Source organism: Sphingomonas rubra, assembly GCF_900115745.1.
GTDB classification, from domain to species: domain Bacteria; phylum Pseudomonadota; class Alphaproteobacteria; order Sphingomonadales; family Sphingomonadaceae; genus Sphingomonas; species Sphingomonas rubra.
Window position 1 is genome coordinate 1 of record NZ_FOXP01000007.1, and the last position, 221,907, is coordinate 221,907.

The 221,907-nt window shown below is 68.3% G+C and carries 221 protein-coding genes, 3 tRNA genes, 3 pseudogenes and 1 other annotated feature (1 of these 228 only partly in view); of the genes and pseudogenes, 118 read left to right on the forward strand and 109 right to left on the reverse strand.

Annotation, left to right across the window (positions count from 1 at the left end):
• The 3 genes and pseudogenes from BM145_RS09560 to BM145_RS15695 form a co-directional block, all read right to left on the reverse strand.
• Window positions 1-219, reverse strand: a pseudogene (locus tag BM145_RS09560) (IS21 family transposase); the annotation flags it as partial.
• Between the two features lie 145 nt (window positions 220-364).
• Complete coding sequence (locus BM145_RS09565) at window positions 365-610, reverse strand: hypothetical protein (protein WP_093333434.1); 246 nt, start codon at window positions 608-610, stop codon at window positions 365-367.
• Complete coding sequence (locus tag BM145_RS15695) at window positions 607-846, reverse strand: hypothetical protein (RefSeq protein WP_143090151.1); 240 nt, start codon at window positions 844-846, stop codon at window positions 607-609. Before BM145_RS15695 ends, BM145_RS09565 begins: the two co-directional genes overlap by 4 nt.
• Before the next feature lie 307 nt (window positions 847-1,153).
• Between BM145_RS15695 and BM145_RS09570 the strand changes: the two genes are divergently transcribed.
• On the forward strand, window positions 1,154-1,363 hold the full coding sequence (locus tag BM145_RS09570; RefSeq protein WP_093333435.1) for a hypothetical protein: 210 nt from the start codon (window positions 1,154-1,156) through the stop codon (window positions 1,361-1,363).
• A 142-nt stretch (window positions 1,364-1,505) separates the two neighbouring features.
• Here the strand turns inward: BM145_RS09570 and BM145_RS09575 are convergent, their stop codons facing one another.
• Window positions 1,506-1,760, reverse strand: a complete 255-nt coding sequence (locus BM145_RS09575; protein WP_093333436.1) for a hypothetical protein — start codon at window positions 1,758-1,760, stop codon at window positions 1,506-1,508.
• Between the two features lie 100 nt (window positions 1,761-1,860).
• Here BM145_RS09575 and BM145_RS09580 point away from each other — a divergent pair, with 100 nt between their 5' ends.
• From BM145_RS09580 to BM145_RS09600, 5 genes and pseudogenes are all read left to right on the forward strand, one after another.
• The gene (locus tag BM145_RS09580) at window positions 1,861-2,166 is read left to right on the forward strand and encodes a putative quinol monooxygenase (protein WP_093333437.1); all 306 of its coding nucleotides are present in this window, start codon (window positions 1,861-1,863) and stop codon (window positions 2,164-2,166) included.
• Window positions 2,167-2,495: 329 nt separating this feature from the next.
• Window positions 2,496-2,606, forward strand: a pseudogene (locus tag BM145_RS16620) (DUF6538 domain-containing protein); the annotation flags it as partial.
• A 210-nt stretch (window positions 2,607-2,816) separates the two neighbouring features.
• On the forward strand, window positions 2,817-3,251 hold the full coding sequence (locus BM145_RS09590; protein WP_093333438.1) for a RidA family protein: 435 nt from the start codon (window positions 2,817-2,819) through the stop codon (window positions 3,249-3,251).
• 167 nt (window positions 3,252-3,418) lie between these two features.
• Complete coding sequence (locus tag BM145_RS09595; RefSeq protein ID WP_093333439.1) at window positions 3,419-3,991, forward strand: NADPH-dependent FMN reductase; 573 nt, start codon at window positions 3,419-3,421, stop codon at window positions 3,989-3,991.
• Window positions 3,992-4,061: 70 nt separating this feature from the next.
• Window positions 4,062-4,448, forward strand: a complete 387-nt coding sequence (locus BM145_RS09600; protein ID WP_342741807.1) for a VOC family protein — start codon at window positions 4,062-4,064, stop codon at window positions 4,446-4,448.
• Between the two features lie 201 nt (window positions 4,449-4,649).
• Here the strand turns inward: BM145_RS09600 and BM145_RS09605 are convergent, their stop codons facing one another.
• Genes BM145_RS09605 through BM145_RS09620 form a run of 4 tightly spaced genes read right to left on the reverse strand, consistent with a single transcriptional unit; the run spans window position 4,650 to window position 9,749 of the window.
• Window positions 4,650-5,948 (reverse strand): MFS transporter, encoded by a 1,299-nt coding sequence (locus BM145_RS09605; protein ID WP_093333441.1) that lies wholly within the window; start codon window positions 5,946-5,948, stop codon window positions 4,650-4,652.
• 48 nt (window positions 5,949-5,996) lie between these two features.
• A complete protein-coding gene (locus BM145_RS09610; RefSeq protein WP_093333442.1) occupies window positions 5,997-6,779 on the reverse strand; it encodes a 2-keto-4-pentenoate hydratase in 783 nt (260 codons plus the stop codon).
• Window positions 6,780-6,825: 46 nt separating this feature from the next.
• The gene (locus tag BM145_RS09615; protein ID WP_425441091.1) at window positions 6,826-8,274 is read right to left on the reverse strand and encodes a mannitol dehydrogenase family protein; all 1,449 of its coding nucleotides are present in this window, start codon (window positions 8,272-8,274) and stop codon (window positions 6,826-6,828) included.
• Between the two features lie 8 nt (window positions 8,275-8,282).
• A complete protein-coding gene (locus BM145_RS09620; protein ID WP_093333443.1) occupies window positions 8,283-9,749 on the reverse strand; it encodes a UxaA family hydrolase in 1,467 nt (488 codons plus the stop codon).
• 116 nt (window positions 9,750-9,865) lie between these two features.
• Here BM145_RS09620 and BM145_RS09625 point away from each other — a divergent pair, with 116 nt between their 5' ends.
• From BM145_RS09625 to BM145_RS09635, 3 genes are all read left to right on the forward strand, one after another.
• A complete protein-coding gene (locus tag BM145_RS09625) occupies window positions 9,866-10,888 on the forward strand; it encodes a LacI family DNA-binding transcriptional regulator (protein ID WP_093333444.1) in 1,023 nt (340 codons plus the stop codon).
• Window positions 10,889-11,106: 218 nt separating this feature from the next.
• On the forward strand, window positions 11,107-12,519 hold the full coding sequence (gene uxaC / locus BM145_RS09630) for a glucuronate isomerase (protein ID WP_245739238.1): 1,413 nt from the start codon (window positions 11,107-11,109) through the stop codon (window positions 12,517-12,519).
• An 84-nt stretch (window positions 12,520-12,603) separates the two neighbouring features.
• Window positions 12,604-13,626 (forward strand): sugar kinase, encoded by a 1,023-nt coding sequence (locus tag BM145_RS09635; RefSeq protein WP_093333446.1) that lies wholly within the window; start codon window positions 12,604-12,606, stop codon window positions 13,624-13,626.
• A gap of 213 nt (window positions 13,627-13,839) precedes the next feature.
• Here the strand turns inward: BM145_RS09635 and BM145_RS09640 are convergent, their stop codons facing one another.
• Entirely contained in the window at window positions 13,840-14,295 is a 456-nt protein-coding gene (locus tag BM145_RS09640; RefSeq protein ID WP_093333447.1) for a DUF3833 family protein, read from the reverse strand.
• 152 nt (window positions 14,296-14,447) lie between these two features.
• Window positions 14,448-14,503, forward strand: a sequence feature (sul1 is cis-regulatory element that is thought to sense ions involved in sulfur or methionine metabolism; They are found in Alphaproteobacteria).
• 72 nt (window positions 14,504-14,575) lie between these two features.
• Between BM145_RS09640 and BM145_RS09645 the strand changes: the two genes are divergently transcribed.
• On the forward strand, window positions 14,576-16,048 hold the full coding sequence (locus BM145_RS09645; RefSeq protein ID WP_093333448.1) for a SulP family inorganic anion transporter: 1,473 nt from the start codon (window positions 14,576-14,578) through the stop codon (window positions 16,046-16,048).
• Window positions 16,049-16,064: 16 nt separating this feature from the next.
• Here the strand turns inward: BM145_RS09645 and BM145_RS09650 are convergent.
• Both BM145_RS09650 and folK read right to left on the reverse strand, forming a co-directional pair.
• A tRNA-Lys gene (locus BM145_RS09650) sits at window positions 16,065-16,140 on the reverse strand.
• A gap of 19 nt (window positions 16,141-16,159) precedes the next feature.
• The gene (gene folK / locus BM145_RS09655) at window positions 16,160-16,636 is read right to left on the reverse strand and encodes a 2-amino-4-hydroxy-6-hydroxymethyldihydropteridine diphosphokinase (RefSeq protein WP_093333449.1); all 477 of its coding nucleotides are present in this window, start codon (window positions 16,634-16,636) and stop codon (window positions 16,160-16,162) included.
• A 22-nt stretch (window positions 16,637-16,658) separates the two neighbouring features.
• Between folK and BM145_RS09660 the strand changes: the two genes are divergently transcribed.
• Window positions 16,659-17,315: a uracil-DNA glycosylase gene (locus tag BM145_RS09660; RefSeq protein ID WP_093333450.1), complete on the forward strand. Its 657-nt coding sequence runs from the start codon at window positions 16,659-16,661 to the stop codon at window positions 17,313-17,315.
• Between the two features lie 14 nt (window positions 17,316-17,329).
• Here BM145_RS09660 and BM145_RS09665 read toward each other — a convergent pair whose 3' ends face one another.
• The 11 genes from BM145_RS09665 to coxB form a co-directional block, all read right to left on the reverse strand.
• A complete protein-coding gene (locus BM145_RS09665) occupies window positions 17,330-18,202 on the reverse strand; it encodes an RsmD family RNA methyltransferase (protein WP_093333451.1) in 873 nt (290 codons plus the stop codon).
• 10 nt (window positions 18,203-18,212) lie between these two features.
• A complete protein-coding gene (thrC, locus tag BM145_RS09670) occupies window positions 18,213-19,607 on the reverse strand; it encodes a threonine synthase (protein WP_093333452.1) in 1,395 nt (464 codons plus the stop codon).
• Between the two features lie 10 nt (window positions 19,608-19,617).
• Complete coding sequence (locus BM145_RS09675) at window positions 19,618-20,217, reverse strand: SURF1 family cytochrome oxidase biogenesis protein (protein ID WP_093333453.1); 600 nt, start codon at window positions 20,215-20,217, stop codon at window positions 19,618-19,620.
• Window positions 20,214-20,627 carry a DUF983 domain-containing protein gene (locus tag BM145_RS09680; RefSeq protein WP_093333454.1) on the reverse strand — a complete coding sequence of 138 codons (414 nt, stop codon included), beginning with the start codon at window positions 20,625-20,627 and terminating at the stop codon, window positions 20,214-20,216. The genes BM145_RS09675 and BM145_RS09680 overlap by 4 nt, the downstream gene beginning before the upstream one ends.
• Window positions 20,628-20,648: 21 nt before the next feature.
• Window positions 20,649-21,560, reverse strand: a complete 912-nt coding sequence (locus BM145_RS09685; RefSeq protein ID WP_093333455.1) for a cytochrome c oxidase subunit 3 — start codon at window positions 21,558-21,560, stop codon at window positions 20,649-20,651.
• A 202-nt stretch (window positions 21,561-21,762) separates the two neighbouring features.
• Complete coding sequence (locus BM145_RS09690) at window positions 21,763-22,308, reverse strand: cytochrome c oxidase assembly protein (protein ID WP_093333456.1); 546 nt, start codon at window positions 22,306-22,308, stop codon at window positions 21,763-21,765.
• Window positions 22,308-22,445, reverse strand: coding sequence for a hypothetical protein (locus BM145_RS16060; RefSeq protein ID WP_177200155.1), 138 nt, complete (start codon window positions 22,443-22,445; stop codon window positions 22,308-22,310). The genes BM145_RS09690 and BM145_RS16060 overlap by 1 nt, the downstream gene beginning before the upstream one ends.
• A complete protein-coding gene (locus tag BM145_RS09695; protein WP_093333457.1) occupies window positions 22,442-23,356 on the reverse strand; it encodes a heme o synthase in 915 nt (304 codons plus the stop codon). The genes BM145_RS16060 and BM145_RS09695 overlap by 4 nt, the downstream gene beginning before the upstream one ends.
• 67 nt (window positions 23,357-23,423) lie before the next feature.
• Window positions 23,424-24,878: a hypothetical protein gene (locus tag BM145_RS09700; RefSeq protein ID WP_093333458.1), complete on the reverse strand. Its 1,455-nt coding sequence runs from the start codon at window positions 24,876-24,878 to the stop codon at window positions 23,424-23,426.
• Window positions 24,879-24,993: 115 nt separating this feature from the next.
• Entirely contained in the window at window positions 24,994-26,676 is a 1,683-nt protein-coding gene (ctaD, locus tag BM145_RS09705) for a cytochrome c oxidase subunit I (RefSeq protein ID WP_093333459.1), read from the reverse strand.
• 1 nt (window position 26,677) lies between these two features.
• Entirely contained in the window at window positions 26,678-27,856 is a 1,179-nt protein-coding gene (gene coxB, locus BM145_RS09710; RefSeq protein WP_093333626.1) for a cytochrome c oxidase subunit II, read from the reverse strand.
• Between the two features lie 197 nt (window positions 27,857-28,053).
• Between coxB and pyrE the strand changes: the two genes are divergently transcribed.
• The 5 genes from pyrE to BM145_RS09735 all read left to right on the forward strand — a co-directional run bounded on the left by pyrE (window position 28,054) and on the right by BM145_RS09735 (window position 31,944).
• Window positions 28,054-28,635 carry an orotate phosphoribosyltransferase gene (gene pyrE, locus BM145_RS09715; protein WP_093333627.1) on the forward strand — a complete coding sequence of 194 codons (582 nt, stop codon included), beginning with the start codon at window positions 28,054-28,056 and terminating at the stop codon, window positions 28,633-28,635.
• Window positions 28,632-29,393 (forward strand): pyridoxine 5'-phosphate synthase, encoded by a 762-nt coding sequence (locus BM145_RS09720; protein ID WP_093333460.1) that lies wholly within the window; start codon window positions 28,632-28,634, stop codon window positions 29,391-29,393. Before pyrE ends, BM145_RS09720 begins: the two co-directional genes overlap by 4 nt.
• 144 nt (window positions 29,394-29,537) lie before the next feature.
• A complete protein-coding gene (gene acpS / locus BM145_RS09725; protein WP_093333461.1) occupies window positions 29,538-29,948 on the forward strand; it encodes a holo-ACP synthase in 411 nt (136 codons plus the stop codon).
• Between the two features lie 5 nt (window positions 29,949-29,953).
• A complete protein-coding gene (gene lepB / locus BM145_RS09730; RefSeq protein ID WP_093333462.1) occupies window positions 29,954-30,889 on the forward strand; it encodes a signal peptidase I in 936 nt (311 codons plus the stop codon).
• A complete protein-coding gene (locus BM145_RS09735; RefSeq protein WP_093333628.1) occupies window positions 30,889-31,944 on the forward strand; it encodes an AI-2E family transporter in 1,056 nt (351 codons plus the stop codon). The genes lepB and BM145_RS09735 overlap by 1 nt, the downstream gene beginning before the upstream one ends.
• A 202-nt stretch (window positions 31,945-32,146) precedes the next feature.
• Here the strand turns inward: BM145_RS09735 and ubiG are convergent, their stop codons facing one another.
• Entirely contained in the window at window positions 32,147-32,890 is a 744-nt protein-coding gene (ubiG, locus tag BM145_RS09740) for a bifunctional 2-polyprenyl-6-hydroxyphenol methylase/3-demethylubiquinol 3-O-methyltransferase UbiG (protein ID WP_093333463.1), read from the reverse strand.
• A gap of 53 nt (window positions 32,891-32,943) precedes the next feature.
• Here ubiG and BM145_RS09745 point away from each other — a divergent pair, with 53 nt between their 5' ends.
• From BM145_RS09745 to pal, 10 genes are all read left to right on the forward strand, one after another.
• Complete coding sequence (locus BM145_RS09745; RefSeq protein ID WP_093333464.1) at window positions 32,944-34,197, forward strand: aspartate kinase; 1,254 nt, start codon at window positions 32,944-32,946, stop codon at window positions 34,195-34,197.
• Between the two features lie 119 nt (window positions 34,198-34,316).
• Window positions 34,317-36,839 (forward strand): PhoX family protein, encoded by a 2,523-nt coding sequence (locus BM145_RS09750; RefSeq protein WP_093333465.1) that lies wholly within the window; start codon window positions 34,317-34,319, stop codon window positions 36,837-36,839.
• A 139-nt stretch (window positions 36,840-36,978) separates the two neighbouring features.
• Window positions 36,979-37,965 (forward strand): NAD(P)H-dependent flavin oxidoreductase, encoded by a 987-nt coding sequence (locus BM145_RS09755; RefSeq protein ID WP_093333629.1) that lies wholly within the window; start codon window positions 36,979-36,981, stop codon window positions 37,963-37,965.
• A gap of 68 nt (window positions 37,966-38,033) precedes the next feature.
• Window positions 38,034-38,759 carry a hypothetical protein gene (locus BM145_RS09760; protein WP_143090152.1) on the forward strand — a complete coding sequence of 242 codons (726 nt, stop codon included), beginning with the start codon at window positions 38,034-38,036 and terminating at the stop codon, window positions 38,757-38,759.
• A gap of 48 nt (window positions 38,760-38,807) precedes the next feature.
• On the forward strand, window positions 38,808-39,266 hold the full coding sequence (locus BM145_RS09765; RefSeq protein WP_093333466.1) for a YbgC/FadM family acyl-CoA thioesterase: 459 nt from the start codon (window positions 38,808-38,810) through the stop codon (window positions 39,264-39,266).
• On the forward strand, window positions 39,263-39,955 hold the full coding sequence (tolQ, locus tag BM145_RS09770; RefSeq protein ID WP_093333467.1) for a protein TolQ: 693 nt from the start codon (window positions 39,263-39,265) through the stop codon (window positions 39,953-39,955). The genes BM145_RS09765 and tolQ overlap by 4 nt, the downstream gene beginning before the upstream one ends.
• Before the next feature lie 45 nt (window positions 39,956-40,000).
• Entirely contained in the window at window positions 40,001-40,426 is a 426-nt protein-coding gene (locus tag BM145_RS09775; RefSeq protein ID WP_093333468.1) for an ExbD/TolR family protein, read from the forward strand.
• A gap of 1 nt (window position 40,427) precedes the next feature.
• On the forward strand, window positions 40,428-41,423 hold the full coding sequence (locus BM145_RS09780) for a cell envelope biogenesis protein TolA (RefSeq protein ID WP_093333469.1): 996 nt from the start codon (window positions 40,428-40,430) through the stop codon (window positions 41,421-41,423).
• 8 nt (window positions 41,424-41,431) lie between these two features.
• Window positions 41,432-42,823: a Tol-Pal system beta propeller repeat protein TolB gene (tolB, locus tag BM145_RS09785; protein ID WP_093333470.1), complete on the forward strand. Its 1,392-nt coding sequence runs from the start codon at window positions 41,432-41,434 to the stop codon at window positions 42,821-42,823.
• Window positions 42,824-42,866: 43 nt separating this feature from the next.
• Window positions 42,867-43,391, forward strand: coding sequence for a peptidoglycan-associated lipoprotein Pal (gene pal, locus BM145_RS09790; RefSeq protein WP_093333471.1), 525 nt, complete (start codon window positions 42,867-42,869; stop codon window positions 43,389-43,391).
• A 295-nt stretch (window positions 43,392-43,686) separates the two neighbouring features.
• Here pal and BM145_RS09795 read toward each other — a convergent pair whose 3' ends face one another.
• Entirely contained in the window at window positions 43,687-44,184 is a 498-nt protein-coding gene (locus tag BM145_RS09795) for a group I truncated hemoglobin (RefSeq protein ID WP_093333472.1), read from the reverse strand.
• 22 nt (window positions 44,185-44,206) lie between these two features.
• On the reverse strand, window positions 44,207-45,082 hold the full coding sequence (locus BM145_RS09800; RefSeq protein ID WP_093333473.1) for a DUF3034 family protein: 876 nt from the start codon (window positions 45,080-45,082) through the stop codon (window positions 44,207-44,209).
• A gap of 98 nt (window positions 45,083-45,180) precedes the next feature.
• On the opposite strand from BM145_RS09800, the gene BM145_RS09805 reads away from it, so the two are divergent.
• The gene (locus BM145_RS09805; RefSeq protein ID WP_093333474.1) at window positions 45,181-45,786 is read left to right on the forward strand and encodes a cupredoxin domain-containing protein; all 606 of its coding nucleotides are present in this window, start codon (window positions 45,181-45,183) and stop codon (window positions 45,784-45,786) included.
• Window position 45,787: 1 nt separating this feature from the next.
• Window positions 45,788-48,097, forward strand: a complete 2,310-nt coding sequence (locus BM145_RS09810; protein WP_093333475.1) for a putative bifunctional diguanylate cyclase/phosphodiesterase — start codon at window positions 45,788-45,790, stop codon at window positions 48,095-48,097.
• A 44-nt stretch (window positions 48,098-48,141) separates the two neighbouring features.
• On the opposite strand, the gene gyrB is transcribed toward BM145_RS09810, so the two are convergent.
• Window positions 48,142-50,631: a DNA topoisomerase (ATP-hydrolyzing) subunit B gene (gyrB, locus tag BM145_RS09815; RefSeq protein WP_093333631.1), complete on the reverse strand. Its 2,490-nt coding sequence runs from the start codon at window positions 50,629-50,631 to the stop codon at window positions 48,142-48,144.
• A 151-nt stretch (window positions 50,632-50,782) separates the two neighbouring features.
• Here gyrB and BM145_RS09820 point away from each other — a divergent pair, with 151 nt between their 5' ends.
• Window positions 50,783-51,391: a carbonic anhydrase gene (locus BM145_RS09820; RefSeq protein WP_093333476.1), complete on the forward strand. Its 609-nt coding sequence runs from the start codon at window positions 50,783-50,785 to the stop codon at window positions 51,389-51,391.
• 11 nt (window positions 51,392-51,402) lie between these two features.
• Here BM145_RS09820 and recF read toward each other — a convergent pair whose 3' ends face one another.
• The 4 genes from recF to dnaN are packed head-to-tail and all read right to left on the reverse strand — an operon-like array spanning window position 51,403 to window position 54,218.
• A complete protein-coding gene (gene recF, locus BM145_RS09825) occupies window positions 51,403-52,461 on the reverse strand; it encodes a DNA replication/repair protein RecF (RefSeq protein WP_093333477.1) in 1,059 nt (352 codons plus the stop codon).
• A 46-nt stretch (window positions 52,462-52,507) separates the two neighbouring features.
• Entirely contained in the window at window positions 52,508-52,855 is a 348-nt protein-coding gene (locus tag BM145_RS09830; RefSeq protein ID WP_143090153.1) for a type II toxin-antitoxin system PemK/MazF family toxin, read from the reverse strand.
• Window positions 52,842-53,054, reverse strand: coding sequence for an AbrB/MazE/SpoVT family DNA-binding domain-containing protein (locus BM145_RS09835; protein ID WP_093333479.1), 213 nt, complete (start codon window positions 53,052-53,054; stop codon window positions 52,842-52,844). The genes BM145_RS09830 and BM145_RS09835 overlap by 14 nt, the downstream gene beginning before the upstream one ends.
• A gap of 45 nt (window positions 53,055-53,099) precedes the next feature.
• Entirely contained in the window at window positions 53,100-54,218 is a 1,119-nt protein-coding gene (gene dnaN, locus BM145_RS09840) for a DNA polymerase III subunit beta (protein WP_093333480.1), read from the reverse strand.
• Between the two features lie 206 nt (window positions 54,219-54,424).
• Here dnaN and BM145_RS09845 point away from each other — a divergent pair, with 206 nt between their 5' ends.
• From BM145_RS09845 to rlmN, 4 genes are read left to right on the forward strand one after another with little or no spacing between them, the layout of a single operon-like run.
• The gene (locus BM145_RS09845; RefSeq protein ID WP_245739242.1) at window positions 54,425-55,042 is read left to right on the forward strand and encodes a histidine phosphatase family protein; all 618 of its coding nucleotides are present in this window, start codon (window positions 54,425-54,427) and stop codon (window positions 55,040-55,042) included.
• On the forward strand, window positions 55,039-55,512 hold the full coding sequence (locus BM145_RS09850) for a hypothetical protein (RefSeq protein ID WP_093333481.1): 474 nt from the start codon (window positions 55,039-55,041) through the stop codon (window positions 55,510-55,512). Before BM145_RS09845 ends, BM145_RS09850 begins: the two co-directional genes overlap by 4 nt.
• Window positions 55,497-56,189 (forward strand): HPP family protein, encoded by a 693-nt coding sequence (locus BM145_RS09855; protein ID WP_342741808.1) that lies wholly within the window; start codon window positions 55,497-55,499, stop codon window positions 56,187-56,189. The genes BM145_RS09850 and BM145_RS09855 overlap by 16 nt, the downstream gene beginning before the upstream one ends.
• A gap of 32 nt (window positions 56,190-56,221) precedes the next feature.
• Window positions 56,222-57,427 carry a dual-specificity RNA methyltransferase RlmN gene (rlmN, locus tag BM145_RS09860; protein ID WP_093333483.1) on the forward strand — a complete coding sequence of 402 codons (1,206 nt, stop codon included), beginning with the start codon at window positions 56,222-56,224 and terminating at the stop codon, window positions 57,425-57,427.
• 1 nt (window position 57,428) lies between these two features.
• Here the strand turns inward: rlmN and BM145_RS09865 are convergent, their stop codons facing one another.
• The gene (locus BM145_RS09865) at window positions 57,429-57,695 is read right to left on the reverse strand and encodes a hypothetical protein (RefSeq protein WP_093333484.1); all 267 of its coding nucleotides are present in this window, start codon (window positions 57,693-57,695) and stop codon (window positions 57,429-57,431) included.
• A gap of 202 nt (window positions 57,696-57,897) precedes the next feature.
• Here BM145_RS09865 and BM145_RS09870 point away from each other — a divergent pair, with 202 nt between their 5' ends.
• A complete protein-coding gene (locus BM145_RS09870; protein ID WP_093333633.1) occupies window positions 57,898-58,707 on the forward strand; it encodes a sulfite exporter TauE/SafE family protein in 810 nt (269 codons plus the stop codon).
• A 405-nt stretch (window positions 58,708-59,112) separates the two neighbouring features.
• On the opposite strand, the gene BM145_RS09875 is transcribed toward BM145_RS09870, so the two are convergent.
• The gene (locus tag BM145_RS09875) at window positions 59,113-59,724 is read right to left on the reverse strand and encodes a flavin reductase family protein (protein ID WP_093333485.1); all 612 of its coding nucleotides are present in this window, start codon (window positions 59,722-59,724) and stop codon (window positions 59,113-59,115) included.
• Window positions 59,725-59,750: 26 nt separating this feature from the next.
• Between BM145_RS09875 and BM145_RS09880 the strand changes: the two genes are divergently transcribed.
• The 3 genes from BM145_RS09880 (at window position 59,751) to BM145_RS09890 (ending at window position 62,731) form a co-directional block, all read left to right on the forward strand.
• The gene (locus tag BM145_RS09880; RefSeq protein ID WP_093333486.1) at window positions 59,751-60,536 is read left to right on the forward strand and encodes a cytochrome b/b6 domain-containing protein; all 786 of its coding nucleotides are present in this window, start codon (window positions 59,751-59,753) and stop codon (window positions 60,534-60,536) included.
• Window positions 60,533-61,300: a molybdopterin-dependent oxidoreductase gene (locus tag BM145_RS09885; protein WP_093333487.1), complete on the forward strand. Its 768-nt coding sequence runs from the start codon at window positions 60,533-60,535 to the stop codon at window positions 61,298-61,300. The genes BM145_RS09880 and BM145_RS09885 overlap by 4 nt, the downstream gene beginning before the upstream one ends.
• A gap of 204 nt (window positions 61,301-61,504) precedes the next feature.
• Entirely contained in the window at window positions 61,505-62,731 is a 1,227-nt protein-coding gene (locus BM145_RS09890; protein WP_093333488.1) for an SAM-dependent methyltransferase, read from the forward strand.
• A 109-nt stretch (window positions 62,732-62,840) separates the two neighbouring features.
• Here the strand turns inward: BM145_RS09890 and BM145_RS09895 are convergent, their stop codons facing one another.
• On the reverse strand, window positions 62,841-63,284 hold the full coding sequence (locus tag BM145_RS09895; RefSeq protein WP_093333489.1) for an EF-hand domain-containing protein: 444 nt from the start codon (window positions 63,282-63,284) through the stop codon (window positions 62,841-62,843).
• Window positions 63,285-63,388: 104 nt separating this feature from the next.
• Here BM145_RS09895 and BM145_RS09900 point away from each other — a divergent pair, with 104 nt between their 5' ends.
• Together BM145_RS09900 and BM145_RS09905 are read left to right on the forward strand one after the other, a co-directional pair.
• Window positions 63,389-64,606 (forward strand): argininosuccinate synthase, encoded by a 1,218-nt coding sequence (locus tag BM145_RS09900; RefSeq protein ID WP_093333490.1) that lies wholly within the window; start codon window positions 63,389-63,391, stop codon window positions 64,604-64,606.
• A gap of 180 nt (window positions 64,607-64,786) precedes the next feature.
• On the forward strand, window positions 64,787-66,388 hold the full coding sequence (locus BM145_RS09905) for a hypothetical protein (protein ID WP_245739243.1): 1,602 nt from the start codon (window positions 64,787-64,789) through the stop codon (window positions 66,386-66,388).
• Here the strand turns inward: BM145_RS09905 and BM145_RS09910 are convergent.
• The 4 genes from BM145_RS09910 to BM145_RS09925 all read right to left on the reverse strand — a co-directional run bounded on the left by BM145_RS09910 (window position 66,352) and on the right by BM145_RS09925 (window position 69,022).
• A complete protein-coding gene (locus BM145_RS09910) occupies window positions 66,352-67,482 on the reverse strand; it encodes a GNAT family N-acetyltransferase (protein ID WP_093333491.1) in 1,131 nt (376 codons plus the stop codon). The two genes, BM145_RS09905 and BM145_RS09910, sit on opposite strands and share 37 nt — an antisense overlap.
• Window positions 67,483-67,623: 141 nt before the next feature.
• On the reverse strand, window positions 67,624-68,100 hold the full coding sequence (locus BM145_RS09915; RefSeq protein WP_093333635.1) for a RidA family protein: 477 nt from the start codon (window positions 68,098-68,100) through the stop codon (window positions 67,624-67,626).
• 32 nt (window positions 68,101-68,132) lie between these two features.
• Entirely contained in the window at window positions 68,133-68,756 is a 624-nt protein-coding gene (locus tag BM145_RS09920; protein ID WP_177200167.1) for an HAD family hydrolase, read from the reverse strand.
• The gene (locus BM145_RS09925; protein WP_093333493.1) at window positions 68,753-69,022 is read right to left on the reverse strand and encodes a DUF3572 family protein; all 270 of its coding nucleotides are present in this window, start codon (window positions 69,020-69,022) and stop codon (window positions 68,753-68,755) included. The genes BM145_RS09920 and BM145_RS09925 overlap by 4 nt, the downstream gene beginning before the upstream one ends.
• Window positions 69,023-69,064: 42 nt before the next feature.
• Between BM145_RS09925 and BM145_RS09930 the strand changes: the two genes are divergently transcribed.
• A complete protein-coding gene (locus tag BM145_RS09930; RefSeq protein ID WP_093333494.1) occupies window positions 69,065-69,427 on the forward strand; it encodes a response regulator in 363 nt (120 codons plus the stop codon).
• Window positions 69,428-69,680: 253 nt separating this feature from the next.
• Here the strand turns inward: BM145_RS09930 and rpmG are convergent, their stop codons facing one another.
• Window positions 69,681-69,848, reverse strand: coding sequence for a 50S ribosomal protein L33 (gene rpmG, locus BM145_RS09935; protein WP_093333495.1), 168 nt, complete (start codon window positions 69,846-69,848; stop codon window positions 69,681-69,683).
• Between the two features lie 17 nt (window positions 69,849-69,865).
• Here rpmG and BM145_RS09940 point away from each other — a divergent pair, with 17 nt between their 5' ends.
• The 4 genes from BM145_RS09940 (at window position 69,866) to BM145_RS09955 (ending at window position 72,798) form a co-directional block, all read left to right on the forward strand.
• Window positions 69,866-70,333, forward strand: coding sequence for a hypothetical protein (locus BM145_RS09940; RefSeq protein WP_245739244.1), 468 nt, complete (start codon window positions 69,866-69,868; stop codon window positions 70,331-70,333).
• 81 nt (window positions 70,334-70,414) lie between these two features.
• The gene (locus tag BM145_RS09945; protein WP_093333497.1) at window positions 70,415-70,912 is read left to right on the forward strand and encodes a Dps family protein; all 498 of its coding nucleotides are present in this window, start codon (window positions 70,415-70,417) and stop codon (window positions 70,910-70,912) included.
• Window positions 70,913-70,937: 25 nt separating this feature from the next.
• Entirely contained in the window at window positions 70,938-71,120 is a 183-nt protein-coding gene (locus BM145_RS09950; RefSeq protein WP_093333498.1) for a DUF1328 family protein, read from the forward strand.
• 85 nt (window positions 71,121-71,205) lie between these two features.
• A complete protein-coding gene (locus BM145_RS09955; RefSeq protein ID WP_093333499.1) occupies window positions 71,206-72,798 on the forward strand; it encodes a cisplatin damage response ATP-dependent DNA ligase in 1,593 nt (530 codons plus the stop codon).
• 104 nt (window positions 72,799-72,902) lie between these two features.
• Here the strand turns inward: BM145_RS09955 and BM145_RS09960 are convergent, their stop codons facing one another.
• From BM145_RS09960 to BM145_RS16525, 3 genes are all read right to left on the reverse strand, one after another.
• The gene (locus tag BM145_RS09960; protein WP_093333500.1) at window positions 72,903-73,874 is read right to left on the reverse strand and encodes a glutathione S-transferase family protein; all 972 of its coding nucleotides are present in this window, start codon (window positions 73,872-73,874) and stop codon (window positions 72,903-72,905) included.
• 25 nt (window positions 73,875-73,899) lie between these two features.
• Window positions 73,900-74,712, reverse strand: coding sequence for a glutaminyl-peptide cyclotransferase (locus BM145_RS09965; protein WP_093333501.1), 813 nt, complete (start codon window positions 74,710-74,712; stop codon window positions 73,900-73,902).
• A gap of 95 nt (window positions 74,713-74,807) precedes the next feature.
• Window positions 74,808-75,674 carry a cold-shock protein gene (locus BM145_RS16525; protein WP_093333502.1) on the reverse strand — a complete coding sequence of 289 codons (867 nt, stop codon included), beginning with the start codon at window positions 75,672-75,674 and terminating at the stop codon, window positions 74,808-74,810.
• Window positions 75,675-75,945: 271 nt separating this feature from the next.
• Here BM145_RS16525 and BM145_RS09975 point away from each other — a divergent pair, with 271 nt between their 5' ends.
• The 6 genes from BM145_RS09975 to BM145_RS10000 all read left to right on the forward strand — a co-directional run bounded on the left by BM145_RS09975 (window position 75,946) and on the right by BM145_RS10000 (window position 80,601).
• Complete coding sequence (locus BM145_RS09975; protein ID WP_093333636.1) at window positions 75,946-76,566, forward strand: ribonuclease D; 621 nt, start codon at window positions 75,946-75,948, stop codon at window positions 76,564-76,566.
• Complete coding sequence (locus BM145_RS09980) at window positions 76,559-77,197, forward strand: LPS export ABC transporter periplasmic protein LptC (protein WP_093333503.1); 639 nt, start codon at window positions 76,559-76,561, stop codon at window positions 77,195-77,197. The genes BM145_RS09975 and BM145_RS09980 overlap by 8 nt, the downstream gene beginning before the upstream one ends.
• Before the next feature lie 5 nt (window positions 77,198-77,202).
• Window positions 77,203-77,733, forward strand: coding sequence for an LptA/OstA family protein (locus tag BM145_RS09985; protein ID WP_093333504.1), 531 nt, complete (start codon window positions 77,203-77,205; stop codon window positions 77,731-77,733).
• Between the two features lie 82 nt (window positions 77,734-77,815).
• Entirely contained in the window at window positions 77,816-78,592 is a 777-nt protein-coding gene (lptB, locus tag BM145_RS09990; protein ID WP_093333505.1) for an LPS export ABC transporter ATP-binding protein, read from the forward strand.
• A gap of 117 nt (window positions 78,593-78,709) precedes the next feature.
• Entirely contained in the window at window positions 78,710-80,170 is a 1,461-nt protein-coding gene (gene rpoN / locus BM145_RS09995; protein WP_093333506.1) for an RNA polymerase factor sigma-54, read from the forward strand.
• Window positions 80,171-80,238: 68 nt separating this feature from the next.
• Window positions 80,239-80,601, forward strand: coding sequence for an STAS/SEC14 domain-containing protein (locus BM145_RS10000; protein ID WP_093333507.1), 363 nt, complete (start codon window positions 80,239-80,241; stop codon window positions 80,599-80,601).
• A 92-nt stretch (window positions 80,602-80,693) separates the two neighbouring features.
• Here BM145_RS10000 and BM145_RS10005 read toward each other — a convergent pair whose 3' ends face one another.
• The 3 genes from BM145_RS10005 to purD form a co-directional block, all read right to left on the reverse strand.
• Window positions 80,694-82,334, reverse strand: a complete 1,641-nt coding sequence (locus BM145_RS10005; protein ID WP_093333637.1) for a S10 family peptidase — start codon at window positions 82,332-82,334, stop codon at window positions 80,694-80,696.
• Between the two features lie 14 nt (window positions 82,335-82,348).
• Entirely contained in the window at window positions 82,349-83,005 is a 657-nt protein-coding gene (locus BM145_RS10010; protein WP_093333508.1) for an NADH-quinone oxidoreductase subunit E, read from the reverse strand.
• 86 nt (window positions 83,006-83,091) lie between these two features.
• A complete protein-coding gene (gene purD, locus BM145_RS10015; protein WP_093333509.1) occupies window positions 83,092-84,363 on the reverse strand; it encodes a phosphoribosylamine--glycine ligase in 1,272 nt (423 codons plus the stop codon).
• On the opposite strand from purD, the gene xseA reads away from it, so the two are divergent.
• Genes xseA through BM145_RS10030 form a run of 3 tightly spaced genes read left to right on the forward strand, consistent with a single transcriptional unit; the run spans window position 84,362 to window position 86,909 of the window.
• Window positions 84,362-85,771: an exodeoxyribonuclease VII large subunit gene (xseA, locus tag BM145_RS10020; protein WP_093333510.1), complete on the forward strand. Its 1,410-nt coding sequence runs from the start codon at window positions 84,362-84,364 to the stop codon at window positions 85,769-85,771. The two genes, purD and xseA, sit on opposite strands and share 2 nt — an antisense overlap.
• A 24-nt stretch (window positions 85,772-85,795) precedes the next feature.
• Complete coding sequence (locus BM145_RS10025; protein WP_093333511.1) at window positions 85,796-85,996, forward strand: DUF2093 domain-containing protein; 201 nt, start codon at window positions 85,796-85,798, stop codon at window positions 85,994-85,996.
• Between the two features lie 10 nt (window positions 85,997-86,006).
• Window positions 86,007-86,909 carry a M23 family metallopeptidase gene (locus tag BM145_RS10030; RefSeq protein WP_093333512.1) on the forward strand — a complete coding sequence of 301 codons (903 nt, stop codon included), beginning with the start codon at window positions 86,007-86,009 and terminating at the stop codon, window positions 86,907-86,909.
• On the opposite strand, the gene BM145_RS10035 is transcribed toward BM145_RS10030, so the two are convergent.
• Window positions 86,906-87,490 carry a hypothetical protein gene (locus BM145_RS10035; RefSeq protein WP_177200156.1) on the reverse strand — a complete coding sequence of 195 codons (585 nt, stop codon included), beginning with the start codon at window positions 87,488-87,490 and terminating at the stop codon, window positions 86,906-86,908. The genes BM145_RS10030 and BM145_RS10035 overlap by 4 nt on opposite strands.
• Window positions 87,491-87,678: 188 nt before the next feature.
• Between BM145_RS10035 and BM145_RS10040 the strand changes: the two genes are divergently transcribed.
• Complete coding sequence (locus BM145_RS10040) at window positions 87,679-90,705, forward strand: TonB-dependent receptor domain-containing protein (RefSeq protein WP_093333514.1); 3,027 nt, start codon at window positions 87,679-87,681, stop codon at window positions 90,703-90,705.
• 393 nt (window positions 90,706-91,098) lie between these two features.
• Here the strand turns inward: BM145_RS10040 and clpB are convergent, their stop codons facing one another.
• Window positions 91,099-93,678 (reverse strand): ATP-dependent chaperone ClpB, encoded by a 2,580-nt coding sequence (gene clpB, locus BM145_RS10045; RefSeq protein ID WP_093333515.1) that lies wholly within the window; start codon window positions 93,676-93,678, stop codon window positions 91,099-91,101.
• Window positions 93,679-93,910: 232 nt separating this feature from the next.
• On the opposite strand from clpB, the gene BM145_RS10050 reads away from it, so the two are divergent.
• From BM145_RS10050 to BM145_RS10060, 3 genes are all read left to right on the forward strand, one after another.
• Entirely contained in the window at window positions 93,911-95,458 is a 1,548-nt protein-coding gene (locus tag BM145_RS10050) for an aminoacyl--tRNA ligase-related protein (protein WP_093333638.1), read from the forward strand.
• A 193-nt stretch (window positions 95,459-95,651) separates the two neighbouring features.
• The gene (locus tag BM145_RS10055) at window positions 95,652-96,731 is read left to right on the forward strand and encodes a potassium channel family protein (protein ID WP_245739245.1); all 1,080 of its coding nucleotides are present in this window, start codon (window positions 95,652-95,654) and stop codon (window positions 96,729-96,731) included.
• Between the two features lie 31 nt (window positions 96,732-96,762).
• Window positions 96,763-98,973 carry a ribonuclease R family protein gene (locus BM145_RS10060; RefSeq protein WP_177200157.1) on the forward strand — a complete coding sequence of 737 codons (2,211 nt, stop codon included), beginning with the start codon at window positions 96,763-96,765 and terminating at the stop codon, window positions 98,971-98,973.
• 4 nt (window positions 98,974-98,977) lie between these two features.
• On the opposite strand, the gene BM145_RS10065 is transcribed toward BM145_RS10060, so the two are convergent.
• Entirely contained in the window at window positions 98,978-100,138 is a 1,161-nt protein-coding gene (locus tag BM145_RS10065) for a saccharopine dehydrogenase family protein (RefSeq protein WP_093333517.1), read from the reverse strand.
• Window positions 100,139-100,498: 360 nt separating this feature from the next.
• Window positions 100,499-102,310 (reverse strand): ABC transporter transmembrane domain-containing protein, encoded by a 1,812-nt coding sequence (locus BM145_RS10070; protein WP_093333518.1) that lies wholly within the window; start codon window positions 102,308-102,310, stop codon window positions 100,499-100,501.
• Between the two features lie 173 nt (window positions 102,311-102,483).
• Here BM145_RS10070 and BM145_RS10075 point away from each other — a divergent pair, with 173 nt between their 5' ends.
• Window positions 102,484-103,701, forward strand: coding sequence for a polyhydroxyalkanoate depolymerase (locus tag BM145_RS10075; RefSeq protein ID WP_093333519.1), 1,218 nt, complete (start codon window positions 102,484-102,486; stop codon window positions 103,699-103,701).
• Window positions 103,702-103,760: 59 nt separating this feature from the next.
• Here the strand turns inward: BM145_RS10075 and BM145_RS10080 are convergent, their stop codons facing one another.
• The 3 genes from BM145_RS10080 to BM145_RS10090 form a co-directional block, all read right to left on the reverse strand.
• Window positions 103,761-104,237 (reverse strand): pyridoxamine 5'-phosphate oxidase family protein, encoded by a 477-nt coding sequence (locus tag BM145_RS10080; RefSeq protein WP_093333520.1) that lies wholly within the window; start codon window positions 104,235-104,237, stop codon window positions 103,761-103,763.
• 404 nt (window positions 104,238-104,641) lie between these two features.
• Window positions 104,642-105,817, reverse strand: coding sequence for an acetyl-CoA C-acyltransferase (locus tag BM145_RS10085; protein ID WP_093333521.1), 1,176 nt, complete (start codon window positions 105,815-105,817; stop codon window positions 104,642-104,644).
• A 56-nt stretch (window positions 105,818-105,873) separates the two neighbouring features.
• Complete coding sequence (locus tag BM145_RS10090; protein ID WP_093333522.1) at window positions 105,874-106,329, reverse strand: MaoC family dehydratase; 456 nt, start codon at window positions 106,327-106,329, stop codon at window positions 105,874-105,876.
• Window positions 106,330-106,421: 92 nt separating this feature from the next.
• Here BM145_RS10090 and putA point away from each other — a divergent pair, with 92 nt between their 5' ends.
• The 3 genes from putA to BM145_RS10105 all read left to right on the forward strand — a co-directional run bounded on the left by putA (window position 106,422) and on the right by BM145_RS10105 (window position 110,697).
• Window positions 106,422-109,463 (forward strand): bifunctional proline dehydrogenase/L-glutamate gamma-semialdehyde dehydrogenase PutA, encoded by a 3,042-nt coding sequence (putA, locus tag BM145_RS10095; RefSeq protein WP_093333523.1) that lies wholly within the window; start codon window positions 106,422-106,424, stop codon window positions 109,461-109,463.
• Window positions 109,464-110,108: 645 nt separating this feature from the next.
• Window positions 110,109-110,426, forward strand: coding sequence for a DMT family transporter (locus BM145_RS10100; protein ID WP_093333524.1), 318 nt, complete (start codon window positions 110,109-110,111; stop codon window positions 110,424-110,426).
• 19 nt (window positions 110,427-110,445) lie between these two features.
• A complete protein-coding gene (locus tag BM145_RS10105; protein ID WP_093333525.1) occupies window positions 110,446-110,697 on the forward strand; it encodes a CBU_0592 family membrane protein in 252 nt (83 codons plus the stop codon).
• 18 nt (window positions 110,698-110,715) lie between these two features.
• On the opposite strand, the gene BM145_RS10110 is transcribed toward BM145_RS10105, so the two are convergent.
• The 3 genes from BM145_RS10110 to BM145_RS10120 are packed head-to-tail and all read right to left on the reverse strand — an operon-like array spanning window position 110,716 to window position 113,694.
• The gene (locus BM145_RS10110) at window positions 110,716-111,453 is read right to left on the reverse strand and encodes a hypothetical protein (protein ID WP_093333526.1); all 738 of its coding nucleotides are present in this window, start codon (window positions 111,451-111,453) and stop codon (window positions 110,716-110,718) included.
• A gap of 36 nt (window positions 111,454-111,489) precedes the next feature.
• Window positions 111,490-112,674, reverse strand: a complete 1,185-nt coding sequence (locus BM145_RS10115) for a mechanosensitive ion channel family protein (protein WP_093333527.1) — start codon at window positions 112,672-112,674, stop codon at window positions 111,490-111,492.
• A gap of 6 nt (window positions 112,675-112,680) precedes the next feature.
• Window positions 112,681-113,694, reverse strand: a complete 1,014-nt coding sequence (locus tag BM145_RS10120) for a DNA topoisomerase IB (RefSeq protein ID WP_093333528.1) — start codon at window positions 113,692-113,694, stop codon at window positions 112,681-112,683.
• A 165-nt stretch (window positions 113,695-113,859) separates the two neighbouring features.
• Between BM145_RS10120 and BM145_RS10125 the strand changes: the two genes are divergently transcribed.
• Window positions 113,860-114,471 (forward strand): hypothetical protein, encoded by a 612-nt coding sequence (locus BM145_RS10125; RefSeq protein WP_143090155.1) that lies wholly within the window; start codon window positions 113,860-113,862, stop codon window positions 114,469-114,471.
• A 65-nt stretch (window positions 114,472-114,536) separates the two neighbouring features.
• A complete protein-coding gene (locus BM145_RS10130) occupies window positions 114,537-116,093 on the forward strand; it encodes a spinster family MFS transporter (protein WP_093333530.1) in 1,557 nt (518 codons plus the stop codon).
• Window positions 116,094-116,507: 414 nt separating this feature from the next.
• Here BM145_RS10130 and BM145_RS10135 read toward each other — a convergent pair whose 3' ends face one another.
• Genes BM145_RS10135 through BM145_RS10145 form a run of 3 tightly spaced genes read right to left on the reverse strand, consistent with a single transcriptional unit; the run spans window position 116,508 to window position 120,033 of the window.
• On the reverse strand, window positions 116,508-117,776 hold the full coding sequence (locus tag BM145_RS10135) for a cell wall hydrolase (RefSeq protein WP_093333531.1): 1,269 nt from the start codon (window positions 117,774-117,776) through the stop codon (window positions 116,508-116,510).
• Window positions 117,773-118,693: a cysteine synthase A gene (gene cysK, locus BM145_RS10140; protein WP_093333532.1), complete on the reverse strand. Its 921-nt coding sequence runs from the start codon at window positions 118,691-118,693 to the stop codon at window positions 117,773-117,775. The genes BM145_RS10135 and cysK overlap by 4 nt, the downstream gene beginning before the upstream one ends.
• Window positions 118,690-120,033, reverse strand: coding sequence for an MFS transporter (locus BM145_RS10145; RefSeq protein WP_093333533.1), 1,344 nt, complete (start codon window positions 120,031-120,033; stop codon window positions 118,690-118,692). The genes cysK and BM145_RS10145 overlap by 4 nt, the downstream gene beginning before the upstream one ends.
• A 243-nt stretch (window positions 120,034-120,276) precedes the next feature.
• Between BM145_RS10145 and pdhA the strand changes: the two genes are divergently transcribed.
• A complete protein-coding gene (gene pdhA, locus BM145_RS10150; RefSeq protein WP_093333534.1) occupies window positions 120,277-121,317 on the forward strand; it encodes a pyruvate dehydrogenase (acetyl-transferring) E1 component subunit alpha in 1,041 nt (346 codons plus the stop codon).
• A complete protein-coding gene (locus BM145_RS10155) occupies window positions 121,317-122,765 on the forward strand; it encodes a pyruvate dehydrogenase complex E1 component subunit beta (protein WP_093333535.1) in 1,449 nt (482 codons plus the stop codon). Before pdhA ends, BM145_RS10155 begins: the two co-directional genes overlap by 1 nt.
• A gap of 36 nt (window positions 122,766-122,801) precedes the next feature.
• Here the strand turns inward: BM145_RS10155 and BM145_RS10160 are convergent, their stop codons facing one another.
• From BM145_RS10160 to BM145_RS10170, 3 genes are read right to left on the reverse strand one after another with little or no spacing between them, the layout of a single operon-like run.
• Window positions 122,802-123,485 (reverse strand): TadE/TadG family type IV pilus assembly protein, encoded by a 684-nt coding sequence (locus BM145_RS10160; protein WP_245739246.1) that lies wholly within the window; start codon window positions 123,483-123,485, stop codon window positions 122,802-122,804.
• The gene (locus BM145_RS10165; protein WP_177200158.1) at window positions 123,482-124,090 is read right to left on the reverse strand and encodes a TadE/TadG family type IV pilus assembly protein; all 609 of its coding nucleotides are present in this window, start codon (window positions 124,088-124,090) and stop codon (window positions 123,482-123,484) included. The genes BM145_RS10160 and BM145_RS10165 overlap by 4 nt, the downstream gene beginning before the upstream one ends.
• The gene (locus BM145_RS10170) at window positions 124,087-126,090 is read right to left on the reverse strand and encodes a TadE/TadG family type IV pilus assembly protein (RefSeq protein WP_093333641.1); all 2,004 of its coding nucleotides are present in this window, start codon (window positions 126,088-126,090) and stop codon (window positions 124,087-124,089) included. The genes BM145_RS10165 and BM145_RS10170 overlap by 4 nt, the downstream gene beginning before the upstream one ends.
• A 66-nt stretch (window positions 126,091-126,156) precedes the next feature.
• Here BM145_RS10170 and BM145_RS10175 point away from each other — a divergent pair, with 66 nt between their 5' ends.
• Together BM145_RS10175 and BM145_RS10180 are read left to right on the forward strand one after the other, a co-directional pair.
• Window positions 126,157-126,837, forward strand: coding sequence for a squalene/phytoene synthase family protein (locus tag BM145_RS10175; protein ID WP_093333537.1), 681 nt, complete (start codon window positions 126,157-126,159; stop codon window positions 126,835-126,837).
• Window positions 126,838-126,893: 56 nt separating this feature from the next.
• Complete coding sequence (locus BM145_RS10180; protein WP_093333538.1) at window positions 126,894-127,355, forward strand: EF-hand domain-containing protein; 462 nt, start codon at window positions 126,894-126,896, stop codon at window positions 127,353-127,355.
• Here BM145_RS10180 and trmFO read toward each other — a convergent pair.
• Window positions 127,294-128,649, reverse strand: coding sequence for a methylenetetrahydrofolate--tRNA-(uracil(54)-C(5))-methyltransferase (FADH(2)-oxidizing) TrmFO (trmFO, locus tag BM145_RS10185; RefSeq protein WP_093333539.1), 1,356 nt, complete (start codon window positions 128,647-128,649; stop codon window positions 127,294-127,296). The two genes, BM145_RS10180 and trmFO, sit on opposite strands and share 62 nt — an antisense overlap.
• A gap of 58 nt (window positions 128,650-128,707) precedes the next feature.
• On the opposite strand from trmFO, the gene BM145_RS10190 reads away from it, so the two are divergent.
• Window positions 128,708-129,145, forward strand: coding sequence for a DUF488 domain-containing protein (locus BM145_RS10190; protein ID WP_093333540.1), 438 nt, complete (start codon window positions 128,708-128,710; stop codon window positions 129,143-129,145).
• An 81-nt stretch (window positions 129,146-129,226) separates the two neighbouring features.
• Here BM145_RS10190 and BM145_RS10195 read toward each other — a convergent pair whose 3' ends face one another.
• Together BM145_RS10195 and thpR are read right to left on the reverse strand one after the other, a co-directional pair.
• Window positions 129,227-129,763, reverse strand: a complete 537-nt coding sequence (locus BM145_RS10195; protein ID WP_093333541.1) for a superoxide dismutase family protein — start codon at window positions 129,761-129,763, stop codon at window positions 129,227-129,229.
• Window positions 129,760-130,356, reverse strand: a complete 597-nt coding sequence (thpR, locus tag BM145_RS10200; protein ID WP_093333642.1) for an RNA 2',3'-cyclic phosphodiesterase — start codon at window positions 130,354-130,356, stop codon at window positions 129,760-129,762. Before thpR ends, BM145_RS10195 begins: the two co-directional genes overlap by 4 nt.
• 128 nt (window positions 130,357-130,484) lie before the next feature.
• Between thpR and BM145_RS10205 the strand changes: the two genes are divergently transcribed.
• The 4 genes and pseudogenes from BM145_RS10205 to BM145_RS10220 all read left to right on the forward strand — a co-directional run bounded on the left by BM145_RS10205 (window position 130,485) and on the right by BM145_RS10220 (window position 133,158).
• Window positions 130,485-131,234 carry a Bax inhibitor-1/YccA family protein gene (locus tag BM145_RS10205; RefSeq protein ID WP_093333542.1) on the forward strand — a complete coding sequence of 250 codons (750 nt, stop codon included), beginning with the start codon at window positions 130,485-130,487 and terminating at the stop codon, window positions 131,232-131,234.
• Between the two features lie 82 nt (window positions 131,235-131,316).
• On the forward strand, window positions 131,317-132,093 hold the full coding sequence (locus BM145_RS10210) for a transglutaminase-like domain-containing protein (RefSeq protein ID WP_093333543.1): 777 nt from the start codon (window positions 131,317-131,319) through the stop codon (window positions 132,091-132,093).
• 60 nt (window positions 132,094-132,153) lie between these two features.
• Window positions 132,154-132,420, forward strand: a complete 267-nt coding sequence (locus tag BM145_RS10215) for a hypothetical protein (protein WP_093333544.1) — start codon at window positions 132,154-132,156, stop codon at window positions 132,418-132,420.
• Window positions 132,421-132,603: 183 nt separating this feature from the next.
• Window positions 132,604-133,158 (forward strand): annotated as a pseudogene (locus tag BM145_RS10220) (hypothetical protein).
• A gap of 19 nt (window positions 133,159-133,177) precedes the next feature.
• Here BM145_RS10220 and BM145_RS10225 read toward each other — a convergent pair.
• Together BM145_RS10225 and BM145_RS10230 are read right to left on the reverse strand one after the other, a co-directional pair.
• Window positions 133,178-133,909 carry an extensin-like domain-containing protein gene (locus tag BM145_RS10225; RefSeq protein WP_093333545.1) on the reverse strand — a complete coding sequence of 244 codons (732 nt, stop codon included), beginning with the start codon at window positions 133,907-133,909 and terminating at the stop codon, window positions 133,178-133,180.
• Entirely contained in the window at window positions 133,909-134,640 is a 732-nt protein-coding gene (locus BM145_RS10230) for an NUDIX domain-containing protein (RefSeq protein ID WP_093333546.1), read from the reverse strand. The genes BM145_RS10225 and BM145_RS10230 overlap by 1 nt, the downstream gene beginning before the upstream one ends.
• A 291-nt stretch (window positions 134,641-134,931) precedes the next feature.
• Here BM145_RS10230 and BM145_RS16530 point away from each other — a divergent pair, with 291 nt between their 5' ends.
• Together BM145_RS16530 and BM145_RS10235 are read left to right on the forward strand one after the other, a co-directional pair.
• Complete coding sequence (locus BM145_RS16530; protein ID WP_281244359.1) at window positions 134,932-135,054, forward strand: hypothetical protein; 123 nt, start codon at window positions 134,932-134,934, stop codon at window positions 135,052-135,054.
• Complete coding sequence (locus BM145_RS10235) at window positions 135,051-135,692, forward strand: 2-dehydro-3-deoxy-6-phosphogalactonate aldolase (RefSeq protein WP_093333547.1); 642 nt, start codon at window positions 135,051-135,053, stop codon at window positions 135,690-135,692. Before BM145_RS16530 ends, BM145_RS10235 begins: the two co-directional genes overlap by 4 nt.
• A 229-nt stretch (window positions 135,693-135,921) precedes the next feature.
• On the opposite strand, the gene BM145_RS10240 is transcribed toward BM145_RS10235, so the two are convergent.
• A tRNA-Ala gene (locus BM145_RS10240) sits at window positions 135,922-135,997 on the reverse strand.
• A gap of 236 nt (window positions 135,998-136,233) precedes the next feature.
• On the opposite strand from BM145_RS10240, the gene BM145_RS10245 reads away from it, so the two are divergent.
• Both BM145_RS10245 and BM145_RS10250 read left to right on the forward strand, forming a co-directional pair.
• Complete coding sequence (locus BM145_RS10245) at window positions 136,234-137,301, forward strand: DUF2171 domain-containing protein (protein WP_093333548.1); 1,068 nt, start codon at window positions 136,234-136,236, stop codon at window positions 137,299-137,301.
• Between the two features lie 115 nt (window positions 137,302-137,416).
• The gene (locus BM145_RS10250) at window positions 137,417-138,403 is read left to right on the forward strand and encodes an NADP-dependent oxidoreductase (RefSeq protein ID WP_093333549.1); all 987 of its coding nucleotides are present in this window, start codon (window positions 137,417-137,419) and stop codon (window positions 138,401-138,403) included.
• A 27-nt stretch (window positions 138,404-138,430) separates the two neighbouring features.
• Here the strand turns inward: BM145_RS10250 and ypfJ are convergent, their stop codons facing one another.
• A complete protein-coding gene (gene ypfJ, locus BM145_RS10255) occupies window positions 138,431-139,318 on the reverse strand; it encodes a KPN_02809 family neutral zinc metallopeptidase (RefSeq protein WP_093333550.1) in 888 nt (295 codons plus the stop codon).
• A 102-nt stretch (window positions 139,319-139,420) separates the two neighbouring features.
• Between ypfJ and BM145_RS10260 the strand changes: the two genes are divergently transcribed.
• Together BM145_RS10260 and BM145_RS10265 are read left to right on the forward strand one after the other, a co-directional pair.
• Window positions 139,421-140,206, forward strand: coding sequence for a 3-hydroxybutyrate dehydrogenase (locus tag BM145_RS10260; RefSeq protein ID WP_093333551.1), 786 nt, complete (start codon window positions 139,421-139,423; stop codon window positions 140,204-140,206).
• Complete coding sequence (locus tag BM145_RS10265) at window positions 140,203-140,811, forward strand: DUF4893 domain-containing protein (protein ID WP_245739247.1); 609 nt, start codon at window positions 140,203-140,205, stop codon at window positions 140,809-140,811. Before BM145_RS10260 ends, BM145_RS10265 begins: the two co-directional genes overlap by 4 nt.
• 127 nt (window positions 140,812-140,938) lie before the next feature.
• On the opposite strand, the gene BM145_RS10270 is transcribed toward BM145_RS10265, so the two are convergent.
• A complete protein-coding gene (locus BM145_RS10270) occupies window positions 140,939-141,994 on the reverse strand; it encodes a 5-(carboxyamino)imidazole ribonucleotide synthase (protein WP_093333644.1) in 1,056 nt (351 codons plus the stop codon).
• Window positions 141,994-142,470: a 5-(carboxyamino)imidazole ribonucleotide mutase gene (purE, locus tag BM145_RS10275; protein ID WP_093333552.1), complete on the reverse strand. Its 477-nt coding sequence runs from the start codon at window positions 142,468-142,470 to the stop codon at window positions 141,994-141,996. Before purE ends, BM145_RS10270 begins: the two co-directional genes overlap by 1 nt.
• Window positions 142,471-142,634: 164 nt before the next feature.
• On the opposite strand from purE, the gene BM145_RS10280 reads away from it, so the two are divergent.
• On the forward strand, window positions 142,635-143,330 hold the full coding sequence (locus BM145_RS10280) for an NnrU family protein (protein ID WP_093333553.1): 696 nt from the start codon (window positions 142,635-142,637) through the stop codon (window positions 143,328-143,330).
• Between the two features lie 4 nt (window positions 143,331-143,334).
• Here the strand turns inward: BM145_RS10280 and gpmA are convergent, their stop codons facing one another.
• Genes gpmA through BM145_RS10300 form a run of 4 tightly spaced genes read right to left on the reverse strand, consistent with a single transcriptional unit; the run spans window position 143,335 to window position 146,235 of the window.
• Window positions 143,335-144,021, reverse strand: coding sequence for a 2,3-diphosphoglycerate-dependent phosphoglycerate mutase (gene gpmA / locus BM145_RS10285; protein WP_093333554.1), 687 nt, complete (start codon window positions 144,019-144,021; stop codon window positions 143,335-143,337).
• Between the two features lie 11 nt (window positions 144,022-144,032).
• Window positions 144,033-144,485 carry a GNAT family N-acetyltransferase gene (locus tag BM145_RS10290; RefSeq protein ID WP_093333555.1) on the reverse strand — a complete coding sequence of 151 codons (453 nt, stop codon included), beginning with the start codon at window positions 144,483-144,485 and terminating at the stop codon, window positions 144,033-144,035.
• Between the two features lie 8 nt (window positions 144,486-144,493).
• A complete protein-coding gene (locus BM145_RS10295) occupies window positions 144,494-145,615 on the reverse strand; it encodes a M14 family metallopeptidase (RefSeq protein WP_093333556.1) in 1,122 nt (373 codons plus the stop codon).
• The gene (locus tag BM145_RS10300; RefSeq protein ID WP_093333557.1) at window positions 145,612-146,235 is read right to left on the reverse strand and encodes a DUF4136 domain-containing protein; all 624 of its coding nucleotides are present in this window, start codon (window positions 146,233-146,235) and stop codon (window positions 145,612-145,614) included. The genes BM145_RS10295 and BM145_RS10300 overlap by 4 nt, the downstream gene beginning before the upstream one ends.
• A 130-nt stretch (window positions 146,236-146,365) precedes the next feature.
• Between BM145_RS10300 and ykgO the strand changes: the two genes are divergently transcribed.
• Window positions 146,366-146,491, forward strand: a complete 126-nt coding sequence (ykgO, locus tag BM145_RS10305; protein ID WP_003046794.1) for a type B 50S ribosomal protein L36 — start codon at window positions 146,366-146,368, stop codon at window positions 146,489-146,491.
• 14 nt (window positions 146,492-146,505) lie between these two features.
• Complete coding sequence (locus tag BM145_RS10310; protein ID WP_093333558.1) at window positions 146,506-147,126, forward strand: HAD family hydrolase; 621 nt, start codon at window positions 146,506-146,508, stop codon at window positions 147,124-147,126.
• On the opposite strand, the gene BM145_RS10315 is transcribed toward BM145_RS10310, so the two are convergent.
• Window positions 147,123-147,707 (reverse strand): L,D-transpeptidase family protein, encoded by a 585-nt coding sequence (locus BM145_RS10315; protein WP_093333559.1) that lies wholly within the window; start codon window positions 147,705-147,707, stop codon window positions 147,123-147,125. The genes BM145_RS10310 and BM145_RS10315 overlap by 4 nt on opposite strands.
• Window positions 147,708-147,914: 207 nt before the next feature.
• On the opposite strand from BM145_RS10315, the gene BM145_RS10320 reads away from it, so the two are divergent.
• Genes BM145_RS10320 through BM145_RS10330 form a run of 3 tightly spaced genes read left to right on the forward strand, consistent with a single transcriptional unit; the run spans window position 147,915 to window position 151,089 of the window.
• Window positions 147,915-148,607, forward strand: a complete 693-nt coding sequence (locus tag BM145_RS10320) for a murein L,D-transpeptidase catalytic domain family protein (RefSeq protein ID WP_093333560.1) — start codon at window positions 147,915-147,917, stop codon at window positions 148,605-148,607.
• 57 nt (window positions 148,608-148,664) lie between these two features.
• A complete protein-coding gene (locus BM145_RS10325; protein WP_093333561.1) occupies window positions 148,665-149,762 on the forward strand; it encodes an ATP phosphoribosyltransferase regulatory subunit in 1,098 nt (365 codons plus the stop codon).
• A 37-nt stretch (window positions 149,763-149,799) separates the two neighbouring features.
• Window positions 149,800-151,089: an adenylosuccinate synthase gene (locus BM145_RS10330; RefSeq protein WP_093333562.1), complete on the forward strand. Its 1,290-nt coding sequence runs from the start codon at window positions 149,800-149,802 to the stop codon at window positions 151,087-151,089.
• Window positions 151,090-151,384: 295 nt separating this feature from the next.
• On the opposite strand, the gene BM145_RS10335 is transcribed toward BM145_RS10330, so the two are convergent.
• From BM145_RS10335 to BM145_RS10365, 7 genes are all read right to left on the reverse strand, one after another.
• Window positions 151,385-151,675: a hypothetical protein gene (locus tag BM145_RS10335; protein ID WP_093333563.1), complete on the reverse strand. Its 291-nt coding sequence runs from the start codon at window positions 151,673-151,675 to the stop codon at window positions 151,385-151,387.
• Window positions 151,676-151,730: 55 nt separating this feature from the next.
• Window positions 151,731-152,255, reverse strand: a complete 525-nt coding sequence (locus tag BM145_RS10340) for a hypothetical protein (RefSeq protein WP_093333564.1) — start codon at window positions 152,253-152,255, stop codon at window positions 151,731-151,733.
• Between the two features lie 78 nt (window positions 152,256-152,333).
• A complete protein-coding gene (gene aroC / locus BM145_RS10345) occupies window positions 152,334-153,407 on the reverse strand; it encodes a chorismate synthase (RefSeq protein ID WP_093333645.1) in 1,074 nt (357 codons plus the stop codon).
• Window positions 153,404-153,643, reverse strand: coding sequence for a hypothetical protein (locus BM145_RS10350; RefSeq protein ID WP_093333565.1), 240 nt, complete (start codon window positions 153,641-153,643; stop codon window positions 153,404-153,406). The genes aroC and BM145_RS10350 overlap by 4 nt, the downstream gene beginning before the upstream one ends.
• A 7-nt stretch (window positions 153,644-153,650) precedes the next feature.
• Window positions 153,651-154,454: an enoyl-ACP reductase FabI gene (gene fabI / locus BM145_RS10355; protein WP_093333646.1), complete on the reverse strand. Its 804-nt coding sequence runs from the start codon at window positions 154,452-154,454 to the stop codon at window positions 153,651-153,653.
• Window positions 154,455-154,464: 10 nt separating this feature from the next.
• Window positions 154,465-155,433: a YihY/virulence factor BrkB family protein gene (locus BM145_RS10360; protein WP_245739249.1), complete on the reverse strand. Its 969-nt coding sequence runs from the start codon at window positions 155,431-155,433 to the stop codon at window positions 154,465-154,467.
• A gap of 5 nt (window positions 155,434-155,438) precedes the next feature.
• A complete protein-coding gene (locus BM145_RS10365) occupies window positions 155,439-156,392 on the reverse strand; it encodes a DnaJ C-terminal domain-containing protein (RefSeq protein WP_093333567.1) in 954 nt (317 codons plus the stop codon).
• Window positions 156,393-156,491: 99 nt separating this feature from the next.
• On the opposite strand from BM145_RS10365, the gene BM145_RS10370 reads away from it, so the two are divergent.
• Together BM145_RS10370 and BM145_RS10375 are read left to right on the forward strand one after the other, a co-directional pair.
• Window positions 156,492-156,758, forward strand: a complete 267-nt coding sequence (locus BM145_RS10370; protein ID WP_093333568.1) for a hypothetical protein — start codon at window positions 156,492-156,494, stop codon at window positions 156,756-156,758.
• 66 nt (window positions 156,759-156,824) lie between these two features.
• Window positions 156,825-156,901: transfer RNA gene (locus BM145_RS10375), tRNA-Arg, on the forward strand.
• Between the two features lie 270 nt (window positions 156,902-157,171).
• Here the strand turns inward: BM145_RS10375 and BM145_RS10380 are convergent.
• Window positions 157,172-157,408, reverse strand: coding sequence for a ribbon-helix-helix domain-containing protein (locus tag BM145_RS10380; protein ID WP_143090156.1), 237 nt, complete (start codon window positions 157,406-157,408; stop codon window positions 157,172-157,174).
• Between the two features lie 176 nt (window positions 157,409-157,584).
• On the opposite strand from BM145_RS10380, the gene BM145_RS10385 reads away from it, so the two are divergent.
• The 3 genes from BM145_RS10385 to BM145_RS10395 are packed head-to-tail and all read left to right on the forward strand — an operon-like array spanning window position 157,585 to window position 159,757.
• On the forward strand, window positions 157,585-158,001 hold the full coding sequence (locus BM145_RS10385; RefSeq protein WP_093333570.1) for a GIY-YIG nuclease family protein: 417 nt from the start codon (window positions 157,585-157,587) through the stop codon (window positions 157,999-158,001).
• 14 nt (window positions 158,002-158,015) lie between these two features.
• A complete protein-coding gene (locus BM145_RS10390; protein ID WP_093333571.1) occupies window positions 158,016-159,314 on the forward strand; it encodes a DNA sulfur modification protein DndB in 1,299 nt (432 codons plus the stop codon).
• Between the two features lie 44 nt (window positions 159,315-159,358).
• Window positions 159,359-159,757 carry a hypothetical protein gene (locus BM145_RS10395; protein WP_093333572.1) on the forward strand — a complete coding sequence of 133 codons (399 nt, stop codon included), beginning with the start codon at window positions 159,359-159,361 and terminating at the stop codon, window positions 159,755-159,757.
• On the opposite strand, the gene BM145_RS10400 is transcribed toward BM145_RS10395, so the two are convergent.
• Window positions 159,707-160,855, reverse strand: a complete 1,149-nt coding sequence (locus tag BM145_RS10400) for a cysteine desulfurase family protein (protein ID WP_218149644.1) — start codon at window positions 160,853-160,855, stop codon at window positions 159,707-159,709. The genes BM145_RS10395 and BM145_RS10400 overlap by 51 nt on opposite strands.
• A 119-nt stretch (window positions 160,856-160,974) precedes the next feature.
• Between BM145_RS10400 and BM145_RS10405 the strand changes: the two genes are divergently transcribed.
• The 6 genes from BM145_RS10405 to BM145_RS10430 are packed head-to-tail and all read left to right on the forward strand — an operon-like array spanning window position 160,975 to window position 168,257.
• Window positions 160,975-161,976, forward strand: coding sequence for a DUF4007 family protein (locus BM145_RS10405; protein WP_177200159.1), 1,002 nt, complete (start codon window positions 160,975-160,977; stop codon window positions 161,974-161,976).
• Window positions 161,973-165,401 carry a hypothetical protein gene (locus BM145_RS10410; RefSeq protein ID WP_093333575.1) on the forward strand — a complete coding sequence of 1,143 codons (3,429 nt, stop codon included), beginning with the start codon at window positions 161,973-161,975 and terminating at the stop codon, window positions 165,399-165,401. Before BM145_RS10405 ends, BM145_RS10410 begins: the two co-directional genes overlap by 4 nt.
• The gene (locus BM145_RS10415; protein WP_218149645.1) at window positions 165,398-166,237 is read left to right on the forward strand and encodes a phosphoadenosine phosphosulfate reductase family protein; all 840 of its coding nucleotides are present in this window, start codon (window positions 165,398-165,400) and stop codon (window positions 166,235-166,237) included. Before BM145_RS10410 ends, BM145_RS10415 begins: the two co-directional genes overlap by 4 nt.
• Window positions 166,238-166,249: 12 nt before the next feature.
• Complete coding sequence (locus tag BM145_RS10420; protein WP_143090157.1) at window positions 166,250-167,176, forward strand: protein NO VEIN domain-containing protein; 927 nt, start codon at window positions 166,250-166,252, stop codon at window positions 167,174-167,176.
• Complete coding sequence (locus BM145_RS10425; protein ID WP_093333577.1) at window positions 167,173-167,616, forward strand: hypothetical protein; 444 nt, start codon at window positions 167,173-167,175, stop codon at window positions 167,614-167,616. Before BM145_RS10420 ends, BM145_RS10425 begins: the two co-directional genes overlap by 4 nt.
• A 2-nt stretch (window positions 167,617-167,618) precedes the next feature.
• Entirely contained in the window at window positions 167,619-168,257 is a 639-nt protein-coding gene (locus BM145_RS10430; RefSeq protein WP_093333578.1) for a class I SAM-dependent methyltransferase, read from the forward strand.
• Window positions 168,258-168,267: 10 nt separating this feature from the next.
• Here the strand turns inward: BM145_RS10430 and BM145_RS10435 are convergent, their stop codons facing one another.
• From BM145_RS10435 to BM145_RS10450, 4 genes are all read right to left on the reverse strand, one after another.
• Window positions 168,268-170,562, reverse strand: coding sequence for a ParB N-terminal domain-containing protein (locus BM145_RS10435; RefSeq protein WP_093333579.1), 2,295 nt, complete (start codon window positions 170,560-170,562; stop codon window positions 168,268-168,270).
• A gap of 3 nt (window positions 170,563-170,565) precedes the next feature.
• Window positions 170,566-171,207 (reverse strand): hypothetical protein, encoded by a 642-nt coding sequence (locus BM145_RS10440; RefSeq protein ID WP_093333580.1) that lies wholly within the window; start codon window positions 171,205-171,207, stop codon window positions 170,566-170,568.
• 407 nt (window positions 171,208-171,614) lie between these two features.
• On the reverse strand, window positions 171,615-173,186 hold the full coding sequence (locus tag BM145_RS10445) for a hypothetical protein (RefSeq protein WP_093333581.1): 1,572 nt from the start codon (window positions 173,184-173,186) through the stop codon (window positions 171,615-171,617).
• Window positions 173,183-176,149, reverse strand: coding sequence for an AAA family ATPase (locus tag BM145_RS10450; protein WP_093333582.1), 2,967 nt, complete (start codon window positions 176,147-176,149; stop codon window positions 173,183-173,185). The genes BM145_RS10445 and BM145_RS10450 overlap by 4 nt, the downstream gene beginning before the upstream one ends.
• A 227-nt stretch (window positions 176,150-176,376) precedes the next feature.
• Between BM145_RS10450 and BM145_RS16065 the strand changes: the two genes are divergently transcribed.
• Window positions 176,377-176,529 carry a hypothetical protein gene (locus BM145_RS16065; protein ID WP_177200160.1) on the forward strand — a complete coding sequence of 51 codons (153 nt, stop codon included), beginning with the start codon at window positions 176,377-176,379 and terminating at the stop codon, window positions 176,527-176,529.
• A gap of 65 nt (window positions 176,530-176,594) precedes the next feature.
• Here BM145_RS16065 and BM145_RS10455 read toward each other — a convergent pair whose 3' ends face one another.
• Window positions 176,595-177,515, reverse strand: a complete 921-nt coding sequence (locus BM145_RS10455) for an EthD domain-containing protein (RefSeq protein ID WP_093333583.1) — start codon at window positions 177,513-177,515, stop codon at window positions 176,595-176,597.
• A gap of 22 nt (window positions 177,516-177,537) precedes the next feature.
• On the reverse strand, window positions 177,538-178,599 hold the full coding sequence (locus BM145_RS10460) for an SDR family oxidoreductase (RefSeq protein WP_093333648.1): 1,062 nt from the start codon (window positions 178,597-178,599) through the stop codon (window positions 177,538-177,540).
• Between the two features lie 102 nt (window positions 178,600-178,701).
• Between BM145_RS10460 and BM145_RS10465 the strand changes: the two genes are divergently transcribed.
• The 10 genes from BM145_RS10465 (at window position 178,702) to BM145_RS10510 (ending at window position 187,892) form a co-directional block, all read left to right on the forward strand.
• Complete coding sequence (locus BM145_RS10465; RefSeq protein ID WP_093333584.1) at window positions 178,702-179,082, forward strand: winged helix-turn-helix transcriptional regulator; 381 nt, start codon at window positions 178,702-178,704, stop codon at window positions 179,080-179,082.
• A 307-nt stretch (window positions 179,083-179,389) separates the two neighbouring features.
• The gene (locus BM145_RS10470) at window positions 179,390-180,379 is read left to right on the forward strand and encodes an aldo/keto reductase (protein WP_093333585.1); all 990 of its coding nucleotides are present in this window, start codon (window positions 179,390-179,392) and stop codon (window positions 180,377-180,379) included.
• A gap of 9 nt (window positions 180,380-180,388) precedes the next feature.
• Window positions 180,389-181,261: an FAD:protein FMN transferase gene (locus BM145_RS10475; RefSeq protein ID WP_093333586.1), complete on the forward strand. Its 873-nt coding sequence runs from the start codon at window positions 180,389-180,391 to the stop codon at window positions 181,259-181,261.
• A gap of 11 nt (window positions 181,262-181,272) precedes the next feature.
• A complete protein-coding gene (locus BM145_RS10480; RefSeq protein ID WP_093333587.1) occupies window positions 181,273-181,686 on the forward strand; it encodes a hypothetical protein in 414 nt (137 codons plus the stop codon).
• Between the two features lie 91 nt (window positions 181,687-181,777).
• Window positions 181,778-183,313 carry a cation:proton antiporter gene (locus BM145_RS10485; protein WP_093333588.1) on the forward strand — a complete coding sequence of 512 codons (1,536 nt, stop codon included), beginning with the start codon at window positions 181,778-181,780 and terminating at the stop codon, window positions 183,311-183,313.
• Window positions 183,314-183,406: 93 nt separating this feature from the next.
• Window positions 183,407-184,738 (forward strand): multidrug effflux MFS transporter, encoded by a 1,332-nt coding sequence (locus tag BM145_RS10490; protein ID WP_245739251.1) that lies wholly within the window; start codon window positions 183,407-183,409, stop codon window positions 184,736-184,738.
• A gap of 46 nt (window positions 184,739-184,784) precedes the next feature.
• The gene (locus tag BM145_RS10495) at window positions 184,785-185,582 is read left to right on the forward strand and encodes an SDR family oxidoreductase (protein ID WP_093333589.1); all 798 of its coding nucleotides are present in this window, start codon (window positions 184,785-184,787) and stop codon (window positions 185,580-185,582) included.
• A gap of 46 nt (window positions 185,583-185,628) precedes the next feature.
• Window positions 185,629-186,444 (forward strand): SDR family oxidoreductase, encoded by an 816-nt coding sequence (locus BM145_RS10500; RefSeq protein ID WP_281244360.1) that lies wholly within the window; start codon window positions 185,629-185,631, stop codon window positions 186,442-186,444.
• Between the two features lie 103 nt (window positions 186,445-186,547).
• On the forward strand, window positions 186,548-187,372 hold the full coding sequence (locus BM145_RS10505; protein WP_093333650.1) for an SDR family oxidoreductase: 825 nt from the start codon (window positions 186,548-186,550) through the stop codon (window positions 187,370-187,372).
• 40 nt (window positions 187,373-187,412) lie between these two features.
• The gene (locus BM145_RS10510) at window positions 187,413-187,892 is read left to right on the forward strand and encodes a GNAT family N-acetyltransferase (RefSeq protein ID WP_218149646.1); all 480 of its coding nucleotides are present in this window, start codon (window positions 187,413-187,415) and stop codon (window positions 187,890-187,892) included.
• A 213-nt stretch (window positions 187,893-188,105) separates the two neighbouring features.
• On the opposite strand, the gene paoC (BM145_RS10515) is transcribed toward BM145_RS10510, so the two are convergent.
• From paoC (BM145_RS10515) to BM145_RS10560, 10 genes are all read right to left on the reverse strand, one after another.
• On the reverse strand, window positions 188,106-190,304 hold the full coding sequence (gene paoC, locus BM145_RS10515; protein ID WP_093333592.1) for an aldehyde oxidoreductase molybdenum-binding subunit PaoC: 2,199 nt from the start codon (window positions 190,302-190,304) through the stop codon (window positions 188,106-188,108).
• Window positions 190,305-190,343: 39 nt separating this feature from the next.
• Window positions 190,344-191,339 carry an aldo/keto reductase gene (locus BM145_RS10520; RefSeq protein ID WP_093333593.1) on the reverse strand — a complete coding sequence of 332 codons (996 nt, stop codon included), beginning with the start codon at window positions 191,337-191,339 and terminating at the stop codon, window positions 190,344-190,346.
• On the reverse strand, window positions 191,339-193,555 hold the full coding sequence (paoC, locus tag BM145_RS10525; RefSeq protein WP_093333594.1) for an aldehyde oxidoreductase molybdenum-binding subunit PaoC: 2,217 nt from the start codon (window positions 193,553-193,555) through the stop codon (window positions 191,339-191,341). Before paoC (BM145_RS10525) ends, BM145_RS10520 begins: the two co-directional genes overlap by 1 nt.
• Window positions 193,552-194,517 (reverse strand): FAD binding domain-containing protein, encoded by a 966-nt coding sequence (locus BM145_RS10530; RefSeq protein ID WP_093333595.1) that lies wholly within the window; start codon window positions 194,515-194,517, stop codon window positions 193,552-193,554. The genes paoC (BM145_RS10525) and BM145_RS10530 overlap by 4 nt, the downstream gene beginning before the upstream one ends.
• Complete coding sequence (gene paoA, locus BM145_RS10535; RefSeq protein WP_093333596.1) at window positions 194,514-195,149, reverse strand: aldehyde dehydrogenase iron-sulfur subunit PaoA; 636 nt, start codon at window positions 195,147-195,149, stop codon at window positions 194,514-194,516. Before paoA ends, BM145_RS10530 begins: the two co-directional genes overlap by 4 nt.
• A 189-nt stretch (window positions 195,150-195,338) precedes the next feature.
• Entirely contained in the window at window positions 195,339-196,508 is a 1,170-nt protein-coding gene (locus BM145_RS16380; protein ID WP_093333597.1) for a (R)-mandelonitrile lyase, read from the reverse strand.
• The gene (locus BM145_RS10545; protein ID WP_093333598.1) at window positions 196,505-197,212 is read right to left on the reverse strand and encodes a RibD family protein; all 708 of its coding nucleotides are present in this window, start codon (window positions 197,210-197,212) and stop codon (window positions 196,505-196,507) included. The genes BM145_RS16380 and BM145_RS10545 overlap by 4 nt, the downstream gene beginning before the upstream one ends.
• A 17-nt stretch (window positions 197,213-197,229) precedes the next feature.
• Window positions 197,230-198,288, reverse strand: a complete 1,059-nt coding sequence (locus tag BM145_RS10550) for an NAD(P)-dependent alcohol dehydrogenase (protein WP_093333599.1) — start codon at window positions 198,286-198,288, stop codon at window positions 197,230-197,232.
• Between the two features lie 28 nt (window positions 198,289-198,316).
• A complete protein-coding gene (locus BM145_RS10555; RefSeq protein WP_093333600.1) occupies window positions 198,317-198,643 on the reverse strand; it encodes a carboxymuconolactone decarboxylase family protein in 327 nt (108 codons plus the stop codon).
• Complete coding sequence (locus BM145_RS10560; protein ID WP_093333601.1) at window positions 198,643-199,041, reverse strand: (R)-mandelonitrile lyase; 399 nt, start codon at window positions 199,039-199,041, stop codon at window positions 198,643-198,645. The genes BM145_RS10555 and BM145_RS10560 overlap by 1 nt, the downstream gene beginning before the upstream one ends.
• 93 nt (window positions 199,042-199,134) lie before the next feature.
• On the opposite strand from BM145_RS10560, the gene BM145_RS10565 reads away from it, so the two are divergent.
• Entirely contained in the window at window positions 199,135-200,028 is an 894-nt protein-coding gene (locus BM145_RS10565) for a LysR family transcriptional regulator (protein ID WP_093333602.1), read from the forward strand.
• 422 nt (window positions 200,029-200,450) lie between these two features.
• On the opposite strand, the gene BM145_RS10570 is transcribed toward BM145_RS10565, so the two are convergent.
• Genes BM145_RS10570 through BM145_RS10585 form a run of 4 tightly spaced genes read right to left on the reverse strand, consistent with a single transcriptional unit; the run spans window position 200,451 to window position 203,804 of the window.
• Window positions 200,451-201,056: a response regulator transcription factor gene (locus BM145_RS10570; protein ID WP_093333603.1), complete on the reverse strand. Its 606-nt coding sequence runs from the start codon at window positions 201,054-201,056 to the stop codon at window positions 200,451-200,453.
• On the reverse strand, window positions 201,053-202,144 hold the full coding sequence (locus tag BM145_RS10575) for a sensor histidine kinase (protein ID WP_093333651.1): 1,092 nt from the start codon (window positions 202,142-202,144) through the stop codon (window positions 201,053-201,055). Before BM145_RS10575 ends, BM145_RS10570 begins: the two co-directional genes overlap by 4 nt.
• A 2-nt stretch (window positions 202,145-202,146) precedes the next feature.
• Complete coding sequence (locus BM145_RS10580) at window positions 202,147-202,899, reverse strand: ABC transporter permease (protein ID WP_093333604.1); 753 nt, start codon at window positions 202,897-202,899, stop codon at window positions 202,147-202,149.
• Window positions 202,896-203,804 (reverse strand): ABC transporter ATP-binding protein, encoded by a 909-nt coding sequence (locus tag BM145_RS10585; protein ID WP_093333652.1) that lies wholly within the window; start codon window positions 203,802-203,804, stop codon window positions 202,896-202,898. Before BM145_RS10585 ends, BM145_RS10580 begins: the two co-directional genes overlap by 4 nt.
• 248 nt (window positions 203,805-204,052) lie before the next feature.
• On the opposite strand from BM145_RS10585, the gene BM145_RS10590 reads away from it, so the two are divergent.
• Together BM145_RS10590 and BM145_RS10595 are read left to right on the forward strand one after the other, a co-directional pair.
• Window positions 204,053-204,967 (forward strand): alpha/beta fold hydrolase, encoded by a 915-nt coding sequence (locus BM145_RS10590; protein ID WP_093333605.1) that lies wholly within the window; start codon window positions 204,053-204,055, stop codon window positions 204,965-204,967.
• A 62-nt stretch (window positions 204,968-205,029) separates the two neighbouring features.
• Window positions 205,030-205,458, forward strand: coding sequence for a VOC family protein (locus BM145_RS10595; protein WP_245739252.1), 429 nt, complete (start codon window positions 205,030-205,032; stop codon window positions 205,456-205,458).
• A gap of 70 nt (window positions 205,459-205,528) precedes the next feature.
• Here the strand turns inward: BM145_RS10595 and BM145_RS10600 are convergent, their stop codons facing one another.
• Window positions 205,529-206,545, reverse strand: a complete 1,017-nt coding sequence (locus tag BM145_RS10600; protein WP_093333606.1) for a hypothetical protein — start codon at window positions 206,543-206,545, stop codon at window positions 205,529-205,531.
• A gap of 216 nt (window positions 206,546-206,761) precedes the next feature.
• Between BM145_RS10600 and BM145_RS10605 the strand changes: the two genes are divergently transcribed.
• The gene (locus BM145_RS10605) at window positions 206,762-207,088 is read left to right on the forward strand and encodes a hypothetical protein (RefSeq protein ID WP_093333607.1); all 327 of its coding nucleotides are present in this window, start codon (window positions 206,762-206,764) and stop codon (window positions 207,086-207,088) included.
• 229 nt (window positions 207,089-207,317) lie between these two features.
• Here the strand turns inward: BM145_RS10605 and BM145_RS15705 are convergent, their stop codons facing one another.
• From BM145_RS15705 to BM145_RS10615, 3 genes are all read right to left on the reverse strand, one after another.
• The gene (locus tag BM145_RS15705; RefSeq protein ID WP_143090158.1) at window positions 207,318-207,821 is read right to left on the reverse strand and encodes a hypothetical protein; all 504 of its coding nucleotides are present in this window, start codon (window positions 207,819-207,821) and stop codon (window positions 207,318-207,320) included.
• Window positions 207,822-208,015: 194 nt separating this feature from the next.
• Window positions 208,016-209,014 (reverse strand): TraB/GumN family protein, encoded by a 999-nt coding sequence (locus BM145_RS10610; RefSeq protein WP_177200161.1) that lies wholly within the window; start codon window positions 209,012-209,014, stop codon window positions 208,016-208,018.
• A gap of 333 nt (window positions 209,015-209,347) precedes the next feature.
• Window positions 209,348-210,412, reverse strand: coding sequence for an NAD(P)-dependent alcohol dehydrogenase (locus tag BM145_RS10615; RefSeq protein WP_093333609.1), 1,065 nt, complete (start codon window positions 210,410-210,412; stop codon window positions 209,348-209,350).
• 658 nt (window positions 210,413-211,070) lie between these two features.
• Between BM145_RS10615 and BM145_RS15710 the strand changes: the two genes are divergently transcribed.
• The 8 genes from BM145_RS15710 (at window position 211,071) to BM145_RS10645 (ending at window position 219,091) form a co-directional block, all read left to right on the forward strand.
• Window positions 211,071-211,463 (forward strand): hypothetical protein, encoded by a 393-nt coding sequence (locus BM145_RS15710; protein ID WP_143090159.1) that lies wholly within the window; start codon window positions 211,071-211,073, stop codon window positions 211,461-211,463.
• 2 nt (window positions 211,464-211,465) lie between these two features.
• Entirely contained in the window at window positions 211,466-212,326 is an 861-nt protein-coding gene (locus BM145_RS10620; protein ID WP_218149647.1) for an STAS domain-containing protein, read from the forward strand.
• 5 nt (window positions 212,327-212,331) lie between these two features.
• Window positions 212,332-212,742, forward strand: a complete 411-nt coding sequence (locus BM145_RS10625) for an STAS domain-containing protein (protein ID WP_093333611.1) — start codon at window positions 212,332-212,334, stop codon at window positions 212,740-212,742.
• Entirely contained in the window at window positions 212,723-213,127 is a 405-nt protein-coding gene (locus tag BM145_RS10630; RefSeq protein WP_093333612.1) for an ATP-binding protein, read from the forward strand. The genes BM145_RS10625 and BM145_RS10630 overlap by 20 nt, the downstream gene beginning before the upstream one ends.
• A 2-nt stretch (window positions 213,128-213,129) precedes the next feature.
• Window positions 213,130-214,134, forward strand: a complete 1,005-nt coding sequence (locus BM145_RS10635) for an ATP-binding SpoIIE family protein phosphatase (protein WP_093333613.1) — start codon at window positions 213,130-213,132, stop codon at window positions 214,132-214,134.
• Window positions 214,131-215,987, forward strand: a complete 1,857-nt coding sequence (locus tag BM145_RS10640) for an ATP-binding protein (protein ID WP_093333614.1) — start codon at window positions 214,131-214,133, stop codon at window positions 215,985-215,987. Before BM145_RS10635 ends, BM145_RS10640 begins: the two co-directional genes overlap by 4 nt.
• A 329-nt stretch (window positions 215,988-216,316) precedes the next feature.
• The gene (locus tag BM145_RS16070) at window positions 216,317-216,490 is read left to right on the forward strand and encodes a hypothetical protein (RefSeq protein ID WP_177200162.1); all 174 of its coding nucleotides are present in this window, start codon (window positions 216,317-216,319) and stop codon (window positions 216,488-216,490) included.
• 24 nt (window positions 216,491-216,514) lie between these two features.
• Window positions 216,515-219,091 (forward strand): sensor domain-containing phosphodiesterase, encoded by a 2,577-nt coding sequence (locus BM145_RS10645; RefSeq protein WP_177200163.1) that lies wholly within the window; start codon window positions 216,515-216,517, stop codon window positions 219,089-219,091.
• Window positions 219,092-219,287: 196 nt separating this feature from the next.
• Here BM145_RS10645 and BM145_RS10650 read toward each other — a convergent pair whose 3' ends face one another.
• Window positions 219,288-221,852: a PAS domain S-box protein gene (locus BM145_RS10650; RefSeq protein ID WP_093333616.1), complete on the reverse strand. Its 2,565-nt coding sequence runs from the start codon at window positions 221,850-221,852 to the stop codon at window positions 219,288-219,290.
• Window positions 221,849-221,907, reverse strand: the 3' portion of a protein-coding gene (locus tag BM145_RS10655; protein WP_245739253.1) for an ATP-binding protein. Its footprint extends 1,612 nt past the window's final position; 59 of the gene's 1,671 nt are visible here — the last part of the coding sequence; the start codon falls outside the window, past its right edge; it ends in the stop codon at window positions 221,849-221,851. Before BM145_RS10655 ends, BM145_RS10650 begins: the two co-directional genes overlap by 4 nt.

Sequence of the window (221,907 nt, forward strand, 5' to 3'; positions counted from 1 at the left end):
TACCTCGTCTTCCTCCAGCAACGCGTCCAGTTGCGCCTGAAACGGCCCCAGCTTCGGCAGCGGCTGCACCTCCCGCCGGTAACCCATGTCCGCCTCCGGCGCCCGGATCGCCTTGCGCACCACCTTGCGCGATAGGTGCAGGTCCCGCGCTATCGCCTTGATGGCCTTCCCCGACGCGTGCTCGCGCCGGATCCTCAATACCGTCTCCAATACCAGCATCCCGATCTCGCCGCCTGACACACCGCCAAGCGAGCAGCCTAGACCACCGGGATGAGGGGTCCTTTTTCGACGCCGATCACCCCGCTATCGGGGTCCCTTTTCCACGCCGATCCACAGCGATGGACAAACCAAGCAGCGGCGACAGTCATCGTGCCTCAATCCCGCGCCGCTGTATTTCAGCCGCGATAGCGTCCCGTTCGACCGCTGCGTCCTGATCATCCGATTGGCGGTGAGCATCTCTCAATCGGGTGTCCGGCCAATCCGCCTCGATGCGCCCGATCTCCAACCGGGCCGCCTCGATGCTTGCCTCGTCACCTTCTCCGAAACCGGGACGCAACATCTCATCGAGCGTTGCTCGCAGACTCCGCAGGCGTGCAATGTCGCTGGTCATGTTGCTCTTGAGCCTAGCGTGACGCGCAAACCTCTAGGGGTCACGAACGGAGCGTTGAGGGTAAGAAGGCTGGCCTTCGCGAGTTCGGCATGGTGCTCAGCGGCACGGATGTGGATCGCAGCCAATTCCTCCATCGGCGACGCCACCGCCAGCGCCACGTGATGTGCCAGCAGGTCGCGTGGGTCGTCCAGAAAAGGTGAACTGCGCATCGTCGTCTCTCCGATATACAGCTTCAACCCTCGGCGGAGGCAATTCGGCTCCGCGCCAATCCGTCGCACATTGCCCCATGTTGCGTCGTAACTCCTTTGCGGTGATCGGCGCCAACCTACCTGCTGTGATGACGCTACGGGCGCGGGTTGGTCGGCACAAAATTCGACGAAGCCCCTGACGACGGTCAAGCACGGGTAGCGGGCCGCCCGCTGCGGCAGGACCTTATGCGAGCTATTTGCCGGTAAGGAATTGGAAAACCACTTTTGCGATGAACCGGGTGATTAAGTTGCAATCGGCCGTAGAGCCTTGCGTTCCGTAACGTCATAGCACGCCATGACGTTCAAGGCGCACTCACTGCAAGCGGTCGTGGCATCGCACGGCTACATTATCGTTGAGGCGGACGCACTGTCGCTGACGCTTACACCTATCGACGCGCTTCGGCTGTCCGATTTGTTGCTGCAAGTCGCCGTGGAGGAGATCGCGCGAGATACAGCTGTGCGGCTCGATGGTGATCAGAGGAGTGGACCACACGAACGTAGTTGACCCGAGATCGTCGCAGGACAGAAAGTCCGCCGATCCTCCAAGCAGAAGCAGAGCTATGAGCCATGGTCGACGAGCATGGTGGCGGCGCTGCCAGCAATCGCAGAACGCAGCACGGCATCGCTGTCCCTGCTGCGTAGTCTATCTACGTTGACGGGAGAGGATCCGACCGCAGTACGTCATCGAGGCGACCGGCGAGTTCCATAGCGACAAGCTGCGTTCGGTAGAACTGTTCCAACTCGTGATGAACGAGGCGCACCTCGTCGGTTTCAGCCAACGCGGCGAGCAGCACCTGGCGAAGGCAGTCCTCCTCCAAAGTGCGGGCATCAAGCTTGTACGTCACGCGGTGCGTCTGGCTCGGGAAGGTTGACGATTCGTCAATCGAGCGTCTCAGCGCCATAACGAAGGGCGCTCCGGCGGATCGAGGAATACCGACTATCGAGCTTGCCAGCGCGGCCGATGCCTCGCACGTATGGGCCAGATTGAAGGAGCACCGCCGCATGCCCGTCAAAGTCATAGCCTTCGTGTCCGTGAACCCCGGTAAGGAGGAGGCGTTCGTGACCGCTGCCGGGCCCTGCATCACCGCATCCCGATCTGAACCGGGCGTCTTGCACTACGAGCTCTGGCGAGAGGCGGAGGGTGAGCGGCGCTTCGTGTTCAACGAACTGTACGTCGACAACGCAGCCGTCCAGGCCCACATGGCGTCCGACCACTTCAAGGCGTTTGGGGCGGCGAGCCGCGACATCGTTGCAGCGCGACCGACCATCATTGTGACGCGCCCGGTCGACGTCGCCTCGCAGGTATAGCGCAGGTTCATTTCCTAGCATTTCCCACGCTAAAGCGCTCTAGCTAGGAAGTGGCTGATGCACGAAGAAAGGCGAGTCTGGGACCTACGTGGGTCGGCGAATAGAAGTTGGGCAGGGCTCCGCTTAAGCTGTTGTAAACAAACAGTTTTGACGGTTGCCTGAGCAGCCTTCGTAATGCGGGGGTCACAGGTTCGAGTCCTGTAAGCGGCACCACCTATCCCAAGTTACTCATCTGCTTGGGGCTTTCGACAAATCGATGCTTGCGACGGGTGTCTGCTACAAACATAGCGGGGACGTATGAGCGCGTATTTATCGGGCGCGACGGCGGTATGTACCATTTCCGAGTGGCGATCCCTCACAAGGTGCGCCCGGCCTTTGGTGGTAGAAGCGGATGCATAAGGTCGCTTGGAACGAAAAATAGACGAGAAGCCAAGCGCCGCTTGCCTTTTCTCGACGTTATCCATGAGAAAATGACCAAGCTGTTCGTCGATCGGTGTCCGACCTGCACGTTGGTGCCGGTGTCGGCTTCGGCGCAGCCGGGCATGATGGTGCAAATTGCACCTCTGGCCGTCGTTCCGAGTCGCTAAGTCAGATACAGCGCGCAACGGAACGATGGATCGATCGACATGACGAGAACGGGAGTATTGGCGATGGCGGCAGGAGCGGCCCTTTGCGCGTCTTCGCAGGCGCAGGCGCAGACCTATCTGAAAGACGACGCCGCACAGTCGCGCGGCTACTCCTCGGGCGTCGTAACCGAAGGGGGACGGACGGTCTGGATCTCCGGCCAGACCGGGCTGGTCGACGAACAGGGACGATCCATGGCGGGGAACGCCGAGGGTCAGGCGCGCGTGGCTTTCCGCGCGATCGACAACGTCGTGAAACGGGCCGGCGGCAGCATGAAGGATGTCGTCTCGGTCACCATCTATCTGACCGATCCGCGCCTGCTCGAACCGCTGCTGCCGGTCCGTCGCGAGTTCTTCCCGGACGGCAATTTCCCGGCGAGCACGACCGTGACCGTCCACAGCCTGGCGCAGGTCGGGATGATGGTGGAGATTTCCGCAATCGCGGTCGTTCGCGACAAATAACCCTGCGGCCGCCGCTACGCCTCTAGGACGGTACGCGGTGGAGAGGACGGGCGGCTGAACGTTGTCATTCTTGCCGACGTTGAGTTGCGGATTGCCCGCTTGGCAAACCGGCCTTTCACCGCGTTCACGCCGACCATCCCAAGCACCGTTCCCAAGAAGGAAGTTCCATGTCCTGTCCATCGCTTCTCGCCATTTCCGGCAGCCTGCGCGCGGAATCGTATAGCACGGCGCTTCTCCGCAGCCTGGCCGACGCCGCTGCCGGCAAGGCGGCGATCACGGTGCTGACACTCGGCGACGTGCCGATGTACAACCAGGATCACGATACGGATACGCCGCCGGAGGGCGTCGCCAAGCTACGTGCCGCGATCGCCGCGGCCGATGGCCTGATCGTCGCATCACCGGAGTATAATCACGGCATTCCCGGCGTGTTGAAGAATGCGCTCGATTGGGCCTCGCGGCCGGTTGGGGCATCCACGCTGACGGGCAAGACGGCCCTGACGATGACCTCGTCCCCCGGCGCGCTCGGCGGCGTTCGTGCCCATGCGCCGCTCAACGAGAGCCTCTCCTCGATCGGCGTACGTGTCGTGCTCCGGCCTCAGGCGGTCGTTGGTTCGGTTCACCAGAAGATGACGGACGGCCGTCTCACGCATCCCGACACGCTCGCTTTCCTGCTCGCCGGCCTCGACGAACTGCTCCTGGATATCGCGCGGCCGGGTGCCGCTGACCGGGAGGCGGACTGAACGGATGGAGCCGCATTGCCCGGGTAAGTCGACCAAGCCCGGGCGTAGTGGCACGAACAACCGTTACCGCTTGCACCTGACCGCCCTTCTCGTCGACGAGTACGACACCGCGCTGTCGTTCTTCGTAGGGAAGCTCGGCTTCGAGTTGCAGGAGGACACGACGCTGGGCGACGGCAAGCGTTGGGTCGTGATCGCACCGCACGGCGCGCCAAGCGGCCTGTTGCTGGCGCGCGCTGTCGGCGACAGACAGCGAAAGGCGATCGGCGATCAGAGCGGCGACCGCGTCTTCCTCTTCCTCGAGACGGACGACTTCGCCCGCGACCATCTTGCTTACACGGAGCGGGGCATCCGCTTTGTCGAGGCGCCCCGCCACGAACCCTACGGCATCGTGGCTGTCTTCGAAGACATCTATGGCAACCGCTGGGACCTTATCGAGCCATGCGCCGCCAAAGGATGACTCCCGATCGCGCCTTCGTCGTGGAAGTCTCTCGACACACCGACGCGCGTATCACGAGCCGACGGGCAGTCGTCCTCGCGCGGTTTTGTTGCGCTGGTCCTGATCCGACCCCGACGTTCACGATCAGCCCGTTTGGCCGCGCCCCGACGGAACTGAGGTGAGGGCGGGGCTGCGGACGTCCTGTCCGGATCAAGGACGAGACTAGCGCGCATCGACGCGCGCCAGCCGGGGCGAGAGGAGGTGCACCGCGAGCAGCGCGACGAAGTAGGCGCTGCCGGCGATCGCGAACAGGACGGAGTAGTTGTTGCCGGTCGCATCCAGGACATAGCCGGTGAACAGCGCCATCCCCATGCCGCCGATCGCCCCCACCGTGCCGCCGATCCCCACCACCGAGCCGACGGCGGTGCGGGGGAATGTGTCGGAGGGGATGGCGTATAGTGTGGCGGAAAAGGCCTGGTGCGCCGCCGTCGCCAGGCCGATCACCGCCACCGCGCCCCACACGCTGGCGATCCCTTGCGCGAAGAAGATCGGCAGCACGCAGAAGGCGCAGATCAGCATGGTGAGCTTGCGCGCGACATTGGGCGTCCGCCCGCGCGCGATGAGCTTGGACGACAGCCAGCCGCCGGCGATGCTGCCGAAATCCGAGATCAGGTAGATCGCCGCCAGCGGCAGGCCGAAGGTCTTCAGGTCCAGGTCGTAGCGGTCGAACAGGTAGCCCGGCAGCCAGAACAGGAAGAACCACCAGATCGGGTCGATGCAGAACCTGGCCAGCGCATAGGCCCAGGTCTCGCGATGCGTGGCGACACGGCCCCAGGACAGCGGCTCGACCGGATCGGCGGGGTCCTGGCGGATATAGGCGAGCTCGGCCGCCGACACGCGCGGGTGCCGCTCGGGGTCGCGGTAGATGGCGAGCCAGGCGACCAGCCACAGCATTCCGAACACGCCCGTCGCGTAGAAGGCGACGCGCCAGTCGAAGGCGAGGACCAGCGCCGGTACCAGCAGCGGCGTGACGATCGCACCGATATTGGCGCCCGCGTTGAACAGCCCGATCGCGTAGGCCCGCTCGCGCTGCGGGAACCACTCTGTCACCGCCTTGATGCCGGAGGGGAAATTGCCCGCCTCGCCCACGCCCAGGCCGAACCGGGCCATCGCGAAGGTGGTGATGCTGGTGGCGAGTCCGTGCGCCATGTGGCTGACCGTCCACACCAGGATCGCGATCGTGTAGCCGGCGCGCGCGCCGACCACGTCGACGATCCGCCCGAACCCGACATAGCCGATCGCGTAGGCGAGCTGGAACCAGAAGATGATGGTGGCGAAGTCGCTTTCCGACCAGCCGAACTCGTCCTTCAGCGTCGGCTTGAGCACGCCGATCATCTGCCGGTCGATATAGTTGATCGCCGTCGCCGCGAACAGCAGCGCGCAGATCACCCAGCGATAACGGCCGACGCGTGCCGACGCGTCGGCGACCGCGGGATCGGCGCCGGGGGCGGTTGGTTCCATGACACTCTCTCCTGTGCGGCCTCTTGGCGGGCCATTATGGTGGGCCTTCTAGGAGGCCCCGATGCTGCACTCGACCGTCCAGCGGCCGTCGAAATCGGCGGCCACGCGGTCGCCCGGCCCGACCGGGTGGACGCCGGTCACCGCCCCGGTCGACACCCACGTCCCCGCGTCCAGGGCGATGCCGCGGCGGGCCATGTGCTCGAGCAGGAAGCGGACCGCGCCGAACGGGCCGTCGAGCATCGTCGCGGTGGTGGCGCGGCCGACCTCCGCGCCGTTGATCGTCAGCGTCACCGGCCAGGCATCCAGGTCGGCCTCTTGCCATCCGTCGGCGAGGGGGCCGACGACCAGGCCGTTGTTGTTGCCGAAATCGGCGATGGTGACCGCAGGGCCGTGGCGGTTGATGCCGGGAAAGGGCGAGCCCGCCACCTCGATACCGACGTGCACCGCGTCGACCAGCGCGCGCGCCTCCTCGATCGTGTAGCGGGTCTTGGCGGGATCGGGTGCGGCGGCGAGGCGGAGCAGGAACTCGGCCTCCGCGGCGGCGAAGCCGCCGGCGATGACGGGCATGGCGGGCACCCCTTCGCCGTCCGCCACCTGGTCGGCGAAGATCGGGCCAGCGAGGCGGTTCTGCCCGTCGACCGGCGGGGCGATCCTGCCCACCTTCCACCCGGCGACGCGGCGGCGGGCGAGTGCCAGCGCCTTGTCCTGCACCGCATAGGCTTGGTCCAGTGTCGCAGGGATCACGCCCGGAAAGTGCGGCAGCGCCGTGCCGGTGCGACGTGCCTCCACGAAGGCACGCGCGGGGGTCGCCTGTTCAACGATCTGCGTCACGCATCCTCCCCCTTCTCCGTCGCGCCGATGCTATGGGGAACCGGTGTCATGAGCAATCGCTCGCCAACAGGGCGTTCCATTGGCCGGCGGCGGCCCGCGCCGCGGCGGTGCCGATCGCCTCGACCGCCGCCGGGTCGGCCGCGAGGCCGGGCAGGAAGCCGATCGCCTCGTCCGCCAGCGTCCGCACCACCGCCGCCGGATCGGCGCCGCGCGCCACCTCGGCCAGGCGCGAGGCCGCCGGGTCGACGATCGCCGTCCCCGCCGCCGCGCGCGTCATCAGGAAGGCGACCCAGCAGCCGAGCGCGGCGACGACGTGGCCGGGCATCCGTCCCGCCGCCCGGTTCGCCGCGAGCGTGTCGCCGAGGCGATAAGGCAGCTTCTGCGACCCGTCCTGCGCGATCTGCTCCAGCCGGTGGACGATGCCGGGATTGCAGAACCGGTCGAGCACCGCGGCGCGGTACGCGTCGAGATCGAGGCCCGGCACCGGCGGCAGCGCGGGCACGATGTCGCGCCGGATCATCGCGTCGACGAAGCCGGCCAGCGCCTCGTCGCGCATCGCCTCGGCGACGCCGGCGTGGCCGCGCAGCAGCCCGGCGTAGGCGAGGGTCGAGTGGGCGCCGTTGAGGATGCGCAGCTTGGCGCGTTCGTAGCCGGCGACGTCGGGCGTCAGCGTCGCGCCGACGCTCGCCAGGTCGGGGCCGAGCGGGCGGCCGTTGTCCTCGATCACCCATTGGGTGAACGCCTCGCGCTGCACCGCCGCGTCGTCGGCGAGGCCGCCGAGCGCCGCGGCCACGTCGTGCGCCAGCGCCTCGTCGCCCGCCGGGGTGATCGAATCGACCATGGTCGAGCGGACGTCGACTTGCCGCTCGATCCAGTCGGCGAGGCCCCTGTCGGTCGCGCGCGCGAAGGCGATCAGCGCGGCGCGGATCTTGGCGCCGTTGCTCGCCAGATTGTCGCACGGCAGTATGACGAAGGGCGCGGTCCCCGCCGCGCGCCGCGCCGCCAGCCCCGCGACGATCCAGCCGACCACGCTGGCGGGCACCGCCGGCCCGGCCAGGTCGTGAACGATGTCGGGATGCGCCAGGTCGAGCGTGCCGTCGGCCGCGAGGCAATAGCCCTTCTCGGTCACCGTGGTCGTCACCAGCCCGACCGCCGGATCGGCGAGCAGCGCCCGCGTCTCGGCCGCGTCGCTCGGCCCCAGGAAGCGGCGATGCGCGCCGATCACCCGGAAGGACGGCGCCGCGTCGCGGATCGCCAGCGTGTAGAGCCCGTCCTGCTGGGCGAGCGCGTCGACCGTGCCGCGGCTGCGCATCGACACTGCGGCGATCCCCCAGCGCGGATCGCGGTCGAGCAGCGCGTCGACATAGGCCGCCTGGTGCGCGCGGTGGAACGCGCCCGGGCCGAAATGGACGATGCCGACGCCCACCCCGCCCCGGTCGCGCGGGGCGGGGATCGCGGCGGGCAGCCGCGCCAGCGTGTCGTTCGACAGGACCACGGCCCGATTCACAAGGTAACCCCGCGCTTCCAGATCGCGATCTCGCGTTCCTCGTTGCGCTCCGCCGCCGTCTCCTCGCCCGAGGCGATCGCGACCACGCGGTCGATCAGCGCCGCCTCCGCCGCGTCGAACCCGTCGTCGAGCACGGTGCCGGCATCGAAGTCGATCCACTGGGGCTTGCGCTGCGCCAGCGCGTGGTTGGTGGCGATCTTGACCGTCGGCACTGGGAAGCCGAGCGGCGTGCCGCGGCCGGTGGTGAACAGGATCGCGGTGGCGCCCGCGGCGACCAGCGCGGTGCACGACACCGCGTCGTTGCCGGGGGCTTCGAGCAGCGTCAGCCCGTCGCGCCGGACCCGATCGCCATAGCCGATCACGTCCGACAGCGGCGCGCGCCCCGCCTTCTGGACGGCGCCCAGCGATTTCTCCTCCAGCGTGGTGATGCCGCCCGCGACGTTGCCGGGGGAAGGATTCTCCGACACCGGCTCGCCATGGTCGAGGAAGTAGCGTTTGAAGCCGTTGACCATGTCGACGACCGCGCCGAACACCGTGTCGTCGACCGCGCGATCCATCAGCATCTGCTCGGCCCCGAACACTTCCGGGATCTCGGTCAGCAGCACGCGCCCGCCCGCCTCGACCACCCGGTCGCTCATCCGGCCGACCAGCGGATTGGCGGTGAGGCCCGACAGCCCGTCCGACCCGCCGCATTTCACGCCCAGCACCAGCCGGTCGAGCGGCACCGACGTCCGCTTCACGTCGGCGAGGGCGGCGAGCGCGATCACCTTCTCCACGCCCTCCGCCACCTCGTCGTCGCTCGCCTGCGCGGCGAGGACGCGGATCGCCGGACGGCGCCATTCGGGGATCTCGCCGACCAGCGCCGCGACCTGATTCTCCTCGCAGCCGAGCCCGACGATCAGCACGCCCGCCGCGTTGGGATGGCAGGCGAGGCTCGCCAGGATCGCGCGCGTGCCGGCCAGGTCGTGGCCGAGCTGCGAACAGCCATGGGGATGCGAGAAGGCGTGGACCCCGTCGACCCGGTCGCCGAGCATGGCCGCCGCGCGCGCCGCGATCCGCTCCGCCGTGCGCGCCACGCAGCCGACCGTGGGCAGCACCCAGATCTCGTTGCGCGTGCCCACGCGCCCGTCGCCGCGGACATAGCCTTCGAAGGTCGCGGGCAGAGCGGGGCGGGCGGGGGCGGGGGCGGCCGGCCGGTAGCGATACTCGCCCGCGCCGCCCAGCGCGGTGGCGACGTTGTGCTGGTGGACGTGCTCGCCCGCCGCGATCGCGCGCGTCGCGCGGCCGATCGGGTAGCCGTATTTGCGCACCGCCTGCCCGGCCGCGATCGAGCGGAGCGCCAGCTTGTGGCCGCGGCCGACCGGATCGATCAGGGTCACGCCCGCCGCCTGCTCGCCCGCGGCGGCGTCCTCCAGCAGCGTCGCGACATCGTCGTTCGCGTCGATCAGCAGCGCCTCGGCCATTCCACCCTCTCGTGCGTTCCGGTTTCGGTAACCGGTGTCATATGCCGTAGCGCCGGGGCGGGCGCAAGCGGCGGCGGGTTGGACAGGCGCGGGCGCCCACGGCTATGCCGTGCCCGATGCAGCGCACCGGCCAGCCCACGATCAACGACGTCGCGCGCGTCGCCGGCGTGTCGAAGAAGACGGTCAGCCGCGTCATCAACCGCTCGCCGCTGCTGGGCGGCGAGACGCGGGCGCGGGTGGAGGCGGTGATCGCCGAACTCGGCTACGTCCCCAATCCGCAGGCGCGCGCGCTGGCGCTGCGCCGCAACTTCCTGATCGGGCTGGTCCACGACAATCCCAACGCGCAGACGGTGATGAACGTGCAGCAGGGGATGCTGGAGGCGCTGCACGGCACCGAGTTCGAGATGGTGGTGCGCCCGATCGATCGGGGGTCGGCGACGATGCTGGAGGATCTGAAGCATTTTCTGGAGCGGCAGCGCCCCTACGGCGTGCTGCTGATGCCGCCGGTGAGCGAGAACGACCTGGTCGCGCGCGCCTGTGCGGAGATCGGCTGCCGCTACGTCCGGATGGGATCGGCGATGCTCGACGCGCCCGAGCGGATGGTCGCGTCCAACGATCGCGACGCGGTGCGCGCCGCCACCGCCTATCTGATCGACCAGGGGCATCGCCGCATCGGCCTGATCGGCGGGCCGCACGGCTTCCGCTCGGCGCGGGAGCGGCGCGGCGGGTTCGAGGAGGCGCTGGCCCAGGGCGGCATTTCGCTGCCCCGCAGCTTGATCGCCGACGGCAACTACACGTTCGAGAGCGGGCTGGTCGCCGCCGAGCGGCTGCTGGACGCGGTGCCGCGCCCCACCGCGATCTTCTCGTGCAACGACGAGATGGCGGCCGGCGTGATCCACGCGGCGCGGCAGCGCGGACTGGACGTGCCGGGCGACCTGTCGGTGGTGGGGTTCGACGACACGCCGATCGCCGCGCATGTCTGGCCGCCGCTCACCACCGTGCGCTGGCCGATCGCCTCCATGGCGCGCTCGGCGACGCTGAAGCTGATCGCCGACCCGGAGGCGGACGGCGTGGAGGAGCCGTCGCTGTTCCTTTCCACGCTGATCCGCCGCGCCTCGGTCGCGGCGCCGAGCGACTGAAGTCCTCCCCTGCAAGGGGAGGGGGACCATGCGAAGCATGGTGGAGGGGTGTCCCCGCTGGCGAAGAAGCGGATTCGAGCAGCCGGTGACACCCCTCCGTCATGCCTTCGGCATGCCACCTCCCCTTCCAGGGAAGGATCAAGGCACCTGATTGACTTGGACCTCTGACACCGGTTACCAAACCCGCGCAGCCGATGGCGCGACAGGAGAGAATATCCGTGACGAGGCCGCTGGCGCTCCATCCCGACCGATTGTTCCCGGCCGATCCCGCCACCCGCGGCATCGCGCGCGCGCTCTACGCCGAGATCGCCGACCTGCCGATCGTCTCCCCGCACGGCCATGTCGACCCGAACTGGTTCGCGACGGACGAGCGCTGGACGGATGCCACGACGCTGCTGCTCGCGCCCGACCATTATCTCTACCGGATGCTCTACTCGCAGGGGATCGACCTCGACGCGCTGGCGATCCCGTCCAGGGCGGGGACGCCCGCGACCGACCCGCGCGCGGCGTGGCGGCTGTTCGCGGAGCATTACCACCTGTTCCGCGGCACGCCGTCGCGCCTGTGGCTCGACCACGTCTTCGCCGAGGTGTTCGGGCTGGACGTGGCGCTGGAGGGGGCGACCGCCGATCATTATTACGACGCGATCGGCGCCGCGCTGGCCACCGACGCCTTTAGCCCGCGGGCGCTGTTCGACCGGTTCCGCATCGACTTCCTCGCCACCACGGAGGGCGCGCACGACGACCTCGCCGCGCACGCCGCGATCCGCGCGTCGGGGTGGCAGGGCCGCGTCGTCACCACCTACCGCCCCGACGGTGTCGTCGACGTCGAGCACGAGCAGTTCGCGGGGGCGATGCGGCGCTTCGCCGAGCTGACCGGCGAGGACGTGTATGGCTGGCACGGCTATCTCGCCGCGCACCGCAAGCGCCGCGCCGCGTTCCGCGCGGCCGGTGCCACCGCGACCGACCACGGCCACCCCACGGCGCAGACCGCCAATCTTTCCACGGCCGAGTGCGAGGCGTTGTTCGCGCGCATCACGGGCGGGAGCTGGACGGCGGCGGACGCCGAGCTGTTCCGCGCGCAGATGCTGACCGAGATGGCGAAACTGTCGGTCGAGGACGGCATGGTGATGCAGATCCATCCCGGATCGTTCCGCAACCACAATGCCGGCCTGTTCGCCAGCCACGGCCGCGACAAGGGCGCCGACATCCCGACGCGCACCGATTACGTCCACGCGCTCAAGCCCATGCTCGACGTGGTCGGCACCAGCCGCGACCTGTCGGTGATCCTCTTCACCCTGGACGAGACGAGCTACGCGCGCGAACTGGCGCCGCTCGCCGGCCATTATCCGTGCCTGAAGCTCGGCCCCGCCTGGTGGTTCCATGATTCGCCGGAGGGGATGCGCCGTTTCCGCGAGGCGACGACGGAGACGGCGGGTTTCGCCAACACCGTCGGCTTCAACGACGACACCCGCGCCTTTCTGTCGATCCCCGCGCGCCACGACGTCGCGCGCCGCGTCGACTGCGGCTTCCTCGCCCGCCTCGTCGCCGAGCACCGGATCGAGGATTGGGAGGCGGCCGAGCTCGCGCGCGAGCTGACCGATGGCCTCGTCCGCCGCGCCTATCGCCTCTGACCGCACCGCGTCGGGCGGCGGCCGATCGGCGCGGTGATGCGCCACATCCTCCCCGTCGAGGACGAGGCATGAAGGAGAAGGTGAATGCCCCAGTTCCTGGCGTTCGGTGAGATCATGCTCCGCCTGTCGCCCCCCGGGCGCGAGCTGCTGCTCCAGACGCCGCGGCTCGACGTGTGGGTCGCGGGCGCCGAGGCGAACGTCGCGACGCAGCTTGCCCGCCTCGGCCACGACGTCGGCTTCGCCAGCCGCGTTCCCGCCAACGATCTCGGCCACGCGGCCGTCGCCACCTTGCGCGGCCACGGCGTCGACGTGCGACACATCCAGTCGGGTGGCGAGCGGATGGGGCTCTACTTCGTCACCAGCGGCGCGGGGATGCGCGCGACCGAGGTTGTCTACGACCGCGCCTGGTCCTCCTTCGCCGAGGCGCCCGCCCAGGCATGGGACTGGGACGCGATCCTCACCGGCGTCGACCGCCTCCATCTGTCGGGCATCACCCCCGCGCTCGGCCCCGTTCCCGCCGAGAGCGCGGTGGCCGCGGCCGAGGCGGCGGCGGCGCGCGGCATCGCGGTGTCGTTCGACGGCAATTGGCGCGGCAAGCTGTGGGCGCGGTGGGATGCCGACCCCCGCGCGATCCTGACGCGCATCGTCGCGCACGCGGACCTGATGTTCGGCAACCACCGGGACGTGGCGCTGCTTCTCGGCCGCGACGACTTCGCCGGCGCCGAAGGTCTTCGGGGCGAGGATCGCCGCCGCGCCGCCGCCGAGGCCGCCTTCGACGCTTTTCCCAACCTCCGCACCATCGCCTCCACCGCGCGGGTCGTCGAGCACGTCGACCTCAACCGCCTGTCCGCACGGATCGACACGCGCGAGGGCGTCGCGCAGACCGACGAGGTGGTGCTCGCCGGCATCGTCGACCGGATCGGAGGCGGCGACGCCTTCGCCGCGGGCGTCCTCCACGGCCTGCGCACCGGCCAGGACAGCACCGGCGCCGCGCGCACCGGCCTCGCGCTCGCCGCGCTCAAACACTCGCTGCCGGGCGACGCCGCCTTGTTCCGTCAGGCCGACATCGACGTCTTTCTGGAGGGCGGACTCGACGTCCGGCGATGACGACGCGTCCCCACCTTCGGACCGCAGGACCGGCGTTCTAGGCCGGATTGACATTCACGTTCTTGCCACCCCGGCGAAGGCCGGGGGCCAGATGGAGAACGTGCATGCGAGGCGTCCCACCCCTCCTACAGCCCTCTCCCAACTGGGCCCCGGCCTTCGCCGGGGTGAGAAAGGCTTGGAACCGCGTCCTCTTTGCTGAATGTCGATCCGTCCTTAGTCGATCCTGGTGATGCGCTCCTCCAGCGTCGCGACGGTGACGCCGAAGCGCTTGGCTTGCAGGTGGTTCGCCGCCGAGCGCCCGTCGGCGGCCAGCGTCAGCCATTGCTGGACGCGAAAGCCGTCCGTGCTGGTGAAGCGCAGGTGGAGGCGCGGCCCCTCGACATCGCCGATCACGGGGCCGCGGGCGTCGGTGAGCGTTCCCTGATACCGGGTCGGCGACAGCCGGCGCAGGCGCCACTGGCGGGTGCGCGGCGGTTTGCTTCCCTCGCGCACCGTCTGGTCGAGCACCAGCGTGCCGTCCGCCTCGACCCGCCCGACGCCGCGGACGGCGATGGGCGTGCGGGCGCGGAACACGACCTTCAGCTGCCCTTCGCCCCGCGTCTGGCCAGCGAAGAAGCGGAACGGATCGAAGTCGGGTGCGGTGGCGGCGAGCAGCAGGGCGGTCAGCATGCGGCCACAACGCGCGTCGCGGCGGATCGGTCAAGCGGGGGCCTGCAAGGCGAGTCCTCCGTCGGCATGACGGAAGCGGCGGGGGCGGGCAGGCTCCCGCCGCTCGGAAAAGTTGTGCCGGCGGCCGTTCGGCGGTAGCAGGCGCGCATTCGTCAGGACCCGGTGCGAACCCGGGTGGCTATTCCGGCCGCCGATCCGCCGGACAACGCGACAGGCATCCCATCCCTTCCGCCGCGCCACCCGCGGCCGCCGCGCGATGCCTCGTGAACACGAGTGTCCCATGAACGCCTCCTCTTTCTCCCGTTACCGTGCCGAGTGGTTCACCGGCGCGGCCGGTGCCCGGCGCGAGGTGCTGGCCGGCATGGTCGGCACCTTCGCGCTGATCCCGGAAGTGATCGCCTTCTCCTTCGTCGCCGGCATCGATCCGGAGGTCGGACTGTTCGCGTCGTTCGTGATCGGCATCGTCATCGCGGTCGCGGGCGGGCGCCCGGCGATGATCTCGGGCGCGGCGGGATCGGTCGCGCTGGTCGCGGCGGCCCTGGTCCACGCGCACGGGCTGCCCTATCTGCTCGCCGCGACGATCCTGGCCGGGCTGTTCCAGATCGCGTTCGGGCTGGCGCGGCTGGACGTGCTGATGCGCTTCGTGTCGCGATCGGTGCGGACCGGCTTCGTCAACGCGCTCGCCATCCTGATCTTCTCCGCGCAGGTGCCGCAGATGATCGGCGTGACGTGGCACAGCTACGCGATGATCGCGCTGGGGCTTGCCATCATCTACCTGCTGCCGCGGATCACGACCGCCATCCCGTCGCCGCTGATCTGCATCCTGGTGCTGACCGCGATCAGCGTCGCGGTGCCGATGCCGCTGCCGGTCGTCGCCGATCTCGGCCGGCTGCCCGATGCGTTGCCGACGGCGGCGTGGCCGGGCGTGCCGCTGGCGTGGAGCACGCTGGCGATCGTCGCGCCCTATGCCCTGGCGATGGCGGCGGTGGGGCTGCTCGAATCGATGATGACGGCGCGCGTCGTCGACGACCTGACCGAGACGACCAGTTCCAAGGCGCGCGAATGTACCGGCCTGGGCCTCGCCAACGCGGCGGCCGGGCTGTTCGGCGGCATCGCCGGCTGCGGCATGATCGGGCAGACGGTGGGCAACGTGCGCTATGGCGGGCGCGGACGGCTGTCGACGCTGGTGGCGGGCGTGTTCCTGCTGATCGTCATGGTGCCGCTGCGCCCCTGGATCGCGCAGGTGCCGGTGGCGGCGCTGGTCGCGGTGATGGTGATGGTGTCGATCAGCACCTTTTCCTGGGGATCGCTGCGCGACCTGGGCCGCCATCCCAAGGTGTCGGGCGTGGTGATGCTGGCGACGGTGGCGGTCACCGTCGCCACCCGCGACCTGTCCGCCGGCGTCGCGGTGGGCGTGCTGCTGAGCGGCGTGTTCTTCGCCTTCAAGGTCACGCGGCTGATGGACGTGCGCGTCGACTATGACGCGGCGACGGACACGCGGCTCTACACCGTGTCCGGGCAGATCTTCTTCGCCAGCGCGGAGATCTTCGCCGACCGGTTCGACCGGCGCGACACCGCCGCGGCGGCCCGGATCGACCTCACCGAGGCGCATCTGTGGGATATCACCGCGGTCGGCGCGCTGGAGGAGGTCGTCTCCACCCTGCGCCGCCACGGCATCGCGGTGGAGGTCGTCGGGCTGAACCGGGCGAGCGCGGTGCTGGTCGACCGGCACGCGCCGCTGCTGCGGGACTGATCGGGGGCGGGGGCGATGGTGGGTCCGCCGGGGCTCGAACCCGGGACCTCTCGATTAAAAGTCGCTTGCTCTACCGACTGAGCTACGGACCCACGTGTCGCTGGCGGGGGACTAGGTGCGGGGGCGGCGGCGGTCAACCTCGGTGAGCAGTTGGCGCACGGTACGGCCGCTATCAGGATCGCGCCAGCCGGGCGCGATCTCGGCGAGCGGGGCGAGCACGAAACGGCGCCGATGCCACTCGCGATGCGGGATCGTCAGCGCCCGCGTGGCGTGGCGACCGCCCGACCACAGCACGATGTCGAGATCGATCGGGCGCGCGCCCCAGCGGCGGCCGGGGCGGCGGCCGAGCGCGCGCTCGATCCGCTTCAGCCGCGCGAGCAGCACCGGCGGCGGCTCGTCGCTCTCGATCAGCGCGGCGGCGTTGGCGAAGCGGCGGATCGAGGGGCCGAGCGGCGGCGTCTCGATCGTCGACGAGGCGGCGACCACCCCGCCGATCCGGTCGAGCGCCAGTGCGATCGCGGCGGCCGGGCGGCCGTGGCGGGTCGGGCGGTTGGCGCCGAGCGCGATCGCGTAGGTTGTGGTCCCCATCGCGCCCCCTTACGCGGGCACGATGGCCTTTCCACCCTGCGTGCTGCCCCGGACCGAGCCGCCGCGCGATTGCCCGCTATGTCCCCGCCTGGTCGCGTTCCGCGAGCAACTGCGCGCCGAGCATCCCGACTGGTGGAACGCGCCGGTGCCCGCCTGGGGCGATCCCGCGGCGTGGCTGGCGGTGGTGGGGCTCGCGCCCGGCAAGCACGGGGCGAACCGCACGGGGCGGCCCTTCACCGGCGATTTCGCGGGCGAGCTGCTCTACGCGACGCTGCTGAAGTTCGGGCTGGCGACCGGCACGTTCCGGGCGACCCCCGACGACGACCTGCAATTGCACGGCGCGGCGATCGTCAACGGCGTGCGCTGCCTGCCGCCCGCCAACAAGCCGACGCCCGAGGAGATCAGGACGTGCCGCCCGTTCCTGGCGGCGCCGCTCGCAGGGCTGGGGCAGGTGCGCGTGCTGATCGCGCTGGGGCAGATCGCGCACGACACCGCGCTGCGCACGCTGGGCGTCGCGCCGAGCCGCGCCAAGTTCGGGCATCTGGCCGAGCATGTGCTGCCCGACGGACGGGTGCTGATCGATAGCTATCACTGCTCGCGCTACAACCAGAACACCGGCCGGCTGACCGCGCCGATGTTCGAGGCGGTGTTCGCGCGGGCGGTGGCGTTGCGAGGGTAGAGGCCGGCGGCCGATCAGTTCCGCGACCAGCGCGCCCAGATGGCGGTGGGCAATGTCAGCCCGCGGGCTTCCTCGCGGACGCCGAGTTCGCCCGCCTCGACCCGGCCGGGCAGGTCGGCGAACGCCTGGGCCAGCATCTCGCCGATCGCCAGCGCCGACATGCGGACGGCGTAGACGGTGAGGAACAGGAAGCGCGATCGATCGTCCAGGAGGCGGCGGCAGTCGCCGATCAGCATGGGCAACTGTTCCTCCAGCCGCCACACCTCGCCCTCCGGACCCCGGCCGTATTTGGGCGGATCGAGCAGGATGCCGTCGTAGCGGCGACCCCGGCGCACCTCGCGCGCGACGAACTTGGCGGCGTCCTCGACGATCCAGCGTACCGGCTTGTCCGCCATGTTCGACAGCACGGCGTTGGCGCGCGCCGCCTCGACCGATTTCTTGGACGCGTCGACATGGACCATGCGCGCGCCCTTCGCCGCCAGCGCGAGCGTGCCGACGCCGGTATAGCCGAACAGGTTGAGGCATTCGGGTGCGTCGAGGCCGGCGATCCGCCCGCGCATCCAGCCCCATACCGGTGCCATGTCGGGGAAGAAGCCGAGGTGGCGGAAAGGGGTGGTCTGCGCCTGGAAGGCGACATCGTCCCAGCGCAGGCGCCAGCCCTCACGCGGGACGGGATCGGCGAAATGCCACTGGCCGCCGCCGTCCTCGTCGCGGCCGGGGACGAATTCGCCCGCGGCGCGCCAGTCATCGGTGGCGGGCGCCCACAGCGCCTGCGGCTCGGGCCGGACGAAGCGGTAGCGGCCGTAGCGTTCGAGCTTGCGGCCGTTGCCCGAATCGACGAGGCCGTAATCGGCCCAGGGCTCGCCGATCAGCGTGTCGAGCTTCATGCGGTCACCCTTACGCGGACGGGGTGGCGTGCTCGGCGACGTAGCCGCCGATCGCCTCCAGCGTCGCGGGCAGGGTGACGAAACGCTCCTCGCGCTCGAACAGGTCGCCGACGCGCGCGGGCAGGGCGGGGCGGACGCCGGTGGCGCGCTCCACCGCGTCGACGAACTTGGCGGGGTGCGCCGTCGCGAGCGTCACCACCGGGGCGTCGCCGCCCAGCCGGCGCGCGGCGGCGAGGGCGATGGCGGTGTGCGGGTCGATGACCTGCCCCGCTTCCTCGCACGCGCGGCGCATGGCGACGGCCATGTCGTCGGGCTCGACGCGCATGCTGGTCAGCAGACCGGCGGCGCCCTGCGACTGTGCGTTGGTGAGCCGCATCGCGCCCGATGCCTCGAACCTGGCCATCTGCGCCGCCAGCGCCGCGCCGTCGCGCCCGCCGAGATCGAACAACAGCCGCTCGAAATTGGAGGAGACCTGGATGTCCATCGACGGCGTCGCCGTCTGCTGCACGGTCCCGCGTGAATAATCGCCCGTCGACAGCGCGCGGTGGAGGATGTCGTTGACGTTGGTCGCGACGACGAGCTTCGCCACCGGCAGGCCCATCCGCGCGGCGACGTAGCCGGCGAACACGTCGCCGAAATTGCCCGTCGGCACCGAGAAAGCGATGCTGCGGCCGGGCGCGCCGAGGCGGACGGCGGCGTAGAAATAGTAAACGACCTGCGCGAGCAGGCGCGCCCAGTTGATCGAGTTGACCGCCGACAGGGCGTAGCGATCGGCGAGCGTCCGGTCGGCGAACATCGCCTTCACCAGCGCCTGCGCCTGATCGAAATCGCCCCCAATCGCGATGTTGTGGACGTTGGGGGCGAGCACCGTCGTCATCTGGCGGCGCTGCACCTCCGACACGCGACCCGCGGGGTGGAGCATGAAGATGTCGACCCCCGCGCGCCACGCGACCGCGTCGATCGCCGCCGATCCGGTGTCGCCGCTGGTCGCGCCGACGATCGTCAGGTGCTTGTCCGTGCCGCCCAGGAACCGCTCGAACAACAGGCCGAGCAGTTGCAGCGCCACGTCCTTGAAGGCGAGGGTGGGGCCGTGGAACAGCTCCAACAGCCACTGGTCGTGATCGAGCTGGACGAGCGGGGTGACGGCGGCGTGGTGGAAGCGGCCGTAGGCGGCCTCGCACAGGGCGAGCAGTTCGCCATGGTCGAGCGCGTCGCCGACGAAGGGCAGCATGACGCGGGCGGCGGTTTCCGGATAGGACAGGCCGGCGAGGGCGGCGATCTCGTCATGCGAGAAGCGCGGCCATTCCTCGGGCAGGTAGAGTCCGCCGTCGGCGGCGAGGCCGGTCAGCGTCGCGGCACGGAAATCGAGAACGGGCGCCTGCCCACGGGTGCTGACGTAGCGCATGGAGGCCGCGTTAGCGGCGGCGGCGCGCGACCGCCAGCACGTAGATGATGGCGGCGACCGCGGCGAAGAAGAACCACTGCCCCGCATAGGCAAGGTGGTTGTTGGGCACCGCGTCGACATCGGGCGCGGGATTGGGCTGAAGCCCGGCGGCGGGGGGGCTCGCCACCAGCATCAGCCGTGGCGGCGCGGGATCGAGCGCGGCGCCGATCAGCGACTGGCCGGTCGGTGCATGGGCGAGATGCCCGACGACCGGCCCGCCGGCCCAGCGCGGATGCGCGTTGGGATCGCGGGTGGTGCCGAGTTGTACCGCCAGCGCAGGCTGGTCGCCGGCCGGGGGGCACTCGGCGATGGCGCGATATCCCGATGCCCCGGCCCCGGCCAAGCGGATCGACGTCGGCGCGGGGCAGACGGCCGAGGCGCGCCGGAACAGCAGCGCCTCGTCGGCGTCGCGCGGAAAGGCGATGACGGGCTTGGCCGGGTTGGTCGCCAGCTGGACGAGGAACGCTTCCTTGCGGGGCAGCCGGTCGAGCAGCTGCCACAGGCCGAGCGCGATCATCGTCGCGACCGCCAGCGTCACCACGATCGTGGAGATGATGGGGATGCGCCTCATGCGGACAGGTCGCCGGTGGGGCGGATGCGACCCTCGCGCGCGGCGTTGCGGACCTCGGCGGCCATCAGCGCGGCCTTGGCGAAGCGGAGCGACCCGACGACGCCGGCGGCGGTGACCGGTATCCAGATCGCCATGTGCACCCACAAGGGCGGGCCGACCGCGAGTTCGAGCCAGATGGCGAGGGCGACGACGATCGTGCCGATGACGAGGGTGAGGAACGCCGCGGGACCGTCGCCGACATTGTAGCGGTCGAAGTCCAGCCCGCAGGCGGAGCAGCGCGGGGCGAAGCGGATCGCTCCCGCGAACAGCGAGGGGCAGCCGCAGCGTGGGCAGAGACCCTTCAGCGCGGCCTGCAAAAGAGAAGGCGCGACGAAGGGGGTGCCCTCCGCCGCGCCGTTCGGGTTGGTCATGCCGGTGCGATCAGCCCGCGATCAACCACCGTGAACCGGCGCGCCCCAGCCGCCCCAGACGTAGACGGTGACGAACAGGAACAACCACACCACGTCGACGAAGTGCCAGTACCAGGCGGCCGCCTCGAAGCCGAAATGCTGCCTGGGGGTGAAGTCGCCCTTGTAGGCGCGGATCAGGCAGACGATCAGGAAGATCGTGCCGACCAGTACGTGGAAGCCGTGAAAGCCCGTCGCCATGAAGAAGGCGGCGCCGTAGTTCAGCCCCTTGAAGGGGAAGGGGGCGTGCGCGTACTCGTACGCCTGGATGGCGCTGAACAGCACGCCCAGGATCACCGTCAGCCACAGACCCTTCAACACACCGTCGCGGTTGCCGACGCCGATCAGGCCCCACAGGCCGGTCTTCTCGCCGCCGCGCTGGTCGTGGATCAGCGCGTGGTGCGCCCAGGTGACGGTGGTGCCGGATGTAAGCAGGATCAGCGTGTTGAGGAGCGGCAGCTCGAACGCGTTGATGACCGTCAGCCCCTTGGGCGGCCATGTCGCGGTGCCCGCGGCGGCGGCGTCGACCGCGCGCTCGACGATGCCGTCGACCACGCTCATCGCGGTGGGGAACAGCGAGAAGTCGAAAAAGGCCCAAAACCAGCCGACGAAGAACATGACTTCCGAGGCGATGAACAGGATCATGCCGTAGCGGAAATGGAGCTGGACGACGGGGGTGTGATCGCCGTTGTACGCCTCGCGGATCACCTTGGCCCACCAGCTGTACATGCCGAACAGCACCGCCACGGTGCCGGCGATCAGCACCCAGCCGCCGCCCGGCGCCTCCTTCATGTACATCAGCCCGCCGATCGCCATCAGCAGCGCCGCCATGGACGTGTAGAACGGCATGATGTCGGGTGGCAGGATGTGATAGTCGTGGTTCTTGGCGCCGGCCATCGTCGCTTCCCTGTTTGCTCTTGGGCGCCTGCTCTAGGACGGATGCGCGGGAGCGGCAATAAGGCGTGTGCCTTCAAACCTCCGCCACGCCGGGCCCTTCGGCGAAGCTCAGGAGAGCCTTGTCCCGGGGGCCAGGGTCAAGCAGCGCTGGTTCTGGTGGCTCTGGATGCCAGGACGAGCCCGGCATGACGGGGGAACGCGATCAGGCGCCCCGGTCCGCCTTGCCCTCGGCATCGCTGGGATAGAAGGTGTAGGACAGGGTGATCGTCTGGATGTCGGCGGCGTCGCTGTCGGCCAGCATCTTGGGGTCGACGTAGAATATCACCGGCATCCGCACCGTCTCGCCCGGCTGCAGCGTCTGCTGGGTGAAGCAGAAGCACTGGATCTTGGTGAAATACTTGCCCGCCTGCGCCGGCGTGACGTTGAAGGTGGCGGTGCCGGTGAGGGGCTTGTTCGACGTGTTGGTGGCGGTGAAGAACGCCATGTCGCGCGCGCCGACCGCGACCGTGTCCGACGGATGTTCGGGCGCGAACTTCCAGGCCAGTTTCGGACTGACGTTGGCGTCGAAATCGACCCGGACCTGTCGATCCGTCGCTCCGGGGGCGGCGAGACCGCGCTGGGTGGTGCCGTTGAGGCCGGTGACCTGGCAGAACATGCGGTAGAGCGGCACGCTGGCCCAGGCGAGCCCGGTCATGAAGCAGATGCCGACGACCGCCAGGATCGCCGTCCGGCGCGCGCCGCCGGCCATCAGTGCTGCATCCCGAGCTGGATCTTGGCGATCGAGATGCCGAAGATCAGCAGCACGAGCGCGCCAAGCAGCAGCGCCACGACCAGCGCGCGGGAGCGCTGGCGCCGACGGATCAGGTCCTGTTCCTCCGGCGTCATGCGAGCACCCAGCGATCGGCGACCAGCGCGCCGAAGATCACGAACAGGTAGAGGATCGAGTAGCTGAACAAGCGCTTCTCCGGAGTCATGCGATCGTCGGCGCCCGTGGTGCGGGTCGCCACCCGCACCGCCAGCGCGCCGAACACCGCGGTGGTGACGATCGCCGTCCAGCCATAGATGGGGCCGGTGAGGCCGAGGGGCCAGGGCAGCACCGCGGCGAGCGCCATGGGAATGGTGTAGAGGCCGATCTGCGTCCGCGTCACCCGCTCGCCTGCCACCACGGGCAGCATCGGTACGCCGGCATTGGCGTAATCGGTCTTCACGAACAGCGCGAGCGCCCAGAAATGCGGCGGCGTCCACAGGAAGACGAGCATGAACATCAGGAACGGCAGCAACGCGACGTCTCCGGTCGCCGCCGCCCAGCCGATCAGCGGCGGAAAGGCGCCGGCCGCACCGCCGATCACGATGTTCTGCGGCGTGCGGCGCTTCAGCCAGACGGTGTAGACGAGGACGTAGAACAGGATCGACACCGTCAGGATCGCGGCGGCGGCGACGTTCACCGCCAGTCCCATCAGGATCACCGAGAAGGCGGATAGGCCGATGCCGAAATGGAGCGCCGCCTGGCGGTCCATCCGTCCGGCGGGAAGCGGGCGCTTCTGCGTGCGGCGCATCACCGCGTCGATATCCGCCTCGTACCACTGGTTGAGCGCGCCCGCGGCACCGGCGCCGAGCGCGATACACAGGATGGCGGTGAAGCCGAGCACCGGGTGGATCGTGTGGCCGTTGACGGGGGGCGCGGCGAGCATCCCGCACAGGCCGGTGAAGACGACCAGCGTCATCACCCGCGGCTTGGTCAGCGCCAGGAAATCGCGCCAGTCGGCGGGGGGCAGGAGCGGGGTGGCAGCGGTCATGATGGCGAGCGGTGCTATACGCGTTCGCGGCGGTCAGCGGAAGCGCCCGCGGAAAAACGACCGCCGATCAGGGGGATCGGCGGCGTACGTGAACGACCGCCGTGGCATCCGCGTACGCGCGTCGCCAGCGCGGATCGGCGTCGAGCATCGTGACGATCCGGTTGCCGGGCGGCAGGATCGTCCAGCCGAACCGCCAGCGCCGCTCCGCTGCTCGCCATCGACGGCGGTCACCGGCAGCGATGCGGAAGTAATCGATGCTGAAATCGTCGCCGTACATGTCCGATCGGCCGTCGATGTACGGGCGGATGCCGGCCAGAATCAGCGCGCCGCCGAAGCTGTACTCGTTGAACACGGCTCGAGTACGCAGGGCGGGCGGCAGCGCGGCGATGGCGCTGGTCGGCACGCCCTCGCTGTCGGTGCGCTCGACCGGCACGGCGAGGCGCGCCGCCGCGAGGCCGAGGGCGATGACGATCGCGACTCCGATCGCCGCTCGGTCGCCGCGCCCGACCGGTCGGGATCGCGCGGCCGTCGCGCCGGTCCACGCGCGGCCGATCGGCTCGGCCAGGATCAGCGTCGCCAGGATCGCGAACACCGTGACCTGCCGCATGTGCTGGAGCGCGAGGTGCAGCACGCCGAGCAGCAGCAGCAGGCGGATCGGCGGAACCCGCGTCGGCCTGACCAGCAGAACGAACAGGCCGGTGAGGAGGAGCAGCTCGAACGGGCCCGGCTGCGCGAAGTCGACGGGGCGCCATTCCTGGATATAGGGCAGCAGCGCCAATCGGCTGACGTAGAGCGGGTAGAACAGGCCGTGGATGCCGCTCGGCGTGAGCAGCGCCGCGCCCGTGCTCGTGAGGCCGAAGCCGGCCCATCGCCGTACCACCAGCCATCGACGCCGGGTCGGAGCGTCGATCAGCGCCTCGAGCGCGAAGGCGCCCGCCAGCACCAGGCCGAGCAGGAAGCTGCCATGCGCGTTGGCCCAGACGAGCATCAGCGCCGCCCAGCCAGGCGACGGCGCGCGATCCTGCGCGCGGGCACGGAGCAGCAGCACGACCCAGCCGGCGAGCAGCGGCAGGGCCAGCACGTGCGGGCGGGCGATCAGCGTGTTGCCCAGCGCCATTCCGAGCAGCGCGAGCGCGGCAAGGATCGCGGGGCCGCCGAGCCAGCGTCGCAGATGAAGGCCGGTGATGACGAGCAGCGCGGCGAAAGCGGCGGCGGTCAGCGCGATCAGCCCGCTCCACCCGCCGGCGCGCCACGCGACGAACATCGCCACGTCGGAGAGCCACTCGTGCGCGACCCAGAAGCGCCCGCGCGCGGTGAAGGAGAACGGGTCGGTGGTCGGCACCTGGCCGTGCGCGACGATCCAGCGGCCCGTCGCCAGGTGCCAGCCGGTGTCGCCGTCCATCAGCATGAGCGGCGCGTTCAGCGCGTAGCCGAGGCCGAGCAGCGCGACGATCAGCACCACGATCAGCGCGTCGTCGAGCCCTGTGGGCGTTTGCCGCGTCGTCCTGTGCACGCCGTCCATCCCGTCCGGATAGCGGCGACGTGGTTAACGGAGCGTCAGCGGCGGGTTCCCCAACGAGAAACGCCCCGGTGGTGAGCCGGGGCGTTTCGGGTAGGTCGAACCGGAACGTTCGCGATCAGTGGTCGCGACCGCCGTCGATGACGGGCAGCGTCTCGAACTGGTGGAACGGCGGCGGCGAGGACAGGGTCCACTCCAGCGTGGTGGCGCCTTCGCCCCAGGGATTGTCGCCGGCCTTCTTGCCCGCGATCAGCGACCAGACCAGGTTGACGAAGAAGATCGCCATGCCCGCGGCCATGATCATGTAGCCGACGCTCGCCACCGTGTTCCAATGCTCATAGGCATCGGGATAGTCCGGGTAGCGACGCGGCATGCCCTGCAGGCCCAGGAAGTGCATCGGGAAGAACATCACGTTCACGCCGACGAAGAACACCCAGAAGTGCAGCTGGCCGAGGAACTCCGAGTACATCTTCCCCGACATCTTCGGGAACCAGTAGTAGAAGCCCGCGAACAGCGAGAACACCGCGCCGAGCGACAGCACGTAGTGGAAGTGCGCGACGACGTAGTAGGTGTCCTGCATGTAATCGTCGATGCCGCCATTGGCGAGCACCACGCCGGTGACGCCGCCGACGGTGAACATGAAGATGAAACCGATCGCCCAGACCATCGGCGTGGGGAAGCGCATGGAGCCGCCCCACATGGTCGCGATCCACGAGAAGATCTTGATGCCGGTGGGCACCGCGATGACCATGGTGGCGGCGGTGAAGTACATCTTGGTGTTCACCGACAGGCCGGTGGTGAACATGTGGTGCGCCCACACGACGAAGCCGACCACGCCGATCGCGACCATGGCGTAGGCCATGCCGAGATAGCCGAAGACGGGCTTGCGGCTGAACGTCGCGATGATCTGGCTGACGATGCCGAAGCCCGGCAGGATCATGATGTACACTTCGGGGTGGCCGAAGAACCAGAACAGATGCTGATACAGGATCGGATCGCCGCCGCCGGCCGGATCGAAGAAGGTGGTGCCGAAGTTGCGATCCGTCAGCAGCATGGTGATCGCTGCGGCGAGCACCGGCAGCGCGAGCAGCAGCAGGAAGGCGGTGACCAGCACCGACCACACGAACAGCGGCATCTTGTGCAGCGTCATGCCCGGCGCGCGCATGTTGAAGATGGTGGTGATGAAGTTGATCGCGCCCAGGATCGACGAGGCACCCGCGAGGTGGAGCGACAGGATCGCCATGTCCGTCGACGGCCCCGGCTCGCCATAGGTCGACAGCGGCGCGTAGAGCGTCCAGCCATTGCCCGCGCCGCCGAAGAAGGGCGAGGCGAGGAGCAGCGTGAAGGCGGGGATTAGCAGCCAGAAGCTGATGTTGTTCATCCGCGGGAAGGCCATGTCCGGCGCGCCGATCATGATCGGCACGAACCAGTTGCCGAAGCCGCCGATCATCGCCGGCATCACCATGAAGAACACCATGATGAGGCCGTGCGCGGTGATGAGCACGTTCCACAGGTGGAGCGACTCGTCGAACGACGCCTCGCCCCCGTGGAGCATCGACGCCCAGCCTTGCAGATACTGGATGCCGGGATGCGCCAGTTCGGCGCGCATCAGGCCCGACACGGCGCCGCCGATGATCCCCGCGCAGATGGCGAAGATCAGGTAAAGGGTGCCGATGTCCTTGTGGTTGGTGGACATGAACCAGCGCGCGAAGAACGCCGGCTTGTGGTCTGCGTCGTGGTGATGGGCATGGTCGTGCCCGTGCGCCTGGAACGCGGAGGGGTGGAGGGCGGTGTCTGTCATCTTACTGTCCAGCGTTGCCGGCACCGGCCGGGTTCTGCGTCGCACCCTGGGGCGTGGCGGGGGTGGTGGCGGTGGCCGGGTTCGGGCCGGCGGGCGGCGCCTTGTAGTCGGTGGCGGGCTCGGTCGGGTTGCTGTCGGCACCCGGCTGCGGGATCACCTTGTTCGACGCCTGGCCGGCGGCGGGCATGGTGCCGCCCTTGGCCGCGACCCAGGCGGCGAACTGGGGCGCCGGGACGGCTTGGACGGCGATGGGCATGTAGGCGTGGCGTGCGCCGCAAAGTTCGGAGCACTGGCCGAAATAGAGGCCGGGCTTCTCAATCGTGAAGCTGGTCTCGTTCAGGCGGCCGGGCACCGCGTCCAGCTTGATCCAGAAGGCGGGCACGGCCCAGCTGTGGATCACGTCGTTGGAGGTGGTGATGAGCCGGATCGGCACGCCCACCGGCAGCACGATGCGGTTGTCGGTGGCGAGCAGGCGCGGGCCGTCCGCGTCGGTGCGGGCACGCTCGCCGGCGGCGACCTCGTTGCGCTCCTTCAGCATGTTGGCGGTGATCTCGAACCCGCCATGATCGGGATATTGGTAGGTCCAATACCACTGGTTGCCGATCGCCTTCAGCGTGACGGCGCCGACGGGCGCGGGCTTGAACTGCGCCTGGAGCAGGCCGATCGAGGGCACCGCGATCAGCACCAGGATGACCACCGGCAGCAGCGTCCACAGCACCTCGATCAGCGTGTTGTGGCTGGTCTTGGAGGGGATCGCGTTGGCGCTGGCGCGGTAGCGCATCACCACCCAGACGAGCAGGGCGAGCACGAACAGCGAGATGATGGTGATGACCGGGAACAGCACGACGTTGTGCATCCAGTGCGCGAACTCGCCGTTCTTGGTCACCTGGGTCTGCAGGCCGAACACGCCGTCCTGCGGGTGGCCGACCAGCGGATCGATCCGGACCGCGGGGGCGCCGTCCTGCGCCAGCAGCGGGCTGGCCGGGGCGGCGGCGGGCGTCGCGCCGGCGGTGGTCGGCGCGATGTTGGAGACGCCGCCGGGCTCGGCCGCGGCCTGCGGCGCGGGAGAGGCCACGGCGCCGACGGGGGCGGGCGCCGCCGCGTGCCCCGCGACCGAACTGAGGCCGGCGAGCGCAAGCCCCGCTGCCATCGCGATCGATTTGAACCCGTGTCTCCGCATTCCCGTCGTCACCCCGTTATTGTCGGCGAGGACCACGCCTCCCGCCTGTTTGGGCATGGCCTATACGCGGCAGGGTGCCCGGCCTCAAGCGCCGGGTCGTGCGATTCTTGGGGACGGGTTGCCTTGCATTGCCGCGGGCGGCGACGGCGCCTATCAGGCCGCCGTTCCGCCGTGGAAGAGCAAGCATGACCGAGCAGATGAGCGAGGCGGACGTCCTCGCCGAATTCCGTGCCGCCGACGCTCTGCTGGAGGGGCATTTCGTGCTCTCCTCGGGCCTGCACAGCCCCCGCTACCTCCAGTGCGCGCGGGTGCTGATGGACCCCAGGCGCGGCGCGCGGCTGGCCGAAGCGCTGGCCGCGCGGCTGCCCGCCGCGGTGCGCGGGCAGGTGACGGCGGTGGTCTCGCCGGCGATGGGCGGTGTGATCGCCGGGCAGGAGATGGCGCGCGCACTGGGCGTGGAGGCGATGTTCCTGGAACGGCCGACCGGCGTGTTCGAGTTGCGCCGCGGTTTCCGCCTGGTCGCCGGCCAGCGCGTGCTGATGATGGAGGACGTGGTGACCACCGGGCTCAGTTCCCGCGAGGCGATCGCCGCGATCGCGGCGGCGGGCGGCGAGACGGTGGCGGCGGCGGCGCTGGTCGACCGGTCGAACGGCGCCGCCGATCTGGGCGTACCGTTCTTTCCGCTGATCCGCCTGGACGTGCCGAGCTATCCCGCCGACGCGCTGCCGGCGGAGTTGGCGGCGATCCCCGCGACCAAGCCGGGGAGCCGCGCGGCGTGACCGGCCCACAAGCGCGGGGCGATCGGCTGCGGCTGGGCGTCAACATCGATCACGTCGCCACCGTCCGCAACGCGCGCGGCGCCGGCTATCCCGACCCGGTGCGCGCGGCCAGGCTGGCGGCGGAGGCGGGGGCGGACGGCATCACCGCGCACCTGCGCGAGGATCGCCGCCACATCACCGACGACGACATCGCGCGGCTGTCCGCGGAACTGACGGTGCCGCTCAACCTGGAGATGGCGGCGACCGACGAGATGCTGGCGATCGCGCTGCGCCACCGGCCGCACGCGGCGTGCATCGTGCCCGAGAAGCGCGAGGAACGCACCACCGAGGGCGGGCTCGACGCCGCCGGGCAGCACAACGTGCTCGCGCCCATGGTCGCCGAGCTGGGCGCGGCGCGGGTGCGCGTGTCGCTGTTCATCGAACCCGATCCGGCGCAGATCGAGGCGGCGATCCGCCTCGGCGCGCCGGTAGTGGAGCTGCACACCGGCCGCTACGCCGAGCTGGGCGGCACGCAGGACGCCGAGTTGCGCGCCGAGGAGTTGCGCCGCCTGGCCGACGCCGCCGCGCTCGCCGCCAAGAACGGGATCGAGGTGCATGCGGGGCACGGGCTGACCTACGACAATGTCGGACCGGTGGCGGCGATCCCGCAACTGCGCGAGCTCAACATCGGGCATTTCCTGGTCGGCGAGGCGCTGTTCGTCGGGCTGCCGGAGGCGGTGCGACGGATGCGCGAGGCGATGGACGCGGCGCGTGGGTAACGTCCTTCATACCTCCCTGGCACGGGGAGGGGGCCCGCGCCCGCAGGGCGTGGTGGAGGGGCAACCCGGAGCGACGGCGCTGCTTGGCTGCCCCTCCACCAGCCTGCGGCTGGTCCTCCTCCCCGTGCCGGGGAGGTATGGCGCATGATCCTCGGCCTCGGCTCCGACCTGTGCAATATCGAGCGCATCCGCGCCTCGCTCGACCGGTTCGGCGAGCGGTTCGAGACCCGCGTGTTCACCGACGCGGAGCGCGCGCGGGCGGCCAGACGGCCGTTCACCAAGGCGGGCACGCTGGCCAAGCGGTTCGCCGCCAAGGAGGCGTTCTCCAAGGCGGTGGGCACCGGCTTCAACCAGGGCGTGTTCATGCGCGACATCGGCGTGGTCAACGCCCCTTCCGGCGCGCCGACGCTGGCGCTGACCGGCGGCGCCGCGGCGCGGCTTGACGCGCTGGTGCCGGCGGGCCACGTCGCCCGTATCCACCTGACCTTGACCGACGATCATCCCTGGGCACAGGCCTTGGTGGTGATCGAGGCGATCCCGGACCCGAGCAGTTGAAGGACATGGGCTTGAGCGCAACACCCGACGACCACGCGGTCGTCACCGCCGATCGCAAGGCGCCGCCCGCGAAGAAGACCACCGACTGGTGGGGCGAGATCAAGGGCGTGTTCTGGCTGGTCCTGATCGTGCTCGGCTTCCACAGCTTCATCGCCAAGCCGTTCTACATCCCGTCGGAATCGATGCTGCCGGGCCTGCGCGTCGGCGACCGGCTGGTGGTGTCCAAATTCGCCTATGGCTGGTCCTACGTCTCGCCGACGATCCCCGATCCGGTCGCGATTTTCCGCTCGCTGGTGCTGCGCGAGCCCGGCATCGACAGCTGGAGCGTGCAGCTGCCCTTCATCCACGGGCGGCTGCTCGGCTCGCTGCCGACGCGCGGCGACGTGGTGATCGTCACCTCGCCGGGCACGCATACCGACTATATCAAGCGCGTCATCGGCCTGCCCGGCGACCGGTTGCAGGTGAGGGGCGGCGTCGTGTTCCTCAACGGCCGCGCGCTGCCGCGCGGGCCGGTGCACGACACGCTGATCCCGGTCGACGCGAACAGCCCCTGCTCGCCGGTCGACTATCCGGGGGCGCGGCAGATGGTGAACGGGCAGCAGGTCTGCCGCCTGCCGACGGTCACCGAGACGATGCCCAACGGTCGCCGCTACGAGACGATCGAGCTCGGCTGGAGCCCCGGCGACGATTACGGGCCGGTGACCATCCCCGCGGACCACGTGTTCCTGATGGGCGACAATCGCGACCGTTCCGCCGACAGCCGCTACTCGCTGGGCGAGATGGGGCTGGGCGGCCCGGTGCCGTACGAGAATCTGGGCGGGCGTGCCGAGTTCGTGACGTTCAGCGTCGACGGCGAGGCGACGTGGAACCCGCTGACCTGGTGGGGATCGCTGCGCGGCGGCCGCGCGGGCACCTCGCTCCACCCGGCGACGACGGACTGATGGCGGACGCGGCGTCGCCGGTGGTCGAGGCGGCGCCGGCCGAGGTGCGCGATCCCGCCATCCGCGCCGAGGTCCGGCGCGCGGCCATCTGGATCGGCATGGCGGTGGCGGTGGCGCTGGTGGTGCTGCTCGTCAGGCCGCTCCTCATCATCTTCTTCGCGATCGTCATCGCCGCGATGCTCGACGGCGGCGTCCGGCTGCTCGGCCGGGTGCTGCCGATCGCGCGCGGCTGGCGGCTGCTGATCGTCGTGGTCGGCGTGGTCGCCTTCCTGCTCGGCACCTTCTACCTGACGGGCGTGCAGGTCGCCGCGCAGGTGACGCAGCTGCGATCGACGCTGGAGGCGCAGGCGGCGGCGGTCAGCGGCTGGCTGACCGATCAGGGGCTGATGCCGGGCACGTCCGACCTGAAGGGGCTGGCGCAGCAGGCGCTGGGCTCGCTCGGCCGGCTGTCCGGCTGGGTCGGGACGGCGGCGGGCGCGATCACCAACATGTTCATGATCCTGGTGCTCGGCCTGTTCCTGGCGATGGACCCGCAGGTGTACGAGCGCGGGCTGCAATGGCTGGTGCCCCGCCGCGCGCGGCCCGAGTTCGCGGAAACGCTGAACCGGATGGGGGCGACGCTGCGCCGCCTGCTGGCCGGGCGGCTGCTCGGCATGGCGGTGGAGGGCGTGTTCACCGCGGCCGCCCTGTGGGTAGGCGGCGTGCCGATGGCGCTGCTGCTCGGCATCCTGTCCGGCATCCTCGCCTTCATCCCTAATATCGGCGCGTTCGTGACCGGCGTGCTGATGGTCGCGGTGGGGTTCAGCGCGGGGAGCGACACGGGCTGGTGGGCGGTCGCCACCTACGTGATCGTGCAGGGGATCGACGGGTACGTGATCGCGCCGATCGTCGCCAAGCGCACCGTCGACATGCCGCCGGCGCTGACGCTGGGAATGCAGATCCTGGCGGGCACGCTGTTCGGCATCCTGGGCCTGGCGCTCGCCGATCCGTTCACCGCCATGACCAAGACGGCATTGCAGCGCGCGTCGGAGCGCAACGAGGCAGAGGATGGTTAGCCTAGCGCATGACGACTTTACATAGAACCGTTCGTGCTGATGAGGCTCTTCGACTGCCTGCAAGGCAGGCGCTCAGGAGAGTCATTGAGCTTGTCGAAATGCCGTCTCGAAGCACATGTCCTTCGAGACGAGGCTTCGACTTTGCTCAGCCTCTCCTCAGGACGAACGGCAATGGGACGACCAGGGGTGATCGAGTTCGAACCTAGGCCGGCACGGCGGTGAGGATGTAGTCGAGCGCCAGCGACGGCCCCAGCGTGAAGCCGGTCGCGGGCGAGAAGGCGATGCCCGTCACGTCGCGCACGCCCAGTCCCTCGCTGGCCAGCAGCACCGTCAGCTCCTCGGGCGTCAGGAAGCGCTCCCAATCGTGGGTGCCGCGCGGGATCAGGCCGGTCGCCTCCGCCGCGCCGACCAGCGCGAGGCGGGACAGCGCGGTGCGGTTGGGTGTCGAGAGGATCAGCATGCCGCCGGGCGCCACCGCCTCGGCCAGGCCGCGGACGAAGGCGCCGCGGTCGCCGACATGCTCGATCACCTCCAGGCAGGTGACGAGGTCGAAGCGCTCGCCGTCCAGATCCTCGACCGAGCCGGCGCGATAGTCGATGGAAAGGCCGCCCGCCTGCGCATGGGCGGCGGCGGCGGCGGCGTTCTCCGGCGCGGCGTCGAGGCCGGTGACGGCAGCGCCCAGCCGGGCGAGCGGCTCGGCGAGCAGGCCGGCGCCGCAGCCGACGTCGAGCGCGCGCCGCCCCGCGAGCGGCGCGAAGCCGGCCGCGTCCGCGCCCCAGTGCGCGTCCACCGCCGCGCGGATGTAGCGCAGCCGCACCGGGTTGAGCCGGTGGAGCATCGCCGACGATCCCTTCGGATCCCACCAGTCGGCCGCCATCTTGCCGAAATGCGCCGCCTCCGCCGCGACGATGGTGGTGGGCCGGTCCGGTGTGCTTGTCAGGGTCATGCGCGCTTCCTATCAGGGCCGCCGGTTGCCCCCAAGGAGATAAAAGCTCGACCATGGCGCGGATCGTGATGAAGTTCGGCGGCACGTCGATGGCCGGGATCGAGCGCATCCGCAGCGTCGCCGCGCGGGTCAAGCGCGAGGTGGCGGCGGGCAACCAGGTGGCGGTGGTCGTCTCGGCGATGGCGGGCGAGACCGACCGGCTGGTCGGCTTCTGTCGCGAGGCGTCGCCGCTCTACGACCCGCGCGAGTACGACGTGGTGGTGTCGGCGGGCGAGCAGGTGACCAGCGGGCTGCTCGCGATCGCGTTGCAGGCGGTCGGCGTGCCGGCGCGGTCGTGGCTCGGCTGGCAGCTGCCGATCCACACCTCCGACGTCTTCTCGCGCGCGCGGATCGGCGAGATCGACACCGCCGCGCTCGACGCGAGCCTCGCGAAGGGCGAGGTGGCGGTGATCCCCGGCTTTCAGGGGGTGGCCGAGGGCGGTCGCATCACCACGCTCGGCCGCGGCGGATCGGACACGTCGGCGGTGGCGGTGGCGGCGGCGATGAAGGCGGAGCGCTGCGACATCTACACCGATGTCGACGGCGTCTACACCACCGATCCCCGCATCGTGCCGCGCGCGCGCAAGCTGGCGCGGGTGACGTACGAGGAGATGCTGGAGCTCGCCTCGGTCGGGGCCAAGGTGCTCCAGACCCGCTCGGTCGGCCTGGCGATGAAGGAGGGGGTGCGCGTGCAGGTGCTGTCCTCCTTCACCGGAGAAGACGCGCCGATGGCCGACACGTTGCCCGGCACCATGATCGTCGGCGAAGAGGAGATCACGATGGAACGGCAGCTGATTACCGGCATTGCCCATGACAAGAACGAGGCCAAGATCACGCTGACCAACGTGCCGGACAAGCCGGGCGCGGTGGCGGCGATCTTCGCGCCGCTCGCCGAGGCCGGGATCAACGTGGACATGATCGTCCAGAACGTCGCCCACTCGACCGGGTCGACCGACGTGACGTTCACGGTGCCGGGCGCCGACCTGCCGCGCAGCCTGGACGTGCTGGGCCAGGCGCGCGAGGCGATCGGGTTCGAGAAGCTGGTCCACGACACGCGCGTCGCCAAGATCTCGGTGGTGGGTGTCGGCATGCGCAGCCACGCGGGTGTCGCCTCGACGATGTTCACCACGCTGGGCGAGCGGGGGATCAACATCCTCGCCATCACCACCAGCGAGATCAAGGTGAGCGTGCTGATCGAGGAGGATTATACCGAGCTGGCGGTGCGGGTGCTGCACACCGCCTACGGCCTGGATGCCGAGGCGGCGTGAGGGCCGTCATCGCCCCGTCATTCCAGTGACATGACGGCGTCGCGTATCTGAAATCGCGGCGCCGCATTTCGCGGCCACACGGCTCCCCGACACGAACGGCCTTTCCGGGGGGAGCCAGCATGACCATCGACACCAGTTACGACGACGGCGACATCGATACCAACCGCTCGGGCGGCGCGCACCTGAACGACCTGGTCGCCGAGCGCTACTCGCGGCGGCAGACGCTGATGGGTGGCATCTCAGCGATGGCGACGGCTGTGTTCGGCGGCGCGCTGCTCACCGCCTGCGGCAACGACGAGGACGAGGGGGCGGGCGGCCCCCTGACCGTCACCGCCACCGCCTCGGGCGCGACCAGCGCGGGGCGGGTGGTGACGCTGACCGGGACGGTATCCGGCGCCACGCCCGACAGCATCGCCTGGACGCAGGACAGCGGCCCGGCGGTGGTGCTGAACAACGCGCAGAGCAGCGTCGCGACCTTCGTCGCGCCCGCGGTGGCGGCGGCGACCGTGCTGACCTTCCGCTTCGCCGCGCGCGCCGGCGACCTGTCCGCCGCGTCGGCCAACGTGTCGGTGACGATCGGTGCGCCGATGCTGGGCTTCACCGCGGTCGCCAAGAGCCTGGCGGACACGGTGGCGGTGCCCGCGGGCTACTCGGTAGCGGTGCTCTACCGGCTGGGCGACCCGATCGCGGCCGGCGTCGGCGCCTATGCCAACAACGGCACGGACGGCAATTTCGCGCAGCGCGCGGGCGATCACCACGACGGCATGACCTATTTCGGCCTCGCCGCGGCCGGCAACGCGCCCGACCCGACCAACAGCAGTCGCGGCCTGCTCGCGCTCAACCACGAGAACATCACCGAGGTCTATCTCCACCCGAACGGCCCGTCCAATTTCACGGCCGCCGGTCCCCGGCCGGAGGCGGAGGCGTTGAAGGAGATCGAGGCGCACGGCGTGTCGGTGATCGAGGTCAATCGCGCGGGCACCAGCGGTGCGTGGAGCTACGCCCCCACCGCCGCGCTCAACCGCCGCGTCACACCCAACACGCCGATGAGCTTCAGCGGGCCGGTGCGCGGCGATCCGTCCTTGCGCACCGCCTATTCGCCCGACGGCACGACCGGCCGCGGCACGATCAACAACTGCGCCAACGGTACGATGCCGTGGCACACCTACCTGACCAACGAGGAGAACTGGGCCGGCTATTTCCGTCGCGACGCCGGCGACCTCGCCGTGCGCGCCGCGACGGGGCAGGCGCGTCAGAATGAGTCGCTGCGCCGCTACGGCATCGGCGAAGGACGAGCGGGCAATTATTTCTGGAGCACGGTGCGGCCCTCCAATCCGGCCGACACGCGGTTCCGCCGCTGGAACGCGACCGCGACGACGGGGGTCGCCGCCGACGCCGATTTCCGCAACGAGCCGTTCCAGTTCGGCTGGGTGGTGGAGATCGATCCGTTCGACCCCGCCTCCGTGCCCCGCAAGCGCACCGCGCTTGGCCGGATGAACCACGAGGGCTGCGAGATCGGCCGCACCGTGCCGGGCGTGCGCCCCGCCTTCTACATGGGCGACGACGCGCAGAACGAGTATATCTACAAGTTCGTGTCGGACGCGGTGTGGTCGGCGGCCGACGCGACGCGCACCGACCGGCTGGCGGTGGGGGACAAGTATCTCGACCGCGGCACGCTCTACGTCGCGCGCTTCGACGCGACCGGGCGCGGCCAGTGGCTGCCGCTGGTGTTCGGGCAGGGGCCGCTGACCGCCGCCAACGGTTTCACCAGCCAAGCCGACGTACTCATCAACGCGCGCCTCGCCGGCGACGCGCTGGGTGCGACGCGGATGGATCGCCCGGAATGGACCGCCGTTAACCCGGCGACCGGCGAGATGTACTGCACGCTGACCAACAACACGTCGCGCACCCCCGCCACCGCCGATGCGGCCAATCCGCGCGCCTATGTCGATCCCAAGCTGCCGCAGGGCGACGTCGTTAACGCTGATCCGCCGACCAGCGCCCAGGCGACGCGCGGCAACGCCAATGGCCATGTCATCCGCATCCGCGAGGCAGGCGACACGTCGGAAGCGATCAGCTTCGCCTGGGACATCTACGCCTTCGGCGCGGGGGCGGACCTCAACGCGCAGAACATCAATCTGTCGGGGCTCGACGCGAGCAACGACTTCTCGTCGCCGGACGGGCTGTGGTTCGGCCTGCCGTCCAACGCGTCGGGCCAGGTCACGCCGGTGATGTGGATCCAGACGGACGACGGCGCCTATACCGACGTCACCAACTGCATGATGCTGGCCGCGATCCCCGGCATGACGGGGGACGGTGGCGCCCGCACCGTCAACAACACGCTGACCACCGCGGCCAACGCCACCACCACCAGCCAGGTGAACACGCTGGTGGGCAAGGCGCCGGGCGCGACGCTGCGCCGGTTCCTGGTCGGGCCGAAACAGTGCGAGATCACCGGCATCCACTCGACGCCCGATGGCCGGTCGCTGTTCGTCAACATCCAGCATCCCGGCGAGAGCGGTTCGATCGCCAACCTGACCAGCAACTGGCCCGCCAACCAGGGCGGCGCGGCGGCGGGGCAGCGGCCAAGGTCGGCGACCATCGTCATCACCCGCGACGACGGCGGCGTGGTCGGCCTCTGAGGGCACGCTTGCCGCGGGCGGCGGAGGGAGGCATGGGCAGGCGATGACCGATACGCTCGCCGCCTCCTCGCCCGCCCACGACACCGGCGCCCACGACAGCGGCGCCCACGACAGCGGCGCCGCGCGCCTCCAGCGGCGCATGGCGCGCGGCGCCGCGTTCCTCGGCAGCGAGGTGGCGGTGATGGCGGGCGCCATGTCCTGGGTGTCGGAGCGCAACCTGGTCGCGGCGATGTCCAACGCGGGCGGTTTCGGCGTGATCGCCTGCGGGGCGATGACGGTGGAGCTGCTCGACCGCGAGATCGAGGCGACCAAGGCGCTGACCAGCAGGCCGTTCGGCGTCAACCTCATCACCATGCACCCCGACCTGATGGCGCTGATCGAGGTGTGCGGCCGCCACGGCGTCGGCCACGTCGTGCTGGCGGGCGGGCTGCCGCCGAAGGGATCGCTGGAGGCGATCAAGGCGACGGGCGCCAAGGTGATCTGCTTCGCCCCCGCGCTCAGCCTGGCGAAGAAGCTGATCCGATCGGGCGTCGACGCGCTGGTGATCGAGGGGATGGAGGCGGGCGGGCATATCGGCCCGGTTTCCACATCCGTGCTGGCGCAGGAGATGCTGCCGACGATCGCCGAACAGGTGCCGGTGTTCGTCGCCGGCGGCATCGGCCGGGGCGAGGCGATCGCCGGTTACCTGGACATGGGTGCCGCCGGCGTGCAGCTCGGCACCCGCTTCGTCTGCGCGACCGAATCGATCGCGCATCCCAACTTCAAGCGCGCCTTTATCCGCGCGTCCGCGCGCGACGCGGTCGCCTCCGTGCAGATCGACCCGCGGCTGCCGGTGATCCCGGTACGCGCGCTGAAGAACGCGGGCGGCGAGCTGTTCACCGCCAAGCAGCGCGAGGTCGCCGGGCGGCTGGACGAGGCGGCGGTGGCGATGGCGGAGGCGCAGCTGGAGATCGAGCATTACTGGGCCGGGGCGCTGCGCCGCGCGGTGATCGACGGCGACGTCGAGCATGGCAGCGTGATGGCGGGCCAGTCGGTCGGCATGGTGACCAGGGAGGAGCCGCTGGCCGACATCCTGGCCGAACTGATGGCGGAGGCCGCCGGCGCGCTGGAGAAGCGCGGCGCCTGACGCGCGTGGTTACCCGGCGTTAACGTTCGCCGTGCGATGGCCCGATCACCGGGGGTGAAAGGGTTCCAATGCGTCGCGTATCCGCGTTCCTGCTACCGGCCGTCCTCGCCGTCGGCTGCACTCCCAAGCCCGTCGCGGTCGCCGTGGAGGCGCCGCCGCCCCCGGTCGCGCCGCCCGCGCCGGCGATGCCCGCGGGCGGCGTGCCGGGCATGGTCATCCCCGCCCGCACGCTGGACGGCGGCTGGCCGACGCCGGGGCGCGCGCTCTCCGCGGACGGCACGGTGTGGCACCTGCGCGCCGCGCTCAACGTCGCGGCGCTGGTCTGCCGCGAAGGCGGGCAGGGCGAGGCGGTGGTCGGCGCCTACAATGCGATGCTGACGGGTCGTAAGGCGGCGCTGGGCGCGGCCGAGCAGCGGTACGCGGCCGAGTGGCGCGCGCTCGACCCGGCGGAGTGGCAGGATCGGTACGACGACGCGATGACGCGCGCGTACAATTTCTACGGGCAGTCCTTCGCGCGGCCGGGCTTCTGCGCGGCGGCGGCGCAGACGCTGACCGACATGGCGGTGCTGCCCGACGAGCAATTGTCCGCCTTCGCCGCCGAGCGGCTGCCGACGCTCGACCGGCCGTTCGCCGACTTCTTCACCGCCTATGCCGCGTGGCGCGACGGGGCGACGGCGCAGCCGGCGACCGCGGTGGCGCGCGTCGTGCCGGCCGGGCCGGTGCAGGTGAGCGTCGCCGTGCCGGCCGCCAAGCCGTGGCTGGGCATCGATCCGGCGGTGTACCGGATGCCCTGATATCCTTGGGCTTTCGCGGCCGCGACGGTTCGGTTAACGGCTGCGGGCATGACCGGCATCGACCAGCCGACGGAGGGACGTTTCGAAGGGGCGGAGCACCGTTTCCCCCTGCGCGTCTATTTCGAGGACACCGACCTGTCGGGCGTCGCCTATCACGCCAATTACCTGCGCTGGATGGAGCGGGCGCGGTCGGACATGCTGCGCGTCGCCGGCATTGACCAGCGTGGCGTGTGGGAGGCGGGCGAGGGCGCCTACGCGATCGCTGACCTGCGCATCCGCTATCGCGCGCCCGCGCGGCTGGACGACGCGCTGCTGATCGTCAGCCGGGTAGCGGCGGCGGGGCCGGCGCGCACCGTCATTCATCAAACAGTCAGGTGCGGCGCGCGAACGCTGGCCGACGCCGAGGTGGTGGCGGCGCTCGTCGCGCCGGACGGCCGACCGCGGCGGCAGCCCGCCGCCTGGCTCGACATCTATCGTCGGCTGGTGGCCGAGGGGAGCCTTGCATGAATCCCGTGTTCAACATGGACGCCGCGACGATGTCGCCCGTCGCGCTGTTCCTCCAGGCCGACTGGGTGGTGAAGGTCGTGATGGGCGGGCTGCTGCTCGCGAGCATCTGGACCTGGGCGATCATCATCGCCTTCTCCGTGCGGCTGCGGCGCACCCGGCGCGAGATGGCGCGCTTCGAGCGCGATTTCTGGAAGGCGGAGGATATCGACGCGTTCCACAAGGCGGAGTCCGACCGCGACCTGCCCTCCGCCCGCGTGTTCGCGGCGGGCGTGCAGGAATGGCGCCGCTCCACCGCGGGCGGCAACATCGACAAGCTGGGCACGCGCGAGCGGCTGGCGACGGCGATGGGCGCGGCGGCGGCGGTGGAGATCGACCGGCTGTCCGACCGGCTCAACGTGCTGGCGACGGTCGGCTCGGTGGCGCCGTTCGTGGGGCTGTTCGGGACGGTGTGGGGGATCATGCGATCGTTCACGGGCATCGCCCAGGCGCAGAACTCGTCGCTGGCGGTGGTCGCGCCGGGGATCGCGGAGGCGCTGTTCGCCACGGCGATCGGCCTGTTCGCGGCGATCCCGGCGGTGATCGCGTACAACCGCTTCAGCCACGGGGTGAACAAGGTGGAGGCGGGGTTGAACCGCTTCGCCGACGGTTTCCACACGACGCTGAGCCGCCAGCTGGACGGTGCCCGGTGAGGGGGGCTCTCTCATACCTCTCCGTTTCCGGGGAGGTATAAAGCCGTGGCGATGAACCTGCCGTCCGGCCGCAAGGGCCGCCGCGCGCCGATGGCGGAGATCAACGTCACCCCGCTGGTCGACGTGATGCTGGTGCTGCTCATCATCTTCATGGTGACGGCGCCGCTGCTGACCGCGGGCGTGCCGGTGAACCTGCCCGACGCGCGCGCCAAGGCGCTCGACCAGGACCAGCAGCCGGTGCAGCTGTCGATCGATCGCGCGGGCACGCTGTTCCTGGGCGACGAGGAAGTGGCCGAGGCCGCGCTGGCCGGGCGGCTGGAGGGCATCGCCGCGGGTGCCGGAGGCGGCGAGCCGCCGCAGGTGTACCTGCGCGCCGACCGCGGACTCGATTACGGGCGGGTGATGCGGGTGATGGGCGAGCTGAACCGCGCCGGGCTCAACCGCGTGTCGCTGGTGACGGTCGAGGGCTGAGGTGGAGCGGGGCGAGAGACTGGCGCTGGCGGCGGCGGTCGCGGGGCACGCGGTGCTCTTCGGCCTGTTGTCGGTCGGCTTCCTGGCGACGCCCAACCCGCTGAAGCTGGAGCCGCAGCCGATCGACATCAGCCTCGTCCCCGAGGTGGCGATCGAGCAGACCTCGCCCGCGCCCAGCGCCGAGCCTGCCCCCTCCGTCGCGCCGGAGGAAGGCGCGCCGGAGGACGCCGCGCCGCCGGAGCCCGCCGAGGCGGCGCCCGCGCCGGAACCCGCACCCGCCCCGAAGCCGGCTCCGCCGCAACCCGCGCCGAAGCCCGTGGTCCGGCCCGCGCCGAAGCCTGCGCCAGCGCCCAAGCCGGTGCCGCAGCCCAAGCCCGCGCCGAAACGGCCGACGCCCGCGGCCGAGAAGGCGGCCCCCGCCAGGCCGACGCCGCCCCGGCGGCAGGCGGCCGCCACCCCCGCCAAGCCCACGCCGGCGCGACGCCCGACGCAGGCGGCCGCTAAGGCGGCGCCCGCCAAGCCGGCGACGACGGCGCGCGGGCAGGGCGGATCGCCGACCGCGACCGCGGCGCGCGCGCGCGGATCGCGGCTGGGTGACGATTTCCTCAAAGGCCTGTCCGATCGTCCCTCGCCGAGCCGCGCGGAGGCGGCGCCGGCGGCCAAGATGGGCGCGCAGGCGGCGGCCAATATCGGCTCGGCGATCCTGCGTCAGGTGCAGCCCTGCGCCAACCGGCAGGTGACGCCGGGGCCGGGGGCGGAGCGCATCCGCGTGACGATCAACCTGCGCCTCAACCGCGACGGCAGCCTCGCCGCGCGGCCACGGGTGACGGGGCACAGCGGTGTCGACGACGGCAACCAGCGCTATGTCGACCGGGTCGACGATCTCGCCATCGCCACCTTCGTCGGTTGCTCGCCTTTGCGCGGACTGCCCGAAGAGTTGTATGACGTTCAGAACGGGTGGAGCAATTTCTCGCTCCGCTACAAGTTGCCTGGTTGAGGACCATCATGATTCGCTCGCTCACCCTCGCCCTGCTGCTCGCCGCCTCCGCCCCCGTCTTGGCCGGGGCGCAGGAGCCCGCGCCCGCGCCGCAGGAGGCGCCCGCGCCCGCCGCCGCGCCTGCGCAGGGCGACCAGGGGGGGCTGGTCGTCGACGTGGAGGGCGGCATCTCCGCGCCGATGCCGATCGCGGTGCCGACCATGCCGACGCAGGCGGTGGTGCAGACGCCCGCCGGCTCCACCGACGCGCTGGGCCGGCAATTGTCGGAGATCATCGCCAACGACCTGCGCAATTCCGGCCTGTTCACGCCGCTGCCCGCCGCGCAGCTGCGCAGCCCCACGGTGCCGGAGGTGACGGCGCCCACCTATGATTACTGGAGCACCACCGGCGCGCAGAGCCTGGTGCAGGGCTTCATCCGCGCGAACGGCGACGGCAACCTGACGGTCGGCTGTTATCTCTACGACGTCGCCGCGCGGACCGAGTTGACGCGGCAGGGCTTCGTCGTGCCGCCTGCCGACTGGCGCCGCGCCGCGCATAAATGCGCCGACACGATCTACGCGCGGCTGACCGGCGAGGGACCGTATTTCGACAGCCGCGTCGTCTACGTCTCGGAAACGGGACCCAAGGCGAAGCGCATCAAGCGGCTGGCGATCATGGACCAGGACGGCGCCAACCACCGTTTCCTGACCAACGGCCAGTCGATCGTGCTGACGCCGCGGTTCGCGCCGAACCAGCAGTCGATCGTGTACATGAGCTATGTCGGCAAGATCCCGTCGATCTACGTGTACGACATCGGATCGGGGCGGCAGCGGCTGGTGGTGCAGAACGTCGCCACCACCTTCGCGCCGCGCTTCTCGCCCGACGGCCGATACATCCTGTTCTCGATGGCGCAGGGCGGCAATACCGACATCTACCGCGTGTCGGCGCAAGGGGGCAGCCCGCAGCGGCTGACCAACTCGCCCGGCATCGACACCGGCGGCAGCTACTCGCCCGACGGCAGCCGCATCGTTTTCGAGAGCGACCGGTCGGGCGGGCAGCAATTGTACGTGATGAACGCCGACGGATCGAACCAGCAGCGGATCAGCTTCGGCGGCGGTCGCTACGCCACGCCGGTGTGGAGCCCGCGCGGCGACCTGATCGCCTTTACCAAGCTGGCCGGCAATTTCCGCGTCGGCATCATGTCGCCCTCCGGTGGGGGCGAGAAACTGTTGACCGACAGCTGGTCGGACGAAGGGCCGAGCTGGTCGCCCAACGGCCGCGTCGTCACCTTCATGCGGTCCGGCCGGGGAGCGGGCGGGGCGGCGCAGCTCTGGTCGGTCGACCTGACCGGCGTCAACGAGCGTCGCATTCCAACGCCGCTCGGCGGGTCGGACCCGGCCTGGGGACCGCTCAGGCCGTAATGTATTTCGCGGGGGCGAAACGGGAAGCCAAGGGAGAAACAGCATGTTCAAGCTCAACACCGGCCTGATCCTCGCCACCGCGGCGCTCGCCGTCGCCGGCTGCGCCAAGAAGCGGCCGGAGGTGTTGCCGCCCGCGCCCACCGCCGGGCCGCTGCAGGAGGTCGCGCCGACCGGTCCGTCCGGTCCCGTCGGCGGCGAGGTGGTGCCGGGATCGAACGCCGATTTCCAGCGCTCGGTCACCTCCAACACGGTGCTGTTCGGGCTCGACCAGTACGACATCGATCCCGCCGCGCGCGCGATCCTCGACACGCAGGCGGCCTGGCTGCAACGCTACCCTGATCGCCGCATCACCATCGAGGGGCATTGCGACGAGCGCGGCACGCGCGAGTATAACCTGGCGCTCGGCGATCGCCGCGCCAATGCCGCCAAGAACTACCTCGCCGCGCGCGGCGTCAACGCGTCGCGGATGAGCGTCATCAGCTACGGCAGCGAGCGGCCGGCGGCGACCGGCTCGGACGAGGAGGCCTATGCCCAGAACCGCCGCGCGGTGACGATCGTGCTGGGGTGACGATCCACGATCTCGGCGGCCTTTTCTGCCGGACCTGATCGGCGGTGCTGTTGATCGAACCCAGACTATGACGACGCTGGTTTGATTCAGCACCGTTCGCCCTGAGCGACGTCGAAGGGCAGGACCCAAGCGAAACGTTCGCGGCCTGTGCTTCGACTTCGCTCAGCACGAACGGGTCGGGTTGATGTCATCCCGACGGAGGCCGGGGCCCAGCTGGGACAGCCGTCGTGATCTGCGGCGATCGTCCGCAACTGGGCCCCGGCCTTCGCCGGGGTAGGAGATGGACGGTCGCCGCTCAGCGTTCGACGATGTGCCCGCGCATCGGTGCCAGCTTGGCGAGGAAGCGGTTTTGGGCGGCGAAGGGCACCTTCTCGGCCGTCATCGCGCGCTGGAGGTTCTCGACCAGCCGGTTCATGTCGCCCTGCTGAACGCCCATGTTCTTGTGCGCGCTTCGCATGTCGCGGCCGGTATAGGTGCAGCCGGCAGCCAGGATGTAGCAGAACTGCTCAAACAGCGTGCGCTTCAGCCGGACCTGGTCCTGGTTGGCGAAGATCTCGCCGATGCGCGGATCGGCGAAGTTGGACCGAACGAAGCGGTCGACGATGCGGCGGATGCCATGCTGCCCGCCGAATGCGCGCGCCATGCCGTCGCCGGTGAACGGCGCGGCCCCCACGTTGGCGGGGTCGACCCGGTACGGATCGACCGCTTCCTCCCCCGGCATCGCGTGGGGGGCGGGGGGCGTCGCGGCCTGGAGTGCCGGGCCCATCAGCAGCGCGGCGAGGGAGAGTAGCATCGATGGAGTCTCCGGGCGGACGTCAGAAGCTGCCTTGCAGCTGGACCACCAGCCCACGCTGCTTGTTGAAGGTCGCGATCGAGCCGAGGTCGGTATAGGCGATCGTCGCGGTCAGGCGGCGGTCGATGGCGTAGGCGACGAAGGCATCCCACCAATCGTCCTCGCGCGCGATGGCGAGGTTGCTGGGTTTGGAGCGGTATTCGGCACCGATGACCAGGCGACGCGACAGCTGGTATGCCGCCGAAGCCTCGACCTGTACGCCGTGATCGTCGCGCAGGGCCCCGCCATGGCCGAGCAGGCCGAGCTGGTTCGCCTTGGTCGCGCGTACCGTCACGTTGGCGAGCAGCGACCAATCGAGGAATAGCTTGGTCGCCGAGGCGTAGAAGTCGGTGCCGGACCGCTGCGCCGCGCCGATCGCCCTGACGACCGTGGCGTCCAGGCTCTTCTTGTGCTGCACGCCGACCGCGATCGCGGGCATCCAGCGCGATCCGTAGACCATGTCGCCCGCCAGCCTGACCTTGGCCCCCCACACGTCCTGATCGAACGCGAAGTCGTTGCCGAGGCCCAGTGCCCCGCCGACCTTGTTGGTGTCGAACACCTGGCGCGCGTAGCTGAGCTCGACCCGGTCGAACAGGCCCGCGGCGACGGCGTAGCTGCGGAAATCATAGTCGGGCAGTTCGGCGACGGTCACGCTCGCCTGCCCGCCGATGCCGTCGCGGGTGGCGTTGCCGGCGATCGTCGCCCAAGGGGTGAGCCCACCGCCCGCGGCCCCCTCCACGGTCGAGATGCCGTTGGTCAGCAGCAGCTTGCCCGGTGCGCCGATCTGCTGGGCCGCCACCGGTGTCGCGGCCAGCGTCGCGGCGCCGATGATGGTCGGGAAGGAAAGTCGGGCGGTCATGGCCGTGCCTTCTCACCCGCCGCTTAACGCCGGGTTATCGATGCCCACGCCAGCCATCATTTACCTCCAGTTCACCTATTCCCTTGAAAAGACGGGAAATGAAGTACCTGCACCTGCTCGCGCTGGCCGGCATCTCTCTCGGCACTCCGGCGGCGGCGGGAACGGTCGCGGTCCACGTGGTGGACGCGCAGGGACGCGCCGTGCCCGACGCGGTCGTCACCATCCTGCCCGCCGCGGGCTTGCCGACAGGCCCCATCCGCTTCCCGTGGGGCGTGAAGATGCTGCAGAAGGACATCGCCTTCAACCCGCACGTCCTGATCGTGCCGGTGGGCGCCACCGTCGCCTTTCCCAACGCGGACAAGGTGCGCCACCACGTCTACAGCTTCTCCAAGCCTGCCAAGTTCGAGCTGAAGCTGTTCGGCCGGGACGAGACGCGCAGCTACACCTTCCGCACCGCGGGCGCGGTGGCGCTGGGCTGCAACATCCACGACGCGATGAGCGGCTTCATCAAGGTGGTGGACACGCCCTTCGCCAACAAGACGGGGGCGAGCGGCGACGCGCGCATCGCCGGGGTCACCGCCGGCCGTGCGACGCTGACCGTCTGGCACCCGCGGATGCGCGCCAAGGACAATGAAGCGCAGTTCGCGCTGAACGTGCCCTCCGCCGGGGAGACAGCGCAGCAGATCCGCCTGGCACTGCGCTGACGTGACCGCACTCGCCACCCTGCCGCACTCCCTGATCGCCCGCGTCGCACGGTCGCTGTCGGCCAAGCTCACTCTGTTCTACGCGGTGCTGATCGCGGGCGTGGTGCTGCTGGTGCTGGTCGGCGCCAAGACGGGCATCAGCGGCTACACCGAGCGCATGATCCGCGGCGAGATGGCCAGCGGCGCGGTGGTGTTCGACCGGGTGACGACGATGCGCTACGCCCAGCTCGGCGACGCCAGCCAGGTGCTCGCGGCCGATTTCGGGTTTCGCAGCGCCGCCGCCACCGGGGACGCGCCGACCGTCGCCTCCGCGCTCGACTCGCTGCGCGGGCGCCTGCACCTGGACCAGGCCTTCTACGTTTCCACCGACGGGGCAGTGGTGGGATTCCGCGGAACGTTGCGCGCCGGCGAGGCGGAAGCGTTGCGCCGTGTGCTCGACGAGGGCAGCACGCGCGGCATCCTGCAACTGGGCGAGCAACGCTTCAACGCCGCCGCCGCGCCGATCAACGCGCCGGTGACGATCGGCTGGGTCGTGTTCGCCAACGCACTCGACGCGGGCGAACTCGCGCGGCTGGCCCGCATGTCGGCGATCGACCTGTCGCCGCAGATCGTCGCGGCGGCCGGCCTGACTGCCGACGAACGGTCGGGCAGGATCGTCGAGCGGTTCGTGGACGGGCAGCACCTGCTGATCCAGGCGTCGCCGATCGACTCGTTCCGGCGGGACCAGCCGCAGATGCTGCTGCTGCGCTACAGCGTCACGCGCGCGATGGGGCATTACGCGCCGCTCCTGTGGCTGCTGCTCGCCTGCGGGCTGCTCGGCATCGCGGTGGCGGTGGCGGGCAGCTGGATACTCGCGCGCCGCATCGTCCGCCCGATCGCAGCGCTGGACGCCGCCGCGCGGCGCGTCGCGCAGGGGGAGTATGCGCAGGTGCGCGTCGACACCCGCGATGAACTCGGCACGCTGGCGGAGAGCTTCAACCGCATGGTCAACGATGTCGGCGAGCGCGAGCGCCAGATCACCCATATGGCGCTGCACGACGGTCTGACCGGCCTGGCCAACCGCACGCTGCTGCGCGAATATCTGTCGCAGACGGCGGCGCGCTCCGCGGCGGGGCGGCAGCGGGCACTGTTCTGCCTGGATCTCGACAATTTCAAGGTTGTCAACGACACGCTGGGCCATCCGGTCGGCGATGCGCTGCTCTGCCGCGTCGCCGCCCGCCTGCTCGCGTTCGCGGGCGAGGGGTTCGTCGCGCGCCTGGGCGGGGACGAGTTCGCGCTCGTCATCGACGATGCCGGGCGCTCGCTCGACCGCGCCGCGACCGAGCTGCTGCGGATCATCGGCGAGCCCTGCGTGATCGACGGCCACCGCATCGTGCCGGGCACCAGCATCGGCATCGCGATCATCGACGGGCCGGACTGCGATCCCGTTACGCTGACCAAGAACGCCGACCTGGCGCTGTACCGCGCCAAGCATGACGGGCGAGGCGGTTATCGCTTCTTCGAGCCGGCGATGGATGCCGAGGCGCGCAAGCGCCGCCAGATGGAGCTCGACCTGCACGACGCGATCGCGGGCGGGCAATTGTCGCTGATGTTCCAGCCGCTGTTCAACCTGTCCGAAGCGCGCGTGTCGGCGTTCGAGGCGCTGCTGCGCTGGAACCACCCGACGCGTGGGCTCGTCTCCCCCGCCGACTTCATCCCGCTGGCGGAGGATACCGGGCTGATCCTGCCGATCGGCGAGTGGGTGATCCGCGAGGCGTGCCGCGCCGCGCGCCACTGGCCGGACCATGTCCGCATCGCCGTCAACGTGTCGCCGGTCCAGTTCCGCAGCCCCGGGCTGAGCGCGGTGATCCTTCAGGCGCTGGCGGAGAGCGGCCTGGCGCCGCACCGCCTAGAACTGGAGATCACCGAGAGCCTGTTCATCGACAATCCCGCCGCCACGCTATCCTCGCTCCACGGCCTGCGCGACCTGGGCGTGCGGGTGGCGCTGGACGATTTCGGCACGGGCTACTCGTCGCTCAGCTACCTGCGCGCCTTCCCGTTCGACAAGATCAAGATCGACCGCAGCTTCATCATGGACCTGCTGAGCAGCGACGGCGCCACCGCGATCATCCGCTCGATCACTACCCTGGCCGAGGCGCTGGGCATGGAGACGACGGCGGAGGGGGTCGAGAATGCCGGCCAGCTCGACATCCTGCGCGAGCAGGGATGCAGCCACATCCAGGGCTTCTACTTCAGCAAACCGATCAGCGAGGCGCATGTCGCCGCCATGCTGCACGACGATGCCCCGCCCGCCATGCGCCTGGCGAGTTGAGGGCGCGCGGAGAACCGGATCACCGGCTCTCCGCGCCCGCCCGATCAGACGTCGAGATTGGCGACGTTCAGCGCGTTGTCTTGGATGAATTCGCGGCGCGGCTCCACCACTTCGCCCATCAGCTGGGTGAAGATCATGTCCGCTGCCGACACGTCGTCACTGGTGACGCGCAGCATCGAGCGGACGGCGGGGTCCAGCGTGGTTTCCCACAGCTGCTCGGCGTTCATCTCGCCCAGGCCCTTGTAGCGCTGGATGGCGAGACCCTTGCGTCCCGCCAACAGGATCGCGTCGAGCAGTTGCGAGGGGCGCGCGACCAGCGTCTCGCCCTTGGCCAGCACCGCCTGCTCGCCGTCGTCGCCGTCCGGCTCGGGTGCGGGTTCCTCGGCGGCGGCCTGGCCGCTCGCGCGGACCAGCTTGCCGGCGTGAGCGAAGCTCGCCGCCTGCTCGGCCGCCAGCGTGTGGAGCTTGCGCGCCTCGGCGGAGGAGATGAAGCTCGCCTCGACGATGTGGTGGTCGGTAACACCGCGCCACAGCCGCTCGAAGTGGATGCCGCCGTCCTCGGTCAGCCGCGCCGACCAGCGTGCCTCCTGGTCGCCCGATTCGAGCCGCCGCGTCACCTCCGCGACAGTCGCCGCGCGCTCGTCGCGCGACAGCGCGGGGTCGAGCGCGCCGGCGAGTGCCAGCACCTCGATGATGCCCGCATCGTAGCGGCGCGGCACGTAGCGCATCAGCGTGCGCATCCGGCGTGCATGGTCAACCAGATCCTTGAGGTCACGGCCGGTGCGCGGGCCGCCGCTCGTCTCGAACACCATCGTGCCGACACCGCCTTCGACGAGATAGTCGTCCATCGCGGCATCGTCCTTCAGATATACCTCGGACCGGCCCTTGGTCGCTTTGTAGAGCGGCGGCTGGGCGATGAAGAGGTGGCCGCGCTCGATCAGCTCGGGCATCTGCCGGTAGAAGAAGGTCAGTAGCAGCGTGCGGATGTGCGCGCCGTCGACGTCGGCGTCGGTCATGATGACGATCTTGTGGTACCGCAGCTTGTCGGCGTTGAACTCGTCGCGGCCGATGCCGGTGCCCATCGCCTGGATCAGCGTGCCGATCTCCTTGGACGAGATCATCCGGTCGAAGCGCGCGCGCTCGGTGTTCAGGATCTTGCCGCGCAAGGGGAGGATCGCCTGGAAATGGCGGTCGCGGCCCTGCTTGGCGGAGCCGCCGGCGGAGTCGCCCTCGACCAGGAACAGCTCCGACTTGGACGGATCGCGCTCTTGGCAGTCGGCAAGCTTGCCGGGCAGCGAGGCGATGTCCATCGCGCCCTTGCGCCGGGTCAGTTCGCGCGCGCGCTTGGCCGCTTCGCGCGCGGCGGCGGCGTCGATGATCTTGCCGACGATCGCGCGGCCGTGCTGTGGGTTCTCCTCCAGCCACTCGGCCAGCTTGTCGGCCATCAGGGCCTCCAGCGGCTGGCGGACCTCCGAGGAGACGAGCTTGTCCTTGGTCTGCGAACTGAACTTGGGATCGGGCAGCTTGACCGACACGATCGCGGTCAGCCCCTCGCGCATGTCGTCGCCGGTCAGCGACACCTTCTCCTTCTTCAGCAGCCCCGACTTCTCCGCGTAATTGTTGAGCGTGCGGGTCAGCGCGGCGCGGAAGGCGGCGAGGTGCGTGCCGCCGTCGCGCTGGGGGATGTTGTTGGTGAAGGCGAGGACGTTCTCGTAGTAGCTGTCGTTCCACTCCAGCGCGACGTCGATGCCGACCTCGTCGCGCTGGCCGTGGATGGCGATCGGCTCGGGAAACAGCGGCGACTTGGCGCGGTCGAGCCACTTCACAAAGGCGGCGATGCCGCCCTCGTAATAGAGTTCCACCGTCTTCGGCTCGTCGTGCCGCGCGTCGGTGAGGAACAGGCGGACGCCCGAGTTGAGAAAGGCGAGCTCGCGGTAGCGGTGTTCCAGCTTCTCGAAGTCGAACTCGGTGATCTTGAAGGTGGCGGGCGAGGGCAGGAAGGTGACGCGCGTCCCCTTGCGCCCGTCCGCCGTGCCGACGACCTTGAGCGGCGCGACCGCGTCGCCGAAGGCGAAGCGCATGTAATGTTCTTCGCCGTCGCGCCAGATCGTCAGGTCGAGCCACTCGCTGAGCGCGTTGACCACCGACACGCCGACGCCGTGCAAGCCGCCCGACACCTTGTAGGCGTTGTCGTCCGACGTGTTCTCGAACTTACCGCCGGCGTGGAGCTGGGTCATGATGACTTCGGCCGCCGACACGCCCTCCTCGGCATGGATGCCGGTGGGGATGCCACGGCCGTTGTCGGTCACCGATACCGAGCCGTCGGCGTTCAGTTGGATGTCGATCCGGTCGCAATGCCCCGCCAGCGCCTCATCGATCGCGTTGTCCGACACCTCGAACACCATGTGGTGGAGGCCGGAGCCGTCGTCGGTGTCGCCGATATACATGCCGGGACGCTTGCGCACCGCGTCCAAGCCCTTCAGCACCTTGATCGAGGAAGCGCCGTACTCGTTCGCATTCTGGGGTTCTGCCATGACCAGCATATAGGGTTCGCACGGGTCGAACGGAAGCAAAATGGGGGTGCCGGAGGAACCTTTCGGCCGGTTCGGAACGTTTTGGGCGCGAACAAGATGACAAACCTGTCATGTTTTCATAGAAACGGAAAAACCAAGGAGTACCACCTCGATGCCGAGCACCACGCAGCCTACCCCCGACGAAGCACTGCAGCGACTGAAGAACGGCAATGCCCGTTTCACCGCCGACGAGGCGTATGACGCGGATCTGTCGCGCGATCGCCGGATGGCGCTGGCGAAGGGGCAGCAGCCGTTCGCGACGCTGGTCGGCTGCTCGGACTCGCGGGTCGGGCCGGAGCAGCTGTTCGGCGTCGGTCTGGGCGACCTGTTCATCGTCCGCACCGCCGGCAACAACATCGGCACGGCGGGCACCGGGTCGGTCGAATATTCGGTGATCGCGCTGGGCGTGCCGCTGATCGTGGTGCTGGGCCATGAGGCGTGCGGTGCGGTGGTCGCCGCCACCGAGGTCGTCACACAGGACAAGCGCTTCCCCGGCTCGATCGGCCCGATGATCGCGCCGATCCTGCCGGCGGTGATCGCGGCGCAGCGCACCAATCCCGACAATCTGGTCGAGGCATCGGTCGAGGAGAACGTCCGCCGCGTCGTTGAGCGGCTGCGGTCCGGCGAAGCGGTGCTCGAGGATGCGCTGGAGGCGGGCAAGCTCAAGGTCGTGGGTGCGGTGTACAGCCTGTCGACCGGCGAGGTGCGCTGGCTCGACTGAGCGCCCGCGGGTCAGCCGAGCGCCGCGTGCGTCGCGTCCGGGCCGAGCGCGGAGAACAATCCGCGCTCCGTCCCGGTCATCCACACCTGGCCACGTCCGGCGAGGCGCGCGAACAACCCCTCGCGACGTAGCGGGTCGAGATGCGCGGCGACTTCGTCCAGCAGCAGCACGGGCGCGCGGCCGGTTCGTTCGGCGACGAGTTCGGCATGGGCGAGGACGATGCCGATGAGCAGCGCCTTCTGCTCGCCGGTGGAGGCGAGGGCGGCCGCCTGATCCTTCTCCAGATGGGTCACGGCGAGGTCGGCGCGGTGCGGCCCGACCAGCGCGCGGCCCGCCGCGGCATCGCGCCGCCGCCCGAGGCACAGGGCGTGCGCGAACGCGTCCGCCTCGATCGCGTCGCCCTCCAGGCGGAGCCCGGCGCGCGCGAACGGCCCCGGCGGGGCGTCGGCGAGACGGGCGGCGAGCAAGTCCACCGTCTCTGCGCGCGCGGCGTCCAGCGCGGCACCATGTTCCGCCATGCGCGCCTCCAGCGAGGACAGCCAGGCCGGGTCGGCAGGGCGCCCTCCACCATGGGCGTCGGCGAGCAGCCGGTTGCGCTCGCGCATCGCCGCCTCGTAGCGGGTGGCGTGCACCGCGTGACCGGGAGCGAGCGCCAGGACGAGGCGGTCGAGGAAGCGCCGCCGCTCCCCCGCCGGCTCGACGAACAATCGATCGGTCGCGGGTGTCAGCCACAGCACCGTCAGCCACTCGGCCAGCGCCGTCGCCGCCGTCGCGGCACCCTGGACGCGGACCATCCGCCGCTCGGGTGCCGACGCCAGTGCCCCGGTCGCGATCTCCACCTCGTCGGGGAGGGTCGCAGCGACGCCGAACCCGCCGGCGCCCTCCTGGCGCGCCATCGCCGACAGGGCCGCGCGCCGCAGTCCGCGGCCGGGGGCGAGCAGCGACACCGCCTCCAGCACGTTGGTCTTGCCCGCGCCGTTCTCGCCGGTGAGCACGACGAAGCCGGCGCCGGGCGACAGCGTCAGCGCGGCGTGGTTGCGGAAATCGGTGAGCGTCAGGCGGTGGAGCAAGGGATTGACCGCAGAAGCGCTAGATCGGTCTTCCGCCAACGGCGCATCAGGATACGCCCAGTGCTTCAAGCACGATCGACTTGGCCTGTGCCGCCACGGCCTTATCCATCCGGCCTATCCTGACGAGGTCGATTGCCGCAACCGTCGCTACCTTGGCGGTGCGTACGCGGGAGGGAATGATGAGCCCGAGTCGTTCGGCGTCGGGGATGTCGAGGTCGCCGCGCCAGCGAGGGCGCCTGGCACTCGTAATCATCAGCACCCAGGCCAGTAGCCCGATCGCAGCCTCATCCGTGTCGAAGGAGCAGAGAAGAAGGGCTGGGCGCCGTACAACGACGGCGCGCTCGACATGGGGAAAGGGAGCTTGAACGATATCGCCCGGCTCAAAGTGCATCATACGCCGCGTCGAGTTCGTCGGCCCATTCGGTAAAACTGCCCAGATCGGCGACGAAAGGTACCGCGACCATCTTCGTGAGGACGGCGCGTCCGTCCTCGATTTCCCACGCGACATCATCGCCGGGCTCGATACCGAGAGCCCGACGCACGGCGATGGGAACCGTCGTTTGCGCCTTCGCCGTGATCCTGCCGACGATCATAGTGCGAAGGTAAGAACTATCCTTACCGGCGTCAACGACGCGGCGTCACACCCGCATCGGCATCAGCACGTAGAGCGCGGGCGCCTTGTCGTTCTCGCGGATCAGCGTTGGCGCGGCGGCGTCGGCGAGGTGGACCTCGACCACGTCGCCGTCGATCTGGCCCAGGATGTCCATCAGGTAACGGCTGTTGAAGCCGATCTCGAACGAGGTGGCGGTATAGTCGCCGGGCACCTCTTCGGCGGCGGTGCCGTTCTCCGGGCTGGTCACCGAGAGGGTGATCTTGTCGCGGTCGAGCGCCATCTTGACCGCGCGGGTCTTCTCGGTGGCAATGGTGGAGACGCGGTCGACGCCCTGCATGAAGCTGGTGGGGTCGAGCTTCAGGATCTTGTCGTTGCCGGTCGGAATGACGCGGCTGTAGTCGGGGAAGGTGCCGTCGATCAGCTTGGAGGTCAGCAGCGCGCGGCCGAGATCGAAGCGGATCTTGGTGCCCGACAGCGACACGCCGACCGAGCCGTCGACCTCGTCGAGGAGTTTGCGCAGCTCGCCCACGCATTTGCGGGGGACGATGACATCCGGCATGTTCTCTGCGCCCTCGGGCCGGGGCAGGGTGACACGCGCGAGGCGGTGGCCGTCGGTGGCGGCGGCCTTCAACACCGGTTCCGAGCCCTCACCGTTCGCGACGTGGAGGAAGATGCCGTTGAGATAGTAGCGCGTCTCCTCGGTGGAGATGGCGAAGCGGGTCTTGTCGATGATCTGCTTCAGCGTCTCGGCCGGCAGTTCGAACTGGGTGGGCAGCTCGCCCTCGGCGATCACGGGGAAATCATCGCGCGGCAGCGTGCCGAGCGAGAAGCGGGCGCGGCCGGCGACGATCGTCATCCGCCCCTCGGCCGCGGACAGCGACACCTGCGCCCCCTCCGGCAGCTTTCGCGCGATGTCGAACAGCGTGTGGGCGGACACGGTGGTGGCGCCCGGCTGGTCGACCGCGGCGGGCACTGATTCGTTGATCTGGAGATCGAGGTCGGTCGCCATCATCTTCAGCGTGCCATCCGCCGTCGCCTCCAGCAGGACGTTGGACAGGATGGGGATGGTGTTGCGGCGCTCCACCACCGACTGGACGTGGCTCAGCCCCTTGAGGAGCGTCGCGCGTTCGATCGTCGCCTTCATGTATCGAGAATCCCCGTTGCCGAATCTGGTCAATCGCCGAGTCCGGCCGTTTGCGGTCTAGTCCTACCCGATTGGTCGTCGCGGGCAAGGTTGTCTCGTCGCAGCCGAGTGGTAACCGCAGCGTTAACGCGGCGGCGGTAACGGGTCTGGGGATTGCATCCGGTCCGGCGGGGCGACAAGCGGGACGGGTGAGACGGGGACGGGACTTGATCGCGCGGCACGGCGAAACCGTGTTCAACGCCGCCGCGCGCTTTCAGGGGACGATCGCGCACACGCCGTTGACGCGCGCAGGGATCGCGCAGGCCGACGCGATCGGCCAGGCGCTGCGCCGCGCGCTGGGGCCGACGCCGAGACTGACCTTGTGGGCGTCGCCGACCGGCCGCGCGTTGCAGACGCTGGCGATCGTGGTCGAGCATCTGGCGCTCGACTGGCACGCGGTACGCACCGACGAGCGGCTGGCGGAGCTCGATTTCGGCGGATGGGGCGGGCGGACCTACGCCGAGATCGTCGCGGAGGCGGGGCCGATCGTGCGGGCGGACGGGCTGGTCCGGCCGGCACCGGACGGCGAGCGCTACGCGAGCATGGCGGCGCGGCTCGCCGGATGGATCGCCGACAGCGACGCGGAGGGCGACCGGCTGATCGTCATGCACGGACTGTCGAGCCGCGTGCTGCGCGGGCTGCTGACCGGCCGCGCCGCCGATGGCGAGCTGGGCGCGCCGATCGGCGACAGCCTGCCGCAGGGGTCGGCGGTGATGGTGGAGCGCGGCGTGGAGCAGGTGATCCACCGCGGGACGGGCGCGCACGGCGGCAAGGCACCGGCGTGAAGGGGCTGGCGATCCTGCTGCTCGCCGCGGTGACCCCTCCGGCCGCGCGCGAGACGGTGGGCGTGTACCGCGGCTGGGCGGCATTCCGCGATCCCGACCGCTGCTACGCCATCGCGGCGCCGGTGAAGGCGGGCCGGGCGCGCCGCCGGCAACCGTTCGCCAGCGTCGGCACCTGGCCGGGGCGGGGGCTGCGGTCGTCGCTGCACGTGCGGCTGAGCCGCGCGCACGACCGGTCGGCGGCGGTGACGCTGTCAGTGGGCGAGCGGCGCTTCACCCTGGTCGCGGGCCGGGTCGACGCCTGGGCGAGGGACGCGGCGAGCGACCGCGCGATCGTCGCCGCGATGCGCGCGGCCCGCAGCATGAGCGTCGAGACGGTGGCGGTGGGCGGACGATCCTTCGCCGACACCTACGCGCTGGCCGGCGCCGCCACCGCGATCGACGCGGCGCTGCTGGCGTGCGTCGGACGATGATGCACCTGTTCCGCCCTTTCCGCCCGCTGCTGCCCGGTACGACGCCCGGCGACCGGCTGATCGCCTGCGCGGCGGCGGCGATGGGCATCGCGGGCATGGCGATCGTGTGCGCGATGCTGCCGCCGGGCACGGGGCCGCTGATCGTGGCGCCGATGGGGGCATCGGCGGTGCTGCTGTTCGCGGTGCCGGCGAGCCCGCTCGCGCAGCCATGGCCGGTGGTGGGTGGCAACGTGCTGTCGGCGCTGGTCGGCGTCGCCGTGGCGAAGCTGCTGGGTACGGGGGCGATCGCGGCGGGGGTGGCGGTGGGCGTCGCGATCCTGGCGATGTCGCTCACCCGCTGCCTGCACCCGCCGGGCGGCGCGGCGGCGCTGAGCGCGGTGATCGGCGGCCCGGCGGTGATCGAGGCGGGATGGCGGTTCCCGCTGGTCCCCGTCGGCGTCAACGCGCTGGCGCTGCTCGCGCTGGGGCTGGCGTTCCACCGGCTCTACGGCCGCCGCTACCCGCATCGCGCGGCGCCGGCGCCCGGCCCGCGCCGGTTCGAGGCGGAGGATCTGGACGTCGCGCTGGCCGAGTCGGGCGAGGCGTTCGACATCGCGCGCGACGACCTGGAACAGCTGCTGGCGGCGGCGGAGGCGGCGGCCGATCGGCGGCGGGCGGGAGCGGGAAGGGCGCAGTAGAAAAAACGCCCGACATCGCCTATGTCGCCGCGATGCAGACCGCCGCCAACCTGATGCCCATTCCGGGGCACGTCGACCCCGTGCCCGTGCCGCGCGCCCCCTCGCTGCGGCCGGACGGGCGCGTCGACCTGATCGGCCTGTCGCGCGAGGGCGTGCGCGAGGCGCTGCTCGCCGCCGGCATGGAGCTGAAACAGGCGAAGCTGCGCGCCAAGCAGATCTTCCACTGGCTGTACAATCGCGGCGCGACCGAGTTCGCGCAGATGACCGACATCGCCAAGGCGCAGCATCCGTGGCTGGCCGAGCGGTTCGTGATCGGCCGACCGGAGGTGGTCGAGGCGCAGGTATCGACCGACGGCACGCGCAAATGGCTGCTGCGGAGCCCGGACGCGCAGGATTACGAGATGGTGTTCATTCCCGACGCCGATCGCGGGACGCTGTGCGTGTCGAGCCAGGTCGGCTGCACGCTCAACTGCACCTTCTGCCATACCGGCACGATGCGGCTGGTGCGCAACCTGACCGCGGGCGAGATCGTCGGCCAGGTGATGCTGGCGCGCGACGCGCTGGGCGAGTGGCCGTCGCAGCCCGAGGGACGGATGCTGACCAACATCGTGATGATGGGGATGGGCGAGCCCTTATACAATTTCGAGGGCGTGCGCGACGCGCTGAAGCTGGTGATGGACGGCGATGGGCTGGCCCTGTCGAAGCGGCGGATCACGCTGTCGACCAGCGGCGTGGTGCCGATGATGGCGCGGGCTGGCGAGGAGATCGGCGTCAACCTGGCGGTGTCGCTCCACGCGGTGACCAAGGAAGTGCGCGACGAGATCGTGCCGCTCAACCGCAAATACGGGATCGAGGAACTGTTGCAGGCCTGTGCCGACTATCCCGGCGCCAACAACGCGCGGCGGATCACGTTCGAATATGTGATGCTGAAGGACAAGAACGATTCGGACGCCGATGCGCGCGAACTCGTCCGGCTGCTGCGCCACTACGACCTGCCGGCCAAGGTCAATCTGATCCCGTTCAACCCGTGGGCGGGATCGCCCTACGAATGCTCGACGCCCGAGCGGATTCGCGCGTTCAGCGACATCGTGTTCGAGGGCGGCATCTCCGCCCCCGTCCGCCGACCGCGTGGGCGCGACATCGATGCGGCGTGCGGGCAGCTGAAGACCGCCGCCGAGAAGAAGTCGCGCGCGCAGCTCGATCGCGAGGCGGCGGCGGCGCTGGCCGAGGTCGGCTGAACTACGCCGCCTTGGCGAGTTCGAACCGTGCTTCGTCGTTCGCGGTCTCGACGACCGGAACGGCGGCGGGGCGCGGATCGGGGACGAGCAGGCGAAGCGCGAGGATGGCGACGCCGGCGGCGAGATAGCCGGCGATCGCCCACAGGGGCTGCCACAGCACCACCACGCCGAGCCCCGCGCGCAGCCAGTTGGAATGGATGCCGAGATCCTGCCCGATCGCCTCGCAGACGCCGAAGAAGGTGTCGGGGCGGTTGAAGGTGTTGGCCATGATGCGAAACTCCTGAAGCGATGCTCAGAGCGTCGCAGGAGCCGTGCCAATTGACCGAATCGTTGCCGATCAATGGCTTGGTGCATTGCACGCCGACGGGTTGGCGGAAACGTCGCCGGATGTTGGCGGATTGCGCCAGCCGGAACGTGACGACGTCACCTTAACCCGCTCGGGGCGAACGATGGTGTATCGACGCCTCATCATGCCCCGGAGAGCGTCGACTTTCGCGCGCGAAAGCGCCAAGCGCTGCTGCGTGCTCGACCTTTCTACCCTCGCGCTGTCCGCCGCTGCCGGCATCGTCGGCGGCGCCATGAACGCGCTCGCGGGCGGCGGCACCTTCGCGACGATGCCCGCGCTGCTCGCGATGGGCACGCCCGCCAACGTCGCCAACGCGACCTCCAACCTGGCGCTGATGCCGGGCGCGGGGATGAGCGCCTGGACCTTTCGCGACGAGTTGAGACCCGTCGGCGGCGTGCCGGTGCGCCTGCTGGCCGGGATCACCTTCGTCGCGGGACTGGTCGGCAGTGCGCTGCTGGTGGTGACGCCGGCGGCGGCGTTCGACGTGATCGTGCCGTGGCTGCTGCTGATCGCCTTCATCGCCATCGTCTTCGGCAAGCGCGCGGCCGACTGGCTCGCGGCACGCGTGACGATCGGGCGCGGCACGCTGATGGCGGTGCAGGCGCTGCTCGGCACCTATGGCGGCTATTTCGGCGGCGGCGTCGGCATCATGACGACGGCGACCTACGGCCTGCTCGCCGGGGAAAGCCCCCGGGGGATGTTCGCGCCCCGCACGCTGATGCTGGCGGTGGCCAATTTCGCGGCGGCGATCGTGTTCGCGTCGACCGGGCTGGTCCGCTGGGACGCGTGCCTGCCGATGCTGGCGGGCGGCGTGCTCGGCGGCTGGCTGGGCGCGCACGCGGGCAAGCGACTACCGGCGGGGGCGGTCAGGTGGTGGACGATCCTGGTGACGGCGGCGACGACGGCGGTGTTCTTCTGGCGGGCTTACGGGTGAGGCCGACGCCTGGGCCGAGCGTCACACTTGCTTGACTCGATTGACCCCTGGAACGAAACGCTCGGGCGCGATCGTTTCCGATTGTGCGACGATGAGAAAGAGCGATGGTTGGCTGGTAGGTGGGTTATAGCCGAGTAGGGACTTGTAGGACAGCGATCACCTTTGCGCCGCCATAGACTGGTCGCGCTCTCATCTCGTCGCCCCGGCCTTGAGCCGGGGGCCCGCTTCTTCATCGCCGCCAGAGAGGCCGTTACCCCGACGTACATCGCGCCGCGGTAGCGATCCGCCATGATATAGACCGAGCCGCCGCGCCTGTCGTTCATCAGGCGAGGACAAAAGAAGCGGGGCCCCGGGTCAAGCCCGGGGCGACGGCGAGGGGCGGGCAGGCGCCACCGCTCTCCTCTCTCACCCCGGTCGGCGCATCCGGAACAAGGCGTCCTCGGTGATCTCGAAATAATCGGCGGGGCCGCCGCCGCGGGTGATGGGGCGGGCGCGGGCGGTCTGGTAGATGCCGTCGTCGAGCAGGCCCTGGTCGATGTGGATGCCGACGGCCTCGCCGATGACGAGCCATTGGTCGAGGGCGCGGCCTTCCTTGGTTTCCAGGCGGATCAGCTGGGTGAGGCGGCACTCGAAGGAGACCGGGCTGGCGGCGACGCGCGGCGGTGCGACGAGGCGGGAGGGGGCGGCGTCCAGGCCGGAAAGGGTAAATTCATCGTCGTCGGTGCCGGCCGAGGTGGCGTTCATCGCCTCGGCCAGCGGACGGGTGGCGAGGTTCCAGACGAACTCGCCCGTCTCCTTCGCGTTGGCGACCGAGTCCTTCCAGCCCATCGACGAGAAGGCGATCAGCGGCGGCGCGTAGTTGAGGACGTTGAAGAAGCTGTAGGGGGCGAGGTTGCGCTTGCCCGCCGCCGACATGGTGGAGATCCAGCCGATCGGGCGCGGCGCGACGATGGCGTTGAGCGGATCGTGGGGGAGGCGGTGGCCTGCCGCGGGTTCGTAGAAATGCCATTCGGTCATCGCCGCACAACTGCTAAGGCGCGGGGATGGACGCAAGCTCCCCCGACATTCCGCCGCCCGGCGCGCTGATCCGCCGCCACGGGCTCGCGACGCGCGTGTGGCACTGGGTGAACGCGGTGGCGATCTTCGTGCTGATCGGATCGGGGCTGGGCATCTCCAACGCGCATCCGCGGCTCTACTGGGGCGTGTACGGGGCGAACTTCGACCAAGCATGGTGGCAGCTGCCGCGCTTTCCGGCGTGGATCACGATCCCGGCGAGCTACAATCTCGCCATCTCGCGGCGGTGGCACCTGTTCTTCGCGCTGGTGCTGGGGTTCGGGCTGCTCGCCTACATGATCTGGAGCCTGGTCGACCGGCATTTCCAACGTGACCTGACGCTCCGGCGGCGCGAGCTGACGGCGCGGCACCTGTGGGCGGATTTCCGCGCACATCTCGACTTCCGGTTCCACGATCCGGAGGCTCCGCGCGCCTATAACGTGTTCCAGAAGCTGAGTTACGTCGGCGTGCTGTTCGTGGCGTTGCCGCTGGTCATCCTGACGGGCATCGCGCTGTCGCCGGGGATGAATGCGGCCTGGCCCTGGGTGCTCGACCTGTTCGGCGGGCGCCAGTCGGCGCGGTCGGTGCATTTCCTGTGCATGGTGGCGATCGCCGCGTTCACGGTGGTGCACCTGGCGCTGGTGATCCTGGCGGGGGCGGGCAACGAGCTGCGGTCGATGGTGACCGGGCGCTGGCGGGTGCCGCCGGACGGGCAGGTCGACGCGGTCGGCGATCCGGTGGTTAGGGGGCCGGTGGTGACAGGAGAGCCGCGATGAGCGGGGGCGTGATCGGCCGGCGCGGGTTGATCGGCGGCGGGGTCGTGGGCGCGACGGGGCTGCTGCTCGGCGGGTGCGACCGGGTGGTGCAGGCGCCGGCGACGCGGCGCATCCTGTTCATGGGCGAGGAGATGCAGATGGGCCTGCAGCGCGCGCTGATGGACCGCGACGCGCTGGCGCCCGAGTACCGGCCGGAGCAGCGCTCGCCGATCTTTCGCGCCAACGGCACGCGCGATCCGGCGACGCCGCTGTACGAGGCGCTGCGGGCCGGAAACTTCGCCGACTGGCGGTTGATCGTGGGCGGGCTGGTGGCGCGCCCGCTGGCGCTGTCGCTCGCCGATCTGGGGGCGATGCCGCAGCGGGCGCAGATCACGCGCCACGATTGCGTCGAGGGATGGAGCGCGGTCGGCAAGTGGCAGGGCCCGAGGCTGGGCGACGTGCTGCGCGCGGGCGGCTTGCGCGATGCGGCGCGCTTCATCGTCTTCACCTGCGCCGACCTGTACGGGGGCAAGCCCTATTACGAATCGATCGACCTGGTGGACGCATTCCACCCGCAGACGATCCTGGCCTGGGCGCTGAACGACCGGTTCCTGCCGGTGCAGAACGGCGCGCCGTGCCGGCTGCGGGTCGAGCGGCAACTGGGCTACAAGCACGCCAAATACCTGATGCGGATCGACGCGGTCGCGAGCCTGGACGGGATCGGCAAGGGGAAGGGCGGATATTGGGAGGATAACGTCGATTACGACTGGTACGCGGGGATTTGAGGGATCGGGCGACCACCTGCCTCTTCCGTCACCCCGGACTTGATCCGGGGTCCATCGCGCTGCGAGAGCCGCCGCCGATACTCTCGCGGAACCATGGACCCCGGATCAAGTCCGGGGTGACGAGGGTAGGACATTTCGGCTGAAACGCCGGGGTGCTCCGTGCAGGGGTGGCGTGGATGGCCACCGCCCGTTAGCAACCGTGCCATGGCGTTGATCGATCGTTTCCTCGCCGCGCAGGTGAAGCGCGGACAGCTCTCCGTCACCCACGCGAACGGCCGCACGGTGCAGATGGGGAGCCCCGATCCCGATCTGCCGTCTGTCGCGATCCGCTTCACCGACGCCGCGACGCCGGGGCGGATCGTCCGCCACCCGGCGCTGGGCGCGGCGGAGGCGTTCATGGACGGGCGGCTGGTGATCGACCGGGGCGACATCCGTGATCTCGTGAACCTGCTGAAGGGCAACACGCCGTGGGAACGGGGTGGCGGGCTGAAGCCGTCGCTGCCGATCACGCTGCTGGACGGCGTGGTCCACCGGCTCGACCGGATCAACATGGCGCGCCGGTCGAAGAAGAACGTCGCGCACCATTACGACCTGTCGGACCGGCTGTACGACCTCTTCCTCGACGCCGACCGGCAGTACAGTTGCGCCTATTTCACCGATCCGGCGAACACGCTGGAACGGGCGCAGGAGGACAAGAAGGCGCATATCGCCGCCAAGCTGCTGTTGCGGCCGGGGATGCGCGTGCTCGACATCGGCTGCGGCTGGGGCGGGATGGCGCTGTACCTGCACGCCAAGACCGGTGCGGAGGTACTGGGCGTGACGCTGTCGGAGGAGCAGCTGAAGGTCGCGCGCGCGCGGGCGGCGGCGGCGGGAGTGGCCGACAAGGTGCGGTTCGAGCTGATCGACTATCGCGCGGTGACGGGCAGTTTCGACCGCATCGTGTCGGTGGGCATGTTCGAGCATGTCGGGCCGGCGCATTACCAGGCGTTTTTCCGGCAATGCCACCGGCTGCTGTCGGATGATGGCGTCATGCTGCTCCACACGATCGGGCGGATGGGCAAGCCGGGGACGACCGACACGTTCACGACGAAGTACATTTTCCCCGGCGGCTACAACCCGGCGCTGTCGGAGATCGTGCGGGGGTATGAGGGGACGAAGTTCTTCCCCACCGACATCGAGGTGCTGCGGCTGCACTACGCGCTGACCATCGATCACTGGTACGACCGGACGGTGGCGGCGAGGGAGCGGATCGTCGCGCTGTACGACGAGCGGTTCTACCAGATGTGGACCTTCTACCTGGCGGGCGCGGCGGCGGCGTTCCGGACGGGGGGCATGTGCAATTACCAGGTGCAGCTGTCGAAACAGCGGCTGACGGTGCCGCTGACGCGCGATTACATCGGCGAGGCGGAGCGGCGGCTCCGGAGGGGGTAATCCTGCGTACCCGTACCCCGGCGGAGGCCGGGGCCCAGGTGGGAAGGTCGCCGTGATTGCTCGAAACGTCACCCAACTGGGCCCCGGCCTTCGCCGGGGTGCAGGTAGCTTACCGCCCCGGCGTGGCCTTGCCCTTTGCTTCCGCCGCGATGGCGGCCCGCGCGGCGGCGCGCTCGGCGAGGCTGACGGTGCCGTCGCCGTTGGTGTCGTAGCGGCTGGCGACGGCGCGCAGCAGCGCCTGCATCTCGACGGGCGTGATCTTGCCGTTCCTGTTCGCGTCGGCGAGCGTGAAATAGCGGTCGGTGAGCTTGTCCGCCTGCGCGGGCGTCAGCCGCTTCGAACCGGCGGCCATGCGCTTGACGCGCGCGTCTACCTCCTGCCGGTCGAGCACGCCGTCCTTGTTGGTGTCGGACGCCTTGAACTCGGCCATCAGTCGCGGGTCGACCGCGGCGGCCTTCGCCTTGGTCGCGGGGCCGGGCGGTTGGGCGAACACTTCCGCGCCGATGCAGGCGAGCAGGATGGCGGGGCCGAGGATGTAGGTCACGAAACGCATGGTGCCTGTCCGTATCACGCGGGGATTGCCGAATGCTGAACGGTTGCGCGCGGCGCGTGCCGGACGGTTGCGCGTCCCGCGCGGGGCGCATAGGGGCGCGGACCATGAGCGATCCCATCAAGAAAGTCGTGCTCGCCTATTCGGGCGGCCTGGACACCAGCGTCATCCTGAAGTGGCTGCAGACCGAATATGGCTGCGAGGTGGTGACCTTCACCGCCGACCTGGGCCAGGGCGAGGAGCTGGAGCCGGCGCGTGAGAAGGCGCTGCTGCTCGGCATCAAGCCGGAGAACATCTTCATCGACGACCTGCGCGAGGAGTTCGTGCGGGACTACGTGTTCCCGATGATGCGCGCGAACGCGCTGTACGAGGGGCTGTACCTGCTCGGCACGTCGATCGCGCGGCCGCTGATCGCCAAGCGGCAGATCGAGATCGCGGCCCTCGTGGGTGCGGATGCGGTCAGCCACGGCGCGACCGGCAAGGGCAACGACCAGGTGCGGTTCGAGCTGGGCTATTACGCGCTCAACCCCGACATCCGCGTGATCGCGCCGTGGCGCGAATGGGACCTGACCAGCCGCACCAAGCTGATCGAGTTCGCCGAGGCGCACCAGATCCCGATCAGCAAGGACAAGCGCGGCGAGGCGCCGTTCTCGACCGACGCGAATCTGCTCCACACCTCGTCCGAGGGGCAGGTGCTGGAGGACCCGTGGGAGGAGGTGCCCGATTACGTCTACTCGCGCACCGTCAATCCGGAGGACGCGCCCGACCAGCCGGAGACGATCACGATCGATTTCGAGCGCGGCGACGGCGTCGCGGTGAACGGCGAGGCGCTGTCGCCGGCGGCGTTGCTGGCGAAGCTCAACGATCTCGGGCGCGCGCACGGGATCGGCCGGCTCGACCTGGTCGAGAACCGCTTCGTCGGCATGAAGAGCCGCGGCATGTACGAAACGCCGGGCGGCACCATCTACGCGGTCGCGCACCGGGCGATCGAGCAGCTGACGCTCGATCGCGGCGCGGCGCATCTGAAGGACGAGCTGGCGGTGCGCTATGCCGAGCTGGTCTATAACGGCTTCTGGTTCTCGCCGGAGCGGGAGATGCTGCAGGCGGCGGTCGACCATAGCCAGGCAAAGGTCGGCGGCACCGTGCGGCTGAAGCTCTACAAGGGGCAGGCGATCGTCACGGGCAGGAAGTCGCCGCATTCGCTGTATTCAGAGAAGGTGGTCACCTTCGAGGACGACCAGGGTGCCTATGACCAGCGCGACGCGGCGGGGTTCATCAAGCTCAACGCGCTGCGCCTGCGGCTGCTCGGCCGGCGGGATCGGTAAGCCCAGAATCCTCCCCTGGAAGGGGAGGTGGCAGCCGAAGGCTGACGGAGGGGTGTCGCCGCGGGTGATGAAGCGTGACGTTGCGAGCGGCGATACCCCTCCGGCGCTGCGCGCCACCTCCCCTTGCAGGGGAGGATTGTAACCTTGTCGCCCCTCTTTCCCCCGCCTAAGACCCTGTCCATGGGGGAAAAGCTGCACTGGTGGCAGACGCGGATGTTCGTGGCGGCGATGGCGTTCGCCGCGGCGGTGCCGCTGCTGTGGCCGGACATCCCGCCGCTGGTCGACCTGCCCGGCCATATGGGCCGGTACCGCGTCCAGCTTGCGATCGGCGACAATCCCTGGCTGAATCAATGGTATGACTTCCGCTGGTCGCTGATCGGCAATCTCGGCATCGATCTGCTCATCATCCCGCTGGCGCCGCTCGTCGGGCTGGAATGGGCGGTCAAGCTGATCGTCATCGCCATCCCCGTGCTGACCGTCACCGGGCTGTTGTGGATCGCGCGCGAGGTGCACGGGCGCATTCCGGCGACGGCGCTGTTCGCGCTGCCGCTCGCCTATAGCTACCCGTTCCAGTTCGGCTTCGTGAACTTCGCCCTGTCGCTGGCGCTGGCGCTCAACCTGTTCGCCTGGTGGCTGCGACTGGCGCGGCAGGGACGGCTGCGGTTCCGGGCGATCGTGTTCGTGCCGCTGTCCTGCGCGCTGTGGGTGTGCCACACCTTCGGCTGGGGCGTGCTGGGCGTGCTCGCCTTCTCCGCGGAGATGATCCGGCAGCACGACCGGCGGAAAGGCGAGCGCGCCGACGGCGGCGGGCGCCACTGGCTGGCGGCGTGGGTGCGCGCCGGGCTCGGCTGCCTGCCGCTGGCGCTGCCGATGATCCTGATGGTGGCGTGGCGATCGGGCGATCACGTGACGGGGCAGACCGCCGACTGGTTCAACTGGCGCGCCAAGATCAACTGGGTGCTGATGGTGCTGCGCGACCGGTGGATGGCGTGGGACATCGCCGGCGTGACGCTGCTGTTCGTGATCCTGCTGAAGGGCGTGCGCGACGACCGGATCGAATATTCGCGCAACCTGGGCCTGTCGGCGCTGTTCCTGGCGGCGGTGTACCTGGTGCTGCCGCGGATCGTGTTCGGCTCGGCCTACGCGGACATGCGGCTGGCGCCCTACGTGCTCGCCATCGCGCTGATCGCGCTACGCCCGCGGCGCGGGCTGTCGCTGCGCGGCAGCGCGACGATGGCGGCGCTGGGGCTGGCGTTCTTCGGCGCGCGGCTGGCGGGGACGACCGCGAGCTACTGGCTGTACGACCGCAGCTACGACGAGGCGCTGACCGCGCTGTCGGTGATCCCGGAGCGCGCGCGCGTGGTGTCGTTCGTCGGGCGGCGCTGCCGCGACGACTGGGCCTATTCCCGGCTGGAGCACGTGCCGGCGCTGCTGCTGGAGCGGCGGCTGGCCTATACCAACGACCAATGGTCGATGCCGGGCGCGCAGCAGCTGACCGCGCGCTACCGGGCGGCGCGCGGCTTCGCCCACGATCCGTCGCAGGTGGTGACCGACCGGCGCTGTCGCGGCGAGTGGTGGCGGCCGGTGAACATGGCACTGGCGCAGTTCCCGCGCACCGCCTTCGATTACGTGTGGCTGATCCGCCCCCCCGCCTACGACCCCGCGCTGACCCGCGGACTGACGCCGATCTGGCGCCGGGGGACCAGCGTGCTGTTCCGCGTCGACGACACGCCCGCGGGGCGGACTCAGCCCCTCCTGAACGGCGTCAGCTCGCCCAGATAGGCGGCGTCGGCGGCGATGCCCTCGCGCTCCGCGGCCAGGAAATCGGCGGCCGCGTGGCGGAAACCGGGATCGGGGATGTAGTGCGCCGACCAGGTGGGCACGGGCACGTAGCCGCGCGCCAGCTTGTGCTCGCCCTGTGCGCCCGCCTCGACGCGGGGCAGGCCCCGCGCGATCGCCGCGTCGATCGCCTGGTAGTAGCAGAGCTCGAAATGGAGGAACGGCACCTCCTCCGTACAGCCCCAGTAGCGGCCGTAGAGCGCGTCGTCGCCGATCAGGTTGAGCGCCCCCGCCACGGCCACGCCGTCGCGTTCCGCCAGGATCAGGAGCACGCGATCGCCGAGCGCCTGGCCGAGCAGCGGGAAGAAGCCGCGGGTGAGATAAGGGCGGCCCCATTTGCGGCTGCCGGTGTCCTGGTAGAAGGTCCAGAACGCGTCCCAGTGCCGCGGCTCGATCTCGCCGCCCGACAGGTGACGGATCGTCAGCCCCTCCACCGCGGCGGCGCGCTCCTTGCGGATGTTCTTGCGCTTGCGGCTCGACAGCTGGCCAAGAAAATCGTCGAAGGTGGCGTAGCCCTGGTTGAGCCAGTGGAACTGCGTACCCTGCCGGATCAGCCAGCCGGCCGCCTCGAACAGCGGCAGCTGATCGTCGCGCACGAAGGTGGCGTGGCCGGAGGACAGGCCGTTGCCGTCGACCACCGCCTCCAGCGCGCCGATCAGCGCGGGCGCCAGCGCCGCGTCGCGGAGCAGCAGGCGCGGGCCGGGCACGGGGGAGAAGGGCGCCGCGACCTGGAGCTTGGGATAATAGGCGCCGCCCGCCCGCTGCCACGCGTCGGCCCAGCCGTGATCGAACACGTACTCGCCCTGGCTGTGCGCCTTGGCATAGGCGGGGGCGACGGCGGCGGGGCGGCCGTCGGCATCGTCGATCACGATCGGCAGCGGCTGCCAGCCGGAATGACCGCCGACGCTGCCCGATTCCTCCAGCGCGGCGAGGAAGGCGTGGCCGACGAAGGGATTGGCCGAGCCGGCGCACGCGTCCCAGTCGGCAGCGGCGATCTGGCGGACGCCGTCGACTAGGCGGGCGGTGATGCTGGTCATGTCGGGCCGATGTAGGGCGTGGGACGCCTCATCCAAGCCACTCCGTCACGCCGGGCTCGTCCCGGCGTCCAGGGCCAAGCAGCGCTGCCGCTCGTAACCCTGGATGCCGGGACGAGCCCGGCATGACGGCATGGGGCGGCCTCAGCCCGGCAACGGCTCGCCGAGTTCCACCACCGCGTCGACCTCGACCGCGGCGCCGAGCGGCAGGACGGGGACGCCCACGGCGGAGCGGGCGTGGCGACCGGCATCGCCGAACAGCGCCACCATCAGTTCCGACGCGCCGTTGGCGACCTTGGGCTGGTCGGTGAAGTCGGCTGCCGAGTTGACGAACACGCCGAGCTTCACGATCCGGCGCACGCGGGCGAGATCGCCGAGATGCTTCTTCAACTGCGCGACGATCATCAGGCCGCACAGCCGCGCCGCCTCCTGGCCGTCCTCCAGCGACACGCCGTCGCCCAGGCGGCCGGTGACGAGCTGGCCGTCCTTGAACGGCAGCTGGCCCGACAGGTGGACGAGGCCGTTCGCCTCGACCAGGGGCACGTAGGCGGCGACGGGGGCGGCGGCCTCCGGCAGGGTGAGGCCGAGCTCTTCGAGCTTGCGATCGATATGCGTGGTCATGGCGGCGGGGTTGCCCGCGCGGGCGGCGAGGGTCAAGCCTCGGCGGCTGTACCCGCGGCGAAGCGGGCTGCGATCCAGCCTTCCGCCTCGCGCCAGTCGTCGATCCGCGCGTGGGCGGCGGGGGCGGCCGGCATGGCGGCGGCGAGCGTCTCGTCCGACACCATGTGGAGGCGGTGGACGCCCGGTGCGTGGCGCGCCACCGAGTCGTGGTGGACGGCGAGGTCGTCGACGAACACCGTCACCGGATCGCCGTGCTCCGCCACCAAGGCGGCGACCGGGCCGCCCTTGCCGCCCTGGTTGGTGACCACGCGGTGATGGATGCCGAACGCCGCGAGCTGATCGACCCGCGCCTGGTTGCAGCCATCGGTCAGGTTGGTGAGGACGACGATGTCGGCTTGGCCGGCAAGGGAGGCGAGCGCCTCCGCGGCGTGGGGAACCAGCGTCTGCCGCGCCATCTCGGCCGGAAAGAAGCCGCCGAGCAGCTCCCACATCCGCTCGCGCTCCAGCGCCACGCCGTCACGGCGGCGGATGCTGGTGGCGAAGTCGCCCGCGCCGATCTCGAAATCGATCTGGTGCGCCTCGTCCAGCCAGGTGCGGAAATGACGCACCATGTGGAGCAGCACCTCGTCGCAGTCGGTGATGAGGAGCGGCCTCACCATGGCTCGCCCCCATCCAGCGCGCGGCGCGCGGCGACCAGCGCCTCCGGCGGAACGCCCAGATCGGCGGCGCAGGCGACGAGGTCGGGCTCGTGATTTTCCAGAAAGCCGAGCGCGGCGCCCAGCACGGCGGGCTCGTCCAGCCGGGCGCGAAGATCGTCGGGGAACAGGCCGGTAGTGTCGATCAGCCGCTGCGCGCGGTCCTCGTCGGCGAGTGTCCAGGCGAGCGCCTGGAGGGCCAGGGCGTCGGCATTTGTATCGGGCAAGCGCTTGGCCTAATCGTTGGGCAAGGAAGGATACCCCCGGGCGTGGCGAAAAAGGTGCTCGTTGTCGAGGACAACGAACTCAATCTGAAGCTCTTCTGCGACCTGCTGCGCGCGCACGGCTGGATGGCGGAGCCGGTCCGCGACGGGCGCGAAGCGGTGGCGCGCGCCGCCGACGTGCTGCCCGACCTGATTGTAATGGACATCCAGATGCCGCACGTGACCGGGTACGAGCTGATCCTGGCGCTGAAGGCGGACGAGGCGTTGCGCCACATCCCGGTGATGGCGGTGACCGCCTATGCCGGGCGCGAGGACGAGGAACGCATCCGCGCGGCGGGGGCGGACGCCTATGTGTCGAAGCCGATCAGCCTGGCGCGGTTCATGGGAGCGGTGAACGATCTGGCGTGAGGGCGTGAGCGCAGGCGGCTTGGCGTAGCAAGCACGCCGGTGCGCGGGCAAAACCGCGCAGCGCCACGCCCGGACGGCGGACGGGCCGCAGGCCCGATCCGGTCGACGGCGGCGGCTTTGCCGTCGCGGGCTCGTTGTGGAGCTAGAGAAGAAGGGGCGCCGCGGCGAAGCCGCGTCGTCGGACGGGGCGGTGCCCCGCCGGCCGAGCTCGCGTCGAGACGCGGATCAGCCTCGCTGATCCGCTACGCGAGCCTTACTTGATCTTCGCTTCCTTGAACTCGACGTGCTTGCGCGCGACGGGATCGTACTTCTTGAAGCTCAGCTTCTCCGTCTTGGTACGCGGGTTCTTTTTGGTGACGTAGAAGAAGCCGGTGTCCGCGGAGCTGACGAGCTTGATCTTGACGGTGGTCGGCTTGGCCATGAGCCCTGTTCCTGCAAATGAAAGAGAGCGGCACGCCTCGCAGCGACCGCTCGATCAGCCGCGGCGCATGGCGGAAGGCGGCGGCCAAGTCAACCGCTTCGGCCGTTTCACCGGGCGTTAACCATGTCGGGCGCAACCTGCACCCGGCAGGGGAGGACGGCATGGCGGAGGCGGGGATGGACATCGCGGCGATCAAGGCGGACCTGGCGGCGCGGATCGCCGCGCTGGACGTGCGGGCACCCTATGCGCGGGCATGCGAACTCGCGCCGGACATCGACGCGATCCGCGTCATCGCGCATCGCAGCGGCCTCAACCCGGCGGTGACGGTGGCGCATTTCCTCGACTCGGCGCTGTCGCGCGGCGAGCACGGCATGCTGATCCACGGCTGGCTGTCGCTGCTCGGCGATGCGGTCGCGTGCGAGCGGCAGGACGTGGCGGCCTGCGACACCTTCGCCGCCGCCTGCTCGGTCCGCCTCGCCGGTTGAGACCGTGGTTTGCGGCGAGGGTGGGAGCGAATTACCCGCCGGTCCGTTACGCAGGCGATCCACCCGCAACCGGAGCCGCTCGTGACCGATACGCCCGCCCCGCTCGAGACGCCGAGCGACCTCAACCACAACGACACCCGGACGGTCGCCGACGCGCTGAACGTCGCGCTGGCCGATTGCTACGCCATCTATCTCAAGACCAAGAACTTCCACTGGCACGTGTCGGGGCCGCATTTCCGCGACTATCACCTGCTGCTCGACGACCAGGCGACGCAGATCCTGGGCGTGACCGACGCGATCGCGGAGCGCGTGCGCAAGACGGGCAACACCACGCTGCGCTCGATCGGCGACGTGGCGCGTCGCCAGCAGGTCGTCGACAACGACCGCGACTTCGTGCCGCCGCACGAGATGCTGGCCGAGTTGCGCGAGGACAATCTGAAGCTAGTCGAGACGCTGCGCCACGCGCGCGAGCGTGCCGAGGCGGTGAAGGATACCGCGACCTCGTCGATCGCCGACGACTGGATCGACCAGGCCGAGGAACGCGCCTGGTTCCTGTTCGAGGCCAGCCGCAAGGTCTGATCTGCCCATTCAAGGAGAAACCGTGATGCTGAAACTCGCCGTCATCTTTCTTATCGTCGGCCTGGTGCTCGGCGGTCTCGGCTTCGGTGGGATCGGCGGCGCGTTCGTCGGCATCGCCAAGATCCTGTTCTTCATCGCGCTGGCGCTGTTCGTGATCTTCCTGGTGCTGGGCCTGGTCGCCGGCAAGAAGGTCAAGGATACGCTCTGACGCGTGAACCAGCGGTCACCGCTCGGGCCCGGCACTTGCTCCCGCCTGATGGGAGCGAGTGGCGGGTGCCGAGCGTTGCCCCACCATGCACGCCTTTGCCGCGCTTCTCGACTCACTGATCTACACGCGCGGCCGCAACGCCAAGTTGAAGCTGGTCGCCGATTATCTGCGTGTCACGCCCGATCCCGACCGCGGCTGGGCGATGGCCGCGCTGACCGAGGACCTCGACCTGCCGGGGGTCAAGCCGGCGCTGATCCGCGCGCTGATCGAGGAGCGGGTCGACCCGGTGCTGTTCCGCATGAGCCGCGATTACGTCGGCGATACGGCGGAGACGGTGGCGCTGCTCTGGCCCGCGCCGACTGTGCCTGTCGACCCGGCGCCGCTCAGCGTCGCCGACGCGGTCGACCGGCTGCGGCACCTCTCGCGCGCGGACGCGCCGGCGGAGCTGGCGCGGCTGCTCGACCGGCTCGACGCGGAGGAGCGGTTCGCGCTGCTCAAGATGGCGACGGGAAGCTTGCGGATCGGCGTGTCCGCGCGGCTCGCCAAACAGGCGCTGGCCGACGCCTTCGGGCTGGATGTCGAGCGGGTGGAGGAGCTGTGGCACGGGCTGTCGCCGCCCTATGCCGCGCTGTTCGAGTGGATCGAGGGCAGGGCGCCCGAGCCGACGGTGGACGACGTGCCGGTGTTCCGCCCCTTCATGCTGGCGCACGGGCTGGAGGACGCGCGCGTCGACCTGGGCGAGTATGCGGCGGAGTGGAAATGGGACGGCATCCGCGTCCAGATCGTCCACGTGGCCGGGCAGACCCGCCTCTACAGCCGCACCGGCGACGACGTGACCGGCAGCTTCCCCGACGTCGCCGCCGCCTTCTCGACGCCGGGCGTGGTCGACGGCGAGCTGATGGTGAAGGGCGAGTTCCAGGGCGGCGCCTTGGATGAAGGAGGGGGCGCGGCGAGCTTCAACGCGCTGCAGCAGCGGCTCGGCCGCAAGGTCGTCTCGGCCAAGATGCTGGCCGACTATCCCGCCTTTGTGCGGCTCTACGACATTCTGGTCGATGGCACCGAGGACGTGCGCGCGCTGCCCTGGACCGAGCGGCGGGTGCGGCTGGAGGCGTTCGTGCCGCGGCTCGATCCCGACCGGTTCGACCTGTCGCGGGTGATCGAGGCGGAGGATTTCACCGCGCTGGAGGCGATCCGCGCCGGCGCGCGCGACGCGGCGATCGAAGGGGTGATGCTCAAGCGCCGCGACTCGCCCTATGTCGGCGGACGCAAGGCGGGGTTGTGGTACAAGTGGAAGCGTGAGCCGCTGACCGCCGACTGCGTGATGATGTACGCGCAGCGCGGCAACGGGCGGCGATCGAGCTATTACAGCGATTATACCTTCGGCTGCTGGACCGAGGAGGGCGAGCTCACCCCCGTCGGCAAGGCGTATCAGGGGATCACCGACGAGGAACTGCGCCAGCTCGACCGATACGTGCGCGGGCACACGCTGGCGCGGTTCGGGCCGGTGCGCGAGGTGGAGAAGACGCTGGTGCTGGAGATCGCGTTCGATTCGATCCACCTGTCCGGACGGCACAAATCGGGGGTGGCGATGCGGTTTCCCCGTATCCTGCGGATCAGGACCGACAAGCCGGCGGAAGAGGCGGACCGGCTGGAGACGTTGAAGCGGCTGGTGACGTAGGGCTTGTCCGTCATGCCGGGCTGGTCCCGGCATCCAGAGCCGCGGGCGATGGCACTGCTTGGCCCTGGACCCCGGCACAGGGCCGGGGTGACGGCGTGGAGCGGCTACCCGCCCCTTACCTTGTGCGCCCAAGGCAGCGCCGGCCCGACGGGCACGATGCCCGAGGGGTTCAGGTCGCGGTGGCTGGCGTAGTAATGCGTCTTGATGTGGTCGAGATGGACCGTGTCGGCGATCGCGGGATCAGCGAGGAAGCGTTCCAGATAGGCCTCCAGCGCGGGATAATCGGCGATGCGGCGGACGTTGCATTTGAAATGGCCGACATAGACCGGGTCGAAGCGGACCAGCGTGGTGAACAGGCGGATGTCCGCCTCCGTCATCGCGTCGCCGACCAGCCAGTCGCGGGTGGACAGGCGTTCTTCCAGCTCGTCGAGTGTTTCGAACAGCGGGCCGACCGCGGCCTCGTACGCGGCCTGCGTGGTCGCGAAGCCGGCCTTGTAGACGCCGTTGTTGACGGTGTCGTAGATGCGCGCGTTGACCGCGTCGATCTCGTCGCGATGCACCGCGGGATAGAGATCGAGCGGGCGGGCGCCGAGCGCGTCCCAGGCGGTGCCGAGCATGCGGATGATCTCGGCCGATTCGTTGCTGACGATATCGTCCCGCTCGCGGTCCCATAGCACGGGAACGGTGACCTTGCCGGTATAGCCCTGCCGCGCCCGCGCGTAGAGTTGCCACAGATAATCGCTGCCGTGGAGCGGATCGCCGGTGCCGCCGCGCGCCGTGTCGAAGGTCCAGCCATGGTCGAGCATGACGGGATCGACGACCGACACGCCGATCGCCTCCTCCAGCCCTTTCAACGCGCGGCCGATCAGCGTGCGGTGCGCCCACGGGCAGGCATAGCTGACGTACAGATGGTAGCGGCCGTTCGCGGCGGGGCGGCCGGGCTGGCCGTTGGGTCCGGCATCGCCGTCCGCCGTGATCCACTCGCGAAAGCCCGCATCCTGCCGCTTGAACGCGCCACCGGCGGCGTCCTCCGTCACCTTGCCCGCGTGCCAGACGCCGTCGATCATCTTGCCCATGGCGGGCAGTACGCGCGGGACCGGGTCAGCGATCCAGCTTGATCTCGAACATCGTCGGCCACAGCTTGCCGGTGACGAACAGGCGCCGCGTCGCGGGATCGAAGGCGATGCCGTTGGCGACCGCTTCTGGATCGGTGGCGGCGACCTCGGCGACGAGCGGGCGCAGGTCGATCAGCTGCGTCACCCGGCCGGTGGCGGTGTCGATGCGAACCAGGAACGGCTGGTGCCAGACATTGGCGAGGAGCGAATCGCCGACCCATTCCAGCTCGTTGATCTGGTCGAGCGGCTTGCCGGCAAAGGTGACGGTGACGCGCCCCTGTTCGCGCAAGGATTTGGGATCGAGGAAGCGCAGCGTCGCGCTGCCGTCCGAGTGGATCAACCGCTTGCCGTCGCTCGCCAGGCCCCAGCCTTCGCCGGCGAAGCGCGACATGCCCGTGGCTCTCAGCGTGCGCGCGTCCCAGCGATGGGCGATCCCGTCATGCCAGGTCAGGCTGATGAGCTCGCGGCCCCAGGCGGCCAGCCCCTCGCCGAATTGCGTCGGCGGGATCGTCGCGCGCCGCTCGACCTTGCCGTCGGCGAGTCGGACGCGGCGGACGTCGGACTGTCCCTCGCGGCCGACGCTCTCGTACAGCGCGCCGTCATGCCAGATCAGCCCCTCGGTGAAGGCAGTCGGATCGTGCGGGGTGCGCGCGACCACGGTGACGCCGACCATCGGCGGGCGCGGCGCGGGGGCGGCCTGCACGGGTGAAGACGGGGCAGGGCGGGGCGCAGTCTGCGCGGGCAGGGCGGAGGCGGTGACGATCAGCGGCAGCAGCAGCGGGGGAAACAAGCGGGTCATCGGGCATACTCGCGAATGCAAACGGCCCGCCCGGCGAGGAGCCGGACGGGCCGCGTGACAGGTCGTCGCATCGGCCGGGGCCGACGCGCGGGCGACTACTCGCCCTGCGAGAGGTTGACCGCGGCGTACTTGCCGCGACGATCGACCTCGATCTCGAACTTCAGGCGGTCGCCCTCGTTGAGGTTCGACATGCCCGCGCGCTCGACCGCCGAGATGTGGACGAACGCGTCCGGCTGGCCGTCGTCGCGCTGGATGAAGCCGAAGCCCTTCATGGCGTTGAAGAACTTGACCGTGCCCGACGCCTGCTCGCCGGTCAGCTGACGCTGCGGCGCACCGCCGCGGTCGCCGCCGAAGCCGCCCTGGCGCGGGCCGCGATCGCCGCCGCCGAAACCGCCCTCGCGCGGCTCACGCGGGGGAGCGCGGTCGGTGACGGGCATCGGCTCGCCCTCGATCTTCAGCTCGGTGGCCGAGATGCGGCCGCCGCGGTCGACCAGGGTGAAGCCGAGCGGCTGACCCTCGGCCAGACCGGTCAGGCCGGCCTGCTCGACCGCGGAGATGTGCACGAACACGTCCTCGCCGCCGTCATCGCGGACCACGAAGCCGAAGCCCTTCTGCGCGTTGAAGAACTTGACCACGCCGGTGCCCTCGCCGACGACCTGGGGGGGCATGCCGCGGCCACCGCCGCCACCGCCGCCGAACCCACCGCCGCCGCCACCGAAGCCGCCGCCACCACCGCCGCGGTAACCACCGCCGCCGCCGCTACCGCCGCCGAAGCCGCCGCCACCACCGCCGAAGCGATCGCCGCCGCCGAAGCCGCCACCGCCGCCACCGAATCGGTCACCGCCGCCGAAGCCGCCGCCGCCGAAGCTGCTGCCGCCCCCGAAATCGTCGCCGCCGAACCCGTCGCGCTTGTCGCGACCACGTCCGCCGCGGTTGCCGCGGCCGCCTTTATCGAAACTCATAAGCCCTGTTCGTCTTCCCGGTCGCCCGTCAGATCCATTTCCAAACCCGAGCGCCCGGACGAGCAACGCGAGGTGTGTTCGGCGCGAAACCTTTTGCGCCTTGTCACGTCGCATAGCCGATCTCGTCAAGCGTCGCGAACGAATTCGTCGTCGATGCGGCAGTGTCGCGCAAGTTTTCGCGAGTCCTGTGAACCCGGGAACACGGAACGCCCGCGAAAAGAGGGTGCGCGCGCCCATTGAGCGCCCGCCAAGCAGCCGCTAGGGCATGACGATGACCGTCCACCTCCACCAGGAAGACATTCCCGCCGGCCTGTTCGCCGAGGGGGCCAGCATCGCCGTCGATACGGAGACGATGGGGCTCATCACCCCGCGCGACCGGCTGTGCGTGGTGCAGCTGTCCGACGGCGGACCCGACGAGCATCTGGTCCGATTCGACGCGGGCAGCGATTATGCCGCGCCCAACCTGAAGGCGCTGCTCGCCGATCCGGACCGCGAGAAGCTGTACCATTTCGGCCGATTCGATATCGCCGCGCTGCAATTCTATCTCGGCATCGTCGCGGCGCCCGCCTGGGACACCAAGATCGCGTCGCGACTGGTGCGCACCTACACCGATCGCCACGGGCTGAAGGAGCTGGTGCGCGAGCTGCTCGGCCAGGAACTGTCCAAGGCGCAGCAATCGTCCGACTGGGGCGCGGCGGAGCTGACCGACGCGCAGAAGGAATATGCCGCCTCCGACGTGCGCTACCTGCACCGGCTGCGCGCGGTGCTGGAGCCCAAGCTGGCGCGTGAGGGGCGGGCGGAGCTGGCGCGGGCCTGTTTCGACTTCCTGCCGCATCGCGCCGCGCTCGACCTGGCCGGCTGGCCGGAGATCGACGTGTTCGCCCATGCCTGACGCCGTCACCCGCACGCGGACGCCGCGCGAGCGCTGGGCCGCGCCCGGCAGCTCGCACGACCGGGTGGTCGCGGTGGCGCGCGTCGGCCTGCCGGTGGCGATCGGCGTGCTGGCCGCGTTCCTGGTGATGGCCCCGCTGACCGCCGGCGGCGACGTGTCGTTCGTGCTCGACAAGAACAAGGTCGAGGTCGCCCGGGAGCGGATGCGCATCCAGGCGGCTCAGTATCGCGGCCAGGATACCAAGGGACAGCCCTTCGTGCTCAACGCCGGATCGGCGGTGCAGCGCAGCTCGGCCGAGCCGATCGTCCAGCTCCGTCAGCTGTCGGCCGGCATCCGCCTGTCCGACGGCCCGGCCGAGCTGACCGCGCCGAGTGGCCGGTACGACATGGATACCGAGCAGGTCCGCGTCGATGGGCCGATCGCCTTCGAGGCGGCGGGCGGGTATCGACTCGACACCACCGATGCCGTGGTCGACCTACGCCGACGGAAGCTGGAGGGAACCGGTGCCGCCACCGGCACGGTGCCGCAGGGGACGTTCCGCGGCGACCGGCTGCGCGCCGACCTGGAAAGTCGCACGGTGACGCTGGACGGCAACGCCCGCTTGCGGATCGTGCCGCGAGGGGCGAGATAGCGTCGATGCGCGCCTCCCTGATCCCCCTGCTGATCGCCGTTGCCATTCCCGCCGGCGCGCAACAGCGGCACAACTCCAACGCGCCGATCGATTTCGGCGCGGACCATATCGAATTGCAGGATCGGGCGAACCGCGCCGTGCTGTCGGGCAGCGTGTCGGTCAAGCAGGCCGAGATGACGCTGAACGCCGCGCGGATGACGGTCGCCTATACGGGCCAGGTCGTCGGCGGCAATCCGCAGGTCTCGCGCCTCGACGCCAGCGGCGGCGTCACCGTGCGCCGGCCGGACCAGACGGCGCGGGGACAGTATGCGATCTACGACCTCAACCGCCGCGTCATCACCATGCTGGGCGCAGTGACGCTGACGCAAGGTAGCAACACGGTGAACGGCGGCCGGCTGACCATCAACCTGGACACGGGACGCGCGGTGATCGACGGATCGTCGGTGGCGGGCAGTTCGGGCGCGGCGGGCGGCGGTACGACGCAGAGCCGCGGCGGCCGCGTGACCGGCACCTTCTCGGTCCCGAACCGCAACTGACCCGCGGCCCGCCGCATCGGGGCTTGCCCCGGCGCGCGGGACATGCATGAACTCTGCCAACGCTTGAGGCACCGAACCGCCGATGGACGCGATCATTTCCCTCGACCAGCCGCGCCCGACCGCGGAGCCGCCGATGTCCGACGGCCTGCAGGTCGTGTCGATCGCCAAGTCGTACGACAAGCGCGTGGTGCTGACCGACGTGTCGGTCTCGGTCGGACGCGGCGAGGTGGTGGGGCTGCTCGGCCCCAACGGCGCGGGCAAGACGACCTGTTTCTACTCGGTTATGGGATTGGTGAAGCCCGATTCGGGCCGCATCATGCTCGACGGCGACGACATCACCGGGCTGCCGATGTACCGGCGCGCGATCCTGGGCCTGGGCTACCTGCCGCAGGAGACGTCGATCTTCCGCGGCCTGTCGATCGAGAAGAACATCCTGACCGTGCTGGAACTGTCGGAGCCGGACAAGGCCGAGCGGACGCGCAAGCTCGACCGGCTGCTCGACGAGTTCGGCCTGACGCGGCTGCGCGCCGCGCCCGCCATGGCCCTGTCGGGCGGCGAGCGGCGCCGGGCCGAGATCGCGCGCGCGCTGGCGGCGGAACCGTCGATCATGCTGCTCGACGAGCCGTTCGCGGGCATCGACCCGATCTCGATCGCCGACATTCGCGACTTGGTGAAGGACCTCAAGCGCCGCGACATCGGCGTGCTCATTACCGACCACAACGTCCGCGAGACGCTCGACATCGTCGACCGCGCCTACATCATCTACGACGGCCGCGTGCTCTTCTCGGGCAGCCCGGAGGAACTGGTCGCCGACGCCAACGTCCGCCGCCTGTACCTGGGCGAGACGTTCTCGCTGTAGAGCGATGGCGGTGCCTTTCTCCTCCGTCATGCCGGGCTGGTCCCGGCATCCAGAGCCAAGCAGCGCCGCCGCCCCTGATTCTGGATGCCGGGACGAGCCCGGCATGACGACTGCCCAATGAGCCTCGCCCCGCGTCTCGACCTGCGGCAGTCGCAGTCGCTGGTGATGACGCCGCAGTTGCAGCAGGCGATCAAGCTGCTGGCGCTGTCGAACCTGGAGGTCGAGGGCTTCATCGCCGAGGAGATCGAGCGCAATCCGCTGCTCGAGGCACCGCGCACCGCGGAGGTCGCGACGCCCGAGCGACCCGAGGCGGTGGAGCCCGCCGGTGCCGACGCGCTGGTGACGGGAGCCGCCAAGGCCGACCCGATCGACGTCGACTACGCCACCGAGAGCCACCAGCAGGACTCGGTCGCCGATGGCGGCGGCGGCTTCGACGGCGCGCTGATCCGCGGTACGGGGCCGGAGGACGGCACCGATTTCGACGCCTTCGCCAATCCCGACCTCAGCCTCGCCGACCATCTGATGGCGCAGGCGGGCATGGCGGTGGCGGGGGCGGACCTGTTCGTCGCGCAGCACCTGATCGACCAGATCGACGAGGCGGGGTACCTGACCGCCTCGCTGCGGGACGTCGCCGATCGCCTGGGGGTGCCGCTCGCGCGGGTCGAGGCGGTGCTCGCCACGATCCAGACGTTCGACCCGACCGGCGTCGGCGCGCGCGACCTGGCCGAGTGCCTGGCGCTCCAGGCCAAGGAGGCAGACCGCCACGATCCGTGCATGGAGCGGCTGCTCGCGAACCTCGACCTGCTCGCGCGGGGCGAGCGGACGCGGCTCAAGCGGATCTGCGGGGTCGACGACGAGGATCTGGCCGACATGATCCGCGAGCTGCGCGGCTACGATCCCAAGCCCGGCTGCCGCTACGGCGGCGAGCCGACGCTGGCGGTGGTGCCCGACCTGTTCGTGCGCGAGGGGCGGGAGGGCTGGGTGATCGAGCTCAACACGGCGACGCTGCCGCGCGTGCTGGTCAACCGCCGCTACCACGCGCAGCTGGCGCACGGTGCCACCGACAAGGCGGGCAAGGCGTGGCTGGCCGACAATCTCGCCAGCGCCAACTGGCTGGTCAAGGCGCTCGACCAGCGCCAGCGGACGATCGTCAAGGTCGCGACCGAGCTGGTCAAGCAGCAGGAGGCGTTCTTCGGCCACGGCGTGTCGCACCTGAAACCGCTGACGCTCGCGCGCGTCGCCGAGGCGATCGAGATGCACGAATCGACCGTCAGCCGGGTGACGAGCAACAAATACCTGTCCTGCGCGCGCGGGCTGTTCGAGCTGAAATACTTCTTCACCTCGGCGATCCAGGCGGCCGACGGCGGCGATGCGGCGTCGTCGGAGGCGGTGAAGAGCGCCCTGAAGGCGCTGATCGCGGGCGAGGGCGCCAAGATCCTGTCGGACGACACGCTGGTCGAGCTGCTCCAGGCCAAGGGCTTCGACATCGCCCGCCGCACCGTCGCCAAGTACCGCGAGGCGATGGGCATCGGCAGCTCGGTGCAGCGCCGCCGGGCGCGGGCGCTGGAGGGCGCCTGACCGGCCACGCGCCTTCACCCGATCTGAACCATTGCGGGTCATTCCCGCGGGCAGGGGAGGGTGTCGCGATGTACAGTGTGAAGGTCGATCTGGCACGGGGCATGTTCGAGACCAGCATCTCGGGCTTCTGGACGCTGGCGGACGTCGAGGCGTTCGGGCGCGAGGCGAACGCCGCCGCGGCGCGGATCGCCGCCACCGGACGCGCACCCGTCTCCTTATGCGATTACACCAACGCCGCGATCCAGAGCCAGGAGGTGATCGCCGCGTTCCAGCGCATGATGGAGAATCCGACCACCCGTTCGCACCGCATCGCCATGTACACCAGCGGGGTCATGGCGCGGATGCAGGCGACGCGCGCGACCGCGAGTCGTGAGGAGGTGCGCTTCTTCACCGATCGCGTCGAGGCGGAACGCTGGTTGTTCGCGTCCTGACCGTGCCCCGGCGAAGGCGGGGATCTCTTGCCGCTCCTCGCCGCGGGGAATTTCAGCCTTCGCCGGAGTGACGTAGCGCCTCGCCCCTCCCGTCAGTTCGGCGTGTCCCCTGCCGGGATCGCCGCGCTGGACGAAGGCGGCACCGGCGGCGTGGCGGAGCGCGCGTCGCTCACCGCCTCGTCGTACCAGGCCGCCAAGTCGGTCTTCATCTGGCGCAGCGCGTCCGGGTTCAGGTACGTCATGTGTCCCGCCGGATAGTAGGTGAAGCGCAGGTTGGCCTGTTGCGCGCGCGGCAGCATCATGTGTCCCAGATCGTTCTCCGTGCCGAAGAACGGCGTCGCCATGTCGTAATAGCCGTTCATCGACAGCACCTTGAGGTACGGGTTCGCGCGCATCGCGGCGGCGAGGTCGATGGCGGTGTTGGGATTGTTCTGGCCCTGGCCGGAGCCCGGCGCATCGTGCTTCCAGTTCCACGTCCAGCCTGCCGCATCGCGCGCCGACAGCCGGTACGGCAGTTCGGTGCGATAGCCGAGCGTGGTCGTCAGATAGTCGTGGAACGAGGCGATGTACGCGCCCGAGATCGCGTCGGACGAGGCGTCGGTCTCCGGTCGCTCGCCCGCCGCATCGGCGTCGGTGCCGGTGTAGCGCGAATCGAAGCGGCCCACCGTCTGCGCGGTGCCGCGCAGCAGCTCCTTCTGGAAGCGCGGCAGGTCGACGCGCAGGTTGGCGCGCTTGATGAAGTCGGGCGACAGGCCGGTCAGCCGGCTCATCTGCGCCGCCACCTGGTCGCGCTCGGCGTCCGGGATGTTCTGCCCCTTGGCGAGCGCCGACATGTACGGGCCGACCGCGAAGGCGCGCGCCTGCGCCACCACGGTGGCCACGTCGGCGGGACGGTCGGCCAGCCGATTGTGGTACCAGGCGGTCGCCGCGTAGCTCGGCAGGTAGTTGAGGTAGACCTGGTCGAGCCCGGGCTGGCGATAGCCGTAGTTCATGATGCTCGACAGCAGCACCACGCCGTTCAGCGCCATGCCGCGCTCCTGCAACTGATAGGCGAGCGCGCCGGAGCGGAGCGTGCCGTAGCTCTCGCCGAGCAGGAATTTGGGGCTCATCCAGCGGCCGAACTTGGTGACGTAGCGGATGATGCCCTTGGCAAAAGCGTCCGCGTCCTCGTCCGTGCCGTAGAAGGCGGCGGGCCGCATGTCGCCGAGCGGCCGGGAATAGCCGGTGCCGATCGCGTCCAGGAAGACCAGGTCGGTCTTGTCGAGCAGCGAATAGGGATTGGGCGCGACGTCGTACGGTGCGGGGCGGATGAATTCCGGACTGGTCGTCTGGATGCGGACCGGCGCGAAGCTGCCCATGCGCAGCCAGAAGGACGGCGATCCGGGCCCGCCATTGTAGAGAAAGGTCACCGGACGCTTGGTGCCCGGCCTGACGCCGTCGAGCGTGTAGGCGGTGTAGAACATCGACGCGGTCGGCTTGCCCTCGATGTCGCGCAGCGTGAGCGTGCCGGCCGAGGCGGTGTAGCCGTAGCGGCGGCCGGCGATCGTCACCGCATCGCGATGCTTCGTCTCCGCTTCCGCCACCGGCGCGTTGGCGTAGGCGGCCTCGGCCTCGTCCTTCAGCTTGTCGGCGTTGGACTGGACGACCGACTTGTCGCCTTTGCCTTGCGCCAGGAGGGGGGCGGGCGAGAGGCCGGTCGCGACGAGCGCGAGGGCGATGATCCTGCTGGTCATGATGGTGTCCACGGTCAGAGTTTGCCGAACGCCGCCTCGAACCCGGCGCGGTCGCCCGCGGCGAGGAAGCGTGCCTGCTCGATCCAGCGATCGCGCGCCATGCGGCCGCGGAACGCGCCCAGCTCGGCGTCGAGCGCCGCCGCCTCCGCCTCGGTCAGCGCAGCGATCTGGCCGACGCGGGTGATGCCGTGCGCCGCCAGCGCCGCCGACACCTTGGGGCCGAGGCCCTTGAGCAGCGTCACCGGTTGGTCGCCCGGCGCGTCGCCGGCGGCCGGGGTGGGAGAAGGAGACGGCTCGGGCGGCGACGCCTCGCTCGCGGGGCTCGCGTCCAGCGGCGCCGCGGCGGCGATCGGCTCGTCGGCGAGCGGCATCGGCGCGGCGGGCGGTACGATGGCCTCCTCGCGCGGCGGCGGGGGCGGCGGCGAAGCGGCCGGCTCGGGCACCCGCCGCGGCTCGGCAGAGGGTACGGGCACGCCCGCCTGCTCGGCGTTGCGCGTCATCTCGTGCTCCGCCCGCCCGCGCGCCCGCTTGCGGCGGATGCCGACCAGGATGATTGCGATCGCGGCGATCGCCACCAGCGCGACGATGACGAGATGGACGGCGGTGAGCGTGCCGATGCCGTCGGGAAGCAGGCTGGCGCCGGACTGCGAAACTGCGCTGGTGTCGTTCATGCCGTCAGCCTAGCGCCGGCGGGGAAGCGGGGCGAGCCCTGATCGCGCGCTTTCGTCATGCCGGGACAAGCCCGGGTTGCCGGCGTCTACTTCGCAGCCTCCCGCGCGACCTCGCGCCAGCCGATGTCGCGGCGGTGGAACCCGTCGGCGTAATCGAGCGCGTCGACCCCGGCATAGGCCGCCGCCTGCGCTGCGGCGACGCTGGCCCCCCGCGCCGTCACCGCCAGCACGCGGCCGCCCGCCGCGACCAGCGCGTCACCGTCGCGCCGGGTTCCCGCCTGGAAGACCACGGCGCCGGTCGCCTCCGCCGCGTCGATCCCGCGAACCGCGCCGCCGGGCACCGGCGTGCCGGGATAGCCGCGTGCCGCCACCACCACGGTCAGCGCAGGATCATCGGAGAAGGCGGGCGCGGGCAAATCGCCGAGCCGCCCGGTCGCCGTAGCCAGCATCGTCGCCGCCAGGTCGCCCTCGAACCGCAGCATCAACACCTGCGTCTCCGGGTCGCCGAACCGGGCATTGTACTCGATCAGCTTGGGGCCGGTCGCCGTCAGCATCAGCCCCGCGTAGAGCACGCCGACGAAAGGCGTGCCCTCGGCGCGCATCGCGTCGATCGTCGGCCGCACGATCTCCTCCACCGCGCGGCGCTCCAGCTCGGGGGTGAGGACGCGGGCGGGGCTGTACGCGCCCATGCCGCCGGTGTTGGCGCCCGTGTCCGCCTCGCCCACCCGCTTGTGGTCCTGCGCCGATCCGAACACGGCCAGGTCGGTGCCGTCGGTCAGCACGAACAGGCTGGCCTCCTCGCCGTCGAGGAATTCCTCGATCACCGCCTCTCCGCCCGGTTCCGCGAACAGCGCGTCGAGCGCCGCGACCGCCTCGTCGCGCGTGAACGCCACCGTCACGCCCTTGCCCGCGGCCAGGCCGTCCGCCTTGATGACTACCGGCAGGCCGAAGGTGCCGGCGAGCGCCGCGTCCGCCTCCTCGCGCGACGAGACGCGGACGTAGCCCGCGGTCGGGATGCCCGCGCGCCGGCACAGGTCCTTGGTGAAGCCCTTCGATCCTTCCAGCCGCGCCGCCGCCGCCGAGGGGCCGAACACTGGCACGCCCGCGGCGCGCAGGGCATCGGCGAGGCCGTCGACCAGCGGCGCCTCCGGCCCGATCACGACCAGGCCGATGTCGTGGGCGCGCGCGAAGCCGACCACGCGAGCGTGATCCGCCGCGTCCACGCCTGCGATCGTCGCGTGGGCGGCGATGCCGGGGTTGCCCGGCGCGGCGTAGAGCGTATCGAGGGTCGGCGACTGCGCCAGCTTCCACGCCAGCGCGTGCTCGCGCCCGCCTGCGCCGATCAACAGGACGTTCATGCCCGATTCCTTCCTAGACGAGCCCCGGCTGGTAGCCGAGCCGATCCCCGGCGACAACGCGCCGGCGCTGTCGGTGGGTGAGCTGTCGCAGGCGCTGAAGCGGATGGTGGAAGGCGAGTTCGGCCATGTCCGCCTGCGCGGCGAGATCTCCGGGTTCAAGCGCGTCGCCTCCGGCCATTCCTATCTGTGCCTGAAGGACGACAAGGCGGTCATCGACGGCGTGATGTGGAAGGGCTCGGCATCGGGCCTCGCCTTCCAGCCGCAGGACGGCGTCGAGGTGATCGCCACCGGTCGGCTCACCACTTTCCCCGGCCGTTCCAAATATCAGATCGTCATCGACCGGATGGAGCTGGCGGGCGCGGGCGCGCTGATGGCGCTCCTCGACAAGCTCCGCCAGAAGCTCGCCGCCGAGGGGCTGTTCGACCGCGAGAAGAAGAAGCCGCTGCCGTTCATGCCGCGCGTGATCGGTGTCGTCACCTCGGGCACCGGCGCGGTCATCCGCGACATCCTCCACCGACTGGAGGACCGCTGCCCGACCCACGTCGTCGTGTGGCCGGTGAAAGTGCAGGGGGAGGGGGCCGCCGCCGAGGTCGCGGCCGCGGTGCGCGGCTTCGACGCGCTGGCGCCGGCCGGGTCGGATGGGGCCGGGCCGGTGCCGCGCCCGGACCTCGTCATCGTCGCGCGCGGTGGCGGCTCGGTGGAGGATTTGTGGGCGTTCAACGAGGAGGTGGTGGTTCGCGCCGTCGCCGGCTGCTCGATCCCGATCATCTCCGCCGTGGGCCACGAGACCGACACGACGTTGTGCGACCACGCCGCCGACCTGCGCGCGCCCACCCCGACCGCCGCGGCCGAGATCGCGGTGCCGGTGCTCGCCGACCTGCGGCTGACGATCGACGGTTACCGCGCGCGGACCGAGCGCTGCGCGCGCCGCTACGTCGAGCGCGGACGCGAGCGGACGGCGGCGCTCGCCCGCGTCATGCCGCGGCTCGATCAGCTGCTCGCCCCCCAGCGCCAGCGCGCCGACGAGGCGGGGGCGCGGCTCGGCCGCGGGCTGGAGCGGCGCGTGACGACCGCGCGCGGGCAGCTCGACCGAGCGGCGGGTGCGCTCCGCCCGGCGGTGCTGCTCGCCCGCGTAGAGGCGGCGCGCTCGCGCCTCGACGGCACGTGGCGCCTCGTCCAGTCGCTCAATCCCGACCGCGTGCTGGAGCGCGGCTACGCCCGGATCACCAGCCGCGACGGCCGCACGCTGGCGAGCGCCGCCGCCGCCCGCGCCGCGGGCGCGCTGACGCTGCGCTTCGGCGACGGCAGCGTCGACGTGGGCGTCGATGGCGGCCGCCCCGCCCGGGTTGAGCGGGCAGGGGCCAAGGCCTATGTCCCGCCGCGGCCCGACCAGCCGACGCTGCTCTGATCCCCTTCTCCGGAACCTGTCCCGATGCTGATGTCCCACGCCGATCGCCCCGCCCGGCTCCTCTACATGGCCAACGGCTTTCGCGTGCTGGCACCGGGCGACCATGTGCTGTGCGCGAGCTCGGGCGCACGCATCAGGCTGGACGACCTGCGCTACTGGAGCGTCCGCGACCAGGCTCCTTATGCCACGCCGCAGCTGGCCAGCGAGGCGCTGAGCCCGCGATGAGCGGCCTGCGATGACGTGCGCACTGGCGGCGGCGATGGCGACGCTGCTCCTCCTGCCGAGTTGCGTGGCGCCGGGTGGAAACGACGTGGTAGAGCGCGTCTCGCCGCCTCCACCATCGGCACCGCCCGCACACGTGACACCGCCGAACCTCCGGTCGTGGCGCCTGGACGGGGCGCCGCAGCAGGGCGGGCTGGTGCGTGGCCAGGTCGCGACGGAGACGGTGGCGCTGACGCTCGACGGCCGCAACGTGCCGCTTGGCGCGGACGGCGCCTTCATCATCGGCTTCGATCGCGACGCTCCGCCCACCATGACTCTCGCCGAAGTAAAAGCCGATGGCTCGCTCGCCGACCACCCGCTGGTGATCGCCCCTCGCGCCTGGCGGATCGAGCGCGTCGACGCTCCCTATCGCGCCGGCCGCAGCGAACCCGAGTTCGCCGCGCTCCGCCCCGCCGAGCTCGCCGCCATCGCCGCGGCGCGGGCGACCCGCACCGATGCCGCCGGCTGGCGCCAGGCGTTCCGCTGGCCGGCGGCCGGTCGCCAGTCCGGCTGGTTCGGCTCGCAGCGCGTCTATCAGGGCAAGCCCGGCAGCTACCATTCGGGCGCCGACGTCGCGGTGCCGACCGGCACGCCGGTGCTCGCCCCCGCCGACGGCGTCGTCGTCCTCGCCGCCGACCATCCTTTCACGCTGGAGGGCAATCTGCTGATGGTCGACCACGGCGCCGGCCTGGGCAGCGCCTTCCTCCACCTGTCCCGCCTCAACGTGCACGTCGGCGACCATGTGCGCCAGGGCCAGCGGATCGCACTATCCGGCGCTACCGGCCGCGCGACCGGGCCGCACCTCCACTGGGGGCTGCAGTGGAACGGCGCGCGGCTCGACCCGCTGCTGGTGGCGGGGCCGGTGCCGGCGGGTTAGCGGAGGCGTTTAACCGGTACGCCGCGAGACTGACCGCTGATCGAAGCGCGAAAGCCGCCTAGCGACGAACGCCTCAACTTGATCGCAGTGCCCGGTGCAGGAATGTGGGGCAGATCTTCCAGCGTTTGCCATACCATGCCGTTGGCGAGTGCGAGATTCCACCGGCCAGCCATTGCCATGTCAGGGGTAGCGCGTTGGATCGTGGTGTCAAGGTCGACCACTGCCGTCCGGCGATCCGCGTCGCCGCCACCAAAGGCTTCGCCCGGTGGTGAGGTGAGGCCGAACCGCTTCTGCTTGCGGGCGACCACTGCGTTGCGATCGAGTACCAGCACCGTCTTCTCGATGCGCGCCCGATCGAGCGCCGCCACCGTTCGATCGAAACAAGCGAGCCGCGCGTCACGCTTGGCCTCCGACCGACATCCAATGACGGCCTCGAGTTGCGGCGCTGCGTCCTGTGCTGCTGTCCCAGCGGGCATGCCAACGATGGCAGCAGCCAAACAAATCACATCTCGCATGATCGAGCCTACCTTTTTTGAAAAAACCTCCCATGGCGCGACAAGGGCGCGAAAGCGAGCACGCATGAAGTGGTATGCGAAGACAGTGATCCTGTGGCCTTCGTGCTACAATCATGTGAAAAACGCATGACAATTGCGCCGACACGTTGTGTCCTGTCTATCAAGTCGGCAAGCAGCAGGCATGGGGTGTGGTCACCGACCGTGCTCGTGCCGTCCTAGGCCGTAAAGGCCGGGACACCAGAAAGGGTTGTTACATGAAGCAGATTTTCCGCGGTCGATTGTTGGGGTCGAGCTTGATGGTGGGCGCTTCCATGCTCGCTGCTACCGCCGCTTGGGCGCAGGAAGGCGCATCGGGCGACGGTCAGATCGCCGTTCCCAACGGTGTTGCCGCTGCCGCGCCGAGCAGTGCCCAGGCTACCACGCAGGACACTGGCCCGACCAACGTCGACGACACGCAGGGCGAGATCGTCGTCACCGGAACGCTTGTCCGCAACCCCAACCTGGTCCAGTCCTCGCCAGTGCAGGCTGTGACATCCGAAGAGTTTTCGCGCCGCAACGCCAATGTCGCCGAGCAGCTGATCCGTGAGCTGCCGGGCGTCGTTCCGTCGATCGGCAGCGCTGTCAACAACGGCAACGGTGGTGCGTCGACGGTCGACCTGCGCGGTCTCGGGTCGAATCGCAATCTCGTCCTGCTCGACGGACGTCGCATCGCTCCGCTCGGGCTGAGCGGCGTCGTGGACACCAACAACATTCCTGTTGCTCTCGTCGAACGTGCCGACCTTTTGACTGGCGGCGCTTCCACGACTTACGGCGCCGACGCGGTATCGGGTGTAGTCAACTTCGTTACCAAGCGTGACTTCTCGGGTGTGGAGCTCAGTGCGAGCAACCAAATCACCGAGCAGGGCGACGGCAATTACTTCCGCACCGATCTGACGATCGGCACCAACCTTGATGACGGTCGCGGCAACGCCGTGTTCTCGATCGGCTATCAGGAGGCCGATCCCGTACTCCAGGGTGGGCGCGACTTCTCGAACTTCAACATCGACTCTCGCACGGGGCTCGCCGGTGGATCGGGTACCACCGTTCCCGCGCGCTTTACCGGCCTTGGTCTCGGTACCAACCAGCAGATCAACGTTGCAACCGGTGCTCTGGTCCCGACCTACGCGCTGTTCAACTTCAACCCGCAGAACATCTTCCAAACGCCGTTCACGCGCTTCAATATGTTCGGTGCCGCGCGGTACGAGGTTTCGCCGGCGATTGAGTTCCACACTCGCGGTCTTTTCTCCCGCAACACGGTGCAGACCGTAATCGCATCGTCCGGCACGTTCGGCAACTCGCTGACGATTCCTTTCTCCAACCCGTTCCTGCCGGCAGCCGCGCGGGGTCAGATCTGCACGGCGCAGGGCCTCACGACGGCGCAGTGCAACGCGGCTGCGACTGCGCAGCCGACCATTGTCGTCGGTGGGCAGACGGTTGCTAATCCGGCCTATCGTACCTTCAACGCGAACGTGGCGCGTCGGTTCGTCGAGGCAGGGCCCCGCCTCTCGACCTACACGACTACCATCTTTGACTATGAGGCGGGTGTTGGCGGCGACATCACCAGCGGCATCCAGTATGACGTGACCGGCAGCTATGGCGAGAGCGAGAACATCCAGCGTCAGAGCGGTAACGGTACTCTGACCCGCCTTCGTCAGGCGGCGTTGGCCACCAATACCGCAACCTGCGTCAACGATAGCAACGGCTGCGTGCCAATCAACCTGTTTGGTCCGGCCGGATCTATCACCGCCGACCAGCTGGGCTTCCTGCTCGGCGTCACCAACTCGACGGCGACGCGCACCACGCTGTCGCAAGTTCGCGGTCTGGTGAGCGGCGACACGGGAATCGCCATTCCCTTCGCCACGAACGGTGTCTCCTTCGCGCTCGGTGGCGAGTACCGACGCTACACGGCGGCGGTCATTTCGGACGAATTGACGCAGCGTCCCAACGAGGTGCTCGGCAACGGCGCTGCCTCGCCCGACGTTCGTGGCGAGTACGACGTCAAGGAGGCGTTTGGCGAGTTGATCGTGCCGTTGATCGAGGATCGGTCGTTCTTCCGCAACCTGACTCTCGAACTTGGTGGTCGTGTGTCGGATTACTCGACCGCCGGCACAAATTGGACGTGGAAGGCTGGCGGCACGTGGGAGCCGATCTCGTCTTTCAAAATCCGCGGCAATTACCAGAAGGCGGCTCGCGCACCGAACATCGCGGAACTGTTCTCGCCGTTCGTGCAAGGCCTGGACAATGGTACCGATCCCTGCGCCAGCATTAACGCCACGGTGGGTTCGGCGCTGGGCAACGTCTGCACTGCGCAGATCGTCGCGGCCGGTGCCACGCAGCAGCAGGCTAATGCCATCCTCGCAGGTGGCATCGTGACCGACGCCGGTGGACAGATCAACGTCAGCAGCGGCGGCAATGCGGCGCTCGGCGTCGAGACGGCGAATACCTGGACGGTGGGTGCGGTTATCCAGCCGACCTTCCTCCCCGGATTCAGCCTTACTGTCGATTACTACAACATCCGTGTTCGCGACGCGATCACGTCGCCGACCGTCGGCGACGTGATCGGCGGCTGCTTCACGCCGCTTCAGGCACCGACGTCGGTGGCTTGCAGTCAGATCCAGCGGAGCGTGACCGACGGCAGCTTGAGCAATACGGCCGCCGGCGTGATCCTGCCGCTGTCCAATCTCGGTCGCATCCGCACCGATGGCATCGACCTGACGGCGAACTACCGTCAGAACTTGGGCTTCGGCGCTCTTGCGCTGTCGTTCAACGGCAACTGGACCAACAAGAATACGTTCCGGGCGACGCCGACCTCGGTCAATCGTGACTGCGTCGGGTTTTACAGCACGAACTGTCTGTCGATCCAGCCGGAGTTCTCCTTCAACCAGCGGACCACGTTGACCATCGGCGGTGCGGATATCTCGCTCCTCTGGCGCTTCATCGACTCCGTTCGGTACGAGCCGCTGGCGCTCGCCGCGGACTTGGATACCGCCAATGGGGGCCTGGGTGCACCGCAGGCGGACTTCCAGCGGATCGGGGCGGAGCATTATTTCGATCTGTCGACCCGCTTCGGCATCACTGACAACTTCGACCTGACGCTGGTCGTGCAGAACCTGATTGACAACCAGCCCAAGGTGGTCGGCTCGACGATCGGCAGCACAGCGTACAATAGCGGCAACGTCTATCCATCGACCTACGACGCGCTCGGCCGTCGCTTCTCGGCTGCGGTTCGGCTCCGTTTTTAAGGTCCGTCAATCCCGATGGATTATGGGAGGTGGGACTACAGTCCCACCTCCTTTTTTGTTGAGCTTGCATCGCAACGACAACCGACACATTCTTGCCGCCAAGGAGTACGATATGCTTATTCTATTGTTCGCTGCCTTGTCTGTTCAGGCCACCGCATCCGCCGCCACTCCACCTGCATCTAATGCACCGTCAGTGGGAGACAGCGAGCGACCAATTTGCAAGCGCTACGCCGACGTGGGATCTAATATCGCCCGGCGGAAACGCTGCCTCACGCGGGCGCAATGGGATCAGATCGCTCGCGATGCTCAGAGTATGAGGCGCAGCATGGAGCAGTCCTGGACCACTCCCAACCAGTGACGGCCGATGCCGCGATAATCGTTCGTTAGCCGCAGCTAGTCGACCCCCAACACCAGCCGCCCGTCACCCTCGTCGACCCGCACCGTCGCGCCATCGCGCACCTGTCCGCGCAGGATCATTTCAGCGAGCGGATCTTGCACGTAGCGTTGCACCGCGCGGCGTAGCGGGCGCGCGCCGTAGACGGGGTCGTACCCCACCCGGCCCAGCCACGCGCGGGCCGCGTCGGTCAGCTCTAGCGTCACCTTGCGGTCTTTCAGCAGCCGCTGCACCCGGCCCGTCTGGATGTCGACGATCGGCGCCATGTGCGCCTGTCCCAAACGGTGGAACAGGATGATCTCGTCCAGCCGGTTCAGGAACTCCGGCCGGAAATGCGATCGCACGATCTCCATCACCTGCGGCTCGACCGAGGACACCGCCTCGTCCTCCTGCAGATTGGCCAGATACTGGCTGCCGAGATTGGAAGTCAGGATGATGAGCGTGTTGGAGAAATCGACCGTGCGCCCCTGGCCGTCGGTCAGCCGCCCGTCGTCGAGCACCTGGAGCAGCACGTTGAACACGTCGCCGTGCGCCTTCTCCACCTCGTCGAACAGGACGACCTGATAGGGGCGGCGGCGAACCGCCTCGGTCAGGACGCCGCCTTCCTCGTACCCGACATAGCCGGGAGGGGCGCCGATCAGGCGGGCGACGGCGTGCTTCTCCATGAACTCGCTCATGTCGATGCGGACCATCGCCGAGGGATCGTCGAACAGGAATTCGGCGAGCGCCTTGGTTAGCTCGGTCTTGCCGACGCCGGTCGGGCCGAGGAACAGGAAGGAACCGAGCGGGCGACCCGGGTCCTGCAAGCCGGCCCGCGCGCGGCGGACGGCGGTGGAGACGGCGCGGACCGCCTCGGTCTGGCCGATGACGCGGGCGCCCAGTTTCTCCTCCATCTGGAGGAGCTTGTCGCGCTCGCCCTCCAGCATGCGGTCGACGGGCACGCCGGTCCAGCGGCTGACGACGCCGGCGATGTCGTCGGCGGTCACCTCCTCGCGCAGCATCGCGCCGCGGGTCTGGCCCTGCGCCTCCTCGAGCTGGCGGGTGAGGTGCGGGATGGTGCCGTAGGAGAGCTCGCCGGCGCGGGCGAGGTCGCCCTGGCGCTGCGCTTGGTCGAGCTGGAGCCGGGCTGCGTCGAGCTGTTCCTTGAGCCGCGCCTCGGCGCCGATCTTGTCCTTCTCCGCCTGCCAGCGCGCCGTCAGCTCGGCCGATTGTTGTTCGAGGTTGGCGAGTTCACCCTCCAACGTCGCGAGGCGGTCGACGCTGGCCGCGTCCGTCTCGCGGCGCAGCGCCTCGTGCTCGATCTTGAGCTGGATGATGCGGCGGTCGAGATTCTCGATCTCCTCGGGCTTCGATTCCACCTCCATGCGGATGCGGCTCGCCGCCTCGTCCATCAGATCGATCGCCTTGTCGGGTAGGAAGCGATCGGTGATGTAGCGGTTCGACAGCGTCGCGGCGGCGACGATCGCGCCGTCGGCGATGCGGACGCCGTGGTGCAGCTCGTACACGTCCTTGAGGCCGCGCAGGATCGAGATCGTGTCCTCCACCGTCGGCTCGCCGACGAAGACGGGCTGGAAGCGCCGCTGGAGCGCGGGGTCCTTCTCGACGTATTTGCGATACTCGTCGAGCGTGGTGGCGCCGACGCAGTGGAGCTCGCCGCGGGCGAGCGCAGGTTTCAGCAGGTTGCCCGCGTCCATCGCCCCTTCCGATTTGCCCGCGCCGATCAGCGTGTGCATCTCGTCGATGAACAGGACGACGTCGCCGTCGGCGGCCTTGACCTCGTCGAGCACGCCTTTCAGCCGCTCCTCGAACTCGCCGCGATATTTGGCGCCGGCGATCAGCGCGCCCATGTCGAGCGCCATCAGCCGGCGGTTCTTGAGCGTGTCGGGCACGTCGCCGTTGGCGATGCGCAGCGCCAGCCCTTCCGCGATGGCGGTCTTGCCGACGCCCGGTTCGCCGATCAGTGCGGGGTTGTTCTTGGTACGGCGGGCGAGGATCTGGATAGTGCGGCGGATCTCCTCGTCGCGGCCGATCACCGGGTCCAGCTTGCCGTCGCGCGCGGCCTCCGTCAGGTCGCGCGCGAATTTCTTCAGCGCGTCGTAACGGTCCTCGGCACCGGCGGTGTCGGCGGTGCGGCCCTGGCGCAGGCCGTTGATAGCGGTGTTGAGCGCTTCCGGCGTGACGCCGGCGGCCTTCAGCGCCTTGCCCGCCGCCGTACCCAGCGACAGGGCGAGGGCGACGAGCAGGCGCTCGACGGTGACGAAGCTGTCCCCGGCCTTCCCGGCGATCTCCTCGGCCTGGTCGAGCACGCGCACGGTATCGGTCGACAGACCGGGGGTGTTCTGCGCGCCGGGGCCGGAGACGCTGGGCAGTTTCGACAACGCGAGGTCGGTGTCGGCGACGGCGCGCTTCGCGTCGCCGCCCGCGGCCTGGATGAGGCCGGTGGCCATGCCCTGATCGTCCTCCAGCAGCGCCTTGAGCAGGTGCTCGGGGGCGATCTGCTGGTGGCCCATGCGGATGGCGACGGTCTGCGCGGACTGGAGAAAGCCTTTCGCGCGGTCGGTGAATTTCTGGAGGTTCATGCGTGATCCCTTGGTTTGGGAACGATGTGGTGTTGCCTTTATGCAACGCAAGATGGTTCGGGACCAGTCCTACTTATCGTTGTTCGTCATGCCGGGTTCGTTCCGGCGTCCCGAGCCGCGAACGACGCCGTGGCTTTGCCCTGCACGCCGGGAAGGATCTGGTGGGCGGGTGATGGGTAGAGCGGTTGCGACCACCCGTGACGTCATGAGCAAGGCGCGCTATCTGCGGCGGATGAAACACGCTCTGTCCGTCACCCGCGACCAGGATTTCGCCGCCTGGTACCAGTCCGTCATCGCCGAGGCCGACCTGGCCGAGGAATCGGGCGTGCGCGGGTGCATGGTGATCCGGCCCTGGGGGTACGGCATCTGGGAACGGATCCAGCGGCTGCTCGACGACCGGATCAAGGCGACCGGGCACGAGAACTGCTATTTCCCGCTGTTCATCCCGCTCTCCTATTTCGAGAAGGAAGCGGAGCATGTCGACGGCTTCGCCAAGGAAATGGCGGTGGTGACGCACCACCGGCTGGTCGGCGACGGCAAGGGCGGGCTCGTCCCCGATCCGGCGGCGAAGCTGGAGGAGCCGCTGGTGGTGCGGCCGACGTCGGAGACGGTGATCGGCGCGGCCTTCGCGCGCTGGGTGCAGTCGTGGCGAGATCTGCCGGTGCTCATCAACCAATGGGCCAATGTGGTGCGCTGGGAGATGCGGACGCGGATGTTCCTGCGCACGTCCGAGTTCCTGTGGCAGGAGGGGCATACCGCGCACGCGACGGCCGAGGAGGCGCGCGAGGAGACGCTGCGGATGCTGGAAGTGTACCGCGAGTTCTCCGAATCCTGCCTGGCCGTCCACGTGGTGACGGGCGAGAAGCCGGAGAACGAGCGGTTCCCGGGGGCGGTCGCGACCTACTCGATCGAGGCCATGATGCAGGACGGCAAGGCGCTCCAGGCGGGCACCTCGCACTTCCTGGGCACCAATTTCGCGTCGGCGCAGAACATCCGCTTCCAGAATGCGGGCGGCGAGTTCGAGCTGGCGAACACGACCAGCTGGGGCGTCAGCACGCGGATGATCGGCGGGGTCATCATGGTGCACGGCGACGACGACGGGCTGGCGGTGCCGCCGGCGATCGCGCCGTGGCAGGTGGTGATCGTGCCGATGCTGCGCGACGGGCCGGAGGACCAGGCGATCATCGACTATTGCCGCGACTTGCGCGGGCAACTGGGCGCGCTGTCGGCGCTGGGCGAGCCGGTGCGGGCGCTGCTCGACCTGAAGGCGGCCAAGGCGGCGACCAAGCGCTGGGGCTGGGTGAAGAAGGGTGCGCCGGTGGTGATCGAGGTCGGCGGCCGCGACGTGGCGGGCGGCAACGTGTCGGTGATCCGGCGGGATCGGCTGTACCGCGAGGACGGCAAGCTGGACTCGCGCGTGATGCCGCGCGGCGAGCTGGTCGACACGCTGCAACAGGTGTTGGAGGACGTGCAGGCAGGGCTGCTCGCGCGGTCGACCGAGGCGCTGAGAGCACGGATCGTGCCGGTGGAGGACTGGGCGGGCGTCGAGGCGCATTTCGCCGAGGGAGTGAAGAACCCCGGCTGGGTGGACGTGCGTTGGTCGAAGCCGACGGGCGCGGCGCTCGACCGGGTGGTGGAGCGGTTGAAGGCGTTGAAGCTGACGATCCGCAACGCCCCGCTGGGGCAGACGCACCGGGGCGAGGGGAGTGCGGATGCGGGAAACTGCGTGTTCACCGGCGAGCCGGCAGTGGAGCGGGTGCTGATCGGGCGGGCTTACTGAGCCTTGATCGGGGCCTTTCCGACCATCCCGCCGTCATGCCGGGCCTGTCCCGGCATCCAGGGCGACGGACGGTGACGCTGCTTGGCTCTGGATGCCGGGACAAGCCCGGCATGACGGCGGAAGCAGGCACGGCAGCGTACCACAAGACGCCCGACCTGATCCGGGGTGGCGAAGGAAAGAGGTCGGTGATCGCATGACGCCCGTCCGCCGCCCGGCCGCGAAGCGCGCGCCCCCGCCCGGCAGGATGGCGGCGCGGGCGGCGGCGTCGGCGGCACGGCCGCGTTTCTACCGGCCCGGGCGGCTGGGGCCGGTGGCGACGCTGGCGATCCGGGCCGCGGCGGTGCTGGTACTGATCGGCATCGCGCTGGGGGGGCACTGGATCGACCGGGACGGCCTGCGCGACAATGCGGACGGTGTCGTCAGCTTCCTGGACGTGGTGTATTTCACCGTCATCACCGTGACCACGGTGGGGTATGGCGACATCGTGCCGGTGAGCGACACGGCGCGCATGTTCGACACGTTCGTGGTGACGCCGATCCGCATCTTCGTGTTCCTGATCTTCCTGGGGAGCGCGTACAGTTTCATGCTGAGGCAGGGTTGGGAGCGGTGGCGGATGGGGCTGGTGAGGCGCGAGCTGAAGGATCACGTGATCGTCTGCGGCTTCGGCCGGTCGGGCGCGGCGGCGATGGCGGAACTGCTGGAGCGCGGCCACGCGCCCGAGACGATCGTGGTAGTGGACGAGAATCCGGAGAAGCTGCGGCTGGCCGAAGAATCGGGCGTGGCGACCGTGGAGGGCGACGCCACGCACAATAAGGTGCTGGAGATCGCCAAGGTCTCCGCGGCCAAGAGCGTGATCGTGACGCCGGGGCGGGACGACACCGCGGTGCTGATCGTGCTGACCTGCCGCCGGCTGGCGCCCCACGCGTCGGTGGCGGTGTCGGTGGCGGCGATCGAGAACGAACTGCTGGCGCGCGACGCGGGCGCGACCATCATCGTCAATCCCGTCAGCTTCGGCGGGCAGCTGCTGGCGCAGTGCGCTGCGGGGCCGCACATCGCCGACTATGTCGCCGACCTGGTCACCCGCGGCGGCCGGGCGGAGATGCGCGAGCGGCCGGTACGGGCGGAGGAAGTCGGCCGCAGCCCGCGCCAGATCGTCGGCGCGCAGGTGCTACGCATCTATCGCGACGGGCGGCCGATCGGCTTCTGGGAGCCGGAGGCGCAGGTGCTGCACGCGGGCGACATGGTGATCGAGGTCGTCCAGGGTCGCGCGTGACGCGGGGCGTGCGCGTCCCTATCTGTCGGTGATGCGGAAAACCTCCCCCGGCCTGCCGACGCGTGAGCAGGTGCTCGATTTCATCCAGTCCTCCTCCACGCCGGCGGGCAAGCGCGAGATCGCGCGCGCGTTCGGGCTGACCGCGCAAGGCAAGATATCGCTCAAGGCGCTGCTCAAGGACATGGCGGACGAGGGGCTGATCGACTCGGCACCGGGTCGGGCGTTCCACAAGATGGGCGGGCTGCCCAAGGTGACGGTGCTGCGCATCGTCGACGTGGACGACGGCGGCAATGTGTGGGCGCAGCCGGAACGGTGGGAGGCGGATGGGGTGCCTGTCCCTCGTATCCGCGTGCGCGAGCGGCGGCGCGGGGAACTCGGCATCGGCCAGCGGGTGTTGGCGCGGACGGAGGAGACGGGCGGCGGCTGGACCGCGCACCCGATGAAGCTGCTCGCCAAGGCGTCCGAGCAGGTGCTGGGCGTGCTGCGCGGAGAGGGCGACCGCCTGTGGCTGACGGGCGTCGAGAAGAAGGACCGGCGCGAATATCCGGTGTCGGACGCGGGTGAGGCCGAGGTCGGCGATCTGGTGATGGCCGAGCTGGCGGGGCGGCCGCCGCGGGTAACGGTGCGGGTGGTGGAGCGGCTGGGCGATCCCTTCGCGCCGCGCTCCTTCTCGCTGATCGCGATCCACAAGCTGGGCATCCCCGACACCTTCACCGACGAGACGCTGGCGGAGGCGGAGCGGGTGGCGCAAACGCCGATCGGGGAAGATCGCGAGGACCTGACGCATCTTCCGATCCTTGCGATCGACCCGGCCGACGCGCGCGACCATGACGACGCGGTATGGGCGGCGCCGGACGACGACCCGGCGAACGAGGGCGGCTGGCGCGCGATCGTCGCGATCGCCGACGTGTCCTTCTACGTGCGGCCGGGCTCGGCGATCGACAAGGATGCGCGGCAGCGGGGAAACTCGGTATACTTCCCCGACCGGGTGGTGCCGATGCTGCCGGAGGTGCTGTCGGCCGACGTGTGCTCGCTCAAGGAGGGTGAGGACCGGGCGGCGCTGGCATGTCACCTGACGATCTCCAAGCATGGGGCGCTCAGAGGCTGGCGCTTCACGCGCGCGCGGGTGCGGATCGCGGCGAACATCGCGTACGAGGACGCGCAAGCGGCGATCGACGGGGCGGTGGAGCATTCGCTGACCGAGGTGGCGCTGCGGCCGCTATGGGATTGCTGGCAGGCGCTAGCCAAGGCGCGGGATGCGCGCGAGCCGCTCGACCTCGACCTGCCGGAGCGGCGGGTGGTGATCGACCAGCGGGGTCGCATCCTGTCGGTGGCCCCGCGCGAGCGGCTCGACGCGCACCGGTTGATCGAGGATTACATGATCGCCGCCAACGTCGCCGCCGCCAAGGCGCTGGAAGACAAGCGCGCGCCCGTGATGTACCGCGTGCACGAGGCGCCGAGCCGCGAGAAGCTGTCCGCGCTGAAGGATTATCTCGACACGTTCGGCGTGCCGTTCGCCCTCGGGCAGGTGGTGAAGCCGTCGACCTTCAACCACGTGCTGGCGCGGATCGGGGACGTGGAGTTCCGGCCACAGGTGATGGAGCAGGTGCTGCGGACGCAGACCCAGGCCTATTACGCGCCGGCCAACCACGGCCATTTCGGGCTGGGTCTGGGCAGCTACGCGCACTTCACCTCGCCGATCCGGCGCTACGCCGACCTGGTGGTGCACCGCGCGCTGGTCGCGGCCTACGACCTGGGGCCGGGGGGCGCCAAGCTGCCGGACGACGAGATGGACCGGCTCGGCACCTCGATCAGCCAGTATGAGCGGCGCGCGATGGAGGCGGAGCGCGACACGATCGACCGCTACGTCGCGGCGTACCTGTCGGAGCGGGTCGGCGAGACGGTGGAGGTGCGCGTCACCGGCGTCCAGAATTACGGCTTCTTCGCCACGGTCGACGGGATCGGCGGCGACGGGCTGATGCCGGTGCGCGACCTGGGCGGCGAGTATTTCCGCTACGACGAGGCGGCGCGGACGCTGACCGGCGAGGATAGCGGCGACCAGTACACGCTGGGGCAGGTGCTGCGCCTGCGGCTGGCGGAGGCGAACCCGGTATCGGGGGCGCTGCGCTTCGAGCTGCCGGGCGGCAACGCGTCCGCCGGCGAGGCGAAGCGCGCGGCGCCGCGGGTGCTCAAGCGGCGCGGGCGGCCCGCCAACATCCGCCACCAGGGCAAGCGGCGGTAGAGCGTCAGCAGGCGGTGAAGGTCAGCCCCGCCTTGGCCTGCAACCGGTCGCGCAACCGCGTGCCGAGCAGGGCACCGGGCGTCCACACGCCGCCGCGCCGCTCGCCCTCCAACAGGCACAAGGCGGTCTCGGCGATCATCTTGCTGGTGGAGCCGTAGCCGGGATCGCGGTCGCCGGTCACCACCGCGTCGGCGCGGCCGCCATCGGGCATCAGTGCGGCGAACAGCAGGTCGTAATGGCCGGCCTCGCGCTCCTCCAGGCTCGGCCCCTCGCCGAGTTTCGGGCCCTTGTCGCCCTTGAACGGATTGAGTTTTGCCATCGCCTCCGCCGCGACCTTGCCGAGGTCGCCCAGCCCGGCGACCGTCATCTCGTCGTAGACGAAGTCGGTGCCGTAAGGGTGGCCGAGCAGGAAATTGGTGCGGTGGACGTTCTTGGTGTTGATCGGCGCCATCACGAACGGCGCGACCCAGGCGTTGAGCGTCGCGTCGAACTCCGGGATCAGCCCGGTCGGCTGGTGCGGGCCGACGAAGCCGGGGGTGAGCGCGAAGGGATCGGTCAGCAGCCGGACGAGCGACGGATCGCGCGCCGCGGCGGCGAGCGTCGCCTTCAGGCTGGCCGCGGTGCCGCCGGAGAAGCTGCCCTTCATCACCCGCACCCGGCCCTTTACGCGCGGCGCGGGCGCGCCGAAACGGGCGCGGGCCTGTTCCTGCGCGGTCATCACGCCGAGATCGAAGGGGATCGAGTCGAAGCCGCAGGAGAAGACGATGCGCGCGCCGGTGGCCTTGGCCTCCGCCTCGTGCGCGTCGATCATTTGGCGCATCCAGGCGGGCTCGCCGCACAGGTCGAGATAGGCGGTGCCGGCGGCGGCGCAGGCGGCGACCAGGGCGGAGCCGTAGAGCTGGTAGGGACCGACGGTGGTAACGATCGCCTCCGCGCGCGCGGCCATGGCGGCGAGGCCGGCGGGGTCGTCGGCATCGGCGGCGACCAGCGGCAGGTCGGCCGGCGCGCCGATCGCATCGCGCACCTGGGCGAGCTTGTCGAGCGAGCGACCGGCCATCGCCCAGCGGGGAGCGTGCTCGCCCGGATAGGCGCGGGCGAGGTACTCGGCGACCAGGCGGCCGGTGAAGCCGGTGGCGCCGTAGACGATCAGGTCGAAGTCGCGCATCGCATCGCTCCCTTGGTTTGCTCGCGACGTATCATATCGTCGGTGCCTGTCGAAGTCGAAGCGCCGGATCGGGGCGCTCCGCCCTTGACCTCGCCCGTGCCGAACGGGGCTGGTGCGGAAACGCCTGCGGCGACGTGAGGCTTGGCAATCTCGCGAGCGGGAAGAAGGGAGGTGGCTTCTTCCCCGTCAACCCGAATTGATCGAAGACCGACGTTGTTGCAGCAGATATGTACCCCGGCGGAGGCCGGGGCCCAGTAGCGGAGGTCTACTTGGCGGTCGTGCCGACCCCGCCACCATGGTCCTCCATCTGGGCCCCGGCCTTCGCCGGGGTCCTGGCCGGAGCGGATCAGCGCGGACTTGTCAGGCCGCCTCGTCGAACTGGAGGCGGGCGAGGCGCGCGTAGAGGCCGCCTCTGGCGATCAGGCCGGCATGGTCGCCCTGCTCGACGATGCGGCCCTCGTCCATCACGACGATGCGGGCGGCGGCGCGGACGGTGGCGAGGCGGTGAGCGATGACCAGGGTGGTGCGGTGCGCCATGAGGCGTTCCAGCGCCTGCTGGACCAGCCGCTCGCTCTCCGCGTCCAGCGCGCTGGTCGCCTCGTCGAGGAGGAGGATCGGGGCGTCGCGCAGCAGCGCGCGGGCGATGGTGAGGCGCTGGCGCTGGCCGCCGGACAGGCGCGCGCCGCCCTCGCCCAGATAGGTGTCGAGGCCGTCGGGCAGGCGGCGGAGGAAGTCGGCGGCGTTGGCGGCCTCCGCGGCGTTCCACAGCGCGGCGTCGTCCGCCTCCCAGCGGCCGTAGCGGAGGTTGTCGCGGGCGGAGGCGGCGAAGATCACCGTTTCCTGCGGCACCATCGCGATGCGCGCGCGGACGGCGTGGGGGTCCGCCTCCGTCAGCGGCACGCCGTCGACCAGGACGCGGCCGGCTTCGGGATCGTAGAAGCGCTCGGCGAGCTGGAACAGCGTCGACTTGCCGGCGCCGGACGGACCGACCAACGCCACCGTCTCGCCGGGCCGCACGTCGAGCGTGAAATCGTCGAGGGCGGCGACCTCCGGCCGGGTGGGGTAGCGAAAACGGACCCCCTCGAAACGGATCGCGCCGGCCGCCGGCTCGGGCAGTGCGCGGGGGTGGGTGGGGGCGGCGATCTCCGGCACCTCGCGCGCCAGTTCGGCCAGGCGGCCGGCGGCGCCGGCACCGCGCAGCAGGTCGCCGTACACCTCGGTCAACGCGCCGAACGCGCCCGCGACGATGCCGCCGGTCAGCACGAAGGCGGCGATCGACCCGCCCGACAGGCGACCCGCGGCGACGTCGATCGCGCCCTCCCACAACACCAGCGTGATGGAGCCGAACACCAGGCCGATGACGATCGCGGTCATCACCGCGCGCAGGCCGTTGCGCTGCTTGGAGGCGTCGAACGTCGCTTCCACCGCGTCGCCGAAGCGGGCCGCCTCGCGCGTTTCCTGGCCGAATGCCTGGACGATGCGCATCGCGCCCAGCACTTCGGTGGTGATGGTGCCGACCTCCGCCACCCGGTCCTGCGAGGTGCGCGAGTAGGTGCGGACGCGCTTGCCCATCAGCGTCATCGGCAGGATGATGACGGGAATGCCGATCATCAGCAGGCCGGCGAGCTTGGGCGAGATGACGAACAGGTAGACGAGGCCGCCGACGCCGGTGAAGCTGTTGCGCAGCGCGACGGAGACGGTGCTGCCGACGATCAGCTCGATCAAGGCGGTATCCGACGTCAGGCGCGACGCGATCTCCGACGGGCGGTTCTCCTCGAAGAAGCGGGGGGAGAGGCGGAGCAGGTGGCGCTGCACCTCCGTCCGGATGTCGGCGACAACGCGCTCGCCCAGCCAGGAGACGTAGTAGAAGCGGATCGCGGTGGCGATCGCCAGCACCGCGACGATCATCAGCAGATAGTGGAAGGACGAGGCGAAGGCGTCCGCGTCGCTCGCCGCCGAGCCCACGAAGCCGCGGTCGATCACCCGCTTGAAGCCGTAGGGGATGCCGATCGTCGCTGCCGAGGTGGTGACGAGCGCCGCCCCGGCGATGGCGATCCGCCCGAGATAGCGGCGCGCGTGGCGCCAGACCATGCCGAGATCGCCGATGCGGCCGCTGGGGAGGCGATCGGCCTTGGGGGCGCCGGCGGGGCCGGGGAGCGGGGTGCTTGCCATGGCGTCCGCGCCTAGCAGGGCGGGGGAGGGGGCTCAATGTAAGGACCCTTCCCTGCCGGCGTCATGTCTGGTGACGGAGTGGCCGGGCATGCTCGCCCGCGCCCATGTTGCACTGCGGTGCGTTTGCGTTACCACCTCCCCGCCCTATTTCAGGGACCTGAGAAGGATAATCGATGCTCTACAACGCCTACGAGATGCAGCGTTCGATGCTGGCCGGTGCCAGCGCGATGGCCAATGTCGGCGCGGGCTGGTGGCGCAATCCGACGAACCCGTTCTCCTATGTCGGCGGCGGCGAGGTGATCGGGTCGGCGCTGGAGGTGTTCGCGCACGCCGCGGCGCCGCGTGGCAAGCCGGCGTTCGGGTTGACCGGCACGGTGGTCGACGGGCGCGAGGTGGCGGTCACGGAACAGATCGTGCTGCGCAAGCCGTTCGGGCAGTTGAAGCGCTTCGCCCGCGAGGGTGTGGAGGGCGGGCCGAAGCTGCTGATCGTCGCGCCGATGTCGGGCCATTACGCGACGCTGCTGCGCGGCACGGTGGAGCGGATGCTGCCGTTCGCCGACGTGCACATCACCGATTGGCGCGATGCCAAGCTGGTGCCGCTGGCGGACGGCCGGTTCGACCTGAACGATTACGTCGACTATCTGGTCGCGTTCCTGGAGGCGATGGGGCCGGGGAGCCACGTGCTGGCGGTGTGCCAGCCGTCGGTGCCCGCCTACGCCACCGCGGCGCTGATGAGCGCACAGGGCCACCCGTGCCGGCCGCGCACGCTGACCATGATGGGTGGCCCGGTCGACACGCGCCAGGCGCCGACGGCGGTCAACACGCTGGCGACCGAGCGGCCGCACGCCTGGTTCCAGCAGAACGTGATCGCGACGATCCCGGCCGGCTATCCGGGCGCGGGGCGGCGCGTCTATCCGGGCTTCCTGCAGCTCGCCGGCTTCATGTCGATGAACCTTGGCAATCACATGACCAGCCACTGGGAGATGTTCAAGCACTTGGTCGCGGGCGACGGCGAGAGCGCCGGCCAGACCAAGAATTTCTACGAGGAATATCGCTCGGTCTGCGACATGACGGCGGAATTCTACCTCCAGACGATCGACGTGGTGTTCCAGACGCACGCGCTGTCCAAGGGCGAGTATGTGCACCGCGGCGTGCGGATCGACCCGGCGGCGATCACCGACGTGGCGCTGCTGGCGATCGAGGGCGAGCGCGACGACATCTCCGGGCTGGGCCAGACCAGGGCGGCGCTGACGCTCGCCACGTCGCTGCCGGACGAGAAGAAGCGATATCTGATGGCAGAGGGGGTCGGCCATTACGGCATCTTCAACGGCTCCAAGTGGCGCGACCGGATCGCGCCGGTGGTGGAGCAGTGGATCGCCGCGCACACCTGACGCGGAAACGGCGCCGGTTTCGCGACCGGCGCCGTTGTCTTCTCACAGTCGTCGTCGGGTCAGCCCAGCGAATTGACCTTGGCGTGGCTGGACGATTCCTCCGCCTTGATCGTGCCGCCGAACAGCATCTTGAGGCGGCCGGACACGGCGACGTCGGTTTCCCACAGTTCGGCGGAATCGATGTCGAAACGGTTCAGGCGCGCATCGGCCTTGCCGTTGGGGAACCATGCCTCGACGCGGTTGTCCCACAGCTTGTCGAAGGTGGCCTGGTTCGTCTCCTCGCTGACGCGGCCGTGCAGGCAGCCGAAGAAATCGTGACCCTTGCCGACGAACTGCGCCATCGCCTCGCCGCCCTTGGCGATGCGGTTATCGCGGCCGGAGAAGACGAACAGCGTGTTGGGCTGATCGTCGTCGACCTTGGCGTTCATCGGCTCCGAATGCTGACCGTCCATCAGGCCGATCATGATAAAGGGGCTGTCCTTCAGCTTGGCGATGAACTTCTCGGCGACTTCCTGCGGGCTGTCGTGGTCGGCCATGATGCGCTCCTCTCGAATGGGTTCGGCGGGAGAACGAGGGGCGGGGGTGTTGGTTGCGACCTTGTTGTGGTGTGCGCCACCACAACAAGGCTCCGTTGTCGTGATCGACAAAGTGACCCATAGCTCCTGTCGGCGGCAATCCTGCTGCCGAACTCAAGGAGAAGCACATGAGCCTCGCAAGCTTGTGCATGATCCTTGGGCTGATGATCGCCTTCGCGACCTTGATCCTCAAGATCGTGGAGATGTCCCGGCCCAAGTAGCACGACGGGAGGGGCTCGGCCTGGCAGTCGGGCCCCGAACGAAAAACCCCGGCCGCTGGCACGACCGGGGTTCGTTCTTCTCAAGAAGCAAGCCTCATGAGCCTCGCAAAGTTTACATAGGCCAAATTGGCCTGATGTTCAACCTCACAGCACCTCGAACAGGCCGGCGGCACCCATGCCGCCGCCGACGCACATCGTCACGACGACGTATTTGGCGCCGCGGCGCTTGCCCTCGATCAGCGCGTGGCCGGTCATGCGCGCGCCCGACATGCCGTAGGGGTGACCGATCGAGATGGCGCCGCCGTTGACGTTCAGCAGCTCGTCGGGGATGCCGAGCTTGTCGCGGCAGTAGAGGACCTGCACCGCGAACGCCTCGTTCAGCTCCCACAGGCCGATATCGTCCATCTTCAGGCCGTTGCGCTCCAGCAGCTTGGGGATGGCGAAGACGGGGCCGATGCCCATCTCGTCGGGCTCGGTACCCGCCACCGCCATGCCGACGTAGCGGCCGAGCGGCTGCAAGCCGCGGCGCGACGCCTCCTGCTCACTCATCAGCACCGAGGCCGACGCCCCGTCGGAGAGCTGCGAGGCGTTGCCGGCGGTAATGGTGCCGCCCTCGATCACGGTCTTGAGGCTCCGCAGGCCCTCCAGGGTCGTGTCGGCGCGGTTGCCCTCGTCCTTGGAGAGGGTGACCTCCTTGTGCGAAACCTCCTTGGTCTCCTTGTTCACCACCGCCATCGTCGCGGTGACCGGCACGATCTCGTCGTCGAACTTGCCCGCGGCCTGAGCGGCGGCGGTGCGCTGCTGGGACTGGAGGCCGTAGGCGTCCATCGCCTCGCGATCGATGCCGTAACGCTTGGCGACGACCTCGGCGGTCTGGAGCATCGGCATGTAAATGTTCTTGTGCATCGCCAGCAGCTCGGGATCGGGGGCGATGTTCATCTTGGGCGTCTGCACCAGGCTGATCGAATCGACGCCGCCGCCGATCACCACGTCCATGCCGTCGACGATCACCTGCTTCGCCGCCGTCGCGATCGCCATCAGGCCGCTGGCGCACTGGCGGTCGAGCGACATGCCCGACACGGTGGTCGGCAGGCCGGCGCGGAGAAGGGCGGTGCGGGCGATGTTGCCCGCCTGGTGACCCTGCTGGAGCGCGGCGCCCCAGACGACGTCGTCGACCTCCTCGCCGCCCAGCTTGGCGCGCTCGACCGCGGCCTTGATCGCGTGGCTGGCGAGGGTGGGGGAGGGCAGGTTGTTGAACGCGCCGCGATAGGCGCGGCCGATCGGGGTGCGGGCGGTCGAGACGATAACGGCGGAGCGCATTTCAAAGTTCTCCAAGTTTGCGCGCATTGACGGCGCGGCAAGTTGACATATCGTGGTTAGACAAAAACTTGGCTGATCCACTCGGCGATGAGGGCGGGCTTGTCCTGCCCCTCGATCTCGACGGTGAACTCGACCGTCTGCTGGAACTGGCCGGGACGCTTCTCGTCGAACGACAAGAGCTTGAAGCGGCCGCGGACCTTGCTGCCCGAGGGAACGGGCGTGAGGAAGCGGACTTTGTTGCCACCGTAGTTGACGCCCATCTTGGCGCCCGCGATGCGGGGCATGTCCGCCTTGGAGGTCAGGAGCGGCATCAGCGAGAGCGTGAGGAAGCCGTGCGCGATCGTGCCGCCGAAGGGGGTCTGCGCGGCGCGTTCGGGATCGACGTGGATGAACTGGTGATCGCCGGTCGCCTCGGCGAACCGGTCGATCATCGCCTGGCTCACCTCGATCCAGTCGGAAACCGATTCCGCGCCGACCTGTGCCTTCATCTCGTCGGGCGTCAGGCTCGGCATGGCAATCCTCGGGCGTTTTGGGGTAGGCGCGGGCCATCCTCTAGGCCGCGCGGGCCCGTTCCTGCAAGCCTCACCGCACCGGAAGCTCGACAATGACCACCGCCGTAACGTCCGCCGCCCGTGAAACCATGGCCAAGCTGTACCGCGCGCCCGAACCCGATGTTCTAAAATCGCTGCTCGACCGTGCCGCGACGCCGCCCGAATCACGTGCGCGGATCACCGATACCGCCTCGGGCCTGCTCGCCGACCTGCGCGCGGCGCAGAACCGGGGTTGGGTGAACCAGTTCCTCCAGGAATATCGGCTCAACTCGGACGAGGGCGTGGCGCTGCTGAGCCTCGCCGAGGCGTTCCTGCGGGTGCCCGATCCGGAGACGGCCGATCTGCTGATCGCCGACAAGCTGGGCGACGCCGACTGGCGCGCACATGCGGGACAATCGAACAGCCGGCTGGTCAACACCGCGACCTGGGGGCTGGTGGTCGGCCGCGCGCTGGTCGGCGAGGGACCGGCGGGGCCGCTGAAGCGGCTCATCAGCCGCGCGGGCGAGCCGTTCGTCCGCTCGGGCGTGGGCGCCGCGATGAAGATGATGGGCGAGATCTTCGTGATGGGCCGCACCATCGACGAGGCGATGCGGCGGATGAAGAAGCCGGAGAACAAGGGCTTTACCGCGAGCTTCGACATGCTGGGCGAGGCGGCGCGGACCTATGCCGACGCCGAGCGCTACTTCGACGCGTACAAGGGCGCGATCGACGCGGTCGGCAGCGATCCGGCGGCGGGGCACTCGGTGTCGGTCAAGCTGTCGGCGCTCCACCCGCGCTACGAGGTCGCGCGCTGGGACAGCTGCGTCCCCGCGCTCGCTGACATGCTGCGCCAGCTGGCGGAGCAGGCGGCGGGCAAGGGCATCGCGCTGACCGTCGACGCGGAGGAGAGCGAACGGCTGGAGATGAGCCTGGACATCATCGGGCGCGTCGCGGCGCTGCCGTCGCTGAAGGGTTGGGACGGGTTCGGCATGGCGGTGCAGGCGTACGGCAAGCGTGCGCGGCCGGTGGTCGCCTGGGCCAACGGGCTGGACCGGCTGATGAACGTGCGCCTCGTCAAGGGTGCCTATTGGGATTCGGAGATCAAGCGGACGCAGGTCGAGGGGCTGGCGGACTATCCGCTGTTCACGCGCAAGGCGGCGACCGACGTGTCGTACCTGGCGGTCGCGCGCGACATGCTGGACGCGGAGAACATCCGCCCGGCCTTTGCGAGCCACAACGCGCTGACCGTGGCGACAATCATCGAGTGGGCGGGCAATGCCCGCGATTTCGAGTTCCAGCGGCTGCACGGCATGGGCGACGGGCTGTACGAGCGGCTGGTGCGCGAGCGGGGATACCATACGCGCATCTACGCGCCGGTGGGCGGGCACCGCGACCTGCTGGCCTATCTCGTGCGGCGGCTGTTGGAGAACGGGGCGAATTCGTCGTTCGTGCACCAGTTGGCGGACGAGCGCTTGTCGGAGGCCGATATTCTGGCGGACCCGGTGGCGAAGATCGCAGGCGTCGGGGGATCGCGGCACCCGTCGATCCCGTTGCCGGTCGATCTGTTCAAGGCGGCGGACGGGCATCGGAACTCGATGGGGCTGGACCTGAGCGACCGGCCGACGCTGGAGCGGATGGTGGGGGTGGTGAACGCGCCGCTTCGCAACCAACCCGGCGAGGGTCGGGGTCCAGCATCGGGCGACTCGCAACTGGACCCCGGCCTTCGCCGGGGTGGTGAAGAGGTGCGCGACGCGGTCAGCCGTGCACATGCGGCGTTTCCGGCCTGGAACGCCACGCCCGTCGACGCGCGCGCGGCGTGCCTGGAGCGGCTCGCCGACCTGCTGGAGGAGCACCGCGACGAGCTGATGGCGATCTGCGTGCAGGAGGCCAAGAAGAGCATCCCCGACGCGATCGGCGAGGTGCGCGAGGCGGCGGACTTCTGCCGCTACTACGCGGTCGAGGCGCGGCGGCGGTTGCAAGCGGTCGAGCTGCCGGGGCCGACGGGGGAGCGGAACATGCTCCATGTCGAGGGGCGCGGCGTGTGGGCGACGGTGGCGCCGTGGAACTTCCCGCTCGCCATCTTTCTCGGGCAGACGGCGGCGGCGTTGGTCGCGGGGAACACGGTCGTGGCCAAGCCGGCGCCGCAGACGCCGCTGATCGCACGCCGCGCGGTGGAGCTGGCGCACGAGGCGGGGGTGCCCGCCGACGCGCTGGTGCTCGTCACCGGCGGGCCGGAGGTCGGCCAGGCGCTGACCGAGGACGTGCGCGTGATGGGCGTCGCCTTCACCGGATCGACCGCGACCGCCAAGCGGATCGCGCGCACGCTGGTGCAGGACGACGACCAGGAAGGACCGGGGCGCCCGATCGTGCCGCTGATCGCCGAGACCGGCGGGATCAACGCGATGATCGTCGACTCGACCGCTCTCCCCGAGCAGGTGGTCGCCGACGTCGTCACCTCCGCGTTCCGCTCGGCGGGTCAGCGCTGCTCGGCGCTCCGGCTGCTGCTGGTGCAGGAGGACGTGGCGGACGGGCTGATCGAGATGCTGAAGGGCGCGATGGACACGCTGACGGTCGGCGATCCGGGCGATCCGGCGACCGATGTGGGGCCGGTGATCGACCGGGCCGCCTTCGACCGGCTGATGAACTATCGCGAGCAGGTCCGCGACCGTTGGATCAAGACGGTCGACGCGCCCACGGAAGGGCTGTTCGTGCCGCCGACGGCGATCCGGCTCGGGTCGGTCGAGGAGCTGAACCAGGAATGGTTCGGGCCGCTGCTCCACATCGCGACGTGGAAGGCGGGCGAGTTGCGCGAGACGATCGCGCGGGTCAACGCCAAGGGATACGGGCTGACCATGGGCCTGCACAGCCGCATCGCCCGTGCGGCCGAAGTGGCGGAGGCAGAGGCGGCGGTCGGCAACCTCTACGTCAACCGGTCGATGATCGGCGCGGTGGTGGGGTCGCAGCCGTTCGGCGGCGAGGGGCTGTCGGGCACCGGGCCCAAGGCGGGCGGCCCGCACTATCTCTATCGCTTCACCGCGGAACGTGCGGTGTCGGTCGACACGACCAGCGCCGGGGGCAACGCGACGCTGCTGAGCCTGGACGAGGGAGGTATCTAGGATCGGACCCGGTCACTTCCGCTCGTCCTCGCCCCTCGCTGCCCTAGGGCGGATCGACATTCAGCGCTGCGCCTCATCATCCACCCCGGCGAAGGCGAGACCTCTGCGAAACTCCTCGAAGGGCAATTCTTCTTCGTCACCCCGGACCTTTCGACAGGCTCAAGACAGGCTTGATCCGGGGTCCATGGCGCCGCGAAATCAACAGCTTATTGGTTTGCGGCACGGTGGATGCCGGAACAAGTCCGGCATGACGAAGGAGTTTCGCAGAGGTCTTGCGAGGGCCGGGGTCCAGCTGTGAGATGCGAACGGTCGGTCGTTGCGCCTCTTCCACGACCTTCCCGACTGGACCCCGGCCTTCGCCGGGGTGGAAAACTGCCGAATGTGTCCTGGGCGTCCTTTTCTCTCGTCAGGAGAGAGGGAGCCGTAATCGGGCCTGCGGGTGATCGCTCGTCCGGCGAGGTGGTGTCGGGGCGGGGCGGGTGTCGGCGCGCTCCAGCCGGTGACGGCGTGAGCATGGTCCGCGGTCGGCGGGCGCTTGAAAGCGGCGATGCCGGGCCCTAGCTGCTCTTCCGCGGCGACCACGTTCCCGCCCCGTCATGGGTATCAAGACCGGGACGGCCCGGCGGCTCTCGTGAGGAGGCTGTCGTGGCGTGGATCGTGTTGGTGGTGGCCGGGTTGTTCGAAGTGGTCTGGGCGTCGGCGATGAAGCAGTCGCATGGCTTCACGCGGCCGTGGCCGACCGTCGTGATGATCGTCGGCATGCTCGTCAGCTTCGGGCTGCTGTCTTGGTCGATGCGGACGCTGCCGCTGGGGACGGCCTATACCGTGTGGACGGGAATCGGCGGGATCGGGGCGTTCGCGGTCGGCGTGCTGGTGCTGGGCGAGGCGCTGTCGCCCGCGCGGCTGATGGCGGCGGGGCTGATCGTCGGCGGGCTGGTGCTGATGAAACTGGCGACGCCGTGACGTCGATCAAGGAGACGAGATGGCTCTGCCAGACGTGATCGGCCTGCTCGGCGTGGCCGCCTATATCAGCGCCTATGCCCTGCTCCAGCTGGAGAAACTGGGGAGCAGCGATACCCGCTACCTGGTGCTGAACGGATTGGGATCGGGGCTGATCCTAGTGTCGCTGTTCTACAGCTTCAACCTGCCGTCGTTCATCACCCAGGCGCTGTGGCTGGTGTTCACGGTGGTCGGCGTCGTGCGGGCGCGGGGCAAGGCGCGCGCGGGCGGGTAGATTCTACGGCATCGCGGGTCAGCGTGCGCGCATGCCCGCGCTGGTCCAGTCGAAGCGGATGCGGACCCAGGCGCCGATCATCGGCTTGCCGCCCATGCGCGGCGGCAGGATGCGGAACTGCCACGCGGCCTGGCGCATCGCGCGGGCGAGGCCGGAGCCGGGCGGTCCCTCGCCGAGCGTCCGGCAGTTCTCCACCTGATTGTCGGGGATGGTGCGGCACGCGATCATCGCCCAGCTGTCGGCCGGGACGCCGCGCGGCAGATAGCCGTTGAGCTCGGCGTCGCGCGGCTCGCGTTCCCATTCGGCGCCGTAGAGCCGCTCGCCACCGGGCCCCGCGCCGGGGCCGTAGGCGGCGACGCTGTCGGCCTGGTGGCGGTCGGGCGACGCTTCCCCCGCCTGACGCGGTACGGTGCCGAGGTCGAAGTCGAGCGCCAGCATCCCCGGCGTGGTCGCGACCGGCGGTGCGGGGATCGGCGAGGGGGTGGGAACGCGGAGCGGCGGTGCCGGCCGCGGGGTGCTGCTGCTGCGCCGTTCGGCCTCGGCGGCGCGGGTGGCCGCGGGGGCGGCCGCCGCGCCGGGGGCGGGGGCGACGTCGAAGGTGGTGAGCGTCGGCTCGTCCGTGCTCGGGGTCCAGGAAGGGCCGAGATGGAGCAGCAGCCAGGCGAGCAGCAGGTGCGCGGCGACCGTCAGCGCGATCGCGGTCGCGCGCCGCCGCGGGCTGCGGTCACCGTACCGGGAAGAGGAGACCGCGGGCATCGGCGCGGTGTTAGAACATCGATGCCCGCGGCGAAATCAGGAAGCGAGCGACCGGTCGATCTGCACCGGCTGGACCTGCGCGTAGGGCATCACCAGCGTGCCGTCCGGGGCGGCGGTGTAGGTCGTCTGGGTGGGATAGGGGATGCTGATCTTCTCCGCGGCGAAGCGGCGGATGACGCCGACCATCGCCTTGTCGCGCGTGGCGTGCGCCGTCGGCCAATCGTCGCCCGGCACGTCGAACTGGACCACGAAGTCGAGCGAGGAGGCGCCGAAGCTCTCGAACGAGGCGCGCGCGACCGTGCCGCCGGCCTCCTCGAACACTTCGCGCAGCATCTGCGGCACGCGTTCCAGCGTGTCGGGCGGCGTCTCGTAGGCGACGCCGATCGTCAGCGTGACGCGGATGTGATCGCGATTGGAGATGTTCTGGATCTCCTTGTCGAGCAGCTGGCGGTTGGAGATGATGCGGATCTCGCCGCCGAACGATCGGATGCGCGTGGATTTCAGGCCGATCCCCTCGATCACGCCCAGCGTCTGGTCGTACTGGACCTTGTCGCCGCGGCGAAAGGGGCGGTCGAAGATGATCGCGAGCGCGGCGAACAGGTCCGCGAAGATGCCCTGGGCGGCGAGGCCGATGGCGATGCCGCCGACGCCGAGCCCCGCGACCAGGCCGGTCACGTTGACGCCGAGATTGTCGAGCACCACGACCAGCGCGATCGCGAACAGCGCGAAGGTGACGAGCAGGCGGATCAGCCCCATCGCCGACAACAGCGCCTCGCCCTGATAGTTCTGCGCCTGGGTGCGGTGCTCGATCGCGCCCAGCACGATCTCCCGCACCCAGATCGCCGCCTGGAACACGGACGCGATGGTCCACAGGAAATTGACGGTGGTCCCGATCTGGTCGGGCGCGCCCGCGTAGCCGACGACCAGCTTGATCGACAGCATCAGGATGAAGAAATTGTTGGTCCTGACCAGCGCCCGGCCGATGATCGAGAACCAGCCCGCGCGCCCGTCGGGATCGCGCGCGGCGAGACGGCCGGCGAAGCGTCGCGCGCTGTGCAGCGCGATCACGATCGTCGCGCCGATCGCGACGGCGATCAGGATCTGCAGCCAGTGCGTGTGGAACCAGGCGATGCTGGCGGTGACCAGCCCCTGGGTCTGTCCGGTCAGGGCATCGGCGTCGAAGATGGGCGCGGCGGCGTTGCCGGCGGAGGCGTTGGACATGAGGGGTCAGGCGGCTTTCTTGCGGCTGGTTTCTAGAACGGGCTGGATGCTTTCCAGAAAGGCGATCAGCCCGCGCTCCTCGCGCGACAGGTAGCGGTTCTTGCGCGGCAGCTTGACGCTGCGGCGGAACGCGGACTGCCCCTTCTTGACCAGCGCGATCAGCGAGGGGTGGACGTAGCTCTTGCGCGCGATCGCGGGCGTGTTGCCGAGGCGGGCGACGACGGGTTCCAGCATCGCCTTGAGGCTCAAATCCGCCTCCGCGCCCGCCAGCGCCTCGAACGCGCAGACGCTGGCGGCGAAGGTGCGGAAGTTCTTGGCGGTGAAGTCGGTGCCGCTGGCACGCTTGATATAGTCGTTGACGTCCGACGAGGTCACGGGCTGCGCTTCCCCCCGCTCGTCGAGCCAGGCGAAGAGGTGCTGCTCGTCCAGGTCCTGCATCTTGCGCACGGTGGAGGCGAGCGAGCGGTCGGTGATCCTGAGGTTGCGGACCTTGCCCGACTTGCCCTTGTACTGGAGCTTCAGCGTGGCGCCCTTCACCTCGCCATGGCGTTTGCGCAGGGTGGTCGCGCCGAAGCTGTTGTTGGCCTCCGCATAGGCCTCGTTGCCGACGCGGATGTCGCCGCCGTCGAGCAGGCGGACGACCGCGGCGATGGCGCGGTCCTTGGACAAGGTGCGTCGGCGCAGGTCCGCCTCGACCTGTTTGCGGATCTTGGGCAGCGCGTGGCCGAAATCGGCGCAGCGTTCGTACTTGGCCGCCTCCTGCGCCTCGCGGAAGTCGGGGTGGTAGCGATATTGCTTGCGGCCCTTGTCGTCCCAGCCGACCGCCTGGATGTGGCCATTGGCGCGCGGGCAGTACCAGGCGTCGGTATAGGCGGGGGGCAGGCCGACCGCGTTGAGCCGGTCGATCTCGTCGCGATCGGTGATCCGATCGCCCTTGGCGTCGTGATAGGCCCAGCCATTGCGTACCTTGGTGCGGGTGATCCCCGGCTTGGAATCGTCGCAGTACACGATCTTGGGCATCTTACCGGTCGGGCTCCGCTGGAGTTCTTTCAAGCCAATGCGTGGCCCCTGGCGTTCGTTCCGGTGCGGCGCCGTCGGACGGCAGGTGCGTAACGGCGCGTCGAATTTTCGCCGTTACGCCCGCGTTAACCAGCGGCTAGGATGAGACGGTCACAGGACTTGTCGATGGAACGACTCCCTCCCACCGGCCCGATCGCCTTTCCCTGGAGACGGGGAGGGCGGGCGATACTGCCGGTGTGGGGCGGCGTGCTGGGGGCCGTGGCGGGGATGGGGATCGTCCTGGCCTTGCCGGGCGAAGCGCTGGCGCGGCTGGTCGACGCCGGTGGCCTGATCGGTTGGCGGTCCGACGAGGCGGCGCGGGCGGCGGTCGCGGGCGTCGCCGCGCTGCTCGGCGGGGCGGTGGCCTGGTCGGTGCTGTTCCTGCTGTTCGGGCGCGGCGGGCCGTTTCACCGTGCCCCGGCGGGATCGGCGTCGAGGCGGCCGTCGGTGCGCCGTGCCGACGCGCATCCGGATGCGCCGCCGCGCCATCCGATGGCCGCGGCCGAACTCGGCACGCCGCCGTCGCCGCCGCCACCGCCCGAGCGCGGGCTGCCCGACGATCTCGACCAGCCGCTCGCCGCCTTCGATCCCGGCGCGATCCCGGCGGTGCCGCGAATGGCGGTGCGCCCGGTTGCGTCGGGCACGCACGGCCCCGCGCCGCTGCCGCGCAACGACGATCCGTCGCCCAGCATCGCCGCGCTGATCGACCGGGGAGCGCGCCGCCGCCTGCACGGGTAGCGGGATAAGCGCTTGTTCGCGGGGGCGCGTCTGATACCCTCCGGGTCGACGACCGGGGAGGAAGCATGGATACCGCCGCGCCACCGGCGACGCACGCGTCGCGCTATGCCTGGTACGTACTGGGCATCCTGTTCCTGGTGTACGTGCTGAACTTCGTCGACCGGCAGATCATCTCGATCCTGGCGGAGGACATCAAGCGCGACCTGCACTTGCGCGACGAGGACCTGGGCTTCCTGTACGGCACCGCGTTCGGCGTGTTCTACTCGCTGTTCGGCATTCCGCTCGGGCGTTTGGCGGACAATTGGCATCGCGGGCGGCTGATGGTGATCGGGCTGGCGCTGTGGTCGACCATGACGGCACTGTCCGGGCTGTCGCGGACCGGTGGGCATTTGGCGGCGGCGCGGATCGGCGTCGGCATCGGCGAGGCGACGGCGAGCCCATCAGCCTATTCGCTGATCTCCGACTGGTTTCCCAAGCGGCTGCGCGCGACGGCGCTGTCGATCTACTCGGCCGGGCTCTACGTCGGCGGCGGCTGCTCGCTGTTCATCGGCGGGCTGATCGTGCAGAATTGGAACCGCGCCTATCCGGACGGCGGCCCATGGGGGCTGGCCGGCTGGCAGGCGGCGTTCCTGGCGGTCGGCCTGCCCGGACTGCTGGTGGCGGCGTGGATCGCGACGCTGCGCGAGCCGGTGCGCGGCGCGGTGGAGGGGCTGCCCCCGCCCGACCGGCACCCGGCGCCCTTCGCCGAGTTCGGGCGCGAGCTGGTCACCATCGTGCCGCCGTTGACGCTGATCGGGGCGGCGCAAGGCGGGGCAAAGGCGCTGGCGGTCAACCTGCTGGCGCTGGGGCTGACGGTGGCGGCGGTCGCCGGGCTGGTCGCGATCGGCGAGCCGTGGCCGCAATGGACCGCGGTCGGCATCGGCGTCTACGCGGTGTTCTCCTGGGGGTGCGCGCTGAGGCGCCGCGATCCCGCGACGTTCGCGCTGATCGTCGCGACGCCGGCGTTCGTGCTGACGGTGGTCGCGTACGGGCTGAACGCGTTCATGGCCTATGCGGCGAGCTTCTGGGCCGCGCCGTACGCGCTCAGGGTGCTGGGCGCGGCGCCGTCGAGCGCGGGATTCTTCCTGGGCGCGGCCGGCGCGCTGGGCGGCTTCGTCGGCGTGACGCTGGGCGGCATCGTCGCGGACCGGCTGCGGCGGCGCAATCCGGCCGGGCGGCTGGTGGTGGTGATCTTCGGTGCGGTGGTGCCGGTGCCCTTCCTGGTCGCGGGCTTCACCGCCACATCGACGGCGCTGCTCTATCCGATGCTGTTCCTGGCGCAGGTGACGGCGAGTTGCGCGCTGGGTGCGGCGGCGGCGACGACGCAGGACCTAGTGTTGCCGCGGATGCGGGGCACGGCGACCGCGACCTTCTTCATCGGCACGACGCTGCTGGGGCTGGCGCTGGGGCCGTATCTGGCGGGGCGCGTGTCGACGTTGTCGGGCAGCCTGTCGACGGGGATGCTGTCGCTGCTCGCCAGCGTGCCGATCACGCTCGCCTGCGCGGTCGCCGCCTACCGGCTGGTCCCCGCCGCCGAGGTGTCGCGCGAGGCACGGGCGCGGGCGGTGGGAGAGGCGATCTAGCACCGGTCGACGTTCACGTCTTGCCACCCCGGCCTTCGCGAGACCTCTGCGAAACTACTTCGTCATGCCGGACCCCTCGACAGAGCTCGGGAGAGCCTTGTTCCGGCATCCACCGTGCCGCAAGCCAATAAGCTGTTGATTTCGCGGCACCATGGACCCCGGATCAAGTCCGGGGTGACGAAAGAAAAATGCTTTTGGAGGAGTTTCGCAGAGGTCTCGCCTTCGCCGGGGTGGTAAGCCCTGGATAACGCGGCCTCTCGCTGGATGTCGATCGGCGTTAGAGTAGGATGACATCACCCTGACCCGTTCGTGCCGAGCGAAGTCGAAGCACAAGCCACAAGCCGCCCGCTCGCGGCCTGCCCTTCGACGTCGCTCAGGGCGAACGGCGATGGGTCAATACCTTGTCATCCCGCTCTAGGGAATGTTGCGCTGATCGGCCTCCACGCCTGCGCGGCGGACGCCGTCGAGCACGACCGGACCGCGTGAAGCCGCGGTCGGGGCGGGCGCGGGCGTGGCGGCGGGGGCCGGGGTCGCGGTGAGCAGGACCTGCTGGCGCATACACTCGCGCGAGGAGGCGCGGCGGACGGTGCGGCAATTCCACAGCGTACGCTCCAGTCCGGCGGGCCGGTCGCGGAGATAGCTGAAGCTCATCGCGGCGACCTGGTCGGGGGAGAGCGGGACGGCGCTGGGGGTACGGGCGGCGCTGTCCCAGGCGGAGAAGCGGCAGTGCGGGCGGTCGCCGCAGGCGCGCATCGCCAGCGCGGGCCAGCCATCGGGTCCGAGGCCCGCGGGCAGGGTGACGAGGAAGGTGTCGGCATCGCCGGCGAGCGGCTTGGGATCGCCGGCGACGAGGGCGGCGGCCTCGTCCAGCGCCGCGTCCGCTTCCGCCAGTGCCGTGCCGTCGCGATGCGCGTCGGAGAAGGGAGCAATCTTGGCGATCGTCGGCTCGGCGGTGACCGAGCGGCGGCTGAAGGCGGCGGGGGTGCCCCACCAGCCGCTCCAGCGGAAGAACAGGTGGCTGCCGACCTTGGCGATCTTGTCGAGGCTCGACTGCCAATAGGGCACGACCCAATCCGTGTGGTAGTGTGTCGCCGTGCCGACCGGGCGGTAGACCGCGCCCGCCAGCGCGTCGCCCGCGACCTTGCGCGCGGCGGCCCAGAGCGCGGGCGGCGGCGACCAGCGCGTCAGCGCGCCGTCGCAGGTGAAGGAGAACTGGCAGCCGGTGCGCCGTTCCTGCCCTTCGAACACGACACCGCATACAGAGCCGGGGAAGGCGGGGTGGCGGACGCGGTTGAGCACCACCTGTGCCACCGCGCGCTGCCCGGCGGGATCGGCGCCCGCCTCGTATAGCACGGCCGTGGCCAGGCAGTCGGTGGCGCGGGCGCGGTCCTCCGCACCGTCGGCGAGGCGGAAGGGGCGGGCGGGCGGATTGGGGCCGCGCACGAACGGCACGCCGGCGTTGAACACGCGTGCCTCGTCCGGCGGCAGGTCGACGAAGGCGACCGGCTCGACCGGCGGCACGACGCTGGCGGGCACGACGGCGTGACGGACCGGCGCGCGGGGCGCGCGGACGACCGGGGCGGGCGCGCGGAGCACCACGGCCGCGGGCAAGGCGAGCGATCCGGCGGCGATGGTGGCCAGGACCGCGGTGAGGCGCGGTCCCGGCGGGGCAGGCTGCGTCACTGTTCGGGCAGGAAGTCCGGCACCGACAGATACCGCTCGCCCGTGTCGTAGTTGAAGCCGAGCACGCGGGCGTCGTCGGGCAGGTCGGGCAGCTTCTGGAGGATGGCGGCGAGCGTCGCGCCGGACGAGATGCCGACCAGCATGCCCTCCTCCGTCGCCGAGCGGCGGGCCATGTCCTTGGCGACCGCGGCGTCGACCTCGATCACCCCGTCGAGGAGCTGGGTGTGAAGGTTGCGCGGCACGAAGCCGGCGCCGATGCCCTGGATCGGGTGCGGGCCGGGCTGGCCGCCCGAGATGACGGGAGAAAGGGCGGGCTCGACCGCGTAGACCTTGAGCGCGGGCCATTCCTTCTTCAGCACCTCGGCGACGCCGGTGATGTGGCCGCCGGTGCCGACGCCGGTGACGAGGACATCGATGGGGGCGTCGCGGAAGTCCTCCAGGATCTCCTGCGCGGTGGTGCGGACATGCACGTCGATGTTGGCCGGGTTCTCGAACTGCTGGCACAGCCAGGCGCCGGGCGTCTCGTCGACGATCTGCATCGCACGCTCGATCGCGCCCTTCATCCCCTTGTCGCGCGGAGTGAGGTCGAAGGTGGCGCCGTAGGCGAGCATCAGGCGGCGGCGCTCGACGCTCATGCTCTCCGGCATGACGAGGACGATCTTGTAGCCCTTGACCGCCGCGACCATTGCCAGGCCGATGCCGGTATTGCCGCTGGTCGGCTCGACGATGGTGCCGCCCGGCTTCAGGCTGCCGTCCGCCTCCGCCGCCTCGACCATGGCGAGGGCGATGCGGTCCTTGATCGAGCCGCCGGGGTTCGACCGCTCCGACTTGATCCACACCTCGCTGTCGGGGAACAGGCGCGAGACGCGGACGTGGGGCGTGCGGCCGACGGTGTCGAGGATGCTGTTGGCCTTCATGGCTTGGCTTCTCCGTGCTCAGGCTCGGTGTCGAGCATGTCGGGGGGATCAAAGGTCCGCGCGCGCGCGAGTTCCGGAAACAGCCGCGCCCAGACCAGCGTGATGACGGTCGCGCCGACGCCGCCGAACACCACCGCGCCGACGGGGCCGAGGATGGAGGCCATCACCCCGCTCTCGAACTCGCCCAGCTCGTTGGAGGCGGAAATGGTGAGCTGCGACACCGCCGACACGCGGCCGCGCATCGCGTCGGGCGTATGGAGCTGGATCAGCGACTGGCGGACGTAGACGGAGACCATGTCGGCGCCGCCCGCGACGATCAGCGCGACGAGGCTGAGGACGAAGGCGGGGTGGATGATGGTGCCGCCGATGCTGCCGCCGGTGAGACCGAGCGCGTGGACGATCGGCGTGGCGAGGCCGAAGGTGAGGATGGCGAGGCCGAAGACGACGACGGCGATCAGCATCTTGACGCCGACGTTGCTATCCATCGGGCGGAACGAGAACCAGAGGGCGGTCGTCGCCGCACCGATGCCCATGCCGGCCGCGAGCAGCCCCAGCCCCTGCGAGCCGACGTGGAGGATGTCGCGCGCGTAGACCGGCAGCAGCGAGGTCGCCCCCGCCAGCAGCACCGCGAACAGATCGAGCGTGATCGCCGCCAGCACCAGCCGGTTGTTGCGGACGTAGCGGAAGCCTTCGAGGATGCGGGCGAGCGGGCGGTGATCGGTCTGCGCGGGCGGCTGCGGCACCGGGCCGATCAGGAACATGAAGCCGAGCGCGACCGCGAACAGGACCGTGGCGACGCCGTAGGCGACCTCCGGATGGACGGCGTAGAGGAGGCCGCCGACGGAGGGACCGGCGATGGTGCCGACCTGCCAGGCGATCGAGCTGACCGCGATCGCGGTGGGCAGGCTCTCGCGCGGGACCAGGTTGGGCGCGAGCGCGGAATAGGCGGGGCCGGAGAAGGCGCGCGCGATGCCGAACGCGACCGCGGCGGTGAACAGCGCCGGCAGGCTGAGATTGTTCGACCAGGTGAGAAACCACAGCAGCGCCGCGGTGGCGACGAGCAGCGTCGTCGTGCCGCGCACGATCCAGCGCCGGTCGACGCTGTCGGCGACCAGGCCGGTGATCGGCGTCAGCAGGAACAGCGGCACGAACTGCGCGAAGCCGATCATGCCGAGCATGAAGGCGGCCTCGCGGATGTCCATCGTCTCGCGCGCCAGATTGTACACCTGCCAGCCGATCACGATCGACATGGCGGAGACGGCGATCGTGCCGGTGAAGCGCGACAGCCAGTAGGCACGGAAATTGGCGATGCGGAACGGGTGGGGGGCGGTGGCGGCCATCGCGCGCGGGCTTAGGCGTGGGCGCGGCACGGGGCAACCGCAGTGGTTCTTGGCGCGGCCGTCTCCTTCCTTCGTGATGCCGCGCTTGTCCCGGCATCCAGGGTCGCGAACGTAGCGCTGCTCGGCTCTGGATGCCGGGACGAGCCCGGCATGACGGCAGTGGGGCTCCTAACAATTGCCTCACGCGGACAAGCGCGCCTATAGGCGGGCGCGATCTCCCTTACGGAAACGAGGTTTTCTCCCGTGGCCAAAGCCCCCCGCGCTGCCGAACCACCGATCACGAACCGCGAGCGGCCGGCCGAGCCGCAACCGTACGACGCCTCGAAGGACGAGCTGCTGCAATTCTACAAGGAGATGCTGCTGATCCGCCGCTTCGAGGAGAAGGCGGGGCAGCTGTACGGCCTGGGGCTGATCGGCGGCTTCTGCCACCTCTACATCGGCCAGGAGGCGGTCGCGGTGGGGCTGCAATCGGCGCTGAACGGCGACACGGACTCGGTCATCACCGGCTACCGCGACCATGGCCACATGCTCGCCTACGGCATCGATCCCAAGGCGATCATGTCGGAGCTGACCGGGCGCGGCGCCGGCATCTCCAAGGGCAAGGGCGGGTCGATGCACATGTTCTCGACCGAGCATAAGTTCTATGGCGGCCACGGCATCGTCGGGGCGCAGGTGTCGCTCGGCACCGGGCTGGCGTTCGCGCACAAGTACAATGACGACGGCGGCGTCTGTCTTGCCTATTTTGGCGACGGCGCGGCGAACCAGGGCCAGGTGTACGAGAGCTTCAACATGGCCCGGCTCTGGGACCTGCCGATCATCTACGTGATCGAGAACAACCAGTATGCGATGGGCACCTCCACCGCGCGTGCCGCGTCGGAGGACCAGTTCTACAAGCGCGGCGAGAGCTTCCGCATCCCCGGCATCCAGGTCGACGGCATGGACGTGCTCGCCTGTCGCGGCGCGGCCGAGGAGGCGCTCGCCTGGGTACGCGCAGGCAAGGGGCCGATCATCCTGGAGATGAAGACCTATCGCTATCGCGGCCACTCGATGAGCGATCCCGCCAAGTACCGGACGCGCGACGAGGTGCAGAACATGCGCGACACCGCCGATCCGATCGACCGGATCAAGAAGCTGCTGGAAGAACAGGGCGTGCAGGAGGACGAGCTGAAGAGCGTGGAGCAGGCGATCAGGAAGCAGGTCAACGAGTCGGCGGACTTCGCCGAGAGCACGCCCGAGCCGGAGGCCTCCGAGCTCTATACCGACGTGCTGGTGGAGTTCTACTGATGCCGATCGAGATCAAGATGCCGGCGCTCTCCCCGACCATGGAGGAGGGCACGCTCGCCAAGTGGCTGGTCAAGGAAGGCGACACCGTGTCGTCCGGCGACATCATGGCCGAGATCGAGACCGACAAGGCGACCATGGAGTTCGAGGCGGTCGACGAGGGTATTGTCGCCAAGATCCTGGTGGCCGAGGGCACCGATAACGTGAAGGTCGGCGACGTCATCATGCTGCTGGCCGAAGAGGGCGAGGACGCGTCGTCGGTCGAGGGCAAGGGCGGTGGCGCCGCTCCCGCCGCGACCAAGGACGATAGCCCCGAGCCGGACGCCAAGGCGGACGAGAAGAAGGGCGACAAGGTCGAGGACTCGGCCCATCCGACGCAGGAGAAGGTCGAGACCGGTACGCGGCAGCTGTTCGAGGCGGCCGAGAAGGAGGGCCGCCGCGACCCCGAGGTACCCGAAGGCACCGAGATGGTGAAGACCACCGTGCGCGAGGCACTGCGCGACGCGATGGCCGAGGAGATGCGCTCCGACCCCCGCGTGTTCGTGATGGGCGAGGAGGTCGCGCAGTATCAGGGCGCCTACAAGGTGACGCAGGGCCTGCTCGACGAGTTCGGCGACAAGCGTGTCATCGACACGCCGATCACCGAGTACGGCTTTGCCGGCATCGGCGCGGGCGCGGCGATGGGCGGCCTGCGCCCGATCGTCGAGTTCATGACGTTCAATTTCGCGTTGCAGGCGATCGACCACATCATCAACTCGGCCGCCAAGACCAATTACATGTCGGGCGGGCAGATGCGCACGCCGATCGTGTTCCGCGGCCCCAACGGCGCCGCGTCCCGCGTCGGCGCGCAGCATTCGCACAATTTCGGCCCCTGGTACGCATCCGTGCCCGGACTGATCGTGATCGCCCCGTACGACGCGGCGGACGCGAAGGGGCTGCTGAAGGCGGCGATCCGCACCGAGGATCCGGTCGTATTCCTCGAGAACGAGCTGATGTACGGCCGCAGCTTCGACGTGCCCAAGCTCGACGACTGGGTGCTGCCGATCGGCAAAGCCCGCATCGTCCGCGAGGGAAGCGATGTGACGATCGTCAGCTACTCGATCGGCGTCGGCGTCTCGCTGGAGGCGGCCGAGCAACTGGCGGGAGAGGGCATCGAGGCGGAGGTGATCGACCTGCGCACGCTGCGCCCGCTCGACAAGGAAACGGTGCTGAAGAGCCTCGCCAAGACCAACCGGCTGGTGGTGGCGGAAGAGGGCTTCCCCACCTGCGGCATCGCGTCCGAGATCATCGCGATCTGCATGGAGGAAGGCTTCGACGACCTCGACGCGCCGGTCGGCCGCGTCGCCAACGAGGACGTGCCGATGCCCTATGCCGCCAATCTGGAGAAGCTCGCGCTGATCGACGCGGCCAGGGTGGTGAAGGCGGTGAAGAAGGTCTGCTACAAGGGTTGAGGAGATGGCGGCCCGCGGCGATGGCGCCGCGGGCCTTCAGCAGCGCGATACCGGTGCGTTGGCAGTATTGTACACGCCCTTGTCGCCGCCGGTCAGGTCGCGGCGGTCGCGCACCGACATCGCCGCGATCTCGACCATGGTGGTCGACGGCGACAGCGCCGTGCGGATCAGCGGCTTGTACTCGTAATAGACCTCCACGAACATGGTCGCGTTGTCGTCCTGCGCGTTGAACTTGCTCTTGCCGCCGATGCCCGAGATGTTGGTCGCGCCGGCCACGCCGTAGCTCGACGCGTGGCTGGTCTTGTCGCCGCGGCAGCGCTGCCAGACGATCTTGTACTTCTTGTCGGTGTTCGGGTTGGCCATCGGCTCCAGATCGCTGATGATGACGCGACCGCGCTTGTAGAGGTCGAGGTTGCCGGCCTGTTGTCCGGCGCCGGTCAGGGCGTCGTTGATGTCGTTCTCCGTGATCGTCTTGGCGGCGAGCAGCGTGCCGTTGCCCATGCGCGCGGCATTGTCCGCCAGCTGCAACGCCACCTGGCTGATCCGCATCCGCGTGGTCGCGTAGTTGGTGATCTCCGCGCCGCCCAGCGACAGCGTCGTCAGGATCGGCAGGCCGATGGCGAACTCGATCAGCTGAACGCCGCGCCGGTCGGCCAGCACCGGCCGGACGAAGCGGCGCAGCGCCGCGAGCGGGGCGGCGGAGGCGGCGATGGCGGTCACGGGCAGTTCCTCACGGTGGCGGCGGCGTAGCTCTGCTGATCGGCGTAAGGCTGGTTCTGGAGCACGGTGCGCGCCACGATCGTATAGTCCTGCGCCATGCCCCCCGCGTACCAGAAGGGAAAATAGCGCGGGAAGTTGGCGGACACGGTGTAGACGACGCGGTCGTTGGCATTGCCCTGGCCGGCATTGCCGCCGTCCTTGTCCCAGGTGCCGTTGTTGTTCTCGTCCTGGTACGGCTCGCCCGCGTCGCAGGTCTTGTTCTTGTTGGTGTCGGTCCAGCTCTCCGGATCGGCGGCGGCCGCCTTCGCGAAGGTGCGGTAGAAGCGGCGGTCGATCCGCACCTTGGCGTTGCCCGCGACGGCCCGGATCGCGCGCTCGACGCGCGCGTCCACCGTCGCCTGCGCGGTAGTCGCGTTGCTCGTCTCCAGCGTCGAATCGCGTGCGGCCTTCTGCACCACGCCCTGAATCGACGAGGTCATGTAGAGCTGGTGCGCCAGGTCCAGCGAGCCGAGCAGCAGCAGCAGCAGCACCGGCGCGACGATCGCGAACTCGACGATCGTCGCGCCGCGCCGGTCGGCGGCGACGGCGCTGAGCAGCCGAATCACGAGGTGAGCCTCAGCATCGAGATCTGGTCGGCGATCGACTTGAACGTGGCTTGGAGCTGGGCCGAGTTGGTCGCGGTGAAGTAGCGGCCGGACGACGCGCACGCCTTAAGCCGGGTGACCGTCGCATCCTCCAACTGGCCGAACGCCACTACCCACAGCGTGATGTTCTTGTTCTTGATGGCGGTGCACAGCGCCGCCGCGCGCGCGTTCACCTGCTGCGTCAGTGTGCCCGTGTCGGTGCAGCCATCGGTCGGCCTGCTGCCGGTCGTGCGCCGATCCCACCAGCCGACCCCATAAGCGGTGTAGTTGTTGACGCCGGTACAGGCGTCACCATCTGTCATGAAGATGATGTTGCGCTCGATCTCCCCGCCCTGCGGCGTTAAGGCATTCTCCGGCCCGAAGATGCCGGTCGGCGACGCCAGGCGAGCGCCCCAGAGCAGACCGATGTCGTGGTATGTGTTTCCTTCCGGAGACAACCCATCGACATAGGCGCTGAACGTGCTGGCGCTGGGCCATTTCTGCAGCTTCCGCGCCTCGCGCGGGCAAGCGTAGTAGAAGTCTCGATCGAGTTCGTCCGCCGTCTTAATCTCCTGTCGCGTTCGACCGGACGAGGTCTGCCGCGTGTAGATCACGTCCGGCAGGACCTGGCGCCACTGCGTGGACGCGTCGCCGGCCACCGGTAGCGAGTCGATGTCGAGATCCTTCACGTCGTTGGGACGCGGCGTATAGCTGTCATAGGAGGCTGTCTGTCGCTCTTCGATGCAGCCTCCCCAGGTGATCGTCTTGTCGGCCGCTTGCGAGCCGACCGGCCAGGTGAACGATCTGTTCCAGCTGCTGCCGTTTTTGAGCAGGCTGATGTTGACCGGCAATTGCGCGTAGCGCCATTGATTGAACACGCGGGAGGTCGTGTCCGTACGCGTATAGGTTCGGCGGAGGTCGCCGTAGACCGTCTGCCGCTGTATTCGACAGGTTATGCCCTCATACGTCCGTTGATACTCGTAATAGAAACCGTATTGGTAGGTAGCCCAAGTCGTGGTGCTGGGATTGCCGCCCGTCGTGTTGTTCTCGACGGCGCTTCCTTCATTGCTCCCGATCGCTGCCATAAAGGATGAATTCGGCGGAACCGGTTCCTGGTTGCACCGCGTGCTGCTCACGATCCCGATTGCCGTGGTCGTCCAGTCGTTCCGGGGGTTCTTGTTGACCACTATCGTGTTGGTCACGGCAGGGTCGGTGCTGGAGATGCGGTCCGCATACTCGGCTACGCGCGTCTGATAGAGGGCCTCGTTGGCGAACCATTCGGGCTTCAGCAGGTAGCCGACGTTGACGTTGGTCGCGTAGGGAACAAATTCAAAGCGAATCTGCACCTGGCTGCCGGTGCCGCCGGTAGGCGGGCCGGTTGTGCAGACGGCGTTGGTGTCGAGCCGCGCGACGATCTCATAGAAGCATTTTACCGCGGTCTTGAGCGCGCTCATCTTGGATACGCTGTCGCCGGGCTGTGCGTCCGCCATCGATCCCGTCGTGTCGAGCACGAACATCACGTCGGTATTGGGCAGGCGCATCTCGGCGTCGCAGGTGACGGCCATCGTCATCGTCGGTTTGGAGAAGATGCGCATCAGCGTCATCGGCACGTCGGCCTGCGCGCGGCCGGAAACCTTGCCGGCAGCCTCGGTGAAGGTACGGCTGCGGTTCTGCGAGCCGTAGGCGCCGTCCTCGAAATTGCCGTCGAAGAACCGGTTGGCGGTCTTCAGCGGTTCGCCGTTGCTCTGCGTCCAGATGCCCGCGCCCATCGACTTGCGGCCGGCGAGCACGCCCGCGTCGCACGCGTGCTGCAGCCGGGTCTTGACCAGGTAGAGCCGGCTGAGATCGAGGCCGCTTCCCACCATCCCTGCCAGCGGCACGATCGCCGCCGCGATGACCGTCAGCGTGCTGCCGCGACGGTCGCGGCGCAGGCGGGTGAGGAAGCCGGCCGCCCCGGTCAGCTTGAAACGTACGTTGCGCATCGACATGTCCGCGGATGATTCTGCGAGGTTCATGCCCCCGCCCGCGATAAGCGAGGTTCAAGCGATATGGTTAACGAGGCGGATACCATCGCTTCGCCCGCTGATGTGCGAGAGGCAGAGCGGGCGCTGGCACTGGGCTACGCGCCGGCGGATCGTCGCGCGGCGCTCGCGGCGCTTTTCGCGCTGGACGAGCGGCTGGGGGACATCCTCCGCTCGACGCGCGAGCCGCTGGTCGGGCAGATGCGGCTGACCTGGTGGCACGAGGCGCTGACAGCGCTCGACCGGCGCGAGGCACCGGCAGAGCCGGTGCTGACCGCCTTGGCACGCGAGGTGACGCGGGCGGGCGTCCCCGGTGCGGACTTGGCCGGGCTGGTCGACGGGTGGGAGGCGCTGCTCGACATGGACGTGCCTGACGATCCGGCGCTGGAACGGTACGCGGCGGGCCGAGGGGGCCGGCTATTCGCGCTGGCGGCGCGGCTGCTCGGCGCCGGCGACGCGCGGGTGGAGGCGGTCGGCGAGGGCTGGGCGCTCGCCGATCTCGCGCAGAACCTGTCCGACGCACCGGCGGCGGGACGGACGGCGGCGATGGCGCGGGATCGGCTGGGACTGATCGGCGGCGGATGGATGCGGGCGCTGCGGCCGCTGGCGGCGCTGGGGCTGCTGGCGCGAAGCGATCTGGCAGGAGGCGCGGCCGGCAGCCCGCGGCGGGTGGCGCGGCTGATGGCGATGCGGCTGACCGGTCGGTGAGGGATTGTGCCGTGCCCTGCGTCCTCTAGGCTGGGGTTGCAGGGGGAGGACGAGCGATGTGGCGGTGGTTGGCGGGCGGTGGCGCCGGCGTGGCGGCGATCGGCGCGGGGGCGCTGTTCCTGACCGGGCGGGAGGCGCCGTCGGTGGCGGCCTTGCCCGCGCCGCCGGCCGCGCAGGAGGGGGCGGGGGACGATGAGTTGCCGGCCATCGTGCCCGAGGCGACGCCGAAGACCCGCGAGGAGAAGCGGTGTGGCCGCTACGACAAGGACCGCGACGGGCGGATCACGCGCGACGAGTATCTGGCGCAGCGGCGCAAGGCGTATGCGAAGCTGGACGCGAACGGCGACGGGCAGCTGTCGTTCGACGAGTGGGCGGTGAAGGCGACGACCAAGTTCGCCGGCGCCGACCGCGACCGATCCGGCAGCATGACCGCCGCCGAGTTCGCGACCACCGCGGTCAAGCGGAAGCCGCGAGCGCCGGCGAAATGTCCGCCGACGGCGCCGGCCGAGGAGGGTTGAGCCAGTCGGCCAGCGCCGCCCGGCCGCGATCGGTGTAGGCGCGCTTGCGATCGGCCTTCTTGCGGCCCTCGACCGGCGGGAACAGCCCGAAATTGACGTTCATCGGCTGGTAGGTCGCCGCCTCCGCGCCGCCGGTGATGTGGCCGAGCAGCGCGCCGAGCGCGGTTTCCACCGGCGGCGGTGCCAGCGTTTCTCCGCGCAGTTCCGCCGCGGCGAAGCGGCCGGCGAGCAGGCCGATCGCCGCGCTCTCGATATAGCCCTCGCACCCCGTGATCTGTCCGGCGAAGCGCAGGTGGGGACGCGACTTCAGCCGCAGCATCGGATCGAGCAGTTCGGGCGAGCGGATGAAGGTGTTGCGGTGAAGACCGCCCAATCGCGCGAACTCGGCCTTTTCCAGCCCCGGAATGGTGCGGAACAGGCGGACCTGCTCGGCATGTTTGAGCTTGGTCTGGAAGCCGACGATGTTCCACAGCGTGCCTTGCGCATTGTCCTGGCGCAACTGCACGACGGCGTAGGGCCATCGGCCGGTGCGGGGATCGTCGAGGCCGACGGGCTTCATCGGGCCGTAGCGAAGCGTGTCGACGCCCCGTTCCGCCATCACCTCGATCGGCATGCACCCCTCGAAATAGGGGGTATCCTTTTCCCATTCCTTGAACGGCGTCTTCTCGCCCTCGACCAGGCCGGCGTGGAAGGCGAGATACTGGTCGCGGGTCATCGGGCAGTTGATATAGTCCGCCTCCCCCTTGTCCCAGCGCGACGCCTTCCAGGCGACGTCCATGTCGATCGATTCGTGATGAACGATGGGCGCGAGCGCGTCGAAGAAGGCGAGCGCCTCGGCGCCGGTCGCCTCGCCGATCGCGCTGGCGAGCGACGCGGCGGTGAGCGGGCCGGTGGCGAGGATGGCGGGGCCGTCGGGCAGCGCGTCGACCCGCTCGCGGACGAGCGTGACGTTGGGATGGTCGGCGAGCGCGGCGGTGACGCCGGCAGAATAACCCTCACGGTCGACGGCCAGCGCGGAGCCGGCGGGGACGCGGTGCCGATCCGCCTCACGCATGATGAGCGATCCCAGCGCGCGCATCTCCTGGTGGAGCAGGCCGACCGCGTTGGAGTCGGCGTCGTCGGAGCGGAAGGAGTTGGAGCAGACGAGCTCGGCCAGCCCGTCCGTCTGGTGCGCGGGCGTGCGCTCGCCGGAGCCGCGCATCTCCGACAGGCGGACCTGGTAGCCCGCCTCGGCGAGTTGCCACGCGGCTTCCGACCCGGCGAGCCCGCCGCCGACGATGTGGATGTGGTGCATGGCGGCGCCATAGCGCGGCGGGCTTGCCGTGTCAGCGGTGGGTCGCCACCTTCGCGGCATGACGATCTACACCATCGGCTACGAGGGCGCGACGATGGCCGGCTTCCTTGCCACGCTGCGAAGGGCGGGCGTCGCGCGCGTCATCGACGTGCGCGCGCTGCCGCTGTCGCGCCGCCCGGGCTTCTCCAAATCGCCGCTCGCCGCGTCGCTGAAGGAGGACGGCATCGATTACGTCCACCTGAAGGCGCTCGGCACACCCAAGCGCGGGCGCGACGCGGCCAAGAAAGGCGACGTGGCGACGCTGACCGAGGTGTACGACGCGCAACTGGCACTACCGGAGGCGCAGGCCGCGGCGGCGCGGATGCTCGACCTGGCGGCGGACCGCCCGAGCGCGCTGCTCTGCTACGAGCGGGAGCCGTGCCACTGCCACCGCACGCTGTTGCTGGCGGCGGTGGGAGAGGGGGTGACGGTGGAGGATCTGTACGTGGAGCTGTGATCGGGGATGCGGGCATTTGACGGCCCGGCGGCGGACGCCGGACCGTCAAGCATGGGCTATCGATCGTCCAGGCTGTGCGGTTCAGCTCGCCTGAAAGACGCCGCAGGCGATACGGCTGCCGCTGTTGCCGGAGGGGTCGGTACGCAGGTCGTCGGCGTTGGCGTGGACCACCATCGCGCCGCCGTCCGCGTCCAGCAGCCCGGCCATGGTCGCGCCGGGCACGGTCACGCCGATCGTGCCGCGCCCGTCGGTGCCGACGATCAGGTTGGGCAGATCGCCCTCGTGCGGGCCGGCGGGGTTCTGCGTTCCATGCTGACGCATGGCCGGATTCCAGTGCGGGCCGGCGGTGGTGAAGTCGGGCGCGTCGCAGCGGCCGACGGTGTGGACGTGGGCGCCGTGCGTGCCCGGCGGCAAGGCACGCGCGTCGAGGGTGAAGCGTAGGCCGCCCGCCACCTCGGTCGCGGTGGCGCGGCCCGCGTCGGCACCGGCGGCGGTACGCAGCGAGGCGGTGGCGGTACGTGCACCCGGCGTCGCCTCGCCCAGCGCGGTGCGATCGTTCTGGCAGGCGGCGAGGCCGAGGATCGCGATGCCCAGCGCCGCTACGGTCGTCGTCTTCATGTCGTTTCGCTCCCGTTCGTCATCTGATGCGAACCAGCGGCGGACGTGGGGGTTCCGAGCGGCCAGCGCGCGACCGGTTCATAGAGCGCGCCGCCGCGGCCGAGATGACTGCGGTAGAGGACGAGATGGGGCAGCACGAAGGGCGCGCTGGTGAGCGCGGCGTGGCGCGCGCACCAGGCGGCGATCTCCGCGCCCGCGCCCAGCGAGCGGGGCAGCCGCGCGACGGTTATGTGCGGGTGATAGGCGCGGTGCTCGGGCGGCAGGCCGGCGCGCGCGCACGCCTGCTCGACGCGGGCGTGGAGATGGCGCAGCGGCTCGGCCGGCGCGACGCCCGCCCACAGCGTGTCGGCCCGCCCGCGCGCCCCGAAGCTGCCGACGCCTGCCAGCGACACGACGGGCGCAGGGGCATGGACGTGCGCCAGCGCGGCGGCGAGGTCCTCCGCCACCGGCCGCTCGACCTCGCCGACGAAGCGAAGGGTGAGGTGCAACTGCTCGTCGTCCTGCCAGCGCGCGCCGGGCACGCCCTCCATCAGGTCGGCGAGGGCGTCGCGGATCGCGGGCGGCGGGCGGAGGGCGATGAAGAGGCGAATCATGCTGGTGCGATCATGGCACAGGCGCGACGGACGCGAGAGCATCCTGTCGCGGCCGGGCGCTTGAAAGCCGGCTGGAACGGGCCGATATGTCACGGCAACCGGCCCGTTGCCGGCCTTGGGAGATTTCAATGGCGAACTGGTCTGATCCCCGGCCCACGACCGCCCCGTTCGGGGCGACGCGGGCGCGTGCGGGTGACGCGGCCTACGATGCGGGCCTGCGCTCGTACATGCTGCGCGTCTACAATTACATGGCGTCGGCGGTGCTGCTGACCGGCGTGGTGGCGATGCTGTTCGCCGCCGGTGGTGCCGATTCGATGGCGGCACAGGTGTTCCTGAACGGCGGTATCCTCCGCTACGTCATCATGTTCGCGCCGCTGGCGATCGTGTTCGGCATGAGCTTCGGCCAGAACCGGATGTCGACGGGCACGATGCAGGCGCTGTTCTGGGGCTTCGCGGTCCTGATGGGCCTGTCGCTGTCGACCATCTTCCTGGTCTATTCGGGCACGTCGATCGCGCAGGCCTTCTTCGCGACGGCCGCGGGCTTCGCGGCGCTGAGCCTGTACGGCTACACCACCAAGCGCGACCTGTCGGCGTTCGGCACGTTCCTCATCATCGGCGTCGTCGGTCTGCTGGTCGCCAGCCTCATCAACATCTGGACCCAGTCGGACACGCTGGCGCTGGTCATCAGCGCGGTCGGCGTGCTGCTGTTCGCCGGCCTGACCGCCTACGACACGCAGCGCACCAAGAGCATGTACGCGCAGGTCGCGGGCACGGACTATGAGGGCAAGGTCGTGGTGATGTCGGCGTTGTCGCTGTACCTCGACTTCATCAACATGTTTCTGTTCATCCTGCGACTGTTCGGATCGCAGCGGAACTGACGGTTCACCGGGGACGCCCGGTGATCGGAACGGGGCTCGGCGGCGACGCCGGGCCCTTTTCTTTGCGCGAGAGGGAGCGTCCATGCGCCTGACGATCGAGGCCGATCTCGACTATCTCCTGCCGCGCCCCGCCGACGTGCTGTTGCAGGTCGAGGTGGCGGCGATGGCGGACCAGCGGATCGAGACGGCGAGCCTGACGGTCGGGTCGGACCTGCCGCTCGGGGCGGTCGTGGGCGAGGACGGGATCGGCCAGCGCTGCTGGGTGCGCGGCGCCGACCGGCTCGTCGCGACCTATCGCGCGACGGTGACGGTGGTGCGGGAGGAGGTGGTACTCGCCGCCCTGCCCGCCACGTCGGTGCGGCTGCTGCCGGCGGAGACGGTGGCGTACCTGCTGCCCAGCCGCTACTGCCAATCCGACCGGTTCGAGGGCTTCGTCGCGCGCGAGTTCGCCGGCTTGACGGGCGGCGCGATGGCGGCGGCGCTGGTCGATTGGACGCGGATGTCGCTGGATTACGCCGGCGACGGCAGCACGGGGACGACCACCGCGCTCGACACCTTCGCCTCACGCCGCGGCGTGTGCCGCGACTACGCGCACCTGCTGGTGGCGCTGGCGCGGGCGGCCGAGATCCCGGCGCGCTGCGTCGCCGCCTACGCGCCCGGCGTTGATCCGCCCGACTTCCACGCGGTGGCGGAGCTGTGGCTGGACGGCGCGTGGCGGCTGGTCGATCCGACCGGCATGGCGCGGAGCGACGAGATCGCGCGGGTGTGCGTCGGCCGCGACGCCACCGACATCGCGTTCATGACCGTGTTCGGCACCGCCACCTTCGTGCGCCAGCGCGTGTCGGTACGGCGGGAATAGGAACGCGCGAGGCCGCCGATCGTTTTGATGGGCGAACGAATTCACAGCGAGGGACCAGCCATGAACTCCATCGACGACCGCGCACTCGACAGCATGTCGGTGGCCCCCGACGAGGGCGGCGCCGGCGGCAGCCGCGATCCGCGGCAGGACGCCGGCCAGGACAAGTCGATCGCCAAGCGGTTGCAGAAGAACCCCGACAGCGTCGATGCGCGCCTCGACAACGGGTTGGACGAGACGATGGACGGCAGCGATCCCGTGTCGATCAGCGAGCCCAACGACGACGGCGAGCCGGCACCCTCGTCAGGGTTCGACGAGGACAAGCGCTGAACAAAAGGCTTTCCATCATATCGCCGCTACGCGAGCGTAGCGACATTGCCCATGCGGACACCCAATTTTGCACGGTGTAGCGGACCGGGCTCTGCAATGCGGCGGGCAGACGATCCGTTAAGGCTATGGTTAACCACGGCGGCGTAGACCATCCCTGGTGCGTGGGAGCGGATGGGACAGTCGATGGCATCAGGGATGAAGCCGGCGCAAGGGTCGATGGCGCTGGCGGAAATGAAGGAGTTTGCGAGCTTCCCGGCCGCCACTCAGCGGTACATTCGCCGCTCGCTGGATATCGGCCTCGACCGCGACGACGCTGTGGCGCGCTGGTCGCGGGACGTGGTCGAGTCCGCCAGCATCCGCGCGCAGGCGAAACTCTATGGTGGCCTGCCGATGCTTAGCGAGACGGTGCCCGACGATAGCGGGCTCGACGCGGTGGAGCCGTTCCTGGCGCCGCTCATCACCGTCGTCGCGTTTGATCTGGGGCAGTGACGCCTGCCGAGCTTCGCGGCCGTGCGCTTCCTCTACGAGCGGCTGATCGGCGCCGAAGTCCGGCCGTGGCTGCCCGCCGCCTTCTGCGCCGCGGCGGCGCTGCCGCATCTCCATCCCGAGCTTCGGCGCAAGCTGCTCCAGTCGATCAGCGAGGTGGCGGCAACGGCGGTGGGCTGGTCCAACCGGCAGCCGGGGTTCTTTCCGCACTGGGTGGAGAAGGTCGAAGGCGGGCAGGCGCTGCCCAACTGACCGGCGGCGGCGCGCATGGCTAACGGCAGGCGCGCCAGCCCATGCCGCCTCGCGCAGCCTGGTCGAGGTGGAGATGATCCCGGTGTGCCGCGTTGTAGTCGGGCGACAGCGTCGTCGCGAACAGGTCGCACGCCCCGTCGCGTACCGCGCGGAGAAAGCGGGCGGCGTCGTCGTCGCCCTGCCAGTCGCGCGCGACCGTGATGCGCCGGCCATCGGCGAGGCGGAAGCCGGCGATGTCGATCGCGTCGGCGGTGGAATGCTCGCTCCAGCTGCCCGCGTCGCGGCCGTAGAGGCGGCGGCAGCTATAACTGCCGAAGTGATCGATCGTGACGATCGGGCTGCCGAGGATCGAGCGGGCGGCGGGCTGCACCACCTCCCACTCCCATACCGCCAGCGCGGCCGCGACCGGGCAGGCGGTGCCGAGCCCGGCGGGTGCTAAGCCGATCCGGCGCGGGCCGCCGGCGGTGAAGCGCACGCCGTCGGCGTAGCCGCACTCCCCAGCGCCCGCACGCGGCGGCAGCGCGGTGTAGCGGACGCCGGCGCGGTCGAGCGCGGCGCGGCAGGCGGGAAAATCGTCGGTGAGCGCGGTGAGCTTGCGGCCGGTGAACAGGCCGACGGGCTGCGCCAGGTCGAGCGGCGTCCAGGGTAGGTCCTGGGGCCGTCCCCGCAGGCTGCTCCAGGCCAGGAACAGCAGCGCCACCGCGATGCCGCCGCCGACGATCAGCCCGGCGACGCGGCGCACCGCTCGCATCAGCCGCGCATCGCCGCACCGAGCGGCTCGGCGGTGATCGGGTAGCCGAGATCGTCGGGAATACAGAGCTGGTCGATCCCGCCGCGCCGCTCAACCGCCGGCGTGATCGTGCGCACCGGGTGGGCGGCGGCATCCGCCACCGCTTCCTCGAATGACGCGAAGCGGGCGAGCCGTTCCAGGTTGCGACGCGTGGGGTAGATGATCGTCGCAGCGCCCGCGTCGGCGGCGGCGAGCATTGCCGCGGCGGTGGTCCAGCACAGCCGCACATTCTCGGTCTGGTCGACCGTGGCGACTGCATCATCGGCTATGCGAGCGAGATAGAAGCGCGTGTCGAAGACACGCACCGGCGCGTGCGCGGGCAGCCAGCGGGCGAACGGCACCAGCTGATCGGGGGTGAGGCGCAGCCCCGCGGCGGTGAGCAGCGTCTGGAACGCCTCGCCGCGGTGAAGGCCCGCGCGCAGCGCGGCGATGGTGTCGGCCGCGGGGGGCGGGTGGAGCCCAACGGCGAGCCCCGTCTCCTCGATCGTCTCGCGGATCGCGGCGACGCGGGCGGCGCCTTCGTCGTCGGCGGCGAGCGCGTGGTCACCGGGATCGACGCGGCCACCGGGAAACACGCTGGCACCGCCGGCAAAGGCCAGCGCGCGCGACCGCTCCACCATCAGCAGCTCGGGCGGGCCCGATGCGACGGCGCGGAACAGGACCAGCGTGGCGGCGGGGATCGGATCGGTCATACCATGGCACAACGCGTGGATGGACGATCGGTGCGGCCGGCGTGAACGGGCGATGGAGCTGAGGGGAGTTGAGCTCCTGTCGGCGGCAGGCGGCGATCCGCCGGCCCATCGCGAGTTCGCGCCAGCCTTTGGTGCATCTGACCTCGCGCAACGTCGTGCCTCGGCGCGGTCCGGCGTCGTTGCCGAGCCATGAACACCATGCGGCGCGATACATCCGGCATCAGCGACGTCGGATCATACTATATTTGCCGTGACAATCCGTAACCGTGTCACGATAGGCCTCGATGGAGAATGACAGATCTGTCCTATGAATTGCCGGCGGAAGGAAAGGCGGGGACGTTGTTCGAGAAGCGATCGAACAGCCACGCGGCGTTCGTCGCCGGCATCACCCGCATCCAGGAGCAGACCGCATGAACCATCGGGACCGTTTCGACGAGGCGTTCGCGCACTTCCCGCTCGTCGCGATCCTGCGCGGGGTTCGCCCCGACGAGGTCGAGGCGATCGGCGAGGAACTGGTCGCCGCGGGGTTCACGATCCTTGAGGTGCCGATGAATTCGCCCGAACCGCTCGAGAGCGTCGAGCGCCTGGCGCGATCGCTCGCCGGGCGCGCGGTGGTGGGCGCAGGGACGGTACTCCGCGTCGAGGACGTCGCCGCGGTCGCGGCGGCCGGCGGTACGGTCATCATCGCCCCCAATGCCGACACCGACGTGATCGCCGCCGCCGCCGCCGCGGGGCTGGTCGCCCTTCCCGGCATCGCCACGCCGACCGAGGCGTTCGCCGCGCTGGCGGCCGGGGCCGCCGCGCTCAAGCTCTTCCCGGCCGAGGCCGCGTCCCCGGCGGTGCTCAAGGCGATGCGGGCGGTACTGCCGCAGGGGACGCGCATCCTCCCCGTCGGCGGCATCGCGCCCGACACGATGGCGCCGTGGCAGGAGGCGGGTGCGGCCGGTTTCGGGCTCGGCTCCGCCCTCTACAAGCCGGGCATGACCGCGGCGGAGGTGGGCGAGCGTGCCCGTGCCTTCGCCGCGGCGCTCGGCGACACGGCTCGGGCTTGAGGGCTGACGCGCTTGTACGCCGCGCGGCGTGCCCCCACACGGCGAATAACGGTGCGTCATGTCGCTCCGCCCATCACGCTGGCCCGAGCCACCAAGCGATCGGGGTGCTGTCGATTCCGTCCAGGTCGATCCGACGCGCCCTCGATGAGAAGGCTTCAGCAGCATAACCGAAGCGGCTGCTGACGGCGACTGACGTCTCGATTGCCTGGGAAATTGTCGAACGGGCGGGTGGTGGAGCTGAGGGGAATCGAACCCCTGACCTCTGCAGTGCGATTGCAGCGCTCTCCCATCTGAGCTACAGCCCCGCACCCGTTCGGGCACCCGGCCGCGACCGGGTGCGCCGCCTTTACCGGGCCGCATCCGGGGATGCAACAAGGGGTACGCGATCCGCCGCATTCTTTTTCGCCGCGGCGAGTGGCGACGTGTTCGCGACCGGCGGAGCGGGGCGGGCCGGAACACCCGCGCGAAACAGTCGTTTTCCCGCCAGCAACCGCGCCTCGCGCGAGACGGGGCGGGTCGCCGCAGGAAAACGGAGACAGCCATGGTGTACGATCGCAATTCGCGCGAGGGCACTCGCGCCGGCCAGTTCGATTACGAGCGGGATTACGGCTCGGGCCGGGACAACACATATTCCAGCGCGCGCGAATATGGGGCGGCAGGCATGTACGGCGACGGTCGGGACGATCGCGGCGGTTACGGGCGGTCGGACGCGGGGCGCGGCTATGGCGACCGGCAGGGCTATGGCGATCGCCAAGGGTACGGCGATCGGCAGGACTATGGCCGCCGGGCGTACGGCGCGCAGGACTACGGCCACGACCGATATCGCCAGCGCGACCAGTACGGCCGTGGTCAGCAGCAGCGCTCCGACTATCATGGCGCCTATGCCGATGACGGTCGGCCGTTCGAGGATGTCGGCCGCAACCGCCACGCCGACGACGATAACCGTCGCCAGGGCCAGCGCGGCGGTTACGGACGCCAGCCGCAGGGCTATCAGTACGAGGATCGCGGCTTTATCGAGCGCGCGGGCGACGAGGTCCGTTCCTGGTTCGGCGACGACGAGGCCGAGCGTCGGCGCGAGCAGGACCAGCGCTACGACGAGCGCGCCGAGCGCGGTCGCCAGGGGCACCGCGACGAGGATTACCATAGCTGGCGTTCCGAGCAGATCGCGTCGCTCGACCGCGACTATGACGAGTACCGGCAGGAGAACCGCTCGCGCTTCCACAACGAGTTCTCGACTTGGCGCACGGGACGGCAGGGTCAGCGCGACCAGTTGAGCAAGGTGACCGAGCATCAGGAAGTGGTCGGCTCCGACGGTCAGCACGTCGGTACGGTCGACAAGGTGAAGGGCGATCGCATCCTGCTGACCAAGAACGACAAGGATGCGGGTGGCCAGCACCACTCGATCCCGTCGAGCTGGATCACGTCCGTCGACGACAAGGTGACTCTGAACCGATCGGCCGACGAGGCCAAGCAGGCGTGGCGCGACGAGGATCGCAAGTCGGCGACGGTCGGCTACGGTGACAACGCCAAGGACCGCGACCAGGGCGGCAACGACGGCCGCGACGCGCAGGGCCGCGGGCTGAACCGCAGCTTCTCCGGCACCTACTGAACCGTAGGTAGCGGCAAGGACGAGGGGGCTCCGGGCGCAAGCCCGGAGCCCCTTTTCGTTTGCGTGGGGGCGTGGATCGCGGCACGTCCAACCGATCACCTCAGGAGACCGATCGATGCCCCGCGCCTGGACCCTCGCCGCCCGCCCGCAAGGCATGCCCCGGTCGACCGACTTCGCGATCGTCGACCTGCCCGTGCGCGATCTGGCCGAGGGCGAAGTGCGCGTCGCCAATCGCTGGCTGTCGGTCGACCCGTACATGCGCGGGCGGATGAACGACGTGAAAAGCTACGTGCCGCCGTTCCAGATCGGTGCGCCGATGGAGGGCGGCGCGGTCGGCGAGGTGGTGGAAAGCCGCGATGCGGGCCTGAAGCCCGGCGACATGGTGCAGCACATGCTCGGCTGGCGCGACGAGGCGGTTGGGCCGGCATCGGCGTTCCACAAGCTGCCGCTGCTCGACGTGCCGCCGCAGGCGTTCCTGGGCCAGTTCGGGATGCCGGGGATGACCGCCTATTTCGGGCTGCTCGCAGTGGCGGAGGCGAAGGCCGGCGACACGGTGTTCGTGTCCGCGGCGGCGGGGGCGGTAGGCTCGACCGTCGTGCAGGTCGCCAAGGCCAAGGGGATGACGGTGATCGGCTCGGCCGGCGGGCCGGACAAGGTGGCGTGGGTCCGCTCGCTCGGCGCGGACGCGGTGATCGACTACAAGGCGGGGCCGGTCGCCAAGGCGCTGGGCGAGGCGGCGCCGAAAGGGATCGACGTGTATTTCGACAATGTCGGCGGCGATCATCTCGACGCGGCGCTGGCCCACGCCCGGCCGCGTGCGCGGTTCGCGATCTGCGGCATGATCGACGTGTACAACGATGCCAAGCCGACCCAGCTCAAATATCTCGCGCGGCTGATCGGCAACCGTGTGCGGATGGAGGGCTTCATCGTCAGCGACCATATGGGTCGCGCGGAGGAGTTCTACCGCGACATGGGCGCAATGCTGGCCGCCGGCACGCTGCGCCGCGAGGAGACGGTGCACGACGGGCTGGACGCGATGCCCGACGCCTTTCTGGGCCTGTTCAGCGGCGGGAACACGGGCAAGATGCTGGTGCGGGTGTAACCGGCGACTTCAAGCGGAGCAACGATCTCAGACCGCGCCCGCTGCGAAGGTATCGCACTGCGCGGGGTCGGCGGTCTGCAGCCCGCGGCGCAGCCAATATTGCCGCTGTGCGGAGGTGCCGTGGGTGAAGCTCTCCGGCGATGCACGACCCTGGGTCAGCGTGTCGTCGCCGATCGCCGCCGCGGCGGTCATCCCCTCCTCGATGTCGCCGGGTTCGAGCCGATCACGGTTGAGCCCGGCCCAGACACCCGCGTAGCAATCCGCCTGGAGCTCCAGCCGGACCGAGGCTGCGTTGCCCTCCGCCTGCCCCGAGGAACGCTGGATGTTCTGCACGCGCTCGGAGGCGCCGGTCAGCGACTGGATGTGATGGCCGAATTCGTGTGCGACGACGTAATATTGGGCAAAGTCGCCGCGCGCACCGAAGCGGTTGGCCAACTCGTTGAAGAAAGCGGTGTCCAGATAGATGTCGTTGTCGCTCGGGCAGTAGAACGGGCCCGAGGCCGACATCGCCGCACCGCAGCCGGACTGGTCGCCGTCGGTGTAGAAGCGCAGTCCGGGCGGGGCGAAGCGCTGTCCGTTGCGGGCGAACACGGCTTCCCACGTATTCTCCGCCGAGCTGAAGGCGTTACAGGTCGTACGACGCTCCGGACTGGCGTCGCAGACGGAGGCGACGCTGGTGCCACCAGAGCGCGACGTCGTCGTCGGCGCGCTGCCGCCGCCGAACATGGAGCCGAGATTGCCGAGGCCACCGAACAGCGCCAGGACGATCAGCACCACGACGATGCCGCCGCAGCCGAAGCGGCTGCCGATCAGCGGCAGCAGCCCGAAGAGGAGGCCGCCGCCACCGCCGCCGAACCCGCCGCCGCCCTGCGCCTCACCGACATCGATGTCGTTATCGTAATCGTCGAGCCGCATGAGAGTCCGCCTGCCAAGTCGTTGCGCGGGTGAAATGCATGAGGATGCGCGGTTGATCCATCGCGCCCGCGCCCGCATGACGGCGGCGAAGGAGAAGGCCCCATGTTCCTGCGAGGAAAGACCGCGATCGTCACCGGATCGACCTCCGGCATCGGCCTGGCCTACGCGCGTGCCTTCGCCGCGGAGGGGGCGAGCGTCGTCCTCAACGGCTTCGGCGAGGCGGACGCGATCGAGGCGATCCGCGCCGAACTGGCCGCGACGAGCGGCGCGGCGGCGCTGTACGACCCCGCCGACATGACCCGGCCGGACGAGATCGCCGCCATGGTCGAGCGCGCCGTGGCGGAGACGGGCGGCTGCGACATCGCGGTGTCAAACGCCGGCATCCAGCACGTCTCCCCCGTAGCCGAGTTCCCGCGCGACAAATGGGACGCGGTGATCGCGATCAACCTGTCGGCGGTGTTCCACCTGACCCAGGCGGCGATCCCGCACATGGTGGCAAAGGGCTGGGGCCGGCTGATCGCCACCGCGTCGGCCCACTCGCTGGTCGCGAGCCCCAACAAGGCCGCCTACGTCGCCGCCAAGCACGGCGTGGTCGGGCTGACCAAGACGGTGGCGCTGGAACTGGCGCGCACCGGCGTCACCGCCAACTGCCTGTCGCCCGGTTATGTCTGGACGCCGCTGGTGGAGAACCAGATCCCGGACACGATGCGCGCGCGCGGGCTGACGCGCGAGCAGGTGATGAACGACGTGCTGCTCGCCGCGCAGCCGACCAAGCAGTTCGTTACGCCCGAGCAGGTCGCCGCCGCCGCGCTGTTCCTGTGCCGGGACGAGGCGGCGCAGGTGACGGGCGCAAACTGGTCGATGGACGGCGGGTGGACGGCGGCGTGACCGCGCCGGCGGTCGTTGCGCTGCTGCTCGCGGCCTCTATGCCCGGCTCGTCGGCCGGGCCCGATCGGCCGCCTGGGCCCAGCGAGTGGCGTCGCGTCGCCAGCCCTGCCGACCGTGCCCGTCTGCGCGGCTGGCGATCCGCCTGGATGGAGGCGCTGGCGCAGGTAAGGGGGCAGGACGGCGGCGCAATCGCCGCCGATCCCGTGCTGTTCGATCCCGACCGCGCGCTGGAGGAGCCGGTACTCCCCCCCGGCCGCTATCGTTGCCGTACCGTCAAGCTGGGGCGCAAGGCCGCCGGCGGCCTCGGCTACGGCGCCTATCCCTGGTTCCGCTGTATGGTCGGTCCGGGGGCGGTGCCGGGCTTCGCCAAGGTCGATGGGTCGCAGCGGCAGGTGGGCAAGATCTATCCCGACACCGACGCGCGGGCGGTGTTTCTCGGCACCCTGTCGCTGGGCGACGAGCGCGGCGCGATCCGCTATCGCCGCGATCCGCAACGCGACGTTGCGGGCTGGGTGGAGCGGATCGGCGAGCGGCGCTGGCGGATCGCCTTCCCCTATCCCGCCTACGAGTCGACGCTGGATCTGATGGAACTGGTGCCGGGCTGAGGGTAGGCAGGCAATCCCCAACCGTTTTTGCTGAGCGAAGTCGAAGCACTGCCGCAACCGGACCGTCCTCGGCCTGTCCTTCGACTTCGCTCAGGACGAACGGAGGCCGCTCGGGCTGAAATTGGCGCTAACGCCGGACGCGCGTGACGTGGCCCATCTTGCGCCCAGGCCGCGCGCTGTGCTTGCCGTAGAGGTGTAGGTGCGCGTGCGTATCGGCGAGTGCGGCACTCCAGGGATCGTCGCCGATCAGATTCTCCATCTCGACCCGGTCCCCCGTTCGCGCGGTCGCACCGAGCGGCAGGCCGCAGATCGCGCGCACGTGGTTCTCGAACTGCGAGCACTCGGCGCCCTCGATCGTCCAGTGACCGGAATTATGGACGCGCGGCGCCATCTCGTTGAACACCGGTCCGTCGGCGCCGACGAAGAACTCGCAGGCGAGCACGCCGACATAGTCGAGCTCGGCCGCGATGCGACAGGCGAGCGCGGTCGCCTCCTCGGCCTGCGCCTCCACCTCGGCGGGCGCGGGGAGGGTGGAGGTGCGCAGGATCGCGTCGCGGTGGACGTTGTGGGGCGCGTCGTAGCGGACGGTGGCGCCGTCCTGCCCGCGCGCGATCAGGATGGAGAATTCATGGGTGAAGGACACGAACGCCTCCAGCACCGCGGGCCCACCGATCGCCGCCCAGGCGGCGTCTGCGTCGGCGAGGGAGGACAGCCGCATCTGGCCCTTGCCGTCGTAGCCGAAGCGCGCGGTCTTCAGGATGGCCGGGCAGCGCACCGTCTCCAGCGCGGCGGCGAGATCGTCGCGGTCGGCAACCGGCGCCCAGCGTGCGGGACGGCCGCCGACCCCTTCGACGAAGCGTTTCTCCGCCACCCGGTCCTGCGCCACCGCCAGTGCGCGGGGGTGGGGGTGGACGGGCACCCGCTCGGCCAGCCATTCGACCGGTCCGACGGCGACGTTCTCGAACTCGTAGGTGACGACGTCGCAGGCGGCGGCGAAATCGCCCAGCACGATGCGGTTGTGGTAATCGGCGCGCGTCAGGCTGGTCGCGGTCTGCGCGGCGACGCTCTCCCGATCGGGGGCGAGCACGTGGGTGCGGTAGCCGAGCTGCGCGGCGGCGACCGCGAGCATCCGGCCGAGCTGGCCACCACCGAGGATGCCGATCGTCGATCCGGGCGGCAGCATCAGTTCGGCGCGTCCGCGACCGCCTCGGTCTGCGCCGCACGCCATGTCCGCAGGCGCGCCGACAACGCCTCGTCGCCGGTCGCCAGGATCGCGGCGGCGAGCAGCCCGGCATTGATCGCGCCGGCACGACCGATCGCCAGCGTGCCGACGGGGATGCCGCCCGGCATCTGCACGATCGACAACAGGCTATCCATGCCCGATAGCGCCTTGGACTCGACCGGTACGCCGAGCACCGGCAGGTGCGTCATCGCCGCGACCATGCCAGGCAGGTGCGCCGCCCCGCCCGCGCCGGCGATCACAACCTTCAGGCCGCGTTCCGCGGCGGTGGCGGCGTAATCGTACAGCCGCTGCGGCGTGCGGTGCGCCGACACCACCCGCGTTTCGTGCGCCACGCCGAGCGCACTCAGCGTCTCGGCGGCGTGGCGCATCGTTTCCCAATCGGACGTCGAGCCCATGATGATGCCGACCAGCGTCATGGCCACCGGTTAGCCGCGCGCGCGGGGCAGGGCAACGGGGCAGGCTCGGCGCCGGCCTGCTCGTCCCGCGATTGGACGGCGCCGCCGGACAGGCGTACGTCACGTTGGTGCACTGAACCGGGTTGCGTCGGCTTGGGGCACGACATCGTAGGGGGAGAAGCTCGATGGACGGAGCGGCAGGCGTGATCGCGGCGGCGGCGGCGTTCGTGGGGACGCATTTCCTGCTCTCGCATCCGCTGCGGCGGCCGCTGGTCGCGGCGCTCGGCGAGTGGGGATTTCTGCTGCTCTACTCGCTGGTCGCGGCGGTGACGCTCGGCTGGCTGGTGCTGGCCTATCGCGCGGCGCCGGCGAGCGCGCCGTGGTGGCCGGTCGGCGACGGGCTGTGGGCGGTCGCCACCGCGCTGATGCTCGCCGCGTCGGTGTTGCTGATGGGGTCGCTGGTCGGCAATCCCGCGCTGCCAAACCCGACCGGCACCACCACCCCGCCGGCCGAGGCGCGCGGCGTGTTCGCGATCACCCGTCACCCGATGATGTGGTCCTTTGCGATCTGGGGCGTCGCGCACGTCATCGTCTATCCCGTCGCGGCGAACATCGTCGTCGCGGTCGGGATCGCTTTCCTGGCGCTGGTCGGCGCGGCGATGCAGGATCGCAAAAAGGCGGCGCTCGACCCGCGCGGCTGGCCCGCCTGGGAGGCTAGGACGAGCTACTGGCCGTTCGCCGCCATCCTCCGCCGCCACGCGCGGGCCAGCGGGCTCGGCGCGCATGCGATCGGCGGCGGGCTGGTCGTGTGGCTGGTCGCCACCTGGGCGCACCTGCCGCTCGCCGGATGGCCCGCCGGCATCTGGCGATGGATCGGCTGAGTTCTCAGCGCTCCGACAGATAATAGCGGTCGAGCGCGGTGAGGTCGTCGTCGAGCTCGTAGACGATCGGCTGGCCGGTCGGAATCTCCAGACCGGTGATCTCGTCGTCCGGAATGTTCGACAGGTGCTTGACCAGCGCGCGCAAGCTGTTGCCATGGGCGGAGATCAGCACCCGGTTGCCCGATTTCAGCGCCGGCGCGATGCGACCGTTCCAATAGGGGAGCACGCGCTCGATCGTGTCCTTCAGGCTCTCCGCCTTGGGAATGGCGATCCCGGCGTAGCGGCGGTCGTTCGTGAGGTCGAAGGCGCCACCATCGGCCGCGGCGGGCGGCGGCACGTCGAAGCTGCGGCGCCAGATCTTCACCTGATCCTCGCCGTGCTCGGCCACCGTCTCCGCCTTGTTGAGCCCGGTCAGCCCGCCATAATGCCGCTCGTTCAGGCGCCAGTCCTTCTCCGTCGGCAGCCACAGCCGACCCATCGCTTCCAGCGCCAGGTTGAGCGTCTTGATCGCGCGCAGCTGGAGCGAGGTGAAGGTGAGATCGAAGTCGAGGCCCTTGGCCGCCATCAGCTCGCCCGCGGCGCGCGCCTCGGCGGCGCCCTGCTCGGTCACGTCGACGTCCCACCAGCCGGTGAATCGATTCTCCAGATTCCACGCAGACTGGCCGTGGCGGATGAGGACGAGCTGCGGCATTGAGGTTCCTTTTACAGGGCCAGCGTCATGAAGCGGTTGTGCGGGCTCGCCTCGTAGTCGGCGAAAGGCTCCGCGTCCACGAAGCCCGCTCGCTCGTACAGCGCCACCGCCGGGCGGTAGCTAGCGGTCACGCCCGTCTCCAGGCTGAGCCGGTCGTAGCCGCGAGCGCGCGCCTCCGCGACGATCCGGCCGAGTAGGGCCGCGCCGATGCCGTGACCCGGCATTGCGGAGCGCATCGATTTGACCTCGCCATGCCTGGCGTCGAGTTGGCGCAGCGCGCCGAAGCCGGCGAGCGTGCCATCGATCCAGGCGGTGAAGAAGGTCACGTCCGCCGCGGCCAAGGCATCGGCACCCAGCGCGAAGGAGAACCCTTCGGGCACCGCGCCGCGCTGTTCCGCCAGATGGGCGGCGAGCAACGCGGCGACATGGGGGCTGCGCGGATCGTCCTGCCGGATGTCGACCATTCCGCCGGCTACAGCTCGTCGATCATGTCCGCGAGCGTCTCCAGCATCGCGTGGGCGAGCCGCTTCGAGCGTTCGGGACTCCAGCCGAATTCCGGATCGGGGTTGGGATCATGATCCTTGAACGGCATCTCCAGCGTCATCGATACCGCGCCGAACCGCTCGGCCAGCTGGTTGGTCGACATCGCCAGGTTGGCGGTGCCGGGTGCCGCCTTCTGGTACCCCTTCTCCGTCTGGAAATCGGGGGTGTGCGCGGCGAGGCGGCGGCCATACTCCGTGAACCTGGCGCCGTGATCGTCGGTCCAGGAAGGAATACCCTCGTAGCCGGCGAGGAAGTTGGCGGGGATCGCCTCGTCGCCGTGGACGTCGATGGCGACGTCGACTCCGGTGCGGTCCATCTCGGCCAGTACGCACAGCACTTCCGGGCTCCGCTCCGGCGAAGGGGCGTGCCACTCGCGGTTAAGATTGACTCCTGCGGCGTTGGTGCGCAGGTGCCCGCGCGCCGTGCCGTCGGGGTTCATGTTGGGGACGAGGTGGACTGTCGCCTTGGCGAGCAGCGCGGCGATGCCAGGCGCGCTCCCGTCGGCGAGATGCTCGATCGCGCCCTCCATCCACCATTCACACATCGATTCTCCCGGATGCTGGCGGGCGTAGAGCCAGACCTGCTTGGTGCCGGCGCCGACCCGAAAATAGTCGATCGCGCGGCCGTCCAGGCTCTGGCCCAGTTCGCGATGCGCGAAACCGGGCAGCGCCGCGGCGCGGGCGACCAGTGCGTCGTGCATCTCGCTCGTATAGGGCGCGAAATAGGCGAACCAGACGAGGGGGCCGTCCGCGGTCCACGTCCATTCGAGCACGCCGTCGGCGTAGCGCGTGTCGGCCATCCGCCAGGCCTGCCGGTCGGTGGAGGCGCGCACGCGGTAGCCGGGCCAGCCGAACGGGTAGGCGGATAGCCCGGCGTTGACGATCCTGAAGGTGAGGGCGCGCCCATCCGCCTCCGCGACCCGGAAGTAGAACCATTGAAAGAAATCGGAGTCGCGGTCGCGGACGATTTCCAGGTTGATCCGGTCGCCGTCGATCGCGACCACGCGGATGTTGCCGCCGTCGAAGGCGGCGTTGATGATGGGGTTGCTCATTTCACCTCTATGGTCCGGCCGGACTCGCCGGGGAAGCCGGCGAACAGTGCGCCTGCGAGGCGTGTCGCCTGATCCCCCGCCTGCGGATCGGCGCGGCGCGGGTCGGAATAGCCGTGGACGCGTCCTTCCCAGACCGGGCTCTGGTCGACGCGGCGCTTGATCGTCACCGCCAACTCGGTCTCGACGATCTCGCGCGCGCCGCCGCCGCCGATCGGGAAGCCGACGCCCCCGCCCAGGCCCACGCCACCTCCGCCGCGGTAGCCGCCGCCCGAGAAGCCGCCGCCGCCGATGCCGATCGACACCGGCGAACGACGCGGCGGTGCGAGACGGCCCTGGCGGGTAAAGGAGACGGTAGCGATCAACTGCGGCTGCGTGCCGGCGGGCGCCAGCGCGTAGCCGTTGCGCAGCAGCTCCGATTCAACGGCGGCGGCGTAGGTCTTGTACTCGATGGAAGCGGGCACGCCCGGCGCGGTCAGCGGCTCGACCCGTATGGTGCCGCGATCGATCGGCTCGCCCAGATGATAGCGCAGGACCTGCGCGGGCGGCAGGCCGCCGCCGGTGGCGCAGGCCGCCAGCGATAGGCCGGCGAGGAACAGAGCGGCGGGCGTGCGGATCGACATGGAACGGACCTCGAATCAAACGTTGCGTGGGCGAAACGCCCGAACTCGCCGGTCCGTTGCTTGACCGGGCACCGTCAGGTCACTATGCGGCGGCGCTTTCCCAGACACTCGAACAAGAAGCATCGGCGCCATGAAGATCCGTAATTCGCTGAAGTCGCTCAAGGACCGGCACCGGGACAACCGCGTAATCCGTCGTCGCGGCCGCACCTACGTCATCAACAAGACCAATCGTCGTTTCAAGGCACGTCAGGGCTGATTTCGGCCGCCGCGATGGGTGGCGATCTTCCCACCGCGGTCATCTTCGACGTCGGTCGGGTCCTGTACGAGTGGGACCCGCGCCACCTCTACGAGCGTCTTATCCCGCCGGGTGAGGCGCTCGACGCGTTCCTGCGCGACGTTGTCACCATCGAGTGGCATTTCCAGCACGATGCCGGCCGCGATTTTGCCGACACGTCGGCAGAACTGACCGCGCTCCATCCTCAGCATGCCGAGCTGATCGCCGCATGGGGGCCGCGTTTCGCCGAGAGCATCCCCGGCCCGGTCGCCGATATGCCGGCGCTGGTAGAGCGGCTGGACGAGGCGGGCGTCCCGCTGTTCGCGATCACCAATTTCAGCCACGAATTCTTTCCGCCGTTCCGCGCGGCTGAGGCAGCGCTGTTCGACCGGTTTCGCGACATCATCGTGTCCGGTGCCGAGCGGTTGGTGAAGCCCGATCCGGCGATCTACCACTTGGCGCTCGATCGATTCGGGCTGCGCGCCTCGGAGGCGGTGTTCATCGACGATAACGCGGCGAACGTCTCGGCCGCCGCGGCGTTCGGGATGCACGCGATCCTGTTCACTGGTGCGGCCGACCTGATCCCGCGCCTGCGCGCGCTCGGCTTGCCCGCTTAGCGCGTCAGCGCGGCGAGCTGCGCGCCGTTGGCCCGCATCGCGTCGGTCATCAGCAAGTCGCGATCGAGCCGGTCGCCGTATACGTCCTGATCGGTGACGACCACGGTGGTGCCGAGATCGGTGATCGAGAACAGGCGCTTGGCGAACTCGGCGGGCAACCGCACGCAGCCGTGCGAATCGGGAAAGCCGGGGTTCTTGCCCGCATGGAGCGCGATGCCGTCCCATGTCAGCCGCTGCATGAAGGGCATCGGCGCACTGTTGTAGAGGTTTGAGAAGTGCTTCTCGTTCTTCTGCAGGATCGGATAGATGCCGATCGGCGTGTCGTTGCCTTCCTTGCCGGTCGAGACGCTGGAGGCGGCGACCAGCGTGTCGCCGCGGTAGACGAACGCACGCTGCTGCGGGATGCTGACGACCACGGTGACGGGATCGGCGGCCACCATCTCCGTCGCGGCGGACCAGACGAACTTGTTTGGCTGGAGCGTGGAGGCGGCGGCGTCGACGGCCAGGGCGGCGTCGCTGGCGAGGGCGGGAGAGGCGCTCAGCGTCGCGGCGGCGGCCAGCGCGAGGAACAGGTGCTTCATCGTCCAAAAACCCTTTGTAAGCTCAACAAACCCCTTGACTTCTTAACGCACGACTATCCGGAAGGTGCCGAAGGTTGTGCGCGACGAGCTGTTCATGGCTTGCGGCGAATGGCGGAACTTGGGTAGCAAGTCGCGGCAAACGCTACAGAATTTTCATCGTTGATCGGGTATAGGGCGGCCAAACGGGTCAACTTTGGCGGGGTATCGATGCACGACACGGACGGGGCGCTGGGGCGTCGGGCGGTGATTCGGAACGGGTTGGTGATGGCGGGCGCGATGGCGATCCCGGGGGCGGTATCGTCGGCGACGCGGCGGCTGACCGCGCGCGACCTGAAGCCGCTGAAGCAGCCGCCCGCCCCCGCACCGGCCCGGCCGCTGGTGTCGTCCAAGGTCGTCCGCCCCGAGCTGCTGCGCCGCGCGCTCGCCTCGCTCCAGCGACATGGTTCGCGGGTGGCGCAGCACGACCGGATGGCGATCGTCGATTTCACCGCGGGATCGTCGCAGCCGCGTTTCCACTTCGTCGACCTGGCGAGCGGCGCGAGCACGTCGCTGCTGGTCGCGCACGGCAGCGGCTCCGATCCGGCGCATACCGGCTATCTGAAGCGCTTCTCCAACGATTTCGGCTCCAACGCCTCGTCGGAGGGCGCGTTCGTGACCGCCGACTATTATGTCGGCAAGCACGGCCGGTCGCAGCGGATGATCGGCCTGGACCCGACCAACTGCAACGCGCTGGGCCGCGCGCTGGTGATCCATTCGGCCTGGTATGCCAATCCCGACATGCTGCGCACCCACGGCATGCTGGGCCGCAGCCAGGGCTGCTTCGCGGTCGGCGAGCGCGACCTGGATCAGGTCTTCGCACGCCTCGGGCCCGGCCGGATGATCTACGCCGCCAAGGTCTGATCCGACAGGCCATCGTCGCGGTGGCGCGCACGCGCCATCGCCGCTATCGCGCGCGGCATGACCAAGCCTGGCCTGCTGCCCGAAGGATTCCATGACCGCCTGCCGCCGTTCGCCGATGCCGCGGCGAGCGTCGAGGCGCGGGTGCTGGAGGCGGCGAGGGCGCACGGATACGAGCGCGTCGACCCGCCGCTCGCCGAATTCGCCGACGAGCTGGCCGCGCGGCTGAAGGCGGGCGGGCTGACGGACGCGGTGCGCTTCGTCGATCCCGTCGGCCAGGCGACGCTGGCAATCCGGCCCGACCTGACCGCGCAGGTGGCGCGGATCGCGGCGACCCGGATGGGGCATCACCCGCGGCCGGTGCGGCTGTCCTACGCGGGATCGGTGCTGAAGCTGCGCGGCCGGCAGCTGGCGCCCGCGCGCGAGCTGCGCCAGGTCGGGGCCGAGCTGATCGGGCTCGACTCGGTGGCGGCCGCGCAAGAGGTGGTCGGCGTCGCGGTGGAGGCGCTCGCGACCGCCGGTGTGCACGGTATCTCGATCGATTTCACGCTGCCCGACCTGATCGACACGCTGGCGGGCGGGCCGCTGCCGGTCGGGAATGTCGGCGTCCTGCGCGACCGGCTCGATGCCAAGGACGCCGCAGGTGTCGCCGAGGTGGCGCCCGCCTATCTGCCGCTGATCGAGGCGGCGGGGCCGTTCGACGCGGCGATGGAGCGGTTGCGCGCGTTCGACGCGGGCGGCGTTCTGGCGAGCCGGCTCGACGGGCTGGCGGCGATCCGCGCGGGGCTGGGCGAGAGCGTCGCGGTGACGCTGGACCCGACCGAGCGGCACGGGTTCGAGTACCAGTCCTGGCTCGGCTTCTCGCTGTTCGCGGCGGAGCCGGCGCGCGAACTGGGGCGCGGTGGCACCTACCTGATCGTCCATGCCGACGGGCGGGAAGAGGCGGCCACCGGCTTCTCGCTCTACGCGGATGCGCTGCTCGGCCCGGCGGCGCCGGAGCGCCGGCGATTGTTCCTGCCGCTCGGCACCCCCGCCCGCGACGGTGCGCGGTTGCGCGCGGACGGATGGGTGACGGTGGCGCAGCTAGACGCCGACGATAGTGCCGAGGGGCAGCTGGCGACGCATATCTGGGTGGCGGGGGAAGCGCGGGCGCTGTAGGCGGCGCCTGAACTCACGCATTCATGGGAGCAAGGCTTTGGCCAACGTAGCGGTCGTCGGCGCGCAATGGGGCGACGAGGGCAAGGGCAAGATCGTCGACTGGCTCGCCGAGCGTGCCGACATGGTGGTGCGCTTTCAGGGCGGGCACAATGCCGGGCACACGCTGGTGGTGGGCGGCGCCACCTACAAGCTGTCGCTGTTGCCGTCGGGGATCGTGCGCGGCACGCCATCGGTGATCGGCAACGGCGTGGTGCTGGACCCCTGGGCGCTGCGCGACGAGATCGCGCGGCTGGGCGAGCAGGGCGTGGTGGCGACGCCGGAGACGCTGCGGATCGCCGACACCTGCGCGCTGATCCTGCCGTTCCATCGCGATCTCGACGCGCTGCGCGAGGATGCGAGCGGCGCGGGCAAGATCGGCACCACGCGACGCGGCATCGGCCCGGCGTACGAGGACAAGGTCGGGCGCCGTGCGCTGCGCGTATGCGACCTGGCGCATCTGGACGATCTCGACGCGCAGCTCGACCGGCTGCTGGCGCATCACGACGCGCTGCGGGCGGGGTTCGGCGTGGCGGCGATCGACCGAGCCGCGCTAGTCGAGGAGCTGCGCGCGATCGCGGGATTTGTGCTGCCGTTCGCGAAGCCTGTATGGCGCGACCTGAACGAGGCACGCGCCGCGGGCAAGCGCATCCTGTTCGAGGGCGCGCAAGGCGTGCTGCTGGACGTGGATCACGGCACCTACCCGTTCGTCACCTCGTCCAACACCATCGCGGGCACCGCGGCGGGGGGATCGGGGCTGGGCCCGGCGGCGGTCGGTTTCGTGCTGGGGATCGCCAAGGCCTATACCACGCGGGTCGGGTCGGGGCCGTTCCCGACCGAGCTGGCGGACGAGACGGGCGAGCGGCTGGGCGTGCGCGGACATGAGTTCGGCACGGTGACGGGCCGCAAGCGGCGTTGCGGCTGGTTCGACGCGGTACTGGTTCGGCAGTCGGCGGCGGTGTCGGGGATCACCGGCATCGCGCTGACCAAGCTCGACGTGCTCGACGGCTTCGAGGAGATCGCGGTCTGCACCGGGTATCGGCTGAGGGGCGAGACGCTGGACTATTTCCCGTCGCATGCCGCCGACCAGCGCGCGGTGGAGCCGATCTACGAGGTCATGGAAGGCTGGTCGGAGTCGACGGCCGGTGCGCGCAGCTGGGCGGAACTGCCCGCCGCGGCGATCAAATATATCCGCCGGATCGAGGAGTTGATCCGCTGCCCGGTGGCGCTGGTATCGACCAGTCCCGAGCGGGAGGACACGATCCTGGTACGCGATCCGTTCACCGACTGAGCGGATTAGAGCCGGCTTCGATCAGCTTTAATCATCCGTTCGTGTTGAGCGCAGTCGAAGCACCTTGTGGAGGCGTGCCCTTCGACTTCGCTCAGGGCGAACGGAAGTGAATACACCTGATCTAGTTTAAACCTAGCGCCGATCGTCATTCAACGCTGCGCCTCATCATCCACCCCGGCGAAGACCAGGGTCCAGCTGGGAGACGCGAACCGTCGGTAGTCGCACCTCTTTCACGACCTTCCCGACGGGACCCCGGCCTTCGCCGGGGTGGAAAAATGCCGATTGTCGATCCGTCCTAGCCCTTGGGCGGTGGTCCGCTCGCGCTGGTCGGATCGCCCGGTGCGGGGGCGGCGTTATCCGGTGCGGCGGCGTTGTCGGGTGCGGGCGCCGATGCGTCGGGCGCATCGGCGCGGTCGGACGGCGCCGCGTCGTCCGTCGTCGGTGAGGGTTCCGCGGTCGGCGGGCCGACCGGAGCCGGGACCTGGTTGGCGGGAATCTTGTTCTCGACGGGATCGGTGCCGACCTGGGCGAGCGCGGCAGTCGACACGGCGGTAGCGACGACGATGAGGGTGGTGAAGCGCTTCATGACGTCCTCCTGACGTGAAAAGGGCCCGCCAATCGGCGGGCCCTCTTGTTCAAGCTCAGCGCGGCGTGCCGGGCGAGCCCGGCGTGCCGGTGGTGTTGCCCGGCCCGGTCATGCTGCCGAGCCCGGTGGTTCCGGTCGATCCGGTCATGCCGCCGGTGCCGGTGGCCGATCCCATCGTGTCCGGGATCGTCGTGCCGGTCGTACCGGCGGTGGTGTCGGTCGACCCCATCGTTCCGGTGGTCGTTCCCGTCGTCGAGCCCATCGTGCCGGTGGTCGAACCCATCGTGCCGGTGGTCGAGCCGGTCGTGCCGGTGGTGGACCCCATCGTGCCGCCGGTGGACGAACGGCCCGTGGTGCCGCGGGTGCCCCGCTGCGTGCCGCGCGTCGTCGTGCTGCGGGTGCCGGTGGTCGACTGGACGCCGGTATTGGCGCCGAGCGTGCCCGTGGCCGTACCGGTGCCGCCCATCGTGCCGACGCCGGCCGATCCGGTGCCGCCCATGGCTCCGCCGGTGCCGGTCTGTGCGGCGGCGAGGGCCGGGATGGCGAGCGCGGCGGCTGCCAGAGTGATCGTGATCCGCATGGTGCTTCTCCTACGTATCTGTTTGATATCGTAGCCGTTAAACGGATCGTTTTCCCGATCGTTCCGGTTGCCGCCGCGTCAGCCGACCGGACCGCCGCATTGCGCGCGATGCAACATCATCTGATCGGCGAGGACGAACGCCACCATCGCTTCCACCACCGGCACGCCGCGGATGCCGACGCAGGGGTCATGCCGACCGCGCGTGGCGATCTCCGTCGCCGTGCCGTCGCGCGCGATCGTCGGCTGTGGCGTCAGGATCGAACTGGTCGGCTTGAACGCCACGCGCACCGTGATGGGCTGGCCGGTGGAGATGCCGCCCGCGATGCCGCCGGCATGGTTGGCGAGGAACTCGGGGCCGTCGCTGCCGGGCCGCATAGCGTCGGCGTTCGCCTCACCCGACGCCGCCGCCGCGGCGAAGCCGTCACCGATCTCGACGCCCTTGACCGCGTTGATGCCCATGCATGCCGCCGCCAGCTCCGCGTCGAGCTTGGCGTAGAGCGGCGCACCCCAGCCCGCGGGCACGCCCGTCGCCTCGCACGCGACCACCGCGCCGAGCGAGGAGCCGGCCTTGCGCGCGGCATCGACGATCCCCTCCCAGCGGGCGGCGGCGAGCGGGTCCGGGCAGAAAAAGGGGTTGGTGTCGATCGCCGCGTCGTCGAACGTCGCGATCCGGTCGCCGCCGATCGCCTCCACCCAGGCGCGCACGCGCACCTGCGGGATCACCAGCCGCGCGACCGCCCCGGCGGCGACGCGCATCGCTGTCTCGCGGGCGGACGAGCGGCCGCCGCCGCGCGGGTCGCGAAAGCCGTATTTCGCGTCATAGGCGTAATCGGCATGGCCGGGGCGGTAAGCCTGGGCGACCTGCGCGTAGTCCTTCGATCGCTGGTCGACATTGTCGATCAGGAGCGAGATGGGGGTGCCCGTCGTCCGCCCCTCGTACACGCCCGACAGGATGCGGACGCGGTCGGGCTCCTGCCGCTGCGTGGTGAAGCGCGAGGTGCCCGGCCGGCGGCGGTCGAGCCAGGGCTGGATGTCCTCCTCCGCCAGCGCGATCCCCGGCGGGCAGCCGTCGACCACCGCGCCGATCGCGGGGCCGTGGCTCTCACCCCATGTCGTGAAGCGGAGGACGTGGCCGAAGCCGTTGCGGCTCACCGCCCCACCGTCCGGTCGCGCGCCCATTGCGCCAGGACCGATCCCACCACCACGCCGGCGAGCGCGCCGGAGACGCCGTCGCCGCCCTCGCGCGCGACGATCCACGCGCCCGCCGCAGCGACGGCGAGCACCAGCGCCAGCGCGCCCGCGTCGATCGCGGCGCGCCAGCCGTGGCGCTCGCGCCGCAGCGCCCAGAAGCCCAGGACCGCGGCGAGAAGGGCGAGCAGCGTCGTCATTTCACCCTCACGCCAGCGCGATGTCGGGAGCGTCCTCCGCCTTCATGCCGATGACGTTGTACCCGGCGTCGACGTGGTGGACCTCGCCCGTCACGCCGCTCGCCAGGTCGGACAGGAGGTAGAGGCCGGCGCCGCCGACATCCTCGATCGTCACGTTGCGCTTCAACGGGGAGTTCAGCTCGTTCCACTTCAGGATCAGGCGGAAATCGCCGATGCCGCTCGCCGCCAGCGTCTTGATCGGGCCGGCCGAGATCGCGTTGACGCGCACGCCGTCGCGACCGAGGTCGACCGCGAGATACTGCACGCTGGTCTCCAACGCCGCCTTGGCCACGCCCATGACGTTGTAGTGCGGGATCACCTTCTCGGCACCGTAATAGGAGAGCGTCAGCAGGCTGCCGCCGGGTGCCATCATCCTGGCCGCGCGCTGCGCCACCGCGACGAAGCTGTAGACCGAGATGTTCATGGTCAGCAGGAAATTGTCGAGGCTGGTGTCGACGTAGCGGCCGCGCAGCTCGTTCTTGTCGGAGAAGCCGATGGCGTGGACCACGAAATCGATCGTCGGCCATTCCTGCGCCAGCGCCTCGAACGTCCGGTCGAGCGCGGCCATGTCACCGACGTCGCAGTCGAACAGCCGCGCCACGCCCAGCTGCTCGGCGAGCGGGCGGACCCGCTTCTCCATGGTCTCGCCCTGGTAGGAGAAGGCGAGCTCGGCCCCCGCCTCCGACAGCTGCTTGGCGATGCCCCAGGCGAGCGACTTGTCGTTGGCGAGCCCCATGATGAGCCCACGCTTGCCTGCCATCAAACCGTTCACGCGCATTCCTTCACGCTGTCGCCGCTACCCCGAGGTCGTCTTCCTTTAGCGAAGCCTCGGCCGGTTCCGCCAGTGCCGCGTTGAGATGCGCGCCGAACACGAAGCCGAGCCCGATCAGGTAGAAGAACAGCAGCATCACGACCACGCCCGCGAGGCTGCCATAGGTGGCACCGTAGCCGCCCAGCATCGACAATGCCCAGGGCAGTCCCGTCGTCATGCTGACCCACCACACGGCGGTGAACAGCGCGCCGGGCCATTTGCGGCTGCTGGTGTAGCGGTATTTGGACGGGGTGACCGAGTAGAACAGCATGTACAGCGCGCCGAACATCACCACCGCCGGGATGATCCGCGACAGGCCGATCCAGCCGGACAGGTCGCGTGCCCAGGGGACGAGGCGATAAAGGAACTGCTCCACCCCGGCGAGGAGGCCCTGCACCAGGAAGGAGAGCAGCACGATCAGCACCGACAGGATGATCGCGCCCGTGGTCCGCAACCGACCCTGCACGAACGAGGTCGAGCTCTTGGTGCCATAGGCGCGGCGAAAGATGTCGCGGATGGTGTCGATGAAGCTGCCCACCGTCCACAGCCCGACCAGCCCGCCCAGCCACAGCAGCGTGCCCGTGCGCCCCGCCAGCACGCTGGCGATCGGCTCGGCCAGCAGGGTCCGCGTGTCCGACGGCAGCGTCGCCAGGATGGAGGCGACGGTGCGCTGCGTTTCTCCGCTCTGCCCGATCAGCGACAGCACCGCCGCGGCGACGATGAAGAAGGGGAACACCGTCATCAGCGCCAGATAGGCGAGGTTGCCGGCGTGGATGAACCCGTCGTTATACGTGCCGAGCAGTGCCCGCTTCGCCACCTCGAAGGCGTAGCTGCCGGGTCGGACGCGCGCGAACTCGCGGTCGAGCCGCGCGCGGGCGCCGCCGTGGTGATGGGCGCGTGCCCGATCCTCCGGGGTCAATCCGCTCGTCGTCTCGTCCATGGCGGTCAGACGCCCATCGCGGCCCGCGGGTTCCCCTCGTCGCGGCCCGCCCATCCCTCGACGAACTGGCGCAGCGCCGCATCGTCCGCGGGCACGGTGACGGCGAGCGTGACCAGCTGGTCGCCGCGTTCGCCGGGCGCGCCCTTGCGGTGAAAGCCCTTGCCCTTCAGGCGCAGCACCTTGCCCGACGAGGTGCCGGCCGGGATGGTCAGCATCACCGGATTCTCCACCGTCGGCGCGCGCACCTTGCCGCCCAGCACCGCCTCCGCCAGCGAGATCGGCAGGTCGACGCGCACGTCGTCGCCCTCGCGCGTGAAGAAGCGGTGCGGCTGCACCTCGATCGTCACCAGCGCGTCGCCGGCGCCGCCCGGTCCGGGCTGACCCTTGCCGGCCAGGCGCATCTGGGTGCCGCTCTCCACCCCGGCGGGCAGCTTCAGCTCGATCGTCGCGCCGTCGCCCAGCGTCACCCGCTGCGGCGCCAGCGTCGCGGCGTCGACGAAGGGCACCTGCAGTCGGTACTGGATGTCGCCGCCCTTGGCCGCCGCCTGGCGCCCGAACCCGCTCGCGAAGCCGCCGCGCCCACCGCCGCCGCGGCCGCCGCCGAACAGCCCCTCGAAGATGTCGCCCATGTCGGCCTCGCCGCCGCCGAACTCGAACCCCTGCGAGCGGAAGCCGCCGCCGGGGCCGCCGGGGCGGGGGCCGCCCCCGCCGCCGCCGAAGCCGAAGGGCGCCGCGGGGTTGCCGTCGCCGTCGATCTCGCCCCGGTCGAAACGGGCGCGCTTGTCCTTGTCCGACAGCAGGTCGTACGCGTTGGTCACCCCGCTGAACCGTTCGGCCGCCTTGGGATTGTCCTTGTTGCGGTCGGGGTGCAGCTCCTTGGCGAGCTTGCGGTACGCCTTCTTGATCTCGGCCTCGCTCGCGGTGCGCGCCACACCCAGTGTCTTGTACGGATCGGCCATTGTCGGTCCCTGTTTCTGCCGGCGCTATGTGGGGCAGACGTTCCGGCAGCGCAACGCGCTTGGGTCCCCGTGCGTTGGCAGGCGAAGAGGAGAAGCACGATGAACGACAGCGATCACGGCAGCCAGCCCATGCAGGCCGCGGGCAAGGACGGCCGCGAGGGCGCGGCGGACGGCGTCGAGAACCCCAACGGCCAGGGCGCGGAGGGCCAGAGCAACGGCGGCGCCTATCCCAATGCCAAGGGGCCGGACACCAAGGACAAGGGCGGCTTCTTCGGCCATGGCGGCCAGACCGAGATCGACTATTCGGGCACCGGCGCCAAGGGCGACGAGGGATCGGGCAACGCCAATTCGGTGACCGGCGGCTGATCGCCCGCGGGGATGACGGCGAAACCGCTGGCATCCCCGCCCGCTGCCTGCTAGCGGGGCGGGCAGGCACCCGTAGCTCAGCTGGATAGAGCGCTGCCCTCCGAAGGCAGAGGCCACAGGTTCGAATCCTGTCGGGTGCGCCAAGCTATACGCCTAAGTCGTTGATCATAGCTTAATTAACATCCCCGCCAGTGCATCAAACCCACGGGTGTTCCCACATCGCAACGCGACTGCGGGCGAACTGGTGCGACCTGCCACAGTGGATGTTGGTGAGATATCGACGTGCGTTCATGGTGGATCACGGCCTGGCTGCTTTGGAGCAGTAACCCGGCGTAAGCGGACCTTTGTTAATGGGCCGAGCCGGAACACACTCAAGTCTTCAATGCTGCTGTCCCGCATCCGCGCGTCAGCCCTCATGCGTCGCCCTCAGCTGAACGACGAGCCTTGCTTGCCGCGCCGCCACGGGGGCGCTGCTTCTCGTCGGCCACCCGCTTCAAGTCGTACTTCTCGAAGAGGTCGTTCAAGGCTTCGGCTAATAGCACCTGATGGGTGGAATCACGCTCGGCCGCGAGGCGCTTGAGCGTTCGAACAACGATCGGCTCAAACCATCCGCCGATCTGCCGCAAACCATTTCGCGCTTCGCTTGCCACGTTCGTCCTTGCTCAATCCGAGCAGGGACTGACGCATACTCAAACTTCAACCGCAACAAAGACCCATCGATTGGAGTGTCTACACTTCAAGGAGTCAGAATGTTTGTGCATATTAGATTGACGTATGCAGCTACTCACATCAAGTTTGTGCAAACAACGAGCTGCGGATTACAAACATGCTTGCACGGCAACCGAAGAGAGAGGACCTGCAGAAGGCGATAAAGGTTGCACGCCGTGATCGCGCCGAGCGCTTGCTCACGCGCGAGATTAGCTGGTCGCCGGACGGAACGGTTGAGTTGGTGCTCACCCGTGAGTTCATGGTCCCGGATGACGCCGGCGTCTACTTAATCCACGACCTTCGCGGCATCCTCTACGTCGGGCAGTCTCGCAAGCTCCGGCAGCGCTTCGCCCAGCACGATCGCCTGCGCCGCAACCGGCTGCTGCATCTCGCGATGAGCCGCCCTGTCGGCATCATGCGCTTCAGCTGGCGCCTCGTCGCCGACGAAGAAGAACGCTCCGCCTTCGAGCGCGAGCTCGTCGCCACCCTCCAGCCGGTCTGCAACCGGCAGCTGCTCGACACCCCCCTTACCTGAAAAGGAGAAGACTCATGGCCCTGCTCATCCCAGCCATCAAAGGCCGTATCGGCAACACCGAGTATTTCGAAACCACCATGCGCGTGCGCGACCTGGTGCAGGCCGTGCGCCGGCCGAGCGAACTCGACGAGTGGGCGAACTTCTCAATCGAGGAGCGCATGCAGCGCGAGCTCGACGACAAGCGCGTCCGCGAACAGATTGTCCCTTACCTGACCCGCAACGAGGACCGCTTCTTCGGCTCGATCATCGTGCTGGTCTATAACGGCGAGGTCCTGTTCGAGACCATCGCCGACTTAAAAATCAGTGTGCCTGGCGCCTACAAGGCGAACGCGCATCGCATCGGCTTCGTCACCATCGACGGTGGCAGTTTGATCGTACTCGATGGCCAGCACCGCCTTGCGGCCCTGAAGAGCGTCTACGAACCCAAGCAGGACGGCGTCGTGTACGGTCCCTATGTCAAGGACATCCCTGACGACGAGGTCTGCGTCATCTTCCTCAAGCACGAGGATCCGGTGAAGACGCGGCGCATCTTCAACACCGTCAACCGCTACGCGAAGCAGACGAGCCGCGGCGATAACATCATCACGAGCGAGGACGACGGCTACGCCATCGTGACCCGCCGGCTGCTTCGCGACGATGAACCGCTCGGTAATCGGCTAGTGAACGGCAAGCCCTTCGAAGTCGTCAACTGGAAGAGCAACACGTTGACGACCCGCAGCCGCCAGCTGACGACGATCAGTGCGGTCTACGAGAGCGCGTCGCTCATCCTCGGCAACAGCTTCTATCAGCCGCAGACGCGGCCAGACGATCTAAAGCTCGACGAGGGCGCCGAGCGTGTCGGCGCCGTTTGGCAGGCGATGCTCGAGGGGCTGAAGCCGTATCAGGATGCTCTCGCCAACCCGGAGAGCATACCCGCGATGCGGGACGAGAATGCGCCGCACGCGCTGCTGTTCAAGCCGGCTGCGCAGATCGCGCTTCTTCGTGGACTACTGAACGCCACCACCGGTGATCGCATGACTCTGGCCGAAGCCGTCAAGCGCGCCAACGCGATCGACTGGCGCATGCAGGCGCCAATGTGGGAGGGTGTCATCATGAAGGCGAGCGGGGCGATCGATGCAGGTCAGGAAGCCCGCAATCGCGCTGGCAGCCTGATCAACTGGCTGATCGCGGCTGACGTGATGCCGAAGGAGGAGCGCGAGGCGATCCGCCGGACCTACAACCAGGCCTTCGGCATCGATGTGAATGATGCCGAGCAGGCAAAGGCAGCGCGCGAGCTGCCAGAGCCTGTGGCCGGCGCGAAGCTCGCCGCCTGACACCCGTCCGGGGCGTGCCGAACGCGCCCCGGTTTCCCCCACGCTTGGAGCTGAACACGATGAGCGCTTCTCAAAAACTCTTCCTGATGGTCGACGAGCCGCACAGCTACGCGCAGCTCGTAAGCGGGCCTGATGCGTTCGCCGCCGTTGAAGGCCATTACACCACGCTCGACGCCTGGTGTTCGCCGTCGCCCGACGCCGACATTAGCGAGGAGTTCCTGCTCTTCCTCTATGAAGTTCCCGCTCACTTGGCGGACGATCTGAGCGAGCGTTTCGAAGATCTTGACGGGGACGAACTGGCCAATCAAGTCTCTGTATTCACCCGCGAAAACCCGAGCGTTGCGCCCGTCGAGGTCAACGTCACCTACACCGCCGTCGAGGGTGCGAAAGCGTCAAAGCTGCCCGCTTTCCCGGACCTCTTCAGCGGCCGCCGCGAGGACTGAGGCCGCTGCGGTCACCTCCTCCTCGCGTGTCAGGCGACCGAGGCTGAGGCGGATGGATTCGGCGGCTTGGGTCCCGCTCAGGCCCATCGCGATCAGCACGTGCGACGGTTCGGTCGTGCCCGAGGTGCAGGCCGATCCAGTGGCGGCGGCGAGCTTGGGGCGAGCCGCAGCGAGCAGAAGCTCGGCATCGATCCCTGGGACACGGATGTTCAAGTTCCCCGGGTGCCGCCCGATCAGCGTTCCATTGACTTCCAGATTCGGGATCGCGGCGCGGAGCTGTTCCAACAGCCGGTCGCGAAGACAATGCGTTCGCTCGATCTCGGCTTCGCGCTCGTCCGACAGGATTTGGCAGGCGGCGCCGAAACCGACGCACAAGGGTGTGGGCAAGGTGCCGGGCCGCAGACCGTCTTCCTGACCGCCGCCAAACATGATCGATCGCAGCTGCGGTCGCCGTTCTCGACGCACATAGAGCGCGCCAATGCCTTTTGGCCCATAGGCCTTGTGCGCCGATAAGGAGAGAAAATCGACGTTCCAGCGATCCACGTCGATGCCCTTGACCGCGAGGGCCTGCGCGGCGTCTGAGTGGAACAGCGCGCCGGCGGCGCGGCAGAGCTCACCGACCTGCGTCACCGGCTGTGCAACCCCGGTCTCGTTGTTCACGGCCATGACCGACACTATCGCCGTGTCCTGTCCGATCAGCCGGGCAAGTTCGCCGAGGTCGATCGTGCCGTCGGCGAGCACAGGCGCGACGCGCAGCGTGAACCCGTCGTCCATAAGGGCGCGGCCGACAGCGAGTACGCATTTATGCTCGATCGCGGAGACGACGATCTCGCGGCGAGACGACGGAGCCCCGCGCATGGCACCGAGCAGCGCAAGATTGTTGGCTTCGGTCGCGCCGGAGGTAAAGATCACCTCATCCGAATCGGCGCCGATCAGGGTAGCAACCTGATCACGCGCCCGGTTGATCGCCGCGTCTGCGTCCCAACCATAGGCATGGTCTGCGGCATGTGGGTTACCAAGGCCGGCCGCGCCTTCGAAGAAGGGGCGCATCACGGCGAAGACCCGCGGATCAAGCGGAGTGGACGCCTGATAGTCCATGTAGACGCCGTGCGTCCCTCCACTCATCGCACTCTCCACCGCTCGTCTGAACTCGCCACTGGCGCATACCGCCAGTCCCCGCTATGATCCACTGGTGTTATTCACCAGTAAGGCCTTTTATGGCACGCAGTCTACTCGATGATGGTCGATTCCGCCTGCAGTTCGCAGGTCATGAAACATTTCCGCTGCGCTACGGCTGGTTGAAGAAGTCCTTTGATGCGGTTGTGGCCGCAGAAGCGGCCGGTCAGATAGATACCCGCTCTATCTTTACAGATGATGCGGCGATTGCGAACTTCGGCGTCGGCAAGAACATGGTTACGTCGATGCGACATTGGTCGCTCGCGTCTGGAATTTTGCAGATAAGTAACGATGACGACCTGTCGTCCTCTGGTGGGCAATTTCAGCCGACAGCGCTCGGCCGACTACTATTTGGCGACTCGGGCGACCCCTATCTGGAGCGCCCGGCATCGCTTTGGCTGCTCCATTGGCATTTGGCCGCCACGCCCGGTCGGGCGACGACATGGTATTGGGCGTTTAACGAATTGAACGAGCCTACGTTCACGCGAGACGTCGTGCGAACCCGGCTCGGCCGCCGCTGCAATGAGCTTCGCGACGATGGTCGGCTCAAGACGTCGCGCATCACCGAATCGACGCTGAAGAGCGATGTCCTGTGTTTCATTCGAACCTACGCTGTGAAGTCTGACGGCCGGTCTACGCAAGAGGACGCCCTAGAATGTCCGCTGACCGAGCTTGGGCTCGTGCAATCGGTCGACATCGGCTCGGCGTTCCAGTTCCGGCGCGGACCGAAGTCGACCCTACCCGACGAGGTGTTCCTCTATGGCCTGCTCCGGTTCTGGCGAGGCCTGTACCCGACACGTCGCGAGTTCACCGTCGAGGCCGTGACCCATGAACCGGGCTCGCCGGGCCGGGTCTTCCTCTTGGATGAAGAGACCGTCGCCGAGCGGCTCGCGCGCCTGTCTGACCTAACGCGCGGCGCGGTGCGCTGGGATGAGTCGACCGGGATGCGGCAGGTTTATGCCGCTGACGTGATGACGCTCGAGCCGTTGGCCTTCGTCGAGCGGCTGTATCGCCGCGCTCGCCCGGAGGCGAAAGCGGCATGACGAAGACCCTTGATAGCCTCGTCCATGTCCGGCGGCGGTTCCAGCGTTCGATCCGGGTCGACACCGATATTGGCGCTGCAGCCCTCGAAGGGTTTGTGTGCCCGCAGAGCGTGGGCGAGTCGCTGCTATCGATGGCGCGTCAGATTGAGGAGACAGGTCAGGGCGCCTTCACTTGGACGGGGCCGTACGGCTGCGGCAAGTCCAGTTTGGCGGTGGCCGTAGCGGCCTTGCTTTGCGAGCCGTCTCTCAAGATGCAGGCGCGTGCCGCGCTAGGGCGGGACGTCGCCAGTGCCTTGGAACGGCAACTCGATCCGGAAGCGCTCGGATGGACGGTGTTGCCGGTTGTTGGCAGCCGAGCCGACGCGGCCAAGATGGTCGGTACGGCGCTTGATCAAGCGCTGGCGATCAAGCGGACGCGTGGTCGCCCGAGTAAGGCCGAGGCCGATGTAATCTCGCGCCTGCTCGAGACAGCGAATCGGCCCGGGAGCGCAGGAACGTTGCTTGTCATCGACGAAATGGGCAAGTTCCTGGAGGAGGCGGCCTACGGCGCCGCGGACGTCTACTTTTTCCAGCAGCTCGCCGAAGCGGCCAACCGCAGCCAAGGACGGCTGATCGTGGTCGGTGTGCTGCACCAAGCCTTCGACGACTATGCCCATCGGCTCGGCCGCGAGATTCGCGACGAGTGGCTGAAGATTCAGGGCCGCTTCGCTGACGTTCCGATCAACGTCGCGGGTGAGGAGCAGGTCGAGCTTATCGCCCGCGCTATCGAGGCGGAGAGCGGGCCTAGGACGAGTGCAGCGCAGGCGGAGGCGATTGCTGAGGCGATTCGAGCACAGCGTCCAGCGACCGCCGCCGATCTCGGCGAGCGTCTTCATCAATGCTGGCCCTTGCACCCGGTCGTAGCGACCCTCCTTGGCCCGCTATCGCGACGGCGGTTCGGGCAGAATCAGAGAAGCGTCTTCGGCTTCTTGAACTCTGCCGAGCCGTTCGGCTTCCAAGAGTATTTGAAGTCCGAGCCGGTGCTCGACGCGGCCGCCTACGGATCGACCCATCTTTGGGATTACCTCCGGGCAAATTTGGAGCCGTCGATCCTTGCCTCGCCGGACGGCCATCGCTGGTCGCTCGCTGTCGACGCAGTCGAGCGGAGCGAAGGGCGCGGGGCTGAGCCTGACCATATAGCGATCGTGAAAGCGGTCGCGCTGATCGACATGTTCAAGGAACGATCCGGGCTGCTGGCTAGCGGCGCGGTCCTCGCGGAGGCGCTGCCGGACATCGAAGCCGGCCGACTGGAGCGATGCCTCGACGATCTGCAGACCTGGTCGGTCGTCCTTTACCGACGCCATGCCGGCGCGTTCGCGATCTATGCTGGAAGCGACTTCGACATTGATGCGGCGGTCGCCGAGGTACGCACACGGCTGCCAGTGATTGACCTGGCGCGCCTGCGCACTCTGGCGCTGCTGCAGCCGGTGCTTGCAAAGCGGCACTACCATGTAACGGGTGCGTTGCGGTGGTTCGAAGTCGATATTGCGGCCCTCGCGGATGGCGCTGAGCGCGTGCGACAGTTTCGCCCGCAGTCCGGCGCGACCGGCCTGTTTCTGCTTCTCATCGGGACCGAGGCCGAGACGGACGCCAAGGCCAAGAAGCTCTGGAAGGCCGCGGCGGGTGCGGCTGAACGCTGGCCAGCTGCCGTCGGGTGGACCCGTGATAGCTTCATGATCCGCGAACTTGCAGCGGAGCTGCTGGCGCTGGAAGCGGTGCGTGCTGAGCGGTCGGAACTGCAAGGCGACGCCGTTGCTCGCCGCGAGGTGTCCGCTCGCATCGCCCGCCTCGCGGCCGAGGTCGAGGATCGGCTCAACCAGGCGTTCGATGGTGCGCAATGGGCGTGGCAGGATCTTCAGTCCGAAGAGCTTGTCACCTCCGAAGGCGGGGCGACGCTCAACGCCATCGCCTCAGATCTGGCAGACCAGCGTTACAAGCTCGGGCCCAAGCTCAAGAACGAGCTTCTAAACCGCATCAAACCCTCGTCCAATGCCATCGCCGCGCAGAAGGAGTTGCTCAAGGCGATGGTAGAGCGCTGGCAGGCGCCGCGCCTTGGCATCGAAGGGTACCCCGCGTCACGCGGACTCTACGACTCGCTCCTGGAAGCGACCGGGCTCCATCAGGTCTCCACAGACGATCCCACTCGGTACGTGTTCGGCGATCCGTTAGCGGGCGGCGACTACAATCTCGCACCGCTGTGGGCGGCGGCAGAGACGCTGTTCCAAGACGCCGGCGCATTGGGCGCGGACCTCTCGACGCTCTATGCCGGGTGGCGCAAGCCCCCCTACGGCGTGCGCGACGGCCTGCTGCCCGTGCTTGCGATCGCGTATCTGATGTCGCGCGCCGGACGCCTCGCCGTTTATCTCGACGGCGCGTTTCAGCCTCGTATCGGGTCAATTTTGATCGACCGGCTCGCACAGGACCCGGCAAGCGTGCGCCTTCGCTGGACTGAAGCAAGCGACTTCCATGTCCGCGTGCTCTCCGGCGTGGCGGAACTCGTGGCCGATTTCGGTGCGATCCCGGCCGGCCAGACGCATCCCGAGCCGATCGATGTCGCCCGTGGGCTGGTCGGCCTGGTGCTCGAGCTACCGGCCTGGGTTCTCCGGACGGGCAGGCTGTCGCCGGTCGCGACGAAGGTCCGGAACCTCGCAAAGCTTGCGAGCGACCCGAACAAGTTCTTGCTGGACGACCTACCCTCCATATTCGGCGCTGACGATCGGACCGCCGAAGAGGCTGTCACCGTGGTCGGGTCGCTACAGGACGGTCTGCGAGAGCTAGTCGGCGCTTATCCGCTGCTGCTGCGCGAGCTCGAAGCGGTGCTGTTGCGCGAACTGCGGCTGGGAGAGCTGACCGAGAAGGTCCGCGCTGACCTACAAGCGCGAGCTGCCGCCGTTCGGGGCCTGACGGGCAACTACCGGTTGGATGCATTCGCGACCCGCCTTCAGACTTACAGCAGCGAACTGGAAGAAATCGAGGGCTTCGCGAGCTTGGCCGCGAATAAGCCGCCCCGGGATTGGGTCGATCGCGACATCGATCATGCGCGGGTCGAGATTGCCGCGCTTGCGCAGGAGTTCGTCCGCGCCGAGGCTTTCGCGCATGTGAAAGGTCGCGAGGACGGCCGGGTGCGGATGGCAATCTTCATCAGCGACCCGAGCCGCCCGTCTCCACTCCGTCCCGACTTCGACATCACTTCAGGGCAGCAGCGCGAAGTGCGCGAGTTGGCAGGGCAGCTTGAGAGCCTGCTTGAGACCGCCGGGGCCAGCCGGGACGTGGCGCTGGCCGCCCTAGCGGAGCTTGGAGCGCGGTTGAGCGAGCCTGACCCGCAGCCGGCTCTGCCGCTGGAGGTTCCGATGGCAGCCGGGAAACGGAAGGGAGCGATGCGATGAGCGAAGTGAAGGTCCGGCACGTTCTCGGCCTGTCCGGCGGACGCGACAGCGCCGCCTTAGCGGTCTTCATGCGCCAGCATCACCCCGAGATCGAGTTGGAGTACTTCTTCACCGACACGGGCAAGGAGCTGCCCGAAGTTTACGAGTATCTCGTCTCGCTCGAAGGCTTCCTCGGCAAGCCGATCCAGCGGCTCAATCCCGACCGCACGTTCGACTTCTGGCTGACGCAATACAAGAGCTTTTTACCGTCGCCGAAAACGCGTTGGTGCACGCGTCAGCTCAAGATCCGTCCTTTCGAGCAATGGCTGCGACCAGACCTGGAGGCCGGTGTCACGATCGTCAGCTACGTGGCGATCCGGGGCGATGAGGACTACCGCGAAGGCTATGCATCGACCCATCCCAACCTGTCGGTGCGGCTGCCGTTTCGTGAGGAGGGGATCGACAAGGAGGGCGTCATCGAGATCCTAGAGGCCTCTGGGGTCGGTCTGCCGAACTACTATCGGTGGCGGTCGCGCAGCGGATGCACGTTCTGCTTCTTCCAGCAGAAGATCGAATGGGTGCGGTTGATGGACGAGCACCCCGAGGCCTTCGAAGAAGCAAAGGCTTACGAGAAGAATGCGGTCGAGCATGGCTCGCCGTTCACCTGGAGCCAGGGCGAGAGCCTCGACGCGCTGAGCCGTCCTGAGCGGATCGCTCAGATCCGCGAGGATCATGAACGGCGCGTCGCGCGCCTTCGCGAGCGGCAGCCGATCAATCCGCTCCGGGCAGAGCCCGAGCCGCTCGATATCGATGTGGTCTACGGGTCGTCGAAGGTCTGCCTGGCTTGCCATAAATAGGAGCGAGCGCGCGTGAGCGATGTCAGTCCTTGGGATGATCTAGTCACATCAGTGCGGGCGCGCCGGTCCCGGGACGCACCATTCTTCAAGCCGGCTTGCCTGATCGCCGTCGTTGATCTGATCGGCGAGGGCGTCATCGACCCAGCCGCCATGGACGCGGAGCGGATTGTCGAACGTGTCGATAAGCTGATTGAGAGCGTGCACACGGGTCGCCCCGACATGCGGTGGCGTCCAGTCTGGCACCTGTCCAACGACAGGGCCTGGGTCTTTACCAAGAGTGGACGCCAAATCGGGCCCGAGGACTTCGAGCCTGCGCGCAAGCCTGACAGTTTGCGGGAATGGCGGGCGAGTTTCGACCACCTAGCGGTCCCGGCGGACATGCTGGAGCGTTGGCGATCGCCGATGCATCGTGCGACCCTGCGCCGGGCTGCGCTTGCGATGCTGGAAACGGGCGACGCCGCATGCCGGAGCTTGGCCTTGGACCTGGCCGATGGGGTCACGGCGAGCACCGAGGCTGAGCAGCCTTCCCACGGCGGGCAAGGCTTTTCGGCGGACAGCGTCGTGCGGCGCGCCATCGAACTCCACGCGATGGAGCTGACCCGAGCGTGGCTCGAGGAGAAGGGCTGGACAGTCGATGACCGCTCGGCTTCGGAAAGCTACGATTTCCTATGCAAGCGTGATGGTGCGACCTTGTTTGTCGAGGTGAAGGGCACCACGGGGGACGGCCGCCTCATCCAACTCACCCGCCTTGAGGCGGAGTTCGCACTCGCTCATCAAGCCGACATGGCTCTGGCGGTCGTCGCGGGCATCCGAGTCACGCGCACTGAGCGGAAGATTAAAGCTTCTGGCGGCGTGCTTTTGGTGCGGCAGCCTTGGGCGCCTGCGCTCGGCAGCCTCCGGCCGATCAGCTATACCTGCCAGCTGGAGGGCGTCGCATGAGCAGCGAGGCTTCAAGCGAAGATGCGGCTCGGAAGGAAGTCTTCGACCGAGACAAGGTCTGCTACGAGCAGAACTTCCAACAATTTCGGGCCATGAACCAGATCATGTGGCAGGTGCCTTTGCTGGCGATCACGATTACCGGAGGCCTTTGGTACGCGGCGTTGAACGTGACCAGCGTGCTGGACTTCAAGCGTCCCATTTTCTTGCTCGCGTTCGTCTTGGACGCCGCGCTGATCGCGGTGCTCTGGCGCGTTCGCCACGTTATGTCGGCCTACATGGTGCAAATCGAGCGCTTCAACCCAGGATCGTTCGTGAAGGCCTCTGGGCGCGGCTTGTTCAACTGGCCCTACACGGTCGTGACGGCTTTCAGCGTTGCATTGGCGATCGCTGCCATTGGCTCGTTGATCGGCTTCCTCAACATCAACTGGCTGCGAGTCTGAGCATGACCGGAGCCGCGAGCGCCCGGACGCGCGTGCCACAATCGCAGCGATCGGTTTCCGTCTATGATGGCTCCGCCGAGCGCATGGCGGACTTGTATGAGTTGACCTCGTTCGACCAGGTGCATGTCGACATTCTGGACCTTCTGCCGGAGCCCGGCACGGCGGTCCTCGACATCGGGGCTGGTTCTGGACGTGATGCGGCGGCTCTCGCCGATCGTGGGTATCTGGTGACTGCTGTCGAGCCGTCGGCGGGGCTCCGGCGCGAAGCGGCGGTGCGGCATCCCACAGCGAGCGTGCAGTGGATCGACGACGCTCTGCCGAAGCTCTCGAGGTTACCCGGGCGTGCGTTCGCGTTCATTCTGGTGTCGGCGGTGTGGATGCATCTTGCCCCAAGAGACCGCACGCCGGCGATCCGCCGTCTGACGCAGCTCCTCGACCCCGGCCGGCATCTCGCAATCTCTATCCGTATCGGACCCGCCGATCCCGCCCGATCAATCAGGCAGGTCGACATTCAGGCTCTGGAGGCCGACGCTCGGGCGGCGGGTCTCAAGCCGGTGCGGAGCCTAGAAAGCGGCGACGCGCTTGGGCGCGCCACCGTTCGGTGGCGCACCTTAGTGTTTCGCGCTCCGGGCCAGGCCTAACGCAACCGCCTCAGGCGACCTGATCGTCCTCCATTTCGGGATCCGCTTCCGTCGAGGCGGTGGCTGGCACTTGCGACAGGGCCTCGCGCATGGCTCTCCGATCCAGAGCGTCGGCGCCGATGTTTTTAATAAGGCCCGAGTAGGTGTCGAACGCTTGGCCAAAGATGGCCTTACGCTCATCCTTGGACAACTCGTCCTTTGCCTTCTGAGTCTCGCGACAAAATGCTGTTTCATAATGATCGTGAAGGGCAGCGAAGACTTCCGCGCGGCACTCGGATCGCTCTTCGGCCACGATCGACTGCAGGCCCGGATGCGTCGGGTGCCAGATCTCGAGGAGAAGGTAGCGATACTTCGGCCACTGGTCAGGCTGCATCTCAGCCCGGTAAACAACGCTCCGGAACGTTTGGTTGCTCGGGCGGACCGCCCAGACCTCCTTGTCGTCCGCTACCTCCCCGATGAAGACACGGATCAGTCGCTTGAGCTGCGTGGGCGACCGCGGCACGAAAAACTGATTTAGCTGCGTCACGTACTCGTCAAACGCCTGGTCACGGTCGATCGGCGGTTGATCCCCAAAGTCGCCTTTCTTGAGCTTACGCTCGGCCTTTTCGACCAGTCCGAGGAAGCCGCAGACGAGCGCGGTTTGGAAGGCGACCGTAGTGAAGAGTTCGTCGTACAGGCGGTTGCACCAATCCACCATCTTCGGGTGGATCGCGCCGTCTTCGCCGCGCACAAGTTTTTTGTCGGAGAGGTCACCGAACAAGCGAGCGGCGCGATCCCGCCGAAGCCGAGTCACAGTGTCCTCTATGCGCGTCGCGGTTGCGTCGAGACGCCGCGAGCTCGCCTCGATCTCTGGAACGTCGGTTCGGAAATAGCCGTTCCTCAGCCGCTGTCGGAGGCTTGTCCGGTGAGCCTCAAACACGCGGCCGATCCCCTGTCCCTCGAGCAGGATGGGTTTGAGTTGCCGGTCCTGTTCCCGCTCTAGCTGCTCACCCATCTCGATGACGGCGCGGTTGTGGCGATCGAATGGGGCGAAGCGTTCCAATGCGCCGATCACATAGGTGCCGTAGCGGCTGTCGAACTGGGTCGCTAGCTTCTCGGCCGCGGCGGCAGTGAAGAGATCCCGGCGGATTGTGTCAGCCGTTCCGGCGCCGAGCAGGTTGCGTCCATCTAGCCTTGCAAGGAGATCGTCGAGCCGCGTGCGGTTGTAGAATGTGCCTGCGCGAGGTTTGACGCCCCGTACGGTGCCCCCGTTGTCGAGCATCATATGCTCCGTCATGTAGTAGATATGGGGCACGCCAGTGATGGCCACCGGTGTCTGGATCTTCTGTCGGCTGCCTTCCTGGTCGAGCTCGACGTTGGCGATGCGCAGCGCGTGCGGCGAGCGGGCGTCGCGTTCCTTTATGTGGGACAGCGTGCGACGCATTAAGAAGCTGATAAGGTCATTGTCATCAAGCAGCTTGTTGCGGGCGTCTGAGACCTGTCGCGCCGTCTTGTTCAAGGTCAGGAAGATCGAGCGCGCAGCTTTTTTCATGTCGAAGTCGCCGGTGTAGACGGTGTCGAGCTCGGGGATCGTGCAGAGCAGGACGGGCAGGTTGATCTCATTGAGGTTGAACCGCTCGATGTAGTTCTTGGTCCAGGCCGAGTAATATTCCTTAAAGGGGGCGCGGCGCTCGTCGGACCATTGGTCCTTCAAATTTCGGTAGATCGCGAGCAGCGCCATGGCCCGGTGCTGGCCGTCGACGATTACCAGTCGCGTGCGGTGGGTGTTGAGCTTCAGGCGGACTAGGTCGCTTGTGAGAGGCCGTCCGTCGTCGATAGGCTGCTCGAATTGGAAAACTTCGCTGCCGACACTTCCCGATCGCGTCGACAAAACCGGATGCTCCCGATCCCCCTCCGGTTCGAGTGTCTCGACCGAGACTTCAGGATAGAAGCTTTCTGGCTGTGTGCGCCCTTCGCGGATCGGCATGACCACGATTACAATCGGCGGGAAGAGCTTGATCATGTCCTTCGATTGCTCATCGAGCAGATAGGGCACCAGCTCAGCCGAGACGCGCGCGTCGTCGATGTCGCGCTGCATAATCTCGTCGAAGTCAAGGGTCTGGAAGTCGAAGATTTCACGAACCGGAGCAAGGGCGCTCAGCAGCTTGTCGTTCGACGAGGTAGAGAAGTTCAGCCCAACATGAGTGAGAAGATACTTTACCTCCAGCGACCGCGAGCCCCCGCTCCCGGCGCCCACGCGAAACGAGCCAACCGTTCCTTCGAGAGTAAGGTCTAGGGCGGTCTCTCGACGCAGGCGTAGCGCCATACTTCAGTTCCTTCCAAGAAGGGGATAATGGATACGATTCAGGATATTCTCTATGTCGACGTATGTCCCGGGCGGCCCAGCGATCACAGTCGCTACTACAAATAATCGGGACGGCGGGATACTCCGCGCCCGTACTTCCTTCGCGAAGCTGTGATCGCGCTGATCCTCTTCGGAGGCGCCGGGATCGGGGAGCTCGCCGTATTTCTCGATGAGCGCCTTGTGCTGGCCCAGTCGGGTGCGCAGTCGCTCCGACATGCCGATGTAGATCGGAGAAGCAGAATTCGGAGCTGAGGCTTCGAGGACGGTTCGTATCGTCGCGAGGCGAGCGGGCTCCTCGACGATCCGTTCCAACAGCGACTCGGAGAGGGTCGGGCGGTGCTCGATCTGGCCTTCGTAGCGGGGCTTGAGCGGCCCGCGAAGCTGGGCCGAATAGGGTTGCTCACGGAAGTAGCGGAAGACCGTCTCGTCGAGGAAATCTCGAACAGCGTCTTTAGCGGCGGAGGTCCCTCGGCCCGCTTTCAGCTCAAGAATGTCCGACGTGATCCGGTCGAGATCGAAGGCGGTGATCTCCGGAGTGTAGTACCAAGCGTATACGCCTGGCGCGAACGGCACGTCGCCGATGTCATGCCAGTTGTAAATCGCCATCGAGTGTCACAACGCCTTTCGCCATATGCGACCGAGGTCGCTGCGAGCGGCTAATTCCGCGCAGGTACTCCGTTCAGCCTGACGGTAGCAAGGCCGCAGGCTCGTTGCACCGGTAGAATTTGGATCGTTGCCGTTCCTGAGTCGTGCGTCTGCTGACGCTCGGTTGAGGACACTTTAGCCGTGGCAGCCCCCAACGGCTGTAGCCGGCGTTGGAGGCCGCGCAAATCGCCTCGTAAGATGCAGCCCTTGTCACCACCTCGATGTTGTGAATGTTTCGTCGGTCCCCACTTACGGAACGAATTCCTGATGTCGTGATTGCTGCGCGGGTAGCTTCCGATACCAATGACCTCTGGACGAGCCCGCCTACGCTGGGGAGGCGAGTTCACCCCTCCCTTGAGCTGCTAATCTCACCCCTCGTCTTCAGCAACCATGCGTAACAGGCTCCGCAGGCGACGGCTGGCCTCAGCGTCACCACCAGGCCTAGGGCATAGAAGCATGCAGTCGCTGGCTCCGGGGAGCGTTGCCAGTTCCAACCAATGGTCAGCAGGCGGGGGAAACAGGACGAATCCTCCCATCGGGTGACATCTGACAATCTGGTCCCCAGCGGCCCACCCGATCGTCCTCCTGTAGCGCTCGACCGTGTAAGGCTTGGTATCGTTCTTAGACCGCCTACCGTGGTGGCCCGGACTGGCGAGGCAGGCGTCCCCAACCAGGAGCGACCTGCCGCGTGGCGTAGTGATACGAATGAGGTAGTCGGGCGAGCACTTCTCCTCGGTCCCGACGAAAGGGCGTCCCGCATCCAGTTCCTGATTGTGCGCGACCCATTCCAATGCGGAAATAGCCCGATCATGGGCCGGCGGCAGCTTGCTGTAGTCGACCAAAACCGGTTCAGCCTCGAAATCCAATTCGATCGTGGACGTCCCCTTCTCGAGTCGCCATTGGCAGCGCTCGATCGTCTCCCCGCCCTCGATGGAGCAAGCGCCGGAAAAGCCGAGCGTCCTGAACTCGTTGACTAGCCAGATTGCTCCCCAGAGTTCCCAGAGGTTGTTGAGGAACACCGGAGGGTAGTGCGACCTCGCGGACTCGAACTCGGTCATTGCGTCGGACGGCGACGCCGCGAAGGCTCGCAGGAGCAGCCGCAGCCGGTAATCGCGCTGAAGCAGGGGACCCGGATGGACTTGGACACTAAGTTCTTCAGCGAGCACGAACCCTGCCAGCAAGCTCTTCAACTCGCTCAGGCGAGCCAGCGTCGCACTGAGTCGCCTCGCTTCCCCTTCGATATTCTCCTGTCGCGCGCCCGGGTTTGATCGGGCGGCTCTCGCCGTGGCAGCAGTGAGTGCCACGGCGACTTCCCCGCGATGATCGCTAAGTTGGGTCGCTCTGCGGGCGGCCCATAATGACACCAACGCATTCTCCGGAAGGGGTACGTGCATCCTTGAGCGGGGAGCGAGCTCGACAAACGGCTCACGGCGGATCGAATGTGCGGCGAGCATTTCCTCCCCCACGAGGCGGATCGTCTCGGACGGCATGCTCGGCCGCAGCGCATCGCGCGGACGGCTCCAGGTCCGGTCGGGCCGTTGTGCGAGGACGTCCCACGCCCCGGGGAGACCCAGTTCGGCTTCGACATCCTCGGCCATCGAGACTACGTCACCGTAGCCTAGCAGCGCCGTTGGCACGACGTAGCAGCGAAGCACGCCTCTCGGGTTCTTCAGCTCGGCGGTGAGTTCACCGGCGCGCCGCTTTCTCGCCAGCAACTCGGCCAGATCCCAACGCTGCCATTGGGTCCCATCTTCGCAAGGGTCGGTCAGCTTCGGCAGCTTGGCATCCCCAGCGAGCTGCGCGGGATAACCGCGGGTCAGGATGTCAAGGAACGGCTGATCGTCGCGGATCTGGAACCAGAGGTCAGGGTTCCAATCGTAGACGATGTGGGAGCCGTCCGCCTCCGCAACCCGAACAGCCTCTATGGTCGTCCTCGTCACTGCCACGGCGATACGAAGCCGAGCCGCTCCTGGTGACGGGCGAGCTTGAGGCGATGCCGGGTGCGGGGCAGCTCCTCAAGATTGCCCACCACCTCCTCAAGCGACTTCAAGGCGGGCCTAAGCTGGTCATAGGCGCCAGAAAGCTTAACGAGCACGCGGCTCGCGATGAGGCGATCCACCAAGTCGTCGCGGTTCAGAAGGCCTCTTCCCTGCAGGTCAAGTCGGTGGTGAAGCGCGAGCATGGCCCGCAGATCGTGGAGCACGCGTCGGGAGGGGAGTAGGTCCTGGCGCAGATCATGCCTGTGAACCGCCTCGCTCAACGCACCGAGAACGCTAGCCAGACCTTCGTTCGAGCTGTTGCCCCCGGCTATCGCAGCAGGGAGACCTGGAAGCTGGGGGAGGTCGCCGGCCGAAGAACGGGCGGGCAGCTCATCGGCGTCGTGAGCCACCTGCGAAAGTTCGAGGAGGAAGCAGCGATCGATGACCTTCGGGGAGGGAGGGCGGGAAGAATCGTCGATGTTCATGGTACCGAAAACCCTGCTTGGAGGCAGTGGCTGACCGTCGAAGAGTTCGCCTGCCTCGCTCTCAAGGGAGTGGAACAGGCGCGACATGTAGTATTCGGGTCGCGTCAGGTTAAACTCGTCGAAAAGTATGAGATGAGCCTCCCCCGGTCGGTCCAGAAGAGACTTGAGCCTACCGTCGCGGCCAAAGAGGTGACCGTCGTCCGCCCAGTGCGCCTGAACGGGAACGTCATGGAAACTCTGCCCCGGACGCTTGCCGAGGAGGCGCGCGATAAGCCGCACCAAGCTAGACTTGCCGCACCCTGGTGGCCCGGCCAGTAGCACGACAGGGCGGACTGATAAGGCGAGCAATGCCACGACGATGTCGTCGAAAGCTTCTCGCGGCAGCTCATTCATAACTTCGCGGGTGGCTGCCAGCGCATTCGAAAACTCAGCGTCCGGCACACTCGGACCCCAACCTGTGTTCTGCGTCGAACTCAGCGAAGATGCCGCGTCCGCAGTCGGCAATCCGCTCGAGGGTTCTTCGACGGCGTCCGGGCCTGAAAAGACTGGCGCATCCGCGACGACCGCATGCTCGCCCGGGTGGTCGTCGTCGGTGCCGGTGAGCTCGCTTCGAATTGGTGCCTGGCCCGGATGGCCTAGCACCTCAATGTCCGCAACCACACCATCCATCAGACCGCCCAAGTCGTTCGGCGTGTCAACGTCGCCCAGGAGATTGGACAGCGAGGCACGATCGCCCTCGCGCACGACCCGTTCCAGCTCGCTCGTCGAAATCCAGCCACTTTCCGCGGTGACGGCGACGATCTTGGACATGCCCAGGTCTAGGACCACGTCCTCGGCGGCGTCCACTGCAAGCGCGCCTGAGGGCACTGTGGCGTGGAACGGCTTGGGCGTCGCCTCCTCCCGCGTTCGCAGAGTGCCTACGTCAATCCAGAGGCGGCTCGTTCCAGTGACTTCCGTCGAGGATACTGTCGCGCGCTCTTTGATCGGGTCCCACGCAAGGTCCATTCGACCCGGCGCCCGTTGCACGTGCAGGCTCTGGTGGCCTCGACCCCGACGCGCCTCCACTCCGGCCGACGGTCCGGGAACGAGCCTCGCCTTCAGCTGGTCGCCCTGCGCGAAGGGCGGCAGGCTGCCTATCGGGCGCTTGCCCCCGTCGTCCACGAATGGGTCGTTGGGATCGAGCAGCGTGAAGTGGCGTTCGCGGCTCGTGGGATCCTTGATCCCGAGCAGGAGGGGGTGCTGCAAAGTCGCCTGGAGAGGGGCATCGAAGGTCTCGCTCCGCTGTCCGGCCTGTTCACGGAGGCGCGGCGGCGAGTAATTGTGAAGGATGTGAGCAAGCCCGCCAGCCGCGGCTGCGACGGCGAATGACTCGCCAACACGAAGGACTTGCGGCCGGCGGCCGTCCAGGAACAGGGTCGCCAGCATCGCCTCTTCGAAGCCGGGCAGCATGCTGGTCCCGCCAGCAAGGAGGACCGCGTCGATAAGACGGTGTGAATCGGCCGGTCCTTCAACCTCGCGTTCCTGAAAACGCACCTCGCTGCTGCGACGGGCGGCCTCGGACGAGACCTGATTGTCGTACAGGCGCTCACACAGCTTCTCGAATACCGGGCGCAACTCCATCCAGAGCTCGGTCGACAGCGCTTCGAGCAGGGTACGGTCAATTACGAGCGCCGCGCCGTCCTGGGTACTTTGGACGTCTCCTGAGCTTGCCCGGACCTTCGCGCTCTCGATTTCGCGAAGCGACGAGTCAAGCGTGTCCCGCCCAAGCATCTCGGCAAGCCGCTTGTCGATCCACCGGCCCGCGTGGTCGTCGCTGTCCCCTCGAAGTGCGCGGAGCCGCAGATCGCGCTGGGCGCCCGTGGCGTCGACGCCGACCATTGTCCGGTCGCGCCGACTCACTATGATCGTCATATTCGCGGTCGAAGCGCCGACGTCGACCACCAAGATGACGTTGTTGTGGCCAGCCTCGAGCGAGAGATTGCGTTTCAGTAGCCGAAAGTATTCCGCGACCATCTCAGGCTCGGGCAGGATCACCACGCCTGGGATAGCCGCCTCGACCGCGTCTCTGTACCGGATCCTTGTCTTGTCGTCCGCGATGGAGGGCATGAGCGCGTATTTGCGGCGCGCCTGCATGGCAGCGGGCAGCCTCGCCAACACCTGCCGAAGATACTCTCGGAACACCTCGTCGCGTTCAAGATCTCGGAAGGGCGTGCGCGGATCCGTTTTGTCGTAGATGATTTGCCGCTTGGTCTTTCCATGCAGCATCCAATCCTTGACGTCGTCGATTTGCTCGAACCAGGCGCCTTCGTCTGGGGCGTCGAGCTGCAGCGTCCATTGCTTGCGGTTCGTGATCGAAGGATCAGCGACGACGTAACATCGAGAAGGCTGGAATGGCCGGCCCCCCTCCTGAAGAAGGAAGCGGAAAGCGCCTTCGCTCATCTCAAGCTGCCTTCCGATGCTCGCCTGGCTTCGATCCGATCGGCGCAGCGGGTGCGCAAAACCGTGAGTCAGAGCCACTTCGTCGGCCAGCAGCGCACGGGTATTTCAGCTCAAGAAGCGGAGCAGTATCGCCAAGGATCTCAGGAACAAGTGGCATCTCGCTCCCGATGATGGCCGCTGATGTGAAGTCGGGCAACCCCGAACGTCGTGAATGGTAGCGTCTCGAATTGACCGGCGTCGACACATGGTATGCGCACCGCAAGTCAGTCGGACAATTCGAGCCGAGCGGCGCGCCCGACGCTCGCTTCGCCGTCAGCAGTCACGCGGCGATGAACGAAGGGCAGCTATCGGAAATCGAGAAGGTGCTCCTGAACGTCTGATAATGGGTCTGTTCTGCATAAGGCTCGGCATCGATCCTTCGGGAGTGATGCCGACGCTCTGGCTCCTAATCGAGCGTGCCTGTCAGCATCAGGTGGCGAACATCCTCGGCCGTCTGATTGACCGCTCCCAGCTGCTCGATGAGCTGCGCCGGGCGACTGCCTCTCAGGCCCGCGAGCGTCAGCTCCTTGTCGCGAACATAGGTGTACATGCCGCTGACCGCGAAGGCGGTGACATGGCCGATGTTCTGCTTCTGCCCGTCGATGGTGCCGGAAAAACTGTCGGATGCGAAGAAGAGTCGCCGAACGAGCGGTGTGGCGAAGGTGAGGTCCAGGATTGCCAGGCGCTCGCGTTCGGGCGGCACCGTGTGCATTACGTCCGGCGCAGGCGGGGCGGGATCGGCATTGTCATAAGCCTCGGGCAGATGCAGCCGGACGCGTAACAGCGCCGGGTCGGCGGCCAGCGTCTCTGCGAGCGTGGCCATGAAGGCCGCGAACGCTTCCGGATCCTTGGTGCCCGGCCCGAAATGGACGTGCATCCGGTCAAGCGTGTCATTGCCGTTGGGGCTGGGGTTCGCGATCCGGTCCACCAGCGTCCGCGAGCTTTGCGGGAGCGCATAGGCGACCGTGGCGGCGAACATGTTCTGTTCGTCGGAGAACAGAATCGACGAGGCCTCGTTGAAGACGGCCTGATCGGCGGCGCTGGCAAAGCCGATCTCCACCCCGCCATCGAGCACATAGTCGGGGAAGGGGGTGATCCCGTCCTGGGAGGGCCAGAGGTGCGCATCCTGTTCGCGGTCAAGATGATATTGCACGTACCAGGCCAGCCCGGGCACCCGGGAGCAGAGCGGTCCATGCACGTCGCGCCAATATGCCGCGAACACCTCGTGCGGAACCTGCGGCCGTTTCAGCACGGTCGTGTAGGTGTTGATCGCGATGGCGTCGTCGCGGTTCGCGTAGTTGGCAGCGGGGCGGTCTTTGTAGGTCAAGGCAGGTCTCGCATCGGTCGGGTCAGGGGATCAGGCGATCGGCACGCAGTCGGTCGAACAGCGCGAAGAACGCGTCATCGGTGGGCTGGTACCCTGTGAATCCGAGCCGTCGGCTCTTGGACATGTCCGTCACCACCTCGATCGGACGGCCGAGATCTGCGTCGGTGTGCCAGGGTGACGCGAGGCGGGCGAGGTCGGGTTCGGCCAGGCTTTCCCGTTCCGCGATGCGGCGCCACGTCTCGGCATCGCCCGCCATCTGGCGTTCGAGTGGCTGCGGGGTGCCATCGAACGGCGCTGCCTCCAGCCCGAACCATTCGGCGATCCGCGACCACATCCACTGCCAACGGAAGACGTCGCCGTTGACGATGTTAAACGCCTGATCGTGCGCCGCCTCGGTTTCCGCGGCCCAGAGCAGCTGCCGGGCGAGCTGGCCGGCATCGGTCATGTCGGTAAGCCCCGACCATTGTGCAGCCGAGCCGGGAAAGGCGAAGGGACGGCCGACCTCGCGGCAGAGGGTGGCATAGACGGCAAGCGTCGTCCCCATGTTCATCGCGTTGCCGACCGCCTTGCCGATCACCGTATGCGGGCGGTGGACGCTCCAGGTGAAGCCGTCGCGCTGGGCGGCCGCGAACACCTCGTCCTCCTGCGCGTAATAGAAGTTCTCGATGTCCAACCGGCCCTGTTCCTCGCGGAACGGCGTTTGCGGCAGCTTGCCCTGACCATAGGCCTCGAACGGCCCGAGATAATGCTTGAGCCCGGTGACGAGCGCGACGTGTCTGCGCCGCGTCGGCTTGAGCAGTCCGTCCAGGAGGTTGCGCACCATCGCCGAGTTGACGCGGATGTTCTCGGCCTCGCTATCCTGCCGCAGCCAAGTCGTGATGAACACCGCATCGGGATCGAGAGCGGAAAGCGCCGTCTTCGTCGCCTCGGCGTCCTGCAGATCCGCCGCTATGGGGTGAACATCGGCCTGTGCGGTGGGCCGGCGGGCCAACCCGTGCACCGTCCATCCCTGTTCGACGAGAAGCCCTGCGGTCGCGCTGCCGACGATGCCGCTCGCGCCCACTACCAATGCCGTCTTCGTCATACTGTTCTTTCCATCGATCTCGATCATGCAGAGCTAGGCAGCGTCGCATCCGAGTTCTAGACGGCACCAAATAGGGAACTAGGCACCAAGAGGTAACCACCGATGCAGTCCGGATCTATTGAGGATGAGTGGCGCGAGGACTGCGCACCGCGGCGCGTGCTGGCGCTGTTCGCAACCAAGTGGACAAGCATGGTGCTGCACACGCTCCACGTGCGTCACCTAGGCGCATGCCGGACTGGCGCGCTACAGCGTAGCCTTCCCGGCATATCCAAGAAGATGCTGACCCAAACGTTGCGCGACATGGAGGAGGTGGGGCTCGTCACTCGCCATGTGCAGAGCGCTATTCCGCCGGCGGTCGAGTATCGGCTGACGCCGCTCGGCCAGCGCTTCGTGGAGCCCGTAGAGTTGCTCTACGCTTGGGGGCGCGACAATGCCGACGCGCTCGACCAGCTCGGCAGCCGATCGACCGCAAGGCGGCTCTGATAGCAGCGGGTTGTTTTGCGAGCGAAGATTATGAAGCGTCCGAAGTTCGGCTGTCCGAACCAGATCGTGAATTCCTGCGATTGGGTCGTGGCGCCTAGCAAGACCATGCGAAAGCAAGAGGGTAATTGACGGATACGCTCGGCGAACCAGTTCGACGCCTGTTTGAGCTGGCATGTTAGAGCGCACGTTATTCATGAACCTGAGCGATAGGCTCATGTAGTTTAATGCGTCTAATGGCCCTACCGTGCAGCGCTTATCTCTGTCCCGACGATCGGGGCCTCATGGCCTGTCGAAGGAGGATACGACGATGAAGACGCGGGAACTGGGTAAGAGCGGGTTGCAGGTATCGGCGATCGGCTTCGGCTGCATGGGGCTCAATTTCAGCTACGGTCATGCGCTCGATAAGAGTGAGGCGATCGCGTTGATCCGGCAGACCGTCGAGCGGGGCGAGCGGTTTTTCGACACAGCCGAGATGTACGGCCCCTATACCAACGAAGAGATCGTCGGTGAGGCGCTGGCGCCATTCCGCGATGACGTGGTCATCGCGACCAAGTTCGGCTTCAACATCGTCGACGGCAAAAGCATCGGCATGAACAGCCGGCCCGAGCAGATCAAGGCGGTGGCTGAAGCGTCGTTGAAGCGGCTGGGCGTCGCCCAGATCGACCTGTTCTATCAGCATCGCGTCGACCCGAACGTGCCGATCGAGGACGTGGCGGGCGCGGTCAAGGAGCTGATCGAGGCCGGCAAGGTCAAGCATTTCGGCCTGTCCGAGCCCGGTGAGGCAACCGTCCGGCGCGCCCATGCGGTGCAGCCGGTGACCGCGCTCCAGAACGAATATTCGCTCTGGACGCGTGGCCCCGAGACCAACGGCATCTTCGACGCCTGCGAGGAACTCGGCATCGGCTTGGTCGCCTACAGCCCGCTCGGCAAGGGCTTCCTGACCGGCGCGATGGGCAAGGACAGCAAGATCGCGGAGAACGACTTCCGCAAGCTGCTGCCGCGCTTCACCCCGGAGGCAATGGAGAAGAACCAGGCGCTAATCGATCGCATCACTGCCATCGCAACTGCCAAGCAGTCGACGCCGGCGCAGGTCGCGCTCGCGTGGATCCTGGCGCAGCGCCCGTGGATCGTGCCGATCCCGGGCACCACGAAGCTCAGTCGCTTCGAGGAGAATATCGGGGCTGCCGACCTTGATCTGACGGATGCCGATCTCGGCGACATCGGCCAAGCGCTCGCCGCCATCGAGGTCGAGGGCAACCGCTACCCTGAGCAGCTCGAGGCCACCACGGGCCGCTGAACAGCGCCGATGGTCTCAGTCGAGTTCGACGCGATCGGCACGCAGTGGCGGATCGAAACCGGCGTGGCGCTGTCCGCAGCGCTGCGCCGGAACGTCCGCGACCGGATCGCCGCGTTCGAGGCGGTCTGGTCACGATTTCGGGCCGACACACTCGTAGCGAGCATGGCGAGATCTTCGGGTGGGGGCACATTCCGCTTCCCTGACGAAGCGGACGACCTGTTTGCGCTTTATGACACGCTGCACCGGCTCACGGATGGTGCGGTCGATCCGCTCGTCGGACGCGACCTAGAATTGCTGGGCTATGATGCAGCCTACTCGCTGGCGCCGGTCGCTTCGGCACACCGCGAGCCGCGCTCAAGCTGGTCGCACGATATCCGCCGCGAGGGGACAACGCTCGTCTCGCAGCGGCCGCTCGTCATCGATGTCGGCGCTGCCGGCAAAGGCCTGCTGGTCGACATCGTAACGAAGCTCCTGGTCGATGACGGCATACTGGCAGTTAGCGTGGATGCCGGGGGCGATATGCGGTTGGTGGGCATGGAGCCGGTCCGGATCGGGATGGAACATCCCTTCGATGCAACACTGGCGATCGGTGTGATCGAGATGGCAGAAGGCGCGCTCTGCGCCTCGGGCGTGGGGCGCCGAACATGGGGCGACGGACTGCATCACGTCCTCGACGGACGCACCGGCCGTCCTGCCCGAGAGCTGGTTGCGACCTGGGTCCGTGCCGACAGCGCGATGATCGCGGATGGTCTTGCGACCGCACTGTTCTTCACGCCCCCTGGCGATCTCGCCGGATCATTCGCGTTTTCATATGCCCTGATGTTCGCGGACGGGCGTGCCGAAATGTCGCCGTGCTTCGGTGGCGAACTCTTCATCGACTGAAAGGAACGGTCATGCGCCTATCGTCCAAACATGCCGCGGCGCTCGCCGGGGTCTCCGCGTCGTTGCTGGGCGCCGATGCCACGATGGTCGACGCGCAAACGGTTGGGTCCAGCGAAGCTGCCTCCAAGGCATCGCGCTTCGCTGACGGCGTTTATACCGCGACCGGGCAATATGGCGGCCTGCCGTCCTCGCTCACCGTGCGGGTCAGGCTGGTGCGGGGCACGATTGCGGGCGTCGAAGTGGGGACGCCGGCGAAGAATCCGACATCGCTCGGCTACCAAAAACGCTTCGCCGCTGCCGTCCCTGCGGTCGTTGTCGGCAGGCCGATCGACCAAGTTAGGGTCGGCAAGCTGGCGGGCGCGAGCGGATGTCCCGACGGATTTAATGCAGCGATCGCCAAAATCCGAACGCAGGCGGCACGCTGATCCGAGTTTCTTCGCCGACGCCGCACACCCAGTGTAGGCCAGGCTGCGGCCCCCATACGGGCCATGGGCAGGCCGCAACGGGAGCATCGAATTGATTATCTTCGATACGATACTGCTCCTGCTGTTCGGTGCCGCGCTGCTGTCGATCCTAGCCGGCCGGATCGGGGTGCCGTATCCAACACTGCTGGCCTTGGGCGGCGTTGCACTGGCATTGATCCCGGGGACACCGCGGCTCGATCTACCGCCGGACCTGATCCTCGCGCTCTTCGTCGCGCCGGTGTTGCTCGATGCCGCGCACGATACGTCGCTGCGCGATCTGCGGGCGAATTGGCGGCCGGTTTTGTCATTGGTGCTGGTCGCGGTCGGACTGACGACGATCGCAGTAGCAGTCGTGACGCGCGTCTTCCTACCGGACATGCCGTGGGCGGCTGCAATCGCGCTTGGTGCCCTCCTGGCCCCCCCTGACGCTGTAGCCGCGCTGGCGGTCATGCGTTCTGTTGCACCGCCCCATCGCATCCGTTCGATCCTCGAAGGCGAAAGCCTGCTCAACGATGCGTCATCGCTGCTTGTCTACAATCTGGCGGTGGCAGCGGTTGCTGTCGGCGCCTTCCGGCCTGCCGATGCCGTTCCGGCTTTCGCGCTGGTCACGGTCGGTAGTGTGGTGGTCGGCTGGGTGCTTGCGAAGCTCGTCATCCGCCTGACCGCGCCGATCGACCACCCGGCAATCGCTACGATCATCCAGTTCGTGACGACGTTCGGTGTGTGGATATTGGCCGAGCGGCTGGAGCTGTCGGGTGTCGTCACGATCGTCGTATTCGGCTTGACCGCCGGGCGGCGCAGCTCGTCCTCATCGCACACCTCGGTTCGTGTCCTATCGTTCGCGACGTGGGAAACGCTGACGCTGGTGCTGAACGTCCTGGCGTTCACGATGATCGGATTGCAGTTGCGACCGATCCTCGACCGGCTCGATGGCGGGGAACGGGCAACCTACCCACTCTATGCGCTTGCGATCCTCGGGGTCGTCATCATCGTCCGGCTGGCATGGGTACTGTTCTACGGTGCCTCGCACCGCCTGTCGCGCAAACCGGACGACGCGCTGCGGAGCTGGGCGGGCACCCTCAAGAGCGGCGTGCTGGTCGGATGGTCCGGGATGCGCGGCATCGTCACCCTTGCGGCAGCGCTCGCCGTGCCGGAGGGCTTCCCCTACCGCGATTTCATCCTGCTGGTGGCGTTCGTCGTGGTGCTGGGAACGCTGGTGATCCAGGGCCTGACGCTCAAGCCGCTGTTGCGCGCACTGCGGTTTCCGGCTGATACGATCGTGTCGGACGAGATGGCGACCGCACGGGCGGGCGCGATCGATGCCGCGATGCGAACGCTTGATAATAACGCTAGTCCTGCGGCGGAGCGTCTGCGCCAAGAATATCGCGAGGCGCTAGGTGTCGCGCGAGCCGGCGATGATCCACGGGGCTCCTCCGACAATACCCTGCGGCAGCGCATGATCCCCGCATCGCGTCACGCGATCGATACGTTGCGCGCGAAAGGCACGATCGGCGACGAAGCGTATCGCGCCGTCGAGGAAGAGCTGGACTGGCTCGAACTCAGTTCGCGCCCCTCTGCTTCGGCTTGATCGCCGGGGCTTTCATGAATGACGGATATCACCGCATGCCGATCTTGCCGTCTAATCGCCGGGAAGCCTGCATCCTAGATTGAGGGTGACGCGATGGTCGCGTCGGTGCCGCTCGGTGCCGGACAGGTGGACCTCATGAATGCTCGACTTTTGACGATGCCCGACGACGGCGCCCTGATCGCCCCGGCATTGCCGGCCGCGATGACCGCCCACGGACGGAGCTTGCGCGTCATGGCGATCCTGAGCGTCCTGATGGGGTTCGGGTCGATCTCGACCGACATCTATCTACCGGCGTTGCCGACGATGGGCCAGGCGCTGGGATCGTCCAGCGGTATGATGGAGCTGACGATTTCGGGCTATCTGGTCGGGTTCAGCCTCGGCCAATTGCTGTGGGGTCCGATCGGCGATCGGTATGGACGTCGACTGCCGGTTGCCGCGGGCATCGTCCTGTTCGTCATCGGATCGGCAGGCTGTGCGCTGTCGGATACGGCGTGGCAGATGATCGGGTGGCGGATCGTCCAGGCGGTGGGCGCCTGTGCTGGCGTCGTCCTGGCGCGCGCGATGGTGCGCGATATGTACGAGCGCGACGCGGCCGCGAAGACGCTGTCGACGCTGATCGTCGTGATGGCGATCGCGCCCCTCATCGGGCCCTTCATCGGGGGACAGATCCTCGCGGTCGCATCTTGGCATATAATCTTCTGGCTCCTGGTCGGTGTCGGGCTGCTGACCCTGGCGGCGCTCTTCACCCTACCGGAGACGCTCGCGCCAGCGCAGCGCAGTCGCGAACCGCTCATCCGCGCGGTCGCGGAATATGGCCATCTGCTGCGCCAGCGCGCGATCCTGGGCTATGCTGGCGTGGGTGCGTTCTTCTACCTCGGCGTCTACGCCTACATCGCCGGCACCCCGTTCGCCTACATCAGCTACTATCATGTGCCCGCTCAGCTCTACGGGCTGCTGTTCGGGAGCGTCATCGCCGGGATCATGGCGATGAACATGGTCAACACCCGCCTCGTCACGAAGCTGGGAAGCGACCGACTCCTGCGGCTCGGAACTGTCGGCGCGGCGATCTTCGGCGTTGCCGTGGCGGTTGCCGGAGGCACCGGATGGGGCGGCCTGGGCGGACTTGCGACGACGCTGTTTCTGTTCTCGGCCATGTCGGGACTGATCGTCGCGAACTCGATCGCCGGCGCGCTGGGGCGGTTCCCGGAAAGGGCCGGCACGGCGTCCGCGCTGGTCGGCGCGATCCACTACGGCGCCGGTATCATCGGATCGGCGCTCGTCGGCGCATTCGCGGACGGAACGCCTTGGCCGGTCGGCTGGGTGGTATGCGTGGCCGGCATCGGTAGCCTCGCCTGCGCGCGCCTGTTCCTCCCGGCGCCCCGCCCGATCCGACAGGCGCCGATGACGTCCGAAGTACTTCCCTGACCCTTGTGGCCGTCTGACGCTCCCTCCAGTTTTGAAAGTCGATGTCATGAGCGCCAAATCCCTGACAGTCCTGATCGTCGGCGCGACCGGCAGCATCGGGCGGCTGGTTGTCGGCGAAGCGTTACGGCAGGGCCATGCGGCCCGTTCGCTGGTGCGCGACGCCCAGAAGGCCGCAGGCCTACCGGGTGATGCGACCTGGATCGTCGGCGACGTGACTCGGCCGGAGACGCTCGTGGCCGCGGTCGAAGGCGTTGATGCGGTGGTCCTGACGCTCGGCGCGGACGGTGCCGGCAAGGCGGGTGCGGAAAACGTCGACTATGGCGGGGTGCGCAACATCCTTGCCGCGCTGGCCGATCGGCCCGCGCGGATCGCGCTCATGACGGCGATCGGCGTCACGAACCGCACGGGCGACTATAACCGGCGAACGGAGGCGCACGACTGGAAGCGTCGTGCCGAACGGCTCGTACGGGCGAGCGGCCGCCCCTACACGATCGTTCGGCCGGGCTGGTTCGACTACAACGAGCCGGACGAGCAGCGGATCGTCATGCTTCAGGGCGACACCCGACAGGCGGGGGATTCGAGCGACGGCGTGATTGCGCGAGCACAGATCGCCCGGGTGTTGGTGGAGAGCCTCACCTCAGAGGCGGCGAATGCCAAATCCTTCGAGCTGGTCGCCGAGCGGGGCGCCGCGCAGCCCGATCTGGAACCGCTGTTCGTCGTCCTGGACCGCGACGATCCCAAGGCGATCGACGCCATTCGCGACGTCGACAATCAGCCCCTCGACCAAGAACCGCAGCGCGTTCGGGATGATCTGACGACCATCACGCACCATCGCTCAGCCTGAACGCCCCTCAAACATCAAGCACAAGGAAGACAGTCATGCCCAAGTCATCGTCGTTGTCGGAGCCGGCTCGATCGGTCAGGCCATCGCCCGGCGCGTCAGTTCCGGCAAGCACGTGCTGCTGGCGGATCTTCGGCAGGAAGCCGCGGACGCGGCCGCCAAGGTCATGAACGACGCCGGTTTCGACGTCAGCACGACCACGGTCGACGTCTCGAAGCGGGAGTCGGTCGAGGCGCTGGTCGCCAAGGCGACCGCGATCGGCGACGTGTTCGGCCTCATCAACGCGGCCGGGGTCTCGCCGTCGCAGGCGACCCCGGAAATGATCCTCCACGTCGACCTCTACGGCACGGCGTTGCTGCTGAAGGAGTTCGGCCGCGTGATCGTGGAAAGCGGCTCGGGCATCGTCATCGCCTCGCAGTCCGGCCACCGGCTGCCTGCGCTCACCGCGGAAGAGGACAAGGCGCTGGCGACGACGCCGGTCGAAGAGCTGATGGCGTTGCCGATGCTATCGCTCGAGAAGGTCACCGATCCGCTCAATGCCTATCAGATCGCCAAGCGCGGTAACTCGCTCCGCGTGAAGGCCGAGGCGGTTAACTGGGCGAAGCGCGGCGCACGCGTGAACACGATCAGCCCCGGCATCATCATGACGCCGCTCGCCAACGACGAGCTGTCCGGCCCGCGGGGCGAGGGCTATCGCAAGATGATCGACGGCTCGCCGGTCGGTCGTGCCGGGACCCCGGACGAGGTCGGCGTACTGGGCGCTCTGCTGATGGGGCGCGACGGCGCGTTCATCACGGGCAGCGACTTCCTGATGGACGGCGGTGTCACTGCCTCCTGGTTCTACGGCGAACTTGCTCCGAAATAATCCCGGGCGGAGCGAGCCACAGGCGGCCGCTCCTCCTGACCCTCAACGGCAGCTACAAATTGCGTCGAGCGTTGATCCTCGGCACATCGACGGAGAAATGAAAATGGCGGATGTTGTTGTGGTGATCGGCGCAGGTGGCATCGGTCTGGCGATCGCCAAGCGGCAGGGCTTTGGAAAGACGGTACTGCTGGCCGATTTCAACGAGACGGTGCTCGAGGCTGCGGCCCAGAGCATGAAGGACGCCAGCTACACCGTCGAAACGCAGATCGTCGATGTGGCGTCGCGCGACTCGGTTCGTGCGCTGGCCGACAAGGCGGCGTCGCTTGGCCCCGTGATGCAAGTGGTCAACACCGCCGGACTATCGCCAAACATGGCACCTCCGCAGAAGGTGCTCGAGGTCGATCTCTACGGCTCGGCCGTCGTGTTCGAGGAATTCGAGCGCGTTATCGCCGCTGGTGGCGCCGGACTCATCATCTCCAGCATGGCTGGCCACATGATGCGGCAGTTGCCCGAGGATCAGGAACACGCGCTGGCCTTCGCGCCCGCCGACGAGCTGCTCGACCTGCCGTTCCTGAAGGACGTGCCCAATTCGCTGGTCGGCTACATGGTCGCCAAGCGCGCCAACCATCTGCGGGTCCAGGCCGCGGCGATGACCTGGGGGGCGAAGGGTGCGCGCGTCAACTCGATCAGTCCGGGCATCATCGTGACGCCGTTGGCGCAGCACGAGCTGAACTCCGAGATCGGCGACGGCTACCGCGCGATGATTGCCGCATCCCCCTCGAAGCGCATGGCGCCGCCCGAGGAGATTGCGGTTGCAGCGGCTTACCTGCTGGGCACCGATGCCGGCTTCGTCACCGGCAGTGATCTGTTGATCGATGGTGGTGTGATCGCGGCGATGAGAGCAGGCAAGCTACCCGTGCCGGCCTGATGGCCGGCATCGGGAGGTCATGATCCATCGAGGACCGGCAGTGTTCCAGATCCGTAAGGCAGCCTCGACGGACGCCTCGACGCTCGGTCGTCTGGGAGCGTCCCTTATGGCACTACACCATGAATTCGATCCGAGCCGTTTCATCGCGCCGACGCCTCATACCGCGGACCGGTATGGCGACTTCCTGGAAGCGCAGAGATCGCGCGACGATGCCATCGTGCTCGTTGCGGAGGAGGAAGGGCGGGTTCTTGGCTACGCCTACGGATCGCTCGAAGGGAACGACTTCATGGCGCTGCGCGGTCCAGCGGGCGTGCTTCACGACCTGATGGTCGACACCGATGAACGCGGACGAGGCGTCGGCTGGGCGCTCGTCACGGCGATCCGGGACGTGTTCGTCTGTCGCGATGCGCCCCGTCTCGTGCTGTCCGCTGCGGCCCGGAACGAGGCGGCGCGACGATTGTTCGACCGCCTCGGATTCCGGCCGACCATGATCGAGATGACGATGGACTTTGGCTCCTAGACACCAGGTGCCGCGGCTACCGTCCCGCGAACACCGCCGGTCGTTTCTCGATGTAACCCTTCAGCGGCGTCCTGCGAACCGGCGGTGGCACGCATCATTTCAGGGATCTAGTCGATCGCTGCCTGTTCGCCTCACGGATGTAGGTCAGCGATGCAATTGAACGGCTCGTAGAGCTAGCCACGCCATCGGGCGGTACCGGGCGGTACCGCCGCTTCAGACGATCCGCGGCAGCTTTGCCAGATGCTTCTCGAGCGTCATCGGATAGTCGCGCACCCGCACGCCGGTCGCGTTGTAGACCGCATTCGCGATCGCCGGCGCGACGCCTGAGAGACCCAGTTCGCCGACGCCCTTGGCCTTCATTGGCGAGATGGTCGCGTCCGTCTCGTCGAGGAAGACCACGTCCATGTGCGGCATGTCGGCATGGACGGGCACCTCATAGCTGGCGAGGTCGTGGTTGACGAAGAAGCCGAAGCGCTTGTCGATCGCCAGCTCCTCCATCAGCGCCGCACCTGCCCCCATCGTCATAGCGCCGATGACCTGGCTGCGCGCGGTCTTCGGATTGAGGATGCGCCCTGCCGCGCAGACCGCGAGCATCCGCCTCAGCCGCACCTCGCCGGTGAAGCGGTCGACGCCGACCTCGACGAAGTGGGCGCCGAACGCCTCCTGCGCATAGGCCTTGCCGAGCTCCTCGCCGAACTCGACCTCGTCCTCGCCGACTAGCGGTCCGCCGCTCGCGGCATCGGCAAGCGGGATGCGGCGGCCGCCGCTGACAACCCGGCCGCCGTCGAAGCCGACGTCGGCTGCGTTCAGCCCGAGCCGCTGGGCCACCGCCTCGCGCAGCTTCACGCAGGCGGCGTAGACGCCCGAGGTGGCACTCGTCGCGCCGCGCTGACCCACGGAGCCGACCGTCACTGGATAGTCGCTCTCGCCGAGCCGGACGTCGATCCGGTCGAGCGGCAGGCCCATCATCTCCGCCGCCGTTTGCGCGATGATCGTGTAGCTGCCCGTGCCGATGTCGGTCATGTCGGTCTCGATCACGACGCGGCCGCTCGTCTCCAGCCGAGCACGTGCGCCCGACGTGCGCGTACGCGCGCCGCGGATCGCCGAAGCGACGCCCATACCGACAAGCCAGCGCCCATCGCGGACCTGCGCAGGCTTCGGGATGCGAGCGCTCCAGCCGAACCGCTCCGCGCCGGTGCGCAGCGCAGGCACCAGCGCGCGCGTCGAGAACGGCCGCTTGCCGTCGCCGGGATGGACCTTCGCATCGTTGCGCACGCGCAGCTCAACCGGATCCATCGCCAGCGCCTCGGCAAGCTCGTCCATGGCGATCTCCAGCGCCATCATGCCGGGCGCCTCTCCCGGCGCGCGCATCGAGCTGGCTTCGGGCAGATCGAGCACTGCGAGACGGGTCTCGGTCATCCGGTTCTCGCCGGCGTATAGCGACGGGGTCTGGATGGTGCATGGCTCGACCATGCCGTCGGGCAGGTTGCCGCTGACGGTCTCGTGCCCGATCGCGAGGATGCGGCCATCATTTGCGACGCCGATCCGCAGCCGCTGGATCGTCGCGGCGCGGTGAACGGTGCCGTTGACCATCATCGGGCGGGCGAGCGCAACCTTCACCGGTCGCTTCGCGGCCCGTGCACCCAGCGCAGCAAGGACGACGTCGGCCATCGCCGTGGCCTTTCCGCCGAAGCCACCGCCGATGTAGGGCGAACTGATCCTCACCCTGTCCTTGGGCATTCCCAGGATCTTGGCGAGGTCGCGCCGACCCCAGTCGATCGTCTGCACCGAGGTCCACACCGTCAGCCGGTCGCCGGCCCATTCGGCGATGGTGGCGTGCGGCTCCATCATCATGTGGCTTTGATCCGGGGTCGTGTAGATACGATCGATCTTCACCGGCGCTGCGGCGAACGCCCCGGCGAAATCGCCGCGCATGGTCGGCGGCGACGTCGGCGCCAGGGTCGCCGATGATTTCTCCGAAGCAAGATCGAACCTGCCCGCCGCGCGCGCATAGTCGACTTGCACCATTGCGCCTGCGGCGCGGGCCTGCTCGAACGTGTCGGCTACCACCAGCGCGACCGCCTGATGGTAGTGGGTGACCACGGGGCCGGCCAGGGCGGGGGCGTCGATGAAGTCGCCCTTGCCGAGCACGCCGGCATTCGCGGCCGTGACGATCGCGATGACGCCGGGGGCCGTCGCGGCCTCAGCGGTGTCGATCCGCACGATGCGTCCCTTCGCGATCGCCGCCCCCACGACATGGCCGTATGCCGCATTCGGCGCCACGTCGTGGCGCTCGTAGGCGTAGGGCGCGGTGCCCGTTGTCTTCAGCGGGCCATCTATCCGGTCGTAGGGCTTGCCCACGACCTGCATACGGTCGATCAAATTCGGACCCGCCGGCGCGTCGAAATTCATGGCGTGACCCTCTGCCTGTGTTGCTACGGATGTCGCGCTTCAGCGCCGGGTCATGGCGAGCGCGCTTTCGGGCAGTCTCGTCCCCTCCACTGCGAAGCCGGCGGTCCCGCTCTCGATCTCGGCGAGATCGTCCGCCGTCAGCGTCAGATCGCCCGCGCCGAGGTTCTCCTGAAGCCGCGATAGCCTGCTGGTCCCTGGAATCGGTACGATCGACGGACTCTGCGCCAGCAGCCACGCGAGCGCGACCTGAGCCGGCGTCACCTGACGCCGGGAGGCGACGCTTCGAACGATGTCGACGAGCGCCATGTTCGCCTTGCGCGCCTCCCGGGAGAAGCGCGGAACATGGTTGCGGAAGTCGCCTGGGGCAAAGACGGTGTTCTCGTCGATCTGCCCCGTCAGGAACCCGGCGCCGAGCGGGCTGAACGGGACGAAACCGATGCCAAGCTCCTGTACCAGCGGAAGAAGCTCATCCTCCGGTTCGCGCCAAAACAGCGAATACTCGCTCTGCAATGCCGCGACCGGCTGGATCGCATGCGCCCTGCGGATCGTCTCCGGCGCCGCCTCGGACAGGCCGAAGTGTCCGACCGTGCCCGCAGCGATCAGCTCTCCGACCGTCCCGGCGACGTCCTCGATCGGCACGGCCGGATCGACCCGATGCTGGTAGAACAGGTCGATGCGATCGGTGCGCAGCCGCTCCAACGCCGCCTCGGCCACCGCCTTGATGTGTTCGGGCCGGCTGTTCACGCCACCGCGACGCTCGCCCGTTGCTAGATCGATGTCGAACCCGAACTTCGTGGCGATCACCACCCGGTCGCGGACAGGCTGCAGCGCCTCGCCTACCAGCTCCTCATTGGTGAAGGGACCGTAGGCCTCAGCGGTGTCGAAGAAGGTCACGCCCGCGTCGACCGCCTGGCGCAACAGTGCAACCCCCTCAGGCCGGTCGCCCGCCGGTCCATAGGTCGACGCCAAGCTCATGCAGCCGAGCCCGAGCGCCGATACCGCGAGCCCGCTTCTGCCCAGGATGCGCTGTTCCATCATGCGACCTGCGGCAGCCGGGTTAGATGCTTCTCGAGCGTGATCGGATAATCGCGGACGCGAACGCCGGTGGCGTTGTAGATGGCATTGGCCACCGCCGCGCCGACGCCGCAGATGCCGAGCTCGCCGACGCCCTTGGCCTTCATCGGGGAGGAGATCGGGTCGACCTCGTCGAGGAAGACGACCTCCTGATGCGGGATGTCGGCATGGACCGGCACCTCGTAGGTGGCGAGGTCGTGGTTGACGAAGAAGCCGAACCGCTTGTCGACCGCCAGTTCCTCCATCAGCGCCGCGCCCGCGCCCATCGTCATGCCGCCGATCACCTGGTTGCGCGCCGACTTGGGGTTCAGGATGCGCCCGGCGGCACAGACCGCGAGCATGCGGCGGATGCGGGTCTGGCCGGTGAACGAGTCCACGGCGACCTCGACGAAGTGGCCGGCGAAGGTCGACTGCTGGTACTTCTTCGCGAGATCGCCGTACTCGATGAAGTCCTCGGCGGTCAGCGGACCGTTGCGGGCGGCATCGGCGAGCTTGGCACTGCGACCACCTGCCCGGACTTCGCCGTCCGCGAACTCGACGTCGCCGGTCATCCCGAGCCGCTGGCCGACCTGCTCTCGCAGCTTGATGCACGCCGCATAGACGCCCGCCGTCGAGTTGTTCGCGCCCCACTGACCGCCCGACCCGGCCGATGCCGGAAAATCGGAGTCGCCGAGCTTCACGACGACCTTGTCGAGTCCGATGCCCATCATCTCCGCGGCGGTCTGGGCGATGATCGTGTAGGTGCCCGTGCCGATGTCGGTCATGTCGGTCTCGACCGTCACCATACCCTTGCCGTCCAACCGGACGCGCGCAGCGGACTTGGTCAGCTGGTTGTTCCGGAACGCGGCCGCCATGCCCATGCCGATCAGCCAACGGCCCTCGCGCACCGACGCGGGCTTGGCGCTGCGCCGGCTCCAGCCGAACCGGTCTGCGCCATCGCGCAGGCACTTGACGAGCTGACGCTGAGAGAACGGCCGCTGCGGCTTCTCGGGGTCAACCTGCGTGTCGTTGACGATGCGGAACTCGACCGGGTCCATCCCCAGCTTCTCCGCCATCTCGTCCATCGCCATCTCGAGCGCCATCAGTCCCGGCGCCTCGCCCGGCGCGCGCATGGCGTTGCCCTCGGGCAGATCCATGACCGCGAGCTTCATCAGCGTCATGCGATTGGCGCCGGCATAGAGCAGCTTGGTCTGCTGCACCGCGACCTCCGGCTTGCCCTCGGGCAGGTTGCCCGAGGTGCTCTCGTGCGCGATCGCGGTGATCCTGCCGTCCTTCGTCGCGCCCAGCCGTATGCGCTGGATCGTCGCGGGCCGATGCGTTGAATTGTTGGCGATCAGCGGGCGCTGCATCGCGACCTTCACCGGCCGCCCCACCGCCTTTGCCCCAAGCGCCGCAAGCGGCACGTCGGCCCTGACGAACAGCTTACCCCCGAACCCGCCGCCAATGTAGGGCGAATCCACGCGCACGTTCTCAGGGCTGAGACTCAGCGTCTTGGCGACGTCGCGCTTCGCCCAGGCGATCATCTGGTTAGACGTCCACACCGTCAGCTTCGGACCATCCCAGGCAGCGATGGTCGCGAACGGCTCCATCATGGCATGGCTGTGACCCGGGGTCGTATATTGCTGGTCGAGCTTGACGGGCGCCGAGGCGAATGCGCCGTCGAAATTGCCCACGCGATCGATCGCCGGCGCGGCGCTACCCTCGCCGCTGCCGCCGCCTTCAAGCGGGGCGGTTGGCGCGAGCGCCTCGAGGTCGTATTTGCCCTTCGTCCGAGCGTAGTCGACGCGGATCAGGTTCGCGGCCGCACGCGCCTGCTCGAAGGTCTCGGCAACGACGAGCGCAATCGCCTGATGGTAGTGCTGGACCTCCGCCCCGCCGAACAGGTTAGCGGTGTTCTGCGGGCCTAGCGGCAAGGGCTTGTGGTCTAGCGTGGAGACGATCGCCAGCACGCCGGGGGCGGCCTTAGCGTCCGCCAGGTTCATCGAGCTGATGCGCCCCTTCGCCACGGCCGAACCGACGATGTAGCCATAGGCCTGGTTCGGCGCGACATCGTGGCGCTCATAAGCGTAGGGTGCGGTGCCGGTGGTCTTGAACTTGCCGTCGATCCGGTCGGTCGGCTTGCCGACCACCTTCAGCTGATCGATCGGATTGGTGCCCGCGGGCGTCTCGAACTTCATGCCGCCGTCCTCTTCATGCCCGCATCATGCATCACCGCCCCCAGTGTCCGCTCGACGAGGGGCACCTTGAACGCATTGTCGGCGGTCGGCTTGGCGCCGGCCATCAGTCGCGTGGCGACCGCGCGAGATCCTTGCGGCATCGCTGCCTCAGCCGCCTCCACCCGCCACGGCTTGTGCGCGACGCCGCCTACCGCCACCCGGCCGGTGCCGTCAGGCTGGATGACCGCAGCCACCGAGACCAGCGCATAGGCGTAGGAGGCGCGGTCGCGGACCTTGTTGTAGAAATGCTGCCCACCGATCGGCTTGGGCAGCGTCACCGACGTGAGAAGTTCGCCGCGCTGAAGCGTGTTGTCGAACTGCGGCGTGTTGCCGGGCAGCCGGTGGAAGTCCGCCATCGAAATCGACCGGGTTCCACCTTGCGGATTGACCGTCTCGACCGTCGCATCGAGGACGCGCAGCGCCACGGCCATGTCGCCGGGGAAGGTCGCGATGCACGCGTCCGACGATCCGATCACCGCGAGCTGGCGCGAGTAGCCGCCGATCGCGGCGCAGCCGGAACCGGGCTTGCGCTTGTTGCAGGGCTGGTTCGGATCGTAGAAGTAGGGGCAGCGAGTGCGCTGGAGGATGTTGCCGGCGGTCGACGCCTTGTTGCGAAGCTGCCCGCTCGCGCCGGCGACGATCGCCTTGGTCAGCACCGCATAGTCGCGGCGGACGCGATCGTCCGATGCAAGCGCCGTGTTGGTGACGTTGGCGCCGATCCGAAGGCCACCCTCGCGCGTCGCCTCGATGCGATCGAGCTTCAGGTCCTGGACGTCGACGAGATGCGTCGGCGTCTCAATCTCCAGCTTCATCAGGTCCAGGAGGTTGGTGCCGCCTGCGATGAACTTGGCGCCGGGACGACCGGCGACGATCGCGGCGGCCTCTGCCGGCGTCTTAGCGCGCTCATAGGTGAAGGGCTTCATGCGTCCACTCCCGCGACTTCGGTCATCGCTTCGAGGATGTTGGAATAGGCGCCGCAGCGGCAGATGTTGCCGCTCATCCGCTCGCGCATCTCGTCGTTGGTGGCCTGCGGCCGGGCGGTTACATCAGCCATTGCGTGGCTCGGCACGCCGGCCTTGATCTCGCCGAGAACCGCCACGGCCGAGCAGATCTGCCCGGGGGTGCAGTAGCCGCACTGGTAGCCGTCGTGCTTGACGAAGGCGGCCTGCATGGGATGCAGCTTCTCGGGCGTGCCGAGACCCTCGATCGTGGTGATCTCGTCGCCTTCGTGCATGACCGCCAGGCTGAGGCAGGAGTTGATCCGGGTGCCGCCGACCATAACGGTGCAGGCACCGCACTGGCCGTGATCGCAGCCTTTCTTGGACCCAGTGAGCTTTAGATGCTCGCGGAGGGCATCGAGCAGCGTGGTGCGGGTATCGACGTCGAGCGAGCGGCGCTGTCCGTTCACCTTCATGGTGACCTTCATCGTCGCCGGCTGCGGCTGCAACGGAGCGGCCTGTGAATCTGCCACGGACACTGTGGTCAGCGCGGCGGTCGCGGCGCTTCCGACCAGCAAACCCCGGCGGGAAATCTCCATCTCGTTCGAGCCGCTCATATCCTTGTCCTTCCCGGTCCGCTCATCAGCGTTTTTCGCCTCTTGGCGCTCGTTGGTGCAGGCGCTACGATTGATTGCAGCCTACGCTTTCAACAGGATAACGCATCGCCGGCGGTCTGATTACATACCGTAATCGGCATGAACCTATCTGCGACGTTCATGAAAGCGTGACTGGATCTGCCAGCGTGCTCAATTCACAGGCGCTTGACGATACTCTGCGTCGGAGACGGCTTCTGCCCAGGCGACTTGCTCGCCCTCGACACTTTCGCTGACCGCCACATGCGACATCGCACTGTCCGGTGCCGCACCATGCCAATGCCGGACCCCGGGCGCGGTCCAGACGACGTCACCGCGGTGCATCGTCCAGACGCGGCCGCCCTGTTCCTGGATCAGCCCGCGTCCGTCGGTGACCAACAGGAGTTGTCCGAAGGGATGCGTGTGCCAGTTGCTGCGGGCACCGGGCCGAAAGGTCACGCGTGCGCCGCCCAGCTTCGATCCGCCCGTTCCGCGGAAGGGCGTGTCCGTGGTGACCGCGCCGGTGAAGTTGCTGGCTGGTCCGCGTGCCGGCTCGCTGCCGCCTGGCACGATCGTCAGCGTGGCCGGCGGATTACCCTCATCGGACATCGCCTTGGCGGCGACCGCGACCGCCGCCATCGCCTTCGGCCAGCCTGCGTAGAAGGCCAGGTGGGTCAGCGCCTCGCCGATTTGGTCATGGGTCAGCCCGTTCTCGATGCCGCGCTTGACGTGGAAGGCGAGCTGATCGCCGTCACCGCCAGCGGCGAGTGCTGCGATCGTGAGGAGGCTACGATCTCGCGGAGCGAGATCGGTGCGGAGCCACAGGTCGCGGAAGAGAACGTCGTTGGTGAGCGCCGCCAGCTTGGGCGCGGTGGGTGCCACGGTAGCCTCTACCGCTTTCGCTCGGTCGCCATCCGAAGCGGGTAGCGGCATGGCTCCCGCACGTCGCGGGATGTTCGACGCGGCGATGTGCCGGGCGTGGAACACACGCTCGATCACCTCCAAGGACGAGACCGCGTTCGGCCAGCCACTATAAAACGCGAGGTGAGTGACGATCCCCGATACCTCGCCCGGCGTCACGCCATTGTCGAGCGCGCGACCGAGATGCCCTTCCAGCTGCGCCGTCTTGCCCGTGGCGATCAGCACCGCGACGGTGACGAGGCTGCGGTCGCGCGGCGCGAGCTGCGGCCGGCGCCAGACGTCGCCGAAAAGCACGCCGTCGGTGTAGCCGGCGAGACCCGGAGCGATCCGCTGCATGGCAGGCGGGGCCACAGAGCCGGACCGAGCCTGCTGCGCGGACGCGGGCACGGCGATCATGCTGAGGATCATGCCGAGACGCTTCATGCCGTGCCCCCGTCCGGCCGCACATCGTAAGCCAGGTGGACGACACCGTGCTCCAGCGCTGTCGCAGACCGGAGCGCCAGCGTCACCTTGCCCGCGAGGCCATCAGCACCATGCGAGACGATGCCCTGGGTGCCATCGCCTCCGTCCAGCGCCGGGGCGACCAGCACGTGAAGTTCGTCCACGACGCCTGCGGCCAGCATCGATCCGTTGATCCCGCCGCCTCCTTCCAGCAGCAAACGCCGAATGCCGAATCGGGCAGTCAGGGTGTCCAGCGCTGCGGCCAGATCGATCTCGGCCGTATCGGCGACGACATAGGAGACGCCGTCGTCAGCGAGCTCGGCCAGATGCTCGTCCGAGACGTCGGCACCGAGCAGCACGATCACATGGTCACTGCCGATGTCGCCCTTGTCGAAACGCAGCTTGCCCGAACGGTCGACCGCGACGGCGTAGCTGTCGGCCTTCGCCGCGACATGGACGGGCCGGATCGCGACAACGCCCGTGGCGGGCGCGTGGGCGCCCGCCTTGGACATTTCGGCCATCGTCACCCGACCGACAAGCCACGCGTCAGCCGCCATTTGGTCATGAAGCCGCTCGTAGACCCCGCTCCATTCCTTGCGGGTGCCGTCCGGACTGGCGGTGTAGCGGCTAGGGTGCAGACGGCCGTCGATCGACGACAACATGAGGCAGGCGACATGCGGCTTCATGGGCGGGCTCCTTCGGTTCAGGCGACCTCGGCCAGATCGAGCGAGGCCATGTCGATGACGAAGCGGTAACGCACGTCGGACCGCTCCATCCGCTCGTAGGCCTGGTTGATGTCGGCCATGGCGATCATCTCGACCTCGGGAAGGATGTTCTTCTGCGCACAGAAGTCGAGCATCTCCTGGGTCTCGGCGATGCCGCCGATCGGCGATCCGGCAACGCGCCGGCGGCCGAGCAGCAGCGGCACGGTGTTCATCTCGTTCATCGGGCCGATCTGACCGACCAGCACCAACGTGCCGTCGACGTCGAGCAGCGGCAGATACGGGTCGAGGTCGTGCTTGACCGGCACCGTGTCGATGATGAGGTCGAACCCGGATGCCGCGGCCGCCATCGCGTCCGCATCCTCCGAGACGAGGAAGGCGTGCGCACCCAGCGCCAGCGCATCCGCCTGCTTGTCCGCCGTCCGGCTCATCACGGTGACGTGCGCGCCCATCGCCGCGGCGAGCTTCACCGCCATATGACCGAGGCCGCCGAGCCCCGTCACGCCGACGCGGCTGCCTTCCCTGATCCCCCAGGTCTTCAGCGGCGAATAGGTGGTGATCCCGGCGCAGAGCAGCGGCGCCGCCTTGGCGACGTCGAGGCCCTCAGGCATCGTCAAAACGAACTCCTGCCGGGCGACGATGTGCTTGGAGTAGCCGCCCTTGGTCGGCTCGCCGGTCACCCGGTCGGTGCCGCCGTAGGTGCCGGTGTTGCCCTCGCGGCAAAGCTGCTCCTCGCCTTTGAGGCACTGGTCGCAATGCTGGCAGCTGTCCACCATGCAGCCGATCGCGACGATGTCGCCGACCTTGTGCTTCGTCACGTCGCCCGCGACCTCGGTGACACGACCGACGATCTCGTGCCCCACGACGGTCGGGTAGGTCGTCCAGCCCCAGTCGTTGCGGGCGGTGTGGAGGTCCGAGTGGCAGACCCCGCAATACAGGATCTCGATCGCGACGTCGTTCGGGCGCAGTTCGCGACGGTCAAAGTGGAAGGGCGCGAGATGGCCGCTGGTGTCCTGCGCGGCGTAACCGATGGTCTGCATGGTGTTTCCTGGTTTTGAAATGAAAGGGTCAGACACCCGCGTTGGTGAAGGCCTGACGCAACACGGGAATGGCCGTGTTCGCCGTCGGCCAGCCCGAGTAGAAGGCGAGATGAGTCACGGTCTCGACCAGCTCGTCTTTGCTGACGCCGTTGGCGAGCGCGCGGGCGACGTGACCGGGCAGCTCGTTGTGCCGATAGGTCGCGATCAGCGCCGCCACGGTGACGAGGCTACGATCGCGCGGGGAAAGGCCGGGACGTTTCCAGACCTCGCCGAACAGGACGCGGTCGGACAGATCGGCAAAGTCGGGTGCGATATCGGCATAGGCCTTCTGCGCGGGGGTCTGTTCGTCCGCCATCACGCAACACTCCCCAGATAAGCGGCGTCCGACACCTTCTCCAGCCAGTCGACGGCCTTGCCGTCCTTCATCTCGGCGATGGCGATGTGGCTCATGGCATTGTCGGGCGCAGCACCATGCCAGTGCTTCTCGCCAGGGGCGAAGAAGATGATGTCACCGGGGCGGACCTCCTCGACGGGGCCACCCTCACGTTGCACGCGGCCGAGCCCGAAGGTGATGATGATCGTCTGACCGAGGGGGTGGGTGTGCCACGCGGTGCGCGCGCCGGGCTCGAAGGTGACCGTGGCACCGCTCAGAGCACCACTTCCCTTGAACGGTGCGTCGGTACGCACGGTGCCGGAAAAGTACTCTTCCGGCCCCTTGCCTGACGGCTGAGACCCGGTGCGGGTGATATCCATGTTCGCTCTCCGACTGCTTCCGTGAATATGGGCATGAACAATGCGTGCGATTAGATGCTGGATGCCGCATGGACTTATCGCTACGGTTCATAAGTGAACCGAGACGACCTTGTTGATCTGAATGCCTTCATGGCAGTGGCAGAGGCGCGCAGCTTCACGCGCGCGGCAGCGAAACTGGGTACATCGCAATCCGCGCTGAGCCATACCGTGCGTCGGCTCGAAACCCGGCTCGGCGTCCGATTGCTCACCAGAACGACGCGTAGCGTCGCGCCGACCGCGGCGGGCGAGAGGATGTTGGCTACCCTGACGCCCGCGCTGAATATGATCGATGCGCAGATCGCCTCTCTGAGCGATTTGCGGGACAAGCCGCAGGGTCTGATCCGGCTCACGACGTCCGAGCATGCGGCAGAGACGGTGCTTCTGCCGACCCTGGCACCCTTCCTGGCCGAATATCCCGACATCCAGGTCGAACTCAGCATCGATTCCGGACTGACCGATATCGTCACCGATCAATTCGATGCGGGGGTTCGTCTGGGCGAGGCTCTCGCCAAGGACATGGTCGCTGTCAGGATCGGACCCGAGCTGCGGATGGCCGTGGTCGGTTCCCCCGCCTATTTCGAACATCACCCGATCCCTAAAACGCCGCAGGACCTGTCACAACACAATTGCATCAATCTGCGGCTCCGCTCGGCCGGCGGACTTTACGCGTGGGAGCTGGAGAAGAACGACCGTGAGGTTCGCGTGCGGGTCGAAGGCCAGATGTCGTGCAACAACACCGCGACGATCGTGCGCGCGGCGATTCGTGGGGTTGGGCTCGGCTTTGTGATGGAAAGTTCGGTGGCCGATCACGTTGCTCGCGGTGAGTTGATGCGCGTGCTGGATGACTGGTCCCCGCCGTTTGCCGGCTATCACCTCTACTATCCAAGCCGTCGGCAGCCATCCGCCGCCTTCGCTCGGCTTGTTGACGCTCTTCGCTTTCGCGGCTGATACCTTGAGTGCCGACGATCTATAGCGCTCGCCAGCGCCGATTATTGGATTTCTGGGGCCGCGCCGTCGGTTGCAATAGGCGATGCGGATGGATTGACGTGCTTTCGAAAATGCGACCTTCGTTATCACCGCGCCCTCTGCCCCAGACATGAATGAACGGCCGCAGTTGAGAAGCAGGCAACGGCGTGTGAATGTCGCTTTTTGGGTCGTCTGGCTGCCTCTCCGCAGCTCCGGTCTAGGGCACCTCTTGTTGCCGCAACCCCGTCTCCACGGTGCAGTTTCGGGAAAGAGCAATCGGGAACGGGTTTTGGGAAAACAGCTTGCTGCGGGGCGCCAACGTGGTCCATACGAGCCGCTTTCCCGTCATAGCTTCCTTTTAGAGAAGGGCGATCATAGCATCGCCGCCACTAACGGAATTTGGGTCAGAGCCATCCCCTTGATCGGGCGAGGCGTCCGGCTTCAATGCGGTTCCCAGCCCCCAGCTTGGCGGCGGCATCGGCGAGGTAGTTGCGGATCGTGCCGGGAGCGAGCGAAAGGCGGCGGGCTATTTCCTTGTTGGGCAGCCCTTCCTCCGCCAGGCGCAGGACCGCGCGCTCGCGCCCGCTAAGCGGGTCAGCACCTGCCTCCCATGCAGCGGCAGCGAGTGCCGGCGGGATCACGCGGCTACCCACGGCAACCGTCCGGATCGCTTCGGCCAGCGTCTCGACGGGCGCGTCCTTGAGCAAATAGCCGTGAACCCCTGCGTCGCGCGCCCGCGAGAGATAGCCGGGCCGCGCGAAGGTGGTCACAATGATGACCCGCGTAGCCAACTTGGCAGCCCCGATGGCGGCGGCGACATCGATCCCGCTCAGCCCCGGCATCTCGATGTCGGTGAGCAGGACATCGGGCAGCAGGTCGCGCACGAGCGAGATCGCTGCCTCACCATCGTGCGCTTGCCCGACGATCGTAATGTCGGGCTCCAGCGCCAGCAACGATGCGAGCGCGCCCAGCACCATGGCCTGATCTTCCGCGACGACGATCCGGATCACGCCGGCACCTCGGCAACGAGGCGCGTACCCGTCGGACCGGCAACCAGATCGAGCCGCCCGCCCGCAGCCACGACGCGCTGACGCATCCCGCGGATGCCGTTGCCCTCCCGGAATACACCGCCCCGACCGTCGTCGGCGACGGTCAGGCTCGCGGTCGTGCCGTGTTGGCTTACGGTAATCGCGCATTGCCGCGCACCCGCGTGGCGGATGACGTTGGTGATCGCTTCGCGCAGCGTCATCGCCAGCACCGCTCCCGCATCACCCGCATTGGCGCTCAACTCACCTTCCAGCCGGTGCATGATGCCCGCTGCATTGAGCGCCGCGGTCGAAGCGTCGATCTCGTGCGCGAGGCTGCCTCCCGCCTGCCCCGCCAAGGTCAGGCGCACTTCGCCGAGCCCCTCGCGAGCCACATGCGCTACCGCGCGCATCTCGGCTTCTGCGGCAGTTGGATCGCGGTCAATCAGCCGCGCGGCAAGATCGGCCTTGAGCGCGACCAGCGTCAGTGTCCGGCCGACGACGTCGTGCAGATCGCGCGTGATCCGTTCGCGCTCGGCAGTGCCGGCAAGGCGGCGCACCTCCCCTTGGGTTTCGCTGAGCGCGACCGTTCGATCCCAGAACGCCTCGCGCGAGATGGTGCCGGCGCCGGTCATCACCACCAGCATCGCGCCGGGCAACCACCAGAGCACCGGCTGGCCGAGCAGCAGCCCCGTAGCGAGCGTGGTCAGCATCACGGCCCCGACGCCGATCAACGCATGATGGGCAGGCCGCAGGCTGCCGATCATCGCGCCGGCATAGATGGCGAAGACCGTCCAGCTCCCTTTGAAGCCGCCGATCGCTACCCCCACGCCGATCGCCAGGATCGCCGTCGTCGCCCACGGCCGCCAGCGTTCCGATCGATGGCCGATCACGTACACCGGCAGAAACAACGTGATCGCGACAACCGCGGCGAACAGGTCCGCGGTAGTCGGTCGCACCCACAGCCAGGGAATGGGGTAGAACGTGAGATAGATCAGCCACGGCCAAGGGCTGTCCCAAAAGCTGTTGCGCGTCGCCCGCATCCCCAGACCTTGCGGAGTGGTGCCGGTCATCGTCAAGCTGGACTCCGCCGCCATCCGGTCCACGCCCACACCGCTGCCAGTCCAGTCATGGCTGCGACGATCGCGGCGTGGACGAGGGGAGCACCGAGTGGCTCGGCGCCCACCACCGCCTGCGCCAGCTGACCGAGATGGTAGGCCGGGGTAGCCTCGCCCAACGCGCGCATCCAACCCGGCAGCATCCGGGATGGAATCCACAGCCCGCCGATCACCGCCGAGCCGAGAAACAGCGCGTTGGCGATGGCGACGGCGCCCTTGCCGCCCATGCGCATGCCGATGCCGAAACCGATCAGTGCGAAGGGGATGGTCGTGCCCAGATGAATGAGGGCGAGCAGCAGCCACTGCGCGGGCGTCAGCACCGCCCCGCCGACGATGGCCAGCGCGTAGATCAGCCCGACCGCCAATGCCGTCGCCATCAGCGCAGCCGCGAGCTTCGCGGCGACGAAGGCGCCGATCGGCATCGGCGATACGCGCTTCAGCTCGATCAATCCCTGCTCGCGTTCTATGGCGACCCCGGCGCCGAAGCCAAACAGCGACGGGCCGATCGCGGCGAATACGCCGTAGCCGGCAAGCCCCGCAGCGACGCTCGCAGGGGTCGGATCGCGCGCGAGCGCCAGGGTGAAGAGGCCGTAGAAGGCGCCGGGGGTGACCACGGTCGGCAGCAGGAACTGCGGCAGCCGCCAGCTGCGCTTGAGCTCGGCGACGCATTCGCGCCGCCAGATGCCGGTGGGGAGGGCGTGTGTGGTCATGCGGCGATCCTGTGCGGCGGGGCGAGCAGGGCGGCGATGGCATCCTCCAGCGTCGCGTCCCCGACCCGCAGGTCTGTCACGGCCGGATCGGCGTCGAGCAGGCGGCAGAGCGTCGTCGGCGCATCGCGGGTGACGATACGCAGTTCGGCGCCTTCGGCCTCGACCTCGCGCACTCCCGGCATCGCATGCACGACCGCAAGGGCGAGCCGCGTCCGACAGCGGATCACCGATCCACCGACCTGCGCGCGAATCGCACCCGGCGTATCGTCGGCGACGATGCGGCCACGATCCAGCACGACGACCCGGTCCGCGAGAGAATCCGCCTCTGCGAGGTCGTGGCTGGTAAGTAGCACGCCGGTGCCTGCGTCCGCCGCCTCGCGTACCGTCGCCCACAACGCCCGGGCGGAACCCCGGTCCATCGCCGCGGTCGGCTCGTCGAGGATCAACAGGTCGGGGCGCCCGCAGATGGCAAGCGCATATTGCACGCGCCGCGCCTGACCGCCCGACAGCGTGCCGCAGCGCCGCTCGCCGAGATCGGCCAGCCCTGCGAGAGCCAGCGTTTTCGCCACGGGACGCGGATGGAAATAATAGCCCGACTGGAGCGCGACCATCTCCGCGACCGTCATCACGTCGGGTAGGCCCGCCGTCTGCAACATGACACCCATCCGGCCCCGGACTGCCGGCCGCCGCGGGTCGAGCCCGAACAGCCGCGCGGTGCCGGCATCGGGTGCCAGTCGCCCGGTCAGAAGCCCAACGCAGGTCGTCTTGCCCGCGCCGTTCGGACCAAGCAGTGCGGTCACCTCACCGGCGCGGATCGCCAGGTCGAGGCCTTCCAGCACGGGTTTGCTCCCGAGCCGCTTTGTCACCGCCGTCAACGTCGCGATGGCGGACAGATCGTCGGTCATGTCAACGTCTCCCTTCATGGGAAACGTATCGCCGGTCGCGCGCCAATCCGGCACTGGCGGATGTCACGTCGCTTGCATGACAGATGTCATGCCCGCCGGCTGACCGGGTGGCATTTGTCATGGCGCGGGCATGACATCGGTAACTGGCGCGGTGACTGCCCTCCTGCGATCCTCGTCGGCATCACGAACAGCGGCAGGCCGGCGCTCCGCCGAACACCTATCGCAGCCCACCGTCCGAAGGAACGACTATGCGACATCACATCCGTTACCTCACTGCCGCCGGCCTCATGGTCACACAGGCGATGGCATCATCGTCGGCGTTGGGACAGCAGCCGGTCGCGGCGGCATCGACCGACGCTACCCCGCGCGTATTCGCCGACAGCCGGCTGGTAGTGCGCGACCGGATCAGTATCGAGGTCGTTGGTCGCGGCCCCGACATCGTCATGATCCCGGGCCTAGCCTCGTCGCGCGAGACGTGGCGTGCGACCGCCGAGCGGCTGCGTGCCAACTACCGCATTCATCTAGTGCAGGTGGCCGGCTTCGTGGGTGAACCGGCCCGGGGCAATGCGACCGGCGAGGTCTTCGCACCGGTGGTCACCGACATTGCGGCCTATCTGGCGACGCTCGGCAAGCCTGCGACGGTGATGGGCCACAGCCTTGGCGGCACCTTCGGCTTGGACTTGGTCCAGCGCCATCCCAAGCTCGTGTCGCGCCTGCTCGTGGTCGATGCGCTCCCCTTCTTCGGGGTGGTCATGGCCGGGCCGGCGGCGACCGTCGACACCGTGCGTCCGATGGCAGACGCTATGAGCAGGGCACCCGCCACTCGCATGTCCGACGCCCAGACCCGGACGATGATGGCCCAAATGGCGACTGCGCCCGCAGACGTGGACCGCATTTCCGGCTGGAGCCGGCTCAGCGACCCGGCGGTCATCGGCAAGGCGATGCGCGAGGACATGCTGGCCGACCTGCGGCCAGGTCTGCCCGCGGTCAGGACGCCGGTGACCGTCCTCTACGAGACCCCGCTGGCATCGCTGATGACCGCCGGTTACGCCACTCTGCCCGGCAGCAGGCTCGTCGAAGTACCGCAGGCAAAGCACTTCATCATGTACGACCAGCCTGCGCGGTTCGCGGCGGAAGTAGACGCCTTTCTCAAGCGACAATAATACGGTCGGGAAAGTCCCCTGGTTGTCTTGATCGCCACTTCCAAGAGTAAGGGGGCATTGTCGTGCTGGCTGAAGTCCGGCAGCGGTTCAGTATGCCTCAACGCCTCCACCTCACTGCGCTCCTCGTCGACGATTATGACACTGCGCTGTCCTTCTTCGTTGAAAAACTGGGCTTCGAGGTGCGTGAAGACAGCCGTCTTGGAGATGGGAAGCGATGGGTCGTGATCGCGCCGCAGGGAGCGGCAAGCGGACTGCTACTGGCGCGAGCCGTTGACGAACGGCAGCGGAATGCCATCGGCAATCAGAGCGGTGGTCGCGTGTTCCTCTTTCTAGAAACGGATGACTTCGCTCGGGATCATCTCGCCTACACGCAGCGGGGTGTACGGTTTGTCGAGGCCCCCCGGCGCGAGCCATATGGCATCGTGGCGGTCTTTCAGGACCTTTACGGCAATCGATGGGATCTGATTGAGCCTATCCCCGCGGAGCAATGATTTCCTTTTCACCCATTCAAATGGGAAAGCCGCACTCCTTCCGCGTGCCATTCGCGAGCAGGAAGGCTGGTTAGCTGGAGCGGTGACCTAACCGCCAGGCAAGGAGCCGGATGAAAGGCTCCGGATCGTCCAGGCGGAACGCGACCCGCACGAACGGACCTCGCTTTTTCAGAAGCGAGCGACGATGCAGAGGGCGATCCAACCGGAGCATGATGTTTGGCCAAGCAAGCAGCGCCGCGTTAAGGGTCGCGGGATCGCGTACCTCCTCGCCGGTGAAGCCGCCTTCGATGGCAACGATCGTGTCGAGCGGCACGAGCTGGTTGATCAGGAAACCGGCTCGCACGCGCACGCCCTCGGGCGTCAGCAGTACCGGCCTGAACCTGAACGACTTGATGAGCCCGACCAGGTATACGAAGCCCACGTCACTTAGCACGAACATGACCAGCGTGGCGGTGCGGCTCCAGTGCCCGACCAGCAGATGATAGACGACGATCTCGATCGCCGACAGGATCAGCAGCGTCGCGCACATCGGCGTCAGGTGCCTGTGATAGGCGAAAGCGCGGGCGTTCGCCGGGACATCTGCCGGTCCGCCCCAGCGAAACAGCGCCATGTGGATCACCGTCATCTCCGCCACGGCCAAGCGGACCAGCGCCGGCGGAAGTAGCTCGGACGCGGCAGACACCCATCGCTGCTTGCGGTCGATGCCTTTCCTGCCCACTGCTTGGCGCGCTCGGGACGTGGCCCAGGCGACATGACCCAGAACGACGGCCGCCATCGTCACCACCAGCGCCGGCGTCTCCAACAGCGCGTCCCGCATCGCCGATGGCGAACCAAGCCAGACGGTGAGGCTGGCGCCGGCCAGGACGCCCAGCACGGCGCTCCATGCCGGCTTTCCAACTGATCGGGCGATCAGCGACAGCATCAGCGTGTCCGCGACCACCCACAGGAAGAGCAATAGCGCTGCAAACGGATAGGCAGTCGCCAACGGCGTTCGCACCGCCATTCCAGCCAGCGCGACGATGATGACGGGTACGATGCTTGCGGCGATAGGTCGGCGACCAACGCCGTCACTGGTCTGGGCTACCATAAAGACCCCCGTTCGCCTGCGCGAACGACCGGATGCTGGTCTGGCGCAGCGTCGCCCGTGCTTATACGCCGGCTTTGCGGGCGGCCGCCAGCGTCACCATATTCTCAGAAGAGCTTTGCTGACCAGATTTGAAAACGTCTTTGTCGTTCTCTTTTCCCGATCGATCTGGGAAAGCAGGGGCTTCCCTGACACGGCGGTGAACGGCATGATTCAGCAATGACCTTCGGATTTTCCACGCTGATCGACGCGCTCAGTTGGGCGATCGTCGTGCTGTTGGGCTTGAAGGTAGCGGCAACAATCATATTGCTCAGCCGCGACAAGCAAACGTGGTTTCAGGCCAGATGGAGCGCGGGTCTTTGGTGGTCCACCAAGGTGACACCGATCCTCGCCGTGCCCTGCATGATAGCTGTGGCATTGCTCCAACGCAGAGCTGGCGATGCTTGGGCCTACGGTGGTTTGATGCTTTTCGTCCTCATCGCCGTCCCGATCGTCGTCTGGCGGCGGTTCTATCGTGCGCCTTCGCGCACCAGGCCGATCGGCTAGCTATTCCTGTTTCACCATCCCTTTTGAGAAGGCACGGCCGGGCGAGGAAAGGGGGCGGCGCCTGGCCGTGCCTTCGCCGGTGAGATGAACGAGTGACCGAAGTTGGTGAGCCGGAGATAGCCCACGAGTGTCTGGATGTGGGTCGTCGTTGCTCCACAGCAGCTGAGTACCTCGCGCCAAGTAGTGGAGGTCAACGCGGCGGATCGCGCTTCCGACCGGCCGCGGTCCATCAAGGCGTGACGTCGATGACGAGTTCGTTGCTGATCAGTTTTGCCCGACGCGTTGGTCGCTCTTCAATATCCATAAGGAAGATCACCGCTCGCACACGATAGCGTCCCGGGCCTGGGAACAAATTGATTGCTCGCGCACCGGCCACAGCCACGAAAGGCCCGTCGGGCCTTATCGTCATGAGCCCATCCAAGCCGACCGGAGGTGTTGGCGGCGAAATCGCAATCGGCTCCCTGGGAGCCACAAGACGCCCGTCGACACCGCGAACCTCATAGGCGATTCCGCGAGTTACGTTGAGCATCGGCGACACGCTGACGGCGTTCCGCGACGATGCAAGTCTGACCTTCAGCGGCACGGTGCTGCCCATGGCGACTGTCGTGGCAGCCGAGGACAGGCCGACATCGAGATCGGGCGAGGCGGAACCGCGCCATGCCCCTTGCGCTGACGGTGACCAGGCTGCCGCGGCGGATTGGAGGCCGGCGACCAGAAGAAGCATCAGCATCATTCACTCCGTTTCCGGCTCACGACCTTAGCACGTCATGTCCATAGTCGACCAACGATGATGATCCAGCAGGCCTATTCGTCGGCAACGAAAGCGGACGCTTGCTCATCCTGAACGGATGTCCGACGATGGGCGCGTGGGAAGCGACCTTGAGTGTCGCTTTATGGGTCGCTCATACAGGCTCTTCCGCTACGTCCTCAGGGTCTCCAACGAGGGCCGGAGACGTCGAACCCCGCCGCGACGAGATCATCCAGCACTCCACCCGGCGCTGCGAGCGCGTCGAGCGAGACCACCGCCAGCGTCACCTGGGGCCTGCCGAGCAATCCCCAAAGTGCGGGACCGAGCGCCGCGTCCCGCTTGCGCTCCAGGCTGCCGCCGTGCGGCCAGCACCGCTGCTGTCCGTCATCCACCTTCGCGGCCAGCGCGGCGGGAACGCGGCGCGCTGCCCATGCGCCGGATCGGGCAACGCGTGCGGCGGCGCGCGACTGGGCGCCGGCATCACCTGCCTCCACCAGCGCCACCACGTCCATCAGGCACGGCACATGCTCGCGTGGCGACGACGCGAAGAACTCGGCCGTCACCTCCTTGATGCCGGCTTGCGCCAGGGGAACGCGCTTGTCCTTGTTCTTGCCAAGGTAGCGGCGGACATAGGCGTCGGCGCCGGGGACCAGCTTGCGCCGCTCGTGGAGGGATCGGCCGAGGTCCACCGCCAAGTGATAGGGATGCTTCCGCTCGAAGCCGGGCTTCAGGATGCCGCGGTGGCGCAGAGCGACCAGCTGCGCCCATTGCGCTGGCGAGGTCATCGCTTCCAGCGTCTGTCCCTTCGGAAGCGTCGATTGCGCGCGCCACTTGCCGATCAGGCTGATCATGGAGAACAGCCCGAAGCTGATGTCCATGGCCTCGGGGAACATGATCCGGTCGGCCTGGGCGAGCGCGGCGTCGAGGGCGACGGGATTCCATTGGGTGCCGGGAACGAGCCGGCCGATCGACCCCACCAGCACGACGGACGTACCGCGACCCGACACCCGCCACACCGGGATGCCGCTGCGTTGGGCGGTGACGACGATCTCGTCGGTCGACCGCCCGGTCGCCGTGGCCGGATCGACCTGGGCTAGCGCGGTGCCGGTCGAGCCGGCCATCATCGCCGCGCCGATGATCCAAGACGCGGCGAGCCTCGTGCATGATGCCATGGTCATTGTACGATCCTGATCGACCATTATGGCAAAATGCGGGCTCCACCTGCCGGCTTGCAGGTCGGGAGAGCTGGATTCTTTCGCAAACTACAATCAGGCGGCGGCGACAATCGGCCCAATGTGAGCCCACAACAGGTAAATGAACGAGCGACAGCTTTTGGCACAGGCTCAGCTGTAACTAAACGTCTCCTTGTGGGTCTAAGATCGCCGTTCATTGACACTGGTTGGCGTGCAAACGGAAGCATGATCCGAAGGCGCAGCTTGGACACGTCGGAGTAGGCGACTTGAATTGACTGAAGATGGTGGCGCCGGCTGGTAGAGCCGGCGCCGGACCTGTCAGGCGGCCTGCAGTGACTGCATGTCGATGACGAAACGGTATTTCACGTCACTTTTCACCATGCGATCATATGCGGTGTTGATCTCGTCCATCCGGATCATCTCGATGTCGGCGGTGAGACCATGCTGGTTGCAGAAGTCGAGCATCTCCTGTGTCTCGGCGATGCCACCGATCAGCGACCCGGCGATGGCGCGGCGGCGGAACACCAGGCCGCCGACCGAGGGCGAGGGGTGCGGCTCGGCGGGCACACCGACCAGGGTCATGGTCCCGTCGCGCTTCAACAGATTGACGAACGGATCGAGGTCGTGCGGTGCAGCGACCGTGTTGAGGATGAAGTCGAAGCTGTTGGCATGGGCGGCCATCTCGGCTTCGTCGCGGGAGACGATCAGGTCGCGGGCGCCTAGCCGCCGGGCGTCCTCGCGCTTGCCGGGCGAGGTGCTGAACACATACACCTCCGCACCCATCGCTGCAGCGATCTTGACGCCCATGTGGCCGAGACCACCCAGGCCGACGATGCCGACCTTTTGGCCCGGCCCGACCTTCCAGTGGCGCAGCGGCGAATAGGTGGTGATGCCCGCGCACAGCAAAGGTGCCACCGCGGCCAGATCGCGTTCATGGTGCGTCACCTTGAGGCAGAAGCCCTCGTCGACGACGATGTGATCGCTGTAGCCGCCAAAGGTATGGCCACCCAGCACCGGGTCCGGACCGTTGTAGGTGCCGACAAAGCCGGTGCCCTCGCAGTACTGCTCCTCGCCATCGGCGCAGGAGGCGCATTGGCCACAGCTGTCGACCATGCAGCCGACGCCGGCGATGTCGCCGACCTGGAACTTGCTGACGTCCGCGCCGACCGCGGTCACCCGGCCGACGATCTCGTGTCCGGGAACGCACGGGTACAGCGTTCCTTCCCATTCGCCGTGCGCGGTGTGAAGGTCGGAATGGCACACGCCACAGAACAGGATGGCGATCGCGACGTCCTTGGCGCCCGGATCACGGCGCTCGAAGCTGAATGGCGCGAGGGGAGCGGTCGACGATTTCGCGGCGTAGCCGTGAGTGGTGGAGGGCATGGTGGTCCTTGATGGAGCGAATGTCGGCCTCAAATGGGGTCGTGGCGGACTAGATATAACCCGTCTGGCCCACCGCACGCCATGTCAGCAGCCGTATCGCGTCCACGCCAGCGAACGTCCGCATCCAAACTATCAGGCCAATACCGCCGACATCGGCGTCACACCCAAAGCACCGCTCCGCGCTCACATCCATCCGGAAAATCGAAGCTGAACAAACGACCGGTTTCGGAAAGCGGCAGAGCGATCCTGAATGTCTGCTTCTGGGTCTTCGTAGCACCTAAGCCGCCCGTCGCGACATGGTCTACCTTCGCCGCTAACCGTGCGGATTGCGCTTCCGAAACGCGCAGCCTGTGGCGGTTCCGGCTTTCCCGTTTATCCGTCTTCACATGGTCGTTTCGGGAAAATGCATTCGGGAACAGATTTCGGGAAAATGTACCCCTAAGGCGTCCGACAGCGCGATCGGCGGCCTGGCATTCCAGTCACAGGTTCGTTTCTGGGAACGCTGGAATGGCAGTAAATGATAGAACGTCGGCATTTGAGCCGGGCTGGTTTCGATCAAGAAGCGAGTGGCAACTCTCAATCGAAACGGCTCCAACATGACCCTTCGCAGCGCCCGTGCCCGAACTATCCTGCTTTCCGCAGCGAGCCTCATCGTCGGTTGTGGCTCGGTCGCTACCGGCCCACATCGGCCGCGGCTCAGCAGCAGAGCGTCGCTGTACAAGCGGGCGATGAACGCATCACGCCCTACCATGCCCGCTTTGGTCGAACGCGGCCGGTTATCGCAATCGTTGGGGAGAACAGCGGCACCGAGCTGACCGATTATGTCATTCCCTATGGCATCCTGCGCCAGGCTGATGCCGGCGAGGTCGTGCCTATCGCGATCAAGCCCGGGCCGATGACGATGCGGCGGCGCTGCGTCTCCAACCGTCGTCACGGTAACGATCCATCTGACGCTGGCTTGAAGGCAGCAGTTCGGAAGGCACTCTCGAGCGGTGAGACAAAGCGCGAGGCAACCGCTAGAAGGATAGAAATGCCGTCAAAGGGGATATGATTATGGAAGACGGCTTTGCCGCCCTGTCGAAGATCGTCAGCGAGCGCGAGAGCGAAATCGTCGCTCACTGGCGGCAGCTGCTCGTCACGGCGTCGGGTGGCACGGGACGGATCAAGGACGCGGAGGTTGAGAAGCAGTGCCGCGACTTCCTGTCCGCGTTCGCGGCGGGGCTCGGTGCCGGCGCTACGGTCGCGACCGACCCTGCTTTCGACTCGGCTCGTGAATTGCTCGGCGGGGTATCGCAGTCACGCGCGAACCAGGGCTTTACCCCGACCGAGACCGCTACCTTCGTCTTCTCGCTGAAGGAGCCGCTCTTCGAGCAGGTCCGAGCGAGCTATCCGGACGATACCGCTCGTGTAGCAAGCCTGGGCTGGGACATGACCCAGATCCTCGACCAGCTCGGTCTATACACCATGGAGGTCTACCAGCGCAGCCGCGAGGACGTGGTTCGCCGGCAGCAGGACGAGATCGCTGAACTGTCGACGCCCGTTGTCAAACTCTGGGAAGGCATTCTGGCACTGCCGCTAATCGGCACACTCGATTCCGCACGAACCCAGGTCGTCATGGAGAACCTGCTACAGGCCATCGTTGACCAAAGCGCTGATCTCGCGATCATCGACATCACCGGCGTGCCGACAGTCGATACGCTTGTCGCGCAGCACCTACTCAAGACGATCGCGGCCGCGCGCCTCATGGGTGCCGATTGCATCGTGTCCGGCATCCGGCCCCAGATCGCGCAGACAATGGTGCATCTGGGTGTCGAACTCGACGTCGTGTCGAAAGCGACGCTCGCCGACGCGTTGGCGCTCGCATTCCAGCGTACCGGGCGAACGGTCGTCCGCAAGGCCGTCGCGAAGGGCTGAGCGACATGGACCGTATCCCAATCCTCAAGCTCGGCCGTGCGCTGCTCGTCAGCATCCAGGTCGACATTCACGATCGACTCGCCAAGGCGCTGGAGGAGGACCTGTCCGAGCGCATCGTCGCGACCGGCGCGCGCGGCGTGATGATCGACATCTCGGGGCTGGAGATCGTCGACTCGTTCATGGGCCGGATGCTGGACAACATCGCGGCCGTGTCGCGCCTGCTCGACGCCGACACCGTCGTGGTCGGCATGCGCCCGGCGGTCGCCATCACGCTCGTTGAGCTTGGACTGTCCCTGACCGGAGTGAAGACCGCCCTGAACGTCGAGCGCGGCATGACGCTCATCGGCAGCGGCCAATACGAGGAAATCGAAGGCGACGACGCCCCGGGGGGCGGCGATGAGCGCGACGAGGGATGACGTTTTGCCGATCAGGGAGTCGGACGATGTCGTCCGTGTCCGTCAGGCGGTCCGCGTCCAGGCCGTCGCGGCGGGGCTAGGCCTCGTCGACCAGACCAAGATCGTGACTGCCGCTAGTGAACTGGCGCGCAACACGCTGGACTATGGACTTGGCGGCACGGTTCGGATCGAGACGTTCACGGGCAATCCTCGGCGTGGCGTGCGGCTGACGTTCGAGGACAATGGCCCGGGCATTCCCGACCTCGAACGGGCGTTGACCGACGGCTATACAACGGGAGGCGGCCTCGGGTTGGGGCTCAGCGGCGCGCGTCGGCTCTGCAACGAGTTTGAGATAGAGTCGGTGGTGGGTCAGGGAACGCGCATTACCATCGCGCGGTGGAAGTGACGATGCGCCTGATCGAAGTTCGAGACGTTTCTCAGGTCGCGGAAGCCCGTCGCACAGCCGTGGCTTTAGCCGAGGCGCACGGGTTCGACGAAAGCGATGCAGGCAGGGTCGCGATAGTCGCAACCGAGCTGGCGACCAACATCCTCAAGCACGGTGATGGAGGCAATCTCCTCATCGATAGCTTCGAGGATGCGTCCGGCGCCGGTATCGAGTGCTTGGCACTCGATACCGGCGCCGGCATGGCGGACGTCGCGCTGTCGATGAGGGACGGCCATTCCACCACCGGCACCGCGGGAAATGGGCTGGGCGCGGTTTCTCGAGGTTCTCACGTCACGGACATATACTCGGCACCGGGTTGCGGCACCGCGATCATGGCTCGCTTGCAAAAAGGCCGTCCCGGGCAAAATCGTGAGCGCGAACATTCCACCTATGGTGCCGTCAGCCTGCCGATGCGCGGCGAGGAAGCCTGCGGGGATGCCTGGTGCCGGAAAGACGATGGCAGCGGACCCACTTTCATGGTGGCGGATGGACTTGGCCACGGACCTCTTGCTGCACAGGCAGCACACGCGGCAACACGTACCTTCCACGCCTCCAATGACGTACCTCCCAGCGAGATGCTCATAGCGATGCACGGCGCGCTGCGTCCGACCCGCGGGGCTGCGATCGGGATCGCCCACTTCGACCCGAGCGGACGACAGGTCGTCTTTGCCGGTGTCGGCAACATCGCCGCGACGCTCGTCGACACCGACAACGGCGTTCGGCGCATGATCTCGAACAACGGCACCATCGGTCACATCGCGCGCCGGATGCGGGATTTCACCTATCCGATCACGACGACCACTCTGGTCATCCTGGCTTCCGATGGCTTGGCGACAAGCTGGGATCTGGCGTCCTATCCCGGCCTCACTTCTCATCATCCAGCCCTCATCGCCGGTGTGCTCTGGCGCGACTTCAATCGCGGCCGGGACGACGTGACGGTGTTTGTGGGCAGGATCGAGGTCGCATGACGCCTACCCCGATCATGACGGTCGCATTGATCGAAGAGGCGGACATCGTTGCGGCGCGGCAGCGTGCGCGTCAAATCGCCGACCTGCTCGGTTTCGAGGCGCAGGACCAGACGCGGATCGCGACCGCTGTGTCCGAGATCGCGCGGAATGCGACCACCTACGGCGGGGGCGGGCGGATCGAGTTCGGCATCGAGAATGCCGACGTCCCAAGCCTCGTCATCCGCATCCGGGACAAGGGTCCCGGTATTGCGGACGTGGATGCGATCCTGGAGGGGCGATTCCGAAGTACGAGCGGCATGGGCGTCGGCATCTCCGGGACCCGACGCCTGATGGACCGCTTTGAGTTCGACAGCCAGCCGGGGCGCGGTACGTCCGTCCTCCTTGGGAAACGGCTACCCAAGACGGTGAATTGGGTCAGCACTTCCAGGCTGGGCGAGATTGGGAAAGTGCTTGCGGCGACGGGTGCGTCCGATCCGCTGGTCGAGGCTCGCACCCAGAACCAAGAATTGCTCCAGGCGCTGGCCGACCTCAAGGCCAAGCAGGACGAGAGTGAGCGGCTAAACGCAGAACTGGAAGAGACGAACCGCGGCGTGGTTGCCCTCTACGCTGAGCTTGACGAGAAGGCTGCGCAGCTATCCGCGCTCAATGGTCAGCTGGAAGGGCGCGTCGCCGCGGCGGTTTCGGAATGCCAACAGGCCAACGACGCCTTGCGCCAGAGCCAGAAGATGGAGGCGGTCGGGCAGCTCACTGGCGGCATCGCCCATGACTTCAACAATCTGCTCCAGATCGTCACCGGTAATCTGGAGATGCTCGTGCGGCGACTCCCGGCCGATGATGTCCGCCTGCGGCGGGCGGCGGATAATGCGATGTCCGGGGCTCAGCGGGCGGCAACCTTGACGCAACGGCTGCTTGCGTTCGCCCGGCGCCAGCCGCTCGCGCCGAAGCCTCTCGACCCTAACCACTTGGTCGAGGGCATGTCGGACCTCATGCGGCGAACGCTCGGCGAAACCGTGTCCGTCGACGTTCGGCTCGCTCCCGAGCTATGGAAAGTCGAGGCGGACGCCAATCAACTCGAGAATGCGCTTCTCAATCTTGCGGTAAACGCCCGCGACGCGATGGAGCCGGGCGGTACGCTGACGATATCGACGGCTAATGGCATCATCGGGGAGGCGGACGCAGAGGACGACGCCACTCCTGGTCACTATGTTTCGTTGGCCGTCTGCGACACCGGAGCGGGCATGTCCGAGGCGACGATGACCCGTGTGTTCGAGCCGTTCTTCACGACCAAGGAGGTCGGCAAAGGGACCGGTCTTGGTCTCTCGATGGTCTATGGGTTCGTCAAACAGTCCGGGGGGCATCTCAGGATCGAAAGCGCACTTGATCGGGGTACGACCGTCACGCTGTACCTGCCGAAATTCACCGGTATCGCGCCTGCGGAAGAGCCGGTGGTCGTTGGTGAAACGGCGCCAGCCAAGCCAGGAGAGACTATCCTCGTCGTCGAGGATGATCCCGATGTCCGTGCTCATAGTTGTGACGTTCTGACCGAGCTGGGTTATGCGGTAACGGCGGTGGCGGATGGACCTGCTGCGATCGATGTGCTCGATGGCCCAGCCCGGATCGATCTCGTCTTCACCGACGTGGTTCTGACCGGCCCGATGAACGGCCGGGACATCGCCCAGCATGCTCAGACTGCGCGGCCCTCAACGCCGGTCTTGTTCACTTCCGGATACGCCCGGGAAGCCATCACTCACAATGCCCGCCTTGATGAAGGCGTTACCCTGTTGTCCAAACCATTTAACTACATCGACCTGGCGTCAGCGGTGCGTGCTGCGATCGACAAGGCAAACATATAGGAGCGTCAAGCCAACCGGCGTCCTCATTCCGAGGTAGGACAGTTTCACCCGTCACCACTCGCCACATTAAGCGGGCGGACGGCGCGCCGGACGTACCAAGAAGCCGCGAATCGGAATTTAACGCTGGGACGGGTGGTGGCATTCCGATTAAGGATCGCGCAAGCTGGCCCTTTGTGTTTCGCAATAGGGGGAAATGGTCGCGTCCGGCTCGCGTCGTCCCTTTTTTCCAGCACCTGACGGGATTTCGGGAAGCTGGGCGAATTCCCGAAATTCGATCCCTTGTGAGACAATTGCGGGCTATTAGCGTACGCTGGGAAAGCGTTTCTGCGATGACCCCGGCTATCCTGCGAACGCGGCTGTGCGCCGGGCATCCTGACGAGGGCATGGCGGTGCTGACCAAGCCCTTCAACGTCCTCGAATTCGGAACGACGGGTTGGCGAGATGATTACCGGCTGACCGGCAACGCGGAGGCAGACAAAGGTGACGCGTTAATAAATTACTAACACCCCAATGCCATGAATGCAGCTATGACCTTCACCAGTTCCCTGAGCGATGCGGCCGAGATGGGTCGGCTCACCGCGCTCTGGAGCATGGCGATCCTCGATACGCCTACCCAGCCGGACTTCGATGAGGTCACACGGCTGGCGGCGCTCGCGCTTGGCAGCGAAAGTGCAGCGGTCAGTCTGGTCGACGACCGACGCGCCTGGTTCAAGTCGCGCGTCTGCATTCCGGATACGGAAGCGCCCCGAGAGCATGCCTTTTGCGCTCTGGCGCTGGAGTCAGCCGAGCCGGTCATCATCCTCGACACCCACGCCGATGCACGATGCGAAGGGAACCCACTGACCCTTGGTCCTGACGGATTTCGCTTCTATGCCGGTGCGCCGATTATCACCTCGGCTGGCCATTGTCTCGGCACGCTGTGCGTCCTCGATCGCCAGCCACGGGCTGAGGTGCGGCCCGACCAACTCAGAGCGCTTGCCGATCTTGCCGGGATCGTTATCGGCCTGATCGAGGCTCGTCGCTATCGGCAGATCGGCGAGATCGCGACCCAGGTCGTCGATGTCACCTCGGACGCAATCCTATGCGTCGACGGCAAGGGTACGATTACGTTCTGGAACCGGGCTGCGGAGGCGATGTTTGGCTATTCGTCTGCGGAGGCGGTAGGCCGTTCCCTCGATATCATTATACCCTCGGCTCATACTGCCGCTCATCATCGTGGCTTCGCGCGCGCTTCCGCGGGCGGTCCCACGACCCTGGTCGGCAAGTCTGTCGAGCTGACCGCCAAGCGCTTCGATGACAGCGAGTTTCCGATCGAACTATCGCTTGCCCGTTGGGGATCGGTAGCGACAGGTCACAACTTCGCCGGCATTATCCGGGATGCCTCGGCTCGTAAGATGCTGGAACGTGAACGGGAGCAGGCCAAGGCATTCCTGGACACAGTCGTCGATCATCTTCCCGCGATGCTGTTCGTCAAGGACGCGGAGACCAAGCGCTACCTGCTGGTCAATCGTGCTGGCGAGGAACTGACGGGCCGTTCCCGGGACGATATGGTCGGCAAGACCGACCTTGAGATGTTCGCCCAGGGCGCCGGCTACGAGCAACGCGACGAGGCCGCCCTAGCGCTTCAGGGTGTCCACCTGTTTGAGAGCGAGTTCGAGCGCCCTGGTGGCGACGCCGTGACGCTGCGCACCAAGCGGATCGTCGTCGATGGGCCAAACCGCGAACGCGAATATATCGTCGGCATGTCCGAAGACGTGACCGAGACCCGGAAAGCGCAGGCCCAGGTGCAGCGGCTGGCGCACTATGACTCGCTGACCGGGCTGCGCAATCGGGGTTCGTTCGTCGACGAGATGGACAAGCTGATCGCTGCGCAGGCGCCGTTCGCCCTCATCAGCATCGATCTCGACCGCTTCAAGGCGGTGAACGACCAGTTCGGTCATCTCGCCGGCGACGCGGTGCTTGCGGAGATTGGTGATCGCCTTCGCGCCGTTGCGACCGCAACGACGACGCTCGCCCGCGTCGGCGGCGACGAGTTCGCACTGATTGTTACCGGCGCCGCACTCGCCGAGCGCGCCCGCATCCTCGCTGCGAACGTCGTCGCCACGCTGGCATCGCCGATCGTCACCCGCTGGGCGACCGTGCAGCTAGGGAGCAGCATTGGCATCGCGCTTGCGCCCAGCGATGCCGCCACGACTGAAGAGCTTCGCCGGCACGCCGATCTGGCTCTTTATCGCGCCAAACAGCAGGGACGCGGCATCGTCTGCTTCTTCAGCGCCGAGATGGACCGCGCCACTCAGGACCGTCGCGAGCTAGAGCGAGACCTGCGTGCTGCCCTCGACAGTGGAGAAATCACGCTCGCTTACCAGCCCGTATTGTCCGCCAGCACCGGGCAGATCACGAGCGTGGAGGCCTTGGCCCGCTGGCACCATCCAGTCAGAGGGCCGATCCCGCCTGACCTGTTTATCTCGATTGCCGAGGAAGGCGGGTTGATAGCGCAACTTGGCAAACGCATTCTCCGCATCGCCTGCGAGGAGGCAATGGATTGGCCGGAACATATCAAAGTCGCGGTCAACATTTCCCCGATGCAGGTCCACGCAGGCGATCTGTTCAAGGTCGTCCGTCACATTCTGACCATCACCGGCCTGTCTCCCCGCCGCCTTCAGCTGGAGGTGACCGAAGGACTGTTTCTGCGCGACATCGACCACACGTTTCGCGAACTGGATCAGTTGCGCACGCTCGGCATCCAGATCCTCATGGACGATTTCGGCGTCGGTTACTCTTCGCTCAGCTATTTTGAGCGGTTCCGGTTCGACAAGGTGAAGATCGACCAGAGCTTCGTGCGGCAGATGCTCGCCTCCCAGGCCTCATCCGCAATCATCCAGGCGGTCGTGGGATTGGGGACGAAACTGGGCATGGGCGTGGTTGCCGAGGGCGTCGAGACAGCGGAGCAGATGGCGGCGCTGGTCGAGGCCGGGTGCACCCATTTGCAGGGTTACCTCTTCAGCAAACCGCTTCGCAGCGCGGAGATCAAGGCGTGTCTGCTTGCGAACGCACGATTTGTCCCGCGCCCTATAGAGTCCGCCCTGCGCGTGGTGTCCGCTTGAGCTTGGCTGATGCTGCGGACAGCTAAGGCAGGAACTTTCTCGCGATCGTATTTGGGAACGACGCTCGCTTCCCTTTTTTCATTCTCAATCGGGATTGAAACCAGCTTTTAATTCTTGTGTCTATGCTGATGGCGAGCGGCGAGCGAAACTTATTGGGGGCGACAGTAGAAAGACGGCCAGACTGCTTCAGATAAAGCTATAGGCGAACCGCGCGTGTCAGCGCCTTGGACAGCTGCTCGGCTGAGTAAGGCTTCTGAAGCAGCTCGTGGCCATGTGCACCGTGCTGTGAGAGGACATGGCTGTATCCACTGGCCAGGAGCACGGGCATATCTGGGTGGGTGTCTGAAAGCCGCTTGGCTAGTTCGATGCCGCCCATGCCCGGCATTACGACATCCGTGAATACCACATCGAAGCCTGCGCCGTTCTCCCCGAGCTTCTCCAGGGCCTCTTCGGCGCTCGCTACCCAAACCGTTCTGAAGCCGAGATCGGCCAGCGCCTGCGTCGAGAAGCGGCCCACATCGACATTGTCCTCGACGACGAGCACGCACAGGTCCAGCCCCTCCAGAGTGCCGTGACTTTCCTCAACGTCGTGTGGCGGAACAGCACCTGCTTCGGCCTGAGGCAGATAGAGCGTGAACGCCGTTCCCTCACCAGAGCGGCTGCGCACGTCGACGTCGCCGCCCGACTGTTTGGCAAACCCGAACACCTGGCTGAGGCCGAGACCCGTGCCCTTGCCGACCTCCTTGGTGGTGAAGAACGGCTCGAAGATACGCTCCAGATCCTCAGGCTGAATGCCTTCTCCAGTGTCCACCAGCTCGACCGTGACAAACGGTCCGGGTCCCCCACCATGCCCTCGGATCGGCGGCATGGACCTCCCGCAATCGAGCGAGATGGTCAGCGCGCCCGCGCCGTTCATCGCGTCACGAGCGTTCACCGCCATGTTGACCAGCGCGGTTTCGAATTGGCTGGCATCAGCACGCACCAGGCAGTGACCTTCGGCCCCATGGCAGGTGATGCTGACCTGGCTACCGGTCACTGTGTCGAGCATGTCCATGATGCGGTGAATGCGTTCCCCGACGTCCAGCACCTCGGGCTTGAGCGCCTGCCGACGTGCAAAGGCGAGCAGCTGGCTGGTGAGGCGTGCGGCACGATCCGCTGTGTCACCGATCGCGTCGATATAGCGGGCGCGGCGCTCGGGCGTCAGATTGTCACGCCGCAGCAGGTCCACCGAACCGCGGATCACCGTCAGCAGGTTATTGAAATCATGCGCGACGCCGCCGGTGAGCTGGCCCACCGCCTCAATCTTCTGAGTATGGCGCAGCGCCTCTTCGGACACCATCAGCTCGCGGGTACGCGCTTCGACCCGACTTTCCAGCTCTTTGGCAAAGTCGCTCAGCGCCGCTTCGCGGTCGAGGCGTTCGCGCGAGATGGAGAGGAAGCGGGCCAGCGTCGCGAAGAAGGTCAGCGCCTCCTGATCGAACCTGGGACGGCTTAGAGAAGCAAAGGAGATGACGCCGAAAAGCCGGTCGCGGCCGAGGATGGGAAAGCCGGCGAACGCCGTAATCCCGTTCTCGCGGCCGATCGCGTAACGGGTGTCGAGGGTGGCTTGCAGGTCCTCGATCACCAGCGGTTCGCGCGTCGCGGCCACGATCCCGCACAACGGTTGATCGAGCGGCGCATGCTGAAGGGCGGCCTGTAGCTCCTCGCTCACCCCGATCGAATGGGTCAGGCGCAGATGCTCGCAGTCGTTGGTGAGCACATAGCCGTAGCTCTGGTCGATCCCCATCGCTTCCGCGCCGGCACGCAGGATGGATTCGATCACCGCCCCCGGATCGGCGGACGAGAGCAGCCCGGCCGAGGCCTGCGCCAGCAGGGAGAGGCGCTGCTCGCGCAACCGCTCTTCGGTGCGATCGCGCAATACCTTGACGTAGCCGACGAACTCGCCGGCTTCGGTACACAGCGGCGTCATCTCGCCTTGCGCCCAGAAACGCTCGCCCGACTTCTTCAGGTGCCAGCGCTCGTCGTTACCCCAACCCTGTTCGCGGGCGCGGCCCATCTCGTGATCGGCGCGCCCTATTGCGCGGTCCTCGGGCGTGAAGATGCGCTCGACCGTGCTGCCGCACATCTCCGCCTCGGACCAGCCGAGCACCCGCTCGGCGCCGGCGTTCCAGCGCGTGACCTTGCCGTCGAGATCGGTGGCGATGATCGCGAAGTCGGACGCGCTGTCGACGATCTGCCGGTTGCGCGCCTCGTCGACCTGCCGCTCGCGCTCGGCGAGCACCCGCGCCGTCGTCTCGGTGACGATCAGGAAGATGCCGGCGACCTCGCCCCCCTCATCCCACAGCGGCGAATGGCAATGCGTGAACCAGGCTTCCTTAGGCGCGCCATCGCGATCGGGGGTGTAACAGGCGTCTTCGACGTACACCGTCTCGCCGGCCAGCACTTGGTTGAAGATCGGCGTGAGCTGGTCCCACATCTCCGGCCACCAGTCGCGCGCCGGCTGGCCGAGATGGCCGGGATGCTTGTTGCCGAGACTGACCGCATAGGCGTCGTTGTAGAAGGTGAGGAGGTCCGGCCCCCAATGGACCATCATCGCGAAACGCGACGACAGCGTGGTCCGAACAGCGGTCTTCAGCGGTTCGGGCCAGGTGGCGGGATCGCCCAAGGGATGCGTAGACCAGTCGATGGCGCGCAGGATGGCGGCGCATTCACCGCCGGTGGCGGGAAAAGGCAGACGCGGGTCCGGGGCTTGCCGGTTCATGCCTTCCCCCGCCGTGCCTGCCAGGCAATCGTCTTGCGCAGCACCCGCGACAGTT

Coding starts and splice junctions, on each gene's coding strand:
- BM145_RS09565 (WP_093333434.1), bottom strand. CDS start 610: ATGACCAGCGACATTGCACGCCTGCGGAGTCTGCGAGCAACGCTCGAT.
- BM145_RS09570 (WP_093333435.1), top strand. CDS start 1,154: ATGACGTTCAAGGCGCACTCACTGCAAGCGGTCGTGGCATCGCACGGC.
- BM145_RS09575 (WP_093333436.1), bottom strand. CDS start 1,760: ATGGCGCTGAGACGCTCGATTGACGAATCGTCAACCTTCCCGAGCCAG.
- BM145_RS09580 (WP_093333437.1), top strand. CDS start 1,861: ATGCCCGTCAAAGTCATAGCCTTCGTGTCCGTGAACCCCGGTAAGGAG.
- BM145_RS09590 (WP_093333438.1), top strand. CDS start 2,817: ATGGCGGCAGGAGCGGCCCTTTGCGCGTCTTCGCAGGCGCAGGCGCAG.
- BM145_RS09595 (WP_093333439.1), top strand. CDS start 3,419: ATGTCCTGTCCATCGCTTCTCGCCATTTCCGGCAGCCTGCGCGCGGAA.
- BM145_RS09605 (WP_093333441.1), bottom strand. CDS start 5,948: ATGGAACCAACCGCCCCCGGCGCCGATCCCGCGGTCGCCGACGCGTCG.
- BM145_RS09620 (WP_093333443.1), bottom strand. CDS start 9,749: ATGGCCGAGGCGCTGCTGATCGACGCGAACGACGATGTCGCGACGCTG.
- BM145_RS09625 (WP_093333444.1), top strand. CDS start 9,866: ATGCAGCGCACCGGCCAGCCCACGATCAACGACGTCGCGCGCGTCGCC.
- BM145_RS09635 (WP_093333446.1), top strand. CDS start 12,604: ATGCCCCAGTTCCTGGCGTTCGGTGAGATCATGCTCCGCCTGTCGCCC.
- BM145_RS09640 (WP_093333447.1), bottom strand. CDS start 14,295: ATGCTGACCGCCCTGCTGCTCGCCGCCACCGCACCCGACTTCGATCCG.
- BM145_RS09645 (WP_093333448.1), top strand. CDS start 14,576: ATGAACGCCTCCTCTTTCTCCCGTTACCGTGCCGAGTGGTTCACCGGC.
- folK (WP_093333449.1), bottom strand. CDS start 16,636: ATGGGGACCACAACCTACGCGATCGCGCTCGGCGCCAACCGCCCGACC.
- BM145_RS09660 (WP_093333450.1), top strand. CDS start 16,659: ATGGCCTTTCCACCCTGCGTGCTGCCCCGGACCGAGCCGCCGCGCGAT.
- BM145_RS09665 (WP_093333451.1), bottom strand. CDS start 18,202: ATGAAGCTCGACACGCTGATCGGCGAGCCCTGGGCCGATTACGGCCTC.
- thrC (WP_093333452.1), bottom strand. CDS start 19,607: ATGCGCTACGTCAGCACCCGTGGGCAGGCGCCCGTTCTCGATTTCCGT.
- BM145_RS09675 (WP_093333453.1), bottom strand. CDS start 20,217: ATGAGGCGCATCCCCATCATCTCCACGATCGTGGTGACGCTGGCGGTC.
- BM145_RS09680 (WP_093333454.1), bottom strand. CDS start 20,627: ATGACCAACCCGAACGGCGCGGCGGAGGGCACCCCCTTCGTCGCGCCT.
- BM145_RS09685 (WP_093333455.1), bottom strand. CDS start 21,560: ATGGCCGGCGCCAAGAACCACGACTATCACATCCTGCCACCCGACATC.
- BM145_RS09690 (WP_093333456.1), bottom strand. CDS start 22,308: ATGGCCGGCGGCGCGCGCCGGACGGCGATCCTGGCGGTCGTCGGCATC.
- BM145_RS16060 (WP_177200155.1), bottom strand. CDS start 22,445: ATGACGCCGGAGGAACAGGACCTGATCCGTCGGCGCCAGCGCTCCCGC.
- BM145_RS09695 (WP_093333457.1), bottom strand. CDS start 23,356: ATGACCGCTGCCACCCCGCTCCTGCCCCCCGCCGACTGGCGCGATTTC.
- BM145_RS09700 (WP_093333458.1), bottom strand. CDS start 24,878: ATGGACGGCGTGCACAGGACGACGCGGCAAACGCCCACAGGGCTCGAC.
- ctaD (WP_093333459.1), bottom strand. CDS start 26,676: ATGACAGACACCGCCCTCCACCCCTCCGCGTTCCAGGCGCACGGGCAC.
- coxB (WP_093333626.1), bottom strand. CDS start 27,856: ATGCGGAGACACGGGTTCAAATCGATCGCGATGGCAGCGGGGCTTGCG.
- pyrE (WP_093333627.1), top strand. CDS start 28,054: ATGAGCGAGGCGGACGTCCTCGCCGAATTCCGTGCCGCCGACGCTCTG.
- acpS (WP_093333461.1), top strand. CDS start 29,538: ATGATCCTCGGCCTCGGCTCCGACCTGTGCAATATCGAGCGCATCCGC.
- lepB (WP_093333462.1), top strand. CDS start 29,954: ATGGGCTTGAGCGCAACACCCGACGACCACGCGGTCGTCACCGCCGAT.
- BM145_RS09735 (WP_093333628.1), top strand. CDS start 30,889: ATGGCGGACGCGGCGTCGCCGGTGGTCGAGGCGGCGCCGGCCGAGGTG.
- ubiG (WP_093333463.1), bottom strand. CDS start 32,890: ATGACCCTGACAAGCACACCGGACCGGCCCACCACCATCGTCGCGGCG.
- BM145_RS09745 (WP_093333464.1), top strand. CDS start 32,944: ATGGCGCGGATCGTGATGAAGTTCGGCGGCACGTCGATGGCCGGGATC.
- BM145_RS09750 (WP_093333465.1), top strand. CDS start 34,317: ATGACCATCGACACCAGTTACGACGACGGCGACATCGATACCAACCGC.
- BM145_RS09755 (WP_093333629.1), top strand. CDS start 36,979: ATGGCGCGCGGCGCCGCGTTCCTCGGCAGCGAGGTGGCGGTGATGGCG.
- BM145_RS09760 (WP_143090152.1), top strand. CDS start 38,034: ATGCGTCGCGTATCCGCGTTCCTGCTACCGGCCGTCCTCGCCGTCGGC.
- BM145_RS09765 (WP_093333466.1), top strand. CDS start 38,808: ATGACCGGCATCGACCAGCCGACGGAGGGACGTTTCGAAGGGGCGGAG.
- tolQ (WP_093333467.1), top strand. CDS start 39,263: ATGAATCCCGTGTTCAACATGGACGCCGCGACGATGTCGCCCGTCGCG.
- tolB (WP_093333470.1), top strand. CDS start 41,432: ATGATTCGCTCGCTCACCCTCGCCCTGCTGCTCGCCGCCTCCGCCCCC.
- pal (WP_093333471.1), top strand. CDS start 42,867: ATGTTCAAGCTCAACACCGGCCTGATCCTCGCCACCGCGGCGCTCGCC.
- BM145_RS09795 (WP_093333472.1), bottom strand. CDS start 44,184: ATGCTACTCTCCCTCGCCGCGCTGCTGATGGGCCCGGCACTCCAGGCC.
- BM145_RS09800 (WP_093333473.1), bottom strand. CDS start 45,082: ATGACCGCCCGACTTTCCTTCCCGACCATCATCGGCGCCGCGACGCTG.
- BM145_RS09805 (WP_093333474.1), top strand. CDS start 45,181: ATGAAGTACCTGCACCTGCTCGCGCTGGCCGGCATCTCTCTCGGCACT.
- gyrB (WP_093333631.1), bottom strand. CDS start 50,631: ATGGCAGAACCCCAGAATGCGAACGAGTACGGCGCTTCCTCGATCAAG.
- BM145_RS09820 (WP_093333476.1), top strand. CDS start 50,783: ATGCCGAGCACCACGCAGCCTACCCCCGACGAAGCACTGCAGCGACTG.
- BM145_RS09830 (WP_143090153.1), bottom strand. CDS start 52,855: ATGATGCACTTTGAGCCGGGCGATATCGTTCAAGCTCCCTTTCCCCAT.
- BM145_RS09835 (WP_093333479.1), bottom strand. CDS start 53,054: ATGATCGTCGGCAGGATCACGGCGAAGGCGCAAACGACGGTTCCCATC.
- dnaN (WP_093333480.1), bottom strand. CDS start 54,218: ATGAAGGCGACGATCGAACGCGCGACGCTCCTCAAGGGGCTGAGCCAC.
- rlmN (WP_093333483.1), top strand. CDS start 56,222: ATGCAGACCGCCGCCAACCTGATGCCCATTCCGGGGCACGTCGACCCC.
- BM145_RS09865 (WP_093333484.1), bottom strand. CDS start 57,695: ATGGCCAACACCTTCAACCGCCCCGACACCTTCTTCGGCGTCTGCGAG.
- BM145_RS09870 (WP_093333633.1), top strand. CDS start 57,898: ATGCCCCGGAGAGCGTCGACTTTCGCGCGCGAAAGCGCCAAGCGCTGC.
- BM145_RS09875 (WP_093333485.1), bottom strand. CDS start 59,724: ATGACCGAATGGCATTTCTACGAACCCGCGGCAGGCCACCGCCTCCCC.
- BM145_RS09880 (WP_093333486.1), top strand. CDS start 59,751: ATGGACGCAAGCTCCCCCGACATTCCGCCGCCCGGCGCGCTGATCCGC.
- BM145_RS09885 (WP_093333487.1), top strand. CDS start 60,533: ATGAGCGGGGGCGTGATCGGCCGGCGCGGGTTGATCGGCGGCGGGGTC.
- BM145_RS09890 (WP_093333488.1), top strand. CDS start 61,505: ATGGCGTTGATCGATCGTTTCCTCGCCGCGCAGGTGAAGCGCGGACAG.
- BM145_RS09895 (WP_093333489.1), bottom strand. CDS start 63,284: ATGCGTTTCGTGACCTACATCCTCGGCCCCGCCATCCTGCTCGCCTGC.
- BM145_RS09900 (WP_093333490.1), top strand. CDS start 63,389: ATGAGCGATCCCATCAAGAAAGTCGTGCTCGCCTATTCGGGCGGCCTG.
- BM145_RS09905 (WP_245739243.1), top strand. CDS start 64,787: ATGGGGGAAAAGCTGCACTGGTGGCAGACGCGGATGTTCGTGGCGGCG.
- BM145_RS09910 (WP_093333491.1), bottom strand. CDS start 67,482: ATGACCAGCATCACCGCCCGCCTAGTCGACGGCGTCCGCCAGATCGCC.
- BM145_RS09915 (WP_093333635.1), bottom strand. CDS start 68,100: ATGACCACGCATATCGATCGCAAGCTCGAAGAGCTCGGCCTCACCCTG.
- rpmG (WP_093333495.1), bottom strand. CDS start 69,848: ATGGCCAAGCCGACCACCGTCAAGATCAAGCTCGTCAGCTCCGCGGAC.
- BM145_RS09940 (WP_245739244.1), top strand. CDS start 69,866: ATGAAAGAGAGCGGCACGCCTCGCAGCGACCGCTCGATCAGCCGCGGC.
- BM145_RS09950 (WP_093333498.1), top strand. CDS start 70,938: ATGCTGAAACTCGCCGTCATCTTTCTTATCGTCGGCCTGGTGCTCGGC.
- BM145_RS09955 (WP_093333499.1), top strand. CDS start 71,206: ATGCACGCCTTTGCCGCGCTTCTCGACTCACTGATCTACACGCGCGGC.
- BM145_RS09960 (WP_093333500.1), bottom strand. CDS start 73,874: ATGGGCAAGATGATCGACGGCGTCTGGCACGCGGGCAAGGTGACGGAG.
- BM145_RS09965 (WP_093333501.1), bottom strand. CDS start 74,712: ATGACCCGCTTGTTTCCCCCGCTGCTGCTGCCGCTGATCGTCACCGCC.
- BM145_RS16525 (WP_093333502.1), bottom strand. CDS start 75,674: ATGAGTTTCGATAAAGGCGGCCGCGGCAACCGCGGCGGACGTGGTCGC.
- BM145_RS09975 (WP_093333636.1), top strand. CDS start 75,946: ATGACCGTCCACCTCCACCAGGAAGACATTCCCGCCGGCCTGTTCGCC.
- BM145_RS09980 (WP_093333503.1), top strand. CDS start 76,559: ATGCCTGACGCCGTCACCCGCACGCGGACGCCGCGCGAGCGCTGGGCC.
- BM145_RS09985 (WP_093333504.1), top strand. CDS start 77,203: ATGCGCGCCTCCCTGATCCCCCTGCTGATCGCCGTTGCCATTCCCGCC.
- lptB (WP_093333505.1), top strand. CDS start 77,816: ATGGACGCGATCATTTCCCTCGACCAGCCGCGCCCGACCGCGGAGCCG.
- rpoN (WP_093333506.1), top strand. CDS start 78,710: ATGAGCCTCGCCCCGCGTCTCGACCTGCGGCAGTCGCAGTCGCTGGTG.
- BM145_RS10000 (WP_093333507.1), top strand. CDS start 80,239: ATGTACAGTGTGAAGGTCGATCTGGCACGGGGCATGTTCGAGACCAGC.
- BM145_RS10005 (WP_093333637.1), bottom strand. CDS start 82,334: ATGACCAGCAGGATCATCGCCCTCGCGCTCGTCGCGACCGGCCTCTCG.
- BM145_RS10010 (WP_093333508.1), bottom strand. CDS start 83,005: ATGAACGACACCAGCGCAGTTTCGCAGTCCGGCGCCAGCCTGCTTCCC.
- xseA (WP_093333510.1), top strand. CDS start 84,362: ATGCCCGATTCCTTCCTAGACGAGCCCCGGCTGGTAGCCGAGCCGATC.
- purD (WP_093333509.1), bottom strand. CDS start 84,363: ATGAACGTCCTGTTGATCGGCGCAGGCGGGCGCGAGCACGCGCTGGCG.
- BM145_RS10025 (WP_093333511.1), top strand. CDS start 85,796: ATGCTGATGTCCCACGCCGATCGCCCCGCCCGGCTCCTCTACATGGCC.
- BM145_RS10030 (WP_093333512.1), top strand. CDS start 86,007: ATGACGTGCGCACTGGCGGCGGCGATGGCGACGCTGCTCCTCCTGCCG.
- BM145_RS10035 (WP_177200156.1), bottom strand. CDS start 87,490: ATGCGTGCTCGCTTTCGCGCCCTTGTCGCGCCATGGGAGGTTTTTTCA.
- BM145_RS10040 (WP_093333514.1), top strand. CDS start 87,679: ATGAAGCAGATTTTCCGCGGTCGATTGTTGGGGTCGAGCTTGATGGTG.
- clpB (WP_093333515.1), bottom strand. CDS start 93,678: ATGAACCTCCAGAAATTCACCGACCGCGCGAAAGGCTTTCTCCAGTCC.
- BM145_RS10050 (WP_093333638.1), top strand. CDS start 93,911: ATGAAACACGCTCTGTCCGTCACCCGCGACCAGGATTTCGCCGCCTGG.
- BM145_RS10055 (WP_245739245.1), top strand. CDS start 95,652: ATGACGCCCGTCCGCCGCCCGGCCGCGAAGCGCGCGCCCCCGCCCGGC.
- BM145_RS10060 (WP_177200157.1), top strand. CDS start 96,763: ATGCGGAAAACCTCCCCCGGCCTGCCGACGCGTGAGCAGGTGCTCGAT.
- BM145_RS10065 (WP_093333517.1), bottom strand. CDS start 100,138: ATGCGCGACTTCGACCTGATCGTCTACGGCGCCACCGGCTTCACCGGC.
- BM145_RS10070 (WP_093333518.1), bottom strand. CDS start 102,310: ATGGCAAGCACCCCGCTCCCCGGCCCCGCCGGCGCCCCCAAGGCCGAT.
- BM145_RS10075 (WP_093333519.1), top strand. CDS start 102,484: ATGCTCTACAACGCCTACGAGATGCAGCGTTCGATGCTGGCCGGTGCC.
- BM145_RS10080 (WP_093333520.1), bottom strand. CDS start 104,237: ATGGCCGACCACGACAGCCCGCAGGAAGTCGCCGAGAAGTTCATCGCC.
- BM145_RS10085 (WP_093333521.1), bottom strand. CDS start 105,817: ATGCGCTCCGCCGTTATCGTCTCGACCGCCCGCACCCCGATCGGCCGC.
- BM145_RS10090 (WP_093333522.1), bottom strand. CDS start 106,329: ATGCCGAGCCTGACGCCCGACGAGATGAAGGCACAGGTCGGCGCGGAA.
- putA (WP_093333523.1), top strand. CDS start 106,422: ATGACCACCGCCGTAACGTCCGCCGCCCGTGAAACCATGGCCAAGCTG.
- BM145_RS10105 (WP_093333525.1), top strand. CDS start 110,446: ATGGCTCTGCCAGACGTGATCGGCCTGCTCGGCGTGGCCGCCTATATC.
- BM145_RS10110 (WP_093333526.1), bottom strand. CDS start 111,453: ATGCCCGCGGTCTCCTCTTCCCGGTACGGTGACCGCAGCCCGCGGCGG.
- BM145_RS10115 (WP_093333527.1), bottom strand. CDS start 112,674: ATGTCCAACGCCTCCGCCGGCAACGCCGCCGCGCCCATCTTCGACGCC.
- BM145_RS10120 (WP_093333528.1), bottom strand. CDS start 113,694: ATGCCCAAGATCGTGTACTGCGACGATTCCAAGCCGGGGATCACCCGC.
- BM145_RS10125 (WP_143090155.1), top strand. CDS start 113,860: ATGGAACGACTCCCTCCCACCGGCCCGATCGCCTTTCCCTGGAGACGG.
- BM145_RS10130 (WP_093333530.1), top strand. CDS start 114,537: ATGGATACCGCCGCGCCACCGGCGACGCACGCGTCGCGCTATGCCTGG.
- cysK (WP_093333532.1), bottom strand. CDS start 118,693: ATGAAGGCCAACAGCATCCTCGACACCGTCGGCCGCACGCCCCACGTC.
- BM145_RS10145 (WP_093333533.1), bottom strand. CDS start 120,033: ATGGCCGCCACCGCCCCCCACCCGTTCCGCATCGCCAATTTCCGTGCC.
- BM145_RS10155 (WP_093333535.1), top strand. CDS start 121,317: ATGCCGATCGAGATCAAGATGCCGGCGCTCTCCCCGACCATGGAGGAG.
- BM145_RS10170 (WP_093333641.1), bottom strand. CDS start 126,090: ATGCGCAACGTACGTTTCAAGCTGACCGGGGCGGCCGGCTTCCTCACC.
- BM145_RS10175 (WP_093333537.1), top strand. CDS start 126,157: ATGGTTAACGAGGCGGATACCATCGCTTCGCCCGCTGATGTGCGAGAG.
- BM145_RS10180 (WP_093333538.1), top strand. CDS start 126,894: ATGTGGCGGTGGTTGGCGGGCGGTGGCGCCGGCGTGGCGGCGATCGGC.
- trmFO (WP_093333539.1), bottom strand. CDS start 128,649: ATGCACCACATCCACATCGTCGGCGGCGGGCTCGCCGGGTCGGAAGCC.
- BM145_RS10190 (WP_093333540.1), top strand. CDS start 128,708: ATGACGATCTACACCATCGGCTACGAGGGCGCGACGATGGCCGGCTTC.
- BM145_RS10195 (WP_093333541.1), bottom strand. CDS start 129,763: ATGAAGACGACGACCGTAGCGGCGCTGGGCATCGCGATCCTCGGCCTC.
- thpR (WP_093333642.1), bottom strand. CDS start 130,356: ATGATTCGCCTCTTCATCGCCCTCCGCCCGCCGCCCGCGATCCGCGAC.
- BM145_RS10205 (WP_093333542.1), top strand. CDS start 130,485: ATGGCGAACTGGTCTGATCCCCGGCCCACGACCGCCCCGTTCGGGGCG.
- BM145_RS10210 (WP_093333543.1), top strand. CDS start 131,317: ATGCGCCTGACGATCGAGGCCGATCTCGACTATCTCCTGCCGCGCCCC.
- BM145_RS10215 (WP_093333544.1), top strand. CDS start 132,154: ATGAACTCCATCGACGACCGCGCACTCGACAGCATGTCGGTGGCCCCC.
- BM145_RS10225 (WP_093333545.1), bottom strand. CDS start 133,909: ATGCGAGCGGTGCGCCGCGTCGCCGGGCTGATCGTCGGCGGCGGCATC.
- BM145_RS10230 (WP_093333546.1), bottom strand. CDS start 134,640: ATGACCGATCCGATCCCCGCCGCCACGCTGGTCCTGTTCCGCGCCGTC.
- BM145_RS16530 (WP_281244359.1), top strand. CDS start 134,932: ATGACAGATCTGTCCTATGAATTGCCGGCGGAAGGAAAGGCGGGGACG.
- BM145_RS10235 (WP_093333547.1), top strand. CDS start 135,051: ATGAACCATCGGGACCGTTTCGACGAGGCGTTCGCGCACTTCCCGCTC.
- BM145_RS10245 (WP_093333548.1), top strand. CDS start 136,234: ATGGTGTACGATCGCAATTCGCGCGAGGGCACTCGCGCCGGCCAGTTC.
- BM145_RS10250 (WP_093333549.1), top strand. CDS start 137,417: ATGCCCCGCGCCTGGACCCTCGCCGCCCGCCCGCAAGGCATGCCCCGG.
- ypfJ (WP_093333550.1), bottom strand. CDS start 139,318: ATGCGGCTCGACGATTACGATAACGACATCGATGTCGGTGAGGCGCAG.
- BM145_RS10260 (WP_093333551.1), top strand. CDS start 139,421: ATGTTCCTGCGAGGAAAGACCGCGATCGTCACCGGATCGACCTCCGGC.
- BM145_RS10270 (WP_093333644.1), bottom strand. CDS start 141,994: ATGCTGCCGCCCGGATCGACGATCGGCATCCTCGGTGGTGGCCAGCTC.
- purE (WP_093333552.1), bottom strand. CDS start 142,470: ATGACGCTGGTCGGCATCATCATGGGCTCGACGTCCGATTGGGAAACG.
- BM145_RS10280 (WP_093333553.1), top strand. CDS start 142,635: ATGGACGGAGCGGCAGGCGTGATCGCGGCGGCGGCGGCGTTCGTGGGG.
- gpmA (WP_093333554.1), bottom strand. CDS start 144,021: ATGCCGCAGCTCGTCCTCATCCGCCACGGCCAGTCTGCGTGGAATCTG.
- BM145_RS10290 (WP_093333555.1), bottom strand. CDS start 144,485: ATGGTCGACATCCGGCAGGACGATCCGCGCAGCCCCCATGTCGCCGCG.
- BM145_RS10295 (WP_093333556.1), bottom strand. CDS start 145,615: ATGAGCAACCCCATCATCAACGCCGCCTTCGACGGCGGCAACATCCGC.
- BM145_RS10300 (WP_093333557.1), bottom strand. CDS start 146,235: ATGTCGATCCGCACGCCCGCCGCTCTGTTCCTCGCCGGCCTATCGCTG.
- ykgO (WP_003046794.1), top strand. CDS start 146,366: ATGAAGATCCGTAATTCGCTGAAGTCGCTCAAGGACCGGCACCGGGAC.
- BM145_RS10310 (WP_093333558.1), top strand. CDS start 146,506: ATGGGTGGCGATCTTCCCACCGCGGTCATCTTCGACGTCGGTCGGGTC.
- BM145_RS10315 (WP_093333559.1), bottom strand. CDS start 147,707: ATGAAGCACCTGTTCCTCGCGCTGGCCGCCGCCGCGACGCTGAGCGCC.
- BM145_RS10320 (WP_093333560.1), top strand. CDS start 147,915: ATGCACGACACGGACGGGGCGCTGGGGCGTCGGGCGGTGATTCGGAAC.
- BM145_RS10325 (WP_093333561.1), top strand. CDS start 148,665: ATGACCAAGCCTGGCCTGCTGCCCGAAGGATTCCATGACCGCCTGCCG.
- BM145_RS10335 (WP_093333563.1), bottom strand. CDS start 151,675: ATGAAGCGCTTCACCACCCTCATCGTCGTCGCTACCGCCGTGTCGACT.
- BM145_RS10340 (WP_093333564.1), bottom strand. CDS start 152,255: ATGCGGATCACGATCACTCTGGCAGCCGCCGCGCTCGCCATCCCGGCC.
- BM145_RS10350 (WP_093333565.1), bottom strand. CDS start 153,643: ATGACGACGCTGCTCGCCCTTCTCGCCGCGGTCCTGGGCTTCTGGGCG.
- BM145_RS10360 (WP_245739249.1), bottom strand. CDS start 155,433: ATGGACGAGACGACGAGCGGATTGACCCCGGAGGATCGGGCACGCGCC.
- BM145_RS10365 (WP_093333567.1), bottom strand. CDS start 156,392: ATGGCCGATCCGTACAAGACACTGGGTGTGGCGCGCACCGCGAGCGAG.
- BM145_RS10370 (WP_093333568.1), top strand. CDS start 156,492: ATGAACGACAGCGATCACGGCAGCCAGCCCATGCAGGCCGCGGGCAAG.
- BM145_RS10385 (WP_093333570.1), top strand. CDS start 157,585: ATGCTTGCACGGCAACCGAAGAGAGAGGACCTGCAGAAGGCGATAAAG.
- BM145_RS10390 (WP_093333571.1), top strand. CDS start 158,016: ATGGCCCTGCTCATCCCAGCCATCAAAGGCCGTATCGGCAACACCGAG.
- BM145_RS10400 (WP_218149644.1), bottom strand. CDS start 160,855: ATGGACTATCAGGCGTCCACTCCGCTTGATCCGCGGGTCTTCGCCGTG.
- BM145_RS10405 (WP_177200159.1), top strand. CDS start 160,975: ATGGCACGCAGTCTACTCGATGATGGTCGATTCCGCCTGCAGTTCGCA.
- BM145_RS10410 (WP_093333575.1), top strand. CDS start 161,973: ATGACGAAGACCCTTGATAGCCTCGTCCATGTCCGGCGGCGGTTCCAG.
- BM145_RS10415 (WP_218149645.1), top strand. CDS start 165,398: ATGAGCGAAGTGAAGGTCCGGCACGTTCTCGGCCTGTCCGGCGGACGC.
- BM145_RS10425 (WP_093333577.1), top strand. CDS start 167,173: ATGAGCAGCGAGGCTTCAAGCGAAGATGCGGCTCGGAAGGAAGTCTTC.
- BM145_RS10430 (WP_093333578.1), top strand. CDS start 167,619: ATGACCGGAGCCGCGAGCGCCCGGACGCGCGTGCCACAATCGCAGCGA.
- BM145_RS10435 (WP_093333579.1), bottom strand. CDS start 170,562: ATGGCGCTACGCCTGCGTCGAGAGACCGCCCTAGACCTTACTCTCGAA.
- BM145_RS10440 (WP_093333580.1), bottom strand. CDS start 171,207: ATGGCGATTTACAACTGGCATGACATCGGCGACGTGCCGTTCGCGCCA.
- BM145_RS10450 (WP_093333582.1), bottom strand. CDS start 176,149: ATGAGCGAAGGCGCTTTCCGCTTCCTTCTTCAGGAGGGGGGCCGGCCA.
- BM145_RS10460 (WP_093333648.1), bottom strand. CDS start 178,599: ATGACGAAGACGGCATTGGTAGTGGGCGCGAGCGGCATCGTCGGCAGC.
- BM145_RS10465 (WP_093333584.1), top strand. CDS start 178,702: ATGCAGTCCGGATCTATTGAGGATGAGTGGCGCGAGGACTGCGCACCG.
- BM145_RS10470 (WP_093333585.1), top strand. CDS start 179,390: ATGAAGACGCGGGAACTGGGTAAGAGCGGGTTGCAGGTATCGGCGATC.
- BM145_RS10475 (WP_093333586.1), top strand. CDS start 180,389: ATGGTCTCAGTCGAGTTCGACGCGATCGGCACGCAGTGGCGGATCGAA.
- BM145_RS10480 (WP_093333587.1), top strand. CDS start 181,273: ATGCGCCTATCGTCCAAACATGCCGCGGCGCTCGCCGGGGTCTCCGCG.
- BM145_RS10490 (WP_245739251.1), top strand. CDS start 183,407: ATGGTCGCGTCGGTGCCGCTCGGTGCCGGACAGGTGGACCTCATGAAT.
- BM145_RS10495 (WP_093333589.1), top strand. CDS start 184,785: ATGAGCGCCAAATCCCTGACAGTCCTGATCGTCGGCGCGACCGGCAGC.
- BM145_RS10505 (WP_093333650.1), top strand. CDS start 186,548: ATGGCGGATGTTGTTGTGGTGATCGGCGCAGGTGGCATCGGTCTGGCG.
- paoC (WP_093333592.1), bottom strand. CDS start 190,304: ATGAATTTCGACGCGCCGGCGGGTCCGAATTTGATCGACCGTATGCAG.
- BM145_RS10520 (WP_093333593.1), bottom strand. CDS start 191,339: ATGGAACAGCGCATCCTGGGCAGAAGCGGGCTCGCGGTATCGGCGCTC.
- paoC (WP_093333594.1), bottom strand. CDS start 193,555: ATGAAGTTCGAGACGCCCGCGGGCACCAATCCGATCGATCAGCTGAAG.
- BM145_RS10530 (WP_093333595.1), bottom strand. CDS start 194,517: ATGAAGCCCTTCACCTATGAGCGCGCTAAGACGCCGGCAGAGGCCGCC.
- paoA (WP_093333596.1), bottom strand. CDS start 195,149: ATGAGCGGCTCGAACGAGATGGAGATTTCCCGCCGGGGTTTGCTGGTC.
- BM145_RS16380 (WP_093333597.1), bottom strand. CDS start 196,508: ATGAAGCGTCTCGGCATGATCCTCAGCATGATCGCCGTGCCCGCGTCC.
- BM145_RS10545 (WP_093333598.1), bottom strand. CDS start 197,212: ATGAAGCCGCATGTCGCCTGCCTCATGTTGTCGTCGATCGACGGCCGT.
- BM145_RS10550 (WP_093333599.1), bottom strand. CDS start 198,288: ATGCAGACCATCGGTTACGCCGCGCAGGACACCAGCGGCCATCTCGCG.
- BM145_RS10555 (WP_093333600.1), bottom strand. CDS start 198,643: ATGGCGGACGAACAGACCCCCGCGCAGAAGGCCTATGCCGATATCGCA.
- BM145_RS10560 (WP_093333601.1), bottom strand. CDS start 199,041: ATGGATATCACCCGCACCGGGTCTCAGCCGTCAGGCAAGGGGCCGGAA.
- BM145_RS10575 (WP_093333651.1), bottom strand. CDS start 202,144: ATGACCGGCACCACTCCGCAAGGTCTGGGGATGCGGGCGACGCGCAAC.
- BM145_RS10580 (WP_093333604.1), bottom strand. CDS start 202,899: ATGACCACACACGCCCTCCCCACCGGCATCTGGCGGCGCGAATGCGTC.
- BM145_RS10585 (WP_093333652.1), bottom strand. CDS start 203,804: ATGACCGACGATCTGTCCGCCATCGCGACGTTGACGGCGGTGACAAAG.
- BM145_RS10590 (WP_093333605.1), top strand. CDS start 204,053: ATGCGACATCACATCCGTTACCTCACTGCCGCCGGCCTCATGGTCACA.
- BM145_RS10600 (WP_093333606.1), bottom strand. CDS start 206,545: ATGGTAGCCCAGACCAGTGACGGCGTTGGTCGCCGACCTATCGCCGCA.
- BM145_RS10605 (WP_093333607.1), top strand. CDS start 206,762: ATGACCTTCGGATTTTCCACGCTGATCGACGCGCTCAGTTGGGCGATC.
- BM145_RS15705 (WP_143090158.1), bottom strand. CDS start 207,821: ATGATGCTGATGCTTCTTCTGGTCGCCGGCCTCCAATCCGCCGCGGCA.
- BM145_RS10610 (WP_177200161.1), bottom strand. CDS start 209,014: ATGACCATGGCATCATGCACGAGGCTCGCCGCGTCTTGGATCATCGGC.
- BM145_RS10615 (WP_093333609.1), bottom strand. CDS start 210,412: ATGCCCTCCACCACTCACGGCTACGCCGCGAAATCGTCGACCGCTCCC.
- BM145_RS10620 (WP_218149647.1), top strand. CDS start 211,466: ATGGAAGACGGCTTTGCCGCCCTGTCGAAGATCGTCAGCGAGCGCGAG.
- BM145_RS10625 (WP_093333611.1), top strand. CDS start 212,332: ATGGACCGTATCCCAATCCTCAAGCTCGGCCGTGCGCTGCTCGTCAGC.
- BM145_RS10630 (WP_093333612.1), top strand. CDS start 212,723: ATGAGCGCGACGAGGGATGACGTTTTGCCGATCAGGGAGTCGGACGAT.
- BM145_RS10635 (WP_093333613.1), top strand. CDS start 213,130: ATGCGCCTGATCGAAGTTCGAGACGTTTCTCAGGTCGCGGAAGCCCGT.
- BM145_RS10640 (WP_093333614.1), top strand. CDS start 214,131: ATGACGCCTACCCCGATCATGACGGTCGCATTGATCGAAGAGGCGGAC.
- BM145_RS16070 (WP_177200162.1), top strand. CDS start 216,317: ATGACCCCGGCTATCCTGCGAACGCGGCTGTGCGCCGGGCATCCTGAC.
- BM145_RS10645 (WP_177200163.1), top strand. CDS start 216,515: ATGACCTTCACCAGTTCCCTGAGCGATGCGGCCGAGATGGGTCGGCTC.
- BM145_RS10650 (WP_093333616.1), bottom strand. CDS start 221,852: ATGAACCGGCAAGCCCCGGACCCGCGTCTGCCTTTTCCCGCCACCGGC.